The organism is Hydrogenophaga pseudoflava, assembly GCF_031020795.1.
Lineage (GTDB): Bacteria > Pseudomonadota > Gammaproteobacteria > Burkholderiales > Burkholderiaceae_C > Hydrogenophaga > Hydrogenophaga pseudoflava_A.
Genome location: NZ_JAVHJP010000003.1, coordinates 223,413 through 444,268, shown reverse-complemented (window position 1 = coordinate 444,268; position 220,856 = coordinate 223,413). Strand labels below are relative to the sequence as shown.

At 68.5% G+C, this 220,856-nt stretch carries 215 protein-coding genes and 4 tRNA genes (2 of these 219 cut by a window edge); 117 read left to right on the top strand and 102 right to left on the bottom strand.

From position 1 onward, the window contains the following. From RCO38_RS11685 to RCO38_RS11630, 12 genes are all read left to right on the top strand, one after another. Positions 1-703, top strand: partial view of a UDP-N-acetylmuramoyl-tripeptide--D-alanyl-D-alanine ligase gene (locus RCO38_RS11685; RefSeq protein WP_308328480.1) — the 3' portion only. It extends 737 nt beyond the left edge of the window; 703 of the gene's 1,440 nt are visible here — the last part of the coding sequence; its start codon lies beyond the left edge, outside the window; the stop codon is at positions 701-703. Beyond that, on the top strand, positions 693-1,871 hold the full coding sequence (gene mraY, locus RCO38_RS11680) for a phospho-N-acetylmuramoyl-pentapeptide-transferase (RefSeq protein WP_308328479.1): 1,179 nt from the start codon (positions 693-695) through the stop codon (positions 1,869-1,871). Before RCO38_RS11685 ends, mraY begins: the two co-directional genes overlap by 11 nt. Positions 1,872-1,878: 7 nt before the next feature. Further along, positions 1,879-3,660: a UDP-N-acetylmuramoyl-L-alanine--D-glutamate ligase gene (gene murD, locus RCO38_RS11675; protein WP_308328478.1), complete on the top strand. Its 1,782-nt coding sequence runs from the start codon at positions 1,879-1,881 to the stop codon at positions 3,658-3,660. 53 nt (positions 3,661-3,713) lie between these two features. Beyond that, a complete protein-coding gene (ftsW, locus tag RCO38_RS11670; protein WP_308328824.1) occupies positions 3,714-4,949 on the top strand; it encodes a putative lipid II flippase FtsW in 1,236 nt (411 codons plus the stop codon). Then, positions 4,946-6,025 (top strand): undecaprenyldiphospho-muramoylpentapeptide beta-N-acetylglucosaminyltransferase, encoded by a 1,080-nt coding sequence (gene murG, locus RCO38_RS11665; protein WP_308328477.1) that lies wholly within the window; start codon positions 4,946-4,948, stop codon positions 6,023-6,025. Before ftsW ends, murG begins: the two co-directional genes overlap by 4 nt. Continuing rightward, positions 6,022-7,422 (top strand): UDP-N-acetylmuramate--L-alanine ligase, encoded by a 1,401-nt coding sequence (gene murC, locus RCO38_RS11660; protein WP_308328476.1) that lies wholly within the window; start codon positions 6,022-6,024, stop codon positions 7,420-7,422. The genes murG and murC overlap by 4 nt, the downstream gene beginning before the upstream one ends. Before the next feature lie 14 nt (positions 7,423-7,436). Next, positions 7,437-8,390 (top strand): D-alanine--D-alanine ligase, encoded by a 954-nt coding sequence (locus RCO38_RS11655; RefSeq protein WP_308328475.1) that lies wholly within the window; start codon positions 7,437-7,439, stop codon positions 8,388-8,390. A 10-nt stretch (positions 8,391-8,400) separates the two neighbouring features. Then, on the top strand, positions 8,401-9,192 hold the full coding sequence (locus RCO38_RS11650; RefSeq protein ID WP_308328474.1) for a cell division protein FtsQ/DivIB: 792 nt from the start codon (positions 8,401-8,403) through the stop codon (positions 9,190-9,192). 13 nt (positions 9,193-9,205) lie between these two features. After that, entirely contained in the window at positions 9,206-10,435 is a 1,230-nt protein-coding gene (gene ftsA / locus RCO38_RS11645) for a cell division protein FtsA (protein ID WP_066252986.1), read from the top strand. 159 nt (positions 10,436-10,594) lie between these two features. Beyond that, complete coding sequence (ftsZ, locus tag RCO38_RS11640) at positions 10,595-11,812, top strand: cell division protein FtsZ (RefSeq protein WP_308328473.1); 1,218 nt, start codon at positions 10,595-10,597, stop codon at positions 11,810-11,812. A gap of 73 nt (positions 11,813-11,885) precedes the next feature. Further along, complete coding sequence (gene lpxC / locus RCO38_RS11635; RefSeq protein ID WP_308328472.1) at positions 11,886-12,809, top strand: UDP-3-O-acyl-N-acetylglucosamine deacetylase; 924 nt, start codon at positions 11,886-11,888, stop codon at positions 12,807-12,809. A gap of 25 nt (positions 12,810-12,834) precedes the next feature. Further along, a complete protein-coding gene (locus tag RCO38_RS11630) occupies positions 12,835-13,011 on the top strand; it encodes a hypothetical protein (RefSeq protein ID WP_308328471.1) in 177 nt (58 codons plus the stop codon). A gap of 119 nt (positions 13,012-13,130) precedes the next feature. Here the strand turns inward: RCO38_RS11630 and ruvC are convergent, their stop codons facing one another. The 7 genes from ruvC to RCO38_RS11595 form a co-directional block, all read right to left on the bottom strand. Further along, positions 13,131-13,679 carry a crossover junction endodeoxyribonuclease RuvC gene (gene ruvC, locus RCO38_RS11625; RefSeq protein ID WP_308328470.1) on the bottom strand — a complete coding sequence of 183 codons (549 nt, stop codon included), beginning with the start codon at positions 13,677-13,679 and terminating at the stop codon, positions 13,131-13,133. A 10-nt stretch (positions 13,680-13,689) separates the two neighbouring features. Beyond that, positions 13,690-14,676 (bottom strand): phosphatidate cytidylyltransferase, encoded by a 987-nt coding sequence (locus tag RCO38_RS11620; RefSeq protein WP_308328469.1) that lies wholly within the window; start codon positions 14,674-14,676, stop codon positions 13,690-13,692. A 7-nt stretch (positions 14,677-14,683) separates the two neighbouring features. Further along, entirely contained in the window at positions 14,684-15,280 is a 597-nt protein-coding gene (locus RCO38_RS11615) for a lysophospholipid acyltransferase family protein (protein ID WP_308328823.1), read from the bottom strand. 82 nt (positions 15,281-15,362) lie between these two features. Further along, the gene (locus RCO38_RS11610; protein ID WP_308328468.1) at positions 15,363-16,151 is read right to left on the bottom strand and encodes a transglycosylase domain-containing protein; all 789 of its coding nucleotides are present in this window, start codon (positions 16,149-16,151) and stop codon (positions 15,363-15,365) included. 13 nt (positions 16,152-16,164) lie between these two features. Then, the gene (locus RCO38_RS11605) at positions 16,165-17,031 is read right to left on the bottom strand and encodes an energy transducer TonB (protein WP_308328467.1); all 867 of its coding nucleotides are present in this window, start codon (positions 17,029-17,031) and stop codon (positions 16,165-16,167) included. Positions 17,032-17,053: 22 nt separating this feature from the next. After that, positions 17,054-19,102: a ribonuclease catalytic domain-containing protein gene (locus tag RCO38_RS11600; RefSeq protein ID WP_308328466.1), complete on the bottom strand. Its 2,049-nt coding sequence runs from the start codon at positions 19,100-19,102 to the stop codon at positions 17,054-17,056. 39 nt (positions 19,103-19,141) lie between these two features. Continuing rightward, a complete protein-coding gene (locus RCO38_RS11595) occupies positions 19,142-19,768 on the bottom strand; it encodes a YqiA/YcfP family alpha/beta fold hydrolase (RefSeq protein WP_308328465.1) in 627 nt (208 codons plus the stop codon). A gap of 23 nt (positions 19,769-19,791) precedes the next feature. Between RCO38_RS11595 and rodA the strand changes: the two genes are divergently transcribed. From rodA to RCO38_RS11565, 6 genes are all read left to right on the top strand, one after another. Beyond that, positions 19,792-20,946 carry a rod shape-determining protein RodA gene (gene rodA, locus RCO38_RS11590; RefSeq protein WP_308328464.1) on the top strand — a complete coding sequence of 385 codons (1,155 nt, stop codon included), beginning with the start codon at positions 19,792-19,794 and terminating at the stop codon, positions 20,944-20,946. Continuing rightward, positions 20,946-21,848 carry an NAD(P)-dependent oxidoreductase gene (locus RCO38_RS11585; protein ID WP_308328463.1) on the top strand — a complete coding sequence of 301 codons (903 nt, stop codon included), beginning with the start codon at positions 20,946-20,948 and terminating at the stop codon, positions 21,846-21,848. Before rodA ends, RCO38_RS11585 begins: the two co-directional genes overlap by 1 nt. Before the next feature lie 61 nt (positions 21,849-21,909). Continuing rightward, a complete protein-coding gene (gene tldD, locus RCO38_RS11580; RefSeq protein ID WP_308328462.1) occupies positions 21,910-23,370 on the top strand; it encodes a metalloprotease TldD in 1,461 nt (486 codons plus the stop codon). 223 nt (positions 23,371-23,593) lie between these two features. Next, the gene (locus tag RCO38_RS11575; RefSeq protein ID WP_308328461.1) at positions 23,594-24,721 is read left to right on the top strand and encodes a 3-deoxy-7-phosphoheptulonate synthase; all 1,128 of its coding nucleotides are present in this window, start codon (positions 23,594-23,596) and stop codon (positions 24,719-24,721) included. Positions 24,722-24,891: 170 nt separating this feature from the next. Next, complete coding sequence (locus RCO38_RS11570; protein WP_308328460.1) at positions 24,892-25,896, top strand: hypothetical protein; 1,005 nt, start codon at positions 24,892-24,894, stop codon at positions 25,894-25,896. A gap of 55 nt (positions 25,897-25,951) precedes the next feature. After that, on the top strand, positions 25,952-26,272 hold the full coding sequence (locus RCO38_RS11565) for a hypothetical protein (protein WP_308328459.1): 321 nt from the start codon (positions 25,952-25,954) through the stop codon (positions 26,270-26,272). Here the strand turns inward: RCO38_RS11565 and mpl are convergent. After that, entirely contained in the window at positions 26,266-27,744 is a 1,479-nt protein-coding gene (gene mpl, locus RCO38_RS11560; RefSeq protein ID WP_308328458.1) for a UDP-N-acetylmuramate:L-alanyl-gamma-D-glutamyl-meso-diaminopimelate ligase, read from the bottom strand. The two genes, RCO38_RS11565 and mpl, sit on opposite strands and share 7 nt — an antisense overlap. 38 nt (positions 27,745-27,782) lie before the next feature. Here mpl and RCO38_RS11555 point away from each other — a divergent pair, with 38 nt between their 5' ends. From RCO38_RS11555 to RCO38_RS11525, 7 genes are all read left to right on the top strand, one after another. Further along, positions 27,783-28,412 (top strand): hypothetical protein, encoded by a 630-nt coding sequence (locus RCO38_RS11555; RefSeq protein WP_308328822.1) that lies wholly within the window; start codon positions 27,783-27,785, stop codon positions 28,410-28,412. After that, positions 28,409-28,930, top strand: coding sequence for a TlpA family protein disulfide reductase (locus tag RCO38_RS11550; RefSeq protein WP_308328457.1), 522 nt, complete (start codon positions 28,409-28,411; stop codon positions 28,928-28,930). The genes RCO38_RS11555 and RCO38_RS11550 overlap by 4 nt, the downstream gene beginning before the upstream one ends. A 245-nt stretch (positions 28,931-29,175) precedes the next feature. Continuing rightward, entirely contained in the window at positions 29,176-29,634 is a 459-nt protein-coding gene (accB, locus tag RCO38_RS11545; RefSeq protein ID WP_308328456.1) for an acetyl-CoA carboxylase biotin carboxyl carrier protein, read from the top strand. Between the two features lie 15 nt (positions 29,635-29,649). Continuing rightward, positions 29,650-30,999: an acetyl-CoA carboxylase biotin carboxylase subunit gene (gene accC / locus RCO38_RS11540; RefSeq protein ID WP_308328455.1), complete on the top strand. Its 1,350-nt coding sequence runs from the start codon at positions 29,650-29,652 to the stop codon at positions 30,997-30,999. Between the two features lie 16 nt (positions 31,000-31,015). Further along, positions 31,016-31,900, top strand: a complete 885-nt coding sequence (prmA, locus tag RCO38_RS11535) for a 50S ribosomal protein L11 methyltransferase (protein ID WP_308328821.1) — start codon at positions 31,016-31,018, stop codon at positions 31,898-31,900. 48 nt (positions 31,901-31,948) lie between these two features. Then, positions 31,949-32,992 carry a zinc-ribbon and DUF3426 domain-containing protein gene (locus RCO38_RS11530; protein ID WP_308328454.1) on the top strand — a complete coding sequence of 348 codons (1,044 nt, stop codon included), beginning with the start codon at positions 31,949-31,951 and terminating at the stop codon, positions 32,990-32,992. A gap of 18 nt (positions 32,993-33,010) precedes the next feature. Next, the gene (locus tag RCO38_RS11525; RefSeq protein ID WP_308328453.1) at positions 33,011-33,892 is read left to right on the top strand and encodes a carbohydrate kinase family protein; all 882 of its coding nucleotides are present in this window, start codon (positions 33,011-33,013) and stop codon (positions 33,890-33,892) included. Positions 33,893-33,959: 67 nt separating this feature from the next. Here the strand turns inward: RCO38_RS11525 and RCO38_RS11520 are convergent, their stop codons facing one another. The 8 genes from RCO38_RS11520 to RCO38_RS11485 form a co-directional block, all read right to left on the bottom strand. Beyond that, positions 33,960-34,466: a histone gene (locus RCO38_RS11520; RefSeq protein ID WP_308328452.1), complete on the bottom strand. Its 507-nt coding sequence runs from the start codon at positions 34,464-34,466 to the stop codon at positions 33,960-33,962. A 190-nt stretch (positions 34,467-34,656) separates the two neighbouring features. After that, on the bottom strand, positions 34,657-35,805 hold the full coding sequence (locus tag RCO38_RS11515; RefSeq protein WP_308328451.1) for a ribonucleotide-diphosphate reductase subunit beta: 1,149 nt from the start codon (positions 35,803-35,805) through the stop codon (positions 34,657-34,659). Positions 35,806-35,946: 141 nt separating this feature from the next. Next, entirely contained in the window at positions 35,947-38,793 is a 2,847-nt protein-coding gene (locus RCO38_RS11510) for a ribonucleoside-diphosphate reductase subunit alpha (protein ID WP_308328820.1), read from the bottom strand. Between the two features lie 332 nt (positions 38,794-39,125). Further along, entirely contained in the window at positions 39,126-39,746 is a 621-nt protein-coding gene (ampD, locus tag RCO38_RS11505; protein WP_308328450.1) for a 1,6-anhydro-N-acetylmuramyl-L-alanine amidase AmpD, read from the bottom strand. Continuing rightward, positions 39,727-41,211 (bottom strand): sigma-54-dependent transcriptional regulator, encoded by a 1,485-nt coding sequence (locus RCO38_RS11500; protein WP_308328449.1) that lies wholly within the window; start codon positions 41,209-41,211, stop codon positions 39,727-39,729. The genes ampD and RCO38_RS11500 overlap by 20 nt, the downstream gene beginning before the upstream one ends. A 7-nt stretch (positions 41,212-41,218) precedes the next feature. Beyond that, positions 41,219-43,012, bottom strand: coding sequence for a sensor histidine kinase (locus RCO38_RS11495; protein WP_308328448.1), 1,794 nt, complete (start codon positions 43,010-43,012; stop codon positions 41,219-41,221). 27 nt (positions 43,013-43,039) lie between these two features. After that, positions 43,040-43,276: a PP0621 family protein gene (locus tag RCO38_RS11490; protein WP_308328447.1), complete on the bottom strand. Its 237-nt coding sequence runs from the start codon at positions 43,274-43,276 to the stop codon at positions 43,040-43,042. A 4-nt stretch (positions 43,277-43,280) separates the two neighbouring features. After that, positions 43,281-44,084 carry a cytochrome C assembly family protein gene (locus tag RCO38_RS11485; RefSeq protein WP_308328446.1) on the bottom strand — a complete coding sequence of 268 codons (804 nt, stop codon included), beginning with the start codon at positions 44,082-44,084 and terminating at the stop codon, positions 43,281-43,283. A gap of 147 nt (positions 44,085-44,231) precedes the next feature. Between RCO38_RS11485 and ffh the strand changes: the two genes are divergently transcribed. Further along, positions 44,232-45,602: a signal recognition particle protein gene (ffh, locus tag RCO38_RS11480; protein ID WP_308328445.1), complete on the top strand. Its 1,371-nt coding sequence runs from the start codon at positions 44,232-44,234 to the stop codon at positions 45,600-45,602. Between the two features lie 46 nt (positions 45,603-45,648). Continuing rightward, entirely contained in the window at positions 45,649-46,275 is a 627-nt protein-coding gene (locus RCO38_RS11475; protein ID WP_308328444.1) for a hypothetical protein, read from the top strand. A gap of 48 nt (positions 46,276-46,323) precedes the next feature. Here RCO38_RS11475 and mdoH read toward each other — a convergent pair whose 3' ends face one another. The 17 genes from mdoH to RCO38_RS11390 all read right to left on the bottom strand — a co-directional run bounded on the left by mdoH (position 46,324) and on the right by RCO38_RS11390 (position 72,665). Beyond that, a complete protein-coding gene (gene mdoH, locus RCO38_RS11470) occupies positions 46,324-48,306 on the bottom strand; it encodes a glucans biosynthesis glucosyltransferase MdoH (RefSeq protein WP_308328443.1) in 1,983 nt (660 codons plus the stop codon). Next, positions 48,279-49,847, bottom strand: a complete 1,569-nt coding sequence (locus RCO38_RS11465) for a glucan biosynthesis protein G (protein WP_374694537.1) — start codon at positions 49,845-49,847, stop codon at positions 48,279-48,281. The genes mdoH and RCO38_RS11465 overlap by 28 nt, the downstream gene beginning before the upstream one ends. A gap of 190 nt (positions 49,848-50,037) precedes the next feature. Beyond that, complete coding sequence (locus RCO38_RS11460) at positions 50,038-51,435, bottom strand: sigma 54-interacting transcriptional regulator (protein ID WP_308328442.1); 1,398 nt, start codon at positions 51,433-51,435, stop codon at positions 50,038-50,040. Next, entirely contained in the window at positions 51,432-52,115 is a 684-nt protein-coding gene (locus tag RCO38_RS11455; protein ID WP_308328441.1) for a hypothetical protein, read from the bottom strand. Before RCO38_RS11455 ends, RCO38_RS11460 begins: the two co-directional genes overlap by 4 nt. Then, entirely contained in the window at positions 52,105-53,523 is a 1,419-nt protein-coding gene (locus tag RCO38_RS11450; protein WP_308328440.1) for a HAMP domain-containing sensor histidine kinase, read from the bottom strand. Before RCO38_RS11450 ends, RCO38_RS11455 begins: the two co-directional genes overlap by 11 nt. 4 nt (positions 53,524-53,527) lie before the next feature. After that, the gene (gene miaB / locus RCO38_RS11445) at positions 53,528-54,868 is read right to left on the bottom strand and encodes a tRNA (N6-isopentenyl adenosine(37)-C2)-methylthiotransferase MiaB (protein WP_308328439.1); all 1,341 of its coding nucleotides are present in this window, start codon (positions 54,866-54,868) and stop codon (positions 53,528-53,530) included. Positions 54,869-54,987: 119 nt separating this feature from the next. Then, positions 54,988-55,347 carry a hypothetical protein gene (locus RCO38_RS11440; protein WP_308328438.1) on the bottom strand — a complete coding sequence of 120 codons (360 nt, stop codon included), beginning with the start codon at positions 55,345-55,347 and terminating at the stop codon, positions 54,988-54,990. Positions 55,348-55,429: 82 nt separating this feature from the next. Next, on the bottom strand, positions 55,430-55,990 hold the full coding sequence (locus RCO38_RS11435) for a YaeQ family protein (RefSeq protein ID WP_308328437.1): 561 nt from the start codon (positions 55,988-55,990) through the stop codon (positions 55,430-55,432). A 68-nt stretch (positions 55,991-56,058) separates the two neighbouring features. Further along, the gene (locus RCO38_RS11430; RefSeq protein ID WP_308328436.1) at positions 56,059-58,176 is read right to left on the bottom strand and encodes an HlyD family efflux transporter periplasmic adaptor subunit; all 2,118 of its coding nucleotides are present in this window, start codon (positions 58,174-58,176) and stop codon (positions 56,059-56,061) included. Beyond that, positions 58,173-59,552 (bottom strand): efflux RND transporter periplasmic adaptor subunit, encoded by a 1,380-nt coding sequence (locus RCO38_RS11425; RefSeq protein ID WP_308328435.1) that lies wholly within the window; start codon positions 59,550-59,552, stop codon positions 58,173-58,175. The genes RCO38_RS11430 and RCO38_RS11425 overlap by 4 nt, the downstream gene beginning before the upstream one ends. Then, complete coding sequence (locus RCO38_RS11420; RefSeq protein ID WP_308328434.1) at positions 59,552-66,226, bottom strand: tandem-95 repeat protein; 6,675 nt, start codon at positions 66,224-66,226, stop codon at positions 59,552-59,554. Before RCO38_RS11420 ends, RCO38_RS11425 begins: the two co-directional genes overlap by 1 nt. A gap of 34 nt (positions 66,227-66,260) precedes the next feature. Then, positions 66,261-67,064 (bottom strand): efflux RND transporter periplasmic adaptor subunit, encoded by an 804-nt coding sequence (locus RCO38_RS11415; RefSeq protein ID WP_308328433.1) that lies wholly within the window; start codon positions 67,062-67,064, stop codon positions 66,261-66,263. Continuing rightward, a complete protein-coding gene (locus tag RCO38_RS11410; RefSeq protein WP_308328432.1) occupies positions 67,061-68,605 on the bottom strand; it encodes a TolC family protein in 1,545 nt (514 codons plus the stop codon). Before RCO38_RS11410 ends, RCO38_RS11415 begins: the two co-directional genes overlap by 4 nt. Positions 68,606-68,841: 236 nt before the next feature. Then, positions 68,842-68,918: transfer RNA gene (locus RCO38_RS11405), tRNA-Met, on the bottom strand. Between the two features lie 36 nt (positions 68,919-68,954). After that, positions 68,955-70,382, bottom strand: coding sequence for a vWA domain-containing protein (locus RCO38_RS11400; protein WP_308328431.1), 1,428 nt, complete (start codon positions 70,380-70,382; stop codon positions 68,955-68,957). Positions 70,383-70,460: 78 nt separating this feature from the next. Next, positions 70,461-71,822 carry a hypothetical protein gene (locus RCO38_RS11395; protein ID WP_308328430.1) on the bottom strand — a complete coding sequence of 454 codons (1,362 nt, stop codon included), beginning with the start codon at positions 71,820-71,822 and terminating at the stop codon, positions 70,461-70,463. A 54-nt stretch (positions 71,823-71,876) separates the two neighbouring features. Further along, positions 71,877-72,665: an enoyl-CoA hydratase gene (locus tag RCO38_RS11390; RefSeq protein WP_308328429.1), complete on the bottom strand. Its 789-nt coding sequence runs from the start codon at positions 72,663-72,665 to the stop codon at positions 71,877-71,879. Positions 72,666-72,817: 152 nt separating this feature from the next. On the opposite strand from RCO38_RS11390, the gene RCO38_RS11385 reads away from it, so the two are divergent. From RCO38_RS11385 to RCO38_RS11370, 4 genes are all read left to right on the top strand, one after another. Beyond that, positions 72,818-73,624: an enoyl-CoA hydratase-related protein gene (locus RCO38_RS11385; RefSeq protein WP_308328428.1), complete on the top strand. Its 807-nt coding sequence runs from the start codon at positions 72,818-72,820 to the stop codon at positions 73,622-73,624. A 1-nt stretch (position 73,625) separates the two neighbouring features. Next, on the top strand, positions 73,626-74,066 hold the full coding sequence (paaI, locus tag RCO38_RS11380) for a hydroxyphenylacetyl-CoA thioesterase PaaI (RefSeq protein ID WP_308328427.1): 441 nt from the start codon (positions 73,626-73,628) through the stop codon (positions 74,064-74,066). Beyond that, positions 74,063-75,358, top strand: a complete 1,296-nt coding sequence (paaK, locus tag RCO38_RS11375; RefSeq protein ID WP_308328426.1) for a phenylacetate--CoA ligase PaaK — start codon at positions 74,063-74,065, stop codon at positions 75,356-75,358. The genes paaI and paaK overlap by 4 nt, the downstream gene beginning before the upstream one ends. A 101-nt stretch (positions 75,359-75,459) precedes the next feature. Further along, positions 75,460-76,026: a hypothetical protein gene (locus tag RCO38_RS11370; protein WP_308328425.1), complete on the top strand. Its 567-nt coding sequence runs from the start codon at positions 75,460-75,462 to the stop codon at positions 76,024-76,026. Positions 76,027-76,041: 15 nt separating this feature from the next. On the opposite strand, the gene RCO38_RS11365 is transcribed toward RCO38_RS11370, so the two are convergent. Genes RCO38_RS11365 through RCO38_RS11350 form a run of 4 tightly spaced genes read right to left on the bottom strand, consistent with a single transcriptional unit; the run spans position 76,042 to position 80,276 of the window. Continuing rightward, positions 76,042-77,853 carry a M61 family metallopeptidase gene (locus RCO38_RS11365; protein WP_308328424.1) on the bottom strand — a complete coding sequence of 604 codons (1,812 nt, stop codon included), beginning with the start codon at positions 77,851-77,853 and terminating at the stop codon, positions 76,042-76,044. Next, entirely contained in the window at positions 77,850-78,323 is a 474-nt protein-coding gene (locus tag RCO38_RS11360; protein ID WP_308328423.1) for a DUF3429 domain-containing protein, read from the bottom strand. Before RCO38_RS11360 ends, RCO38_RS11365 begins: the two co-directional genes overlap by 4 nt. A gap of 31 nt (positions 78,324-78,354) precedes the next feature. Continuing rightward, positions 78,355-79,068 carry a DsbC family protein gene (locus RCO38_RS11355; RefSeq protein WP_308328422.1) on the bottom strand — a complete coding sequence of 238 codons (714 nt, stop codon included), beginning with the start codon at positions 79,066-79,068 and terminating at the stop codon, positions 78,355-78,357. A 47-nt stretch (positions 79,069-79,115) separates the two neighbouring features. After that, a complete protein-coding gene (locus RCO38_RS11350) occupies positions 79,116-80,276 on the bottom strand; it encodes an FAD-dependent monooxygenase (protein ID WP_308328421.1) in 1,161 nt (386 codons plus the stop codon). A 33-nt stretch (positions 80,277-80,309) separates the two neighbouring features. Between RCO38_RS11350 and RCO38_RS11345 the strand changes: the two genes are divergently transcribed. Continuing rightward, a complete protein-coding gene (locus RCO38_RS11345) occupies positions 80,310-81,215 on the top strand; it encodes an MOSC domain-containing protein (RefSeq protein WP_308328420.1) in 906 nt (301 codons plus the stop codon). A 7-nt stretch (positions 81,216-81,222) separates the two neighbouring features. Here RCO38_RS11345 and RCO38_RS11340 read toward each other — a convergent pair whose 3' ends face one another. The 5 genes from RCO38_RS11340 to RCO38_RS11320 all read right to left on the bottom strand — a co-directional run bounded on the left by RCO38_RS11340 (position 81,223) and on the right by RCO38_RS11320 (position 86,481). Further along, positions 81,223-82,146 carry a helix-turn-helix transcriptional regulator gene (locus RCO38_RS11340; RefSeq protein ID WP_308328419.1) on the bottom strand — a complete coding sequence of 308 codons (924 nt, stop codon included), beginning with the start codon at positions 82,144-82,146 and terminating at the stop codon, positions 81,223-81,225. Further along, positions 82,143-84,206 carry a xanthine dehydrogenase family protein molybdopterin-binding subunit gene (locus tag RCO38_RS11335; protein WP_308328418.1) on the bottom strand — a complete coding sequence of 688 codons (2,064 nt, stop codon included), beginning with the start codon at positions 84,204-84,206 and terminating at the stop codon, positions 82,143-82,145. The genes RCO38_RS11340 and RCO38_RS11335 overlap by 4 nt, the downstream gene beginning before the upstream one ends. Beyond that, positions 84,203-84,673, bottom strand: coding sequence for a (2Fe-2S)-binding protein (locus tag RCO38_RS11330; protein WP_308328417.1), 471 nt, complete (start codon positions 84,671-84,673; stop codon positions 84,203-84,205). Before RCO38_RS11330 ends, RCO38_RS11335 begins: the two co-directional genes overlap by 4 nt. A gap of 99 nt (positions 84,674-84,772) precedes the next feature. Beyond that, a complete protein-coding gene (locus tag RCO38_RS11325) occupies positions 84,773-85,774 on the bottom strand; it encodes an XdhC family protein (RefSeq protein ID WP_308328416.1) in 1,002 nt (333 codons plus the stop codon). Further along, positions 85,771-86,481 carry a nucleotidyltransferase family protein gene (locus RCO38_RS11320; protein WP_308328415.1) on the bottom strand — a complete coding sequence of 237 codons (711 nt, stop codon included), beginning with the start codon at positions 86,479-86,481 and terminating at the stop codon, positions 85,771-85,773. The genes RCO38_RS11325 and RCO38_RS11320 overlap by 4 nt, the downstream gene beginning before the upstream one ends. 148 nt (positions 86,482-86,629) lie before the next feature. Between RCO38_RS11320 and ychF the strand changes: the two genes are divergently transcribed. The 8 genes from ychF (at position 86,630) to RCO38_RS11280 (ending at position 94,353) form a co-directional block, all read left to right on the top strand. Continuing rightward, a complete protein-coding gene (ychF, locus tag RCO38_RS11315) occupies positions 86,630-87,721 on the top strand; it encodes a redox-regulated ATPase YchF (RefSeq protein ID WP_308328414.1) in 1,092 nt (363 codons plus the stop codon). A 148-nt stretch (positions 87,722-87,869) separates the two neighbouring features. Continuing rightward, positions 87,870-88,319 (top strand): PTS sugar transporter subunit IIA, encoded by a 450-nt coding sequence (locus tag RCO38_RS11310; RefSeq protein WP_308328413.1) that lies wholly within the window; start codon positions 87,870-87,872, stop codon positions 88,317-88,319. Further along, positions 88,316-90,205, top strand: coding sequence for an ATP-binding protein (locus tag RCO38_RS11305; RefSeq protein WP_308328412.1), 1,890 nt, complete (start codon positions 88,316-88,318; stop codon positions 90,203-90,205). The genes RCO38_RS11310 and RCO38_RS11305 overlap by 4 nt, the downstream gene beginning before the upstream one ends. Beyond that, complete coding sequence (locus tag RCO38_RS11300; protein ID WP_308328411.1) at positions 90,202-90,909, top strand: response regulator; 708 nt, start codon at positions 90,202-90,204, stop codon at positions 90,907-90,909. Before RCO38_RS11305 ends, RCO38_RS11300 begins: the two co-directional genes overlap by 4 nt. Before the next feature lie 124 nt (positions 90,910-91,033). After that, on the top strand, positions 91,034-91,573 hold the full coding sequence (locus RCO38_RS11295) for a TRAP transporter small permease subunit (protein ID WP_308328410.1): 540 nt from the start codon (positions 91,034-91,036) through the stop codon (positions 91,571-91,573). Next, positions 91,570-93,069: a TRAP transporter large permease gene (locus RCO38_RS11290; RefSeq protein WP_308328409.1), complete on the top strand. Its 1,500-nt coding sequence runs from the start codon at positions 91,570-91,572 to the stop codon at positions 93,067-93,069. Before RCO38_RS11295 ends, RCO38_RS11290 begins: the two co-directional genes overlap by 4 nt. Further along, the gene (locus RCO38_RS11285; protein WP_308328408.1) at positions 93,066-93,554 is read left to right on the top strand and encodes a hypothetical protein; all 489 of its coding nucleotides are present in this window, start codon (positions 93,066-93,068) and stop codon (positions 93,552-93,554) included. The genes RCO38_RS11290 and RCO38_RS11285 overlap by 4 nt, the downstream gene beginning before the upstream one ends. Next, positions 93,544-94,353 (top strand): RNA pseudouridine synthase, encoded by an 810-nt coding sequence (locus tag RCO38_RS11280; RefSeq protein ID WP_308328406.1) that lies wholly within the window; start codon positions 93,544-93,546, stop codon positions 94,351-94,353. Before RCO38_RS11285 ends, RCO38_RS11280 begins: the two co-directional genes overlap by 11 nt. 15 nt (positions 94,354-94,368) lie before the next feature. Here RCO38_RS11280 and RCO38_RS11275 read toward each other — a convergent pair whose 3' ends face one another. Continuing rightward, positions 94,369-96,051, bottom strand: a complete 1,683-nt coding sequence (locus tag RCO38_RS11275; RefSeq protein ID WP_308328405.1) for a tannase/feruloyl esterase family alpha/beta hydrolase — start codon at positions 96,049-96,051, stop codon at positions 94,369-94,371. Positions 96,052-96,195: 144 nt separating this feature from the next. On the opposite strand from RCO38_RS11275, the gene RCO38_RS11270 reads away from it, so the two are divergent. After that, on the top strand, positions 96,196-97,005 hold the full coding sequence (locus RCO38_RS11270; RefSeq protein WP_308328404.1) for a helix-turn-helix domain-containing protein: 810 nt from the start codon (positions 96,196-96,198) through the stop codon (positions 97,003-97,005). On the opposite strand, the gene RCO38_RS11265 is transcribed toward RCO38_RS11270, so the two are convergent. Both RCO38_RS11265 and RCO38_RS11260 read right to left on the bottom strand, forming a co-directional pair. Then, positions 96,987-98,162: an MFS transporter gene (locus tag RCO38_RS11265; protein ID WP_308328403.1), complete on the bottom strand. Its 1,176-nt coding sequence runs from the start codon at positions 98,160-98,162 to the stop codon at positions 96,987-96,989. The two genes, RCO38_RS11270 and RCO38_RS11265, sit on opposite strands and share 19 nt — an antisense overlap. Before the next feature lie 34 nt (positions 98,163-98,196). Beyond that, on the bottom strand, positions 98,197-98,679 hold the full coding sequence (locus RCO38_RS11260; RefSeq protein WP_308328402.1) for a YqaA family protein: 483 nt from the start codon (positions 98,677-98,679) through the stop codon (positions 98,197-98,199). A gap of 142 nt (positions 98,680-98,821) precedes the next feature. Between RCO38_RS11260 and dusB the strand changes: the two genes are divergently transcribed. The 7 genes from dusB to RCO38_RS11225 all read left to right on the top strand — a co-directional run bounded on the left by dusB (position 98,822) and on the right by RCO38_RS11225 (position 105,311). Next, positions 98,822-99,862, top strand: coding sequence for a tRNA dihydrouridine synthase DusB (gene dusB, locus RCO38_RS11255; protein ID WP_308328401.1), 1,041 nt, complete (start codon positions 98,822-98,824; stop codon positions 99,860-99,862). Beyond that, complete coding sequence (locus RCO38_RS11250) at positions 99,859-100,095, top strand: helix-turn-helix domain-containing protein (RefSeq protein WP_308328400.1); 237 nt, start codon at positions 99,859-99,861, stop codon at positions 100,093-100,095. Before dusB ends, RCO38_RS11250 begins: the two co-directional genes overlap by 4 nt. Before the next feature lie 49 nt (positions 100,096-100,144). Then, entirely contained in the window at positions 100,145-101,743 is a 1,599-nt protein-coding gene (gene purH / locus RCO38_RS11245; RefSeq protein WP_308328399.1) for a bifunctional phosphoribosylaminoimidazolecarboxamide formyltransferase/IMP cyclohydrolase, read from the top strand. A gap of 151 nt (positions 101,744-101,894) precedes the next feature. Then, complete coding sequence (locus RCO38_RS11240) at positions 101,895-102,311, top strand: SxtJ family membrane protein (RefSeq protein WP_308328398.1); 417 nt, start codon at positions 101,895-101,897, stop codon at positions 102,309-102,311. 8 nt (positions 102,312-102,319) lie between these two features. Further along, positions 102,320-102,472 (top strand): DUF5989 family protein, encoded by a 153-nt coding sequence (locus tag RCO38_RS11235; protein WP_308328397.1) that lies wholly within the window; start codon positions 102,320-102,322, stop codon positions 102,470-102,472. 3 nt (positions 102,473-102,475) lie between these two features. After that, a complete protein-coding gene (locus RCO38_RS11230) occupies positions 102,476-104,311 on the top strand; it encodes a carbamoyltransferase family protein (RefSeq protein ID WP_308328396.1) in 1,836 nt (611 codons plus the stop codon). Positions 104,312-104,315: 4 nt separating this feature from the next. Then, positions 104,316-105,311, top strand: coding sequence for an SGNH/GDSL hydrolase family protein (locus RCO38_RS11225; protein ID WP_308328395.1), 996 nt, complete (start codon positions 104,316-104,318; stop codon positions 105,309-105,311). A gap of 21 nt (positions 105,312-105,332) precedes the next feature. Here the strand turns inward: RCO38_RS11225 and hemL are convergent, their stop codons facing one another. Both hemL and thiD read right to left on the bottom strand, forming a co-directional pair. Beyond that, a complete protein-coding gene (gene hemL / locus RCO38_RS11220) occupies positions 105,333-106,634 on the bottom strand; it encodes a glutamate-1-semialdehyde 2,1-aminomutase (protein ID WP_308328394.1) in 1,302 nt (433 codons plus the stop codon). Between the two features lie 7 nt (positions 106,635-106,641). After that, entirely contained in the window at positions 106,642-107,592 is a 951-nt protein-coding gene (gene thiD, locus RCO38_RS11215) for a bifunctional hydroxymethylpyrimidine kinase/phosphomethylpyrimidine kinase (RefSeq protein ID WP_308328393.1), read from the bottom strand. A 126-nt stretch (positions 107,593-107,718) separates the two neighbouring features. Between thiD and RCO38_RS11210 the strand changes: the two genes are divergently transcribed. The 6 genes from RCO38_RS11210 (at position 107,719) to RCO38_RS11185 (ending at position 117,811) form a co-directional block, all read left to right on the top strand. After that, positions 107,719-107,892 carry a rubredoxin gene (locus RCO38_RS11210; protein ID WP_066158881.1) on the top strand — a complete coding sequence of 58 codons (174 nt, stop codon included), beginning with the start codon at positions 107,719-107,721 and terminating at the stop codon, positions 107,890-107,892. A 76-nt stretch (positions 107,893-107,968) separates the two neighbouring features. Further along, complete coding sequence (locus RCO38_RS11205) at positions 107,969-108,364, top strand: response regulator (protein WP_308328392.1); 396 nt, start codon at positions 107,969-107,971, stop codon at positions 108,362-108,364. Then, a complete protein-coding gene (locus tag RCO38_RS11200; protein ID WP_308328818.1) occupies positions 108,364-108,729 on the top strand; it encodes a response regulator in 366 nt (121 codons plus the stop codon). The genes RCO38_RS11205 and RCO38_RS11200 overlap by 1 nt, the downstream gene beginning before the upstream one ends. A 29-nt stretch (positions 108,730-108,758) precedes the next feature. After that, the gene (locus RCO38_RS11195; RefSeq protein WP_308328391.1) at positions 108,759-109,298 is read left to right on the top strand and encodes a chemotaxis protein CheW; all 540 of its coding nucleotides are present in this window, start codon (positions 108,759-108,761) and stop codon (positions 109,296-109,298) included. Positions 109,299-109,394: 96 nt separating this feature from the next. Next, positions 109,395-111,650 carry a methyl-accepting chemotaxis protein gene (locus tag RCO38_RS11190; protein WP_308328390.1) on the top strand — a complete coding sequence of 752 codons (2,256 nt, stop codon included), beginning with the start codon at positions 109,395-109,397 and terminating at the stop codon, positions 111,648-111,650. Between the two features lie 23 nt (positions 111,651-111,673). Continuing rightward, positions 111,674-117,811: an Hpt domain-containing protein gene (locus RCO38_RS11185; RefSeq protein ID WP_308328389.1), complete on the top strand. Its 6,138-nt coding sequence runs from the start codon at positions 111,674-111,676 to the stop codon at positions 117,809-117,811. 33 nt (positions 117,812-117,844) lie between these two features. On the opposite strand, the gene RCO38_RS11180 is transcribed toward RCO38_RS11185, so the two are convergent. Continuing rightward, entirely contained in the window at positions 117,845-119,314 is a 1,470-nt protein-coding gene (locus RCO38_RS11180) for a cryptochrome/photolyase family protein (RefSeq protein WP_308328388.1), read from the bottom strand. 55 nt (positions 119,315-119,369) lie between these two features. Between RCO38_RS11180 and RCO38_RS11175 the strand changes: the two genes are divergently transcribed. Genes RCO38_RS11175 through RCO38_RS11145 form a run of 7 tightly spaced genes read left to right on the top strand, consistent with a single transcriptional unit; the run spans position 119,370 to position 125,043 of the window. Continuing rightward, positions 119,370-119,960 carry a YqgE/AlgH family protein gene (locus RCO38_RS11175; protein WP_308328387.1) on the top strand — a complete coding sequence of 197 codons (591 nt, stop codon included), beginning with the start codon at positions 119,370-119,372 and terminating at the stop codon, positions 119,958-119,960. After that, a complete protein-coding gene (gene ruvX / locus RCO38_RS11170) occupies positions 119,944-120,363 on the top strand; it encodes a Holliday junction resolvase RuvX (protein WP_308328386.1) in 420 nt (139 codons plus the stop codon). The genes RCO38_RS11175 and ruvX overlap by 17 nt, the downstream gene beginning before the upstream one ends. Next, on the top strand, positions 120,360-120,875 hold the full coding sequence (pyrR, locus tag RCO38_RS11165) for a bifunctional pyr operon transcriptional regulator/uracil phosphoribosyltransferase PyrR (RefSeq protein WP_308328385.1): 516 nt from the start codon (positions 120,360-120,362) through the stop codon (positions 120,873-120,875). Before ruvX ends, pyrR begins: the two co-directional genes overlap by 4 nt. A gap of 1 nt (position 120,876) precedes the next feature. Next, positions 120,877-121,833, top strand: a complete 957-nt coding sequence (locus RCO38_RS11160; protein ID WP_308328384.1) for an aspartate carbamoyltransferase catalytic subunit — start codon at positions 120,877-120,879, stop codon at positions 121,831-121,833. After that, on the top strand, positions 121,830-122,960 hold the full coding sequence (gene hisC, locus RCO38_RS11155; RefSeq protein ID WP_308328383.1) for a histidinol-phosphate transaminase: 1,131 nt from the start codon (positions 121,830-121,832) through the stop codon (positions 122,958-122,960). The genes RCO38_RS11160 and hisC overlap by 4 nt, the downstream gene beginning before the upstream one ends. Then, entirely contained in the window at positions 122,957-124,294 is a 1,338-nt protein-coding gene (locus RCO38_RS11150; protein WP_308328382.1) for a dihydroorotase, read from the top strand. The genes hisC and RCO38_RS11150 overlap by 4 nt, the downstream gene beginning before the upstream one ends. 20 nt (positions 124,295-124,314) lie before the next feature. After that, a complete protein-coding gene (locus tag RCO38_RS11145) occupies positions 124,315-125,043 on the top strand; it encodes a lysophospholipid acyltransferase family protein (RefSeq protein ID WP_308328381.1) in 729 nt (242 codons plus the stop codon). Between the two features lie 6 nt (positions 125,044-125,049). Here RCO38_RS11145 and RCO38_RS11140 read toward each other — a convergent pair whose 3' ends face one another. Beyond that, positions 125,050-125,697 carry a glutathione S-transferase family protein gene (locus tag RCO38_RS11140; RefSeq protein ID WP_308328380.1) on the bottom strand — a complete coding sequence of 216 codons (648 nt, stop codon included), beginning with the start codon at positions 125,695-125,697 and terminating at the stop codon, positions 125,050-125,052. A gap of 96 nt (positions 125,698-125,793) precedes the next feature. On the opposite strand from RCO38_RS11140, the gene RCO38_RS11135 reads away from it, so the two are divergent. The 4 genes from RCO38_RS11135 to RCO38_RS11120 all read left to right on the top strand — a co-directional run bounded on the left by RCO38_RS11135 (position 125,794) and on the right by RCO38_RS11120 (position 127,949). Then, positions 125,794-126,189 carry a DUF2946 domain-containing protein gene (locus RCO38_RS11135; protein ID WP_308328379.1) on the top strand — a complete coding sequence of 132 codons (396 nt, stop codon included), beginning with the start codon at positions 125,794-125,796 and terminating at the stop codon, positions 126,187-126,189. Between the two features lie 136 nt (positions 126,190-126,325). Next, the gene (locus RCO38_RS11130) at positions 126,326-126,805 is read left to right on the top strand and encodes a copper chaperone PCu(A)C (protein ID WP_308328378.1); all 480 of its coding nucleotides are present in this window, start codon (positions 126,326-126,328) and stop codon (positions 126,803-126,805) included. Positions 126,806-126,825: 20 nt separating this feature from the next. Continuing rightward, complete coding sequence (locus tag RCO38_RS11125) at positions 126,826-127,233, top strand: DUF2946 family protein (RefSeq protein WP_308328377.1); 408 nt, start codon at positions 126,826-126,828, stop codon at positions 127,231-127,233. Positions 127,234-127,316: 83 nt separating this feature from the next. Further along, positions 127,317-127,949: a cyclic nucleotide-binding domain-containing protein gene (locus RCO38_RS11120; protein WP_308328376.1), complete on the top strand. Its 633-nt coding sequence runs from the start codon at positions 127,317-127,319 to the stop codon at positions 127,947-127,949. A 45-nt stretch (positions 127,950-127,994) separates the two neighbouring features. Here RCO38_RS11120 and pcp read toward each other — a convergent pair whose 3' ends face one another. Next, entirely contained in the window at positions 127,995-128,663 is a 669-nt protein-coding gene (pcp, locus tag RCO38_RS11115) for a pyroglutamyl-peptidase I (RefSeq protein WP_308328375.1), read from the bottom strand. 8 nt (positions 128,664-128,671) lie between these two features. Next, positions 128,672-129,778 (bottom strand): ABC transporter ATP-binding protein, encoded by a 1,107-nt coding sequence (locus RCO38_RS11110; protein ID WP_308328374.1) that lies wholly within the window; start codon positions 129,776-129,778, stop codon positions 128,672-128,674. A gap of 34 nt (positions 129,779-129,812) precedes the next feature. Between RCO38_RS11110 and RCO38_RS11105 the strand changes: the two genes are divergently transcribed. Further along, positions 129,813-131,423 (top strand): ABC transporter permease, encoded by a 1,611-nt coding sequence (locus RCO38_RS11105; protein ID WP_308328373.1) that lies wholly within the window; start codon positions 129,813-129,815, stop codon positions 131,421-131,423. Between the two features lies 1 nt (position 131,424). On the opposite strand, the gene RCO38_RS11100 is transcribed toward RCO38_RS11105, so the two are convergent. The 7 genes from RCO38_RS11100 to RCO38_RS11070 form a co-directional block, all read right to left on the bottom strand. Further along, a tRNA-Arg gene (locus RCO38_RS11100) sits at positions 131,425-131,499 on the bottom strand. A 39-nt stretch (positions 131,500-131,538) separates the two neighbouring features. Then, positions 131,539-135,426, bottom strand: a complete 3,888-nt coding sequence (locus RCO38_RS11095; RefSeq protein ID WP_308328372.1) for a translocation/assembly module TamB domain-containing protein — start codon at positions 135,424-135,426, stop codon at positions 131,539-131,541. Next, positions 135,426-137,345, bottom strand: a complete 1,920-nt coding sequence (locus tag RCO38_RS11090) for an autotransporter assembly complex protein TamA (protein WP_308328371.1) — start codon at positions 137,343-137,345, stop codon at positions 135,426-135,428. Before RCO38_RS11090 ends, RCO38_RS11095 begins: the two co-directional genes overlap by 1 nt. 6 nt (positions 137,346-137,351) lie before the next feature. Next, a complete protein-coding gene (locus RCO38_RS11085) occupies positions 137,352-138,539 on the bottom strand; it encodes a vWA domain-containing protein (RefSeq protein ID WP_308328370.1) in 1,188 nt (395 codons plus the stop codon). A gap of 19 nt (positions 138,540-138,558) precedes the next feature. Then, positions 138,559-138,783: a hypothetical protein gene (locus tag RCO38_RS11080; protein WP_308328369.1), complete on the bottom strand. Its 225-nt coding sequence runs from the start codon at positions 138,781-138,783 to the stop codon at positions 138,559-138,561. A gap of 15 nt (positions 138,784-138,798) precedes the next feature. Beyond that, complete coding sequence (locus tag RCO38_RS11075) at positions 138,799-138,948, bottom strand: hypothetical protein (RefSeq protein WP_308328368.1); 150 nt, start codon at positions 138,946-138,948, stop codon at positions 138,799-138,801. A gap of 16 nt (positions 138,949-138,964) precedes the next feature. Next, on the bottom strand, positions 138,965-139,819 hold the full coding sequence (locus RCO38_RS11070; RefSeq protein ID WP_308328367.1) for an AAA family ATPase: 855 nt from the start codon (positions 139,817-139,819) through the stop codon (positions 138,965-138,967). 128 nt (positions 139,820-139,947) lie between these two features. On the opposite strand from RCO38_RS11070, the gene RCO38_RS11065 reads away from it, so the two are divergent. After that, complete coding sequence (locus RCO38_RS11065; RefSeq protein WP_308328366.1) at positions 139,948-140,616, top strand: c-type cytochrome; 669 nt, start codon at positions 139,948-139,950, stop codon at positions 140,614-140,616. Between the two features lie 45 nt (positions 140,617-140,661). Here the strand turns inward: RCO38_RS11065 and RCO38_RS11060 are convergent, their stop codons facing one another. After that, positions 140,662-141,099, bottom strand: a complete 438-nt coding sequence (locus RCO38_RS11060; RefSeq protein WP_308328365.1) for a DUF1841 family protein — start codon at positions 141,097-141,099, stop codon at positions 140,662-140,664. Between the two features lie 38 nt (positions 141,100-141,137). Between RCO38_RS11060 and pcaF the strand changes: the two genes are divergently transcribed. The 4 genes from pcaF (at position 141,138) to RCO38_RS11040 (ending at position 144,276) form a co-directional block, all read left to right on the top strand. Then, positions 141,138-142,340 carry a 3-oxoadipyl-CoA thiolase gene (gene pcaF, locus RCO38_RS11055; protein ID WP_308328364.1) on the top strand — a complete coding sequence of 401 codons (1,203 nt, stop codon included), beginning with the start codon at positions 141,138-141,140 and terminating at the stop codon, positions 142,338-142,340. Then, entirely contained in the window at positions 142,337-143,101 is a 765-nt protein-coding gene (locus tag RCO38_RS11050) for a sulfite exporter TauE/SafE family protein (protein ID WP_308328363.1), read from the top strand. The genes pcaF and RCO38_RS11050 overlap by 4 nt, the downstream gene beginning before the upstream one ends. 30 nt (positions 143,102-143,131) lie before the next feature. Next, a complete protein-coding gene (locus tag RCO38_RS11045) occupies positions 143,132-143,749 on the top strand; it encodes a ParA family protein (protein WP_308328362.1) in 618 nt (205 codons plus the stop codon). A gap of 71 nt (positions 143,750-143,820) precedes the next feature. Beyond that, positions 143,821-144,276 carry a MaoC family dehydratase gene (locus tag RCO38_RS11040; protein WP_308328361.1) on the top strand — a complete coding sequence of 152 codons (456 nt, stop codon included), beginning with the start codon at positions 143,821-143,823 and terminating at the stop codon, positions 144,274-144,276. Positions 144,277-144,283: 7 nt separating this feature from the next. Here RCO38_RS11040 and RCO38_RS11035 read toward each other — a convergent pair whose 3' ends face one another. From RCO38_RS11035 to RCO38_RS11025, 3 genes are all read right to left on the bottom strand, one after another. Next, positions 144,284-144,520, bottom strand: a complete 237-nt coding sequence (locus tag RCO38_RS11035; protein ID WP_308328360.1) for a hypothetical protein — start codon at positions 144,518-144,520, stop codon at positions 144,284-144,286. Positions 144,521-144,761: 241 nt separating this feature from the next. Further along, on the bottom strand, positions 144,762-145,235 hold the full coding sequence (trmL, locus tag RCO38_RS11030; RefSeq protein ID WP_308328817.1) for a tRNA (uridine(34)/cytosine(34)/5-carboxymethylaminomethyluridine(34)-2'-O)-methyltransferase TrmL: 474 nt from the start codon (positions 145,233-145,235) through the stop codon (positions 144,762-144,764). Between the two features lie 94 nt (positions 145,236-145,329). After that, a complete protein-coding gene (locus RCO38_RS11025) occupies positions 145,330-146,073 on the bottom strand; it encodes a ComF family protein (RefSeq protein ID WP_308328359.1) in 744 nt (247 codons plus the stop codon). A 60-nt stretch (positions 146,074-146,133) separates the two neighbouring features. On the opposite strand from RCO38_RS11025, the gene RCO38_RS11020 reads away from it, so the two are divergent. From RCO38_RS11020 to RCO38_RS10985, 8 genes are all read left to right on the top strand, one after another. Continuing rightward, positions 146,134-147,030, top strand: a complete 897-nt coding sequence (locus RCO38_RS11020; protein ID WP_308328816.1) for a biotin synthase — start codon at positions 146,134-146,136, stop codon at positions 147,028-147,030. Between the two features lie 157 nt (positions 147,031-147,187). Next, the gene (locus RCO38_RS11015; RefSeq protein ID WP_308328358.1) at positions 147,188-147,652 is read left to right on the top strand and encodes a DUF2244 domain-containing protein; all 465 of its coding nucleotides are present in this window, start codon (positions 147,188-147,190) and stop codon (positions 147,650-147,652) included. A gap of 92 nt (positions 147,653-147,744) precedes the next feature. Next, positions 147,745-148,950, top strand: coding sequence for a cytochrome c oxidase subunit II (coxB, locus tag RCO38_RS11010; protein WP_374694536.1), 1,206 nt, complete (start codon positions 147,745-147,747; stop codon positions 148,948-148,950). Between the two features lie 40 nt (positions 148,951-148,990). Next, positions 148,991-150,610, top strand: coding sequence for a cytochrome c oxidase subunit I (gene ctaD, locus RCO38_RS11005; protein ID WP_308328357.1), 1,620 nt, complete (start codon positions 148,991-148,993; stop codon positions 150,608-150,610). 10 nt (positions 150,611-150,620) lie between these two features. Then, positions 150,621-150,734 (top strand): cytochrome oxidase small assembly protein, encoded by a 114-nt coding sequence (locus RCO38_RS11000; RefSeq protein ID WP_218008599.1) that lies wholly within the window; start codon positions 150,621-150,623, stop codon positions 150,732-150,734. Positions 150,735-150,755: 21 nt separating this feature from the next. Then, positions 150,756-151,367, top strand: a complete 612-nt coding sequence (locus tag RCO38_RS10995) for a cytochrome c oxidase assembly protein (RefSeq protein WP_308328356.1) — start codon at positions 150,756-150,758, stop codon at positions 151,365-151,367. Next, the gene (locus RCO38_RS10990) at positions 151,364-151,573 is read left to right on the top strand and encodes a DUF2970 domain-containing protein (protein ID WP_308328355.1); all 210 of its coding nucleotides are present in this window, start codon (positions 151,364-151,366) and stop codon (positions 151,571-151,573) included. Before RCO38_RS10995 ends, RCO38_RS10990 begins: the two co-directional genes overlap by 4 nt. 61 nt (positions 151,574-151,634) lie before the next feature. Further along, entirely contained in the window at positions 151,635-152,516 is an 882-nt protein-coding gene (locus RCO38_RS10985) for a cytochrome c oxidase subunit 3 (RefSeq protein ID WP_308328354.1), read from the top strand. Between the two features lie 79 nt (positions 152,517-152,595). Here the strand turns inward: RCO38_RS10985 and RCO38_RS10980 are convergent, their stop codons facing one another. After that, complete coding sequence (locus tag RCO38_RS10980) at positions 152,596-152,832, bottom strand: twin transmembrane helix small protein (protein WP_308328353.1); 237 nt, start codon at positions 152,830-152,832, stop codon at positions 152,596-152,598. Between the two features lie 41 nt (positions 152,833-152,873). Here RCO38_RS10980 and RCO38_RS10975 point away from each other — a divergent pair, with 41 nt between their 5' ends. The 5 genes from RCO38_RS10975 to RCO38_RS10955 are packed head-to-tail and all read left to right on the top strand — an operon-like array spanning position 152,874 to position 156,917. Next, positions 152,874-153,614 carry an SURF1 family protein gene (locus RCO38_RS10975; RefSeq protein WP_308328352.1) on the top strand — a complete coding sequence of 247 codons (741 nt, stop codon included), beginning with the start codon at positions 152,874-152,876 and terminating at the stop codon, positions 153,612-153,614. Next, a complete protein-coding gene (locus RCO38_RS10970; protein ID WP_308328351.1) occupies positions 153,595-154,260 on the top strand; it encodes an SCO family protein in 666 nt (221 codons plus the stop codon). Before RCO38_RS10975 ends, RCO38_RS10970 begins: the two co-directional genes overlap by 20 nt. Position 154,261: 1 nt before the next feature. Then, positions 154,262-155,407 (top strand): COX15/CtaA family protein, encoded by a 1,146-nt coding sequence (locus RCO38_RS10965; RefSeq protein WP_308328350.1) that lies wholly within the window; start codon positions 154,262-154,264, stop codon positions 155,405-155,407. Next, positions 155,404-156,306, top strand: a complete 903-nt coding sequence (gene cyoE, locus RCO38_RS10960) for a heme o synthase (protein ID WP_308328349.1) — start codon at positions 155,404-155,406, stop codon at positions 156,304-156,306. The genes RCO38_RS10965 and cyoE overlap by 4 nt, the downstream gene beginning before the upstream one ends. Before the next feature lie 11 nt (positions 156,307-156,317). Next, positions 156,318-156,917 (top strand): SCO family protein, encoded by a 600-nt coding sequence (locus RCO38_RS10955; protein ID WP_308328348.1) that lies wholly within the window; start codon positions 156,318-156,320, stop codon positions 156,915-156,917. Positions 156,918-156,938: 21 nt separating this feature from the next. On the opposite strand, the gene RCO38_RS10950 is transcribed toward RCO38_RS10955, so the two are convergent. Then, on the bottom strand, positions 156,939-157,967 hold the full coding sequence (locus RCO38_RS10950; protein ID WP_308328347.1) for a CDP-6-deoxy-delta-3,4-glucoseen reductase: 1,029 nt from the start codon (positions 157,965-157,967) through the stop codon (positions 156,939-156,941). 88 nt (positions 157,968-158,055) lie between these two features. Here RCO38_RS10950 and RCO38_RS10945 point away from each other — a divergent pair, with 88 nt between their 5' ends. Continuing rightward, on the top strand, positions 158,056-158,976 hold the full coding sequence (locus tag RCO38_RS10945; protein WP_308328346.1) for an SDR family oxidoreductase: 921 nt from the start codon (positions 158,056-158,058) through the stop codon (positions 158,974-158,976). Between the two features lie 15 nt (positions 158,977-158,991). Here RCO38_RS10945 and RCO38_RS10940 read toward each other — a convergent pair whose 3' ends face one another. Then, positions 158,992-159,963, bottom strand: a complete 972-nt coding sequence (locus RCO38_RS10940; RefSeq protein ID WP_308328345.1) for a calcium/sodium antiporter — start codon at positions 159,961-159,963, stop codon at positions 158,992-158,994. 64 nt (positions 159,964-160,027) lie between these two features. Here RCO38_RS10940 and RCO38_RS10935 point away from each other — a divergent pair, with 64 nt between their 5' ends. Continuing rightward, complete coding sequence (locus RCO38_RS10935) at positions 160,028-160,747, top strand: glycoside hydrolase family 24 protein (RefSeq protein ID WP_308328344.1); 720 nt, start codon at positions 160,028-160,030, stop codon at positions 160,745-160,747. Positions 160,748-160,751: 4 nt separating this feature from the next. On the opposite strand, the gene RCO38_RS10930 is transcribed toward RCO38_RS10935, so the two are convergent. After that, a tRNA-Leu gene (locus RCO38_RS10930) sits at positions 160,752-160,838 on the bottom strand. 41 nt (positions 160,839-160,879) lie between these two features. On the opposite strand from RCO38_RS10930, the gene cysM reads away from it, so the two are divergent. The 4 genes from cysM to RCO38_RS10910 all read left to right on the top strand — a co-directional run bounded on the left by cysM (position 160,880) and on the right by RCO38_RS10910 (position 163,728). Beyond that, positions 160,880-161,782 carry a cysteine synthase CysM gene (gene cysM / locus RCO38_RS10925; protein ID WP_308328343.1) on the top strand — a complete coding sequence of 301 codons (903 nt, stop codon included), beginning with the start codon at positions 160,880-160,882 and terminating at the stop codon, positions 161,780-161,782. A gap of 14 nt (positions 161,783-161,796) precedes the next feature. After that, positions 161,797-162,324 carry an NUDIX domain-containing protein gene (locus tag RCO38_RS10920; protein WP_308328342.1) on the top strand — a complete coding sequence of 176 codons (528 nt, stop codon included), beginning with the start codon at positions 161,797-161,799 and terminating at the stop codon, positions 162,322-162,324. 80 nt (positions 162,325-162,404) lie between these two features. Further along, a complete protein-coding gene (locus tag RCO38_RS10915; RefSeq protein WP_308328341.1) occupies positions 162,405-162,632 on the top strand; it encodes a sulfurtransferase TusA family protein in 228 nt (75 codons plus the stop codon). A 49-nt stretch (positions 162,633-162,681) separates the two neighbouring features. Then, a complete protein-coding gene (locus RCO38_RS10910) occupies positions 162,682-163,728 on the top strand; it encodes an NAD(P)-dependent oxidoreductase (RefSeq protein WP_308328340.1) in 1,047 nt (348 codons plus the stop codon). A 19-nt stretch (positions 163,729-163,747) separates the two neighbouring features. Here the strand turns inward: RCO38_RS10910 and RCO38_RS10905 are convergent, their stop codons facing one another. The 4 genes from RCO38_RS10905 to RCO38_RS10890 all read right to left on the bottom strand — a co-directional run bounded on the left by RCO38_RS10905 (position 163,748) and on the right by RCO38_RS10890 (position 169,581). Continuing rightward, on the bottom strand, positions 163,748-166,648 hold the full coding sequence (locus RCO38_RS10905; RefSeq protein ID WP_308328339.1) for a valine--tRNA ligase: 2,901 nt from the start codon (positions 166,646-166,648) through the stop codon (positions 163,748-163,750). 73 nt (positions 166,649-166,721) lie between these two features. Beyond that, positions 166,722-166,910, bottom strand: a complete 189-nt coding sequence (locus tag RCO38_RS10900) for a DUF2783 domain-containing protein (RefSeq protein ID WP_066255740.1) — start codon at positions 166,908-166,910, stop codon at positions 166,722-166,724. An 18-nt stretch (positions 166,911-166,928) separates the two neighbouring features. Next, on the bottom strand, positions 166,929-168,647 hold the full coding sequence (locus RCO38_RS10895) for an FAD-dependent monooxygenase (protein WP_308328338.1): 1,719 nt from the start codon (positions 168,645-168,647) through the stop codon (positions 166,929-166,931). A 331-nt stretch (positions 168,648-168,978) separates the two neighbouring features. After that, positions 168,979-169,581 (bottom strand): VOC family protein, encoded by a 603-nt coding sequence (locus RCO38_RS10890; protein WP_308328337.1) that lies wholly within the window; start codon positions 169,579-169,581, stop codon positions 168,979-168,981. A gap of 290 nt (positions 169,582-169,871) precedes the next feature. On the opposite strand from RCO38_RS10890, the gene RCO38_RS10885 reads away from it, so the two are divergent. From RCO38_RS10885 to RCO38_RS10875, 3 genes are all read left to right on the top strand, one after another. Continuing rightward, positions 169,872-170,294, top strand: coding sequence for a rubrerythrin family protein (locus RCO38_RS10885; RefSeq protein ID WP_066158576.1), 423 nt, complete (start codon positions 169,872-169,874; stop codon positions 170,292-170,294). 180 nt (positions 170,295-170,474) lie between these two features. Further along, positions 170,475-171,824: a (Fe-S)-binding protein gene (locus tag RCO38_RS10880; RefSeq protein WP_308328336.1), complete on the top strand. Its 1,350-nt coding sequence runs from the start codon at positions 170,475-170,477 to the stop codon at positions 171,822-171,824. A 10-nt stretch (positions 171,825-171,834) separates the two neighbouring features. Next, positions 171,835-172,425: a DUF3501 family protein gene (locus RCO38_RS10875; protein WP_308328335.1), complete on the top strand. Its 591-nt coding sequence runs from the start codon at positions 171,835-171,837 to the stop codon at positions 172,423-172,425. Between the two features lie 3 nt (positions 172,426-172,428). Here the strand turns inward: RCO38_RS10875 and RCO38_RS10870 are convergent, their stop codons facing one another. After that, positions 172,429-173,121 carry a pseudouridine synthase gene (locus tag RCO38_RS10870; protein WP_308328334.1) on the bottom strand — a complete coding sequence of 231 codons (693 nt, stop codon included), beginning with the start codon at positions 173,119-173,121 and terminating at the stop codon, positions 172,429-172,431. A gap of 80 nt (positions 173,122-173,201) precedes the next feature. Here RCO38_RS10870 and RCO38_RS10865 point away from each other — a divergent pair, with 80 nt between their 5' ends. The 4 genes from RCO38_RS10865 to queF are packed head-to-tail and all read left to right on the top strand — an operon-like array spanning position 173,202 to position 176,530. Next, positions 173,202-174,002 carry a CsgG/HfaB family protein gene (locus RCO38_RS10865; protein ID WP_308328333.1) on the top strand — a complete coding sequence of 267 codons (801 nt, stop codon included), beginning with the start codon at positions 173,202-173,204 and terminating at the stop codon, positions 174,000-174,002. Between the two features lie 6 nt (positions 174,003-174,008). Next, positions 174,009-174,785: a peroxide stress protein YaaA gene (gene yaaA, locus RCO38_RS10860; protein ID WP_308328332.1), complete on the top strand. Its 777-nt coding sequence runs from the start codon at positions 174,009-174,011 to the stop codon at positions 174,783-174,785. 21 nt (positions 174,786-174,806) lie between these two features. Beyond that, a complete protein-coding gene (locus tag RCO38_RS10855) occupies positions 174,807-175,691 on the top strand; it encodes a 2OG-Fe(II) oxygenase (RefSeq protein WP_308328331.1) in 885 nt (294 codons plus the stop codon). After that, on the top strand, positions 175,688-176,530 hold the full coding sequence (gene queF, locus RCO38_RS10850) for an NADPH-dependent 7-cyano-7-deazaguanine reductase QueF (RefSeq protein ID WP_308328330.1): 843 nt from the start codon (positions 175,688-175,690) through the stop codon (positions 176,528-176,530). The genes RCO38_RS10855 and queF overlap by 4 nt, the downstream gene beginning before the upstream one ends. On the opposite strand, the gene RCO38_RS10845 is transcribed toward queF, so the two are convergent. Genes RCO38_RS10845 through RCO38_RS10825 form a run of 5 tightly spaced genes read right to left on the bottom strand, consistent with a single transcriptional unit; the run spans position 176,531 to position 180,050 of the window. Further along, a complete protein-coding gene (locus RCO38_RS10845) occupies positions 176,531-177,310 on the bottom strand; it encodes an anti-sigma factor (RefSeq protein WP_308328329.1) in 780 nt (259 codons plus the stop codon). An 8-nt stretch (positions 177,311-177,318) separates the two neighbouring features. Next, complete coding sequence (locus RCO38_RS10840) at positions 177,319-177,891, bottom strand: sigma-70 family RNA polymerase sigma factor (RefSeq protein WP_308328328.1); 573 nt, start codon at positions 177,889-177,891, stop codon at positions 177,319-177,321. Positions 177,892-177,905: 14 nt separating this feature from the next. Beyond that, entirely contained in the window at positions 177,906-178,574 is a 669-nt protein-coding gene (locus tag RCO38_RS10835) for a plastocyanin (protein WP_308328327.1), read from the bottom strand. 13 nt (positions 178,575-178,587) lie between these two features. Next, positions 178,588-179,085: a group I truncated hemoglobin gene (locus RCO38_RS10830; protein WP_308328326.1), complete on the bottom strand. Its 498-nt coding sequence runs from the start codon at positions 179,083-179,085 to the stop codon at positions 178,588-178,590. Between the two features lie 11 nt (positions 179,086-179,096). Continuing rightward, positions 179,097-180,050 carry a DUF3034 family protein gene (locus RCO38_RS10825; protein WP_308328325.1) on the bottom strand — a complete coding sequence of 318 codons (954 nt, stop codon included), beginning with the start codon at positions 180,048-180,050 and terminating at the stop codon, positions 179,097-179,099. A 214-nt stretch (positions 180,051-180,264) separates the two neighbouring features. Here RCO38_RS10825 and RCO38_RS10820 point away from each other — a divergent pair, with 214 nt between their 5' ends. From RCO38_RS10820 to RCO38_RS10810, 3 genes are read left to right on the top strand one after another with little or no spacing between them, the layout of a single operon-like run. Beyond that, positions 180,265-180,864, top strand: coding sequence for a ferritin-like domain-containing protein (locus RCO38_RS10820; protein ID WP_308328324.1), 600 nt, complete (start codon positions 180,265-180,267; stop codon positions 180,862-180,864). Continuing rightward, the gene (locus RCO38_RS10815) at positions 180,864-181,256 is read left to right on the top strand and encodes a c-type cytochrome (RefSeq protein ID WP_308328323.1); all 393 of its coding nucleotides are present in this window, start codon (positions 180,864-180,866) and stop codon (positions 181,254-181,256) included. Before RCO38_RS10820 ends, RCO38_RS10815 begins: the two co-directional genes overlap by 1 nt. Before the next feature lie 41 nt (positions 181,257-181,297). Beyond that, positions 181,298-181,849, top strand: a complete 552-nt coding sequence (locus RCO38_RS10810; protein ID WP_308328322.1) for a DUF3455 domain-containing protein — start codon at positions 181,298-181,300, stop codon at positions 181,847-181,849. A 7-nt stretch (positions 181,850-181,856) separates the two neighbouring features. On the opposite strand, the gene RCO38_RS10805 is transcribed toward RCO38_RS10810, so the two are convergent. Continuing rightward, positions 181,857-182,918 carry a histone deacetylase family protein gene (locus RCO38_RS10805; protein WP_308328321.1) on the bottom strand — a complete coding sequence of 354 codons (1,062 nt, stop codon included), beginning with the start codon at positions 182,916-182,918 and terminating at the stop codon, positions 181,857-181,859. A gap of 79 nt (positions 182,919-182,997) precedes the next feature. Here RCO38_RS10805 and RCO38_RS10800 point away from each other — a divergent pair, with 79 nt between their 5' ends. The 4 genes from RCO38_RS10800 to RCO38_RS10785 all read left to right on the top strand — a co-directional run bounded on the left by RCO38_RS10800 (position 182,998) and on the right by RCO38_RS10785 (position 186,012). Next, positions 182,998-183,399, top strand: a complete 402-nt coding sequence (locus RCO38_RS10800) for a GFA family protein (protein WP_308328320.1) — start codon at positions 182,998-183,000, stop codon at positions 183,397-183,399. A gap of 21 nt (positions 183,400-183,420) precedes the next feature. Further along, positions 183,421-184,635, top strand: a complete 1,215-nt coding sequence (locus RCO38_RS10795) for a 6-phosphofructokinase (RefSeq protein ID WP_308328319.1) — start codon at positions 183,421-183,423, stop codon at positions 184,633-184,635. A 70-nt stretch (positions 184,636-184,705) separates the two neighbouring features. Next, positions 184,706-185,353, top strand: coding sequence for a YitT family protein (locus RCO38_RS10790; RefSeq protein ID WP_374694535.1), 648 nt, complete (start codon positions 184,706-184,708; stop codon positions 185,351-185,353). Continuing rightward, positions 185,350-186,012: a thermonuclease family protein gene (locus RCO38_RS10785; RefSeq protein WP_308328316.1), complete on the top strand. Its 663-nt coding sequence runs from the start codon at positions 185,350-185,352 to the stop codon at positions 186,010-186,012. Before RCO38_RS10790 ends, RCO38_RS10785 begins: the two co-directional genes overlap by 4 nt. Here the strand turns inward: RCO38_RS10785 and RCO38_RS10780 are convergent. The 3 genes from RCO38_RS10780 to gpmA all read right to left on the bottom strand — a co-directional run bounded on the left by RCO38_RS10780 (position 185,997) and on the right by gpmA (position 189,126). Next, positions 185,997-186,752 (bottom strand): HesA/MoeB/ThiF family protein, encoded by a 756-nt coding sequence (locus RCO38_RS10780; protein ID WP_308328315.1) that lies wholly within the window; start codon positions 186,750-186,752, stop codon positions 185,997-185,999. The genes RCO38_RS10785 and RCO38_RS10780 overlap by 16 nt on opposite strands. Positions 186,753-186,786: 34 nt before the next feature. Continuing rightward, the gene (locus RCO38_RS10775) at positions 186,787-188,265 is read right to left on the bottom strand and encodes a S41 family peptidase (protein WP_308328314.1); all 1,479 of its coding nucleotides are present in this window, start codon (positions 188,263-188,265) and stop codon (positions 186,787-186,789) included. Positions 188,266-188,382: 117 nt separating this feature from the next. Further along, the gene (gene gpmA, locus RCO38_RS10770; RefSeq protein ID WP_308328313.1) at positions 188,383-189,126 is read right to left on the bottom strand and encodes a 2,3-diphosphoglycerate-dependent phosphoglycerate mutase; all 744 of its coding nucleotides are present in this window, start codon (positions 189,124-189,126) and stop codon (positions 188,383-188,385) included. 109 nt (positions 189,127-189,235) lie between these two features. Between gpmA and RCO38_RS10765 the strand changes: the two genes are divergently transcribed. From RCO38_RS10765 to RCO38_RS10750, 4 genes are all read left to right on the top strand, one after another. Beyond that, positions 189,236-189,646 (top strand): rhodanese-like domain-containing protein, encoded by a 411-nt coding sequence (locus RCO38_RS10765; protein WP_308328312.1) that lies wholly within the window; start codon positions 189,236-189,238, stop codon positions 189,644-189,646. A 13-nt stretch (positions 189,647-189,659) separates the two neighbouring features. After that, entirely contained in the window at positions 189,660-189,917 is a 258-nt protein-coding gene (grxC, locus tag RCO38_RS10760) for a glutaredoxin 3 (protein ID WP_308328311.1), read from the top strand. A gap of 97 nt (positions 189,918-190,014) precedes the next feature. After that, entirely contained in the window at positions 190,015-190,458 is a 444-nt protein-coding gene (gene secB / locus RCO38_RS10755; RefSeq protein ID WP_308328310.1) for a protein-export chaperone SecB, read from the top strand. Positions 190,459-190,478: 20 nt separating this feature from the next. Further along, entirely contained in the window at positions 190,479-191,501 is a 1,023-nt protein-coding gene (locus RCO38_RS10750; protein WP_308328309.1) for an NAD(P)H-dependent glycerol-3-phosphate dehydrogenase, read from the top strand. Here RCO38_RS10750 and panC read toward each other — a convergent pair. The 3 genes from panC to panB are packed head-to-tail and all read right to left on the bottom strand — an operon-like array spanning position 191,498 to position 194,118. Beyond that, positions 191,498-192,364 carry a pantoate--beta-alanine ligase gene (panC, locus tag RCO38_RS10745; protein WP_308328308.1) on the bottom strand — a complete coding sequence of 289 codons (867 nt, stop codon included), beginning with the start codon at positions 192,362-192,364 and terminating at the stop codon, positions 191,498-191,500. The genes RCO38_RS10750 and panC overlap by 4 nt on opposite strands. A gap of 45 nt (positions 192,365-192,409) precedes the next feature. Beyond that, complete coding sequence (locus RCO38_RS10740) at positions 192,410-193,231, bottom strand: hypothetical protein (RefSeq protein WP_308328306.1); 822 nt, start codon at positions 193,229-193,231, stop codon at positions 192,410-192,412. Beyond that, entirely contained in the window at positions 193,228-194,118 is an 891-nt protein-coding gene (gene panB / locus RCO38_RS10735) for a 3-methyl-2-oxobutanoate hydroxymethyltransferase (RefSeq protein WP_308328305.1), read from the bottom strand. The genes RCO38_RS10740 and panB overlap by 4 nt, the downstream gene beginning before the upstream one ends. 81 nt (positions 194,119-194,199) lie before the next feature. On the opposite strand from panB, the gene nadC reads away from it, so the two are divergent. Both nadC and nadA read left to right on the top strand, forming a co-directional pair. Beyond that, entirely contained in the window at positions 194,200-195,063 is an 864-nt protein-coding gene (nadC, locus tag RCO38_RS10730; RefSeq protein ID WP_308328304.1) for a carboxylating nicotinate-nucleotide diphosphorylase, read from the top strand. Between the two features lie 8 nt (positions 195,064-195,071). Further along, positions 195,072-196,175 (top strand): quinolinate synthase NadA, encoded by a 1,104-nt coding sequence (nadA, locus tag RCO38_RS10725; RefSeq protein ID WP_308328303.1) that lies wholly within the window; start codon positions 195,072-195,074, stop codon positions 196,173-196,175. A gap of 11 nt (positions 196,176-196,186) precedes the next feature. Here the strand turns inward: nadA and RCO38_RS10720 are convergent, their stop codons facing one another. The 5 genes from RCO38_RS10720 to RCO38_RS10700 all read right to left on the bottom strand — a co-directional run bounded on the left by RCO38_RS10720 (position 196,187) and on the right by RCO38_RS10700 (position 199,049). Then, complete coding sequence (locus RCO38_RS10720; protein ID WP_308328302.1) at positions 196,187-196,555, bottom strand: 6-carboxytetrahydropterin synthase; 369 nt, start codon at positions 196,553-196,555, stop codon at positions 196,187-196,189. Positions 196,556-196,559: 4 nt separating this feature from the next. Next, positions 196,560-197,198 carry a 7-carboxy-7-deazaguanine synthase gene (gene queE, locus RCO38_RS10715; RefSeq protein WP_308328301.1) on the bottom strand — a complete coding sequence of 213 codons (639 nt, stop codon included), beginning with the start codon at positions 197,196-197,198 and terminating at the stop codon, positions 196,560-196,562. 75 nt (positions 197,199-197,273) lie between these two features. Beyond that, complete coding sequence (gene rpoZ / locus RCO38_RS10710; protein WP_066158523.1) at positions 197,274-197,477, bottom strand: DNA-directed RNA polymerase subunit omega; 204 nt, start codon at positions 197,475-197,477, stop codon at positions 197,274-197,276. A gap of 29 nt (positions 197,478-197,506) precedes the next feature. Beyond that, positions 197,507-198,127: a guanylate kinase gene (gmk, locus tag RCO38_RS10705; RefSeq protein ID WP_308328300.1), complete on the bottom strand. Its 621-nt coding sequence runs from the start codon at positions 198,125-198,127 to the stop codon at positions 197,507-197,509. Between the two features lie 4 nt (positions 198,128-198,131). Continuing rightward, positions 198,132-199,049: a YicC/YloC family endoribonuclease gene (locus RCO38_RS10700; protein ID WP_308328299.1), complete on the bottom strand. Its 918-nt coding sequence runs from the start codon at positions 199,047-199,049 to the stop codon at positions 198,132-198,134. Positions 199,050-199,110: 61 nt separating this feature from the next. On the opposite strand from RCO38_RS10700, the gene RCO38_RS10695 reads away from it, so the two are divergent. The 5 genes from RCO38_RS10695 to hemW are packed head-to-tail and all read left to right on the top strand — an operon-like array spanning position 199,111 to position 203,575. After that, positions 199,111-200,118 carry a serine/threonine protein kinase gene (locus RCO38_RS10695; protein WP_308328298.1) on the top strand — a complete coding sequence of 336 codons (1,008 nt, stop codon included), beginning with the start codon at positions 199,111-199,113 and terminating at the stop codon, positions 200,116-200,118. After that, a complete protein-coding gene (locus tag RCO38_RS10690; RefSeq protein ID WP_066255655.1) occupies positions 200,115-201,014 on the top strand; it encodes a PP2C family protein-serine/threonine phosphatase in 900 nt (299 codons plus the stop codon). Before RCO38_RS10695 ends, RCO38_RS10690 begins: the two co-directional genes overlap by 4 nt. Before the next feature lie 10 nt (positions 201,015-201,024). After that, the gene (rph, locus tag RCO38_RS10685; RefSeq protein ID WP_308328296.1) at positions 201,025-201,753 is read left to right on the top strand and encodes a ribonuclease PH; all 729 of its coding nucleotides are present in this window, start codon (positions 201,025-201,027) and stop codon (positions 201,751-201,753) included. Beyond that, positions 201,750-202,358: an RdgB/HAM1 family non-canonical purine NTP pyrophosphatase gene (gene rdgB, locus RCO38_RS10680; protein WP_308328295.1), complete on the top strand. Its 609-nt coding sequence runs from the start codon at positions 201,750-201,752 to the stop codon at positions 202,356-202,358. The genes rph and rdgB overlap by 4 nt, the downstream gene beginning before the upstream one ends. Next, the gene (hemW, locus tag RCO38_RS10675) at positions 202,355-203,575 is read left to right on the top strand and encodes a radical SAM family heme chaperone HemW (RefSeq protein ID WP_308328294.1); all 1,221 of its coding nucleotides are present in this window, start codon (positions 202,355-202,357) and stop codon (positions 203,573-203,575) included. The genes rdgB and hemW overlap by 4 nt, the downstream gene beginning before the upstream one ends. Position 203,576: 1 nt before the next feature. Here the strand turns inward: hemW and RCO38_RS10670 are convergent, their stop codons facing one another. The 12 genes from RCO38_RS10670 to RCO38_RS10615 all read right to left on the bottom strand — a co-directional run bounded on the left by RCO38_RS10670 (position 203,577) and on the right by RCO38_RS10615 (position 214,381). Next, entirely contained in the window at positions 203,577-206,189 is a 2,613-nt protein-coding gene (locus RCO38_RS10670) for a PAS domain S-box protein (protein WP_308328293.1), read from the bottom strand. Between the two features lie 28 nt (positions 206,190-206,217). Further along, complete coding sequence (locus tag RCO38_RS10665) at positions 206,218-206,601, bottom strand: response regulator transcription factor (RefSeq protein WP_308328292.1); 384 nt, start codon at positions 206,599-206,601, stop codon at positions 206,218-206,220. Beyond that, a complete protein-coding gene (locus RCO38_RS10660) occupies positions 206,598-207,749 on the bottom strand; it encodes a sensor histidine kinase (protein WP_308328291.1) in 1,152 nt (383 codons plus the stop codon). Before RCO38_RS10660 ends, RCO38_RS10665 begins: the two co-directional genes overlap by 4 nt. 55 nt (positions 207,750-207,804) lie before the next feature. Next, complete coding sequence (locus tag RCO38_RS10655; protein WP_308328289.1) at positions 207,805-209,421, bottom strand: glycosyltransferase family 39 protein; 1,617 nt, start codon at positions 209,419-209,421, stop codon at positions 207,805-207,807. Positions 209,422-209,748: 327 nt separating this feature from the next. Continuing rightward, a tRNA-Ser gene (locus RCO38_RS10650) sits at positions 209,749-209,836 on the bottom strand. Between the two features lie 31 nt (positions 209,837-209,867). After that, positions 209,868-210,536, bottom strand: coding sequence for an urease accessory protein UreG (gene ureG / locus RCO38_RS10645; protein WP_308328288.1), 669 nt, complete (start codon positions 210,534-210,536; stop codon positions 209,868-209,870). Between the two features lie 11 nt (positions 210,537-210,547). Beyond that, on the bottom strand, positions 210,548-211,282 hold the full coding sequence (locus RCO38_RS10640) for an urease accessory protein UreF (protein WP_374694542.1): 735 nt from the start codon (positions 211,280-211,282) through the stop codon (positions 210,548-210,550). Beyond that, positions 211,245-211,844, bottom strand: coding sequence for an urease accessory protein UreE (ureE, locus tag RCO38_RS10635; protein ID WP_308328287.1), 600 nt, complete (start codon positions 211,842-211,844; stop codon positions 211,245-211,247). Before ureE ends, RCO38_RS10640 begins: the two co-directional genes overlap by 38 nt. 20 nt (positions 211,845-211,864) lie before the next feature. Further along, positions 211,865-213,583 (bottom strand): urease subunit alpha, encoded by a 1,719-nt coding sequence (ureC, locus tag RCO38_RS10630; RefSeq protein ID WP_308328286.1) that lies wholly within the window; start codon positions 213,581-213,583, stop codon positions 211,865-211,867. Positions 213,584-213,585: 2 nt separating this feature from the next. Continuing rightward, complete coding sequence (locus RCO38_RS10625) at positions 213,586-213,891, bottom strand: urease subunit beta (RefSeq protein WP_308328285.1); 306 nt, start codon at positions 213,889-213,891, stop codon at positions 213,586-213,588. A gap of 10 nt (positions 213,892-213,901) precedes the next feature. Further along, complete coding sequence (locus RCO38_RS10620) at positions 213,902-214,063, bottom strand: hypothetical protein (RefSeq protein ID WP_308328284.1); 162 nt, start codon at positions 214,061-214,063, stop codon at positions 213,902-213,904. 15 nt (positions 214,064-214,078) lie between these two features. Beyond that, a complete protein-coding gene (locus RCO38_RS10615) occupies positions 214,079-214,381 on the bottom strand; it encodes an urease subunit gamma (protein ID WP_308328283.1) in 303 nt (100 codons plus the stop codon). A gap of 221 nt (positions 214,382-214,602) precedes the next feature. On the opposite strand from RCO38_RS10615, the gene RCO38_RS10610 reads away from it, so the two are divergent. Next, positions 214,603-218,064, top strand: a complete 3,462-nt coding sequence (locus tag RCO38_RS10610) for a hybrid sensor histidine kinase/response regulator (RefSeq protein ID WP_308328813.1) — start codon at positions 214,603-214,605, stop codon at positions 218,062-218,064. After that, positions 218,064-219,101, top strand: a complete 1,038-nt coding sequence (locus tag RCO38_RS10605) for a response regulator transcription factor (protein ID WP_308328812.1) — start codon at positions 218,064-218,066, stop codon at positions 219,099-219,101. Before RCO38_RS10610 ends, RCO38_RS10605 begins: the two co-directional genes overlap by 1 nt. Before the next feature lie 5 nt (positions 219,102-219,106). Here the strand turns inward: RCO38_RS10605 and RCO38_RS10600 are convergent, their stop codons facing one another. Both RCO38_RS10600 and RCO38_RS10595 read right to left on the bottom strand, forming a co-directional pair. Beyond that, positions 219,107-220,162: an aldose epimerase family protein gene (locus RCO38_RS10600; protein WP_308328282.1), complete on the bottom strand. Its 1,056-nt coding sequence runs from the start codon at positions 220,160-220,162 to the stop codon at positions 219,107-219,109. Between the two features lie 13 nt (positions 220,163-220,175). After that, on the bottom strand, positions 220,176-220,856 hold the 3' portion of the coding sequence (locus RCO38_RS10595; protein WP_308328281.1) for an L-talarate/galactarate dehydratase. It continues 456 nt past the right edge of the window; only the last 681 of its 1,137 coding nucleotides appear in the window; its start codon lies off the right edge, out of view; its stop codon occupies positions 220,176-220,178.

Below are 220,856 nucleotides of genomic sequence, written 5' to 3'. Positions count from 1 at the left end.
CTCGCAGGCCGAGGTGCGGTCGCTGCGCGCCGAATGGCACGACGGCGCCTGGGCGCTGGACTTCACGACGCCTTCCGGTGCCGGCGCCTGCCGCCTGCACATCGCCGGGCGCCACAACGTGCGAAACGCGCTGGCCGCCGCCGCCTGTGCCCTGGCCGCGGGCGTGGCGCTGCACGACATCGAACGCGGTCTGGAGGCCTTCGAGCCGGTGGGCGGGCGCTCGCGCGCACTCGCGCTGACGCTGGGTGGCCGCACGCTGACGTTGGTGGACGACACCTACAACGCCAACCCCGACTCGGTGGTCGCGGCCATCCGCGTGCTCGCCGAGTTGCCGGCGCCGCGCCTGCTGGTGCTGGGCGACATGGGCGAGGTGGGCGAGCAGGGCCTGGCCTTCCACCTGGAAGTGCTGCGCCACGCCATGGCTTCGGGCATCGAGACCGTGCACTGCACCGGCGACTGGATGGAGCAGGCCGTGCGGGCCCTGCAGGCCGCCGGCGAGGCGGCACCGCGCCACTGGACCGACGTGTCGGCCCTGGTCGCCCATGTGTGCCACGCGGTGTCGGCGCCGCAGCCCTCGCCGGTGCTCAGCGTGCTGGTCAAGGGCTCGAGGTTCATGCGCATGGAACGGGTGGTGCAGGGGCTGCAGGCCCTGGCCCAGCCGGACGGACAGAACAATCACAAGGACACCTCTCATGCTGCTTAGCCTGGCCCTCTGGCTGCAAAGCCTGGGACCCGAATTCGGGTTCCTGCGGGTCTTTCAGTACCTCACGTTCCGCGCGGTGATGGCCGCGATGACGGCGCTCATCCTCGGCCTGGTGGCCGGCCCGTATTTCATCCGCCGGCTCACCGCGCTCAAGATCGGCCAGCCGATCCGCGGCTACGCGATGCAGACCCACCTGAGCAAGAGTGGCACACCCACCATGGGCGGCGTGCTGATCCTGTTTTCCATCGCGCTGTCCACCCTGCTCTGGTTCGATCTGACCAACCGCTTCGTCTGGATCGTGCTGGTGGTGACGCTGGGCTTTGGTGCCATCGGCTGGGCCGACGACTGGCGCAAGGTGGTGCACAAGAACCCCGAGGGCATGCGCTCGCGCGAGAAGTACTTCTGGCAGTCGCTGATTGGCCTGCTGGCCGCGTTCTACCTGGTGTTCAGCGTCTCGGGTACCAGCAACCTGCGGGTGCTCGAGCTGTTCTTCCAGTGGGTGCTCTCGGGCTTCACGGTCGAACTGCCGCCCCAGGCCGGGCTCATGGTGCCGTTCTTCAAGGAGATCAGCTACCCGCTGGGCGTGTTCGGCTTCGTGGTCATGACCTACCTGGTCATCGTCGGCGCCAGCAACGCGGTCAACCTGACCGACGGGCTGGACGGGCTGGCCATCATGCCGGTGGTGATGGTGGGCTCGGCGCTGGGCGTGTTCGCCTACGTCACCGGCAGCTCGGTGTTCTCCAAGTACCTGCTGCTGCCCTACATCCCCGGCGCGGGCGAGCTGCTGATCTTCTGCGCGGCCATGGCCGGTGCGGGCCTGGCCTTCCTCTGGTTCAACACCCACCCGGCCCAGGTCTTCATGGGCGACGTGGGCGCGCTGGCCCTGGGCGGCGCGCTGGGCACCATCGCCGTCATCGTGCGGCAGGAGATCGTGCTGGCCATCATGGGCGGCATCTTCGTGGTCGAGGCGCTGTCGGTGATGCTGCAGGTCACCTGGTTCAAGTACACCAAGAAGAAATATGGCGAAGGCCGGCGCCTGTTCCAGATGGCGCCACTGCACCACCACTTCGAGAAGAAGGGCTGGAAGGAGACGCAGGTCGTGGTTCGCTTCTGGATCATCACCATGCTGCTGTGCCTGGTCGGCCTGTCCACCCTGAAGCTGCGTTGACACAAGCATGAACGCCCTTCAAGACCAACACGTGCTCATCCTCGGCCTCGGCATCTCCGGGCTGTCGATGGCGCGCTGGTGCGTGCGCCACGGGGCACAGGTCACCGTGGCCGACACGCGCGCGAACCCGCCGTCGCTGGCCGCGCTGCGCGCCGAGTGCCCGTCGGCGGACTTCGTGGCCGGCGCCTTCGACGAGTCTCTGCTGGCGCGGGCGGCCTGGAACCTGATCGCGCGCAGTCCCGGCCTGCCCCCGGAGCAGCTCGCGCCGGCACGGGAATGGGCGCTGGCACACGGCGCAGCCTTTGTGGGTGAGCTGGACCTGTTCGCCCAGGCGCTGTGCGACCTGTCGCAGCGCGAGGTCCTGCCCTACCGGCCCAAGGTGCTGGCGATCACCGGCACCAACGGCAAGACCACGGTGACTTCGCTGACCGGCCTGCTGCTGCAGCGCGCCGGACTGCGCGTGGCCGTGGCCGGCAACATCGGGCCGGCGCTGCTGGACGTGCTGTCGGCCGCGCTGGATGCCGAACGCGAAGGCGAGGCGCTGGACGCCCCGCGCGCGGCTGAAGCCGAGCGGGAGGCCGCGGCCCAGGCGCCCGCTGCCGCGCCGATGGACGCGGCACCGGCGCCGGAGACCGCCGAGCCCCAGAACGAAACCGAAACGGCGGAGCCGTCGGAAGCGGGGGCCGAGGAGGAAGGGCCCACCCTGCTGGTGCCGCCTCCGCCGCCCGAGCCCGAGCCGCCCCACCTGCCGCAGGCCTGGGTGCTGGAGCTCTCCAGCTTCCAGCTCGACGGCACGGCCGGTGGCCCCTGGGACCGGGTGCCCACGGCGGCCACGGTGCTCAACATCACCGAAGACCACCTGGACTGGCACGGCTCGATGGCCGCTTACGCCCAGGCCAAGGCCGCGGTGTTCGGTGCGCGGGCGCTCATGCTGCTCAACCGCGAGGACCCGCGGGTGAGCGCCATGGCGCCCGGCATGGTCACGGTCAAGATCAGCGGTCGCAACCGCCAGCAGCCGGCACGTCCCTGGACCAGCTTCGGCCTGGACACGCCGGTGCGTGCGGGCGACTGGGGCATCGAATCGGTCAACGGCATGGACTGGCTGGTCCGGGCGCTCGCCCTGGATGAGACCCGACAGCGCGGCCGCGGCCAGGACGCCGACGAGGAGATCTACTTCCAGCGCCTGATGCCGGTGGATGCGCTGCGCATCCGCGGCCGCCACAACGCCGCCAACGCGCTGGCGTCGCTGGCGCTGGCCACCTCCACCGGGGCACCGCTGGCCCCGATGCTGCACGGCCTGCGGGAGTACCGCGGCGAGCCGCACCGGGTGGAGCCCGTCGCCATCCTGGACGACGTCGAGTATTTCGACGACAGCAAGGGCACCAATGTCGGCGCCACGCTGGCCGCCATCCGGGGGCTGGGCGTCGACCGGCGCCTGGTGGTCATCCTCGGCGGCGACGGCAAGGGTCAGGACTTCTCCCCTTTGGCCGAACCGCTGGCCCGGCATGCGCGCGCCGTGGTCTTCATCGGCCGCGACGGGCCGAAGATCCGCGAGCAGATCGCCGCGGCCCTGCTGCAGGCCGAGGTGCCGATGGACGAGGTCGCCACGATGCCCGAAGCGGTGCAGCAGTCCGCCCGGCTGGCCAAGGCCGGCGACGCGGTGCTGATGTCGCCCGCCTGCGCCAGCCTGGACATGTTCCGGGACTACAAGCACCGCGCCGATGTGTTCATCGAGGCGGTGCGCGCGCTGGCCGACGAGCGGGGTGTGAGCCTGGAGGGCCAGTCGTGAAGGCCGCTCTCGCCAGCTTCCTGCAGCGCCTGCGGACGACCCTGGGCGGCAAGATGCCCGCGCTGGTGGGCCTGGGCAATGCGCTCGGCGCCGAAGGCCTGCCGGTGCGCCTCTCCAACCGGACCTACGCGGGCCTGCGCCAGCGGCCGGTGCGCGAACTGGGCTTCGACCAGCCGCTGCTGTGGGTGGTGGTGGCCCTGCTGGCCTGGGGTCTGGTGATGGTTTATTCGGCGTCCATCGCGCTGCCCGACAACCCGCGCTTCGGCAATTACGCCCAGACCCACTTCGCGCTGCGCCATGGCCTGTTCATCGTGATCGGCCTGGTGGCCGCCCTGATCGCCTTCCAGGTGCCGATGCAGACCTGGGAGCGTTGTGCGCCCTGGCTGTTCGCGCTGGCCCTGCTGCTGCTGGTCGTGGTGCTGATTCCTTTCATCGGCAAGGGCGTGAACGGTGCCCGCCGCTGGATTCCGCTGGGGGTCATCAACTTCCAGCCCTCCGAGCTGGCCAAGCTCACGATCCTGCTCTACGCCGCCGACTACATGGTGCGCAAGATGGACGTCAAGGAGCGCTTCTTCCGCGCCGTGGCGCCCATGGCCGTGGCCCTGGCCGTGGTGGGCATGCTGCTGCTGGCCGAGCCCGACATGGGCGCCTTCATGGTGATCGTGGTGATCGCGATGGGCATCCTGTTCCTGGGTGGCGTCAACGCGCGCATGTTTTTCCTGATCGTGCTGGTCGTGGTGGCCGCCTTCGGCCTGATGGTGATGATGAGCGAGTGGCGGCGCGAGCGCATCTTCGCCTACCTCGACCCCTGGGCCGAGCAGTACGCGCTGGGCAAGGGCTACCAGCTCTCGCATTCGCTGATTGCGTTCGGCCGCGGCGAAATCTTCGGTGTCGGCCTGGGCGGCAGCGTGGAGAAGCTGCACTGGCTGCCCGAGGCCCACACCGACTTCCTGCTCGCGGTGGTGGGCGAGGAGTTCGGCCTGGTCGGCGTGACGATCATCATCGCGGCCTTCCTCTGGCTGGTGCGCCGCATCGTGCTCATCGGGCGCCAGGCGATCGCGCTGGACCAGGTCTTCGCCGGGCTGGTGGCACAGGGCGTGGGGCTGTGGATCGGCTTCCAGGCCTTCATCAACATCGGCGTGAACCTCGGCGCCCTGCCCACCAAGGGGTTGACCCTGCCGCTGATGAGCTACGGTGGATCGGCCATCCTGCTGGAGCTGGTGGCCCTGGCCATCGTGCTGCGGGTGGACCACGAGAACCGCCTGCTGATGAAGGGAGGCCGCTCATGAGCCGCCCGCCCTGTGCATTGATCATGGCCGGTGGCACCGGCGGTCACATTTTCCCGGGGCTGGCCGTGGCCGAAGCCCTGCGCGAAAAGGGTTGGCGCGTGCACTGGCTGGGTTCCCCTGGCAGCATGGAAAGCCGCCTGGTGCCGCCGCGCGGCATTCCTCTGGAACTGATCGACTTCGGTGGTGTGCGCGGCAAGGGCCTCAGCACCCTGGTGCTGCTGCCGCTGCGCCTGCTCAAGGCGTTCGCCCAGGCCTTCGCCATGGTCGGCCGCGTAAAGCCCGACGTGCTGGTCGGACTGGGCGGCTACATCACCTTCCCGGGCGGCATGATGGGCGTGCTGCGCGGCAAGCCGCTGGTGCTGCACGAGCAGAACTCGGTGGCCGGCATGGCCAACAAGGTGCTCTCGGGCATCGCCGACCGCGTGTTCACCGCCTTCCCGAACGTGTTCGGCAAGGCCGAATGGGTGGGCAACCCGCTGCGCGCCGGCTTCCTGCGCCAGCCGGCACCCGCCGAGCGCTTTGCCGGCCGCAGCGGTCCGCTGCGCCTGCTGGTGGTGGGCGGCAGCCTGGGCGCCAAGGCGCTCAACGACACCGTGCCCCAGGCCTTGGCCCTGCTGCCCGAACACGAGCGCCCGGTGGTGGTCCACCAGAGCGGCGAGAAGCAGATCGAGGCGCTGAAAGCCAATTACGCCACCGCGGGCGTGCAGGCCGAACTCACGCCGTTCATCGACGACACCGCCACGGCCTTCGCCGAGGCCGACCTGATCGTCTGCCGCGCGGGTGCGAGCACCGTGACCGAGATCGCTGCGGTAGGTGCCGCCGCGCTGTTCGTGCCCTTCCCGCACGCGGTGGACGATCACCAGACCACCAACGCCCGTTTCCTCGTCGAGGCGGGTGGCGCCTGGCTGGTGCCACAGACCGAGCTCACGGCCCAGTCGCTGGCCGAGCGCCTGCGCTCGGTGAACCGCGCACAACTGACGGAGATGGCCACCAAGGCCAAACAGATGGAAAAGACACAGGCCGTGGCCGCCGTGGTGGCGGCCTGCGAGCAACTCGCGAAAGTGAAGGCGTCATGAAGCACGCGATCCGACACATCCATTTCGTGGGCATCGGCGGCTCGGGCATGAGCGGCATCGCCGAGGTGCTGCTCAACCAGGGCTACGTGATCTCGGGCACCGACCTGGGCGAGAACGCGGCCACGCGCCGTCTGGTCTCCCTGGGCGCCACGGTGCACAAGGGCCACGACGCGAAGTTCATCGAAGGCGCGGACGCCATCGTCACCTCCACCGCGGTCAAGGACGACAACCCCGAGGTGGTCGCGGCGCACGCCAAGTTGATCCCGGTGGTGCCGCGCGCGGTCATGCTGGCCGAGTTGATGCGCATGAAGAAAGGCGTGGCCATCGCCGGCACCCACGGCAAGACGACCACCACCAGTCTGGTGGCCAGCGTGCTCGCCGCCGCCGGGATGGACCCGACCTTCGTGATCGGCGGGCGCCTGAACAGCGCGGGCGCCAACGCGCAGCTGGGCTCGGGCGAGTACATCGTGGTCGAGGCCGACGAATCGGACGCCTCGTTCCTGAACCTGCTGCCGGTGCTCTCGGTCGTCACCAACATCGACGCCGACCACATGGACACCTACGGGCACGACTTCGGCAAGCTCAAGTCGGCCTTCGTGGACTTCCTGCACAAGATGCCGTTCTACGGCGCCGCGGTGGTCTGCGTCGACGATCCGGCGATCCGCGACATCCTGCCCCAGATCGCGCGGCCGATCACCGGCTACGGCTTCGCCGACAGCGCCCAGCTGCGCGCGGTCGACGTGCAGGCGGTGGGCGGACAGATGCACTTCACCGTGCTGCGCGAGGACGCGCCCCCGTTGCCGGTGGTGCTGAACCTGCCAGGCCTGCACAACGTGCTCAACGCGCTGGCCGCCATCGGCATCGCCGAGGAACTGGGCGTGCCGGACGCGGCGGTGCAGAAAGCGCTGGCCGAGTTCAAGGGGGTGGGGCGGCGCTTCCAGCGCTACGGCGACGCGGCGCTTCCCACGGGGGGCACCGCCACGCTGGTGGACGACTACGGTCACCACCCGGTGGAAATGGCGGCCACGCTGGCCGCCGCACGCGGCGCCTTCCCGGGCCGCCGCCTGGTGCTGGCCTTCCAGCCGCACCGCTACAGCCGCACGCGCGACTGCTTCGAGGATTTCGTGAAGGTGATCGGCCAGGCCGACGCCGTGCTGCTGGCCGAGGTCTACGCCGCCGGCGAGGCGCCCATCGTGGCGGCCGACGGCCGTTCGCTGGCGCGCGCGCTGCGCGTCGCGGGCAAGGTGGAGCCGGTGTTTGTCGACGACATCGCCGACATGCCGCAGGCGGTGCTGGACAACGCCCGCGACGGCGACGTGGTGCTGTGCATGGGCGCCGGTTCGATCGGCGCGGTGGCCGGGCAGGTGGTCGACCTGGCCGGCAAGGACAAGGTGTGAATGTGGAAACGCTTGTGAACCCCATCGATGTGAAAGCACTCGGCAAGGTGGCCGTGCTGCTGGGCGGCCGCTCCGCCGAACGCGAGGTCTCGCTGATGTCCGGCACCGGCGTGCTGGCCGCGCTGCGATCCAAGGGGGTGGACGCCCACCCCTTCGATCCGGCCGAACGCGACCTGTCCGACCTCAAGCGCGAAGGTTTTGACCGCGTCTTCATCGCGCTGCACGGCCGCTTCGGCGAAGACGGCACGGTGCAGGGCGCGCTGGAGCTGATGGGCATCCCCTACACCGGCTCGGGCGTCATGGCCTCCAGCGTGGCCATGGACAAGCTCATGACCAAGCGCATCTGGATCGCCGAAGGCCTGTCGACGCCGGCCTGGCGCCAGGTGCACAGCGCGGCCGAGACCCGCGCAGCCTTCGAGGCGCTGGGCTCGCCGATGATCGTCAAGCCGGTGCGCGAAGGCTCGACCATCGGCCTGACCAAGGTGCTGACCGCCGAGCAGTGCGATGCGGCCTATGCGCTGGCCTCGGGCCAGGACCCGATGGTGATGTGCGAGCAGTTCATCGCCGGCGACGAGGTCACCATTCCGGTGCTCGGCACGGGGGCCGCGGCCCGCGCGCTGCCGGTGATCCGCATCGTCGCGCCCGACGGCAACTACGACTACCAGCACAAGTACTTCACCGACGACACGCAGTACCTCGTGCCCTGCGGCCTTCCCGAGGGCGAGGAGGCGGCGATCCAGGCCCTGGTGCTCCAGGCCTTCCGCGCGCTGGACTGCCGCGGCTGGGCGCGTGCCGACGTGATGATCGACGCGAAGACACGCCAGCCGTACCTGCTGGAAATCAACACCTCGCCCGGCATGACCGGCCACTCGCTGGTGCCGATGTCGGCCCGCGCGACCGGTCTGTCCTACGAGGACCTCTGCCTGTCCGTGCTGGCGACCGCGTCGCTGGACAACGCCAAGGCCTGACGGAACCACGATGCAGCACGCCGACCTGCCCCTGGACATCCGGCTCATGACCGTGGTCACGCGTGGCCTGGTCGTGGTCTTTGTCCTGCTCTGCCTGGGGGCGGTGGGCACCTGGATCGCGCGCCACCCCGCCTGGGCGCTGAAGGGCATCAGCGTGCAGGGCGACCTGGGGCACCAGAACGCCGTGGGTCTGCGGGCCCAGCTCGCTACGCCGCTGCGCAAGCTCGAAGGCAGTTTCCTGACCCTGGATCTGCAGCAGGTGCGCCGCATGTTCGAGGCCGTGCCCTGGGTGCGCCATGCGCGGGTGCAGCGCGAGTTTCCCAACCGTTTGCGGGTCACGCTCGAAGAGCACGAGGCCGTGGCCTGGTGGGGCCAGTCCGGATCGGGCCAGCTGGTCAGCCGCCTGGGCGAGGTGTTCGAAGCCAGCCCCGACGAGGGCGATGGCCTGCCCGAACTGGCCGGTCCGGCCGAGCAGGCCCCGCAGGTGTGGGCGCTGTACCAGCGACTCGCCGAAGAGGTCGCCCGGCTGGACCGGGCCCTGGTCCGGCTGGAGCTCAACGAACGCGGCAGCTGGCGCGCCGAACTCGACAACGGCACCCGCCTGGAACTCGGCCGCGGCAGCAGCGACGACCTGCTCGCGCGCACGCGCCGCTTCACCACCACGGTGGGGCAGCTGGCGCAGCGCTACCCCGGCGCCCTGCAGTCGGTGGACCTGCGCTACCCCAACGGCTATGCCCTGCGCGTGCAGGGCGTGACGACGCTGACCGACGACGCTCCGGCAACCCCAACACGAAACCGCTGAACAGACAACGATCATGGCCAAGGAATACAAGGATTTGGTGGTAGGACTGGACATTGGCACCGCCAAGATCATGGTGGTGGTGGCCGAAGTCCAGGCCAACGGCGAGCTCAAGCTGGCCGGGCTGGGCGTGTCCGCCAGCCACGGCCTCAAGCGTGGTGTGGTGGTCAACATCGACGCCACGGTGCAGAGCATCCAGCAGGCGCTCAAGGAGGCCGAGCTGATGGCCGACTGCCGCATCGCCCGCGTCTACACCGGCATCACCGGCAGCCACATCCGCGGCATCAACAGCAGCGGCATGGTGGCCATCAAGGACCGCGAGGTGACCACGGCCGACGTGGCCCGCGTCATCGAGACCGCCAAGGCGATCAACATCTCGACCGACCAGCGCCTGCTGCTGGTGGAGCCGCAGGAGTTCGTGATCGACGGCCAGGAGGTCAAGGAGCCGATCGGCATGAGCGGCATCCGCCTGGAGGCCAAGGTCCACATCGTCACCGGCGCCCAGAGCGCGGCCGAGAACATCATCAAGTGCGTGCGCCGCTGCGGCCTGGAGGTCGACCAGCTGATGCTCAACCCGCTCGCGTCCAGCCAGGCGGTGCTGACCGACGACGAGAAAGACCTGGGTGTGGCCCTGGTGGACATCGGTGCCGGCACCACCGACGTGGCCATCTTTGCAGGGGGGGCGATCCGCCACACCGCGGTGATCCCGATCGCCGGCGACCTGATCACCAGCGACATCGCCATGGCGCTGCGCACGCCGACCAAGGACGCCGAGGACATCAAGGTCGAGAGCGGCTGCGCCAAGCAGCTGCTGGCCGACCCGGACACCCAGGTCGAGGTGCCCGGTCTGGGCGACCGCGGGCCGCGCATGCTCAGCCGCCAGGCGCTGGCGGGCGTGATCGAGCCGCGGGTGGAAGAGATCTTTGCGCTGGTGCAGCAGGTGGTGCGCGATTCGGGCTTCGAGGAGGTGCTGTCCTCGGGCATCGTGCTCACCGGCGGCAGCGCGGTGATGCAGGGCATGGTCGAACTCGGCGAGGACATCTTCCTCAAGCCGGTGCGCCGAGGCGTGCCGCAGTACACCAGCGCCCTGTCGGACATGGTGGCGCAGCCGCGCGCCGCGACGGTCATGGGACTGCTCGAAGAAGCGCGGCTGGCCCGTGTGCGCGGCCACAAGGTGGCGCAGAAGGCGGGCTCCATGCAGAGCGCGCTGGACCGCGTGAAGAACTGGTTTGTGGGGACCTTCTGATGAACACGATCAACGCCGGAACCCGCCGCCTCGACCGCTGCCGCGAATGCACCGGGCCGCCTGGCTGAGGGTTCTCCTCGACAGCTTTCAACCCCACCCTTAAATACAATCGAAACCATGCCCGGACCCCAGCGGAAAAGGGCCACACAGGAGAGTGACATGAGCATCGAAATGATCGAAGTGGAAGAGTTCAACATGGGCACCCAGATCAAGGTCATCGGCGTCGGCGGCGGTGGCGGCAACGCGGTGGATCACATGATCGAACGCCACGTCCAGGGCGTGGAATTCATCTGCGCCAACACCGATGCGCAGGCGCTCACGCGCAGCCTGGCCAACCGCACCATCCAGCTCGGTGGCACGGGTCTGGGCGCCGGCAGCAAGCCCGAAAAGGGCCGCGAAGCGGCCGAGCTGGCGGTCGACGAGATCCGCACCGCCATCGACGGCGCCCACATGTTGTTCATCACCGCCGGCATGGGCGGCGGCACCGGCACGGGTGCTGCGCCGGTCATTGCCCGCGTGGCCAAGGAGATGGGCATCCTCACCGTGGGCGTGGTGACCAAGCCCTTCGACTTCGAAGGCGGCAAGCGCATGCAGAACGCCGACGCGGGCCTGGCCGAGCTCGAAGCCAATGTGGACTCGCTGATCGTGGTGCTCAACGACAAGCTTCTGGAAGTGCTGGGCGACGAAGTCACGCAGGACGAGGCCTTCGCGCACGCCAACGACGTGCTGAAGAACGCGGTCGGTGGCATCGCCGAGATCATCAACGAGTACGGCAATGTGAACGTCGACTTTGAAGACGTGCGCACCGTGATGGGCGAACCCGGCAAGGCCATGATGGGCACCGCGACCGCCAGCGGCCCGGACCGCGCCCGCATTGCCGCCGAGCAGGCCGTGGCCTGCCCGCTGCTCGATGGTGTGGACCTGTCCGGCGCCAAGGGCGTGCTGGTGCTGGTGACGGCATCCAAGGGGAGCCTGAAGCTCAAGGAGTCGAAGGAGGCCATGAACGCCATCAAGGCCTACGCTGCACCGGACGCCCACGTGATCTACGGCGCCGCCTACGACGAGAGCCTGGGCGACGAGATGCGTGTGACCGTGGTCGCCACCGGCCTCTCGCGCCAGGGCGCAGCCCGCCGCACCGCGCCGCCGCTGCAGGTGCTGCGCACCGGCACCGACAACACCCCGTTCGCCGTGCCGACGGTCAACGCGGCCGTCGGTGCACCGGGTGTGGGTGCTGCGCAGCCGAACTACGAGACCATGGCTGTACCGAGCGTCTGGCGCACCAACCGCACGCAGGCCGCGGCCAAGGTCGACGCGCTGGCCTCGGGCGGCATGGACGACTTCGAGATCCCGGCGTTTCTGCGCAAACAGGCGGATTGATTCCGTCCCTCCGCTATGGCCGGCATAGCTTTTCCGGCCTGCGCGAAGGGGAGCTGAAACCTACAATCGCCGGATGCTTGCTCAACGCACCCTCAAGTCCCTGACCAAGGCGGTCGGCGTGGGCCTGCACGGTGGCCAGCGGGTGGAGCTCACGCTCAGGCCCGCGGCGCCGGACACGGGCATCGTGTTCCGTCGCGTGGATCTGCCCGAGCCGGTGGACATTCCGGTCACCGCCGACTCGGTGACCGACACCCGGCTCGCCTCGACCATCTCCAACGGCGGTGTCAAGGTCAACACCATCGAGCACCTGATGAGCGCCTGCGCCGGGCTCGGGTTGGACAACCTCTACATCGACATCACCGCCGAAGAGGTGCCCATCCTGGATGGGTCCTCCGCGTCCTTTGTGTACCTGCTGCAGAGCGCGGGCATCGCGCTGCAGAACAAGGCCAAACGCTTCATCCGCGTGAAGAAGGCGGTCGAGGTGCGCGAGGGCGAGGGCCGCAATCTCAAGTGGGCGCGGCTGGACCCGTTTCACGGCTACAAGCTCGCGTTCGAGATTGAGTTCGACCACCCGGCGGTGAACGCCACCGGCCAGCGCGTCGAGTTCGACATGGGCAGCGGCCGCTACGCACGCGAGATCGCCCGTGCCCGCACCTTCGGCTTCACGCGCGACGTGGAGATGATGCGTTCGCGCGGACTGGGCCTGGGCGGAGGCCTGGACAACGCCATCGTGATGGACGACGTGAAGGTGCTCAACGCCGACGGGTTGCGTTACTCGGACGAGTTCGTCAAGCACAAGATCCTTGACGCCATCGGTGATCTGTACATCGTGGGCAAGCCGCTGCTGGCGGCCTACAGCGCCTTTCGCAGCGGCCACGCGATGAACAACCAGCTGCTGCGCGCCCTGCTGGCCCAGCCCGATGCCTACGAGATCGTGAGCTTCGAGCACGAGCGCGAAGCGCCGCTGGGCTTTGCCCAGCTGGCGCCGGCCTGGTGACCCGGCCTGTCCGCAAGCCCCGGTCATGCTCCTGCTGCGCCTGGTCCTGATTCTGCTGCTGATCGGGGCGGGCGTGTGTTTCGCCGCCTACGCCTTCACCAGCAACCCCCGTTACCTGCGCTGGGGCTGGATGGTGCTCAAGGTGGCGCTGGCCGCTGCCCTCGGCTTTTTCAGCATCCTGTTTCTTGAGCGCATCCTGTAGCCGCGCCACGCATTGATCCGGCGAGGGTGAACCCCGTCCAGTGATGCCGTGGAACCGGCTCTGCCGGGCCACAGGCATCGCCCCCTGGGGGATGACGCCGCAGGCGGCGCGGGGGGGGGTCAATAGTTCCGTCCGCCCTTGTAGGCCGCGTGGGTGCGCGCCCGTGTTGGCGCCACCTTGTTGATGGCAGCGACGCTGCGCGCCACCTGGGCGTGGGTGATGCACAGCCCCAGGGCGTCGGCGGCGTCCTTGCCGGGAAGGCCCGGCAGCTGCAGCATGCGTTTCACCATTTCCTGCATCTGTGCCTTGTCGGCGCGGCCATAGCCCACCACGGCCTTCTTCAGCTGCAGCGCGGTGTACTCGGCCACCGACAGGCCGTTGGCCACCAGGGCCGTGAGGCAGCAGCCGCGCGCCTGGCCCAGCAGCAGCGTGGCCTGGGGGTTGACGTTCACGAACACGATCTCGCAGGCCGCCACGCCGGGCTGGTAGCGCTGCACCACCTCACCGATGCCGTCGAACAGGATCTTCAGCCGCTCGGGCAGCAGGGCGCCGTCCTTGGGGCTGGTCTGGATGGTGCCGCTGGCCACGTAGTGGAGCGCCGCGCCTTCCGCATCGACCACGCCGAAGCCGGTGCATTGCAGGCCAGGGTCGATGCCGAGGATGCGCACGGTGGCCGCCTCAGAGGTCGAAGGTCCAGCGGACCGAATGGAAGAACACCGGCGCGGCGAAGCACAGGGCATCGACGCGGTCGAGCACGCCGCTGGCGCCGGTGACGGAGCGGCCGGCCGCGCCCCAGTGGGTCACACCGCGGTCGCGCTTGATGGCCTTCATGACCAGGTGGCCGAGCGAGCCGGCGGCGCAGGCGATGAGGGCCATGGCCAGCGCCCGCCCGGGCTTGAAGGGGGTCAGGCCGGCGAGCGCGGCGCCCAGCAGGCCGCCGGCCACCAGCCCGGCGGCCCAGCTGCGCCACTGGAAGCTCTCGCTGATGGCCGGTGCCACGGGCCTGTCCAGCCGGCGCGCCACCAGGTGCTGCACCAGCATGCAGGTCTGCACCACCAGCACCAGGAAGACCACCAGAAAGGCCATCCGGCCCGCGAAGTCGCGGAACTGCAGCAGCAACAGGGCGGGCACATGGCTCATGCCGTAGACGCAGACCATGATGCCCCACTGCAGCTTGGCGTTGCGCTCCAGGAAGCGCTGGGGGTCGTTGCCGAGCGCGCTCACCACCGGGATGGCCAGGAACACGTAGACCGGGATGAACACCGTGAACAGGTTGAACTCGCGGTGCCAGACCAGGGCGTACTGCAGCGGCAGCACGATGAAGAAGGCCAGCACCAGACTCCGATGGTCCCCCCGCCGGGTGGGCGAGAGGCTGATGAACTCGCGCAGCGTGAAGAACGAGACGATGCCGAACAGCACGATGGCCACGTGCTCGCCCGCCGCCCAGGCCAGCCAGAACACCAGCATCATGAGCCAGGAGTTGCGCAGCAGGGTGTTGTAGTCCTGCAGCCGGTGGTGCAGGCGTTCGTCCACCTCGGACTGCCGCCGCTCGCGCAGCGACAGCAGCACGGCGACGCCGCTGGCCAGTGTCAGCAGTCCGAACAGGACCACGAACAGCAGGCTGACCTGCTGTTGCGGGCTGAGGCTTCGAAGGAAGGACGTCATGCGGAACCTACACGTCGCGCAGGGTGATGACCGCATCCCGGGCGCGCCGCAGGAAGTCGGCACGGTCTTCGTCGGCGCCGAGCTTCAGGGGCTCGCCGAAGGTGACCGAACACAGCACCGGCACCGGAATCACCTCGCCCTTGGGGATCACGCGCTGCACGTTGTGGATCCAGGCCGGCACCAGCACGACGTCCGGAAAGCGTTTGGCCAGGTTGTACAGCCCTGACTTGAACGGCTGCGGTTCCTCGCCATGGCCTCGCGTGCCTTCCGGGAAGATGATCAGCGAGTCGCCGCTGTCCAGCGCGTCGATGAGCGGCTGCAGCGGGTCCTCATCGCCCTTGCGCTCGCGCTCGACATAGACCGCGTTGAACACGGCGGTGGTGATCCAGCGCTTGAAGGTGGAGGCGGTCCAGTAGTCGCGGGCCGCAATCGGGCGGGTGATGCTGCGCAGCTCGCTCGGCAGGGCGGCCCAGATGAGCACCAGGTCGGCGTGGCTCTGGTGGTTGGCAAAGTAGATGCGCTGTTCGGCCTTGGGCGGGCAGCCGTGCCAGCGCGCCTGGGCGCCGGTGAGCGCGCGCACCAGCCCGAGCAGGAACATGCCCATGGCCTGGGCGCGCCAGTTCAACGCGACTCCCTCCGTGCTGCGCACTGCGGGGCTGAGCGCCTTGGGAACGGCCCGGCGGCGCTCATGGCGGGCTCACATCGCCCATGCGGGCCACGATGGTGGCGGTGCGCCGGGACAGGTAGGCGGAGCCCGGGCGGGTCTCGAAGAACTTGGGGCTGGGCAGCATCACGGCCAACCGGGCCGCTTCATAGGCGCTGAGCTTGTCGGCCGACTTCCTGAAATAGCGCTGGGCGGCGGCCTCGGCGCCGAACACACCCTCGCCCCATTCGACGCTGTTGAGGTAGATCTCCAGGATGCGACGCTTGGACAGCAGCGCCTCCAGCGTCAGCGTCAGCACCAGCTCCTGGCCCTTGCGCAGCAGGTTGCGCTCGCCCGAGAGCAGCAGGTTCTTGGCCAGCTGCTGGGTGATGGTCGACCCGCCCAGGATCTTGGCCGGCTTGATGGCCTTGATCGCGGCTTCGGCCGCCTCGGGTTTCTTGGCCAGCCGCTTCTCGATCTGCTCCTGGCGTTTCTCGATCAGCTCCTGCCGGCGCTCGTTCTTGGCCCAGGCCGATTCGATGGCTTCCCAGTCCACTCCGCCGTGCTCGGGAAAGCCTGCGTCCTCGGAGGCCATGACGGCGCGCTTGAGATTCGGGCTGATGTCTTCGTAGTCGACCCATTGCGACGACCAGCGCCATTCCTTGTCGGCGGAGGTCACGCTCTCGGTGGCCACGCGCCATGCTTCTGATCGCATGAAGGCGGTGCTCTGCGGATCGATCACCAGCATCAGCGCGATCCGCAGCACGAAGAACAGCTGCAGCGCCACGCCCGCCAGCAGCATCCACAACAACCAACGCCCGAACGAACGCATCACCACTCCCGACCTACTGCGAACTCATCTGGGTCTGCAGGCCCGCGTCCCGGGTGAACCGGAAGCGCGACACCACCACGATCTGGTCGGCGCGCCGGCGCATGGCCTCGTTGAACTTGCCGAACTTCAGGCTGCGCACGATGGACTCGGCCCGACGGTCCAGCGTCAGGGTGCCCGAGGTCTGGACCACCTCGGTGTCCAGCACCGCACCGGTGTGGTTGACCGTGATCACCATGGTCAGCTCGCCATAGAGCTTGCGCCCGGCCGCCTCGGGGAAGTTGGTCGTGCCGCGGTCCTCGATCCGGCGCCGGAGTTCGTCGTAGTAGACCGCGTAGACCTCTTCCCGCGTGGCGGGGCTGATGTAACGCTTGCGCGGACGGGCGTTCTCCTCGTTGATGCGCTTCTCGATCTCGGCCAGCAGCTTGGTCAGCAGCTGGCGGCGCTGCTCGCGCTCCACCGATTCGGGGCTCGGGTTGACGGCCTGCAGATCGGGGGGCGGCATGCTGGCCAGCTGCTGCCGGACCTGGGCCAGGATCTGGCTCTGGCGCTCCTTGAGCGCCTCGATCATCTGCTCATCCTTCTCGGGGGTGTCGCCGAGCCGCGCCTGCTGCATGGACGGCAGGGGCGAGGTGGCGCGGCCCTTCTCCGCATCGCCGCCACCCGCCAGCGAGGCCTGAGCGATCACCTGTGCCTTGTCCGGCCGGTCGTTGCTCTTCGCGTTGACGAGGATCACCTCCAGCGGCGTGTCCTGGAACACGCGGTTGAACCCTTCGGGATCGACGAAACGCACCGTGAGCAGGGCCGCGTGCACCGCCACCGAGATGCCCAGGGCAATCTGGAGCGTGCTCAGCCGCCGCAGGAAGTTCAGAACCGGATTCACGGGCGCGATTATCCGTGCAGCCTCAGGACGCCGACGCGGGGTCGGCGGCACCGGCCTCGGGTTCGTTGACGTCGATGGCCAGGGCCAGCGGCGCGGCCAGCTCTTCGTCCTCTGCCTCGGCCGACTCGTCCAGCGCTTCGACCGCACCGTCCAGCCGCTCGATCACGGTGCCCGAGACGTCCAGAGCGATCTCGTCGATGGCGCCCAGGCGCACCCGCACGTGCGCGCCGCGCGGCAGGCCCTCGGCACCCAGCACCGGCAGCACCAGCGGCAGCGTGTCGGCGCGCACCAGGTTGTCCTTGATCAGCGTGGCGGTCAGTTCGGTGGTGCCGGTCTGCTGCAGGTGTTTGAGCGTCCAGAAGCGCTCCATGCCGTTCTGGAAGCCGTTGTAGGCGGTGTAGGCCGCGTCGAAGCCACTGATGATGGCGAACAGGTTGGCGTCCTTGGGCTTGAAGGGCGCCGCCAGCGCGGCCGTGGTGCCATGGCGGGCGCAGGCGATGATCTGCCACTGGTTCACCAGGTCGACATAGCGGCGCAGGGGCGAGGTGCTCCAGGCGTAGGCCTTGACGCCGATGCCCGCGTGCGGGGCGACCTTGGTGCCCATGCGCACCTTGACGCCGGGCGCCAGACTCGCCTGGCTGCGGTAGATGCCGGGCACGCCACAGGCGGCCAGCCACTGGCCCCAGGTGCTGTTGGCCAGGATCATGGCCTCGGCCACCATCAGGTCCAGCGGCGCACCGCGGGAGCGGGTGCCGATGATCACGGCCTCGCTGCCGTCGGGCTCGTCGCCCGTCACGCCCTGCAGCTTGAAGGTGTAGTCGGGGCGGGTGAAGGTCTCGGGCTTGCCGCGCACCACCTCGCGCTGGGCTTTCAGGTGTTTCGCGAGGCGGAAGATGAAGGCCAGCTGCGGCTGCAGGGCGGCGATCTCGCCGCTGGCGGTGTCCAGCGGTGCCTCGCCGGTCAGCCAGGCCTCGGTGATCACGCTGTCGAGCTGGTCGTGGCGCAGGTTGTGGGCGATGGGCACGCGCTCCAGCGCGGTGCGGCTGTCCTTCTGTTCGAGCGTGGCCTCGTCGAAGCTCACGTACAGCGACACCGCCGGGCAGTCGCGCCCGGCCTCCAGCGTGTAGCGCTGCACCACCGCATCGGGCAGCATGGTGATCTTGTGGCCCGGCATGTAGACCGTGGACAGGCGCTGGCGCGCCACCGCGTCGACGGCATCCTGAGGCTGGATCGCCAGCCCCGGCGCGGCGATGTGGATGCCCAGCGTCACCGTGCCGCTGCCCAGCCCCTGCAGCGACAACGCATCGTCGATCTCGGTGGTGTGCGAGTCGTCGATGGAAAACGCCTGCACCGGCGCCACCGGCAGCTCGTCGGTGATGGCCGGCGCCTGCAGGGCAGGGAAGCCCGTGCCCTTGGGAAACTGGTCGAAAAGGAAACGCTGCCAGTGGAACTGGTAGGCGCTGGTGATGGCGCCGGCCTTTTCCAGCAGGGCCAGCGGGTTGAGGTGGCTGCTGCGCGCCGCCTCGACCACGGCCTTGTACTCGGGCGCGTTCTTGTCGGGCTTGAACAGGATCTTGTAGAGCTGCTGACGCACCGGCTCCGGGCAGGTGCCGGCCACGAGTTCGGCGGCCCAGGCGTCGATCTGGGCCTGGATCTGCTTTTTCTTCTCGATGGCGGCCAGCGCCTGTGCCACGATCTCGGCCGGCGCTTTTTTGTACCGGCCCTTGCCGGCGCGGCGGAAGTAGTGCGGCGCGCCCTGCAGGCAGATCAGGGCCGCGACCTGCTGCTCCACGCCGGGCGGGTCGCTGAAGTAGTCGGCCGCCAGGTCGGCGAAGCCGAACTCGTCCTCGGGCGCGAACTCGTAGGCCAGCTCCAGCTCCATGCTGGCGGCCAGGGCGGTGGCGGCGGGCATGAGCAGGGCCGGCGCGGGCTTCTCGAAACGCAGCAGGGTGTTGGCCAGCTTGACCTTCACGCGCTTGCCCGAATCGAGCTCCACCTGCAGGGAGCTCTCGGCTTCGGACATGAGGCGGCCGGTCATCAGTTTGCCGGCTTCGTCGAACAGGATGTGCATGGGCGCGATTGTCCCACGCAGGGCGAAGCGTCCCGCCTTTCAGGTCGCCAGCCGGAGGAACCCGAACAGGCGCTCGATGTGCCGGTCGAAGTCGGCGATGGCGTGGTCGCCTTCGGGCAGGCGGTGGATGCTGCCGCCGGCACAGAAGGCCAGCATTTCGCGCCAGTCCAGCACCTCGTCCTTCTCGGAGATGAGGGCGAACAGGCGCTCGGGGGTGACCGGCTGGGCGGGGGCCAGACGGTGGATGTCACCGGCCAGCGCCTCCAGTTCGCCCACGAACTCGGCCCGGAAGAAGATGTGTTCGTCCGGGTTCTGCCAGACCGGGTGCTCGCCGATGTACTTCGCCAGATCGCGCTGCGGAAACGGCGCCGGGTTGAGCAGGGCCGCCACGCAACCGCGCTGCAGCGACAGCCAGCGGGCGTAGAAGCCGCCCAGCGAGGAGCCGATGACGGCCATGCGGTCGGTCGGCCAGCCGTCCGTGAGCCGCCGCATCAGCTGCGCCGCTTCGCGGGGCGACGGCGGCAGCTGCGGGCAGCACCAGACGACCCCCGGGTGCAACGAGCGCACCCGCTCCGCCACCAGCAGGGCCTTGGCCGATTGAGGCGACGAACGGAAGCCGTGCAGGTAGAGCAGGTGAGTGACCGGAAGGCGGGGCGGGGTGTGCATGGCGGAAGGATAATGGCTGCCTCATGGCCGCCGTACTCGACAAACCTTCGCTCTGGCAACGCATCCGACCCATCTTCCAGGGCTTTGACGGACCGCTGGCGCTGGCCATCCTGCTGCTGGCCGGTGCGGGCCTGATGACGATGTACTCGGTCGGCTTCGACCACGGCACCCGGTTTACCAGCCACGGCCGCAACATGCTGCTGGCTGCGGCGGTGCTGTTCACCGTGTCGCAGGTGCCGCCTCAGCGGCTGATGGCGCTGGCCGTGCCGATGTACGTGGTGGGCGTGATGCTGCTGCTCGGGGTGGAGCTGTTCGGCATCACCAAGAAGGGCGCGACGCGCTGGATCAACGTCGGCATCGTGATTCAGCCCAGCGAGCTGATGAAGGTGGCCATGCCGCTGATGCTGGCCTGGTGGTTCCAGCGCCGGGAAGGCATGCTCAAACCCCTGGACTTCGCGGTGGCGGGGCTGCTGCTGGCGGTGCCCGCCTTCCTGATCCTCAAGCAGCCCGACCTGGGCACCACGCTGCTGGTGCTGGCCTCGGGCCTGGCGGTGATCTTTTTTGCCGGCCTGAGCTGGAAGCTGATCATTCCGCCGGTGCTGCTGGCGGCGGTCGGCATCGTGACGCTGATCATCATGGAGCCGCAGTGGTGCGCACCGGACGTCGACTGGAAGGTGCTGCACGAGTACCAGCGCCAGCGCGTCTGCACCCTGCTCGACCCGTTCAAGGACCCGCTGGGCAAGGGCTTTCACATCATCCAGGGCATGATCGCCATCGGCTCCGGCGGCGTCTGGGGCAAGGGCTTCATGCAGGGCACCCAGACCCACCTGGAGTTCATTCCCGAACGCACCACCGACTTCATCTACGCGGCCTTCTCCGAAGAGTTCGGCCTGGTGGGCACGCTGGGCCTGATGGCCGGTTTCATCTTCCTGATCGTGCGCGGCCTGACCGTCGCACTGGAGGCGCCGACCCTGTTCGCGCGCCTGCTGGCCGGCGCCATGACGCTCAACATCTTCGTCTACGCATTCGTCAACATGGGCATGGTCAGCGGCATCCTGCCGGTGGTGGGGGTGCCGCTGCCCTTCATCAGCTACGGCGGCACGGCCATGGTGACCATGGGGGTGGGACTGGGCATCCTGATGTCGATCGCCAAGTCCAAACGCCTCATGCAGTCATGATGAACGCGCGCCTCCCCGTGGCGGTCGTCGGCGCCGGCAACATGGGCGGTGCCATGGTGGAGCGCCTGTGCGAAGCAGGTACGGCCGTGGCGGTTTGCGACATCGATCCCGCGCGGCAGCGGCAGGCCCTGGCGGCCGGGGCCGAACTGGCCGACACGCCATCGCTGGCCGCTTCGGCGCTGGCAGACGGCGGGGTGCTGATCGTCTGTGTCGTGGACGCGCAGCAGTCGCGCGAGGTGCTGTTCGGCCCCGATGGCGCGGTCTCCCGCATGCGCGGGGGGCAGACCGTGATGCTCTGCCCGACCATCGCGCCACAGGACGTCGAAGCCTTGGCCGTGGGCCTGAGCGAACGCGGCATCGGCTGCATCGACGCCCCCCTGTCCGGCGGACCGGCGCGGGCGCGCGACGGCAGCATGAGCCTGATGCTGGCCGCGCCGGCGGCCCTGCTGCAGCGCCACCAAGACCTGCTCGCGCGGCTCTCCTCGCGCCGCTTCGTGATCAGCGAACGCGTGGGTGACGGCGCCCGGACCAAGCTGGTCAACAACCTGCTGGCGGGCATCAACCTCGTTGGCGCGGCCGAGGTGCTGGCGCTGGCCGACCGCCTGGGACTGGACCTGGGCACCACGCTGGACGTGATCGAACAGTCCAGCGGCCAGAGCTGGATCGGTTCGGACCGGATGCGGCGCGCCATCGCCGGCGACCTCGAACCCCGGGCGCACGTGACGCTGCTGGAGAAAGACACCCGGCTGGCGGTCGAGGCCGCGCAGGCCGCCGGATTCGACGGGCCGCTCGGCGCTCGGGCCGCGGCCGTGTTCGCCCAGGCCCGCGCCGCGGGACTGGCCGACCGCGACGACGGCGCCCTCCTGCCTCTGCTGCGCAGTCAGGCGCGGCAATCCCACTGATCCGACCGGGGTCACGACCGGCGGTCGGCGCCGCAGCGCCCGGCTTCCTACAATCGTGCCCATGATCGCCCGCGAACCTACCCTGGCCCGACTGGCCACCGCCGAAAGCCTCCTGCTCACCCCCTACGGCCTGAGCATGTCCCACCTGCAGCGCGCGCTGGGCGAGATGACCTCGCACGGCGTCGACGACGCCGACCTCTACTTCCAGACCACGCGCAGCGAAGGCTGGAGCCTCGAAGAGGGCATCGTCAAGACCGGCAGCTTCAGCATCGACCAGGGCGTGGGCGTGCGCGCCGTCAGCGGCGAGAAGACCGCCTTCGCCTACTCCGACGACCTGTCCTGGGATTCGCTGCTGGATGCGGCGCACACGGTGCGCTCGATCTCCGGCCAGGGCCAGAGCCGCAAGGTCCGCGTGCCGGCCCCCAAGGCCTCGAAGTCGCGTTCGCTCTACCCGGGGCTCGACCCGATCGGCACGCTCGACAGCGCGGCCAAGATCGCCCTGCTCGAAAAGGTGGAGAAGCTGGCCAAGGCGCGCGACCCGCGCGTGGTGCAGGTCATGGCCGGTCTGGCCGCCGAGCACGACGTGGTGCTGATCGCCCGCGCCGACGGCACGGTGGCCGCCGACGTGCGGCCGCTGGTGCGGCTGTCGGTGACCGTGATTGCCGAACAGAACGGCCGGCGCGAGATGGGCACCTCGGGCGGCGGCGGCCGTTTCGGCCTCGCCTACTTCGACGACGCGACCGTCGACAGCTATGTGGAAGAGGCGGTGTCCTCGGCCCTCACCAACCTTGAGGCCCGGCCGGCCCCCGCCGGCGAGATGACCGTGGTGCTTGGCCCGGGCTGGCCCGGCGTGCTGCTGCACGAGGCCGTGGGCCACGGGCTGGAGGGAGACTTCAACCGCAAGGGTTCCAGCGCCTTCAGCGGCCGCATCGGACAGCGCGTGGCGGCCAAGGGCGTGACGGTGCTCGACGACGGCACCATCGCCGACCGCCGCGGTTCGCTCAACGTGGACGACGAAGGCCACACCACGCAGAAGAACGTGCTGATCGAGGACGGAATCCTCAAGGGCTACATCCAGGACGCGATGAATGCGCGCCTGATGGGCGTCAAGCCCACCGGCAACGGCCGCCGCGAGAGCTACGCCCACGTGCCCATGCCCCGCATGACCAACACCTACATGCTGGGCGGCGACAAGAGCCCGGACGAAATTGTGGCCAGCATCAAAAAGGGGCTCTACGCCACCAACTTCGGCGGTGGCCAGGTCGACATCACCAGCGGCAAGTTCGTGTTTTCCGCCAGCCAGGCCTACTGGGTCGAAAACGGCAAGATCCAATACCCCGTCAAGGGCGCGACGCTGGTCGGCAGCGGCCCCGAGTCGCTCAAGAAGATCAGCATGATCGGCAACGACATGCGCCTGGACAGCGGCGTCGGCACCTGTGGCAAGGAAGGCCAGAGCGTTCCGGTGGGGGTCGGTCAGCCCACCCTGCGCATCGACGGCCTCACCGTGGGGGGAACGGCCTGACCCGGCTTGTAAGACGGCTGTCAAAACCGCTGTGATACAGTCTGCGGCCATGCAAACCCGCGCAGCCATCTTTTTCGGCTTTTACTTTTGGTTCTCTGTCCCCGGCGGACGAGAGGCAAGGGTGTAAGCGCGCCAAGCAACCCAAAACCTCCGAAACCGCCGGGCCTACAGCCCGGCGGTTTTTTTTCATCCCTTCACTTTCCAACCCTGCGAGGAGCCTTCGATGAACGCCAAGACCACTGCCGCCAGCGATGCCTGGTATGCGCGGCCTGCCGACAAGACCAGCCAGACCGACGACCAGCGCATCAAGGACATCACCGTGCTTCCGCCGCCCGAACACCTCATCCGTTTCTTCCCCATCGCCGGCACGCCGGTGGAGGGCCTGATCAAGCAGACCCGCAGCCGCATCCACGACATCCTGCACGGCAAGGACGACCGCCTGCTGGTCATCATCGGCCCCTGCTCCATCCACGACCCGGCCGCCGCGCTGGACTACGCCCGCCGCCTCAAGCCGCTGCGGGAGAAGTACGCCGACACGCTGGAAATCGTGATGCGTGTCTATTTCGAGAAGCCGCGCACCACGGTGGGCTGGAAGGGCCTGATCAACGACCCGTACCTCGACGAGAGCTACCGCATCGACGAAGGTCTGCGCATCGCGCGCCAGCTGCTGATCGAAATCAACCGCCAGGGTCTGCCGGCGGGCAGCGAGTTCCTGGACGTGATCAGCCCGCAGTACATCGGCGACTTGATCGCCTGGGGGGCCATCGGCGCACGCACCACCGAAAGCCAGGTGCACCGCGAACTGGCCTCGGGCCTGTCGGCTCCCATCGGATTCAAGAACGGCACCGACGGCAACATCAAGATCGCCACCGACGCCATCCAGGCGGCCGCACGCGGTCACCACTTCCTGTCGGTGCACAAAAACGGGCAGGTGGCCATCGTCCAGACCAATGGCAACAAGGACTGCCATGTCATCCTGCGCGGCGGCAAGGCACCCAACTACGACGCGGCCCATGTGGCTGCGGCCGTCAAGGAACTGGAAGCCGCCAAGCTGACGCCGCGTCTGATGGTCGACTGCAGCCATGCCAACAGCAGCAAGCAGCACGAGAGGCAGCTGGAGGTGGCCCGCGACATCGGTGCGCAGATCGCGGGCGGCAGCCGCAGCGTGTTCGGCGTGATGATCGAAAGCCACATCGAGGCAGGGGCCCAGAAGTTCACGCCAGGCAAAGACGATGTGGCCAAGCTGGCCTATGGCCAGAGCATCACCGACGCCTGTCTCGGCTGGAACGACTCCGTACAAGCGCTCGACATCCTGTCCCAGGCGGTGGTGCGCCGGCGCTCCTCACGCTGATCCGGTCATTCGTGGCAAAGCCCACGGGATCCCGTCGCGAAGGGGGCACCGGCTTCTGGTGACGATGGTCTAATGTGTTCGCAAGTGCGATGCGCAACGTGGGCGCCGCGCGGGCATTGTGGGCAAGCCGTGAGGGGGTGCGTTTGGAGCAGCCGGTTCTGGGTCTGGGATTGTTGGGGTTTTCCGAGGCGGGGGGCCTGCGCCTGCGGGCATGGGCGGCCCAGGCGCCTGCCGGCTGGCCCGAGTGGCGCACCTGCGATCCGCATCTGGCCGATGCCTGGATGATTGCAGGCGATTCGGTGGACGTGTTGGGACGCGACGAGCTGGTGATTCGCCACCCCCAGGGCAGCGGCGAGCGCCTGACCCTCAACCGCGCGGAGGTGGACCGGCCGCTGGCCTTCGCCACGCCGCTGCCTGAGGGTTTCGCCTCGGCCGAGTTTTTCGAGGCCGGTAGCGAAAGCAGCGTGCGGCAGCGCCTGCAGCGTTTCGAGGCCTGGCTGCGTCCGCTGCGGACCCAGTTCGCCCTGGGTGCACGGCTGCACGAGCACATGGACCAAATGCGCTCGGGCGGCGTGGTGCATCTCTCTGCAGGTGAGCGGCTGCTGGCGGTGATCGACATTCAGCGCTGGCAGGCGGCGCTGCTGATCCCGGCCCGGCCTGTTGATCTGGCGATGGCGCACTGGACCCATGGAGAACAACTGTCCCGGGACGTGCCTCCCTCGTTCGTCCGCCTTCCCCTGCACCGCGTGATGTGGAACTACGCGGTGCGCACCCGGCGCGACGTGCTGCCCCACCGCTACCGTGAGCAGCGTCTGTACCTGCGCAGGGTGCCGCGCCTGCCGGCCCACTGGTTCGATGAGCTCCACCTGGTGCTGATGCGCGAGCTGATGGACCGGCCCGCCACGTTCGCCCAGTTGCGCGAGCGCATCGGGTCGGGCGAGCCAGACCTGGCGCGCCATCTGGCGGCGTTGTACCACGGCGGGGCACTGACGACCGATGTGGACAGTGCCCGCAGGGCCGAGGCCGACAACCGGCGTTCGATCGTGGCGCTGCGGTTCGACCATGTCGACACCGACCTGTCCTCCCGCCAGCACAACCCGGATTCGGTGGCCCCGTCCAGCATCCTGCGGGAGGCGGTGCACTCGCCGCTTCGGGTGTCGACGAGCGCACAATAGGCGGGCCCCGGTTTCCGGGTCCTAGAGTCCATCATCATCCGTCAGGAGTCATCCCATGCGCAGCCAAGTCACCGTGACCTGGGGCGAGCCCGCCACCTACCGCTTCGACCTTGAAGAGGTGCAACCCATGCCGCACGACCAGGCGCGCGCCTGGCTGGACCAGCAATTCACGGCGTTCGACTGCGAGCCCATCCGCCTGACCGGCAAGGTGCTGACGGCGGACAAGGTGCTCAGTGTGGCGCAGGCGGCCGGGCAGGACCGCTTCCGCGAGGCGGCGCACCGAAACTGGGCGATGGAGTTTGCGCGTGCGAGCAGCGCCGCGTTGGCCAAGCCGGCCGTGACGGTCGACTTGGCCGCGATGTCGGTCGGTTACTGAGCCGTCGGGCCGAGCGCGGTGAGCAGGCGGCTGTGCACGCCGCCGAAACCGCCGTTGCTCATGCAGACGATGTGGTCGCCCGCCTTGGCGGCTGCCACCACCTGTTGCACCAGTTCGTCGATGGTCGGTGCGACCGACGCGCGTGCGCCCATTGGCGCAAGGGCCTCGCGCGCATCCCAGTCCAGTCCGCCCGAGTGGCAGAACGCCAGGTCGGCCGGCTCCAGGCTCCAGGGCAGCTGGGCCTTCATCGTGCCCAGCTTCATGGTGTTGCTGCGCGGCTCGAACACCGCCAGAATGCGCCCGCCCGACGCTCCGAGGCGCCGGCGCAGGCCGTCGAGCGTGGTGCGGATGGCTGTGGGGTGGTGGGCGAAATCGTCGTAGACGGTGACCGACCCGCCGTCGCGGGGCACCGTGCCACGGACCTCCATGCGCCGGCGCACGTTCTGGAAACTGCCCAGGGCCCGGGCCGCGTCGGCGGGCAGCACCCCCACATGCTGGGCGGCCGCAATGGCCGCCAGCGCGTTCAGCTGATTGTGTTCACCCGTGAGGGACCACTCCACGCGGGCCACCTTCCGGCCGAGCTCCAGCACGTCGAACGCGTGGGGTTCGCCGACCGCGCTGAAGTCGCTGACCGCGGCGCCGAAGCTGCGGACCTCGCTCCAGTGCCCCATGTGCAGCACCCGGTCGAGGCTCTCTTCCAGGCCGTTGACCACCAGCCGGCCGCTGCCGGGCACGGTGCGCACCAGGTGGTGGAACTGCCGCTCGATGGCCGCCAGGTTGTCGAAGATGTCGGCGTGGTCGAACTCGAGGTTGTTCAGGATGGCAGTGCGTGGGCGGTAGTGCACGAACTTGCTGCGCTTGTCGAAAAACGCAGTGTCGTATTCGTCTGCTTCGATGACAAACAGGGGGTGGCGCAGCGGCTGTGCGCTCAGCTCCGTGTCCCCCGCCCGCTGCGCGGGCTCCTCCTTTACCTGCGCTGAGCGCACAGCCGCCGCGCCGCCCAGCCTCGCCGACACGCCGAAGTTCATCGGCACGCCGCCCACCAGGAAGCCGGGCTTCAATCCGTTGGCCTCCAGTACCCAGGCCAGCATCGATGTGGTGGTGGTCTTGCCGTGGGTGCCGGCGACGGCCAGCACATGGCGTCCCTGCAGCACGTGTTCGGCCAGCCACTGGGGGCCGCTGGTGTAGGGCGCACCGGCTTCCAGGATGGCTTCCATCAGCGGGAACTTGGGGCTGCCGTCGGCCAGCCGGGCGCGGCTGACCACGTTGCCGACCACATAGAGGTCCGGGGCCAGCGCCATCTGGTCGGCTGAGAAGCCCTCGATCAGGTCGATGCCCAAGGCCCGCAGCTGGTCGCTCATCGGCGGGTAGACCCCGGCGTCGCAGCCGGTGACGCGGTGGCCGGCCTCGCGCGCGAGCGCCGCCAGGCCGCCCATGAATGTGCCGCAAATGCCCAGGATATGAATATGCATGCGGCGATTCTAGGGGGGTGCCCGTGCACAATCGGCCTATGGACAGCTTCCGCACCGACACGTCCGCCGAGATCGCCTCGGTGGCCGCGCGCCTGGTGGTCGACGAGGGTCTGGAGTACGCGGCGGCCAAGCGGCGCGCGGCCAAGCAGCTCGGTCTTCCGCCTTCGCGCACCCCCTGGCCCGACAACCAAACGCTGGAAGAGGCGGTGCGCGAGCACATTGCGATCTTTTGCGCCGACACCCAGCCCGGCGAATTGAGGGCGTTGCGGGAACTGGCCCTGGTATGGATGGAGCGGCTGGCCGCGTTCAGGCCTCATCTGTGCGGAGCGGTCTGGCACGGGACCGCCACCCGCCACAGCGATATCTATGTGCAGCTGTACTGCGACGATCCGAAATCGGCGGAGTGGGCGCTGCTGGATCACCGTGTCGAGTACCACCCCGGCACAGCGGCCAGCGATGCCAATGGCGAGCCGGTCGAGGCCCTCACGCTGAGGCTGCGCTGCGAGCCGCTCGAGCAGTGGGTGCTGCTGCACCTGCTGGTGATGGATCACGACGCCTTGCGCGGCGCCCTGCGGCCGGACGCGCAAGGGCGGCGTCCCCGGGGCGATGCGCAGGATCTGCGGGCCCTGCTGGCGTCCGATGCCGGTGTTCCGGAGGGACGCGCATGAACCGGCGAACCCTGTGGATGGGGGGACTGGGTGTCGCGGCTGCGGCAGCCGGCGCGGGGGTGGCCTGGTGGCGGCTGCGGCCCGGTCCGGTGCTGGGCGATGCGGAAAACCAGTTCTGGGCCAGCGCCTTTCCCGATGTGTCGGGTGCTCTATTGCCGATGTCGGGCTTCCGGGGGCGCCCTCTGCTCGTGAACTTCTGGGCCACCTGGTGTCCTCCCTGTGTGGAGGAGCTGCCCCTGATCAACACCTTCCACCGGGCGCAATCGGCCCGCGGATGGCAGGTGCTGGGCCTGGCGGTGGACCAGGCGGCGCCGGTGTCGCGGTTTCTGACGCGGCTGCCGCTGGACTTCCCGGTGGCACTGGCCGGCTTCGCGGGCACCGACCTGGCACGGAGTCTGGGCAATCCGAGTGGGGCTTTGCCCTTCAGCGTGGTGTTTGCCGCCGACGGTGCGGTGCTGCACCGCAAGCTCGGTAAGGTCAGTGCCGAAGAGCTGGCGCAGTGGGCCAGCCTGGCCTGACCGGGTGACCGGACAGGCGGCGAACTCCCGGTTATGAACTGAATTAAAAAACGGTTAAAGTCCCGCGAACTTGAAACAGTTTGCAGGCTGGTGGCCGAAGCGGCCCGCCTCTGCAGGTGTGACGAACGGCATTTCCAGTGGATTGTGCCTCGTGTACACTGCGCACCCCGCCAAGTCGGTGGCGCTTCGTTTGGTTGAAGATGAGCGAAGTTTGGCCAACTTGACTGCAATTCGTTGGAGAAATCATGGATCTTAGAAAACTGAAGACACTGATCGATCTGGTGTCCGAGTCGAACGTGTCCGAGCTGGAAATCACCGAAGCCGAGGGCAAGGTCAGGATCGTCAAGAGTGCTCCAGCGGCAGCGGTGGCCCAGGTCGTTGCGGCTCCCGTGGTTGCGGCGCCCGCCGTGCAGGCGATGGCTGAGGCGGCCGCTCCTACTGCGGTCCCGGTCGCCGCGCCAGCTGCGGTCGGTCACACGGTCAAATCGCCCATGGTGGGCACCTTCTACCGTGCCTCCAGCCCAGGCGCCAAGCCCTTCGCGGAAATCGGCCAGACCATCAAGGAAGGCGAGACCATCTGCATCGTCGAGGCCATGAAGATCCTCAACGAGATTGAAGCCGACAAGAGCGGCACGATCACGCAGATCCTGGTCGAGAACGGTCAGGCGGTGGAATACGGCCAGCCGATGTTCGTCATCGAATAAGGGGACCTTCGCCCCATGTTCAAGAAAATCCTTATCGCCAATCGCGGCGAAATCGCCCTGCGCGTGCAGCGCGCCTGCCGCGAGATGGGCATCAAGGCCGTGATGGTCTATTCCGAGGCCGACCGCGACGCCAAGTACGTCCGGCTGGCCGACGAGGCGGTCTGCATCGGCCCGGCCCCGTCGGGCCAGAGTTACCTCAACATGCCGGCCATCATCTCGGCCGCCGAGGTGACCGACGCGGAAGCGATCCACCCCGGCTACGGCTTCCTGTCCGAGAACGCCGACTTCGCCGAGCGCGTCGAGCGCAGCGGCTTCACCTTCATCGGCCCGACCCCCGAGTCCATCCGCATCATGGGCGACAAGGTGTCGGCCAAGCAGGCCATGATCCGGGCCGGCGTGCCCTGCGTGCCGGGTTCCGAAGGGGCGCTGCCCGACGATCCGGCCGTGATCAAGAAGACCGCCAAGGCGGTGGGCTACCCGGTGATCATCAAGGCCGCCGGCGGTGGCGGTGGTCGCGGCATGCGCGTGGTGCACACCGAGGCGGCGCTGATCCATGCGGTGCAGACCACCAAGGCGGAAGCCGCGGCGGCCTTCGGCAACCCCGAGGTGTACATGGAGAAGTTTCTCCAGAACCCTCGTCACATCGAGATCCAGGTGCTCGCCGACACGCATCGCAACGCGGTCTACCTGGGCGAGCGCGACTGCTCGATGCAGCGGCGTCACCAGAAGGTGATCGAGGAAGCGCCGGCCCCGGGCATCCCGCGCCGCCTGATCGAAAAGATCGGCGACCGCTGTGCCGCCGCCTGCAAGAAGATCGGCTACCGCGGTGCGGGCACCTTTGAATTCCTGTACGAGAACGGCGAGTTCTATTTCATCGAGATGAACACCCGCGTGCAGGTGGAGCACCCGGTGACCGAGTGGATCTCCGGAATCGACATCGTGCGCACCCAGATCGCGGTGGCGGCCGGCGAGAAGCTGCCGTTCACCCAGCGCCAGATCCAACTCAAGGGCCACGCCATCGAGTGCCGCGTCAATGCGGAGGACGCCTACAAGTTCACCCCGTCGCCCGGGCGCATCACCACCTGGCACATGCCGGGCGGGCCCGGTGTGCGCGTGGACTCGCACGCTTACACCAACTACTTCGTGCCGCCCAATTACGACTCGATGATCGGCAAGATCATCGTGCACGGCGATACGCGCGAACAGGCCCTGGCGCGCATGCGCACCGCCTTGTCGGAGTGTGTGGTCGAGGGCATCAAGACCAACATTCCGCTGCACCGCGAGCTGATGGTCGACGCCAGCTTCGTGGCCGGCGGCACCAACATCCACTACCTCGAAGAGTGGCTGTCGCAGCGTGAGCGCTGACCTGTCTGCCGGCTCGCTGTACGAGCTGGTGCTGCTGGTGCCCGAAGCCGGTGTGGAGCCGGTCGGTGATGCGCTGGTCGCGCTGGACGCGCTGAGTGTCTCGGTCGAGGACGCCGACGCGCTGACTCCGGCCGAGCAGGCGCTCTTCGGCGAGCCCGGCATGCCGCCGCCCAAGGAAGGCTGGAACCGCTCGCGGGTGGTGGCTCTGTTCCCGCAAGAAGCGGCGGCGCGCGAGGCGGCGGCGCTGCTGTTGCCACAGGACTTCTTCGGGGGCTCGCAGGTGCTGGGCGTGCGCGCCGTGGCGGACCAGGACTGGGTGCGCCTGACCCAGTCGCAGTTCGATCCGGTCGAGATCACGCCGACCTTTTGGATCGTGCCGACCTGGCACGAGCCGCCCGCCGCGGCGCAGGAGGTGATCCGGCTCGATCCGGGCTTGGCCTTCGGCACCGGCACCCACCCGACCACCCGCATGTGCCTGCGCTGGATCGCAACCCACGCACCGCGCGGTCATCGCGTGCTCGACTACGGTTGCGGCTCGGGTATCCTGGCCATTGGTGCGGCCAAGTTCGGTGCCGAGCCCATCGTGGCCGTCGACATCGATCCGGCCGCCGTCGAGTCCACACGGCTCAACGCCGATGCCAATGGGGTGCGCCTGCAGACCGGCCTCCCGGACGTGGTCGACGGGCACTTCGATGTCGTGCTGGCCAACATCCTGGCCACACCGCTGAAGGTGCTCGCGCCCTTGCTGTGCGAACGCGTGAAGGCCGGTGGTCACCTGGTGCTGGCCGGCATCCTGGCGCGCCAGGAGGACGAGTTGCGCGAGGCCTATGCGCCGTGGGTCGACCTGCGCGTGGGCGATGAGGAAGACGGCTGGATTCTCATGACCGCCCGCAAGGCGTGAGGGGCCTCGGCGGCCGGGTCTGGCGCAGGCGCCTGCAATAATTCCCGCATGAGTTTCACCACCCGCTGTCCGGCTTGCGGAACGACCTTCCGGATCGTTCCCGACCAGCTCAAGATTTCCGACGGTTGGGTGCGCTGCGGGCATTGCTCCGACGTGTTCGATGCCACGCTGTTCCTTGAGAAGGAGCCGGTGGCTGTGGCAGCCGCTGCTGTCTCGACCGTTTCCGTGCCGCCAGCCCCCGCTGCTCAGGACGACGGGGAAGGCGAGTGGTTGCTGCATCCCGGGCCTGCGCCGGCCACACCGCCTTTGGCGCCGGGGCCGGCGCTGACCGAGGAGGGCTTTGCGGACGAGTTGCGCCGGTTTGCGGCCGAGGGCAGGGACGGCATTGAGGTGGCGGATGTTCCCGTAGAAATTCTGGAGCCTGAACCGCTGCCCGCCGGAGCTGCTCCCGCCGCCGATGTGAGCCGGCCGCCTGCGCCGCGCCAGGAGCCACCTCTGCAGCCGAAAGCGCCACCGCCACCACTGGCGGCGCCGGCGTCTGTCCAGGATGAGGACGATGTGCCGGTGCTGGCGGAGCCCAGCTTCGTTCGGCAGGCGCGGCGCAAGGCCTTCTGGCAGTCCCGCGGTGTGCGGATATCCCTGGTGGCCGTGACCTTCATGCTGTTGGCCGGGTTGGTGGCGCAGTGGTCGGTGCACGAGCGGGACCGGCTCGCTGCGCGACATCCGTTCACCGCGCCCTGGCTGACGGCGCTGTGCCAGCCGCTGGGCTGCAGCCTCGGTGCGGCCCGCCAGATCGAGGCGGTGTCCATCGACAGCTCCAACCTGGTGCGCCGGCTGGGCAACTTCTATTCTTTCGACCTGGTGCTCAAGAACAGCGCCGCGCTGCCGCTCGCGGTGCCGGCGCTCGAACTGAGCCTGACCGACACCCGGGACAACGTGATCGCCCGGCGGGTGTTCCTTCCCGCCGAGCTGCCGGGCGCGCCCGAGGTGCTGCCCGCGCAAGGTGCCGTGTCCATGAGCCTGCGGCTGTCCATTGCCGACAGTGGCGTGTCTTCCATGACGGGCTACCGGGCCCTGGTGTTCTATCCCTGATCCATTCTCTCTTTCATCATGTCCATTCTCATCTGCGGCTCCCTGGCGTTCGACACCATCATGAGCTTCGAAGGTCGTTTCGCCGAACAGATCCTGCCCAGCCAGCTGCACATCCTCAACGTGTCGTTCCTGGTTCCCGGCATGCGCCGGGAATTCGGTGGCTGCGCCGGCAATATCGCCTACGGCCTGCGGCAGCTCGGGTCCGATGCGATGCCGCTGGCCATGGTCGGCAACGACGCGCAGGACTACCTGTCGCGGTTGCAGGGCCTGGGTGTGGACACGCGCTTCATCGGCACCACGAAGGACAACTACACCGCACAGGCCATGATCATGACCGACCGCGACAACAACCAGATCACGGCGTTCCACCCTGGTGCGATGTCGCAGGCCCATGAGAACCGCGTCCCGGTCGACGCGGGCATCCGTCTGGCGATCGTGGCACCGGATGGCAGGGACGCCATGCTCGAGCACGCGCAACAGCTGCACGACGCGGGCATTCCCTTCGTTTTCGACCCCGGTCAGGGCCTGCCGATGTTCAACGGTGAGGAGCTGCGCCGCTTCGTGTCGATGGCCAGCTGGGTGGCGGTCAACGACTATGAAGGCAAGATGCTCAGTGACCGCACGGGTCTGGGCCTGGCGGAGATCGCCGCGCAGGTCAAAGGGCTGGTCGTGACCCTGGCCGAGCACGGCTGCGACGTGTATGAGCAGGGTCGCCAGACGCGGGTGGCCGGCGTGCCGGCCACTGCGGTGGTGGATCCGACCGGTTGCGGCGACGCGTTCCGTGCGGCGCTGCTGCACGGACTGTCACAAGGCTGGTCGCTGGAGCGTTGCGCGGAACTGGGCAACCGCCTGGGCGCCACCAAGATCGCCTGCCGGGGCGGCCAGAACTACACGCTCTGAGGCGGGCTCGGAAATGAAAAAGCCCGGCGCTTTCACGCCGGGCTTGTCAATCATCCCGGAGGACGACTCAGGGCTTGCTGGACGTCGGGAACGGCCAGGCAGCCTGAGGGTTCAGCTTGGTTTGCGCTGCAGGGGCCGCAGGGGCTGCCGGCTTCTTGGCCGGCTCAGCTTTTTTTGCGGGGGCTGCCTTCTTGACGGCGGCCTTCTTGGGGGCAGCGGCTTTCTTGGCCGGAGCGGCCTTCTTCGGAGCAGCGGCCTTCTTGGCCGGAGCGGCCTTCTTCGGAGCAGCAGCCTTCTTGGCCGGAGCGGCCTTCTTCGGAGCAGCGGCCTTCTTGGCCGGAGCGGCCTTCTTCGGAGCAGCGGCCTTCTTGGCCGGAGCGGCCTTCTTCGGAGCAGCAGCCTTCTTGGCCGGAGCGGCCTTCTTCGGAGCAGCAGCCTTCTTGGCCGGAGCGGCCTTCTTCGGAGCAGCAGCCTTCTTGGCCGGGGCGGCCTTCTTCGGTGCAGCAGCCTTCTTGGCCGGGGCGGCCTTCTTCACAGCGGCCTTTTTGGCCGGGGCTTTTTTCGCAGTTGCCATTGTTTTCTCCTTGATCAAGTTGCAAAGAGCACTTCGCGCGGGAGATCTCCGCGGAAGTGATTCAGGGACCTGGCGCCGTGGATGCATCCACGGATGGCGCCAAGGCCTTGAATCCTGTGACAAAGCCCTGCCCCGGACGCCGGAACGTCTGGGGCAGGGCTTTGTGATTCGGTGAACATGGGATGAGGCATCAGTCCCAGGACAGCGCTCCGCCGGACTGGTATTCGATGACACGGGTCTCGAAGAAATTTCGTTCCTTCTTGAGGTCGATCATCTCGCTCATCCAGGGGAACGGGTTCTCTTCGTTCGGGAACAGCGGCTCCAGGCCGATCTGCGTCGCACGGCGGTTGGCGATGTAGCGCAGATAGCCCTTGAACATCGACGCATTCAGGCCCAGCACGCCGCGCGGCATGGTGTCTTCGGCGTACTGGTATTCGAGGTCGACGGCCTTGAGGAACAGCTCCTTGATCTCGGCCTTGAACTGCGGGGTCCAGAGCATCGGGTTCTCGAGCTTGATCGCGTTGATCAGGTCGATGCCGAAGTTGCAGTGCATGGACTCGTCGCGCAGGATGTACTGGTACTGCTCGGCGGCGCCGGTCATCTTGTTCTGGCGGCCCAGTGCCAGGATCTGCGTGAAGCCGACGTAGAAAAACAGGCCTTCCATCAGGCACGCAAACACGATCAGCGACTTGAGCAGCGTCTGGTCGGCCTCAGGTGTGCCGGTCTTGAAGGCGGGGTCCATGATCGCGTCGATGAACGGGATCAGGAACTCGTCCTTGTTGCGGATGGACTGGACCTCGTGGTACGCGTTGAAGATCTCGCCTTCGTCCAGGCCGAGGCTCTCCACGATGTACTGGTAGGCGTGGGTGTGGATGGCCTCTTCAAAGGCCTGGCGCAGCAGGAACTGGCGGCACTCGGGCGCCGTGATGTGGCGGTAGGTGCCCAGGGTGATGTTGTTGGCGGCCAGCGAGTCGGCGGTGACGAAGAAGCCGAGGTTGCGCTTGACGATGCGGCGCTCGTCTTCGGTCAGGCCGTTGGGGTCTTTCCAGAGCGCGATGTCGCGGCTCATGTTCACTTCCTGCGGCATCCAGTGGTTGGCGCAGGTGGCGAGGTACTTTTCCCAGGCCCACTTGTACTTGAAGGGCACCAGCTGGTTGACGTCGGTCTGGCCGTTGATGATGCGCTTGTCGGCCACGTTGACGCGGCGCTGCTCGCTGCTGCGGGTGGCGGACGTGGAAGCGGGGGAGGACACTGCAGCTTGCGCACCCGACGAGGTGGGTGGCAATGTTTGAAGAGCGGGCTTCGAGGAGGGAGTGACTTGTTCGTCCCAGGTCAACATGGTGGTGTCCAATTCAGCGGATTATCGAAGTGTCGGCATGAAATGCAAAGGACTCATGCGCGCGATGAATGTTTTGTGTTGCGGTGTCGCATCGAAAAAGCGCAAGGTGCGACAGCTTCATCACGCGCATGAGCGCAGGCATCACTGGCAGGCTTCGCAGCCCGGGTCGTCGATCGCGCAGAACTTGATGTCGGTCGCGGGCTCGGCGGCCATCGCTGTCGCCGGTGCGGCGTTCATCGCAGGCTCGCCGCCATGGGCCGACACCGCGTTGAGCTGGCCGGTACGACCGGTGGATTTCTCGGCGTGCGTGGCCGAGGTGGTGCGCAGGTAGTAGGTGGTCTTGAGGCCGCGCAGCCAGGCGAGCTTGTAGGTCTCGTCGAGCTTCTTGCCCGACGCGCCGGCCATGTAGATGTTCAGGCTCTGCGCCTGGTCGATCCACTTCTGGCGCCGCGCGGCGGCTTCCACCAGCCACATCGGCTCCACTTCGAACGCGGTGGCGTAGAGCGCCTTCACGTCCTGCGGCACGCGGTCGATGGGGCGCAGCGAGCCGTCGAAGTGCTTGAGGTCCATGACCATCACGTCGTCCCACAGGCCCAGGCGCTTGAGGTCCTTGACCAGGTAGCTGTTGATGACGGTGAACTCGCCCGACAGGTTGGACTTGACCGAGAGGTTGCCGAAGCAGGGCTCGATGGAGGCATCCACACCGATGATGTTGGAGATGGTCGCGGTGGGCGCGATGGCCACGCAGTTGGAGTTGCGCATGCCGTCCTGCGCGATCTTCTTGCGCAGGGCGTCCCAGTCCAGCGTGGCCGAGCGATCCACGTCCACATAGCCGCCGCGCTCGCGCGCCAGCAGGTCCAGCGTGTCGGGGGGCAGGAGACCCTGGTCCCACAGCGAGCCGCGGTAGCTGCTGTAGCGGCCGCGCTCACGCGCCAGTTCGGTCGAGGCCCAGTAGGCGTAGTAGCAGATGGCTTCCATCGAGCGGTCGGCAAACTCGACCGCCTCGTTGGAGGCGTAGGGGATGCGCAGTTCGTACAGCGCGTCCTGGAAACCCATCAGGCCCAGGCCGACCGGGCGGTGGCGCAGGTTCGAGTCGCGCGCCTTCTTGACCGCGTAGTAGTTGATGTCGATCACGTTGTCGAGCATGCGCATCGCGGTGTTGATCGTCTTCTGCAGCTTGGCGTGGTCGAGCTGGCCATCCTTGAGGTGGCGGTGCAGGTTGACCGAGCCCAGGTTGCAGACGGCGGTCTCGGTGTCGCTGGTGTTGAGCGTGATCTCGGTGCACAGGTTGGAGCTGTGCACCACGCCGGCATGCTGCTGCGGGCTGCGCACGTTGCAGGCGTCCTTGAAAGTAATCCAGGGGTGGCCGGTCTCGAACAGCATCGAGAGCATCTTGCGCCACAGGTCCACGGCCGGCACTTTCTTGTAGGGCTTGATTTCGCCGCGGGCGGCCTTCTCCTCGTAGGCCACGTAGGCGCGTTCGAAATCGGCGCCGAACTTGTCGTGCAGGTCGGGCACGTTGTTGGGCGAGAACAGGCTCCAGTCGCCCTTTTCCATCACACGGCGCATGAACAGGTCGGGAATCCAGTTCGCCGTGTTCATGTCGTGGGTGCGGCGGCGGTCGTCGCCGGTGTTCTTGCGCAGCTCCAGGAACTCTTCAATGTCCAGATGCCAGGTTTCGAGGTAGGTGCAGACCGCGCCCTTGCGCTTGCCGCCCTGGTTGACCGCGACCGCGGTGTCGTTCACCACCTTGAGGAAGGGCACCACGCCCTGCGATTCGCCGTTGGTGCCCTTGATGTGGGCGCCCAGGGCGCGCACGCGGGTCCAGTCGTTGCCCAGGCCGCCGGCGAACTTGGACAGCAGCGCGTTTTCCTTGATCGACTCGTAGATGCCGTCCAGGTCGTCGGGCACCGTGGTCAGGTAGCAGCTGGAGAGTTGCGAGCGCAGTGTGCCGGCGTTGAACAGCGTGGGCGTGGACGACATGAAGTCGAACGAGGACAGCACCTCGTAGAACTCGATGGCGCGGGCTTCCCGGTCGATCTCGTTCAGCGCCAGGCCCATGGCCACGCGCATGAAGAAGATCTGCGGCAGCTCGATGCGCTGCTTGCGCACGTGCAGGAAGTAGCGGTCGTACAGGGTCTGCAGACCCAGGTAGTCGAACTGCAGGTCGCGCTCGGGCTTGAGCGCGGCGCCCAGGCGCGCCAGGTCGAACTGCAGCAGCTTCTCGTCCAGCAGCTCGTTCTGCACCCCCTTCTTGATGGCCTGCGGGAAGTGGTCGGCATAGCGCGGACCACGTTCGGTGGGCGGTACCTCTTCGCCCAGGACCTCCTTGAACACGGTGTGCAGCAGCAGGCGCGCCGTGGCGTAGGTGTAGTCCGGGTCTTTCTCGATCAGGGTGCGGGCGGCGAGGATGGCCGCCTTGTAGACCTCCTCGATGGGCACGCCGTCGTACAGGTTGCGCTTGGTCTCGGCGACGATGGGCTCGGCCTTGACGTCCTTGCCCAGGCCGGCGCAGGCGGCCTCGATCAGGCCCTGCAGTCCGGCGATGTCCAGCGGCACGCGCCGACCTCCGTCCATCACGTGCAGGGCCGCTTCGGCCGGCTTGGCCGTCTCGGCCTGGTGGGCGCGTTCCTGCGCACGGCGCTCGCGGTACAGCACATAGGCGCGTGCGACCTCGTGGTGGCCGCCGCGCATCAGGCCCAGCTCGACATGGTCCTGCACGTCCTCGATGTGGAAGGTGCCGCCGCCGGGGCGTGAACGCATCAGTGCGCGCACCACCGTCTGGGTCAGCGCGTCCACGGTCTCGCGCACGCTGGCCGACGCGGCGCCCTGGGTGCCGTGCACCGCCAGGAACGCCTTCATCATGGCCACCGCGATCTTGCTGGGTTCGAACGGCACGACGGCGCCGTTGCGACGGATGATCTGGTACTGGGTCAGCACGGAGGCTCCGGCGGGCTCGGCAGTGGCGCCGGTGCTTCCGGTGGGCATGTGGGGGGCGTTGGGGGATGCGGTGGACGTGACGGTCAGCATGGTTCCTCTTTCGTTTGTGTTGTGGCGCCGATGGTTCGGCTGGTGCGGCGCACACTATATCTGGTGTCCAGGGGTGGTTCAAGCCACTACAGGTAGTGTGCCGGGAAAAAGCTGCGGTCTTTTTCGTCAGGCAAAATAACCGCCGCTCGGGCGAGGTGCCCAGGTCCGGTGTGGTGCAGCGTCGGTGCGCGGCGCGGGTGCCGGAATCCAGCGCCGGCGCGCGTTCCGCGCGGATTCCGCGTGGAAGTCCGCACGGTTGCTGGCAACGCGCGGCGAGGAGATGGTGCCGCTCAGGCGGCGTTCGGGTCCGGGTCGAATCTGGTGATCACGCACCCGGGAAAGCACCGATGGTCCCAGCCCAGTTCGCGCTGCAGCCGGGCCCAGTCGAAGCCGGAGCCGGGATCGAGCTTTCTGCCGGGAGCGATGTGCTCGTGCCCGGCAATGTGGGTGATCGGGTAGCGGCCGGCCAGTTGCCGGCACAGACGCGTCAGCGCCTGGTACTGCGCGTCTTCGAATGTCTGGCCTTCGAGGCCCTCGAGCTCAATGCCGATCGAGTCGTCGTTGCAGCGCTCGCGGCCGCGCCAGCATGAGACGCCGGCATGCCAGGCGCGCCGGTCGGCGTCGACGAACTGCACCGTGTGCCCGTCGCGGCGCAGGAAAAAATGGGTCGAGACCTCCAGCCCCCGGATCTGTTCGAAGTAGGGGTGGGCCGACCAGTCGAGCCGGTTGGTGAACAGCTGCTCGACCTCCGGTCCGCCGTAGCGGCCCGGCGGCAGGCTGATCGAGTGCAGCACGATGAGGTCGACCACGGCACCCGCCGGGCGTTCGTTGGCGTTCGGCGAGACCATGTGCTGCGCCGAGCGCAGCCAGCCGCCGGCCCAGTCGTCCGCGTCAGGTGGTGCTGTCGTCATCGTCGGAGGGCATGGTGATCCCCAGTCGCTGGATGCGGTAGCGGATCTGCCGCAGGTTGAGCCCCAGGCGGTTGGCGGCGGCCGTGCGGTTGTAGTCGCATTCCTTGAGCGCCTTGAGCAGCACCTGCCGTTCCTGCTCGTCCAGATAGCTCTGCAGGTCGTCGGGGATGGTGTCGGGTTGGGTGGTCGGAACCTCGGCGGCTTCCGACAGCGCGCTGCGCGCCGCGGTGTCCGCGAAGCCGGTGTCCATGGCGTCGCCCGGGTCCGCGAAGTCCTGCGCCTGCAGCTCGCTACCGGCGCTCAGCGCCAGTGCGCGTTGCAGCAGGTTTTCCAGCTCGCGGACGTTGCCCGGCAGCTCGCGCGCCTGCAGCCAGGCGAGGGCGTCGGCGGTGAGTGCGGGCGTCGGCTGGCCGGTTTCGCTGCAGATGCGGTGCAGCAGCGCGTCGACCAGTCCGGGCAGGTCCTCGCGCCGTTCCCGCAGCGGTGGCGTGCGCAGGCCGATCACGTTGAGCCGGTAGAACAGGTCCTGGCGGAAGTGGCCGTCCCGCACCAGGGTGGCGAGGTCTTTGTGCGTGGCGCTGACCAGCCGCACGTCGACCGCCTCCTCCTGCACGCCGCCCAGCGGGCGCACGCGCCGTTCCTGGATCACGCGCAGCAGCTTGGCCTGCATGCCCAGCGGCAGGTCGCCGATTTCGTCGAGGAACAGCGTGCCGCCCTTGGCGGCCTGGAAGTAGCCTTCCCGGTCGTGGCTGGCACCGGTGTAGGCTCCCTTGCGGGCGCCGAAGAACTCGGCCTCGATGAGGTTGTCCGGGATCGCTCCGCAGTTGACGGCCACGAACGGACCGTCGGCGCGGTGGCTGCACTCGTGCACGGCGCGCGCCACCAGCTCCTTGCCGGTGCCCGACTCGCCCAGGATCAGCACCGGGGCCATGCTGGTCGCAACCTTCTCGATGCGCTGGCGGATCTGCTGCATGACCGCCGAGGCGCCGACGATGCGCTGCAGTGCCTGCACGCCGGCGGAGGGCGGTGACGCGGTGCGCGGGGTTTCGGTGGCCGCGCCGTGGCGCGGCGCGCCCGCCACCGGATGGCGCTGGCTTTGCAGGGCCGCCTGCACCGCGGCGCGCAGCTGCTTGAGGTCCACCGGTTTGGTCAGGTAGTCGAAGGCGCCTCTCTTGAGGGCCTCGACGGCGTTTTCGGCCGACCCGTAGGCGGTGATCACAATGGTCTTTTCGGTGCGCTGCTGTTCGCCCAGTTCGCGCAGCAGCTCCAGACCCAGGCCGTCGGGCAGGCGCATGTCGGAGATCAGGACATCGAAGCGCCGCTGCCCCAGCCATTCCCGGGCCTGGGCCAGGTCGGGCGCCGAAACGACTTCATGCCCTTCGCGCAGCAGGGTGAGTTCGTACAGAGTGCGCAGATCCGGTTCGTCGTCGACGACCAGCACACAGGCTGTGGAAGAAGCGGGCATGGGGCGCTCAGAGCGTGGACAGGGACGGTGGTCCGTTGGTGGACGGCCGCGAGGGCGGAGGCATCGAGTCCCCCGCAGGATAGGTCAGGCTTTGCTGCACCGGAGCCCGCGCGCCGCCCTGCAGGGTGGGGGCCAGGATGTAGAACTCATTGCCTTCCTTCTGGTCGAGCCGGCTGCGCTGGTAGGCGATCTGCGCGCCGTAGCGCTCGCACAGCTCGCGGCAGATGTACAGCCCCAGTCCGCTGGACCGGCTCTCGGACGAGAAGAAGGGTTCGAACAGGTGCTTGAGCACGCCCGGCTCCAGCGGCGCGCTGTCGCTCCACACCGAGATGCGTACCCGGTCGGGACCGCTGGGCTGCGTGATCACCCGCACGGAAGACGGCCTGCGGCTGGCGTGGCGCAAGGCGTTGTCCAGCAGGTTGATCAGCAGGCGGCGCAGGTGTTCGGGGTCGAACGCGATGTGGGTGCCCGGCGCGTGGGGGTGTACTCCCAGCACGCCTTGGGCCTGGGCCTGGCGGTTCCACTCGTGCGTGATGTAGCGCACCGTCTGGTCCAGGGGCAGGGCGGGCGCCGTCTCGCCCTGGCTGGGCTGCGCGCGGGCCACGTTGAGGATGTCGTCCACGATCTTGGCCAGGCGCTGGGCGTTCTGGTCGATCATGCGCGTCAGGCGCTTCTGCCCGGCTTCGGAGACCTCCTCGTCCAGCAGGGCGTTGGCCTGTGTGATGGCCGACAGCGGGTTGCGGATCTCGTGTGCCACCGCGGCCGACATGCGGCCCATGGAGGCGAGCTTCTCGGTGCGCACGCGCGCCTCGACCTCGCGCAGGTCCTCCAGGAACAGCACGCACAGCTCGGTGGGGCGGGCGCTCTGGGCGCTGGTCAGCCGCGTGCGGGCGAACAGGCGGTGGGTGGTGAACTCGTCGAGGTCCACCCGGACCTCCGATTCCAGCTCCTGGCCCCGCAGGAAGGTCTGGTCCACCAGCCGGGCCAGTTCCTCCCAGCCGGTGCGCGCCGACAGCAGCAACTTGGCGGCCTGCGGGTAGGCCTCGCCCATGAGCATGCCTTGCGCGGCGGGGTTGGCGTTGCGCACCACGCCGTGGCGGTCGACCACCATGACTCCTTCGCTGAGGCTCTCGATGATGAGTTCGTTGACCTGGGCCTGGGTGCGGGCAGCGGCCTGGCTGCTGCGTGCACGGGCCTCCTCGCGCGCCAGTCGCTGGGCCAGCTGGCTGGCCAGGAACGCGACAAGGAAGAAGCCGGTGCCGGTCAGCCCCGATTGCAGGAACCGCGAGGTGGACACCTCGCTGAGCAGCGGGGCGCTGAGGGCCGCTTCGCCCAGCAGGTACAGGGTGACCACGGCGGCGGTGGCCAGCGCCAGGGTGATCGAGCCCAGGATGGAGGCCATCAATACCGGCAGGGCGAACAGCGGTGTGTAGTTGATGCCGGACTGCTGGAAATACTGCAGCACACCGAACGCCGCCAGGTCGACCCCGATGGTCAGCAGCCATTGCCCCCCGAAGGCACGCCCGGGGGCCGGAGGCCGGGTCCAGATCAGCACGGCCAGCGCCGCTGTCAGGTGCAGCGCACACACGGCCACCAGCCAAGTCGGTCCGGCGCCCGGACTGCGCAGCAGGAACACCTGCAGCGCCAGCAGCACGATGGCGATGAGCACCCGGGCGCGCATGAAGGCGCGCCACAGGCGCACGTAGGCGCGCACGTGGTGCTGGCGGTTCAGCACGCTGTCGCCGGCTTCCAGGGTGGAAAACCAGGAGGGCGCGAAATGGGAAGGCGGTTCCTGGGGCATGTTAGAGCGTGGGCCGCGTGCCGGGACTCAGCGGGCGGAGGCTTCGTGCTGGCGGCGGTGCTCGGCGCAGCAGTACCGGCCCGTGGGGCCTTGCACCACCTCCGCCTCGGGCACATGGGTGCCGCAGTGGGCACAGGCGATCATGGCCACCGGACCGCGCGGGGCCTTGGGCTTGGGCGCGTCGTTGCGCTCGGCGGTCTGGCGGTTGTTGCGCCAGATCCAGAACGCGAACAGCAGCACCAGCAGGACCAGCAGGTATTTCATAGGGTCACCCGGCGCGTTGCAGCACCACTTCGAGCACGAAGCGCGAGCCGGCATAACCCAGCAGCAGGAAGCCGGCACCCAGGTAGAGCATGCGGATGGCCACGCGGCCGCGCCAGCCCAGCCGCCAGCGCCCCAGCAGCAGCACGCCCATGGTCAGCCAGGCCAGCACCGAGAAGGCGGTCTTGTGGTTCCACACCCAGCGCTGGTTGATCAGTTCGGAGAACCACCCGCCCACCACCAGCGTGGCGGTCAGCAGCACGAAGCCCGCGGCCACGAAGCGGAAGGTCAGGCGCTCCAGGGTCAGCAGCGGCATCGAGGTGTCGCTGGTGGCGCCCAGGCGCATCGCCTTGTCGGCGCGCTGCATCAGCCAGGCGTGCACCACGGCGGCCGCGATCAGGCCGTAGGAGGCGATGCCCAGCGCCCAGTGCAGCGGCATCCAGCTCGACGGCAGGGCGTGGTACTGCGCGCCCGGAAAAAACAGCGCCAGCAGCACCGCCAGGGTGCCCAGCACCGCCAGCGTCCAGCGGGCCTTGAGCTGCGGGTACATGCGGCTCTCGATCAGGTAGACGGTGAGCACCAGCCAGGCCGTCACCGAGAGCGCGGGGGCAAACCCGAACCGCGCCGGCGTTTCCAGCAGGGCAGAACCGAGCACGAACAGGTGCAGCACCCACGCCGTGGCCAGCACGCCCCGGGTCTGCCGCTGCGACAGGCGGGGATGGGCCCAGGCCAGGAAGGCGTACGCCAGCGCCGCCACCGCCGACAGCAGCGCCGCAGGCGGGTTGGAGGTGAGTGCGGGCAGGAGGGTCATGAAGGGGATTGGAGGCCGGTGGCCGGTGGGCGGGCGGCTAAAATCGCCTCTGGAGTTTAAAGCGTCTTGGCCGTGCGAACCGCCGGTTCCGCCACGCGACCGGACCATGGCGTCACGCCGCCACCACCCCCACTTCCTCACCACATCATGGCCTCAGCCCTTTCCGACCGCCTGTCACGCATCGTCAAGGAAATGCGGGGCCAGGCCCGCATCACCGAGAGCAACGTCACCGACATGCTGCGGGAGGTGCGCATGGCCCTGCTGGAGGCCGACGTGGCCCTGCCGGTGGTGCGCGACTTCATTGCCCGCGTGAAGGAGAAGGCGCTGGGCGCTGATGTGGTGGGCTCGCTCACACCGGGACAGGTGCTTGTCAGCGTGGTCAACCGCGAACTGGCGGCCACCATGGGCGACGGCGTGTCGGACATCAACCTCGCGGCCCAGCCGCCGGCGGTGATCCTGATGGCCGGCCTGCAGGGCGCGGGCAAGACGACCACCACCGCCAAGCTGGCCAAGCACCTGATCGAGAAGCGCAAGAAGAAGGTGCTGACGGTTTCGGGCGACGTCTACCGCCCGGCCGCCATCGAACAGCTCAAGACCGTGACCGCGCAGGCCGGCGCCGAGTGGTTCCCGAGTTCGCCGGACCAGAAGCCGCTGGACATCGCCCGCGCCGCGCTGGACTACGCGAAGAAGCACTATGTCGATGTGCTGCTGGTCGACACCGCGGGCCGGCTGGCGATCGACGAGGCGCTGATGCGCGAGATCCAGGAGCTGCACGGCGCACTCAACCCGGTCGAAACCCTGTTCGTGGTCGACGCCATGCAGGGCCAGGACGCGGTCAACACCGCCAAGGCCTTCAAGGAGGCGCTGCCGCTGACCGGCATCGTCCTGACCAAGATGGACGGCGACTCGCGCGGCGGTGCCGCCCTGTCGGTGCGCCAGGTCACGGGCGCGCCCATCAAGTTCGCCGGTGTGAGCGAGAAGATCGACGGCCTGGAGGTGTTCGACGCCGAGCGCCACGCCGGCCGCATCCTGGGCATGGGCGACATCGTGGCCCTGGTCGAGCAGGTCACCGCCGGTGTGGACATGGCGGCCGCACAGAAGCTGGCCGCCAAGGTCAAGAGCGGCGAGGGTTTCGACCTCAACGACTTCCTCGACCAGTTGCGCCAGATGAAGCAGATGGGCGGACTGTCCAGCCTGATGGACAAGCTGCCGGGCAACCTGGCGGCCAAGGCCAGCGAGGCCGACCTGAACCGCGCCGAGAAGGACATCAAGCGCAAGGAAGGCATCATCTGCAGCATGACGCTGGCCGAGCGCCGCAAGCCCGAGATCATCAAGGCCACGCGCAAGCGCCGCATCGCCGCCGGCGCTGGCGTGCATGTCCAGGAAGTCAACCGCCTGCTCAAGGAGTTCGAGCAGATGCAGGGCATGATGAAGAAGATGAAGGGCGGCGGCCTGATGAAGATGATGAAGCGCATGGGGGGCATGAAGGGGCTCCCCAAGATGCCCGGCATGGGTTGACTGAAGTCAAGCGGATTGCGCGCTCCGCCGCCCATACTCGCCTCCCATGTGGACGGCCCTGAACCTGTCGATCGCGGTGCTGTGTGTGGCGGTGGCTCTCTGGCTGCGGCCGTGGCGCATGCTGCGTGGTCCCCTGTTCACGCCGGCGCTGGCGTCCCTGGCGATGCTGCCCTGGCTGTGGCTGCTGCCGCAGAAGATGCCGCAGGGCCTGCAGGTGCAACTCTCGGGGGCCTGCCTGCTGGTGCTGATGCTCGGCTGGCCGCTGGCGGTGCTGGTGCTGGCCGGCATCGCGGCGGTGGTCTGGGCGGTGGGGCAGGCGGCGCCCCTGGCGGTCCTGCAGCAATGGGTCTGGATCGGCCTGGTGCCGGCCACGCTGGCGCTGGGCATCGGGGCGCTGCTGCGGCGCTGGTTGCCGCCCAATCCGTTCGTGTACACCCTGGGGCGCGCATTTCTGGGCACGGCCGCGGCGGTGTTCCTCGCCGGTCTGCTGTTCGAAGGGCTGCAGTGGCTGGCCGGTGAGCCCGCCCGTGACCAGTCTCTGGTGGCCCGCTGGCTCATGGCTTGGGGCGATGCCTTTCTGACCGGCATGTTCGGCGCCATTTTCGTGGCCTTCGTGCCTCAGTGGCTCGCCACCTGGTCGGACCAGCGCTACCTCCAGCCGCCCAAGCGATGAAAAAAGCCGCCCCGTGGGGCGGCTGGCGTGGCGAACGCGGTGCCCGCGTCAGACGGCCTTCAGCGCCAGACGGCTGGCGTGGCGCCAGGCGCGGCGCAGCACGGCGGGCGACCACGATTCTTCCGGGATCAGCAGTGCGCCACGGTTGCGCACCCAGGTGCCCAGGCCCACGTGGCCGGTCAGCACGGTCACCGGCACCGCCAGCAGCAGCGGCAGGGCCACCGGCAACAGCCAGGGCAGGGCGTCCGGGTTGATCAGGCTGGCCAGCGCCAGGAGCGAGGCGACCGCCAGCGACACCGGGGCCAGACGCGCCAGGGCATCGCCCCAGGCCACGCCCACGGCTTCCCGCGGCGGCGACTTCCATTCCAGCTTGATGCCGGTGATGGCGACCACGACAAAGATCGAATGCCCCACCATGCGGATCGGGGCCAGCAGCACGGCCATCACGCTTTCCAGCGCAGCGCTGCCCAGCAGCAGGCCGGTGCCGCCGTAGCTGCGCTGCTCGCCTTTGAGCAGCACGGCCAGCACGCCCAGCACGCGCGGCAGGAACAGCAGGCACAGGGTCCAGGCCCAGAGGCCACCGGCCTTGCCGGGCAGGGCCTGCCACGCATCCGGCAGGTTGGGGCCGGAGACCAGCATGGCCATGCCCAGCAGCAGGAAGGCCAGCCACATCGGTGCCGAAAGGTAGGACATGGTGCCGATGGCGAACATGGCGCGGTGCACGCGGTGCAGGCCGGGCTCGGCGATCAGGCGCGCGTTCTGCAGGTTGCCCTGGCACCAGCGGCGGTCGCGCTGCAGTTCGGACAGCAGGTCGGGCGGCTGTTGCTCGTAGCTGCCGGTGAGGTCGGAGACCAGCCAGACGTGGTAGCCGGCGCGGCGCATCAGCGCGGCCTCGACGAAGTCGTGGCTCATGATGCCGCCGGACATGCCACCCGTGCCCTTGATCGGCGCCAGCGCACAGTGCTGCATGAAGGGCTCGATGCGGATGATGGCGTTGTGGCCCCAGTAGTGCGACTCGCCGAGCTGCCAGAACTGCATGCCCAGGGTGAACAGGCGACCGGTCACGCGGCTGGCGAACTGCTGGGCCCGGGCATGCAGGGTCTGGTGACCGATGGCCTGGGTGGCGGTCTGGATGATGCCGGCGTCGGGGTGGGCTTCCATCAGCTTGACCAGGGAGCTCAGGCAGTTGCCGCTCATCACGCTGTCGGCATCGAGCACCACCATATAGCGGTAGTCCTTGCCCCAGCGGCGGCAGAAGTCGGCCACGTTGCCGGCCTTGCGGTGGGTGCGGCGCTTGCGCAGGCGGTAGTACACCTCCACGGCGGGCTGACCCGGCTGCGACACCAGGGCCGCGCGCAGCTGCTCCCAGGCCTCCCGTTCGGCGCCGATGATCGAGGCGTCGTTGCTGTCTGAAAGCACGAAGACATCGAACTGGCGCGCGTGGCCGGTGGCGGCCAGCGACTCGCAGGTGGCGCGCAGGCCGGCGAACACCGTGGCCACGTCCTCGTTGCAGATCGGCATGATGACGGCGGTGCGTGCCTCGGGGTTCATCGCATGGTGGCGCACCGAGGCGGCCGAGATCGAGTGCCGGTCACCGAACAGCATCACCCAGGCGCCCATCAGCGCGGTGACGAAACCGGTGACGACCCAGACGGAGAGCACCACGAACAGCGCGGTGTACAGGCCCTGCACCCAGGGCGTGCTGCCCGGTGGGTGGGCGGCGCTGAACAGAACGGCGGCCAGCACCGTGCTCACCACCGTCAGCACCAGGAAGGCCAGGCGGCGGCGTTCGGCCGCGCGCTGCCATTCGGCCATGGGCACTGCGGTGCGGGGTTCCCGGGGCGGCAGCAGGCGGCTGGCCGTGGCCAGCGCGCCCGAACCCAGGCTGTTCCAGAACCCGCGCCATGGCCGGGGTGCCATGGAGCCGCGGTTGAGCGGCGGTGCGGTCACCGCATTGGGGTGGCGCTCTTCGCGCAACAGGCTGCGGGCGTGCAGGGGCGCGCTCACTCGGGCAAGACGGCGTGTGTCCATGTTTCGCTCAGTGTGTCGTTCTGGTGTTGAAGGAAGACGCGCAGCTCGACCGGACGGGCCGGGTCGAGCCGCTCGACGCGAAGGGTGACCCGCCAGCCGCGCTGGGTCGGGTGGGGATAGGTCAGGACCTCGGCGATGCGGCCGTTGGCGTCGGCGCTGGCAATCGCCCGCACCGCGGCTTCAGCAGGCAGGGCCTCCAGCGCCGGGCCGGCAAAGTCGAGCACGAACTGCGGCTGGCGCTGCTGTTCGCCGGCGCTCAGCTTGGTGTAGCCGTAGCCGCGGCGCGACTGCACCACCCAGGCGCCAGGCGGCGTCTGCTGGGCATCGCCCTGCCAGGACAGCTCGTAGGCGAAGTCCAGCGGCTGGCCGGGCGCCGGCAGCGCGGCCGGCACCCAGTAGGCGACGATGTTGTCGTGCGTCTCGTCGGGCGTGCGCAGCTGCAGCAGCTCGACGCGGCCCGGGCCCCAGTCGCCCAGCGGGCGCACCCAGGCGCTGGGCCGGCGCTCGTAGCGGGCCTCGACGTCCTCGTAGCTGGCGAAGCGCCGGTCGCGCTGCATCAGGCCGAAGCCGCGCGGCTGGCGCATGGTGAAGCTGGCGACCGAGATCTGGGCGGGGTTCTGCAGCGGGCGCCACAGCCATTCGCCATCGCCGGTGTGCATCAGCAGTCCATCGGAGTCGTGCACTTCGGGGCGGAAGTCGTTCGCGTTGGGCTGGTTCTCGCCGTGCAGGAACATGCTGGTCAGCGGTGCCAGGCCGAGCGTGTTCACCGGGCCGGCGCCCACGCGCAGGAACAGCCGGGCCGTCACGGTCATGGTGGTGCTGGCGCCGGGGCGGATCACGAAGCGGTAGGCGCCGCTGGCGCGCGGCGAGTCCAGCAGGGCCAGCACGGTGACCTCGGTGGCTCCAGGCGCCGGGCGCTGCAGCCAGAAATCGGTGAAGCGCGGGAACTCTTCGCCCTGGCCGCCCACGGTGTCGATGGCAAGGCCGCGCGCCGACAGACCGTACTGCTGGCCGGCGCCGAGGGCGCGGAAGTAGCTGGCGCCCAGGAACACCACCAGCTCGTCCTTGTAGGCGGTGTTGTTCAGCGGGTAGTGCAGGCGGAAGCCCGCGTGTCCCAGGTCGCCCCAGGCCGTCGGGTCGACCGTGTTGCGGCCCATGTTGTAGTCCGCACTCCGGTAGGGCAGGTCGCTGGCGCCCTCGGGCGAGAGCTCGTGCAGGCGCACGGCCTGCTTCTGGTAGAGGCCCAGGTGGAAGAACTGGGCCTCGAAAGGCAGCGACCGGTCGCGCCAGAGCGAGCGCTCGGTGCGGAAGCGGATGTCGCGCATCTGGTCGTAGTCGAGCGCGGCCAGGTCAACGGGCAGTTTGTCGCCAACCGGTTGAAACGGAGATTGCGCGCGCTGGCGGGCGAGCTCGCCCAGGGCGTTCCAGTCCATGGCCTGAACCGCGCTGAAACCCGCGGCCAGCCAAGCAAACAGCAGCGCGCCCAGGCCTCGCTGGAGCGCGCGCGACGAAGAGAGACGGGGGGAGATGGGCCAAGGCATGCCCTGTTAAGGGCAAACCCTATGCCAGGTCGAAGATTCTCAAATGAATCAACGACTTACGATCAAAATCAGCCAAAAAACGGCGGTGCGTTCAAAAACAGGCCGGTCCGGATGCCATTTTTGTCGCCATCCGGCGACAGCGGCATCGGGTGGTGAAAAAAAACCGTTTTAAATCAAAGAGAAAGAGCTGTCACAAAGCGGCGACAGGGTCCTGTGCGTCGCCTCCCTCGGGGTCGCTCTTGAACAGCCCCGGGGTCAGGGCGTGCTTTTGCAGCAGGCGGTAGAACTCGGTGCGGTTGCGCTGTGCCAGCCGGGCCGCGTCGGCCACATTGCCGTCGGTCATCTTCAGCAGGCCCACCAGGTACTCGCGCTCGAAGCGCTGGCGCGCCTCGGCAAAGCTCAGCACTTCCACCGAGGGCGTGCGCAGCGCGCGCTGCACCAGGGCCAGCGAGACCAGCGGCGTGGTCGAGAGCGCGCAGACCTGCTCGACCACGTTGTAGAGCTGGCGCACATTGCCCGGCCAGCTGGCCATGGTCAGCGCCTTGAGCGCCTCGGGCGCGAAGCCCGAGCTGCGTTTGCCGTACTTGGCCGCCAGCTGGGCCAGGAAGTGGTTGGCCAGCAGGGGAATGTCCTCGCGCCGCTCGGCCAGGGTGGGCAGGTGCAGCGTGACCACGTTGAGGCGGTAGTAGAGGTCTTCGCGGAACTGGCCCTCGGCCATGGCCGCTTCCAGGTCGCGGTGGGTGGCCGAGATGATGCGCACGTCCACCGGGATCGACTGGCTGGACCCCAGCGGCCGCACCGCCTTTTCCTGCAGCACGCGCAGCAGCTTGACCTGCAGCGCCGGCGGCATGTCGCCGATCTCGTCGAGCAGCAGGGTGCCGCCGTCGGCCGCCTGGAACAGGCCCTTGTGGTTGGCGTGGGCGTCGGTGAAGGCGCCCTTCATGTGGCCGAACAGCTCGGACTCGAGCAGTGCCTCGGGAATCGCGCCGCAGTTGACCGCCACGAAGGGCTTGCGGGCGCGGCGGCTGGCGCGGTGGATGGCGCGCGCCATCAGCTCCTTGCCGGTGCCGCTGTCCCCGCGCAGCAGCACGCTGGCGTCGCCTTGCGCCATCAGGCGGGCTTCGGCCAGCAGGTCGGCCATGCGGTTGGAGCGGCTGACGATCTCGGCACGCCAGGCCTCATCGGCCGGGCTGGCCGGCAGCGCAGGCGCACTCAGCGCCAGGGCCTGGCCGATGCGCTCCAGCAGTTCCTTGGCTTCGTAGGGTTTGGTGAGGTAGGTGAACACGCCGCGCCGCGTCGCCTCGACCGCGTCGGGGATGGTGCCGTGGGCGGTCAGCAGGATCACCGGCAGCGACGGATGGCGGCTGCGGATCTCGTCGAACAGTGCCAGCCCGTCCTTGCCGGGCAGGCGCACGTCGGAGAGCACCAGCTGCGGGCGGTCGATGTCGAGCTGGCTGAGCGCCGCCTCGGCCGAGCCGACAGCGGTGACCTGGTAACCGGCGGCGCCCAGCCGCATGGACAGCAGCCGCAGCATGTCGGCGTCGTCGTCGACGACCAGCAGGCGGGCGCGGACCGGGGTGGTGGTCATGGCGAAGGGCGTGCGCCTCCGGAGGCCGGGGCGCGCGGTGTGAGGCTGCGCTCGATGGCGCGCATGGCTTCGAGCCGGTCGTTGAGCACGTCGATGCGGCGCTGCGATTCGCGCAGCTGCTGCGCCAGCCGGTCGGCCTGGTCTTCCAGGCGCCGGGCTTCGTGCAGGCGCCCGGCGAGCAGCCGGGCCAGCGGCCGAAGCTCAAGGGCTTCCGGCGCGTTGCTGGCCGCCACGCGCTGCAGCAGACCGAGCGCGCGGGCGGTGTCGACGGGCACATGGGTCTGCGACAGCACCAGGGCCAGCTGCATCTGCCGCTCGGCCGAGCCGCCGGGCTCTCCGATCTGGGCCTGCTCGGCTGCGAGTTCGCCGGGCCCCATGGTGCGCAGGCGGTCGGCGTAAAGCAGGGCCGACGCGAGGGGCGAGGTGGTGACCGGTGGCGTGGCAGGCGCCGCGCCGCGGGTGGCGGCAGAGGGCTCGGGAGCGGGCATTGGCGGGATGACCGGTTGCATGCCCGGCTCGGGCGCTGCGGTGCTGGGCGGCGGTGGCGGCGGAGGCAGGTCGACCGGTGCTCTGGGCGGTGTGTTGCAGGCGGCGAGCGCCAGCACCAGGCCGAGCGCCGGCAAGGTCCGGAAGGCGGTGGCGGTGCGGCGCAGGCGCGGCCGCCGGAGGTCAGGATGCATGGGGAAGTTCGATGCGGAAGTGGGCGCCGGGGCCATCGGGCAACAGCTCGATGCGACCCCCGTGGGCCAGAATGTACTCGTGCACGATGGACAGGCCGATGCCGGTCCCCTTGACCGCGTCGGCGGGCTGGCGTTCGCCCCGGTAGAACGGTTCGAAAATGCGGCCCCGGTCGTCGGGCGCCACGCCCGGTCCCTGGTCCCTGACGTCGATCTGCACCCGGCCGGCCGCCGTCGCCAGCAACAGGCGGATCTGGCCGCCAAAAGGCGAAAAGCGGATCGCGTTGGACAGCAGGTTGCCGATGGCCGAGGCCATCTTGTCGCGGTCGACCGGCAGCACCACGGCGGGCCCCTCGACCTGCACATCGAGCTGGTGCGACTGCCAGCGCAGGCGCTGGGCCTCGACCTGGCTTTCCGCCAGCGCGCGCATGTCGGTCGGCTCGCGGCGCAGCTGGCGCGCCTCGAAGGCGGCGGCATTGAAGCGCAGCAGCGCCTCGATCTGCTGCTGCAGCGCCAGGGTGTTGCCCTGCAGGATGCGCACCACTTCGGCCTGGTCGGGATTGAGCGAGCCGGCCACGCCGTCTCCAAGCACGGCCACTCCCTCGTGCAGCGAGGCCAGCGGGGTCTTGAGTTCGTGCGAGATGTGGCGCAGGAAGCGCGCCTTGTCGGCGTCCAGTTCGGTCAGGCGCAGCCGCAGCCACTCCAACTGCTGGCCCACGCTGCGGATGTCGGGCGGGCCGGGCACCTCGATCGGTTCGTCCAGCCGGTTCTCGCCCAGGCCGATGATGGCCTTTTCCAGCCGGCGCAGCGGGCGCGCGAGCCAGATGCCGAAGCCGATGGCCATCGCCACCGCCAGCGCGATCGACCCGCCCACCTGCACCGCCAGTTGCTGGCGGTTGCGCTCGAAGCGCGCCTGCAGCGCGGCGTTGCGGCCGCCGATGATGGCCTGCACCTGCTGCGCGATGGCGGCGCTGTGGCCGTCCAGTTCGCGGAACGCCAGGGCGACCTCCGGTTCACGCTCCAGCGCGGTCTCGGGCGGGCCGTCCAGCAGGGCGGTGATGTCGTCGAGCTGCTGGCGCCAGCGGCCCACCAGATCGGGCGACACCTCGTGGTCCTGCAGCCGCACCAGGATGTCGCGCGCCTGGCCCGAAGCCTCCAGGAAGCGCTGGCGCAGCTGCGCGTCGCGCAGCACCAGCGACTGGCGCGCCGAACGCTCCATGGCGACGCCACGCTCCGACAGCGACTGCGCTGCGGTGTTCAGCTCGATGGCCTGTGTCGCGCCGTCGCGGCTCTGCGCCATCAGGCCCTCGAGCGTGAACAGCGCGCGCAGCGCGGTCGCTCCCAGCAGCGAACCTATGAGCAGGAACGCGACGAGCAGCAGCTGGGGAAACGAAAAGCGCAACCCCTTCATGTCATCAGGCTTCGCGCACCAGCACCTCGCCGCGCAGCGAGTGCGGCAGCGCCTGGGTGATCTTCACGTCGATCATCTGGCCGACCAGGCGTGCGCTGTTCGGGCCGCCGTCGAAGTTGACGATGCGGTTGCATTCGGTGCGGCCCATCAGTTCGGCGGCGTTCTTGCGCGACGGGCCTTCGACCAGGATGCGCTGCACCGTGCCTTCGCGGCTGGCGCTGATGCGGCGCACGTTTTCTTCCAGCACGGCCTGCAGGTGCTGCAGGCGCTGAAGCTTGACGGCGTGCGGTGTGTCGTCGGGCAGGTTGGCGGCGGGCGTGCCGGGGCGCGGGCTGAAGATGAAGGAGAAGCTGCTGTCGTAGCCGACGTCGGTGATCAGCTTCATCATCTTCTGGAAGTCTTCTTCGGTCTCGCCGGGGAAGCCGACGATGAAGTCGCTGCTCATCGACAGGTCGGGCCGGATCGCGCGCAGCTTGCGGATCGTGCTCTTGTATTCCATGGCGGTGTAGCCGCGCTTCATGGCCATGAGGATGCGGTCCGAGCCGTGCTGCACCGGCAGGTGCAGGTGGCTCACCAGCTGGGGCACCCTGGCGTAGGTGTCGATCAGACGCTGGGTGAACTCGTTGGGGTGGCTGGTGGTGTAGCGGATGCGCTCGATGCCTGGGATCTCGGCGACATACTCGATCAGCATCGCGAAGTCGGCGATCTCGTCGGTGTCGCCCATCTTGCCGCGGTAGGCGTTGACGTTCTGGCCCAGCAGCGTCACTTCCTTGACGCCCTGGTCGGCCAGTCCGGCCACCTCCACCAGCACGTCCTCGAACGGGCGGCTGACCTCTTCACCTCGGGTATAGGGCACCACGCAGTAGCTGCAGTACTTGCTGCAGCCTTCCATGATGGAGACGAAGGCCGAGGCGCCTTCCACGCGCGCGGGCGGCAGGTGGTCGAACTTCTCGATCTCGGGGAAGCTGATGTCCACCTGCGGCTGGTTCAGCCGGTCGCGCGCCTTGAGCATCTCGGGCAGGCGGTGCAGGGTCTGCGGGCCGAACACCACGTCCACGAAGGGCGCGCGCTTGATGATCTCGGCGCCTTCCTGGCTGGCGACGCAGCCGCCCACGCCGATCAGCACGCCCTTTTTCTTGAGGTGCTTGACGCGGCCGAGGTCGGAGAACACCTTCTCCTGCGCCTTCTCACGCACCGAGCAGGTGTTGAACAGGATCAGGTCCGCCTCTTCGGGGTCCTGGGTTTTTTCGAAGCCCTCGGCGGCGCCGAGCACGTCGGCCATCTTGTCCGAGTCGTACTCGTTCATCTGGCAGCCGAAGGTTTTGATGAAGACTTTTCTAGACATGGGAGTCACCCCCTGCGCCGCTGACGCGGCTTCCCCCAGGAAGGGGGACCGCACTGGCGGCCCGGCAGAGCCGGTTCCGCGGTGCGCCTGGGCTTTGGGGGCCTGTTGGGGTTGAGGGGTTACTGGCCGGCGCGCTTGCGCTTCTCGGCCGCTTCGGCTTCGGTCAGGATCCAGACGTCGTGGACCATGCCGTGGGACTCGACGGTGTAGTTCACCAGCAGCTCCTTGCCGACGATGGCGCTGGAGAGCACGAGCAGGTTGTCGGAGCCTTTGATGCGGGCGCCCGGCGAGAGCTGGGCGGGCTTGCCGTCGATGGCGATGACCGGTGGCTGGGTCACGACGAGGGTGCCGCGCAAGGCGCTGGCGGGGAAGGTGCGCGGGGCGTTCTGTGCCTGGGCCAGGGTGGCCAGCGTGCACAGACCGGCGCCGGCCAGGGCCAGCAGTCGGCGTCGGGTGGCGGGGGGGAAGCAGCGGTTCATGGTGTAGATCCAGAGGCTGAGGGGAGCGCGGCGGCGGGCGCCGTCGCGGGGCCGCGATTGTCTCACGCGACGCCGCAGCCGGTCATTTCCAGCGCACCGGCTCGATGTGCACGCTGCCCAGGTTGCTCGAGAGCGTGAGCGCGCCGTCCTGCACCGTGGCCTGCAGCTGCATGCTGCGTTCGGCCAGCGCGGCGAGCGCGGGCGCCACCTCGGTGGGCAGGCGCCAGACCTGCAGCTTGTCCAGCCGGGTCAGCTTGTTTTCGATCCCCTTCCACCACACGTCGGCGGCCGAGCTGAAGGCGTAGACGATCACTGCGTCGGCCTGGCTGCAGGCCTTGGACAGCGGCTTGTCTTCGGGCTGGCCGACCTCGATCCACAGGCGCTTGCGGCCGGTGAAGTCGGTCAGCGAGGCGTCCGGGTCGTCCGGGTCGGACAGGCCGGCGCCGAAGGCCAGGGTGCCGTCGCCGCCGCAGGTGTCCTGCAGCTCGTGCGCCTGCAGCGCCATCGCCACCAGGCGGACCATCATGCGTTCGTCGGTCTCGCTGGGGTGGCGGGCCAGGGTGAGCGCGTGGTCGGCGTAGTAGCCGTGGTCGATGTCGGCGATCTGCAGGGTCGCCTTGAAGATGGTGGACTTGAGGGCCATGGGGCGTTCCGGCCAGGGGCCGGATGGGGCGGGAAGGGGAGGCCGGCAGTGTAGCCGCCGGCCCGGTTTCAGAACCCGGTCTCGCGCACCAGCACCGCCAGGGCCTGGCGCAGGTAGCGCAGCACCGGGGCCTCGCTCTGCACCCGGATGGTGAGCCGGCCGCGCCAGCTGTGCTGCTGCAGCGTGTCCAGGTCGGCCGGCCGGGCCGGTGCCAGCTGCACGCGGTAGACCGCCCGCTCGGGCACCATGGTGCGGGCCTGTTCGCGCACCAGCACGTGGCCGCCGAGGTGGGCCGCCAGTTCGGGGCGCGGCAGCACCCGGCTGGCGTCGCGGTCGATGCCCTGCACCGTCAGGTGCAGGGCCGGCCCGCTGGCCGAGTCGGTGACGAACAGCGCCTCGTCGCCGATGGCCACGCGCTGCACCACCTCTTCCGGCACCCAGGTCTCCACCAGCCAGGACGAACCTTCGCGCACCAGCATGCCCAGGCGCTCGCGCTTGCCCAGCCACTGCCCGGCCTGCAGGTCCGGGTCGAGGTCGTGCAGCCGTCCGGTCCAGGGGGCCGTGGGGCTGTGCTGCTGCAGTTCGGTCTGCAGCGCGCCGTATTCGGCCTCGGCGGTCGTCAGCGCCTCCTGCACCACCTGCCACTGCTGGCGCGCCTCGGCATCGAATCCGGCCGCACCGGCCTGCAGCCTCAGGCTGTCCAGCCGGGCGCGCAGCGCCGCAGCCTTCATGCGCAGCTCGGGCTGCTCCAGGCGCACCAGCACCTCGCCGGCCGGCACCGTGTCGCCGTTCTTCCAGGGCAGGGCCTCCAGCCGGGCCGCGCCGGGTGCGTGCAGCGGCCAGACCTCGGCCGGCCGCAGCAGGCCGCTGACCTGCACCCGGCCGGGCCAGGGCAATGCCAGCAGCAGCGCCAGACCGGCCAGCAGCGCCACCAGGCGCGGGCCGCGGCCGCCGCGGCGGATGGCCTCGCCGCGGGAGCGCCAGGCCTGCCACTCGGAGCGCAGCGGGCGCAGCACGAACCAGGCCATCTCGACCGCGAACAGCAGCACGCCCAGCAGCTTGAAGAAGAGGTGGTAGACCATCAGCGCGATGCCCACGAACAGCACCAGCCGGTAGAGCCAGGTGGCCCAGGCGAAGAGCAGCAGGGCGCGCTGGCGGCGCGGGCCCAGGTGCTCGGGCGGCTCCTCGCCCAGCGCGAACAGGCGCTCGCGCAGGTGCCAGCGGGCCAGCGCGAAGCTGCGCTCGTGCAGGTTGGGAAAGTCCAGCCAGTCGCACAGGACGAAGTAGCCGTCCATGCGCATGAAGGGGCTGGCGTTGATGGCCAGCGTGGCCACCCAGGAGGTGGTGGCCAGCGCGAAGGCCGCGGCGCGCAGCGGACCGTCGGGCAGCAGCGCCCAGGCCAGCGTGGCCCAGGCGGCCACCGCCAGTTCGGTGGCGATGCCGGCGGCGGCCACCTGCAGGCGCTGGCGCGGGTCGGTCAGGCGCCAGGCGTCGTTGGTGTCGGTGTAGGCCACCGGCCACATCACCAGAAAGGCCACGCCCATGGCGGGCACCCTGCAGCCGTGGTGTTTGGCGGTGAAGGCGTGGCCGAGTTCGTGCAGCAGCTTGACGCTGAACAGCGCGACGCCGTAGGCCGTCAGACCTTGCAGGCTGAAGCTGTCGACCAGGGTGGCGGCGAACACGTCCCAGTGGCGCAGCACCTCGGCCACGCCCAGCAGGCCGGCGGCCAGGGTGAGCCAGAGGAAGAAAGGCGAGGCGAAGCGCGCCGCCACCGGGGCCCAGCGCGCCAGCCAGGCGTCGGGCCGCGCCAGCGGAATGCGGAAGAACAGGTAGTGGTGCAGCAGCCAGTCCACCGGGCTGCCGCTTTGCGCGGCGCACCGGGCGGCCATCTCGCGCGCCGCGTCCGGCCCGCCGGGCACGGTCAGCTGGTTGCGCACCAGGAAGTCTTCCATGGCCTGCACGTCCTGGTCGTCCAGCCGCAGCGTGGTGTCGGCGCAGACCTGCTCGGCGATGCGCTGTGGGCTGGCCAGCGTCCAGCGGCGCAGCATCTCGAAGCTGGGCCAGTCGATGCGGAAGAACAGATTGCGCGCCGGATCGTGCAGGGTCCAGCTGGGCTGGCCGTCGGCCAGCGCCGGGCCCGGCAGCAGCGCCAGGTCTTCGCGCAGCAGGGCCAGCGCGCCGCTCACAGGCCCACCGTACCGCGCAGGCTGGCCAGCGGGCGGCGCAGCACCCAGTAGGCCAGCGGGCTCCAGCCGCCGTCGATGCGGGCCGTGCCCTTGAGGCCCACGCGCTGGTCGGTCGGCTCGCTGATGGTGGCGCGCAGCCGGTAGGCGTGGCTGCCGTCGGGACGCTGCACCGCGTCGTGGGCCACATAGCGCACCGTGGCCGACACCGGCGCCAGCGGGTTGGCGCTCAGGTAGAGGCGCACCGTGTCGCCCGCCTCCAGCGGGATCGCGTCGCCGATGGGCAGCCAGGCCTCGACCTCGCGGTCGTCGGGCGCCGCGATGCGCAGGATGCGCTCGCCGGTGGTGACGGGGCGGCCCATCCACTCCGAGGGGTCGTCCAGCAGCACCACGCCGGCCTGCGGGGCGGTGACGTGGGTCCGGCCGGCCTGGTCCTGCAGGTACTCCAGCTCGGCGCGCTTTTCGGCGATTTTGCCGGGCAGCAGTGCCAGCTGCATCTTGGATTTCGGATCGTTCAGCGCCTGCTGGGAGGCCTGGCGGGACTCGGCCTCGGCGGTGGCCAGCACCTGCGCCGCCACGGCGACGCGGCTCTGGATCAGCGCCTCGTCCAGCCCGAACAGCGGCTGGTCGCGTTCCACCCGCTGGTTGGGCTGGACATGAAACACGTCGAGCACGCCGTCCATCGGCGAGCGCACGGTGACCGGGTGGGCCGGCACGAGTTCGCCCGGCGCCATGACCGTCATGCGCACCGGCATCAGCGGCAGCAGCACGGCCAGCACCAGCCAGCGCCAGCGCGCCTGGCGCCACCAGGGCCGGGCCGGGTCGTGCCGCAGGTGCTGGCGCAGGCGCCGCGCCCATCCCTTCCAGCCGGTCGCCGGTGCAGGATGCAGGGCCTGCCGGGCGTGGTGCCAGCTGTCGGTCCATTCGAGCAGCAACTGTTGGTCCGTCTGCGACCAGGCGGTGTCCCTCGCCAGCAGCAGACCTTCGGCGGGGCCGTCCGGTGCGGCCGGCAGCGGCAGCCACAGCGCATGGGCGGGCCACCACTCAGCCCAGTCGGCGGCCAGTTCCGAGGGGAGGTCCGCGGCCGTGAAGGCGCCGGCCTGCGCCGGTGCGGCCGCCACCCGGTGGCGCGCCACCCGCTCCAGCCATTGCACGTAGGGGGCGTTGGCCTCGGGCTGCAGCACGCCCGAGAGGGTCTTCACGCCGGTGTCGGCGTGCCACAGCGCCGCCTGACGGAACGCCACCAGGTGGGTCGTCTCGTTGACCAGCAGAAAACCCAGCTCCTGGACCGAACCGGCACGGCGCGCCCGGCGCGACAGGTCCAACAGCACCGCCAGCGCATGGGCGGTGCTCACGGATGGGTGGTGCGCGTCGGCCATCAGCCGGGCACCTTGGCCACGGGGGCGGGCCGCGCCGTGGCGGGCGCGGTGTCTCGGGCGTTGAGGCGCTGGCTCCAGGCCATGTCGCCCCGTCCCTCGCGGCGCAGTTGTTCGCTCAGCGCGGGCCGGCCGCCGGGCACCGGTTCCTTGCCCAGGTGCAGCTTGAACTTGGTGGTGACGGCGTTCCCCCGATCGTCCCGGGCATCGACCTGGATCTCGATCTGCTCGGCCACCCCTGGCGGTGGCGTGACGGAGAACGAGCCTGTCTGCGCGTTGAACGCGATCCACTCGGGCAATGCCGTGCCGTCGGCCAACCGGGCCGACAGGGTGACCGTGGCCTGGGCGTCCGAGTGCACGAAGGTGTGGAAGGGCAGCGAAATGCGGGTGGCCGCCCCCGCTTGCACGAACTGGTCTGTGATCTCCCTGTTCAGGTTCAGGCCCCCCGTCGCGTTGGGGTCCACCGGGATCTGGAATCCGGAGGCCTGGGTGCGCAGGTCCGTGAACGGGGCGTCCGCGTACGAACGGGCCCAGGACAGCGTGTCCAGGCCGAGGAACGACAGGTGGGCCGGGGCCACATCGGGCAGCGCGGAATCGAAGCGCAACGACGGCGCGGCCGCGGGCGGCTCCACGGGCGCCGGGTCGGGGGCGCGGGCCGGCGCGGGGTCCGGTGCAGGCGCCGGGGCGGGTGCGGCCACGGGAGGGGGGGCCGGAGGCGGTGGGGGAGGCGGCGCCGGCACAGGCGCTGGGGCCGGAGCGGGTGGCGGTGCAGGAGCCGGTGCCGGATCGTCGACCGGTGTGATGGTCACCAGCACGGTGACGTCGACGCTGCCGCCGTGGCCGTCGGAGACGGTGACGACGAAGCTGTCGTTGCCCACGTAGTCCGCGTCCGGGGTGTAGGTCCAGGCGCCGGTCGCGGAGTCGAGCGTGAGGCTGCCGTTGGCGGGACCGGTCTGCTCGGTGAACGAGAGGGTGTCGGCGTCCTGGTCCGACGCCGCAATCGTGCCGTTGCGCGGCGTGTCCTCGGGCGTGCTGACCTCGTAGCGGCCGTCGGCCGCGTCCCAGTCCGGGTCCAGCGCTTCGCCGGGGACCGGTGGGTCGTTGACGGGCGTAACGGTGACCAGCACGGTCACATCGACCGAACCGCCGTGGCCGTCGGAGACGGTGACGACGAAGCTGTCGTTGCCGACGTAGTCGGCGTCCGGCGTGTAGGTCCAGGCGCCGGTGCTGCTGTCGATGGTGAGGGTGCCGTTGCTCGGACCGGTCTGTTCGGTGAACGAGAGGGTGTCGGCGTCGAGGTCCGACGCCGCAATCGTACCGGTGCGCGGGGTGTCTTCGGGCGTGCTGACTTCGTAGCGGCCGTCGGCCGCGTCCCAGTCCGGGTCCAGCGCATCGCCCGGCACGGGCGGGTCGTTGACCGGGGTGACGGTCACCAGCACGGTCACGTCGACACTGCCGCCGTGGCCGTCGGAGACGGTGACCACAAAGCTGTCGTTGCCCACGTAGTCCGCGTCCGGGGTGTAGGTCCAGGCGCCGGTCGCGGAGTCGAGCGTGAGGCTGCCGTGGGCGGGACCGGTCTGCTCGGTGAACGAGAGGGTGTCGGCGTCCAGGTCGCTGGCCGAGATGGTGCCGTTGCGCGGCGTGTCCTCAGGCGTGCTGACCTCGTAGCGGCCGTCGGTGGCGTCCCAGTCCGGGTCGGTGGCATCGCCCGGCACGGGCGGGTCGTTGACGGGCGTGACGGTGACCAGCACGGTGACATCGACCGAACCGCCGTGGCCGTCGGAGACGGTGACAACGAAGCTGTCGCTGCCGACGTAGTCCGCGTCCGGGGTGTAGGTCCAGGCGCCGGTGCTGGCGTCGAGCGTGAGGCTGCCGTGGGCCGGGCCGGTCTGTTCGGTGAAGCCCAGGGTGTCGGCGTCGAGGTCGGTGGCGGTGATGGCGCCGGTGCGCGGTGTGTCTTCGGGCGTGCTGACTTCGTAGCGGCCGTCGGTGGCGTTCCAGTCCGGGTCCAGCGCATCGCCCGGCACGGGCGGGTCATTGACCGGCGTGACGGTCACGAGCACGGTCACATCGACCGAACCGCCGTGGCCGTCGGAGACGCTGACGACGAAGCTGTCGTTGCCGACGTAGTCGGCGTCCGGCGTGTAGGTCCAGTCGCCGGTGTCCGGGTCGAGCGCGAGGCTGCCATGGGCCGGGCCGGTCTGTTCGGTGAAGCCGAGGGTGTCGGCGTCCAGATCGGTGGCGGTGATGACGCCGGTGCGCGGTGTGTCCTCGGGCGTGCTGACCTCGTAGCGGCCGTCGGTGGCATTCCAGTCCGGATCGGTGGCATCGCCCGGCACGGGCGGGTCGTTGACCGGCGTGACGGTGACCAGCACGGTGACATCGACCGAACCGCCGTGGCCGTCGGAGACGGTGACAACGAAGCTGTCGCTGCCGACGTAGTCCGCGTCCGGGGTGTAGGTCCAGGCGCCGGTGCTGGCGTCGAGCGTGAGGCTGCCGTGGGCCGGGCCGGTCTGTTCGGTGAAGCCCAGGGTGTCGGCGTCGAGGTCGGTGGCGGTGATGGCGCCGGTGCGCGGTGTGTCCTCGGGCGTGCTGACCTCGTAGCGGCCGTCGGTGCTGTCCCAGTCCGGGTCCAGCACATCGCCAGGCACAGGCTGGTCGTTCACCCCGTGAACGGTCACCGTGATCTGGTGCTGCGTGCCGTCGGCGGTGCGCACGATGAACACCTCGTCGAGCGTCTGGCCGGCCGCCAGGTACTGCACCAGGGCGTTGTCGACGGTGTAGGTCCACTGGCCGTCGCTGGTGAGGCTGAGGCTGCCCAGCGTGGACGGGCTGGTGGTGATGTCGGCAGGCGTCGTGAGGAAATAGGCCTGTCCGGCGTTGGCGTCGCTCACGGTCAGGGTGCCGCTGTCGCTCAGCGCCGGGCTGCTGGCGTCTTCGGTGACGCTGCCGGTGTTGTCCCCCCCCACCACGGCCGGCGTGTTGGTCGAGTCGGTGACGTTGAGCAACACCACCGCGGGCGCCGATTCGTCGGCCCCGTCGCCGACCACGTAGCTGAAGCTGTCGCCCACGATGTCGTCCGTGGCGGGCAGATAGGCCATGGCGCCGTCGGCCTGCAGATAGAGCGTGCCGTGGGCGAGCGGGACCTCCATCCAGCCGCTGGCGGCGGGGTAGTCGACCGAACCGCTGTTGGCGGTGAACAGTTGCCCATTGACCTTGGTCACGGTCAGCGCGTCGTTCTCGATGTCGCTGTCGGCACCGTGGGTGCTGTCGTTGTCGGTGATCAGGTTGGCGCTGGTCAGCGCGGTGTTGCGCTCGGTGCTGTAGGTGTTGCCGGCCGATGCGGGTGCGTCGTTCACCGGTGCGATGGCCAGCGTCACCGTGGCGGTGGACGTGGCGCTGCCGTCGCTCGCCGTGTAGACGAAGCTGGCGTTGCCGCTGAAGTTCGCTGCGGGGGTGAAGCTGATGGTGCCGTTGGCGTTGAGCACGGCCACCCCGCCGATGGCGTTGGACACGCCCACGATGTTCAGGGGGGTGTTGTCGACGTCGGTGTCGTTGGCCAGCAGGTCGGTGGCCGACAGCTGCGCCGTGGTGTCTTCGGTGCCCGCGACCAGGTCGTCCGCCGCGTCGGGGTGGTCGTTGGCGCCGTGCAGGTTGATCGTCAGGGTGGCGATGTCCTCGCCACCGCCGGTGTTGCGGATGCGGTACTGGAAGCTGTCCTGCAGCGAGCCGCCGGTGTTGAGCGCCTCGACCTCAGGGTTCGCGTCGTTGGGCGTGTAGGTGTAGTTGCCGTTGGACCACAGACGCAGTGTGCCGAACTGGCCGCTGAGATCGGTGTAGCTGCCGGCGGTGATGGTGGTGTCGCCGGTCGACGCGTCGGCGCGCCCGGCGACCACGCTGAGCGTGCCGGAGGGCGTGGTGTCGTTGGTCAGCACGGTGCCGGTGGCGTTGCTGCCGCCGGTGTTGCCGGCGCCGCCCGCTTCGGTGGCGTTGCCGGCGTCGTTGACGGCGTTCGGGTCGGTGGCGGCCGAGCCGGTGACGGTGATCGAGAGCGTGGCCACGCTGGCCACCCCTGCGTCGTCGCGCATCGTGTACTGGAAGCTGTCCACACCGGTGGCGCCGGGGGCCAGGGCGTCGTTGTTGGCAAACGGGGTGTAGACGTAGCCGCCGTCGGCGTTGAGCACCAGGGTGCCGTAGCGGCCGGTGAGCGTGGAGCCCGCGGCGGCACTGAAGGTGAAGCCGCCCGAAGGTGTGCCCGACAGCTGCTGGCTCAGCTGCAGCACCAGCTGGCCCGATCCGTTCACCGTGACGCCGGTGACCCGCGTGCCGTCGGCAATGCCGGTGCCGCTGATCGACATGCCCGCCTGAATGGTGCCGCTGGTCTGCGCGACGGTGAGGGTGGAGGTGACCACGGTGGTGGTGCCACCGACGTCGGCGATGCGGGTGTTGCCGCCGGCGGTGACCGTGGCGTTGCCCGAGGTGGCGAAGGCGACGTGCGAGCCGCTGCCCAGCGTGTAGTTGGTGGGCGTTCCGCTGAGGTTCAGGCTGTAGGAGCCGTCGGGCAGCTTGGTGTTGCTGGTCACCATCACCGGGCTGCCGCCCGCGGTCAGCAGGGTGTAGTTGCTGCCAGTCTGGATGTAGACGTAATGCGAGGTGCCCACGTTCTGCAGCGTCGAGGCGGTCGGCGAGAAGCTCAGATTGGTCGTGGCCCCGCCCAGGAAGTGGGTGATGTAGGTGCCCGCGGCAAACAGGCCGTCGATCTCGGCGGTTTCGCCGTGGCGGTCGGGGTCGGTGTCGTTGTCGAGCACGTTGCCCTCGGCGGTGCGCCCCAGCAGGTCCGACGCCGTGTACTGCGTGCCGTTGCTCAGCAGCGATTCCTTGGCGGTGTCGGTGTCGTTGACCGCCGTGGGCGCGTCGTTGGCGCCCTCAATGCGCACCGTCAGTGTGGCCGTCGCGGTGGCGCCTTCGGTGTCGGTGATGCGGTAGGTGAAGGTGTCGGTGAGCGTGTCGGTGCTCAGGCGCAGCGCATTGACGGCCGTGCTGCTGTTGTCGACCACGTAGCGGTAGCTGCCGTCGGCCGCGATGTAGAGCGTGCCGTGGCTACCGGTCACGGCGGTGCCGCCTGCGGTGCCCGCGCCGCTGGTGCCGGCGGTGACGGTCTGGGTGCCGGCCGTGCCGGTGACCGACTGGACGCTCAGGCTGGCGTTGCCGGTGTCGTTGCCCAGCACGTTGCCGGTGGCGTTGCGTCCGCCCTCCAGGTAAGCGGTTTCGATGGCCGACTGGGCGCCGGGGGCGTCGCTGGTATCGGCGTAGGCCGTGGGCGCTTCGTAGCCCACCAGGAGGTCGTTGAGCGCCCGGTCCACCGGATCGCTGGAGGTGCCATTGTCGGAGCCGGTGGCAAAGACCGCGTTGACCTGCAGCAGGTAGGCGGTCTCGCCCGCGTCGCCGGTGCCGATCAGGCCGTCGGCACCGGTGGCGTAGAAGTAGATGCCATCGACCGTGTTGCCGGTCTTGAACAGGCGGCTGGCCACGCCGTAGATGGACTGCGGGGCACCATCGCCGTCGTTGTAGGTCAGGTAGCCGGTGACGTTGTTGCCGCTGAAGTAGAGGTCCGACGGATTGGAGGAGACGAACTGGAAGTTGCTGCCCACCAGCGGGGCGATGTTGTTGAGCGACTGTGCCTCTTCGGACAGCGACGACGGTGTGCCCTGGAAGACCCCCGAGAAGGTGATCGAGGCGGCTTCGACCTCCACCAGCCGGCCGTCGATCCAAAGCGCCGTGCCATCGTTTTCGGTGGCGATGCGTGCGCTCTGCTCCTCGGTCAGGGTGCGGCCGAGCAGGGTGAAGGCGAAGCGTTCGCCCTCGTCGCCTGCGGTGTCGGTGCCGCCGTTGAGCTGGTGGTCGATGGCGTGGCCCATCTCTTCGAGCAGCACGCGCGAGACGGTGGCGGCGTCGGTCTGCACGGCCAGCCAGTCGGCATTGAGGTAGATCACGCCCGGCGAGTCGGCGGTCGGGACGGCATAGGCCCCGATCAGTCCGTTCATCGACTGGTGATTGAGCAGCGCGACAGTCACCGGGGCGCCACCGCTGTGCAGGTGGTCGAGCAGGGCGTCGGCTTGTGCGGTCCAGTCCGCCGACGGGCTCTCCTGCTCTCCCTCGAACAGGTTGAACAGCTGCTGCGCGGCGTCGTCCCTCTGGGCGAACTCGGCGAGCATGCCGTCGGTCTGGGTCAGGGCTTCCGTCAGCACCGGCGGCAACGGCGCCGTGCTCACGGGCGCGAAGTTCAGCGACGCGGGCGCCGTCCCGGTTACGGTGTCGATGGCGGTGTCCAGCGGTTCCTCCACAGAGGGCGCCGTTTCTTCCGGTGCCGGCACAGGCTGTGCATCGGCGGTGTCCGTCGGCTCCTGCGCTGCTGTCGCGGAGGCTGGTGCGTCGGCGGACACGGTGTCTTGCGCCGCTTCCGGTGCCGGTGACGCGTTGGACGGGGGCGCGCTGGCCGGGGCCTCCGTTGCGTCCGGCGCATCGGAGGACAGGGCCGCGGCCTCCAGCACGGCGGCGCCGTCGAACATGAAGCGCTGCTCCAGCGCCATGGGGCGCGGGCGGCGGGTGACCAGGCCCTTGGGACGAAGACCGGCGGACGTTGCGGAAGAGTCGATGGGGGCTTGCTGGCGGGTCATGACCGTTGTTGTTTTGTGGTGTTGTTGTCTGCGTTCACTGGGCCGGTGCAGAGGCGACCACCCGGCCGCTCATGCCCGCGATCAGCTCCGGGAAACGGCCGTCGATCGCGGCCGCCACCTTCACCGACTGGCTGACCGGGTCGACGCGGGCCCCGATGCGGGTGAAGCGGGCCGGGTAGGCCTTGCGCGTTTCGTCGATCTGCACCGACAGGGCGGCACCGGGCTTGAGCCAGCTCAGCCAGTGCGAGGGCACCAGAAACTCCAGTTCCAGCACGCTGTCGTCGATGATGTCCAGCAGCGCCTGACCGGGCTGCACGTACTGCTGTTCGCGCACCTTCTGCTCTGCGACGCGGCCGCTGAAAGGCGCGCCCACGCTGCATTTGCCCAGCACCGCCTGGTTCGCCCCGAGTTCGGCGCGGGCCTTGGCGCGGGCCGAGCGCGCCAGTTCCACCTCCAGCTGGCCGCCGGCGTGGAGTTCGAAGAGCCGTTCGTTGGTCTTGAGCGATTGCTCGGCGCCGTCGAGTTCGGCCCGGGCCTTGGCCAGCTGGGCCTGCTGCAGCGAGCAGTCGAAGCTCACCAGCAGCTGGCCGGCCTTGAAGGAACCACCTTCGCCCACCGGCAGGCGCTGCACCTTGGCGCCGATTTCGGCGGCCACCGTGGTGTAGCGCCGGGGCATGAGCTGTGCCCGAATCTCCCGCTCGCCGCCCGGTTTGGCCGTCGTGGGCGAGGGCGCCATCAGCGCCGGTGTCGTGGGCATGGAAGGGGCAGGGGTTGCGGCCCGGGCGGCTCCCAGAACCAGGCAGAGCAGGGGCAGCGTCCAGCAGTTCGATGGTTTCATGGCGCGGTCCTGGGCAGGTCGCTGCTCATGCGCAGCCACAGCGGGTCGAAGCCGGTCTGGCCCTTGATCTGCTCGGTCAGGGCCTGCAGGCTGAGCTCGTCGGTGCGGCCGATGCGCGGTTCCAGGCCCAGCTGGGCCAGCAGCCGGTTCTCGGCCGCCTGCACCTGGGCCAGCGCCTGGTAGCGGCGCAGCAGGCTCAGGATGGCGGCGGTGTCGTTGCTCACGCGCTCCAGCTTGCTGCTGGCCTGCACCGCCTCGCGGGTGCGCATCAGCTCGCTGATGCGCCGGTCGGTGGCGTAGACCTCCTCGGCGCGCGCGAACTGGCTGCGCGCGTTGAGGAACTGCAGGCGCACCAGGTGCAGCTGCGTCAGCACCGCCATCTGCGTGGCCATGCGGCGCTGGTCGGCCAGCTTCACACCCGCCTCGGCCAGCTTCACCTGGGCCGGACCGGTCAGCAGGTTCATGAAGTTGAACGACAGCTGCAGGCCGGCCTCGCGCCAGTGGTTGTTGATCAGGTACTTGTCGGAGTCGTAGTTGAAGCCGTAGTTGAAGCTCAGGTTGGGGAACATGCGCAACATGGCCTTGCGCGTCTCTTCCTGGGCCACGCGGGCGTTGTAGTGCTGCTCGCGCAGATCGGCGTTCTGGCGCAGGGCGACGGTCTCGAGCTGCTCCACCGGCACCGAGACCACGCGGGTGGCGGTGTCCGCCAGCGCCGATTCGGCGATCGGGATCGGCTGGTTCAGCGGGGCATTGATCAGGGACGCGAGGTCGACCTGGGCCGAGAGCAGCTCCTGGTTGATGGATTCCAGCAGGCGCAGGTTTTCCAGCAGCTGGCGCTGGTAGCGCAGCGCGTCCACCGGGTTGCGTGTGCGCTCCTGCTCCAGCTTGCGCGAGTCGGCCAGCGCCTCTTCGGCGGCGCGGATGGTGGCGGCCACATCGTCCCGGAGTTTCTGGGCGCTGGCGGCGCGCCAGTAGGCGATGCGCACGTCCTGCATCAGCAGATGCATGGCGCGGCGGCGCTTCTCGGCCGCGATGTAGACGCGGTTGGTCTGCTGGCGGGCGTTGTAGTAGCCCATGCCGAAGTCCAGCAGGCTGGCCGTCACGCCCAGGTCGCTCATGTGGTGCGAACGGTCCTGGGAGATGAAGCCGTTGCTGGAGATGTCACCCGTTTCGGGGTCCAGGCTCTGGCTGATGCGGTCGTTGCTGCGCGACTGCGCGGACAGCCGGGCCGCCAGTGTGGGCAGCATGTCGTAGCGCGTCAGGTCCAGCTGGCGCAGAGCCACAGCCTCTTCCATCAGCTTGGCGCGCCGGTCCAGGTTGTATTTCAGCGCCCGTGCCATCGCCTCTTCCAGGGTCAGGGGGGACATGATGGGCTCGACGTCCCGGGCCATGGCCGAACGGTCCGCCTGGCTGGTGCTGGCGACGTCGGCGTCGGTCAAGGCCGGCGGGGTGAGCTGGGCACAGGCCGTCAGGCCCAGGACGGCCGAAACGATCAGTCCGGTCCGCAGTGCGGGGATGAGTTTGTTGTTGCGTGAGGCCATGGAAACATCGGTGGTGGAGGGTGACCACAGACCGGTGACTGCATGGCGGCGTGTTGCTCAGGGGGGGCGGACGCCGGATCGGTGGCATTCGCTGGCTTCGCAGTCCAGCGCATCCCCAGTATCGGCAAGCCCTTTTCCGACTAAAGGTCGAATCAGCGGCTTGTTCGTGATGTATTTCCCGCGCACGGACAAAGAAAAACCCCCTTGAAGCTTGCGCCTCAAGGGGGTCCTGAATCTGGTGGCGATAGGTGGACTTGAACCACCGACATCAGCATTATGAATGCTGCGCTCTAACCAACTGAGCTATATCGCCGAAGCCCAGCATTATAAGCCCATTTTTGCGAAGCGCTCAAGCCCCCTTGCGCGACAGCGGGGCCAGTTCCTCGCGGATGAGCCGGCCGATCAGCCGGTCCAGGGTCGCCACCGAGTAGTTCTTCACGTCGTGCACCGTCTCGCGGCCCGGTCCGCTGGCGGGGTCCTCGGCGCGGTCGTAGGTCAGAAACACGAAGCGGCCGCCGGTGTACTGGGCGATCTGGCGCTGGATGAACTCGCCCTGCGGGTCCAGGCCGCTGGCGCCAACACTGAAGACCTTGATGCCCTTGCCCAGCGCCACCTGCATCGCCGCGTCGTAGGTGGGCCTGTCGGGGCCGAGCTGCGGCGGCGCGTCGGCCAGCAGCACCACCATGCGCGTGGCGCCCTCGCCGCGCCAGCTCAGGCGGTGCACGGTCTCGTGCAGCGCCTCGCCCATGGCCTCGGGGTAGTCCCCGCCGCCGTCGGCCTGCAGCTGGTTGAGCACTTTCTGGAAAGCGCCGAGGTCGTTGGTGAAGTCGTGGCTGCGCAGCACGAAGGGGTCCGTGGTGTCGCGGTAGGCGACCAGGCCGAAGCACAGGTCGGGCCGGCTGGGCAGGCGCGCGGAGTCGTCGGCGATGCTGCGCAGGCTGCTCTTGAGCTTCTGGATCTCGTCGGCCATGGAGCCGGTGGCGTCGATCAGGAACACCAGGTCCAGGCGCGCGCGCTGGGGCGCGACGGCGCCATCCAGCTGCAGCTCCAGCGCGTCCTTCTGGCCGCGGCGCAGCAGGCCCTGGGCGGTCTGCCCGCCGTGGCTGGCCGTCACCTCGTACAGCGTCGACTGGCCGGTGTCGAAAGACCGCGGATGCAGCCAGACGCGACCCGCGCTGTCGGTGCGTGCGCGCAGCAGGGCGCCCTCGGGCGAGCGCACCTGCACCTGCGCGTCGGGCACGCCGCGGCCGGTGCGGTCCCTCACGGTGAGCAGGTGGCGCTCGCTGATGTCGCGCGCTTGGTGCGGCACGTTCGTGCGCGCACGGAAGGCCAGGTATTCGGCGAAGTCGGCGTTGTCGTCGACCATGCCGGCGGTCACGACCGGGCGGGCCTCTCGGTTGCCACCGATGGTCGGAGCGGGGGCCGGCGCGACCGCCAGGGCCTCGGGCGGGCGCTCCATGGACAGGGCCACCGCGGGAGACGCTGCCTTCGCCGCTGCATCGCGCGAGACGCTCGGGGCGCGGGAGCGCGGCAGGGCCTTGCCGATGGATACCGCAGGCTCGGCGACATCGGGCCGGCCGGGCACTTCGTGCGTGCGCATCGGGCGCCGGCAATGGTTGGCGCTGGGCGGCGCGAAGTCGGGCTGGGCAGACACCGCGGCGGCAAGGGCCACCGCCGGCGTGGGCTGCGCGGCGGTGACGGGCGCGCCGAAGAGCAGCAACTGGCTGCCGAGCAGGGCGGTCAGCAGGCGGGACAGCCGGAGATTCTGGAGGGGCATCGTGAACTCCATGGGGGTTGGTGATGCCACTGAAACGAACCGGCGGGCCGGACGGGGTTGAACCCCGTGAAAAAAAGTTCAGAGCAGCAGGCGGTACTCGCCGGCTTCGCCCAGCACCGGACTTTTATGACGCAGGACGATGGTCAGTTCGCGGATCTGGGGGTTGTAGGCAAACGGCTGCCGGGTGAACACGTCGCGCATCTCGGGCGGCGCATCCGCCACAAAAGTCGCGAGCGCCTGACCAGCGAGCCCTCGGCGTCGGGCTTCCAAAGACAGCCGGGTGGCGGCCGCCAGATTGCGCACATCGGCGATGCGGATGCCATAGGGATCGTAGCTATCGGCCCGAAAGCCCGCGCTGTCCAAGAAGTAGCGGCCGAAGGGATTGGGAAGTAGTGCATAGCACACAAGGGTGCCCTTGCTCAGCGAAGCGCAGGGGCTTGCCTCGGGCATCGGTGTCGGTGCTGACTGGGCCTTCGGCGCTCCTTCGGAGGCATCGAGCATTCGCTGGCGTGCGTCTCCAAACTGGATGGCCAAGCGGTTGAGGGTGTCTTCGCGATGCGTCAATCGAAGAGGGGTGGTTGTGAACCAGCCGAGAACGCCAGGACGATCCAACTGCTCGCGCAATTCCTCGAGATCGAACGTAGAGGCATACGTTGCCCACTCCGCATCCATGGCCTTGAATCCCCTGGCAGGCATGCTGTCCACCGCGTCCAGCAGATGTCGCAGACGCTGGGCGCTGGCCTCGTCCGGTGCCGGGGATGGCGCCAAGGCGAGTTGCAGGGCGAGCAGGTTCTGGCTCAGCCCACGCACGGAGATCATGGCTTCGATCAAGGTGTCGTCGGCCGACTGCAGGTTGTCCTCGATGGCGCTCTCAAACGCCGACACCGCGTCGTCGGTACGACCTTGTCGCCACAGCGCCAGCGCGTGTGCGCTCTGCCACAGGTTCAACGTCCACAAGGGGCGGAGCGGAGGCGATAGATCCCCAAGGCGGTAGCCAAAGCTGCGCGGGCCCGCGGCGGCGATGGCCTTCGACCTTGCGAGCAGCGTCTGGTCGGGAACGGCTTGCGCGAGTGCCAGCCACTCCCGCTCCGTCCAGCCCGGCGACACCTGGGCCTGTTCCAGTGCAGGGGGCAGGGAAAGAGGGGGCTTGCCCTGGTTGCAGCGTTCCACACCCGCTTGCTTCTCAGCCTCTCTGTCTTTTCGCAGCAGGAGAAAAGGATGGACACACCGGCCGTACTGCGCGGGGTCCAGCACCGCCGGTGCGAACAACCCTTCCACCCGGTACGCGTTGTCGGTCGACGTCGGCAGCGCCTTGGCGAGTGCCTCGTAGTCCTGCGCCTGCGGCGACAGCGGAGGCGACACCAACCAGTACGCGGTGTGCAGCAGCGCGAACAGGCCGGCGAGCGACAACGCCAGCAGCGCCGTCGCCCAGACCACCATGAGTCCTGCCAACCACATACCGGTCGCTTCTGGGGCTTGTTCGATCTGTGTTGATCAGCCGTGCTTGAACACCGCCTTGCGCTTGTTCATGAACGCGTCCATGCCTTCCTTCTGGTCTTCGGTGGCGAACAGGGCGTGGAACATGCGGCGTTCGAACATCACGCCGTCGGCCAGGCCACCTTCGAAGGCGCGGTTCACGCACTCCTTGGCCGCCATCACGCTGGGCAGCGAGAACTCGCAGATCTGCAGCGCAGCGCCCAGGGCTTCGTCCATCAGCTTGTCCAGCGGCACCACGCGGCTCACCAGGCCGGCGCGCTCGGCTTCGGTGGCGTCCATCATGCGGCCGGTCAGCGCCATGTCCATGGCCTTGCTCTTGCCCACCGCGCGCGGCAGGCGCTGCGTGCCGCCGGCGCCGGGGATGATGCCCAGCTTGATCTCGGGCTGGCCGAACCTGGCGTTGTCGGCGGCGATGATGAAGTCGCACATCATGGCCAACTCGCAGCCGCCGCCCAGGGCGAAGCCGCTGACGGCGGCGATGACCGGCTTGCGCACGCTGCGGATGGTTTCCCAGTTGCGGGTGATGTAGTCGCCCTTGTAGACGTCGGCGAAGCTGTACTTCGCCATGGCGCCGATGTCGGCACCCGCCGCGAAAGCCTTTTCGCTGCCGGTGACGATCATGCAGCCGATGCCGTCGTCGGCGTCGAAGGCCTTGAGCGCGGCGCCCAGTTCGTTCATCAGCTGGTCGTTCAGCGCGTTGAGCTGCTTGGGGCGGTTGAGCGTCACGATGCCGACACGGCCCTCGGTGCGCACGGTGATCAGTTCGGGGGTGGCGTTTTCGCTCATGGTGTGTCCTCGGGTGGTGGGAGATGATTGACGTGAACGTCAACTATAGCCGTGCCCACTTGCGGCGCGGCACCCAAGGGAAAACATTAACCGACCGACGGGTCGGTTAATGACAGAATGGCCCGTTCAAGAACGACAGGAGACAGGCCTTCATGAGTTCCGCCCCAGAAGACAGCAGCGTTCTCTATATAGAACGTGGCGCCGTGGCCCTGGTCACGCTCAACCGCCCCGACTCGCTCAACAGCTTCACGCGCCAGATGCACCGCGACCTCTGGGCGGCGCTGGACCGCGCCGAGGCCAACCCCGCGGTGCGGGCGCTGGTGATCACGGGCGCCGGCCGCGGCTTCTGTGCCGGCGCCGACCTGTCGGAGTTCGACTTCGAGCCCGGGCCGGACCTGGTGCAGCGCGCCGACCCCGGGCCGGTGATCGACCAGGCCTTCAACCCGACGGCGCGGCGCATCCAGTCGCTGCGCATGCCGGTGATCGCCGCGGTCAATGGCGTGGCGGCCGGCGCGGGTGCCTCGCTGGCCATGACCTGCGACATCGCCATCGCCGCGCCGGGCGCGAGCTTCATCCAGGCCTTCAGCAAGATCGGCCTGATTCCTGACGCGGGCGGCAGCTGGTTCCTGGTGGAGCGGCTGGGCCTGGCGCGTGCCATGGCGCTGGCCATGACCGGCGACAAGCTGCCCGCCGCCCAGGCCAGGGAGTGGGGAATGATCTGGGACGTGCAGGACGACCCGCTGGCCGCGGCTCTGGCCCTGGCCGAGAAGCTGGCCGTGATGCCGACCAAGGCCCTGGTGGCCACCCGGGCCCTGCTGCGCGACGCCTCCACCCGCACCCTGAATCAGCAGCTCGACGCCGAGCGCGACATGCAGTCGGCGCTGGGCCGGACGCACGACTACATCGAAGGCGTGATGGCGTTCCGCCAGAAGCGCGCGCCGCAGTTCAAGGGGGAATGACATGAGCCCCCAGGAACGCGCCAACAAAGTCGGCGAGACCATGTTCGCGGTGGATGTCGCGAGCAAGGACACCATGGGCATGGAGCTGCTGGCGGTCGAACCCGGCCGGGCGGTGATCCGCATGGCCGTGCAGCCGCTGCACCTCAACGGCCACCAGATCTGCCACGGCGGCTTCATCTTCACCCTGGCCGACTCCACCTTCGCCTTCGCCTGCAACAGCCACAACAGGAACGCGGTGGCCGCGGGCTGCAGCATCGAGTTCCTCAAGCCGGCGCACGCGGGCGACGTGCTGACCTGCGAGGGGGTCGAGCAGACCCTGCAAGGCCGCCACGGCATCTACGACATGAAGGTCACCAACCAGAAGGGCGAGGTGGTGGCCATGTTCCGCGGCAAGAGCGCGGTGATTGCCGGTCAGGTGTTCCCGGAGGAGGCCAGCGCATGAAGCACTTTCCGCTCGAACCCATCGAGAAGGCCAGCGTCGACGAGTTGCGCGCGCTGCAGCTCAAGCGCCTGCAGGCCACGCTGCGCCACGCCTACCAGAACTCGCCAGTCTACCGCCGCAAGTTCGACGAGGCCGGCGTGCACCCGGACGATTGCAAGTCCCTGAGCGATCTTGCGAAGTTCCCCTTCACAACCAAGAAGGACCTGCGCGACAGTTACCCCTTCGGTATGTTCGCCGTGCCGCGGGACAAGTGCGCGCGCATCCACGCCAGCAGCGGCACCACCGGCAAACCCACTGTGGTGGGCTACACGCTCAAGGACATCGACACCTGGGCCACGGTGGTGGCGCGCAGCATCCGCGCCAGCGGCGCGCGGCCGGGCGACATGGTGCACGTGAGCTACGGCTACGGCCTGTTCACCGGTGGCCTGGGCGCGCACTACGGCGCCGAGAAGCTGGGCCTGACGGTGGTGCCCTTCGGTGGCGGCCAGACCGAGCGCCAGGTGCAGCTGATCCAGGACTTCCGGCCCGACATCATCATGGTCACCCCCAGCTACATGCTGGCGATCGCCGACGAGTTCCTGCGCCAGGGCCTGGACCCGCGCGAGAGCAGCCTGCGCATCGGCATTTTCGGCGCCGAGCCCTGGACCAACGACATGCGCGTGGCCATCGAAGCCCGCATGAACATCGACGCGGTCGACATCTACGGCCTGTCCGAGGTCATGGGGCCGGGCGTGGCCAACGAGTGCGTCGAGACCAAGGACGGCCCGACCATCTGGGAGGACCACTTCTACCCCGAGATCATCAACCCCGACACCGGCGAGCCGGTGGCCGACGGCGAGATGGGCGAACTGGTGTTCACCAGCCTGACCAAGGAGGCGCTGCCCATCGTCCGCTACCGCACGCGCGACCTCACGCGCCTGTTGCCCGGCACCGCGCGCACCATGCGCCGCATGGAGAAGATCACCGGTCGCAGCGACGACATGATGATCGTGCGCGGCGTCAACGTGTTCCCGACCCAGATCGAGGAGCTGATCCTCAAGCGCCCCGAACTCACAGCGCACTACCAGTGCGTGCTCACGCGCGACAACCACATGGACTGCCTGACGGTGGCGGTGGAGACGCGGCCGGGCCTCTCGCCCGAGAGCATCGAGGCGCGCGCCGCGGCCGAGCTGCTGCGCCACGAGATCAAGGTCTACATCGGCTCCAGCGTCGAGGTGTCTCTGCAGCCCGAAGGTGGCGTGGAGCGCAGCCAGGGCAAGGCCAAGCGGGTGGTGGACCGGCGGCCGAAGTGAGTTCCACCGCCAGTGGTTTGTAGTCCTTTGGACTGCGGGTTAAACCCCGCTATCCCATTGGGAGCGCCCTGGCTACAGTCTTTGCCATCTGTTGGGGTTGCATGGACAAGAACACACTGTTGGTCAAGACCGAGAAGGGCCGGGACGCGATGGCGCGCCGCCTGCCCGAGCTCGGTCCGCGTCTGCGGTCCATGCTGATTCTGGTGGACGGCAAGCGCAACGCCGCCGAACTCGACAAGCTCGGTGCCGGACTGGGGGGCGGTGCGGCCTTGCTGGAACAGCTGCTGGCCAACGGCTGGATCGCGCCCCACGACCCCCACGGCTCTTCGTTCCAGAACACGGCGCCGCTCGCCGAAGGGCAGCCAGAGGCGGTGGTGCCCGCGCCGCCGGCCGGCCCCATTCCTGTCGCGCAGGAACCGCTCGCAACCGATGTGTCGCCGGCGTCGGTGCTGCCCTTCGTGGACGCCCGGCGCCTGGTGGTGCGCTTCATCAACGACGTCGCAGGACCCATGGGCGAGCTGACCGCGATCCGCGTCGAGTCCTGCAAGACGGCGGCGGAATTGCAGGCGCTGCTGCCCCGCGTACGCGACGCGCTGCAGAACTACCGGGGCATGGCCACGGTGCAGCGTTTCGACCAGGAAGTCGTGCCGCACCTGCCCCGTCACTGACGGGGCAGCAAACGTTCAGTGGGGGCTGCTGCGGGTCAGCCACTGGCCCAGGCGGGCCGCGTCGTCGACCGTCAATCGCACCGCGGTCTCGTCGGCGGGCCAGGTCAGCGGGCAGCGCAGCAGCCGGCCGTCGCGCGAGACCAGGGCGGTGAGCGCACTGCGGGTGCCGCGCAGGACCGCCACCTCGTCGAGCTTGCGCACCCGCCAGGCCTCGGCCGGCTGGCCGCGTTTGGCCGGTGCGAACTCCACACCCAGCCACTCGTCCCCCGCCGCAAGACCGGCTGCCTCGCCGGCACCCCCACGCAGCACGTTCTTGACCGTCAGCCCGCCGCCGTCGGCCGAGACCCGCAGGCCCAGCGTTTGCGCCAGCGGCGCCTTGTCGCGGTGCACCTTGGCGCCGGCCGCGCTCAGCAGGTCCAGCACCGGCAGGTCGGCAGTGCCGTGCACCCACGCGGCCAGCTCGGCCGAGAAACTGCGTTTGCCCAGCTGGCGCAGCACGGCCTGCAGGTCGGACTCGCGCATCGGTCCGCCCTGCGTGCGCTGCCAGAGCGCGCGCATCACCTCGTCCAGCGAACTGCGGCCCTCTGCGCGCAGCGTCAGGTCCAGGCACATCGCCACCAGCGCACCCTTGGTGTAGTAGCTGATGGTGGAATTGGGCGTGTTCTCGCCCACGCGGTAATAACGTGTCCAGGCGTCGAAGCTGGCCTGGGCCACGCTCTGCACGCGCTGGCCCGGGCTCTGCTGCACCTGGTTGACGGTCTTGGTCACCAGCTGCAGGTAGGTCGCGTCGTCGATCAGGCCGGCGCGGCGCAGGAACAGGTCGTCGTAGTAGCTGGTGAAGCCCTCGAAGAACCACAGCAGCTCGGTGTGGTTCTCGCGCGTGTAGTCGTAGCGCTTGAACTCGGCCGGGCGCAGGCGCTTGACGTTCCAGGTGTGGAAGTACTCGTGGCTGATCAGGCCCAGCAGCGTGGTGTAGCCGTCGGTGGCCTTGAGCGCGGCGGCCTTGTCGTCTTTTGCACGGATCTTGGGCAGGTCGGTGCGCTGCGCGATCAGCGCGGTCGAGTTGCGGTGCTCCAGCCCGCCGTAGCCTTCGCCGCTGGCGTGCAGCATGAAGACGTAGCGCCCGTAGGGCGGCTGGCCGTCGCCGTGCCAGAAGCGGATCTGCGCCTCGCAGATGCGGCGCGTGTCGTCGAGGAGGCGCTGACCGTCGAACCAGCCGCCCGCGCCGCTGACCACGAAACGGTGCGGCACGCCGCAGGCGCTGAACTCGCCGCTCCAGAACGTGCCCATCTCCACCGGACCGTCGGCGAGTTCGTCGTAGTCCGCCGCGAGGTAGTGGCCGAAGCCCAGCCCGTCCACCTTCACCGCGTCCAGGCCCGTGGCGACCTGCCAGCCGGCCGGCGCGTCGCCTGGCGCGATCTCCAGCGCGTGCGGTTCGTCCTCTCTGCCGTGGACCATCAGGCACAGGCTGGTGGCGTTGAAGAAGCCGCGCGTGGCGTCGAGGAAGGCGGTGCGCACCGAGGCGTCGAAGGCGTAGACCTCCCAGCGCAGGCTGAGCGGGCGCTGGCCGTCGTTGTCCACCTGCCAGCGGTGCTTGTCGAGCTGCTTGACCGCCAGCGCCTCGCCACCCTGGCTTGCGCTCAGGTGCTGCAGGTGCTGCGAGAACTCGCGCACCAGGTAGCTGCCCGGAATCCAGACCGGCAGCGTGAGCTTCTGCGATTTCGCCGGGCGGGTGATGTCGAGGGTGACCGCGAACAGGTGGGCGCGGTGATTCAGCGGCTCGACGCGGTAGTGCAGGCCAGGGGCCGTGGTCTTGTGGCGGCTCACAGGGCTCCCGCGCCGATGAAGCAGCTCAGCGCTGCGATGGAAGAAAGGCGGAAGCGCAGCGTGAGCCAGGCCTCCAGGCCGGCGCGGCGGTAGAGCGTGCGGTCGGCGAGGTAGCAGATGATGAGCGCGAAGCCCAGCCAGGCCAGGCCCGCGAAGGCGGGCATCAGCAGCCCGGGCCAGGCCAGCAGCGAGGGCACGATGCCCCACAGAAAGTGGTTGCGCTGGTGGTGCGGCGCATGCGGCTGTCCGCGTTCGTGGCGGCCGCCGAGCCAGCCGAGGCCCCAGTGGATGCCGCCCAGGAACGAGATGATCAGCGCCGCGTAGCCGGTCAGCGCGATCGCCACCCAGGGCTGCAGGGCGACGTCCACCAGCCACAGCAGGGCGGCGAGCATCACGAAGGGAATCAGGCCAGCCTGGCCCAGGGTGCGGGCCAGCGCCGCGTCGTCGGGGTCGTGCAGAGGCAGGGTCATCGGCGAGGCGGCGTCGTTTGCGTGAAGGGAATTACTTGGCTTCGGCCAGCAGCTTCTCGACGCGGTCGGCGCCGATCGCGCCCGGCACGCGGACACCGTTGGCGAAAATCAGGGTCGGCGTGCCGGTGATGCGGTTCTTCTTGCCGAAATCCAGGTTGCGCGCCAGGGCGGTGGCGTCGCAGGAGGCCGCTGGCGGCGTCACATCCTTGACCATCCAGTCGAGGAAAGCCTTGCCCTTGTCCTTGGCGCACCAGATGTTGCGCGACTTCTCCGGCGAATCGCCGCCCAGGATGGGATAGAGGAAGACGTGCACGGTGACGTTGTCGACTTTGGTCAGGTCGCGCTCGAAGCGCTTGCAGTAACCGCAGTTCGGGTCCTCGAACACGGCCACCTTGCGCTTGCCGTCGCCGCGCACGATGGTGAAGGCGTCCTTGAGCGGCAGGTCCTTGAAGCTGATCTCGGTGAGCTTGGCCTGGCGCTTTTCGGTCAGGTCTTCCTGGGCGCGCACGTCGATCAGGTTGCCCTGGATGAGGAAGTTGCCCTGGGCGTCGGTGTAGAAGATCTCGCTCTGGTTGACGCGCACTTCGTACAGGCCTTCCATCGGGGTCTTGCTGATCTCTTCGATCGGCGGCAGCTTGGGCAGTCGCTCGGTCAGGTTCTTGCGGATGGTGGCTTCCTGCGCGAAGCTGCCCAGGCTGGCGAAGGCCAGGGCGAGCGCGATGGCCGAAGTGGTGAGGAGTTTCATGGGTCCGCCTGTGGCGTGAAGATGGTTGATCGGAGGCCGGCGGGGGTTCAGGCCGCCTGGCCCATGGCCTTGCGGGCCAGCCAGTGTTTCAGCGGTCCGAGACGGTCGACGCCGCTCATGCCCCAGTTGCGCAGCGCCTGCACGCGGCTGTCGGTCTGGCCGAACAGCCCGAACAGGCCGTCGGTCAGCCAGCCCATGGCGCCCACCTCGGCCTGCCGCGCGCGCTCGTAGCGGCGCAGCAGCCTGAGGTCGCCCGGCTCGCGCCAGAACTCGCGCTCGTGGACCACGCGCGCCAGTTCCGCTGCGTCGGCCAGGCCGACGTTCAGGCCCTGGCCGGCCAGCGGGTGCATGGCGTGCGCCGCATCACCGGCCAGCGCCACGCTGCCCTGGGCCGTCTGCGCGATCCAGCGCCGGGCGCGGGAGAGTTCCAGCGGCCAGGCCTGGGCCGGACCCTGCAGCTGCATGCCACCCAGCGCCGAACCACACCGTTCCTGCACCGCCTGCGCCAGCGCCAGCGGATCGGCGGCCAGCCATTCTTCGGATTGCTGAGCAGGGACAGACCAGACCAGCGCCACGGAGTTCCCCTGCGCGCCATCCAGCGGCAGCAGGGCGAGGATTTCTCCACGCGCGAACCACTGGCGCGCGACGCCCCCGTGGGGCTGTTCGGTGGTGAGGCGGGCGGCCACCGCCCTGTGCGGGTAGGGCCGCACGTCGAATTCAAGACCCAGCTCTTCGCGGGTGGCGCTGCGCTTGCCTTCGCAGACCACGGTCAGCGCGGCCGGCACGGGTTCGCTCACACGCTCGATGCCGCCCTGGAAGCCGATGGCGTCGGCCAGGCGCTTTTCCAGCGCCGGCACGTCCACGATCCAGGTCAGGGCCTCCACGCCCTGGTCGGCCGCGGAAAACTGCAGGTCGCCACCGCCGTCGCCGTGCACCTCCATGCGGGTGACCGGGGTCACGGCCACGGGCGCTGCGTCGCCGTCTTCGGGCCAGGCCCGCAGCGACTGCAGCAGGGCGCGGGCGCTGGTGTTGAGGGCGTAGGCCCGCACATCGGGTGCGGCGGCGGGGGCACGGGGCGAGGAGACCAGCGCCACCTTCAGCCGCTCGCGCGCCAGCAGCAGGGCCAGGGTCTGCCCGACCACGCCGGCGCCCCGGATGCACACATCGAATCGCCGGGGGGCGGCCTGGGACGGGGAAGAAAGAGCCATCCGCGGATTTTAGGAGCAGGCCACAATCCGGGCATGAACACCCTCGACGAGTCCCCCGTGGCCGCCTCCAATGTCCAGGCCCGCATCGCCCAGCTCTGGATCTACCCCGTCAAGTCCTGCGCCGGTGTGCCCGTGGACCAGGCGGTGCTCACACCGACCGGTCTCGAATGGGACCGGGCCTGGATGGTGGTCGATGCGCAGGGCGAATTCGTCACCCAGCGCGAGCTGCCGCGCATGGCGCTGATCCAGCCGGCTTTCAAGCTCGACCAACTGGTGCTGCGCGCGCCGGGCATGCTGGCGCTGCACCTCTCGCTGGATGGCGTCGAGTCGCCGCGCCGGGTGCGGGTCTGGGACGACGAGGTCGATGCCTGGGACATGGGCGACCTGGCGGCGCAGTGGTTCTCCGACTTCTTGGGGCCCGACGCGCCCGAGGACCTGAAGAAGCTGCGGCTGGTGCGCTTCGACCCGGAAGTGCGGCGCCTGTGCAGCCTGAAGTGGACCGGCGGGCGCGAATCGGTGACGCAGTTCGCCGACGGTTTCGGCGTGCTGGTCGCCAGCACCGCCTCGCTGGACGAACTGAACGCCCGGCTGGCGACCGCAGGCGAGGCGCCGGTGGACCTGCGGCGCTTCCGGCCGAACATCGTGCTGTCGGACGTGGAGCCGCACGACGAGGACCGCATCGCCGGCTGGCGCGTACAGACCGAGGGCGGCGTGGCCGCGCTGGAAAACGTCAAGCCCTGCGCGCGCTGCCCGATCCCGAACATTGACCCGGCCACCGCCACCTCGACCCCCGCGGTCAGCGACGCGCTGCAGGCCTACCGCCAGGACCCGCGCCTGAACGGCGCCATCACCTTCGGCATGAACGCGATCGTGCTGGCGGGGGACGGGCTGGTGCTGAAAGTCGGGCAGGCCGTGGGCGCCGACTGGCAATTCGACTGACGGCCGTTCAGCCGGCGCGGGCGAACTGCGCCCGGTAGCGGGCCGGCGTCATGGCGGTGGCCTGCCGGAACTGCCGCGAAAAGTGCGGCTGGTCGGCGAATCCGCAGTGGTAGCCCACCTCGGCCACCGACAGCCCGCTGCTGGTGAGAAGGTCCGCCGCGCACTGCACCCGGGCGGAGGTCAGCAGGCCGGAGAAGCACAACTGCCGCCGCGCCAGGTGGCGCTGCAGGCTGCGGGCGGACAGCTCGCTGGCGCGGGCCAGGTCGTCCACCCGCCACGGGCGTCCGGGGTCGGCGCACAGGGCGGCGTGCAAGGCCTCCAGCCAGCGGTCGCCGGACACCGGGCCGGCCTCGGGCGGCCGCGGGACATCCGCCACGCCTCCGGCATCCCAGCGCAGTTCCCAGGTGTGCAGGGCCTGCGGCCACGGGCCGTCGCGCCACTGGCCGTCCTGCCGCAGCCAGTGCCGGCTGCCCACCGGGCGGGCCTGCACCGGCCGCCCCGCCACGCGCTCGCACAGGGCGACCAGCAGGCCGAACACCAGCACGTCCTCGGCCGCCGTGGGGCGCTGGCCGGGCGCCTGTGAGACGTGCTGCAGCCGCATGCGACCCGGGCCCAGGGCCTCGGTGCGGGTGCGGTGCCGGGAGTGGACGAAGCGTTCCAGCCGCTGCCACCGTGCCAGCAGGTCCCAGGGGTCGAGCGCGAGCACCAGCGCCCGCAGCGTGGGCTCTTCGGGCAGCTCCCGGATCGTGTCGCCGATGCGCGCCAGGCCGGCCGGACCGATCGACTGCCACAGCCCCGCCAGCAGGGCTCGCTTGTCGTCCAGCGCCACGCGCCCCTGCTGCACCGGCACCGGGGGCGGTGCGGCCAGGCCCTGCCGCCGCAGGCCGTGGCCCACCAGCCTGAGCATCGCGGCCGAGGCGAAGTCGTTCATGGGCCGCGCCGGGCCAGCAGCGCGGGCTGCAGCGGGAAGCGGGTGAGGCGCACGCCGGTGGCGTCGCGGATCGCGTTGGCAATGGCGCCGGCGGCGGCCACGATGGCTGTTTCGCCGGCCCCGGCGGGCGGGCCGTCGTCGTCAATCAGCACGATGTCCATGGGCGGAGTGTCGCGCAGCCTCGGCACGGGTGCCTCGCCCAGGCTGCTGGCGGCGATGCGCGAGCCGGCCACCGTCAGCCCGTCGTGCAGCACCATGCCCAGGCCCCAGACCAGGTTGCCCTCGCACTGGGCGCGCACCTGGTCGGGGTTGATCACGGTGCCGCAGTCGTGGGCGCAGCGCAGCCGGGTCACCGCCACCGTGCCGTCGGGGGCGACGCGCACCTCCGCGAGCACGGCGGCATGGCTGCTGTCCTTGTAGGTGCCGCAGGCCACCCCGCGTCCGGCGCGGTCGGCCCCCGCGGCGGGCGCCGGCGCCGGCACCCCGTCGACCACGGTGCGCAGCACCCTGGCCAGGCGCGGGTTGCCGATGTGGCGCAGCCGGAACGCCACCGGGTCGGCGCCGGCCAGGCGGGCGCATTCGTCGATGGCCGACTCGATGGCCAGCGCGTTGGGGCCGGCGCCCAGGCCGCGCCAGGGGCCGGTGAACACCGGCAGCCGCGTGACCGCGAACTCGGTGCGGCGCCGCAGGGCGCGGTAGGGCAGGTCGGCGCCGCGCGCCACGCCGCGGTCGCCCACCAGGTCGGCCAGACGCTGCATCCAGACCGGCATGCCGGCGTTGGTGAACAGGATGTGGCTGCTGGAGAACGCATGCCACCAGTCGACCAGTTCGCCGTCGCGCACGCGGGCGCGGATGCGGTGGCTCGACGGCGGCCGGTGGAAGCCCTGCCGGTACTCCTGGGCGCGTGTCCACTGGACCTTGACGGGCGCGCCGGTGGCGCGGGCCAGCACCGCGGCCTCCAGCTCCACCGTGCACAGGGTGCGGCCGCCGAACGCGCCGCCGATGCGGCACGCCTGCACGCGCACGCCCGCCTCGTCCAGCCCGAGGCTGCGCGCGATCACGTCGCGCACATAGAACGCGTCCTGCGTGCCGGCCCAGACCTCCAGCGCGCCGTCCGCGGCCTTCGCGGCCACGGCGGCGCGCGGCTCGATGGCGTTGTGCGCCGCCAGCGGCGTGTCGATGCGCAGGTCCAGGTCCCAGGCGGCGCCGCGGTCGATGGTGTCGTCGTGGATGGTGTTCCCCAGCCCGCCGCCGGCCAGGTGCCGGTCGATGTCGATCAGCCGGTCGATGTCGGCCTGCCCGAAGGCGTCGTCGTGCTGCCAGCGGGGCGCCAGCGCGGCCTCGATGCGGTCCAGCGCCCCCGGCGTGCGCGCCACGATGCCCAGCCCCGGGCTGAGCCGCTGCATCAGGCGCTCGTCCTGCACGAGGGCCACGAACCCCGGCACCGCGCGCGCCGCGGCCTCGTCCCAGCCCGCCAGCCGCGACGGCCGGTCGGCGGACACCGGCGCGCGCAGCACCCGGCCGAACACCATGCCGGGCAGGCGCACGTCGGCTGCATACAGCGGGGCGCCGGTGACGATGGCGCGCCCCTGTTCCAGCGGCACGCGCTGGCCCACGAGGCGGGCGCCGGGCCGGAAGGCGCGCAGTTCATTCATCGGGCGGGGTTCGGCGCGGCGCACGCCCTCGGTGAGGCCGGCCGCGAGTGCGTCGCGCAGCGTGGCGCAGGCCTGTGCGAGCGGCAGGGCGAAGTCCTTGACCGATTCGCTGCCCACGGTGGCGCGCACGCGGGGAATGTCCTGGGTGTGCGGCAGGCGCAGGGTGACGCGGTCCCAGTCCACGCCCAGCTCCTCACAGGCCACCTGCTTGAGCGCGGTGGCGATGGCCTGGCCCATCTCGGCGCGGGGCAGCAGCAGCTCATAACGGCCGTTGGCGTGGCGGACCCAGCCCAGGGCGTCGCCGTATTCCGCCGCGGGGCGCTTGGGGATCACGGGGATGGCGCAGCCGGCGACAAAGCCCACGGCCAGCACGCCTCCCGCCTGCAGGAAATGCCGCCGCTTCATTGCCCACCCCGCAGGGTCTGCGCCGCACGCTGCACGGAGGCGCGGATGCGCTGCTGGGTGCCGCAGCGGCAGAGGTTGCCGGACAGGGCCGCGTCGATGTCCGCCGCCGTCGGCGACGGGCGGTTGCGCAGCAGCGCCACCGTGGCCATGATCTGCCCCGACTGGCAGTAGCCGCACTGTGGCGTGGCCTGGTCCAGCCAGGCCTGCTGCACCGGGTGCAGGCCGCCGTCCGGCGCCGCCAGGCCCTCGATGGTTTCGACGCGGGAGGCGCCCACCGCCGCCACCGGCGTGAGGCAGGCGCGCCGGGGCTGGCCGTCGATCAGCACCGTGCAGGCGCCGCACTGGCCCGCGCCGCAGCCGAACCGGGTGCCGGTGAGGCCGAGCGCCTCGCGCAGCACCACCAGCAGGCTTTCGTCCTGCCAGTCGGGCGGGATCTCCCGGACGCTGTGGTTGACCTGGATCTGCATGGCCGTCTCCGCGTGGTGAACACGCGTGCACTGTGCCGCACACAAACCCCGGCCGTCTTGAACAATCGCGCCACGCGACGCGTGGTGCCGGCCCGAGGTTCAGCAGCTCAGGCAGACCGTCTTCGACCCGGCCCAGTTGCTCAGCGGACCGCGAAGGTCCATGCCGCGGCGGATCGCGGTCATCTCGGCCACGATGCTCATCGCGATTTCCGGCGGCGTGAGTGCGCCCAGGTTCAGGCCCACCGGGCCGTGCAGCTTCAGCACCTCGTCCGCGCTCACATCGAACTCCTGCAGGCGCTCGCGGCGCTTGGCGTTGTTCTGCTGCGAGCCCAGCGCGCCGACGTAGAAGGCCGGCGTGCGCAGCGCCTCCATCAGGGCCAGGTCGTCCAGCTTGGGGTCGTGCGTCACGGCCACCACCGCGCTGTGTTCGTCCAGCCGCATGGCCAGCACCAGGTCGTCGGGCATGGTGGTCGACAGCGTCACGCCCTCCATGCGCTCCCAGCCCTCGTGGTACTCCTCGCGCGGCTCGCACACGGTGACCTGGTAGTCCAGCATCGCCGCCATGCTCGCCAGGTAGCGCGAGAGCTGGCCGCCGCCGATGATCAGCAAGCGCAGCCGCGGACCGTGCACCGTGGTCAGCGTCTGGCCGTCGAACTGCACCCGGTCGCCCGCGTCGGTGGGCGCCAGCTGCACCAGGCCGGTGGCCATGTCCAGCCGGCGCTGCACCCGCTGGTGGCCTTCGATGGCGGCCAGCAGTTCGCGCAGCTGCGAGGCGGGGGACAGTGGCTCCAGCACCAGCAGCACCGTGCCGCCGCAGGGCAGGCCGAAGCGCCGCGATTCTTCCGCCGTCTCGCCGTAGCTGGTGGTCTCGGGTTTTCGCAGCGCCAGCTCGCCGCGCGCCACGCGGCCGATCAGGTCGTCCTCGATGCAGCCGCCCGAGACCGAACCGGCCACCTGGCCGTCGTCGCGGATCACCATCAGCGAGCCCGGGGGGCGCGGGGCCGAGCCCCAGGTGCGCACCACCGTGCCCATGACCACGCGCTGGCCGCGCGATTGCCAGTCCAGGGCGGTGCGGATCACATCGATGTCGAGGCTGTTCATGAGATGGTGGGGTGCAGGGTTGAAAACGGTTCTTCGGTCAGCAGATCGGCCGGCCAGCGCAGTCGTTGGCCGGTGCGCGCGGCCAGCGTCTCGATGTCCTCCGGGCTGTCCACGTCGGTGCGGTAGTGCGTGTTGGCGGTGGCCCAGCGGTACACCGCGTGCGGGTGGGCCGCCTGCCATTGCTTGCCACCCACGTGGGCTCCGCCGGCCAGGATCTGCTCGCGCACCGCGCGGCTGAACACCACCGGGTTGCCGGGCAGGCCATCCACCGTGGGCTGCACGAGCTCGGCGCCGGCGGGCCGCTTCTTGTAGGCGCTGATCAGATCCTTGATGTCCTGGGCCTCGATCAGGGGCTGGTCGGCGAGCGCCACCAGCACGGCGTCGATGCCGCCAGCCAGCGCCTGCAGACCCAGCCGCAGCGACGAGACCTGGCCCGCATCCGGGTCGGGGTGGCGCACCAGCGTGGCCGGGACGTCGCGCACCACCGGTTCGATGCGGTCGGCGTAATGGCCGAGCACCACCACCAGCTCGTCCACGCCCTCGCCCGAGAGCGCGATCAGCTGGCGCCGGATCAGCGGCACGCCGCCCAGTTCCAGCAGGCACTTGGGTTGGTGACCCATGCGCGACGCCGGGCCGGCCGCGAGCAGCACCGCGCCCACCGCCACCCGGCCATGCCGGCCGCCATGTCCCTTCAGGTTGTTTGTCACTCCGCTACCCCCACAACGCGACAACGCGGCCGCCGCAGTGGCTGGCGCGCCGTCGGATTCTGCGCCGGTGGCCCGCCCCGTGCCACCCCAGGGCCATTGGCCCACAGGCCCGTCGGTACAATCGTCGGCCTTCCCTAAAGGACATTCCATGAGTCTCCAATGCGGCATCGTGGGCCTGCCCAACGTCGGCAAGTCCACCCTGTTCAACGCCCTGACCAAGGCCGGCATCGCCGCCGAAAACTACCCCTTCTGCACCATCGAGCCCAACACCGGCGTGGTGGAAGTGCCCGATCCGCGCCTGGCCCAGCTGGCCGAGATCGTCCAGCCCGAGCGCGTCGTGCCGGCCATCGTGGAGTTCGTGGACATCGCCGGCCTGGTGGCCGGTGCCAGCACGGGTGAAGGCCTGGGCAACAAGTTCCTGGCCCACATCCGCGAGACCGACGCCATCGTCAACGTGGTGCGCTGCTTCGAGGACCCGAACGTCATTCACGTGGCCAACAAGGTGGACCCGATCGCCGACATCGAGGTGATCCAGACCGAACTCTGCCTGGCCGACCTGGCCTCGGTGGAAAAGGCGGTGCACCGCATCAGCAAGGTGGCGCGCGCGGGCGACAAGGAGGCCATCAAGCAGCTGGCCATCCTGGAGAAGTGCCAGACCGCGCTGAACGACAGCCAGCCGGTGCGCACCATCGATTTCAGCAAGGAAGAGCGGGCCCAGCTCAAGCAGTTCTTCCTGATCACCGCCAAGCCCGCCATGTTCGTGGCCAACGTGTCGGAAGACGGTTTCGAGAACAACCCCTTCCTGGACCGCCTCAAGGCCTTCGCCGAGAAGCAGAACGCGCCCGTGGTCGCCATCTGCGCCAAGATCGAGGCCGAACTGTCCGAGATGGACGACGCCGACCGGCTGGAATTCCTCAAGGAGCTGGGCCAGGACGAGCCGGGCCTGAACCGCCTGATCCGCGCCGCCTACAAGCTGCTGGGCCTGCAGACCTACTTCACCGCCGGCGTGAAGGAAGTGCGCGCCTGGACCATCCACGTCGGCGACACCGGCCCGCAGGCGGCCGGCGTGATCCACACCGACTTCGAGAAGGGCTACATCCGGGCCCAGACCATCGCGTTCGACGACTTCATCCAGTTCAGGGGTGAGCAGGGTGCCAAGGACGCCGGCAAGATGCGCGCCGAGGGCAAGGACTACGTCGTCAAGGACGGCGACGTGATGAACTTCCTGTTCTCGTCCTGAGGCGCGGCGCGCGCATCGTCTTGATGCCGACGGCCCGCCCAGCGCGGGCCGTATTTGTTTACGCCGTTTTTACGGCGCGCCTGTTTCAATCCGGGCCAAGGGGGCGGTTCCATCCGGCGCATTCCCCCTTTTCCATGGCACCGGCATCGTGTTCCTCCAACCCGCCACCCGTCTTCAGGTTGAAGTGCACCTCGGGGTGCCGGTGACCGATACGGCAGAGCTGTTCGACTTTGTGGACGGCATCGTTTGCGACGGCAAGCGCTTGCGGGCTGGCTCCGTGTCGCGCCAGCTGATGCTGCGCCAGTCCCGGCGCGGTACCGGGCTGGGGAACGGCATCGCGATCCCGCACGCCGCCGTCAGGCACCTGGTGCGTCCGCGCCTCATCTACATCCAGCCTCTCGGGGCCATCGACATGGACACACCCGACCGGAAACCGGTGAGCGAGGCGCTGACACTGCTGGTACGCTACCCTCCCTCGCCCGCCGACCATGCATTGCTCGAACGCTTGCGAAGCCCCCGTATGAACCCGGTTCTGCTCGACCTGTTGCGACGAGGTTGCTGCGCCGATGCGGCCGAGCACCTCGCAGCCGGCCCATGACTGCGGGCCCGCTGCTGGTGTGCGTGATGGCGGACGGACAGGCTTTGCAGCTGGTCCGGCAAGCCCACCGGAGCCTGGGGGAGGTCGGTCGCTCCTGGCGGGTGCTCCATCTGGACACGGTGTCGGCACGGCAGGCCACGCCGGCCCAGAGACTGGATCTGGAGGAGGCCCTCGCGCTGGCGCAGCGGGAGGGAGCCAGGCTGGTGCATTCGAGTCCCCGCATCAACGCAGGTGAGCACCTGGTCGCACAGATCGCTCAGCAGGCCCTGGCCGATGGGGCTTCCGATGTGCTTTTGGGAGACCGGGCCACTGGGACGGTTCAATGGCCGGGTTTTGGTGTGAAGCTCAGCGACTTCACCGGGTTGCTGGGCCGGCGCATGCCAGGCGTGCAGGTGCATGTGCTGGTGGCGCCACAGCAGCCACAGCGCACATTCGAACTGCCCGGGTGGACCTCAGGGCCCCGGGTCATGGGGCGCTGGTCGTGGTCTTACTGGCGCCTTCCGCTGGCGGCACTGCTGCTATGCACCGCACTGTGCGAACTGATTGCCAGCCGTCTGCACCCGATCAACCTGATCCTGATCTACCTGGTGGGCGTGCTTTACGTGGCGCTCAAACGCGACCTAATGTCATCGGTGGTGACCTTGCTGGGGGCCATCCTGGTGTTCGACTGGATCTTTGTGGCGCCGCGCTGGTCGTTCAAGCCGACCGATCCGCAGTACTTCTTCACGTTCGCCATTGCCTTGTGTGTGGGGCTCGCCGTCAGCCGCCTGGCGACGCGCGCGCGAGAGGCGGCGGTTGAGGCCCTGGCGGTGGCCGATCGTGCGCAGTCGATGAGCCTGCTTGCTCGGAGCCTGTCGACCGCACGGACCAGCGACGAAATCGTGGAGGCACTGCAGCACGCTGTCGGGCGTGGTGTGGGAGCAAAAGGCGATGTTCTGCTGGTGGAGGGGTCGTCGTCCGGATCTTCTGCACTCCTGTCGCTGCCTCCTGCCGGCGATGCCTGCTGTTTCGAGCTGCAGGCCGCCGGCGGTTCCCTGGGAGAGTTGCGGGTCACGCACCTTCCCGCGCAGCGGCAGACCGCCGAGGACATGCATCTGCTGCAGTCGCTGGCCAATCAGGCCGCGCTGGCCCTGGACCGCCTCAACGCCGACCTTCGGAGTCGGCAGGCCGCCATCCAGGCCGAAACCGAGCGTGTGCGAAACACGCTGCTGGCGGCCATCTCGCACGATTTCCGCACGCCGCTGACGGCCATCATCGGTGCGGCCACCACGGTGATGACACAGGGGCGGCAGATCACGGCCGAGCAGCACGATGGTCTGTTGCACCACATGCTTGATCAGGCCCGGCGCCTGCAGTCGCTCACGAGCGATCTGCTGGACCTGGCTCGGCTGCAGGACGGAGCGGTGAACCCTGAGCAGGAGTGGTGCCCGGTGGGCGAGTTGGTGCGCGACGCGCTGGCGGTGACCCGGGGAGCGCTGGAGTCGCACATCGTCGAACTACAGGTGGTAGAGGACGACATTGTGTGGTGCGATGCCCGCCTGGTTACGCAGGCCATGAGCAACCTTCTGCTCAACGCAGCACAGCACTCACCCGCAGGCAGCAGCATTGCGCTGGCGGTGCAACTGCAGGAGGACGCCTGGATGCTGTCGGTGAGGGACCAGGGGCCTGGCCTGGCACCTGGTCAGGAACGCGACGTTTTCAACAAGTTCTACCGGGACCCGGCTGCGGCCGCCGGAACCGGCACCGGGCTGGGCCTGGCGATCTGCGAGGTGGTGGCGCGCCTGCATGGCGGCCGCATCGCTGCTCGCAGCGAGCGAGGCGCGGTCTTCGAGATGTGCCTTCCCTGGCCGAAGAACGCCCATCCGCCTCTGGAGTGCACCGAATGAGCGGACAGGGTTCGCTGCAGGTCCTGGTGGTGGATGACGAACCGGCCATCCGCGACCTGCTTCGCGCCACGCTGCAGGCCGAAGGTTACGGTGTGATCGAGGCGGCCACCGCACGGGACGGTGCGACGCTGGCGGGCAATCGGCGCATCGATCTGTTTCTCATCGACCTCGGGTTGCCCGATGGCGATGGCGTGGCGCTGATCCGCGAGATACGCGGCTGGACCCAGCGGCCGATCCTCGTGCTGTCCGCGCGCACCCAGGAGCTGCAGAAGGTCGACGCACTGGATGCCGGGGCCGATGACTTCGTGACCAAGCCCTTCGGTGTGGCCGAGCTGCATGCCCGCATCCGTGTGGCCCTGCGGCACGCAGGCCCGCTGGTCTCCAGCGGTACCACGCTGGTGTTCGGCGATGTGACCGTCGATCTGCTGGCGCGTCACGTCAGCCGGGCGGGAGCGCCTGTCCGGCTCACGGCCACGCAGTGGCGTCTGCTGGAGGTGCTGGCACGTCACGCCGGCCGCGTGGTGAGCAGCAGACAACTGCTGCGCGAGGTGTGGGGGCCCGGTCATGGCGAACAGGGCCACTATCTGCGCATCTACGTGCGCCAGTTGCGCCAGAAGCTCGAACAGGATCCCACGCAACCCCAGTTCCTGCAGACGGAGATGGGCGTGGGATATCGCCTGCTCGGCACCGGCGGCCCTGTCTGACGTTCGACTGACGCCCGCGGCCACCACGGTCGCATTTTTACGCGCCGTTTACGTCTCCGGTCATACCCTGCGCAGCGACCGGGCGGGCGACGAACCACGCCCTCATTCACGAGGAGACATCGGCATGAAACACCTGCTGGCACTGGCCCGGCGGATCGACGCCTTCACCGACCGCTTTGCCGTGGTTGCGAAGTGGGCCATCCTGGCCGCCTGCGCGATCAGCGCGGTCAACGCGCTGGTCCGCTACACCCTGAACTACGGATCGAATGCCATCCTGGAGGTCCAGTGGTACCTGTTCGCGGTGTGCGTGATGTTCGGCGCGGCCCAGGTGCTGCGTGTCAACGAGCATGTGCGGGTCGACATTTTCTACGGCCTGTACCCGACCCGCGCCAAGGTGGTGGTGGACCTGCTGGGCCTGTGCTTCTTCCTGCTGCCCATGACGCTGTACATCGGCTACATGGCCATGCCGTTGCTCATCAAGATGATCGAGAGCCAGGAGATGTCGGGCAATGCGGGGGGGCTGATCCGCTGGCCCGCCATGCTGACCATTCCCCTGGGAATGGGGCTGGTGGCCTTGCAAGGGGTGTCCGAAATCATCAAGCGGCTGGGATGGCTCATGCATCTGCACGAGATGGACACGCACTACGAGAGGCCGCTGCAATGAACATGGCGAGCTTTGCCCCGCTGATGTTTGCGGGTCTTATTTTCGTGATGCTGATCGGATTTCCGGTGGCTTTCTCGCTGGGAACGCTCGGACTCGCCTGTGGCTTCTACGCCATCCAGATGGGGTGGTTTCCGGCCTCGTTCATGGGCAACCTTCCGCTCAACCTGTTTGGCATTCTCTCCAACGACCTGCTGCTGGCGATCCCCTTCTTCACCCTGATGGGCGCAATCCTGGAGAAGTGCGGCCTGGCCGAAGATCTGCTGGAGTCCATGAGCCAGCTGTTTGGCCCCACGCGCGGGGGCCTGGGCTACTCGGTGATCGTGGTGGGCTTCATCCTGGGCGCCATCACCGGCACCGTGGCCGGTCAGGTGATTGCAATGGCCATGATCTCACTGCCGATCATGATGCGCCACGGCTACGACATGCGCTACGCCACCGGTGTGCTCGCAGCGTCGGGCACCATCACCCAGCTGGTGCCGCCTTCGCTGGTGCTGGTGGTGATGGCCGACCAGCTCGGCCGTTCGGTGGGCGACATGTACAAGGGCGCCTGGGGGCCTTCGGTGCTGCAGGTGCTGATCTTCCTGTCCTACACCTTCGTGCTCACGCGCCTGCGACCGAACGCGCTGCCTGGCATCCCGCTGGAGGCGCGCACCGCCAGCGGATGGGCGCTGTGGAAGCAGTGCCTGCGCGGCATCATTCCGTCGGCGGTGCTCATCTTTGCCGTGCTCGGCAGCATGGGGGGGCTGCCTGGCATCTCCACCGCGATCTGCACGCCCACGGAAGCCGGCGCCATGGGAACGGCTGGCGCGTTCATCCTGGCCGCCATGCACCGCCGGCTCACCTGGGCCCTGGTGCGCGAGGCCATGACCGGCACCATGCGCATCACCGCCATGGTGGTGTTCATCCTGATCGGATCGCGCGTGTTCTCGCTGGTGTTCCTGGGCGTCGACGGCGGGGTCTGGATCGAACACCTGCTGAGCAACCTGCCAGGCGGCCAGACCGGCTTCCTCGTGGTCGTCAACATCTTTATCTTCTTCCTGGCCTTCTTTCTCGACTTCTTCGAGATCGCCTTCATCATCCTGCCGCTGCTGGGGCCGGTGGCCGACAAGATGGGCATTGACCTGATCTGGTTCGGCGTGCTGCTGTGCGTGAACATGCAGACCAGCTTCATGCATCCGCCCTTCGGGTTCGCGCTGTTTTACCTCCGAGGCATCTCCGACTCGCTGTTCAAGGGTGGAGCGCTGTCGCGCAAGGTGCAGTCGCGCGACATCTACCTGGGGGCCATTCCTTTCGTGATGCTGCAGATCCTGCTGGTGGTGGTGGTGATCTTCGTGCCGCAGACCGTCACGGTGTTCCTGGACGAGAAACAGGTGATTGACCTGGATCAGGTGGTCATGCCCGAGGTCGGACACGAGCTCGAAGAAGAGGACGCGGCCAACACGGAGAGGCTGCTGCAGGAGATGGCACCCGCCACACCGACGGAGCCCGGGAAGTGAGGTCGCAGCCCATCGGGCCGGTGCGGGGGCGCTCGTTTCCGCGCACCATGCAGTGGCTGGCCACCGCGGCCATGGCAGGGCTGCTGTACTGCGCCTGGGGGGCGCGCGAAGCCCTGGCCGGCATGTCCCTGGCGTCCGAACTGAGGTGGCTGGGCGCATTGGCTGTCGGGGTCGTGGTCTGGAACTACCTTCTCATCCTGTTCAGCACCACGGCGATTGACGGGGACCACCTCTCGCAGGGCTGGCTGTGGCGCACAAGCATTCCGCTGCGCGACATTGCCCAGGTGAAGCTGCTGCGGTGGCGGCCGCTGGATGCGTTGGTGGCGCCCCGTCTGGTGGTGCGCACACGCAGTTTGGGCCAACTGAGCTTCCACGCTGCCGATCCCGCGGTGCTGCAGGTTCTGGATGTGTTGGTGCACGGACAGGGGGTTCCCGAGGAAGGCGGTCACAATCGCCGGATCCGAGGAGCTCAGAATGGGGAATGAAGCGGGGTCGACAGGCAAGGGTGTGGCGACCGGGAACACCGACCCTGGAGGCCTTCGCCTGGCCAAACGCCTGGCGGCGCAGCTGCCCTGCTCGCGCGCCGACGCCGAACGCTACATCGCTGGCGGCTGGGTGCGGGTGGATGGCACGGTGGTCGAGGAGCCCATGGAGCGGGTGCGCGACGATCAGGTCGTCACGCTCGATCCGAAGGCCAGGCTCGAATCGCTGGCCTCGGTGACGCTGATCTGGCACAAGCCGGCGGGGCATGTCCTGCCCGAGGCACCGTTTCTTCCCGACGACATCGCCGCACGCTGGTTCACCCCGGAGTTGCGCTTTGCCGGCGACCGTTCGGGCGTGCGACCGCTCAAGGCGCACCGCCACAAGCTGCTGGCCGTGGCGCCGCTGGGCGAGCTGTCCAGTGGCCTCATGGTGTTCACCCAGAACCCGGGTGTGGCGCGCAAGATGACTGAGGACGCGACCCAGCTGGAGCACGAGTGGCTGGCCGAGGTGGCGGCCGACCCGGCGCTGGAGGGCGAGGCCCGGCGCGATGAAGTGCTCAGGTCGCTGGGCAAACCTGCGTTCTTCGACGGCTGGGCCGTGCCGACGGCGCGCGCCAGCTGGCAGAGCGAACTGCGGCTGCGGCTGGCGATCAAGGGCAACATGCCGGGCCAGGTCGCGCACCTGTGCGAGCGCGCGGGTGTGAAGCTGACCGCGCTGCGGCGTCTGCGGCTGGGGCGCATTGCCCTGGCTGGGTTGCCGGTGGGGCAGTGGCGCTACCTGCTGGGTTACGAACGCTTCTGAGGCGCCACTGTCGCGTCAGCTCACCGAGCAGGTGAAGCTGCTGGCCTTGTTGGTGTCGCCGCTGCCCTTGTACTTCGGAAAGCTGGGGTAGGGACACAGCGGGCGCTCGAACGTGCCTGCGTCGGAGGTGCCGGTGGCCACCAGATGGTCCGGTGCGATGCCTTTTTCCACCCATTCCACCAGGGCTGTGATGAGGTCGGCCTTGGCCGCTCCCGGGCCCGTCAGGTCGTGCCCCACACCCGGCGAGGTGACAAACCGCGCGAAGCGGTCGAACTTGGCGTTGCCGCTGCTCTGGCGCACCTGGTCCAGATAGGACGCGGTGCGGTACACCGAGACACAGGTGTCGGCCAGGCCGTACCAGACCAGCAGTTTGCTGCGGTGGGCGAAGCGGCCCAGGTCGGTCGAAGGCTCCATGGTGCGGGACAGTGCCTGCCACTTCGCGCCCATGCTCAGCGGGTCGTGGTTCATGGAGTCGGCGGTTTCAGAGCCTGTCAGGGCCTGGATGACCGAGGTGGGGGCGATGTAGCTGAAGCCTTTGCGCAGGAAGTCGCCGTCGTACTCGAAGCCGAACGCGTAGACCTGCCAGTCCCCGGTGGCGGCGCCGCCGCGACCGTAGCGTTCATAGCCGGTCATGCCGTTGGCCAGGGGCAGGGGCACGCTCTTGTCGGCGTAGTTCAGCCGGATGGCCTCGATCTGGCCCGAGGTGAGGCAGCTGTCGTCCTGGATGCCGGCCACGTCGTCCGCGCACTTGAGGTCGGCGGGCACGTAGGTGCAGGCCTCGACGTTGCCGATGATGCCGTCGGCCAGTCCGTCCAGCGTGTCGCAGGCCGCGATCTCGGCGGCCGCGTACAGGGCCGATTTGGCGGGGCTGATCCAGTGGGCCTGCGCGGGCACGGCTGCATTCACGCTGCCGTCCGCGTTGCGGCCGTAGATCCAGCGGTTGAAGTCACCCATGTTGACCTGATGGGCCTGCTGGCTGATGGCGGGCGACATGGCCAGCACGCCGTCGTAGTCGTTGGGGTAGCGGTCGGCGGCGATCAGGCCCGAGCGGCCGCCGTTGGAGTGGCCCACCATGTAGCGCCGTGTGGGGGCCTTGCCGTAGAACTGGGTGGCGATGTGCGTGCCCACCTGCAGCGCCAGGTGGTTGGCTTCCTGGGCGTGGTTCTGTAGGGCCACCGGGTCCGTGCCCCAGGCGAAGTCTTCCGTCTGGTGGCCGGAGTCGGAGCTGATGCGCACGAACGGCAGCGCTGCATCAGTCTGTACGTACTTCACGTGCCAGGGGTCGTCCGTGGGGATGAAGCCGTCGAAGCCACCGCCGCCCAGCGTCATGGTCTTGCCGTTCCAGTCCTTGCCCTCCGGCAGTTCCACGGCCCAGTGGATGGTGGAGCGGGGGCCGGACACGATGGTGCCGCGCACAATGCAGGCCCTGGGCAGGGTGATGGGCTCGCCGGTGCCGTAGTGCGATTCGTTCACGGTCTGGGCTTTCCGCAACTCGGTGCGCTCGAAGCGGGCGTTGACCGGCAGCTTGCTGGGCACATACGACGCACACGACTGGGCCAGCGGACGCGACGCGGGTGGTGGTGGCTCGTCGCTGCCGCCGCAGGCGGCCAGCAGCAGAGCGCCCGGCAGCAGGCTGCTCAGGATCAGGACACGGCGCCCTTGAGGCGCCACCGGGTTTATGCTGAATGAATGTTTCATCATCGTGCTTCCTTGCAAAGTGGGGTTCGCTCGCGCGCTGCCGGGGCGGCCCGGGCGGTTGCCACGGTGCGACGGGCGTGGCCCATGCTAGGAATCGGGTTTCCCGGCGTCTTGTACGCCGCGGGGAACCGCGGGTAATCACCGATGCCGGACGGACACGCCATTGCCGGGGTGGTTTACCTGGGCCACGACTGGCTGATGTACGCCGATCCCGCGCTGCGCTTCAACCTGTCCCAGAACGTCGCGCCCGCGCTGGTGTGGGGTTCCGGACCGGGGCCGGCCACGCTCACCTTGCGCAACGGTGGTGAGGTCCGCGCACCGCTGTTCATGCATGCGGGCGGCGCGTGGAGTGGCATGGCCCGGCCCAGGGCGATGGCCTTTCTGTATGCCGATCCCTTGTCCGCTGCGGGCGCCGGCCTGCAACGGCTGGCGCAAGCCGGCGTGGCGCCGTGGCCCGATGCGGGTCTGATGGATCGCCACGGCATGGATCTGCCGGCGCTGTGCACCGGCGGGGTGTCTGCCGCCCTGGTCGGACGCTGTGTGGGGGAGGTGCTGGCCGAGGTGCTGGCGCAGTCGGGGGCTGCACTGCTGGATGCCCGGCTGGCCGGTTTGCGTGAGCGCCTGCACCGCCGGGGTGAGGGGCGTGCGGACCCTGCCGCCGTGGCTGCGGAACTGGGGTTGTCGGCCGAGCACGTGCGCAAGCTGTTCCGCCAGCGGGTGGGCATGACGCTGTCGAGCTACCAGTCGTGGGTCCGGCTCTACCAGGTGGCCGTCGGCGCCTGCGAGGCACAGCAGCGTGGCGAGGCGCACAGCGCCACCGAGCTGGTCGGTGCCGGCGGTTTCTACGATGCTTCGCACGCTTCCCGGGCGATTCGCCGCTACTTCGATCTGCTGCCGACCGAGATGCTGGCGCCCAGGGCCTTTGTGGATTGCCGTCAGGCTGGACGCGACTGAACCTTGGCAGCGCGCTGGCTGACACCGATCGCCAGCAGCATCAGCGCCAGCCCGACCCAGTGCAGCTGCAGCATGTGGCCCTGCGCGATCAGCGCGCCGCCCAGGGCCGCCCCCAGGCCCTGACCGGCGTACATGGCCGAGGTGTTGAGCGCCACGGACGCCGGTGCCAGCACCGGTGAGAGATGCACCAGGCGCGCCTGCTGCGCCGAGTTGCTGGCAAAGCACCCCAGCGCCCAGGGCACCATGACCAGCGCCTGTGCGACCAGGCCCGCGCGCCCGGCCGGCCACAGGGCGAGGCTGACCGCCATCAGCAGCAGGGCGGTCAGCACGGCGCGAGGCGCGCCCAGGCGGTCCACCCAGCGGGTGAGCGCGATGTTGCCGAGCAGGCCGAAAGCGCCGAACCACAGGAACAGCAGCGAGAGCGCGGCCGCGCCGGCCGACAGCGTCTGCTGCAGATAGGGCGCAAAGTAGGAAAAGAGGGTGAACTGCCCGAACGAGGACAGCAGGGTGACGCCCAGCGCCAGCATCAGCGGCGCGGACCCGAGCGTCCGGCCCCAGGCCTCCCGCGACAGGGCCGCCGGCCGCACGCCGTCGGGCATGGCGCGCCAGACCCAGGCGGCGCTGACCACGGCCAGCAGCGCCACCAGCGCGAACGCCCAGCGCCAGCCCAGCACACCGCCGATCCAGGCCGACAGCGGCATGCCCATCACCGAGGCCACCGACCAGCCCAGGAACACGAAGGCGATGGCGCGCCCGCGTTGGGCCTCGGGCACCAGCAGGCCGATGCAGGCGGCGGCCTGTGGCGTGAAGACGGCCGGCGCGACCACGGCCAGCACGCGCAGCGGCAGCAGGCTGAGGTAGCTGGGGGCGAGCGCGCTCAGCCCCATGAGCAGCGCGTACCAGAGCAGGCTCAGGGTGAGCAGGCGGCGCCGGTCCCAGCCGGCGACCAGGGAAGCGAACAGCGGTGCGCCCAGCCCCATCATGATGGCCCCGGCGGTGATGAGCTGACCGGCCTGCGGGATGCTGACCCCCAGCGAGTGGCTGATGTCCGGCAGGGTGCCTGGCACGGCCATCACGCCGGTGCCGATCACGAAATTGCCGGTCATCAGGGCCCAGAGGGCGGACGCCGGGCGGCTGTCGGAACGAGGATGGGACATCGGAAGCAGTATCGCGGGCCGGTGGTGCCGCCGGTCAGAGCGACAGTCCCCCAGGGAACACCCACAGCAGCAGGGCCGTGAGCACGATGTAGCGCAGCAGCTTGCCCACGGCCATCCAGGCCACGCAGGGCCAGAACGGAAAGCGCAACCAGCCCGCCACCGCGCACAGCGGGTCACCGATCAGTGGCAGCCAGGCCATCACGCAGGCCTTGGGGCCGAAGCGCTCCAGCCAGTCCAGTGCGTGCAGTTCGGTGGGCCTGTGCCGCGCGCGGTCGACCACGCGGTGGGCACCAGCCCCAATGAACCAGTTGAGTGCACCGCCCGCGGTGTTGCCCACGGTGGCCACCGCGATGGCTGGCCAGAACAGCTCCGGGTTGAGCTTGAGCAGGCCGAACAGGGCGGCCTCCGAGCCGACCGGCAGCAGCGTGGCCGACATGAAGGAGACGACCAGCAGCGCGCCCAGGCCCGCCTCGGGCATGGCCAGCCAGTGCAACAGGGAACTCAGCCAATCGGGCATGTGCGGGGTGTGGGTATCGAGTTGCAACCAGTGGTCGGGATATCGTCTGCTGAAAAAACAGGCAGATACAATGCGCATCCCTTCGCGCGGGCAACGCCGCCTTCGCCGCGACACCCACCCTCCAGACCATTCTCCCATCGCCATGCAACTGGGTCCGTACACCCTGCCGAATGCCCTGTTCGTTGCGCCCATGGCGGGGGTGACGGACCGGCCGTTCCGCAAGCTGTGCAAGCGCCTGGGCGCGGGTTATGCGGTCAGCGAGATGGTGACCAGCCGGCCCGAGCTGCAGGACAGCCTCAAGACCTCGCGCCGCGCCGACCACAGCGGCGAGCCCGGGCCGATCGCGGTGCAGATCGCGGGCACCGACGCGCAGATGATGGCCGACGCCGCGCGCTACAACATCGACCGCGGCGCCCAGATCATCGACATCAACATGGGCTGTCCGGCCAAGAAGGTCTGCAACAAATGGGCCGGCTCGGCCCTGATGCAGGATGAGGCGCTGGCGTTGCAGATCGTCAAAGCGGTGGTCGAAGCGGCCGCGCCGCACGGCGTGCCGGTGACTCTCAAGATGCGCACCGGCTGGTGCGCCGACGTGAAGAACGCGCCGGTGATCGCGAAGGCCGCCGAAGCCGCCGGCGTGCAGATGCTGACGGTGCACGGGCGCACGCGCGAGCAGGGCTACAAAGGCTTTGCCGAACACGACACCGTGGCTGCGATCAAGCGCGCCGTGCGCATTCCGGTGGTCGCCAACGGCGACATCGACAGCCCGCACAAGGCGGCCGAGGTGCTGCGCCACACCGGCGCCGACGCGATCATGATCGGCCGCGCGGCCCAGGGCCGACCCTGGATCTTCCGCGAGATCGCGCACTTCCTGGCGACCGGCCAGGCGTTGCCCGCGCCCGACCTGATGGAGGTCAAGTCGTGGCTGCTCGATCACCTGGAAGATCACTACAGCCTGTACGGCGAATACACCGGCGTGCGCAGCGCGCGCAAGCATCTGGGCTGGTACGCCCAGTCGCTGCCCCTGCCCGCGGGCGAGGCCGCGGCTTTCCGCCAGCGCGTCAACGCGCTCACGACCGCCCAGGCGCAGCTCGACTGTGTGCGCGACAGCCTCGACGCCTGGGCCCAGGCCGGGCAGCGCGAAGACCACCTCATACAAGAAGACTGGAAACTGGCAGCATGAGCAACCACAACCTGCACGACTGTGTGCGTGCCAGCATCGAAGGCTATTTCCGCGACCTCAACGGCACCGACCCCGCCGGCCTGCACGACATGCTGGTCAAGGCGGTCGAGAAGCCGCTGCTCGAAGTCGTGATGCAGCAGTCGCAGAACAACCAGTCGCGCGCCGCGCAATGGCTGGGTCTGAACCGCAACACGCTGCGAAAAAAACTGCTGGAACACAAGCTCATTGACTGAGCCTTTGGCCGCCGGCACCCGAATTACAAACCTCCCCAGAGCACATCCCATGCGAGCACTTCTCTCCGTCTCCGACAAGACCGGCATCGTCGAATTCGCCCAGGCCCTGCACGGCCTCGGCGTGACCCTTCTGTCCACCGGCGGCACCGCCAAGCTGCTGGCCGACCAGGGCCTGCCCGTCACCGAAGTGGCCGAGGTCACGAACTTTCCGGAGATGCTGGACGGCCGCGTCAAGACCCTGCACCCCAAGGTGCACGGCGGCCTGCTGGCCCGCCGCGAGCTGCCCGAGCACATGGCTGCGCTGAAGGAACACGGCATCGAGACCATCGACCTGCTGGTGGTCAACCTCTACCCGTTTGAAGCGACGGTGGCCAAGCCCGGCTGCACGCTGGCCGACGCGATCGAGAACATCGACATCGGCGGCCCGGCGATGGTGCGCAGCGCCGCCAAGAACTGGAAGGACGTGGGCGTGGTGACCGACGCCGGCCAGTACGCCGCTGTGATCGGCGAGCTGAAAACCAGCGGCAAGCTCAGCGACAAGCTGCGCTTCGCGCTGTCGGTCGCCGCCTTCAACCGCATCGCCCAGTACGACGGCGCCATCAGCGACTACCTGTCGTCGGTCACCTTCGAAGAAGAGAAGCTGGCCGAGAGCTACGTGCCTGCGCGCAACCTGTTCCCCGGCCAGTCCAACGGTCATTTCATCAAGGTGCAGGACCTGCGCTATGGCGAGAACAGCCACCAGCAGGCCGCGCTCTACCGCGACCTGTACCCGGCTCCTGGCTCGCTGGTCACCGGTGTGCAGCTGCAGGGCAAGGAGCTGTCCTACAACAACATTGCCGACGCCGACGCCGCCTGGGAATGCGTCAAGAGCTTCGAGGCGCCGGCCTGCGTGATCGTCAAGCACGCCAACCCCTGCGGCGTGGCCGTGGGCAAGGACGCGCACGAGGCCTACGCCAAGGCCTTCCAGACCGACCCGACCAGCGCCTTCGGCGGCATCATCGCCTTCAACCGCACGGTGGACAAGGCGGCGGCCGAAGCCGTGGTCAAGCAGTTCGTCGAGGTGCTGATGGCGCCCGACTTCACCGCCGAGGCGCTGGAGATCTTCAAGCCCAAGGTCAATGTGCGCCTGATGAAGATCGCCCTGCCTCAGGGCGGTGCCAGCGCCTGGGACCAGGGCCGCAACGCCATGGACGCCAAGCGCGTGGGCTCGGGTCTGCTGCTGCAGACCGCCGACAACCATGAGCTGGCGTTGGCCGATCTGAAGGTCGTCACCGTCAAGCAGCCCACGGCGGAAGAACTGCAGGACCTGCTGTTCGCCTGGAAGGTGGCCAAGTACGTCAAGTCCAACGCCATCGTGTTCTGCAAGAACGGCATGACCATGGGCGTGGGCGCCGGCCAGATGAGCCGCCTCGATTCGGCTCGCATCGCCAGCATCAAGGCCGAGGCGGCCAAGCTGTCGCTGCAGGGGACGGTCGTCGCGAGCGACGCCTTCTTCCCGTTCCGCGACGGTCTGGACGTGGTGGTCGACGCGGGTGCGACCTGCGTGGCGCAGCCGGGCGGTTCGATGCGCGACCAGGAAGTGATCGACGCGGCCAACGAGCGTGGCGTGGCGATGGTGTTCACGGGCGTGCGCCACTTCCGCCACTGAGGTCTGGTCTCAACGGAATGCAAAAGGGCTCTTCGGAGCCCTTTTGCATTGTTAAGAACAAGATAAGTTGCAACGGATACAAACGCAGGACCCGTCGTGACGGGGTGTCGAGCGCCAGAACGGCCCGGCCCCGTGATCCAGCAGTCCTGTCATGCGCAACGCTCCGTCCTTTGTTCCTTCCGATTCGTTCAACCGCTCGTTCGGTTTCCTGGCCATGGCGCTGTGTGCGGCCGGTGCCGTGGTGGCGCAGACGCGTCATGCGGTCATCGGCTGGAGCGTGGCCGCGCTGCTGGGCGCCCTGTGCATGGGCGCGCTGGCCCTCTGGGCGCCGCGCAGCCTGACACCTCTCAGCAAGGCCTGGATGGGGCTGGGCAGGCTGATGGGCCGGGTGGTCAACCCGCTGGTGTTCGGCCTCATGTTCTTCGTTCTCATCACCCCCGTCGGCTGGGTGATGCGCCTGCGGGGGCGGGACGCGCTGAAGCTGCGTCTGGACCCTTCCGCACGCTCGTATTGGGTGGACCGGCGACCGCCGGGTCCCCGCCCCGAGTCGTTCAAACATCAGTTCTGAGGTCGGACATGCTGGAGATCGTCAAGGAGTTGTGGGCGTTCCTGCGCTCGCGCAAAAAGGTGTGGCTCGCACCCATCATCGTCATCGTGGTGTTGCTGGGACTGCTGCTGATCGCCGCGGAAACCTCGGTCATCGCGCCCCTGATCTACACCCTGTTCTGAGCGATGAACATCATCGGCATCTCCGCCTACTACCACGACTCGGCGGCCTGTCTGGTGCAGCACGGACGCATCGTGGCGGCGGCCCAGGAGGAGCGGTTCACCCGCAGGAAGCACGACGCCGGATTCCCGCTGCAGGCCATCCGGTACTGCCTGGCGGAAGCGTCGCTCAAGGCCGCGGACATCGACCACGTCGTCTTCTACGACAAACCCTTCCTGAAGTTCGAGCGACTGCTGGAGACTTACCTGGCGTTTGCTCCCAGGGGCTTCCAGAGCTTTGCCACTTCGCTGCCGGTGTGGATCAAGGACAAGCTGTTCCAGAAGGGCATGCTGGTGCGTGAACTGCAGGAACAGCTGGACCCAGATGTCGACTGGTCGGCGAGGCTGCTCTTCTCCGAGCACCACCACAGCCACGCGGCTTCTGCGTTTTTCCCCTCCCCGTTCGAGGAGGCCGCGGTGCTCACGATGGACGGCGTGGGCGAGTGGACCACCACCTCGCTCGCGATCGGCAAGGGCAACAGCCTGGACATTCACCGCGAGATCCACTTTCCCCATTCCCTGGGCCTGCTGTATTCGGCCTTCACCCACTACACGGGCTTCAAGGTGAACTCCGGCGAGTACAAGGTCATGGGCCTGGCGCCGTACGGCGAGCCGCGCTTCGCCGACAAGATCAAGGAACACCTGATCGAGCTGCGGGAAGACGGCTCGTTCCGGCTGAACATGGCCTATTTCGACTACTGCACCGGCCTGACCATGACCAACAGCCGCTTCGACGAGCTGTTCGGCGGGCCGGCACGCAAGGCCGAGGCCCTGCTCACGCAGCGCGAGATGGACCTGGCGGCCTCGATCCAGGCGGTCACCGAAGAGGTGGTGATCAAACTGGCTAAGGGCATTCGCAAGAGCACCGGGCAGGGAAACCTGTGCCTGGCTGGCGGCGTGGCGCTCAACTGCGTGGCCAACGGCAAGCTGCTGCGCGAGCGGGTCTTCGACCAGATCTGGGTGCAACCCGCATCGGGCGATGCGGGTGGCGCGATCGGTGCGGCGCTGGGCGCGTACCACATCCTGCTGGGCCAGCCCAGGTCCGTGGGCCCGTCCGACACCATGAGCGGCTCGTACCTGGGCCCGGCCTTCGCGCAGGACGACATCGAGGCCCGCCTGCGCCAGGCCGGGGCGGTCTTCACCACACTCGACGACGACGCCCTGATCGACGCCACGGCCGACGCGCTGGCCCGCGGCTGCGCGGTGGGCTGGCACCAGGGCCGCATGGAGTTCGGCCCCCGGGCGCTGGGTGGCCGGTCGATCCTCGCCGACCCCCGCTCGCCCTCGGTCCAGAAGCAGCTCAACCTGAAGGTCAAGTACCGGGAGTCCTTCCGGCCGTTCGCCCCCAGCGTGCTGCGCGAGGATGTGCAGGACTGGTTCGACATCGATGTGGACAGTCCCTACATGCTGATGGTGGCCGACGTGGCCAAGGAGCGGCAGTCGCCGATGACCGAAGCGCAGCAGCGGCTGTTCGGCATCGACAAGCTCAATGTCCCGCGCTCGTCCATTCCCGCGATCACGCACGTGGACTATTCGGCGCGCATCCAGACGGTCCATGCCGAGACGAATCCTCGCTACCACCGCCTGATTTCGCGGTTCAAGGAACTGACCGGCTGCCCGGTGCTGGTCAACACCTCGTTCAATGTCCGAGGCGAGCCGATTGTCTGCACGCCCGAAGACGCCTTCCATTGCCTGATGGGCACCGGCATCGAGTTCCTGGCCGTGGGCAACTGCGTGATGCGCAAGGAAGACCAGAACCCCGCGCTGCTGAGGGACTACCGCAATGCCTACGAACTCGACTGAAACCTTGTCCGCAGGCAAGCGCCTGGTGTTCTACCTGGTGCTGCTGAGTCCCTTGCTGGCCATCGTCGGTGGTGGTCTGTACCTCGTGCTGGGCACGTCCCTGGTTCGCGAGGTGTACCTGGCGTCGTGGCGCAACCTGGAAACCCCCTGCATGCGGTGGACCGACCAGGGGTACGGCTACAAGGCCAAGCCGGGACCCTGCGTTCTGAACAATCCGGAATACCGGACGGTGATGACGTTCGACGAGGAAGGGTTCCGCAACGCCGACACCAAAGCGCCCGCCGATGTGGTGCTGATCGGGGACTCGCACACCCAGGGTTTCGGCGTCAACGACTCGGAGACCTTTTCGGACATTCTCCGCACCCGGTACCAGTTCCGGACCAGGAACCTGGGTATTTCCTCGTACGCCACCCTGCGCGAGCTGGAGTCGCTCAAGGCCTACACGGGCGGTGAGAAGGTGGTGGTCCTGCAGTTCTGCAACAACGACGCGGATGAGAACAAGCGCGCGGTGGAGAGCACGCGGGAGGAGTTTCTGGCCCAGGTGCACTCGCGCTGGCTGCACATGCAGGCCCGCTACCACGACAACAAGGCGCGTGGTCCCATCGCTCCGGTGCTGGACTTCGCGCACGCCATCCTCAAGGGCGACTACAGGAGCCATGCCCGGTTCGAGGCGCGCAGCCTGGCGCGCAACATGCGCTGGGAGGCAGACAATTTTGCGAAGGTGGTTGCGCGGTACCGTTCGCTGCTCGAAGGCAAGAAGCTCATCGTGTTCGAATCCAGCGGCTTCGGGTTCAACCACCCGGGTTTCAAGCCGGCGTTCGAGGCGGCTCTGTCGCAACACGCTCCCGGCCTGGATGTCGCGGTGCTGGACAGCCAGGCCCTGCTCTCGCGCTCGGACTACTACCGCATCGACGACCACCTCAACGCCAAGGGGCACGAGCACCTCGCGCAGATCCTCTCGCCCCTGATCACCGACGCCCTCAAACCCGCCGCGCCCTGAGGTCGCCGCGGGCGGACGGGATCACCGTCCGAACGAAGCGAACACCTCCCGCGCCGCGGCCACGGTGGCCGCAATGTCGTCCGCGGTGTGCGCCGCGCTCACAAAGCCCGCCTCATACAACGCCGGTGCGATGTACACGCCGCGGTCCAGCAGACCGTGGAACAGGGTGTTGAACTTCGCGCCCTCGGTCTTCATCACGGTGGCGTAGTTCTGAGGCAGCTCAGGCATCAGGAAGAAGCCGAACATGCCACCCTGGCAGTCCACGCTGAAGGGCACACCTTCGGCGTCGGCGGCGGCCTTCAGGCCGTCGACCAGCGAGCGCGTGGTGGCCGAGAGGGCCTCGAAGAAGCCGGGCTTCTGGATTTCCTTGAGGGTGGCCAGGCCGCAGGCGGTGGCCACCGGGTTGCCCGACAGCGTGCCGGCCTGGTAGACACCGCCCAGCGGCGCCAGGTGTTCCATCACCGCGCGCTTGCCGCCGAAGGCTGCCAGCGGCATGCCGCCGCCAATCACCTTGCCCATCACCGTCATGTCGGGCTCGAAGCCCGGGATCAGCGAGGCGTAGTGGCCCTGGGCGCTGCCCAGGCCGACGCGGAAGCCTGTCATCACCTCATCGAACACGAACAGGGCGCCGTGCTGCGTGCACAGCTCGCGGATGCGCTGGACGAACGGAACACTGGCGCGCACGAAGTTCATGTTGCCGGCGATCGGCTCGATGATCACGCAGGCGATGTCGGCCCCGTGTTCGGCGAACGCGGCTTCGATCTGCGCCACGTTGTTGTATTCCAGCACCAGGGTGTGCTGCACCACCTCGGGCGGCACGCCGGCACTGGTCGGGTTGCCGAACGTGGCCAGGCCCGAGCCTGCCTTGACCAGCAGCGCGTCGGCGTGGCCGTGGTAGCAGCCTTCGAACTTGATGATGGTCTTGCGGCCGGTGGCTCCGCGCGCCAGCCGGATCGTGCTCATGCCGGCTTCGGTGCCCGAACTCACGAGGCGCACCATTTCCAGGCTGGGCACCAGCTTGACGATCTCCTCGGCCAGCTCCACCTCCCGCTCGGTCGGTGCGCCGAAGGAGAAGCCTTCCATCGCGGCCTTCTGCACCGCTTCGAGCACGGCGGGGTGGCCGTGGCCCAGGATCATCGGCCCCCAGGAACCGATGTAGTCGATGTACTTCTGGCCATTGGCGTCCCAGAAGTAGGCGCCCTGCGCACGCTGCACGAAGCGGGGCGTGCCGCCGACGGCGCGGAAGGCGCGCACAGGAGAGTTCACGCCGCCGGGGATCAGCTGCTTGGCGCGTTCAAAAAGGTCCAGGTTGCGGTCGCTCATGAAAGATTCAGTGCTTGGTGGTGTCCAGGGGAAAGTCGTCGGCATCCAGTTGGCTGTCGGGCGATGGTGTTTCGGTGGCGGCATCCTCCGGAGACTCTTCGCCGTCTTCTGCATGGGCCCAGAACAGCCGGTCCGGCACCGCATGACCCATGCCGGGCTGGAAACCGGCATCCAGGCACTGGTCCAGATAGGTCAGCGCCTCGGCGCAGGCCGACTGCAGGTCGGCACCGGCCGCGATCAGGGCGCACAGCGCGGCGGACAGCGTGTCGCCAGCGCCGCCGAAGGTGGCCTCGAAGCGTTCGTAGCGTGCGGTGGCCAGCACGGCTTCCGGGCTTGCCAGGTGGCTCTCAAGGTATTGGTCTGCCGCGTTGAATCCGGTCACCAGGGTGTAGGGCACACCATGCACCGCGGCGGCCCGGGCCACCTCGCGGGCATTGGGCGGGCGGTCGCCTTCCCATTCGGGCAGAAGCCAGCGGCACAGCGTGCTGTGGTTGCCGACCAGCACCGTGGTCTGGGGCAGCAGCAGTTCCACGCAGGCGTCCAGATAGGTCTCGATGGCCAGTTCGTCCCACCAGGAGAGGTCGGGCATGTAGGTGACCACCGGGACGTCGGTGTAGTCCGTGGTGATGCCGGCGATCACGCTGAGGTTTTCCGGATTGCCTACGAAGCCGACCTTGAAGGCCTTGACCGGCATGTCCTCCAGCGCACAGCGGGCCTGGTCGGTGACCGCTTCCTCGTCGAAAGCGATGTGGTCGTGGATCTCGGTGGTGTCCCGGACATAGGCGCCCGTGACCACCGCCAGCACGTGGGCCGATGCGCTGGACATGGCCGTGAGGTCCGCCGCCAGTCCACCGGCGCCGCTGGGGTCGTTGGCGTTGAAGACCATGACGCACGGCAGCGACGTTTCACCAGGCTCCACTGCATTGGAGGGCAGGGGAGTGTCGGGGTGTTGGGACATTGTGGGGGCAGCGTGTTGCGCGAAAAACAGTATCAGGCGCCTCGGGATTTCCACCAGCGCGAGCTCATCGGCGGCCCTCCGTGGCTCGATACAATGGCCGGATTCTATGACAATGCCTTCGCTGACATGACCGAAACCAAGACTTGGATGTGCCTGATCTGCGGGTGGATTTACGACGAGGCCGCAGGCTCGCCCGAGCACGGTATTGCACCGGGAACCGCATGGGCAGATGTGCCGATGAACTGGACGTGCCCCGAGTGCGGCGCCCGCAAGGAAGATTTCGAGATGGTCCAGATCTGACGCGCCGGCGCCGCAGCGCATGCTGCAGTCCGGCACCCTGTCACCCTCCCTCCACAAGCAACAGGAGCGACCAGCAGTGAATCCGACGCCCACATTCAAAGTCCTGGTGGTCGACGACAGCAACACCATCCGTCGCAGCGCAGAAATCTTCCTCAAGCAGGGCGGGCACGAGGTGCTGCTGGCGGAAGATGGATTCGACGCGCTGGCCAAGATCAACGACTACCTGCCCGATCTGGTGTTCTGCGACATCCTGATGCCTCGGCTGGACGGCTACCAGACCTGCGCCATCATCAAGCGCAATGCGCGATTCGCCAACATTCCGGTCGTGATGCTGTCCTCCAAGGATGGCGTGTTCGACAAGGCGCGTGGCCGCATGGTCGGCTCTCAGGAATACCTCACCAAACCCTTCACCAAGGACCAACTGCTGCAGGCCGTGCAGCAGTTCGGCGCACACCTCACCGGAGCTGCATGATGCCCATTCAGAAAATTCTCGTCGTGGATGATTCCAAGACCGAACTCATGGTTCTGTCCGATCTGCTGGGAAAAAATGGCTACAAGGTGCGAACCGCTGAGAATGCGGAAGAGGCCTTTCGTCGGCTCGGCGAGGAAAAGCCGGAACTGATTCTGATGGACGTGGTGATGCCCGGTCAGAATGGATTTCAGCTGACGCGGGCGATCACCCGCGACCCCCAATATTCCGACATCCCCATCATCATGTGCACCAGCAAGAACCAAGAGACGGACCGTGTCTGGGGAATGCGCCAGGGTGCTCGTGACTACGTGACCAAGCCGGTCAACGCGGAAGAACTGATCTCCAAGATCCGGGCTCTCGGTTGACGTGGCGGACCGGGTGAACGACTGAACGCATGGCCAACCGTCAATCCCTCAAAGACCTTCAGGTGCGCCTTGCGGAGCGCCTGACTGCAGCCAGAACCGAGGGCGCCTCGCTGTCCTGGCTGGCTCTGGAGGCCGGGGGTGGTCGTTTCCTCGTGCCACTGGTTCAGTCGGGCGAGATTTTTCCCTGGGCCAGTCTGCAGACCGTCCCGTACACCAAGCGGTGGTACGCAGGAGTCGCCAGCCTCCGGGGTGGATTGCACGGCGTGATCGATCTGGCGCTGCTGTCCGGCCGGCTCGCGGCGTCCTCTGCCACGAGGACGGCCGATCGCGTGACCTCGGAGTCGCGCCTCGTGAGCCTTCATTCCGCGCTCGGCGTGAACGCCGTTCTCTGGATCGACCGCCTCCTGGGGCTGCGCAATCCGTCCATGTTTGCGTCCGTGGTGGAGCGCGACCCGCAGGCGCCTGCATGGTACGCCCGGCGGTTCACCGACAAGGATGGTCGTGAGTGGCAGGAGTTGAACCTGCAGGCGCTGTCCCATGACCCGGAGTTTCTCGCCATCGCGGCCTGATGTGCGTCGCCAGGCGATGCATGGGTGGCAGGTCGTCATCAGTAACGTGTGGGCGGATCCCGATGGATCCCGTTTTTTCTGTTGGAAGGTTGTTTCATGGCCATGCTTGATCGAATCCAGGGGATGTTCCGCAAGAACGGGGCCGACGATCCCGATCTGAGCGACCTCGCCGAACAGGACGTGGCCCGCATCGCCGCCGAGCGCCTTGCGGAGTCGCGCACGGACGCTGATTTTGCGGAGAGTCGCCTGAGCACCGATGGTCCGGATCCGGCCGAGCTGGAGCTGGGGGTGCTCAGCCTGCCGGTGCTGGGCCGTCGGAGTGCGGAGCAGCACCGCCGAACCTTGGGCACCCTGCTGCTGTTCGCGGTGGTGCTGCTGACCGCTGTGGTGTTCTTCGTTCTGAACAAGACCGAAAAGGTCGGTCAGCAGGTGGCCGCCAGCGGCCAGGCGCTGATGCAGTCCCAGCGGCTGGCCAAGAGCGTGTCCCAGGCCCTGATCGGCAATCCGGCCGCTTTCGCGGAGGTGAAGGACAGCGCCGACGTGCTGTCGCGCAACGTGCGTGGCTTCAAGCAGGGGGACGACGCCCTGGGGCTCAATCCCCTCGGTCCCGAGTTCGAAGGCCTGCTCGGCGAGTTGCTGCCCAAGGTGGACTCTGCCGAACGCAATGCCGGTGTGGTGCTGTCGCAGCAGAAGATCCTGACGCAGGTGGGCGACGCGCTGCGGTCCATCAACCGCCAGTCGTCCGACCTTCTGGAAATCGCTGAAACGGTGTCCTCGCTGAAGCTGCAGCTCGGCGCGCCCCCGACCGAGATTTCCGCCGCCGGCCAGCTGGTGATGCTGACGCAGCGCATCGGCAAGTCGGCCAACGAGTTCCTGACCATGGAGGGCGTGAGCCCCGAGGCCGTGTTCCTGCTGGGCAAGGACCTGAACACCTTCAAGGAAATCGCCGAAGGCCTGCTCAACGGCAGCGCCGAACTGCGACTGAAGTCCACCACCGATCCGCAGATCCGTGAGCGGCTGGAAGCCCTGCTGAAGCTGTACGAACAGACACGCACCGACGCTGGCGCGATTCTGGGCAACCTGCAGGGTCTGGTGGCCGCCCGTGAGGCGCAGGCCGGCGTGATCGGTGACAGCGAACCGCTGCGCACGGGGCTGGAGAGCTTGCAGAGCAAGCTGTCCGCCGCCTCCGGTCTGGGGGGCGGTGAGCTGTTTGCCATGGTGGCGTCGGCCCTGTTTGCACTGGCCTGCGGTGCGGCGCTGGCCTATGTCCAGCTGCTGGAAAGCCGTCAGCGCCAGCTGATTGCGGAAAGCCAGCGTATCGCGGCCGAAGCGCAGCAGCAGGACGCCAAGCGCGTCAACGACGCCAACCAGGCCGCCATTCTGCGACTGATGAACGAACTGCAGACAGTGGCCGAAGGGGACCTGACGCAGGAAGCCACCGTGACCGAGGACATCACCGGCGCCATCGCCGACTCGGTGAACTACACGGTGGAAGAACTTCGCTCGCTGGTGGGCAACGTGCAGGCGACAGCCACCCGCGTGGCGCAGACCACCTCGGCGGTGGAGAGCACCTCGACCGAGCTGCTGGCGGCGTCCACCGAACAGCTGCGCGAGATTCGCGAAACCGGTCAGTCGGTGCTGGACATGGCACAGCGCATCAACGACGTGTCCGGCCAGGCGCAGGAATCGGCCCGTGTGGCCCGCTCTTCGCTGCAGGCCGCCGAGTCCGGTCTGCAGGCCGTGCAGGACGCCATCGGTGGCATGAACGCCATTCGCGACCAGATCCAGGAAACCTCCAAGCGCATCAAGCGGCTGGGTGAATCGTCCCAGGAGATCGGTGAAATCACGGAGCTGATCTCGGACATTACGGAACAGACCAACGTGCTGGCCCTCAACGCCGCCATCCAGGCCGCGTCGGCCGGTGAAGCCGGCCGAGGCTTCTCGGTGGTGGCGGAAGAAGTGCAGCGTCTGGCCGAACGCTCGGCAGACGCCACGCGCCAGATTGCGGCGCTGGTGAAGGCGATTCAGACCGACACGCAGGACGCGGTGGCCGCCATGGAGCGTTCCACGCAGGGTGTGGTGGAAGGGGCCAAGCTGTCCGACAACGCCGGTACCGCACTGTCCGAGATCGACCGCGTGTCGCGCCGCCTCGCCGAACTGATTGAGCAGATTTCCAGTGCAACGCTCCGCGAAGCCGAATCCGCCAACGAGGTGGCCGGCAACATCCAGCACATCTTCGCGGTGACCGAGCAGACCGGTGAAGGCACGCGCTCGACGGCCGCGCAGGTGCGCGAGCTGTCTTCCATGGCCGAGGAACTGAGGCAGTCGGTGGCCCGATTCAAGATCGCCTGATCGGCCGTCAGGCCCGACCCATCATGCTCGATACCCAAGACCACGCCACGTCCGACGCGCCACTCAACGACCTTGGGCCGCTGGCCTGGGTGTTCGAGGAGTTGCGCAAGTCGCTGGAAGGTGCCAACAAGGCGATCCGGCGGTTCATCCGGGAATCCGAGCAGGCGCGCCACAGCGACCTCGAAGCGGTCGACCCGGGGTCGCTGCGCGTGGCCCGGCAACAGATTCACCAGGCCGTGGGTGCGCTCGAGGTGGTCGGCCTCGCAGCCCCTGCGCAGGTGTTGCGCGGCATGGAGGCGGCTGTCCAGCGGTTTGTGCAGCGCCCGCTCAGTTGCACCGACGAGGCGGCTGGCCAGGTCGAGCGGGCCAGCTTCGCTCTCATCGAGTACCTCGAGGCCGTGCTGAACGGCAAACCGGTGCCGCCGGTGGCGCTCTTCAGTCAGTACCGTGAGGTGCAGGAGCTGGCCGGTGCGGAGCGCGTGCATCCGGCCGACCTGTGGTCCTTTGACCGGCGGGGCGTGGAGGCGCCCGCTCCGGTCGGCATTTCGCCGATGAAGGTGGACACCCAGGTCCGCTCCCTGTTCGACCGCCTTGTGCTGCTGGTGGTCAAGACCAACAGCCGCGCCGCCGCCACGCAGCTCGCGCGCATGTGTGCGAGCCTGGCCGCCGGTGCGCAGCAGCCCCGTGTGGTGACGTTCTGGCGGACGGCCGGGGCCTATTTCGAGGGCCTGTCACAGAACCTCATCGTGCCCGACGTGTACGCCAAGAGGGCGGCTTCCCGCATCCTCCTGCAGCTCGCAGGTCTGGCCCAGGGCGGCGCACGCGCCGAGGTGTCCGAGACCCTGTTGCATGATCTTCTGTTTTTCTGTGCCCAGGCGCGTCCTGTGCCCGGCACGCCGGCCCCCCACCTCGAAGCGGTGCGTGCCGCGTTCGGCCTGAGCGAGGCCGCGCCGGTGGACTACAGCCAGGCCACGCTCGGCCGTTTCGACCCCGCGCTGCTGGTGCAGGCGCGCAAGCGGATCAATGCAGGCAAGGAGTCGTGGTCGCTGCTGGCGGGTGGTGACCTGAGCCGTGCCCGGTCGGTGCTCGACCAGTACACCCTGATCGGCGAGTCGCTGCTCAAGTTGCATCCGGCCAGCACCGGGCTGGCCCGCTCGCTGGTCAAGGCCGCGGAGCACGTGGCGCGCTCCCCCGGCAATGTCAAGCCCGAGTTGTCGATGGAGGTGGCGACCACCACCCTGTACCTGGAGGCGGCGTTCGAGGATTTCGACCCCAACGACGCCTCGCTCACCGACCGCACCCAGTTGCTCTCGGAGCGTCTGGAGAAGGTGCTGGCGGGTGAGCCCGCACAGCCGCTCGAACCCTGGATGGAGCAGCTCTACCGCCGGGTGAGCGACCGCCAGACGCTGGGCAGCGTGGTGGGTGAACTCAAGGTGGCGCTGGGCGAGGCGGAGAAGTCGCTCGACCAGTTCTTCCGCGCGCCCAGGGAAAAGGCGGGCCTGCATGTGGCCGTGTCCCAGCTGGTGCAGATGCGCGGCGTGCTCTCGGTGCTCGGCCTCGAACAGGCGGTGCAGACCGTCACCCGCATGCGCACGACGGTCGAGCAGATCCTCGACACCGAGATCGACGAGGACATGGCCCGTGAGGCCGGTACGTTCCAGCAGCTGGGCAACAACCTCAGCGCCCTGAGCTTCCTGGTCGACATGCTCAATTACCAGCCCGCGCTGGCCAAGAAGCTGTTCGTGTTCGACGAACAGGCGGGCGAGCTCAAGCCGCTCATGGGACGAATGGCACCGGAGGTGCCGGTGGCCCGACCTTCCCAGCACGCGGCCCAGGCGTTGAGCCAGGACGTCCAGCGCGTGGTCGAAGGGGCCCAGAACAACGTGGACCTGGCCGAGCTGAGCGAACAGCTCGACTCCCTGGCCGACCAGGCCTCGCTGGCGGAACAGGAAGGTGTGGCACGCGCCGCGCGCGAGGCGGCACAGGCCGTGGTCGGCAGCGACGCAGCCGCCGGTGCCCAGGCGCTGGTGGGGCTGGCCCAGTCGGGCGCGCCGGCGGCACCTGTCCATCCGCCGGTGCCGGTGAGCACGCCGGTGGAAGACGACGGCGAAGACGACCTGCGCGACATCTTCCTGGAGGAAGGCCGCGAGGTGGTGGGCAACGGCCTGGCTGCGCTCGAAGCGTTGCGCCACGAACCCGGACAACTGGAGCAGCTGACGACCCTGCGCCGTGCCTTCCACACCCTCAAGGGCAGCTCCCGGATGGTGGGGTTGGGTGAGTTCGGTGAAGCGGCCTGGGCCATGGAGCAGGTGCTCAACTCCGTGCTGGCCGAGCAGCGGCCGGCAGAACCGGCGCTGCTGTCGCTGGCGCGGGAGGCCATGGTCGAACTCGGCCGTTGGGTGGAGGACATCGACCAGAACCGGGACGGGCACTGGAAGGCCCAGCCCTTCCGCAACAGTGCACAGGCCTGGCGCGACCGCCGGGAGCATCTCCCGCTGACCGGTGCCGACCCGGAGCCGGTGGAGACCGTGGAGGTGGTGGAGGTCGTGGAACTGGCCGATTCGCCGGTCCTGGAGTCTGCGACGTCGATCGAGGTCGACGCCGAGGATGCCCCAACAGTGGATTTGGATCTGGATGCACCGGGGGACGGTGCCGGCCTGGCGATTCAAATCGACGTCCCCGAGCCGATGCTGTCGGACCCTGCACCGCTCGTCGATGCGGTGGCACCCGAAGCGATCAGCGAGGAGTTGCCTTCCGCGCAGCCAGACGCCACAGACGAGCATCCATCCATCTTCGACGAGATCTCGCTTGATCTGGAGGCGGAGCTGCCCCAGGCGCACGACCTGCAGGACTCCATGCCCGCCGCGCCGTTCAATCCGGGCCAGCCCGACGGCGTGCAGGTGATGGAGCCCGAACCCGAAGCGGTGGCGACGCCTGTGCCGGAACCGGCGCTGTTGGAAGAGCCCGTGGACACATCGGCGCCGGCGCAGGACGATGAGGCGCCGGAGGCCCAGGCTGAAGCACACAGCGGGGACGCCGCTGTCCCTGGCGATGCCGCGGCAGACGAAATGCTCGACGAGCAGACCCGCGCCATCGGGCCGCTGCGCATCGGCATCCGCCTCTACAACGTCTATCTCAACGAGGCCGACGAATGGTCGCGCCGGCTGGGTGTGGCGCTGTCCGAGTGGTCGCTGGAAAAACACGAGTACCTGCCTGAACAGGCCGAAGCGCTCGCGCATTCCCTTGCCGGAAGCTCGGCGACGGTCGGCTTCCAGCCGCTGTCGGACATCGCACGTGCGCTGGAGCACGCCCTGGCGCTGGTCGGTTCGCACCAGCGTGCCGGTCAGCCGGCGACCGATCTGCAGGCGCAGCTGTTCGTGGCCGCCGCGGAGGACATCCGCCGCCTGCTGCACCAGTTCGCTGCCGGGTTCTACAAGGAACCCAACCCTGAGCTGTTGGCGGGCCTGGAGGCCCTGTTGCACCTGCCGACGCCGACCGAATCGGACACGGCCGGTGAGGCCCCGGCGGATGAATCGTTGCTGGACATCGAGCTGAACACCCAATGGGATGCGGTTCCCGCCGAGACCGAGCCGCCGGTGGAGCCGGAGCAGGCCTTGCCACCGGTGGAAACCATGGAATCCGGTGGGCCGCCTCCGGCTCCGGAAGTTTTCGCAGCGGATCCCATTGCACTCGCGGACGACGACACCATGCTGTCGCCGCTGCCGGACCCGGATGAGCCCCGGGGGCCCGTGCAGGACATCGATGACGACATCGACGCGCTCGACACGATCGATGTCGACCTGTTCCCGATCTTCTCGGACGAGGCCCTGGAACTGTTGCCTCAGCTGGGCGGCGCGCTGCGTCAATGGACCGCCAGACCGGACAACAGCAGCGCACGCGCCGAGGTGCTGCGCAACCTGCACACGCTCAAGGGCAGCGCCCGGCTGGCCGGCGCCTTGCGCCTGGGCGAAATGGCGCACCGGATGGAAACCTCGGTCGAACGGCTGGGCTCCGAAGCGCCGCAGGCGGAGGAGCTGGAGCCTTTGCAGGCGGCCTACGACGCACTGTGCGCCCGCTTCGACCTGCTGCGGAGCACGGACCCCGCGTCCCATGGCGTGGTGCAGACCGCGCCGGAGCAGTCCGCCGAACCACCGCTGTCGATCACCGTGGTGGACGACACGACGGAAACGGTCGCGGAGCCCCTGGCCGAGCCGCAGGCGCCTGTCGCGACGGCAGCCGCTCCCTCGGGCCTGACTGGTCTGTCCCTGCCGCAGGCCCCCGTGCCCGTGCCGCAGCGCGCCGGCGCCGCGGTCCGGGTCCGTCCCGAGCTGCTGGACCGCCTGATGAACCAGACCGGTGAGGTCATGATCTCGCGCTCGCGCATGGAGTCCCAGCTGGTGACCCTGCGCGGCTCGCTCAAGGACCTGACGGGCAACCTCGACCGTCTGCGTCACCAGCTGCGCGACATCGAGCTGCAGGCCGAGACGCAGATGCAATCTCGCCTGGCGCAGGCGCGCGACGCCGAACTCTCGTTCGATCCGCTGGAGTTCGACCGCTTCACGCGCGTTCAGGAACTGACCCGCATGATGGCCGAGTCGGTGAACGACGTGGCCACGGTGCAGCGCAACCTCCAGCGCGCGGTCGAAGCGACCGAAGACGGGCTGGTCGCCCAGGCGCGCCAGACGCGCGAACTGCAACGCGACCTGCTGCGCACCCGCATGGTGGAGTTCGAAGGCATTTCCGAGCGCCTGTACCGCGTGGTGCGCCAGGCCTCGAAGGAAACCGGCAAGCAGGTGCGGCTGGACATCACGGCCGGTCACATTGAAATGGACCGCGGCGTGCTGGACCGGATGACCGCCGCGTTCGAACACCTGCTGCGCAACAGCGTGGTGCACGGCATCGAATCGCCGGAGCGCCGCGTGGAACAAGGCAAGCCTGCGGAAGGCCGCATCGAGATCCTGCTGGCCCAGGAGCTCAACGACGTCTCGGTGACCTTCCAGGACGACGGCGCCGGCATCGATCTGGCGCGTCTGCGCGAAAAGGCCCTGGCCCAGGGCCTGGTGCCCGCCGGCGCGGTGCTGTCCGACGATGAGGCCGCACAGCTGATCTACACACCCGGCCTGAGCACGGCCAGCGAGGTTTCGTCGTTGGCAGGGCGCGGCGTCGGCATGGACGTGGTTCGCAACGACGTGGTCGCGCTCGGTGGCCGCATCGAAACCCATTCCAACACGGGCCAGGGCACGAGTTTCAAGCTGGTGCTGCCGCTGACCACCGCCGTGACGCAGGTGGTGATGCTGCGCGCGGGCGAGCTGACGGTCGGCGTGCCGTCGACACAGGTCGAACTGGTCCGCCGCGTCAGCGCCGACGAGCTGGCACAGGCCTACGCCAAGAAGGCGCTCACATTCGGTGGCGAGGAAGTGCCGTTCTACTGGTCGGGGGCCCTGCTCCAGTCGACACCGAAGTCGCTGGAAACGCAGGCGCGCACCTTGCCGGTGGTGATCTTCCGAAGCGCGGCGCAGCGGGTCGCGATGCACGTGGACGAGGTGCTGGGCAACCAGGAAGTCGTGGTGAAGAACCTCGGTCCGCAGCTCTCGCGCCTGCCCGGCCTGGCCGGCATGTCGGTCCTGGCCTCCGGCGCGGTCGCCCTGATCTACAACCCGGTGGCGCTGGCCACGGTGTACGGTGACCAGGTGCAACCCTGGATCGAGGGTCGCCTGCACCGCGACGCCGTGTCGGGCGAGGGCGTGGAGGTCGTGCTGCCGGTCGAGGTGGCGGTCAGCGCCGTGCCGCTGGTGCTGGTGGTCGACGACTCGATCACCGTGCGCCGTGTGACGCAGCGCCTGCTGCAGCGCGAAGGCTACCGCGTGACGCTCGCGGCCGATGGCCTGCAGGCGCTGGAGCGTCTGCAGCAGGAGCGGCCGACCGTGGTGCTGTCGGACATCGAGATGCCGCGCATGGACGGCTTCGATCTGGTGCGCAACATCCGCAACGACCCGCGCCTGGCCGATCTGCCGGTGATCATGATCACCTCGCGCATCGCTGAGAAGCACCGCGAACACGCCCGCGAACTGGGCGTGGACCACTACCTGGGCAAGCCGTACTCGGAAGACGAACTGCTGGCCCTGGTGGCGAACTACGCACAGGCCGCTGCCAGCGCCTGATGCCTGGCGGGCCGTTGCGCCCGCCGGCCCCGCTCAGCGCTTGACCACCGCGTAGCGCTCCAGTGTGCGCTCCCGCGCGATGGCGTGGTCGACGACCGGGGTCGGGTAGTTCTGGCCCAGGCGCACGTCTGCTGCCACCAGCTCCAGCTCGGGCGCCTTCCAGGGGGCGTGGATCGCCGCGTCCGACAGCCCCGCCAGCAGGGGCAGGTAGCGGCGGATGAATTTGCCCTGGGGGTCGAACTTCTCGCTCTGCGTCACCGGGTTGAAGATGCGGAACCAGGGCTGGGCGTCGCAGCCGGTGGAGGCCGCCCACTGCCACCCGCCGTTGTTGGCCGCCAGGTCGAAGTCGATGAGCTTTTCGGCGAAGTAGCGCTCGCCCCAACGCCAGTCGATGCCCAGATCCTTCACCAGGAAGCTGGCCACCACCATGCGCAGGCGGTTGTGCATGTAGCCGGTCTGGTTGATCTGGGCCATGGCCGCATCCACCAGCGGGTAGCCGGTGCGGCCTTCGCACCAGGCGGCGAACAGCGCCTGTGCGTGTTTCCCGTGCTCGAAGCGCACTTTGTCGTACTCGGGCCGGAAGGCACCGCCCACCACGTGCGGGAAGTTGGCCAGGATCTGGTGGTAGAAGTCGCGCCAGATCAGCTCCGAGAGCCAGGTGCTGGCGCCCTTCATGTCCTGCAGGTGCATCTGCCAGGCCAGCGAGGCCAGCTGGCGCACCGACACCGTGCCGAAGCGCAGGTGCACGCTCAGGTAGCTCGGGCCCTTGACGGCGGGGAAATCGCGCGCCGTGTCGTAGCGCTCGATGCGGTCCACGAAGTCTGCCAGCAGGGTCTGGGCACCGCTGGCGCCGGTGGGCATGGGCAGCTTCGACAGGTTGGTGGTCTCGAAGTCCAGATCGGAGAGCCGGGGCAGCGGCCCATCCATTGCCTCGGGCAGCGGCGCGAGGGCCGGCGCGTACTTGTCGACCGGATAGGCCTTGAGGAAAAACGGATCGATCTTGCGCAGCCAGGCGTTCTTGTAGGGCGTGAACACGCCGAACGGCTGACCGGCCTGGGTCAGCACCTCGCGGCGCTCGAAGATCACGTGGTCCTTGTGGCTGTGCAGCATGACGCCGGCGTGCGCCAGCGCACCCAGCACCTGGGCATCGCGCGCCAGGGCCGCGGGCTCGTCGTCGTGGTTGGTGAACACCGCCTGCACGTGCAGCTGCCGGGCCAGTCGCGGGATGTCCTCACGCGCCGCGGCATGCCGCACGATGAGGCCGGTGCGCTCGCGACCGTGGCGGGCACCCATGGCGCGCAGTTCGGCATCGAGTTCGAGCACGCTGGCGTGGATGAACTCCACCCGCCGGTCGGCGCGTGGCAGCGGGTCGAGGATCTCGGTGTCGAACACGAACACGCACCAGACCTGGCGGCAGTGCTTGAGCGCATGGTGGAGGGCGGCGTTGTCCTGCACCCGCAGGTCGCGCCGGAACCACATCAGTCCTCTGTCGTAGCGTGTCATCGGGGGCTGTTCGGTGAGGGCGGAGCGGGCACGGCCCGCCGCTTAAAATTGCGCCATGTCTGTGGATTCTGCCCCGATCAATCTCACCAATCACTTCCTGATTGCAATGCCCGGGCTGAACGACGAGCTGTTCGGCCGCAGCGTGGTGTTCATGTGCGAACACAGCGAGCGCGGCGCGCTCGGACTGGTCATCAACAAGCCCTCCGACATCCTGCTTCCAGGCCTGTTCACCAAGGTCGACCTGGTGCTGGGCCGCGACGACCTGCGCGACCAGCCCGTGTTCCAGGGCGGTCCGGTGCAGACAGAGCGCGGTTTCGTGCTGCACGAGGCCATCGATGCGGGCGAGGGCGAATCGGTCTATGCGTCCACTCTGACGATTCCCGGCGGGCTGGAAATGACGACCTCGCGCGATGTGCTCGAAGCCATCGCCTCGGGCGCGGGGCCACGCAAGGTGTTCGTCTCGCTCGGTTATGCCTCCTGGGGCGAAGGCCAGCTCGAATCCGAGATCACCGAGAACAGCTGGCTCACGGTGGCCGCCGACCCGGCGCTGATCTTTGACACGCCGGTGGCGCAGCGTTACGAAAAGGCGATGGCGCTGCTGGGCCTGGCGCCCTGGATGCTGTCACCCGATGCCGGACACGCCTGACGCCATGGACGTGCCGGCCGCCTGCCAGACGTTTCTGGCCTTCGACTTCGGGCTCAAGCGCACCGGCGTGGCCAGCGGCAACCGCCTGACACGCACCTCAACGCCGCAGGCCACCATCGCCGCCGAAGGCGACGCGCGTTTCGTGAAAATCGCCGAGCGCATCAAGGAATGGCAGCCCGACGCGCTCGTCGTCGGCGTGCCCTTCCACCCCGACGGCGCACCCCACGAGAACACCTTGCGCGCACAGAAGTTCGCGCGCCGGCTGCGCGGCCGCCACGGCCTGCCGGTGTACGAGGTCGACGAACGCTACTCGACAACCGAGGCCCATGCACTGGGGGCCAAGGACGCCGATGCGGCCAGCGCCTGCATCATCCTGGAACAGTTTCTGAGGAGCCTGACGTGACCCAAAACATCCAGCTCGACGCCGAGCTGCTCTACGCCGAGCTGCGCGAAGGCGTCCAGGCGCTGATCGCGGCCACCCCGCAACCGGTGGTGCTGGCCGGCATCACCTCGGGTGGCGCCTGGCTGGCCGAGCGGCTGCAGCGCGACCTGAAGCTGCCCGGCGACGCCGGCGTGATTTCGTCGTCGATGCACCGCGACGACTTTGCGCAGCGGGGCCTGTCGATCTCCGCGCAGACCGTGCTGCCCTACGAGGTCGATGGCGCCCACGTGGTGCTGATCGACGACGTGCTCTACACCGGTCGCACCCTGCGCGCGGTGATCAACGAGCTGTTCGACTATGGCCGGCCCGCGAGCGTGCAGCTGGCGGTGCTGGTCGACCGCGGCGGTCGCGAACTGCCCATCCAGGCCAATGTCTGCGCCGCCACCATGAGCCTGCCCGCCAACCAGTCGCTGGAGCTGGCGCGCGACGACGAGGGGCGCTTCCGATTCGTGCTGGAAACCAAGGAAAACTGACGTGCCACGCAACCCCCAGCTGAACAAGAACGGCGAGCTCATCCACCTGCTCTCCACCGAAGGCCTCCCGCGCGACATCCTCACCCACATACTGGACACCGCGTCCAGCTTCGTCAGCGTGAGCGACCGCGAGGTCAAGAAGGTGCCGCTGCTGCGCGGCAAGAGCGTGTTCAACCTGTTCTTCGAAAACAGCACGCGCACGCGCACCACCTTCGACATCGCAGCCACGCGCCTGTCGGCCGATGTCTACACCCTGGACATCGCGCGCAGCTCCACCGCCAAGGGCGAGTCGCTGCTGGACACCATCGCCAACCTCTCGGCGATGGCGGCCGACATCTTCGTGGTGCGCCACAGCGAGTCCGGCGCGCCCTACCTGATCGCCCAGCACGTGGCCCCGCACGTGCACGTGGTCAACGCCGGCGACGGCCGCCACGCGCATCCCACGCAGGGCCTGCTGGACATGTACACCATCCGGCACTACAAGAAGGACTTCACCCAGCTCTCGGTGGCCATCGTCGGCGACGTGCTGCACTCGCGTGTGGCGCGCTCCGACATCCACGCGCTGACCACGCTGGGTTGCCCCGACGTGCGCGTGGTCGGCCCGCGAACCCTGGTGCCCAGCGACCTCTCGCACCTGGGCGTGCGCGTGTGCCACACGCTGGAGGAGGGCATCAAGGGCTGCGACGTGGTCATCACCCTGCGCCTGCAGAACGAGCGAATGAGCGGTGCGCTGCTGCCGTCGAGCCAGGAGTATTTCAAGAGCTTCGGCCTGACCACCGAGCGCCTGCGCTGGGCCAAGCCCGACGCCATCGTCATGCACCCGGGACCGATCAACCGCGGTGTCGAGATCGAATCCGCCGTGGTGGACGGACCGCAGAGCGTGATCCTGCCGCAGGTCACCTTCGGCATCGCCGTGCGCATGGCCGTGCTCGGCATCGTGGCCGGGAACGAGGCATGAGCTTGAGGAAAGAGGCCGCTGCGCGTGCGCTCTGGAGCCCCGCGGTGCGCGGGCTGCACGCCTATGTGCCGGGTGAACAGCCCCAGGGCACAGGCTGGATCAAGCTCAACACCAACGAGTGTCCGTACCCGCCGTCGCCGCGCGTGCTCGAAGCGGTGCGCGAGGCGGCCGACGAACGCCTGCGCCTCTATCCGGACCCCACGGCGCTGGCACTGCGCCAGACCATCGCGGCGCGCTTCGGGCTGACGCCCGACCAGGTCTTCGTCGGCAACGGTTCCGACGAGGTGCTGGCCCACGCGTTCTGCGCCCTGCTGCGCCACGGCCGGCCGGTGCTGTTCCCTGACGTCAGCTACTCGTTCTACCCGGTGTACTGCGCGCTCTACGGCATCGAGCCGCAGCCGGTGCCGCTGGACGAAGCGTTCCGTGTGCGCGTGGCCGACTACCGGCGCGGCAACGGCGGCATCGTGCTGCCCAACCCGAACGCGCCGACGGGCATCGCACTGCCCCTGTCAGAACTGACCCAACTGCTCGAAGCCAACCCCGGCTCGGTGGTGGTGATCGACGAAGCCTATGTGGACTTCGGCGCCGACAGCGCCGTGACGCTGATTCAGCGTTTTCCGCAGCTGCTGGTGGTGCGCACGCTGTCCAAGTCGGCCGCGCTGGCCGGCCTGCGCGTCGGTTTCGCCATGGGCCATGTCTCGCTGATCGAAGCGCTGAACGTGGTCAAGGACAGCTTCAACTCCTACCCGCTGGACCGGCTGGCGCTGGTAGGGGCGCAGGCGGCCATCGAGGACGACGAGCACCTGCAGGCGCTGTCCGCCCGCATCACCGCCAGCCGCCGGTGGCTGGAGCAGCAGCTGGCCGGCATGGGCTTCGACTGCCTGCCGTCGAGCGCCAACTTCCTGTTCGTGCGCCACGCCAGCGCGCGCGCGGCCGACCTTTTCAGCGCCCTGCGCGAGCGCCGCATCCTCGTGCGCCACTTCAAACAGCCCCGCATCGACAACCACCTGCGCATCACCATCGGCACCCAGGCCGAATGCGAAGCCCTGGTCGACGCGCTGCGCCACATCCTGTCCATGTCCCCTTCCGCCGGGGCACCGATCTCCGCACCGATAGGCACACCATGAAGATCCTGATCCAGAACGGCCGCGTCATGGACCCGGCCAGCGGCCGCGACGAGCTGGCCGACATCGCGATTGCGGCGGGCCGCGTCATCGCCATCGGCAAGGTGGCGCCCGACTTTCACCCCAACCGCACCATCGACGCGTCGGGGCTGGTGGTTGCGCCGGGTCTGGTCGACCTGTCGGTGCGCTTGCGCGAACCCGGCCAGGAACACGCCGGCATGCTGGAGAGCGAGATGGCCGCGGCCGTGGCCGGGGGCGTGACCGCGCTGGTCTGCCCGCCCGACACCGACCCGGTGCTCGACGAGCCCGGCCTGGTGGACATGCTCAAGTTCCGCGCCGAGAAGCTGCACCAGTCGCGCGTGTTCCCGCTGGGCGCGCTCACGCGCGGCCTCAAGGGCGAGGTGCTGACCGAGATGGCCGAGCTGACCGAGTCGGGCTGCATCGGCTTCGGCCAGGCCGAGGTGCCGATCGTGAATTCGCAGGTGCTGCAGCGCGCGCTGCAGTACGCCGCCACCTTCGGCTACACCGTGTGGCTGCGCCCGCAGGACTACTGGCTCGGCAAAGGGGTGGCCGCCAGCGGGCCGCTCGCCACCCGCATGGGCCTGGCCGGCGTGCCGGCCGCGGCCGAGACCATCGCGCTGCACACCCTGTTCGAGCTGCTGCGCGGCGTGCACAAGAGCAGCCAGTCGGCCGGCGAGAAGGGCGTGCACGTGCACCTGTGCCGCATCAGCAGCGCCGCCGGCCTCGACCTGGTGCGCCAGGCCAAGGCCGAGGGCCTGCCGGTGAGTTGCGATGTCAGCGTGCACAACCTGCACCTGACCGACGTGGACATCGGCTTCTACGACAGCCGCATGCGCCTGCAACCGCCGCTGCGCCAGCAGCGCGACCGCGAGGCCCTGCGCGCGGGGCTGGCCGACGGCACCATCGACGCGCTGGTGTCCGACCACAACCCGGTGGACGCCGACGCCAAGGTGCTGCCCTTTGCGGAGGCTGAGCCGGGCGCCACCGCGGTGGAACTGCTGCTGGGCCTGGCGGCGAAGTGGGCGCAGCAGGACGGCCTGGGCCTGATGCAGGCGCTGGCCGCGCTCACCAGCGGTCCGCAGACCGTGCTGGGGGGGGCGCTGGGCACGCTGCAGCACAGCGTGGGCCAGATCAGCGTCGGTGGCGCGGCCGACCTCTGCCTGTTCGACCCCAACGCCAGCTGGGCGGTGGCCCCGGCCGCCTTGCGCAGCCAGGGCAAGCACACGCCGTTCGAAGGCCACGAGATGCCGGTGCGGGTGCGCGCCACGCTGGTGGCCGGCCAGGTGGCCTACGAGGCGGCGCGGGCCGTGGCGTGAGCGGCCGGCGTCGTCCGGTCATGGCCGCGGGGTGGCGCATCCTGCGCGCCCTGGGCCACGTGCTGCGCGGCCTGTGGACCATCCGCAGCGAGTTCGGAAAGCTCACGCCCGAGGCCACCGACCTGCTGGTGCGCGAGTGGACCCGGCAGATGCTGGACATCCTGGGTGTCACGCTGCAGGTGCGCGGCACGCCGCCGGCGCACGGCCCCCTGCTGGTGGTGGCCAACCACATCTCCTGGCTCGACATCCTGGTGATGAACGCGGCGCGACCGTCGCACTTCGTGTCCAAGGCCGACGTCAAGGCCTGGCCGGTGATCGGCGCGCTGGTGACCGGCGCGGGCACGCTCTACATCGAGCGCGAGAGCCGTCGCGATGCGATGCGTGTGGTGCACAAGATGGCCGAGCACCTGCGCGGGGGCGACATCCTGTCGGTGTTCCCCGAGGGCACGACCGGCGACGGCCAGATCCTGCTGCCCTTCCACGCCAATCTGATCCAGGCCGCCATCGCGGCCGAGGCTCCCGTGCTGCCGGTGGGGCTGAGCTATGTCGATCCGGTGCACGGCCGGCGACACGACGCGCCGCTGTTCATCGGCGACACCACGCTGCTGCAGTCGCTGTGGAACACGCTGCGCGCCACCGACGTGGTGGCGGTGGTGCACTACGGCGAGCCTCAGCGCGCCCAGGGCCGCGACCGCCGCAGCTGGGCGCAGGACCTGCGCGATGCTGTGACCGCACTGCGCGAGGGCTGATTTTTCTTACTTCGCCTTCGCGCGCGCCAGCATCAGCTCGGTATTGGTCTTGCGGTCGGCGTTGACCTTCTGCACCGCGGGCCGCTCGCCGAGGCGCTTGAGGTAGTCGCGCACCGGAAGGTCCGCCAGCACGTCCTTGCCGTAGATGATCTTGCTGGCGCTGCTCACCAGCGGCAGGTGCACCGCGGCCCCCACGTCGGCCAGCGTGAATTCGGGACCGCCGATGAAGGACGGGAAGCTTGCCAGCTTCGCGAAGGCAGCCACGTTCTTCTCCAGCTGCTGGCCGGCCTTTTCCTTGGCGGCGTCGCTGACCTTGCCACCGAAGAAGGCCTCGGGGTAGAGGTTGCGCGCCACCAGCTCCAGATGCAGCTCGATGAAGCGCAGCAGTTCGCGCGCCTTGGCGGCGGCGAACGCGTCGGCCGGCAGCAGCGGGTGCTCGGGGTACTTCGCCTCCAGGTATTCGAGGATCACGGTCGACTCGCACAGCGGGCCTTCATCGGTCTTGAGGTAGGGCACCTTGCCCAGCGGGCTGGCGGACAGATCGGACTGGCCGACCCAGACCAGTTCTTCTTCGAACGGCACGCCTTTTTCGAGCAGGGCGAGCTTGACCTTGTTGTAGTAGTTGCTGGCTGAGAAGCCGCAGAGGGTGAGCATGGGGTGTCTCCTGAGGGTGGGTCGAACGTCGGCATCGTAGGGCCGCGGGCTGGCCGGCATGCGTCGCCAACCGGACCGCGCTGTTACCATCGCCCGATGCCGTTCCTGCGCCTGCGTCGCCGTTTTGCCGCCTGGCTGGCCATCGTGGCCATGCTGCTGGGTGCGCTCGCGCCGACCATTGCTCAGGCCCGGATGGGCGGCAGCGAGCGGGCCGACTGGCTGGAGATATGCACCACGACCGGCATGGTCTGGGTCCAGGCCGATGCCGGTGAGCGGTCGCAGAAGACCGACGGGCAGCCCTACGGCGCCGATGCCAGCCCGCACTGCCCCTGGTGCACCCTGCACAGCGGGGCCAGCGGCCTGCCACCGGTGCAGGCTGTCACCGTGGTGCCGGTTCCCCCGGCCGAACAGCCGCCCGCGTTCTACCGCGCACCCCTGACCGACACGGTCTGGGCGACCGCCCGCTCCCGGGCGCCCCCGCTGAGCCGCTGAAGTCCCGCGCCGTGGCGCGCCCCCACGCGGGGCCCGCCCTCGCATCCGGCCGGCTTCGCGCCCCCGCGTCCCCTTTCTCGTCCCGTCCCATCCGGCGCCCCGGCGCCATCCCTCGTTCGTCATCCCAGGAGTTCCCATGAAATACCTCATCAGCATCGCCCTCATCGCCGCCTCGGCCGGCGCCCTGGCCCAGTCCTCCGTCGAGATCAAGGACCCTTGGGTCCGCGCCACCGTGGCACAACAGAAGGCCACCGGCGCTTTCATGCAGCTGACCGCCAAGGCCGACAGCAAACTGGTCGAGATCAAGTCACCGGTCGCCGGTGTGGCCGAGATCCACGAGATGGCGATGGACAACAACGTCATGAAGATGCGCCAGGTCCCCGGCCTGGCGCTGCCGGCCGGCCAGCCGGTCGAGCTCAAGCCCGGCGGCTACCACGTGATGCTGCAGGACCTGAAGGCCCAGGTGAAGGAGGGCGACGTGGTGCCGGTCACGCTGGTGTTCGAAGGCAAGGACGGCAAGCGCGAGACGGTGGAGGTCAAGGCCCCGGTCAAGCCGATCGCGGCCATGCAGGGCATGGCCGGCAAGCCCGCGCCGGCCGCCGGGCACAAGCACTGACCACAGGCCGTCGAAGCCTGATGAACCTCCTGTCCTGGCACCACCTGTCCCGGCGCCTGTCGGGCGGCTTGGTGGCCGCACTGATGCTGGCCACGCTGGCGCCCGCGGTGTCGCGCGCGGTGGCCTCGGGTGTCCCGCAGGACAGGCTGAACTGGGTGGCGCTGTGCACCGCGCAGGGCATGCAGTGGGTGCTGGCGAGCGAACTGGGCAGAGGCCCGGCAGCCACGCCGGACAGCGTAGGCGCCACCGCGCTCGATCTCTGCGGCCACTGCACACTCGCCGCCGAGCGCTTTGCACCCCTGCTGCCCGGCAAGCCCTTGACGGCCGCCGGGACGCCGGGCTGGCCCACTCCCTGGTTTCTCTCCACCGAACTCCGTTCCGCCGAGGCGCCGTGCGCCGCGGCGCGCGGTCCTCCGCTCCCGGGCTGATGCACCGGCGGGCCGAGGCCCGCCCCCGTGGGCCAGGGCGCAGCGGAGCACCCGGCCTGGTGAAGTCTGTTTCCGGAGTTGTGATGTCGAATCCCGTGAAGGAACCGGTGCGCCTGTCCGCCGGTCAAGAACTGTTCAAGGCCGGCGCCACCAGCGCCCTGTGGCGTGTGCTCGAAGGCACGGTGCGCCTGGACCGCGAGAGCGGCCCCTCGCGTCTGGCGGTGCTGATCGCACTGCCGGGCGATCTGGTGGGCATCGAATCCTTGTGCGATCAGCCCTGTCCGTTCACTGCCAGCGCCTTCACCGACTGCCGGCTGGCGCCAGTGCCCGTGCCCAGTGAGACCGACCGCGAGTCCCTGCTGCGCGAGGCCCTGTTCCAGCAACAGATGCGCAGCCAGGACATGGCCACACTGCGCACCGGCAACGTGCTCTCGCGGCTGGCCTGCCTGCTTCAGCTCCTGGGCCTGCCCTGGCAGAGCGCCCAGGAGGTCGACGGGGCGCGCGCGGATGCGCTGCGTTCGGCCCTGCCGGCCCTGCGCGAGCTGGCCCAGATGGTGGATGCCCAGGCCGAGACCGTGTGCCGCGGTCTGGCCCAGCTGCTGCCCCCGCGCCGCCGCAAGAGTGGTCCGGTCCGCGCCCATCCGCTGCCCCTGGTGTCGTCGGAGGGGCTTGCGCCCTGGGTGCCGCCGTCCATGGCGGGGGGGGCCCTGTCATGAACCGCCGGCCACTGGGCCGGGCGGTTCCTCACACGCGCAGCAGGCTCAGTCCAGCGTCCCGCCCACGCGCTGCAGATCGCCCCGGCCGCGCCACTGCAGCGCCGTGGCCAGCAGGCCGCGCACGGCGCCCACCTGGGTGTCGAGCGGGAGCGCGAAGGCCCCGGGGCGCTCCGCGACCTGCTCGGGCAGCCAGGGCAGATGCACGAAACCGGCCTGCACGCTGCGCCGCCGCCGCAGGGCGTGCATCAGGCCATAGAACAGGTGGTTGCAGACGAAGCTGCCGGCGCTCAGCGACTCGGCCGCCGACACGCCGTCGGCCTGCAGCGCCGCCACCATCGCCTTGACGGGCAGGCGGCTGAAATAGGCCGTCGGGGCACCCGGTACCACCGCCCGGTCCAGCGGCTGCACGTCTGCGTTGTCCGGGATGCGTGCGTCGTCCCGGTTGACGGCGATGCGCTCCACCGTCACGGCTTCTCGCCCGCCCGCCTGGCCGAGGGCGATCACCAGGGCCGGCCGCTGGGTCGCCAGCGCCTGTTCCAACGCAGCGATGGCCTCGCCGAACACACAGGGCAGCACGAGAGAGGTCACCGGCCAGCCACCGATGTGCTCGCCGTGCAGTGCGTGCGCGACGAGTGCGCTGGGGTTGACGCGTTCGCCACCGAACGGCTCGAATCCGGTGAGCAGGATGGAGGGTGGGGTCCGGGCACCCGCCACGGGGTGCCTCAGCGCAGGTGCACGCCCGGCGCCGGCGGTGTGGTGGCCGAGGCGCCGCGCTCGAAGGTGACGACGTGGTCCACCTCGGCCCGGATGCCGATCCACTCACCGATGGCGTGGTTGTGGTGCGAGGGCACGTGGGTCATCAGCGTCTCGCCGCTGGACAGGCGCAGCGTGTAGAGGAACTCCGAGCCCCGGAAGGCCTTGCGCAGGATCTGCGCCTTCACCGGCGCGGCGTCGTCGTGCACGATGTCGTCGGCGCGCAGCAGCACGTCGCACAGGCCGGCCTCGTAGGCCGTGGGCAGCGGACATTCTTCGACGTCCAGCAGCGCACCCATCGGCGTCTGCACGATGACCTCGCCGGCCACCTGCTGGATCTGCGCCGGGGCGAACACGCCGTGGCCGATGAACTCGGCCACGAAGCGGGTGGCCGGCCGGTGGTAGAGCGCGTAGGCGTCGTCCCACTGGTGCAACCGGCCTTCGTGCATGACGCCGATCAGGTCGCCGATGGCAAACGCCTCCAACTGGTCGTGCGTGACAAACAGGGCGGTCGCGCCGGCCGCCTTGAGGATCCCGCGCACCTCGTGCGCCAGCCGCTCGCGCAGGTCGACGTCGAGGTTCGAGAAGGGCTCGTCCAGCAGCAACAGGCGCGGGCGCGGCGCCAGTGCGCGGGCCAGCGCCACACGCTGCTGCTGGCCGCCGGAGAGCTCGTGCGGGTAGCGCGCCTGCATGCCGTCCAGACCCACCAGCGCCAGCACCTCGGCCACGCGCTGCTCGCGCTCGGCGCGCGGCAATCGGGCGATGCCGAACGCCACGTTGCGGCCGACGTCCAGGTGCGGGAACAGCGCGTAGTCCTGAAACACCATGCCGATGCGCCGCTTCTCAGCGGGCACGTGCAGCGAGGCGTCGCTGACAGTCTCGCTTTCCAGAGTGATGCTGCCGGAGTGGGCCCGCTCAAGCCCGGCCACGGCGCGCAACAGGGTGGTCTTGCCGCAGCCCGAGGGACCGATCAACACGCCGATGTCGCCCGCGCGCAGGCCCAGCGTGACGCTGTCCACCGCGGGGTGGGACGAGCCGGGGTACTGGACGCTGAGCTGGCTGACCTGGAGGAACATGGTGGTCCATTGTAGATAACTACAATTCTCATTTGTGTTGTCCCGCATTACCTCCACCGTTGGTCTGCTGCTGCTGGCCCTGGCGCTGACCTTGCCGGTGCTGGCGCTGCTGGCGTCGTGGTCCCAGTTCGACGCCGCGGCGCGCGAGGTGCTCGCGGAAATGTCGCGCACCGTGTTGCCGGACTACACCGCCACCTCGCTGGTGCTGTGCCTGAGCGTGGCGCTGGGAGTCGCAGTGGTGGGCATGGCCACTGCCAGCGCGGTCACCCTGTTCGACTTCCCGGGGCGGCGCGTGTTCGAGTGGGCGCTGCTGCTGCCGCTGGCCATGCCGGCCTACGTCGTGGCCTACGCCTACACCGACTTCCTGCAGTTCAGCGGCCCGCTTCAGGTGTGGATGCGCGAGAGCTTCGGTCTGCGCGGGCGGGTGTTCCCCGAAATCCGCAACACCGCCGGCGCGGTCTGGGTCTTCACTTTTTCGCTCTACCCCTATGTCTACCTGCTGGCGCGCACGGCGCTGACCGAGCGCGCGGCGCAGCTGATGGAAGCGGCCCGGCTGCTGGGCGCACCGCTGTCGCGCCGCATCCGCGAGGTGGCGCTGCCGCTGGCGCGCCCGGCGGTGGCGGCCGGCGTGGCGCTGGCGCTGATGGAGACGCTGGCCGACTACGGCGTGTCCAGCTACTTCGGCATCCAGACCTTCACCGCCGGGATCTACAAGGCCTGGCTGGCCATGGACATGCCGTTGGCTGCGGCGCAGCTGGCCACCATGCTGCTGGCGCTGGTGGCGCTGCTGCTGTGGCTCGAGCGCCGGGCCCAGCAGCGCATGCGCTTTGCCTCGCTGCGCGGCCAGCGCGCCGGCAGCGCCGATGCGCAGCCGGTGCGCCTGGCAGGGGGCCGGTCGGCGCTGGCCTGGCTGGCCTGCGCGCTGCCCATCCTGTTCGGTTTCGTGCTGCCGGTGCTGTTCATGCTGCGTCCGCTGATCGGTGGCTGGGACGAGCTCCCTTGGACCTCGTTCGTGCAGTGGGCTGGCAACAGCGTGCGCCTGGCCGCCATCAGCGCGGCGGCGGCCACGGTGCTGGCGCTGTTGCTGGCGTTCGCCGTGCGCACCCGGCCCGGCGTGCTGACCCGCGGTGTGGTGCAGCTGGCGGGCCTGGGTTATGCGGTGCCGGGCGCGGTGATCGTGGTCGGTCTGCTGCTGCCGGTGGGCTGGGCGCAGAAGGCCTTCCCCGAGGGCAGCATCGGCTACTGGGTGACAGCGACCGTGCTGGGCATCGTCTGGGCCTATCTGGTGCGCTTCACGGCCGTGTCCTTGCAGTCGGTGCAGAGCGGCTACGCGCGCGTCCCCGCCAGCCTGGACGACTCGGCGCGCATGCTGGGGACTACCGGCGCCGCACTCGCGCTGCGCGTGCACTGGCCGCTGCTGCGGCGCACGACGGCCGCCGCGGCGCTGCTGGTGTTCGTGGACGTGATGAAGGAGCTGCCCGCCACCCTAGTGCTGCGGCCCTTCAACAGCGACACCCTGGCGGTGGTGGCCTACCAGCTGGCGCGCGACGAGCGTCTGGGGGAGGCGGCGCTGCCGGCCCTTACGCTGGTGCTGGTGGGGCTGGTGCCGGTGATCATGCTGTCGCGCACGCTGCGCCAGCGCTGACTGGTACCACCAACAGGAATCGAACCTGTATCTAGCGCTTAGGAGGCGCTCGTTCTATCCATTGAACTATGGCGGCGGCAGAGAGCCCGCATTGTATGTGCGGCGCAGGGCCCGATCAGTCGTAGCGGTGCGTGAAGATCAGGTCGACTGCGTTCTCGGTCCCGGCCCTTGCGCGCAGGGTCAGGCGGCGCGAGAGGTCGTACAGGATGGACACCGTGCTCATGGCGCCGGCCAGGCTTTGTTCATAGCTCAGGTAGAGGTCGCTGGAGAGGCGCTTTCCCAGCGTGAGGGCTGCGCCGGTGGTGGTGCCATCGGCATTGGTGCCCGAGCCCGAGAAGCCGATTTCGTCGATGCCCAGCGTGCGCGCCAGCGCGCCGTCCAGCGGCTCGCCGCCGCTCGAGAGCAGGCGCCGAGCCGCCTGCTGCAGCACGAAGGCCTGGGCACCCGCGGCCGAGGCCGGGCGGCCGAGCACCAGCCAGGCCAGCTTGTCGCCATCGGGCAGGTCCGGGTCGGCGAACAGGGACACGCGCGGGGCCTGGGCGTTGCCACTGAGCTGCACGCCCACGCGCTGGTTGGTGTTCTCCGGCAGCACGCGCACGGCGCGGATGTCCAGCGCCGGATCGTCGTAGGGGCCGGTGAACCGCAGCACGCCCGACTCGATGCGCAGCTTCTGGTCGTAGGCGCGGTAGGTGCCATTGACCGTGCGCACCTCGCCCAGCACCCGCGGCGTCGGCAGGGCGGGCGTGGCGCGCACGCTGAGCTGTCCTTCCAGCCGCGCTTCCAGGCCCTGGCCGCGCACCTCGAATTGCGGCCCCAGGTCCAGTGTGACCGAGACGTCCGGCTGCACGCGCTGGCCGGTGCCGGCGGGCACCGGCAGGTCGCGCGTGCTGCGCACCACCACGTCGTCGCCCAGGCTGGGCGTGCTTTCGTCGGGCAGGATGAACAGGGCCGAGTCGGCCCTGAGCTGGCCGCGCAGCTGCAGCAGGCGGCCGTCCAGCGTGGCGCTGGCATCGCCCGAGAGCGTGAGGCGGCGGTCGGGACGGCTGGAGATCCGCAGCCGCTGTGCCTGCGCCTTCAGCTCGATGTAGGGCTGGCGCAGCAGGCTGCCCGGCACGCTGCGCCACTCGGCCTGGCCGCTGGCTTCCAGCGTGCCGCCGCTGGCCGCGCCCCCCGGGCCCTGAAGACTGAAGCGATCGACGCGGATGCGCTCGCCAGCGAGGGTGGCGCGCAACTGCCCGTTGGTGAACGCGATGCCGTCGACGACGGAGCGCAGCGCCAGCTCGTCGGCCTGCAGGTTGCCGGTCCATGCGGGCGATCCGCGCGTGCCGCCCAGTCGGGCGTCGGCGCTGAGCGTGCCCTGCATGCGCCAGCCGGGCGGCGCCAGCAGCGACCACACGCCGACCTGCGGCAGCCGCACCTGCGCCGAGCCGCTGAGGGGCGCGTTGGCGGGCCACCAGCGTTCGAGCGGGTCGTCGCTGCCCGCGCTCCCGCTGCCGAGTGTGCTGGAGAGGTCTGCGCTGGCCTGGCCCAGGCGCTCGGTGTCCCAGCGCAGCGCCGCCTGCACCCGCCGGTCCTGCACGTTCAGGCTCAGGCGCGCGTCCCGCACCCCGGCCGACAGGGGCGCCTCCGGGCCGCCGTTGCCGCCGTTCCAGCGCAGATCGCCGCTGCGCCGCTGCAGGCTGGCGGCCAGGGTGAGCGTGTCGGCGGCGTTCGCCGGCAGGCGCAGGTCCCAGTCGCCGTCGAGCACCAGGTCGCCGCCGAGGCCGTTCGAGGCCAGAGGGGACGGCGGCGCCTGCCCCAGGGCCGCGAAGGCTTCCAGCCAGGGCAGCGACAGACCCTGCAACCGGCCCCGTGTGTCCAGGGTGTCGGCCTGCCACACCAGACGCTGCCAGTCCAGGGTCAGTGGGGTGTCGGGCGCGGTCGCCGTGCCGGGCAGGGGGCTCAACGCCAGCGCGCCGGTGCCCGCGTCCAGGGCCGGACCCGCGGTCGGGTCCAGGGTCCACGCCAGCCGCAGCGGGGTGGTGTTGGCCAGCCGCCAGCCGGGCACACGGGCCGACGCCGGCTCGGGGCCCAGGCGCAGCTGCAGGCGGGCGAGGTCGAGCCGGCCGCTGGCGAGGGCGATGCCCAGCTGGCCACCGGCGTCCAGGCCCAGGCGCCAGCCTCCGGTGGTGGCAGCGCCGGCGGCGGTGAGGGCGAGGGCGTCCAGCGGGCCGTTGGCGTTCAGCACCACGCCGTCGAGGCGCAGCGGTGCGGCGCCGTCACCGCCCTGCCAGCCGAGACCGGGCAGGTTCAGTGTGGCTTGCAGCCGGGGCGGTGGGACCGAGGCCGGTGTGGACGCTGTGGCGGGTGCCGGCCAGCCCAGCGCGGCCAGGCCGCCCGACCACTGCAGCCGGGCGTTGACGCCGTTGTCGACGCGCAGCCGGTCCAGCGAGGCCAGCGCATCGCGCGCCGACGCGCTCCACACCGGCAGGCTGCGCAGGCCGCGCACCCAGTCGAGCAGGCGGGACGGGTTGTCCAGCCGCGCGCGCAGTTCGCCCTGTCCGCTGCCGTGGGCCGCCTGGCCGTCCCAATCCAGCCGCGCCCCGGGCAGGTCCAGGCCCCAGCGGCCCTGCAGGCTGCGCTGAGCCGGTTCCAGCCGGCCCTGGCCCTGCAGCCGCGCGCCCACCGCAGCCAGCTGCGCCTGCAGGTCGATGGCACCGGCCGGCGCGGGAGCGGGCGCGGCGCGCGCGCTGGCGCTGCCGTCGAGCACGCCGGGTGGCAGGGTGCTCCACAGCCGTGTGGCTTGCACGCCTTTGGCCTGCAGCTCGCCCTGCCAGTCGGTGAGGGCCGTGGCGCCCGCTCCACCCGCCGTGCCCAAGGCGAACGAGGCCTGGCCCTGCAAGGTGCCGCCGCCCAGCCGCGCCTGCAGTGCGCTGACGGTCCAGCGGTCGCCAAGCTGCCGCACGTCGGCCTGCAGTTGCTGCAGTGGCAGGCCGCGCTGGTCGGCGGGGCCCTCGCGGGCGTTGTCCAGCTGCACCCGGGCGCGCCAGCCGTCGCCGTCGGGCTGCGCCTTCAACTGCCCGCTCAGCGCCGTCACCGGCGCGGTGGGCCAGAGCAGGGCGAGGTTGAGCGCGCGCGCGTTCGCGTCGGCGCTGTGCAGGGGCTGGTCGGCCCAGGGCAGGACACGGGCGGTGAGCGACAAGGTGGTGGCGTCCGGACCGGTGGCACCGTCGGCGGGCTGTGCCTGGGCCCGGATGTCGAGCGCCGCGCCCACGCCGGCCAGCGTGCCGCTGACGCTGGCCGCGGCGTGCAACGACAGGGTGGTGCCGTCGGGCACACGGCCGCGCACCTCGCCTTGAAGCGCCAGCGCCAGGGGCAGCGGCGCCTGCGCGCCCAGGTTGAGCTGCCCGCGGTAGCGCCCCTCGGCCCACTGCAGCGAATCGAGTCGCAGCCGGTGCGCGGCGTTCACGCCCGGTGTGTCGGGCAGGGTGGGCGCCTCCGTGGGCGTGGACAGCGCGGCGTAGCGGTAGTGCCCGACGATCTCCGAGGCGCTGAGCGCCTGCCGGCCCGTGAGCTCGAACTGGTCCACCGAGAACCCCAGGCTCAAGGGCAGCGGCAGGCTGAGGTCGGTCGGCGGCTCGCTTGGCGTGGGTGACCGCTGGTCGTCCACCCGCAGGCTGCGGATGGCCAGCGACGGGATGTGCAGGCCCCGGCCGCGCAGCGCGTCGGTCCACAGCGCGTCGCCCCACTGCAGGGACACGCCTTCGGCCTGCACCGAGAAGCCGTCCTGCGACCACCGCAGCGTGCCGATGCGCCCACCGCCGCGCAGGCTGCCTTCGACGCTCTCGGTGTGCAGGCGGCCTGGTGATGCGCTCGCCTGCTGGGTCCAGCGTTCGGCCCAGCCCAGGGCCCGCGCAAGCGAGCCGGGCGTGTCGGCCCAGAGCCAGAGCGCGACCAGCGCTGCGAGCAGCAGCACCAGTGCGCCGCCCGCCAGCCACAGCCCGGTCCGAACCACCGCCCGCATCAGAAACTGAACCCCACGTTGAGGTGGACGCGCAGGCGCTTGGGCCCCAGGCCGTAGGCCAGGTCCAGCTGCAGCGGCCCCACCGGGCTGTTGTAGCGCAGCCCGGCACCCACGCCCACCTTGGGGCTGGTGTGGGCGGGTTGGTTGGTCACGATGCCGGCGTCGGCAAAGAGCACGCCTTCCCAGTCGGTGCGCACGCCGCCGCGCCAGATCGGGCGCTGCCATTCGAAGCTGGCCACCGCCATGTAGCGCCCCGGCGCGACGCTGCCGTCGGCCTGGGGCACGCCGATGTCGCGCAGGCCGTAGCCGCGCACCGTGTTGTCGCCGCCGGTGAGGAACAGCTGCGTGTCGGGGATGCGGGCGGTGGTGTCGGCCAGCAGCGCGCCACCCTGCAGCCTCAGGGCGAGCCGGCCGTTGCGGCTGGGCGGCGGGGAGGTGCCGGGCTCCATGGGCGCCGTTCCGAGGCTGGGCAGGCGGTCCAGTGGCCAGTACGCCAGCCAGCGCGCCTGTGTGCTCAGAAACGGCTTGCGTTCGCTGCCCAGCGTGGTGCCGGCGCCCAGCGTCAGGCCCAGGCCGTACCCGCTCTGAGGGAAAGGCAACTGGTCGAAGCGGCGCCAGGTCCAGCCGTAGTTGACCGACACGGCCGCCTCGTTGCCGTCCGATGAAAGGCTGGCGAGCGCGGTGTTCACCGTGCGGGCGCGGTCGTACTGGACGAAGTAGCGCCGGTCCATGCGCGGGCTGTTCTGTGCCTTGCCCAGGCTCAGTCGCAGGCTGGAGACGGTGCTGTCGCCGTCGATCTGCCGCGCCAGGCGCCCGCCCGTGAGCCAGTGCCAGCCATCGTCCTCGACGGGCGCGCTCCAGTCGGTGGACAGCAGCTGGTCGTTGCGTTCGAGTTGCAGCTTGCTGCGCGCCTGCCAGCCCAGGAGGGGCATGCGCAGGTGCTGGTGCTCGGCCGAGAGGCGCGGTCCGTTGTTGGTGCTGCCGCCGATGCCCAGCACCACCTTCTGCAGCGGTGCCTCGCGCACCTGCACCACCACCGGCGCCGGGGTGCCGGGCTCACCCGCTTGATCCAGATCCACATAGGCGAACACCGAGCTGTAGTAACCGGTGTCGGCGATGTGCTGCTGCGCGTCCTGCAGGCGCGAGAGGCTGTAGTCGGCACCCGGGCGCAGGCCGGCCAGCCGCACCAGGCGCTCGACCGTGCGCGGGTCGTAGCGTTCGGCGCCCTCCACCCGCACGTCGCCGATCTGCACCGGTGCGCCGGAATCGAGTTCGATGTGCCAGTGCGCGGCATGGCCGATGGCGTCGATGTCGCTCAGGCTGTTGGCGATGCGCGCGCGCGGGTAGCGCTCGCTGCTGAGCAGGCGCAGGGTGTCCGACTTGGTGCGGTCCCAGGCCGCCTGTGAAAAAGTCTGTCCCACCGCCTGCTGGCTGCGGCGGCGCACGGTCTCACGCTGTTCCTCGGACCCTGCGTGGCTGGCGATGTCGCCGCTGAAATAGACCGCAGAGGACGTCACCCGGGTGGCCCGGCCGGGTTCGATGCGGATCAGCACCTCGCCCAGCGCCGGGCCGCCCGGCCGGCGGGTGACCTCCACCTCGGAAGAAAAGAAGCCCTGCGTGCCCAGCAACTGCCGCAGGTTGTCGGGTGCGGCAAGCAGCAGGCGGTCGAGCTCCCCGCTGTCGAGGTCCGTCAGGTGGCGGTAGCGCTGCAGCTCGATGTGGCGCAGGAGGAAGGCCTGCAGATCACCCGGCGCCTGCAGCGTGATTGCGAAACGCTCAGGCGCAGTGCGGGCGTCGCTGGTCTCCGGCGGGCCGCCGTGCCCGGGCTCCGCCGCCTGCAGCGGCAGGCCCGGGAGCAGCAGCGACAACAGACAAAAAAGCCGTGTGGAAGCCACACGGCGCCGGGGGGTGAGGGTCATGCAGGCTTATTTCGAGAGCATTCTCATCGTGTCTTCCAGCCCCTTGAGGGTCAGCGGGAACATGCGCTGCCCCACGAGTTGCTGGACGATGCTGATGCTCTGTCGATACTGCCACACGCCCTGAGGTTCCGGGTTGATCCAGGCGAATTTCGGGAACGCGTGTGTGAGCCGTTGTAACCACTCCGCGCCCGCTTCCTCGTTGTTGTATTCCACGCTGCCACCGGGCTGCAGGATCTCGTAGGGGCTCATGGTGGCGTCGCCCACGAAGATCAGTTTGTAGTCCTTGTTGTACTTGCGGATGATGTCCCAGGTCGGGAACTTTTCGGCGTAGCGGCGCTTGTTGTTCTTCCACATGTAGTCGTAGACGCAGTTGTGGAAGTAATAGAACTCCAGGTGCTTGAACTCGGCCTTGACGGCGGAGAACAGCTCCTCGACGCGCTGGATGTGTTCGTCCATCGTGCCGCCCACGTCCATCAGCAGCAGCACTTTCACGTTGTTGTGCCGCTCCGGAATCATCTTGATGTCCAGCCAGCCGGCGTTGGCGGCGGTCGCGCGGATGGTGTCGGGCAGGTCCAGCTCCAGATCGTGCCCCTCGCGCGCGAACTTGCGCAGGCGGCGCAGCGCCACCTTGATGTTGCGCGTGCCCAGCTCCTGCGTGTCGTCATAGTCGCGGTAGGCGCGCTGGTCCCAGACCTTCACAGCCGATTTGTTGCCACCCTTGCCGCCGATGCGGATGCCTTGCGGGTTGTGGCCGCCGTGGCCGAAGGGCGAGGTGCCGCCGGTGCCGATCCACTTGCTGCCGCCCTCGTGCCGTTCCTTCTGCTCTTCAAGCCGCTTCTTCAGCGTCTCCATCAGCTCGTCCCAGTCCATCCTGGGCGCGTTGGCCTTCTGCTCGTCGGAGAGGATGCGCTCCATCTCCTGGCGCAACCAGTCGGCGGGGATGGGCTTGCTGAAGTCCGCGATCATCTCCACGCCTTTGAAGTAGGCCGCGAAGGCGCGGTCGAACTTGTCGAAGTGCTTCTCGTCCTTGACCAGCGCGGTGCGGGCCAGGAAGTAGAAGTCGTCCATGGTGCAGGCCTCGGGGTTGGTCGGCCCGACCACGTCCGCTTTCAGCGCTTCGAGCAGCGTCAGGTACTCCTTGACCGAGACCGGCAACCTGGCCCCGCGCAAGGTGTAGAAGAAGTCGATCAGCATGTGAATCCTCCGTCGGACCTCAGTCCTTGCCGGCATTGGCCGCCCGCCAGCGCCGCGCAATCTGCAGGCCCAGCCCGCCGCCGAGGCCGATCGCCACGATGGCGCCGATACTGCCGCCGCCGTAGCCATCCGCGAACAGGTCGAAGCCCAGCACCCGCGCGATCCAGAAGGCCGCGAGCGCACCACCGACGAAACCGACGGCGTCGGACAGACCTTCCTTGAGCAGGCGGGATGTGTCGCTCATGACGTTGACGGCTTCTTACTTGTTGTATTCGCCGCTGCAGTAGGGGTCGTACGGCTGGGAGCCATCGCTGCGCTTGGGTTTGTCGCAGCGCCCGCCACTTGCAGGGCTTGAGCAGGCCGAGACCAATGCCAAAAGCGCGGCGATGCAGGCAATTTTTTTCATCATGGGACTTGATCCTCCTTCACCGGTTCCTCTGGTTCATGAACACCAGCTTTTCGAACAGCGTCGTGTCCTGCTCGTTCTTGAGCAGGGCGCCCACCAGCGGCGGGATCGACACCTTGTTGTCTGCGCTCTGCAGCGCATCGAGCGGGATGTCCTCGGCCATCAGCAGCTTGAGCCAGTCCAGCAGTTCGCTGGTGCTGGGCTTCTTCTTCAGTCCGGGCAGGTTGCGCACGTCGTAGAAGGTCTTCATCGCTGCCGTCAGCAGCTCGTCCTTGAGCCTGGGGAAGTGCACATCCACGATCTTCTTCATCGTGTCGGCATCGGGGAACTTGATGTAGTGGAAGAAGCAGCGGCGCAGGAAGGCGTCGGGCAGTTCCTTCTCGTTGTTCGAGGTGATGAACACCAGGGGGCGGTGCTTGGCCTTGATGAGTTCGCGCGTCTCGTAGCAATAGAACTCCATGCGGTCGAGCTCGCGCAGCAGGTCGTTGGGGAACTCGATGTCGGCCTTGTCGATTTCATCGATCAGCAGGGCGACCGGCTGATCCGCGGTGAATGCCTGCCAGAGCACGCCCTGCACGATGTAGTTGCGGATGTCCTGCACGCGCTCGGCGCTGTCGGCGGTGTTGAGCTGGCTGTCTCGCAGGCGGTTCACCGCGTCGTATTCGTACAGGCCCTGCTGCGCCTTGGTGGTGCTCTTGATGTGCCACTGCAGCAGCGGCATGTCCAGCGCCTGTGCCACCTCCTCGGCCAGCATGGTCTTGCCGGTGCCCGGTTCACCCTTGACGAGCAGCGGGCGCTTGAGCGTGATGGCGGCGTTGACCGCCAGCATCAGGTCTTGCGTGGCGACGTAGTTTTCAGAGCCTTGGAACTTCATGGAGGAGCGGGGGAATGGGCGGTGGATGGGCCTGTGGGTCAGGGTTATCAATAAGCCGTTGTTGATGGTCGAGTCTATATAATCGTTGGTTGATTTTTATCAATCGTCCACTTCATTGTGCTTGCAAAATGATCCAACTGCTGCCTACGTTCGCCCGTACTGTTGTCGCCGCTGCGACCCTTCTTGCAGCGGTTTCGGCTGCCCAGGCGCAAGGCGTGACCGGTTCGGCCGAAGCCGGTCAGAAGAAGGCTGAAATGTGCATCGGTTGCCACGGCATCGCTGGCTACCAGAACAGCTTCCCCGAGATCCACAAGGTTCCCAAGATCTCGGGCCAGTCCGACAAGTACATCGTCTCCGCGCTGACCGCCTACAAGAAGGGCGACCGCAAGCATCCGTCCATGCGCGGCATCGCCGGTTCGTTGAGCGAGCAGGACATGGCCGATCTGGCCGCGTTCTACTCGGCCCAGGCCGGTGCGACCCCCGCCGACACCCCGAAGACCGCAAACACCGCGGCCGCCGCCCTCATCCAGAAGGGCGCTTGCGCCTCCTGCCACGGCGCCAACTTCGCCAAGCCCATCGATCCGAGCTATCCCAAGATCGCCGGCCAGCACGCGGACTACCTCTACGTCGCGCTCAAGTCCTACACGGTCGAAGGCAACAACGTGGTCGGCCGTTCCAACGGTGTGATGGCGGGCATCGCCAAGCAGTTCAAGCCCGCCGAGATGCGCGAAATCGCCAAGTACCTGGGTTCGCTGGACGGCGACCTGCAGACGGTGCCGCAGTCGCGCTTCCGCTGACCTCTGCCCGCCCATGAAAAGGCCGCTCCGTGAGCGGCTTTTTTTTCAGTCCTGGGTGGCGCGGCGCCGCACCTGGTCGATGTAGGCCTGCCCGTCGGGCGGGCGGCCCGAGCGCTGGCTTTCCCAGATCATGCGGCCCAGGCATTCCATGACCTCGTGGTGGGCGGCGTGCAGGTCGCCGCGGCGCGCGGTCAGCAACTCCACCGCCTGGCGGATGCCGGGGGGTTGGTCGATGCTGCACTGTTCGCTGATCGACAGGTGCATCGACAGGTGAAGGAAGGGGTTTTCCTGGCCGCCGTCGCCGGGCGTGCCCATCCGGTCCAGTGCGGCATCGACATCCGAAAGGGTGGGGTGGTACTCCGGGTGCTCGGCGATCCACTGGCCGGCCAGCATCTCGATGGCCTCCATGGCCTCGCCGGACTGTTGCTTGGTGTGCACGGCACAGAAGAAGCGCCGGACATCGGCTTGAGACGGACTGAACATGGATGCATTATCCTGCATGTTTTTCGAGGAGACACACCATGCCACAGGCATTCATCTGCGACGCCATCCGCACCCCTTTCGGCCGCTACGGCGGCGCACTTTCTTCGGTCCGCACCGACGACCTCGGCGCCGTTCCGCTGCGGGCCCTGATGGCACGCAATCCGAACGTCGACTGGGGAGCCGTCACCGACGTGCTCTACGGCTGCGCCAACCAGGCCGGCGAGGACAACCGCAACGTCGCCCGCATGAGCGGCCTGCTGGCCGGCCTGCCACTGGAGTTGCCGGGCGCCACCATCAACCGTCTGTGTGGCTCGGGCCTGGACGCGGTGGGGACGGCCGCTCGTGCCATCAAAGCCGGTGAAGCGGGCCTGATGATCGCCGGTGGCGTCGAGAGCATGAGCCGCGCCCCCTTTGTCATGCCCAAGGCCGAGAGCGCCTTCAGCCGCAGCAACGCCGTCTACGACACCACCATCGGCTGGCGCTTTGTCAACAAGCTGATGAAGGCCCAGTACGGCGTCGATTCGATGCCCGAAACGGCCGAGAACGTCGCGACCGATTTCAAGATTGAGCGCGACGCACAGGACCGTATGGCCCTGGCCAGCCAGATGAAGGCCGTGGCCGCGATCATGGCCGGCCACCTGGCGCGCGAGATCTGCGCCGTGAGCATCCCGCAGAAGAAAGGCGACCCGGTCGTCGTCGACACCGACGAGCACCCGCGCGAGACCAGCCTGGACGCGCTGGCCAAACTCAAGGGCGTGGTACGGCCCGATGGCACGGTGACGGCCGGTAACGCCAGTGGCGTGAACGACGGCGCTTGCGCCCTGCTGCTGGCCGATGAGGCCACGGCCGCGAAACAGGGCCTGACACCGAAGGCACGCATTGTGGGCATGGCCACCGCGGGCGTGGCGCCGCGCATCATGGGCATTGGCCCGGCGCCGGCCACGCAGAAGCTGCTGGCACAGACCGGACTCACGCTGGAGCAGATGGACGTGATCGAGCTCAACGAAGCCTTCGCCGCGCAGGGACTGGCCGTGCTGCGCATGCTGGGCCTGCAGGACACCGATGAGCGCGTCAACGCCTGGGGCGGCGCCATCGCGCTGGGCCACCCGCTGGGCGCCAGCGGAGCGCGCCTGGCCACCACGGCCGTCAACCGCCTGCACGCCACCGGCGGGCGCTACGCGCTGTGCACCATGTGCATCGGCGTGGGCCAGGGTATTGCGCTGATCCTTGAGCGCGTGTGAGCGCGCTGCCCCTGATCACCGACCCGTTTTTCTACGTGGTCTCGATTCCGGCGGTGCTGCTGCTGGGCGTAAGCAAGAGCGGATTTGGCGCGGGCTTTGGCTCGCTTGCGGTGCCGATGATGGCGCTGGCCGTGAGCGTGCCGCAAGCCGCGGCGATCCTGATGCCGGTGCTGCTGGTGATGGACCTGCTGGGCATGGCGGCCTTCCGCAAGGACGTGGACCGCGCCCTGCTGAAGTTCCTGCTGCCCTTTGGGCTGGCCGGCGTTGGGGTGGGCACCCTGATGTTTCGTGCGCTGGACGCCCGGGTGGTCGCGGGGGTGGTGGGACTGGTGACGCTGCTCTTCCTGGCGCAGCGCCTGCTGTTTCCCCCCCGCGCCGACAGCCCGCCGCCGCCGAAGTGGCTGGGGGCCGTCCTCACGGCCACTTCGGGTTTCACCAGCTTCATCGCCCACGCCGGTGGGCCGCCGATCAACGCCTACGTGATCCCGCTGAAGCTCCGGCCGGTGCTGTTCACCGGCACTATGGCCTTTTTCTTTTTCTTCATCAACCTATCCAAGTGGGTGCCCTACGCCTGGCTGGGCCTGCTGGACTGGCGCAACATGGCCACCTCGCTGGCACTGCTGCCATTCGCACCCATCGGTGTGTGGGTCGGTGTGCGCATCGCGCACCGCATCAACCAGGTGCTGTTCTACCGCATGGTCTATGCGGGCATGTTCCTCACCGCTCTCAAGCTGTTGTGGGATGCACGCCCGTTAACATAGCCGGCGTTCCATGCGCCCGAGGAGGTCCGTATGCCGGTGGTGGTGATCGCAAATCCGAAGGGAGGGGTGGGCAAATCCACCCTGTCGACCAATGTGGCCGGCTACCTGGCCAGCCGCGGCCACGCCGTGATGCTGGGCGATGCCGACCGCCAGCAGTCCTCGAAGCTCTGGCTGGGCCTGCGGCCCGCCGCCGCACGCCCGATTCTCAGCTGGGACGTCTCGGGCGACCACGTGGGCAAGCCGCCCAAGGGCACCACCCACGTGGTGCTGGACACGCCCGCCGGCCTGCACGGCGCGCTCGCCAAGGACGCGCTGCGGCACGCCGACAAGGTGCTGGTGCCGCTGCAGCCGAGCATCTTCGACATCTACGCCACGCGCGCGTTTCTCGACGAGCTGGCGCAGTCCAAGCATGCGGGCCATCTGCAGGTGGGTATCGTCGGCATGCGGGTCGATGCCCGCACGATTGCGGCCGACAAGCTGCACGAATTCGTCAACGGGCTGGGTCTGCCGGTGCTGGGCTACCTGCGCGACACACAGAACTACATCCATCTGGCCGCGCGCGGACTCACCCTGTTCGACGTGGCGCCCGGTCGGGTGGAGAAGGACCTGGAGCAGTGGCGCGACATCTGCGACTGGCTGGACCGTTGACCGTGACCGGCGCCGTGACTGTCGCGGTGCCGACAGCGCCCCGCGGGGTCCCGGCCCTAGAGTCGTCGTCCATGAGACGCTTTGACACCCTCGACGAACTCGCCGCCTGTGTGGGACAGGAAGTGGCCACCAGCGACTGGGTCACCGTGACCCAGGAGCAGGTCAACCGCTTCGCCGACGCGACCGGTGACCACCAGTGGATCCATGTGGATGTGGAGCGCGCCCGCGCGGGTCCCTTCGGTTCGCCGATTGCCCACGGCTTCCTGACCCTCTCGCTGCTGCCGGTGTTCTTTGATTCGGCGTTCGAGATCCGCCAGGGCGGCATGGGTGTCAACTACGGGCTTAACAAGGTGCGTTTCACCGCACCGGTGCCGGTGGGCAGCCGCCTGCGGGCGCGCATGACCCTGCAGTCGGCCACGCCGATCGAGGGCAACGGTTTGCAGATGGCGTGGTCGGTGGCCGTCGAGCGCGAGGGAGTCGAGAAGCCGGTGTGTGTGGCCGAGGCCCTGGTGCGGCGCTATCCCTGAGCTGTGATCAACGGATGCGCCCCAGCTGGCGCGCATCGACCCAGCCCTCGAACACCGCCAGCAGGGCATTGATGCGCTCGGCCGCCACCGTCTGGCTGGTGGCCTGGGAGATGAGCTGGTAGGCGTCGTTGCGCAGCAGCCAGAGGTCCTGCACGGTCTGGGTGTGCTCGATCTTGTGCCGCAGGCGGTGTACTGAAATGCCGTCGCAGTCCGCCACGGTCTGCAGCAGGGCGGAACGGATCACCTGGAGATCTTTCAGGCTCGGCACAGCCCTCGCGCCCTTTCCGGGAGCGGCCTTGCCTTTGAAGAGCCTGGTCAGCGTCGCTATCAAGAAAACCTCCGGATTGCCCGCAGGGACGGGGCGTCTTCAGAAGAAGCAAAAGGGGAACACGTCGCCCGGGGCGACGGGCGAAGAACTCCGCGTATTGTGGGCGACCCCAGCCCAAAAATGTGGGGGACTTCCCTCAGTGTGAAAGTGACATGCATCACGGTTTTGTCTCTCCGAAACCCTGTTGACGCCAGGCTTCGTAAACAAGTACCGCCACGGCGTTGGACAGGTTCAGGCTGCGCTGGCCTTCTCGCATTGGAAGACGCAACTGGCGTTCCGGAGCGAAATCCTCGCGCACGCTGGCGGAGAGACCTTCGGTCTCGCATCCGAAGACCAGCCAGTCTCCTGGCATGAAGCGCTGGGCATGGGCCTGCGCCTGCCCTCGGGTGGTGAGCGCGAACATGCGCTCACGGTCGGGCCGGGCGGTGTCGAGGAACTGTGTCCAGCCGGGGTGGCGCTGGACGCTGGCGTATTCGTGGTAATCGAGTCCGGCGCGACGCATCTGCTTGTCGTCCATCGAGAACCCCAGGGGCTCGATCAGGTGCAGACGGCATCCCGTGTTGGCACACAGGCGGATCACATTGCCGGTGTTGGGCGGGATCTGCGGTGTGACCAGAACGACGTGGAACATGAGGCGAGGCGCGGCATTCAACGCTGTGGCCGGTGGTCCGGCCTTGTCCTTTACCCCCTTGGTGGGCGCGATCATAAGCGCATATCGCGAGGTGTCAGGGCGGGGTCCTTCCGTCCTCTGCGCCCTGCGGAGTCCGTGCCAGGACCAGCGCCCGCACCTCGATCGCACCCGCCTGTACAAGCGCGCGCCCCGCATGGTGCAAGGTGGCGCCCGTGGTGCGCACGTCGTCGATCAGCACCACCCGCTTCCCGGCCAGGCCAGACGCATGGAGCGGATGGGCCACGAATGCGCCCTGCAGATTGCCCAAGCGCTGCGCGCGCGGCAGGTGATGCTGGTCCGGCGCGTCACGAAGGCGCACCAGGGCTTCTGCCATGGCCAGGAGGCCGGTTCGCCGGCCGATCACACGGCACAGCTCCCAAGCCTGGTTGTAGCCCCGTTGGGCCAGTCGCGCCGGGGTCACGGGCACCGGTACCAGCAACATGTCCGGTGCAAGGAAATCCTGCCGGGTGGCGCATTGCACCATGAGGTCTCCGAGCGGTGCGGCCCAGCCCGATTCCCCGCGAAACTTGAAGCGACCAATCAGTCCGTCCCAGGGAAAGCGGTAGTCCACGGCGGCCAGACAGCGCTGCACGGACGAGGGCTCGGTCGCGGTCAGGCATTCAGCGCACAAAGATGCACTTTCGGTCAGCAGTTGCGCGCAGCGCCCGCACCGTCCCAGTGACGGCGCATGGCGCAGACGGCACGCCGCACAGACCGGTTCCGCCGGCCAACTGCCGCAGACCTGGCAGATGGCGGGCGGCCCGGGCAGCCGGTCCAGCAAGGCGGTCAGAACTCCCATGCGGCCAATATACTGTCGCGCCCGCACCTACCAGGCTGCCCACCGACTCCCGTGACCACCTTGACCGAAGAAACACCCGTGCCCGGGCTCGACCCCGTCGCGGCGCGGCGCTGGCTCCTTCGTGAGCACGCGACCAGTCCCTGGCTGAACGAAGAGGTGGCGCGGCGCATGATGGACCGCCTGCAGTGGTTCAGGGAGCCTCCGGCCAGCTGGCTGCACTGGGAGCCCTTGGTGGGCGGGCTGGAGGCGCATCGCAGCCTGACTGAGCGATTGCCGCAGGCGCGCTGCCTGGTGTCCGCGGAAGACCCGCGCGTGCCGGGGCGCTTACAGGGCCGGGCGGGACGGTCCCTTCGCTCGCTGTTGGGGTGGGGGAGTTCCCGCGCACCCGCTGTCGCCGGTCCGGACGCACGAGTGTCGATGTTGTGGGCCAACATGGTTCTGCACCAGGAGTCCCGTCCCCAGTCCCTGTTGCGCCGCTGGCACGGGCACATCGACGTGGGCGGGTTTCTGATGTTCTCCTGCCTCGGCCCCGACAGCTTGGGCGAGCTGCGGGCGGTCTACCAAGAGCAGGGATGGCCGCCGCCGGCCCACAGCTTCACCGACATGCACGACTGGGGAGACATGCTGGTGCAGGCGGGGTTTGCAGAGCCCGTGATGGACATGGAGCGCATCGTGCTGACATACAGCAGCGCGGCTGCCATGCTCGACGAGTTGCGTGGCTTTGGGCGGAACCTGGCCGCGGTCCGTTTCCGCTCCCTGCGGGGGCGCGGCTGGCGCACGCGTCTCGAGTCGACGCTCGAGCGACACGGTCCGCGCGACGGGCAAGGGCGGCTGACTCTGGGGTTCGAGATCATCTACGGGCACGCGTTCAAGTCGGCGCCCCGTCCCAGGCAGGGAGAGAGCCAGTCGGTTTCGGTCGACGAGATGCGGGCCATGCTCAGAAACCGGCGCGCTTGACCGACCGGCGAAGGGCCGCAAGGATGCCGTGCAGCGGGCGGCGGGCGGTTTCTGGTCGCTACAATTGACATAAATCAAACTCTGCTCGCCGTTTTTTCGGCAGGCGTGATCCCTTGTCGGACGCTCCGGGCGGTTCCATGGGGGCCGGAGATGCAACATGTACCGCCTTGCAAGCGTGACCGCAGACGGGACCCACTGGGTGCTGCGGCGCAACTGCTCGGTCACGCCTCGCCAGCTGGGGGCGATGTACGGGTTGCTGAGCGTGCTGTCCCTGGTGGTGGCCGGGTTCTTCTGGACCCACGGTGCCTGGATGGTGTTGCCGTTCTCCGTGCTGGAGCTGGTGGCGGTGGGTGTGGCCTTTCTGGCCTATGCCCGCCATGCGACCGATGGCGAGCACATCTGCGTGAGCCGCGGCCGGCTGGTGGTGGAGCGGGAGGACGCCGGGCGCTTGCTGCGGGTCGAGTTCGCCGGCCATGCCGTCAGTGTGGACGCACCGTCTGGTCTCCAGTCGCTGGTGACGGTTCGGGGTGAAGGGCGTTCGGCGGAAGTCGGACGGTATGTGAGGGCCGAATTGCGGCCGGTGCTGGCCCAGGAAATCAGGCGGGCATTGAGAGAGTCTTGAAGCTGGTGTGGGTATTCCCTGAGAGGGCGTTCAGGGTGTTTTTGGTCTAATTGGATTGATATAAATCAATACTTATATTTGAGGCGTTCAACGTGAGTACGACAAGACAGATGGGTGATTTCCTGCGCCAGCGTTCCGGTGGCCTGCGTGCGACGACTTCTGCCTGGATTCTGGGCTCCTCGGTCTGGCTGGCCGAGGCCGCCCATGCGGTGAACGACCTGCCTGGTGGTCCGGCGGTCAACCAGCTCAACTTTGCCCCGCCCGCGACCAAGATCGCGGAAGAGCAGCACTGGCTGCACTGGTTCATGATGGTCATCTGCTCGGTCATCTTCGTGGTGGTGTTCGGGGTGATGTTCTATTCCATCCTCAAGCACCGCAAGTCGGTGGGGCACAAGGCGCAGGTGCTGCCCGAGCCGATCTGGGTTGAGCTGGGCTGGACCATCGTGCCGCTGCTGATCGTGATCGGCATGGCGCTGCCCGCCACCAAGGTGCTGGTGGCCCAGAAGGACACCACCAACAGCGACCTGACCATCAAGGTCACGGGCATGCAGTGGAAGTGGGGCTACGACTACATCAAGGGCGAAGGTGAGGGCATCGGCTTCCTGTCCACCCTGGATACCAGCCACCGCGAGATGTCCAACAGCGGCAAACCGTCTGCCACGGACGACTACCTCCTGAAGGTGGACAACCCGCTGGTGGTGCCCGTGGGCAAGAAGGTGCGCATCATCACCACGGCCAACGACGTGATCCACGCCTTCATGGTGCCGGCTTTCGGCATCAAGCAGGACGCCATCCCGGGCTTCGTGCGCGACACCTGGTTCCGCGCGGAGAAGACCGGCGACTTCTACGGACAGTGTGCCGAGCTGTGCGGCAAGGAACACGCCTACATGCCCATCCACGTCAAGGTGGTGACCGCCGAGGAGTACACGAAGTGGGTCGAGGGTGAGAAGAAGAAGATGGCCGCTGCCGCGGACGATCCGTCCAAGGTCTGGAACCTGGCCGATCTGGTCAAGCGTGGCGAGTCGGTCTACGCAGCCAACTGCGCGGCCTGCCACCAGGCCAATGGCAAGGGCGCAGGCCCGATCAAGCCGCTGGATGCCTCACCCATCGTGCTGGACGCCGACAAGTCCAAGCAGATCGCCGTCCTGCTCAACGGTGCCAACAACGGGGCCATGCCGGCCTGGAAACAGCTGTCCGACACCGAAATCGCGGCCGTGATCACCTACACCAAGAACAGCTGGTCCAACAAGACCGAACAGATCGTGCAGCCCGCCGACATCGTCGCGGCCCGCAAGTGACGCGGACCCAGAACAGATTCAAATTTCCAAGGACTAGAACATGAGTGCAGTACTGGATCCCCACGACGCTCACGCGCACGACCACGATCACCACGCACCCGCCGGCTGGCGCCGCTGGGTGTATGCGACCAATCACAAGGACATCGGTACGCTGTACCTGCTGTTCGCTTTCACCATGCTGATGGTGGGTGGCGTGCTGGCGCTGCTGATCCGAGCCGAGCTCTTCCAGCCGGGTCTGCAGCTGGTCAACCCCGAGCTGTTCAACCAGCTCACCACCATGCACGGCCTGATCATGGTGTTCGGCGCCATCATGCCGGCCTTCGTGGGCTTCGCGAACTGGATGATCCCGCTGCAGATCGGCGCATCCGACATGGCCTTCGCGCGCATGAACAACTTCAGCTTCTGGCTGATGATCCCCGCCGCCATCATGTTGGTCGCGTCCTTCTTCATGCCTGGCGGCGCTCCCGCGGCCGGCTGGACGCTGTACGCCCCGCTGACCCTGCAGATGGGCCCCTCGATGGACGCCGGCATCTTCGCGATGCACATCCTCGGCGCGTCTTCCATCATGGGCTCGATCAACATCATCGTCACCATCCTGAACATGCGCGCGCCCGGCATGACGCTGATGAAGATGCCGATGTTCTGCTGGACCTGGCTGATCACCGCCTACCTGCTGATCGCCGTGATGCCCGTGCTGGCCGGCGCGATCACCATGACGCTGACCGACCGCCACTTCGGCACCAGCTTCTTCAACCCCGCTGGCGGCGGTGACCCGGTGATGTATCAGCACATCTTCTGGTTCTTCGGCCACCCCGAGGTTTACATCATGATCCTCCCGGCCTTCGGCATCGTGAGCCAGGTCGTGCCCGCCTTCGCGCGCAAGAAGCTGTTCGGTTACGCCTCCATGGTGTACGCCACCGGCTCCATTGCCATCCTGTCCTTTGTCGTGTGGGCCCACCACATGTTCACCACCGGCATGCCGGTGACGGGCCAGCTGTTCTTCATGTACTCGACCATGCTGATCGCCGTGCCCACGGGCGTGAAGATCTTCAACTGGATCGCCACCATGTGGAAGGGCTCGATGACATTCGAAACTCCGATGATGTGGGCAGTCGGCTTCATCTTCGTGTTCACCATCGGTGGCTTCACCGGCCTGATCCTGTCGATGGCGCCGATTGACATCAACTTCCAGGACACCTACTACGTGGTGGCCCACTTCCATTACGTGCTGGTGGCCGGTTCGCTGTTCGCCATGTTCGCCGGCATCTACTACTGGCTGCCCAAGTGGACCGGTGTGATGTACAGCGAGACCCGTGGCAAGCTGCACTTCTGGTGGTCGATGATCTCATTCAACATCACCTTCTTCCCGATGCACTTCCTGGGGCTGGCCGGCATGCCCCGCCGCTATGCCGACTACCCGATGCAGTTCGCCGATTTCAACGCCGTTGCCTCTGTCGGTGCGTTTGCCTTCGGTCTGGCGCAGGTGTATTTCTTCCTCTTCGTGATTGTTCCCGCGATGCGCGGCATCGGCCCCAAGGCGGTGCAGAAGCCCTGGGACGGCGCCGAAGGTCTGGAATGGGAAGTGCCGTCGCCGGCGCCGTTCCACACCTTTGAAAACCCGCCCAAGCTGGACGCCTCCGCCACCAAGGTGATCGGCTGATCCTCCGTCCATGACCTCGAACGAACAGAAAAAACAGAACCAGCGCCTGGGTCTGATCCTGGCCTCGGTGGCGCTGGTGTTCTTCCTGGGCTTCGTCGGCAAGATCGTGTTGCTGGGCGGCTGAGCCGTTCCGGGAGAGCAAGCGATGGGTCTGAAGCAAGAGAACCTGAAGATGGTGGGCAAGCTCGGCGTGATCACGCTGGGCATGTTCGCTTTCGGGTATGCGCTGGTGCCGCTGTACAAGGCCATCTGTGAAGCCACGGGCATCAATGTCCTTGCGCTGACAGAGCGGACGGTGCCTGGTGCCCAGCCCAAGGTGCTCAACACCCAGGTCGACAGGTCGCGCACCATCACAGTCGAATTCGATGTCAACGCACGCGGTCCCTGGCATTTCAAGCCGGCGGTCCGGACGCTGCAGGTGCATCCGGGCGAACTGACCACTGTGCTCTACGAGTTCCAGAACATCCAGAACCGCACCATGGCGGCACAGGCGATCCCCAGTTACGCACCCACGCAGGCGGCCTCCCATTTCAACAAGCTCGAGTGCTTCTGTTTCACACAGTACACGCTCGCGCCCGGTGAAAAGAAGGAGTGGCCGGTGGCCTTCGTGATCGATCCGAAGCTGCCCAAGGACGTCACCACCATCACGCTGTCCTACACCTTCTTCGAGGTGGGCGGCAAGGTGCCGGCGGCGCCGCAAGGCATGGTCGGCCGTGCGCCGGCCCCCGTGGTGGTCACCGCTCTGGGGGCTGTGTGAACACGCCACCGGTCCATGAGCGCAAGGGGTCGATCCTGGGCACCGTCAAGGCGGTGCTGTGGGGCTTCCTCGGTGTCCGTCGCCAGGCCGACTACCAGCGCGACATCGCCCGCCTCAACCCGATCCATCTGGTGGTGGTGGGCGTGCTGATGGCCCTGGTATTCGTGGGCATCCTGATCCTGATCGTCAACTGGGTGGCTGGCTGATCCAGGCGCCCAATCCAACCGTTTTATTCATTCATACCAGCGAAAGCACTGAGGAGTGAGCATGTCAGCAGCAACCCACGGCACGACGCCCTACTACTTCGTCCCCGGACCATCCCGGCACCCGGTGATGGCGGCCATCGGCCTGTTCTTCGTGATCCTCGGTGCGGGTCAATGGATCAATGGCGCTGGCTGGGGCATGTACTCGCTCGCCTTCGGCCTGGCCTTCTGGCTGGTGGTGCTGTTCCAGTGGTTCCGTGACGCTGTGACCGAGAGCGAAGGCGGTCTGTACGGTCGCAAGATCGACCTCTCCTACCGCTGGAGCATGAGCTGGTTCATCTTCTCGGAAGTGATGTTCTTCGGGGCCTTCTTCACCGCGCTGTGGTGGGCACGCACCCACTCGGTCCCGGCCCTGGGCAACATCGAGAACGCGCTGATCTGGCCCGACTTCACGTCGGTCTGGCCCAGCCGTCAGGTCGGCGCGACCGCTTCGCCGGCCGGCATCGTCGAGCCCTTCCAGACCATGGGTCCGTTCTGGCTGCCCACGATCAATACCGCGCTGCTGCTGACCTCGGGCGTGACGCTGACCATCGCCCACCACGCCCTGCAGGCTGGCAACCGCGGCAAGACCATCGCCTTCATGTGGATGACGGTGATCCTGGGCCTGGTGTTCCTGTTCGTGCAAGGCTACGAATACGCCCACGCCTACGCCGACCTGAACCTCAAGCTGTCGTCTGGCGTCTTCGGTTCAACCTTCTTCATGCTCACCGGCTTCCACGGCTTCCACGTGTTTGTCGGCATGTTGATGCTGCTGTTCATCACCCTGCGCCTGCAGAAGGGTCATTTCACCGCCCAGAAGCACTTCGGTTTTGAGGGGGCGGCCTGGTACTGGCACTTCGTGGACGTGGTCTGGCTGGGTCTCTACATCCTCGTCTACTGGATGTGATGGTCCCCGGGCGGCCACGCAGCCCACCCAAAAAAACGGCGCCAAAGGGCGCCGTTTTTTTACCTCATGCGGTGCGTTGTCAGCCCCGAAGCGGCAGGCCGGTGGGTTCGATCCACCCCATGAAGTAGCTCAGCAACACCACCACGAACAGCAGAATGGACAAGCCGACGCGAAAGGCCAGTGCCTTGGCCATGGGATTCTTGCGGCCGGCCTTGGCGTCTTCCTCCCCGGCGCTTCCGCCGCGCATCATGAACACCAGCGCCGCCGCCAGGCTGCCGAGGATGGCGACAAACGCCACAATCACAAGATAGGTCATGCGCGGATTATCCGCCGCTGCCAGCTTTATCACCGCCTTCCATGTCGCCCCGCACCCGCTTCTGGACCGTGACCATTGCCGCCGCCGGCACGGTCGCGCTCACTGCATCGCTGGGCATCTGGCAGCTCTCTCGCGCCGGGCAAAAGCAGGCGCTGGAGACCGGCATCGCCGAACGGGGGGGCATGGCCGCGCTGGACGCGGCCGCCATGGTCTCTGCCAATGGCGCCTGGGAGCCGCTGCTGCACCGCATGGTGCGGCTCCGGGGCCAATGGGTGCCGCAAGCCAGTGTCTTTCTGGACAACCGGCCCATGGCCGGCCGCAGCGGTTTCATCCTGGTCACTCCGCTGCGGCTCTCGAACAATGGGCCCGCGCTGCTGGTGCAGCGGGGCTGGGTGCCCCGCAACTTCCAGGACCGGGTGCAGGTGCCGGACGTCGCCACGCCTGCGGGGGAAGTGGAGGTGGCCGGACGCCTGGCCCCACCGCCGAGCCGGCTGTTCGAGCTGGGTGCGGCGGAGCAGGGGCGCATCCGGCAGAATCTCGACATCGAATCGCTGGCCAGGGACACCGGGCTGGATCTGCTGCCGGTTTCGGTGCTGCAGACCGGTGCCTCGCCCGAAGGCCTGCTCCGGGAGTGGCCACGGTTCGAGTCCGCTGCTCACAAGCACCACGCATACGCCGCCCAGTGGTTCGCCATGAGCGCGGTCACCGCCGGGCTGTACGCCTGGTTCCAACTGATTTCTCCCCGTCGCCGACGCACGCTTCATGGCCAAGACCACCGATGAACCCCTGACCCTGACGGTGCACAGCCTGCCCAGGGCCGACGCACCGGACACCAGTGCCGCCACCCGGGCCGGTCGCTGGAAGATGCTGCTGCTCCTGCTGGTGTGCGCCTCGCCGGTGATCGCGTCCTATTTCACCTACTACGTGATCCGGCCGGAGGGCCGTCGCAACTACGGCGAACTGATCGACCCGCAACGGCCGCTGCCTGATCTTGTGGGCACCGATGCCAGTGGCCGGTCCGTGCCGCTGACCCAGCTGAAGAACCAGTGGCTGCTCATCAGTGTCGCCGACTCGGCCTGCAACGAGGCCTGCCAGAAGCACCTCTACCTGCAGCGGCAGCTGCGCGAGACCCTGGGCAAGGACAAGGACCGGCTGGACTGGGTGTGGCTGCGCACGGGCAGTGCCGAACTGTCCCAACCCCTGAAACAGGCGACGTCGCATGCGACCGTGTTGCACGTGGATGCGCCCGCGCTGGCGACTTGGCTGCAGCCCGCGGAGGGCCACCAGCTGGAGGACCACCTGTATGTGGTCGATCCCATCGGCAACTGGATGATGCGCTTTCCGGCGCAGGCCGATCCGAAGCAGGTCAAGCGCGACCTCGACCGCCTGCTGAGGGCGTCGGCATTCTGGGACAAGGCCGGGCGCTGACATGGTTGAGCTGTACGACCTTTCGCCCGCCTTGCGGCTGATGCTCCTGGGCGCGGTGATCGCGCTCGGGCCGCTGGCCTGGGTGTGGCTGCGCCACCGCCGCGCCAGCGGCGCGCAGCGGCTGCGCGCACTGACCCTGCTGACCCTGTTCCTGACCTTTGACCTCGTGCTGTTCGGTGCCTTCACGCGCCTGACCGACTCCGGCCTGGGCTGCCCCGACTGGCCGGGCTGCTACGGCAGCGCCAGTCCGGTGGGGGCGCACGCCTCCATCTCGGCGGCGCAACAGGCCATGCCGACCGGGCCGGTCACCCACAGCAAGGCCTGGATCGAGATGATCCACCGCTACCTGGCCACCGCGGTGGGCGTGCTCATCCTGGTGCTGGCGGTGACCAGCTGGATCGAGCGCCGACGTCTGAGCGTGTCCCCCGGCTGGGCGTGGCTGACCCTGTTCTGGGTCTGTCTGCAGGGGGCGTTCGGCGCGCTCACCGTGACCATGAAGCTGTTCCCAGCCATCGTCACCCTGCATCTGCTCGGGGGCCTGGTGCTGCTGGCCTTGCTCAGAGCCCAGTCGGTGGCCTACGACCTGGGTGTGCAGGGGCACGCGCCACTCATGCTGGGCCGGCCGGTCCGCCGCGCGCTGCTGCTGGTGTACGGGCTGTTGTGGCTGCAGATCGCCCTGGGCGGCTGGGTCAGCACCAACTACGCGGTGCTGGCCTGCGACACCTTCCCGACCTGCCAGGGTGGCTGGTGGCCGCCGATGAACCTGAGCGAAGGCTTCACGGTCTGGCGGGAACTGGGCATGAACGCCGATGGCCAGCCCATCACCTTCGCCGCGCTCACCGGCATCCACTACGTGCACCGCCTGTGCGCCTACCTCGTGCTGGCGGCCCTGGTTGGGCTGGCCTGGCCACTCTGGTCCCTGCCAGGCGCGCGCGCGTCGGCGCGCTGGCTGCTCGCGCTGGCCGGCCTGCAGCTGGCGACCGGTCTGAGCAATGTGGTGCTGGACTGGCCGCTGCTGTCCGCCGTCGGTCACACGGGTGGCGCAGCCGCGCTGGTGATCGTGATGACCGGACTGCTGGCCGCCACCCGCGCCGCCCCTTCTTCCGCGAGCGCGCCCACGCTCACCGTTCCCCGCACCTCCCCATGAGCACCGCGCCCACCTCCCTGGCCCCGACCCTGCCTTCGGTCTGGCGCCAATACCATGCGCTGACCAAACCGCGCGTCATCCAGCTGATCGTCTTCTGCGCCCTCATCGGCATGGTGCTGGCCGTGCCCGGCCTGCCCAGCTGGGCCCAGGTGCAGACGGCGGCGCTCGCCTGCCTGGGCATCTGGCTGGTGGCCGGTGCGGCCGCCGCGTTCAACTGCGTGGTCGAGCAACAGATCGATGCCAAGATGCGCCGCACCGCCTGGCGGCCCACCGCCAAGGGCGAACTGGGCAATGTGCAGACGCTGAGCTTCTCGGCCGCGTTGTGCGCGCTGGGTTCGGCCATCCTGTATTTCTGGGTCAACCCCCTGACCATGTGGCTGACCTTCGCCACCTTCGTGGGCTACGCGGTGATCTACACCGTGATCCTCAAGCCCCTGACGCCGCAGAACATCGTGATCGGTGGGGCATCGGGCGCGATGCCGCCGGTGCTGGGCTGGGCCGCGATGACGGGGGTGGTCGCACCCGAAGCGCTGATCCTGTTCCTGATCATCTTTCTCTGGACGCCGCCACACTTCTGGGCACTGGCGCTCTACCGGGTGGAGGACTACCGCAAGTCGGGGCTGCCCATGCTGCCGGTGACCCATGGTTCGGAATTCACGCGGCTGCAGATCCTGCTCTACACCTTCGTTCTTTTCGCCGCCTGCCTCATGCCTTTCATCATGCGCATGAGCGGCTGGTTCTATCTCGCCGTAGCGGTGGCGCTGAGCATCGGCTTCTGCGGCCATGCCTGGGCGCTGTGGCGCAACTATTCGGACGCCTTGGCCCGCAAGACCTTCCGCTTCTCGCTCTGGCACCTGTCGCTGCTCTTCGCCGCGATGCTGATCGACCATTACCTGTGAGCATCCCCGCCATGAAACTCCGGCTTCTGATTTCCTTGGCCTTTTGCAGTACGCTGCTGGCCGCCTGCTCCGACAAGCCCGCGGACGGCAGCGCCGGCGGGTTCTCCGGCATCGACATCACGGGGGCGGACTACGCCACCGGGTTCTCGCTCACCGACCACAACGGCCAGCCACGCACGCTGGCGGACTTCAAGGGCAAGGTGGTCGTGGTGTTCTTCGGCTACACCCAGTGCCCGGACGTGTGCCCCACCTCCATGAGCGAGATGGCGCAGGCCAAGCAACTGCTGGGGGCGGACGGCGAGAAGCTTCAGGGGCTGTTCGTCAGCGTCGACCCCGAACGGGACACGCCGGCGGTCATGAAGGAGTACATGGCCAGCTTCGACCCCACGTTCCTGGCTCTGTACGCCGCACCCGGCCAGTTGCCCGAGGTGGCCAAGAGCTTCCGCATCTACTACAAGAAGGTCGAGGGCAAGACGCCCACCAGCTACACCATGGACCACTCGGCGGGCAGCTACGTCTACGACACCCAGGGCCGGCTGCGCCTGTACCACCGCTACGGCAGCGGTGCGCAGGCACTGGCGGACGACATCAAGAAACTGCTAGGGAACTGACGCCGCAGGCGGCGCGGGGGGTCAAATCTTGTCTTTGGCGCTGGTGAACGAGTCGGCAAAGAAGGCTTCCTCGGGCAGACTGGCGGCCAGGTAGTCGCGTTTGGCCGACTCCACCACGATCGGTGCGCCGCAGGCATAGACCTCGTGGCCGGAGAGGTCGGGCGTGTCTTCCAGCACCGCCCGGTGCACGAAGCCGGTGCGGCCGGTCCAGGCGTCCTCGGGCTGGGCGTCGGAGATCACCGGCACGTAGCGCAGGTTCGGCATGGCGGCCAGTTGTTCCTCGATCCAGGCCGACTGGTACAGGTCGGCCGGGCGGCGGCCGCCCCAGTAGAGCGTGGCCGGCCGCATGATGCCTTTGTGGCGCATGTGTTCGATGATCGCCTTGATCGGCGCGAAACCAGTGCCGGAGGCCAGCAGCACCATCGGCTTGTCGCTGTCCTCGCGCAGGAAGAAGCCGCCGTAGGGGCCTTCCACGCGCAGGATGTCCTTCTCCTTCATGGCGCCGAACACGTGGTCCGTGAACTTGCCGCCGGGCATGTGGCGGATGTGCAGCTCGACCTGCGGGCCGGCCGCCTGGGTGTGCGGCGCGTTGGCCATCGAGTAGCTGCGGCGGTCGCCGTCGCGCAGCAGGAACTCTACGTACTGGCCAGCGTGGTACTGGAAGGTGTCGGCCGCCGGCAGCTGCAGCCTCATCACGATCACGTCGTGCGAAGCGCGCTCCAGGCTGATCACGCGCACCGGCATCTTCTTGATCGGGAAGGCGCCGGCCTCGGTGACCTGGCGCGACTCGAGCACCACGTCACTCTGGGCCACGCCGCAGCAGGTGAGGATGTAGCCGGCGGCTTCTTCATCCGCGCTCAGGGCCTTCGCCTGGTGCGCGCCGTGGGTCACGCTGCCGCTGACCAGCTTGCACTTGCAGGAGCCGCAGGCGCCGTCCTTGCAGCCGTAGGGCAGGCCGATGCCCTGGCGGATGCCGGCCGCAAGAATGGCTTCGCCGGTCTCGGCGCTGAACTGGCGGCCGCTGGGCTGGACGGTGATGCTGAAGGTCATGGTGAACAGGCTACAGTGATTGGGATGAACGGATGCTGAACCGCGGGCGCCCCCGCAGGCAACCCGCCATTTTCCCAAATTCGAACCCATGACGTTTCTTGGTGCCCTTCCTGCCCGATTCCGCCGCGAACGGGTGCTCATCATCGGTTGCGGCGACGTGGGCCAGCGGGCCGCACAGGTGCTCGGCGCCGGCCGGCGCGTGCGCCTGCTGGCGCTGACCTCGACCCCCGCGAACGCCGCGGCGCTTCGTGCCCAGGGCATCACCCCCTTGGTGGGCAACCTGGACCGTCCCGCCGACCTGCAGCGGCTGGCCGGTCTGGCCACGCGCGTGCTGCACCTCGCGCCACCCCCGTCCGAAGGGCATGCCGACTGGCAGGCCGACCCACGCACCCGCTCCCTGGTGCGGGCACTGGCCCGCCGCTCACCGCCCGCCTCCCTGGTCTACGGCTCCACCACCGGCGTCTATGGCGACTGCGAGGGCCGCTGGGTCGACGAAACGGCACCCACGCGGCCGCTGACCCCACGCGCCTGGCGCCGGGTCGACGCGGAGGCCTCGGTGCACTGGCTGGCGCGCGCCCTGGGTGTGCGCAGCAGCGTGCTGCGCATCCCGGGCATCTATGCGCCCGACCGGCCGGGCGGCACGCCGCAGGAGCGTCTGCGTCGCGGCACGCCGGTGCTCAGGCCCGAGGACGACGTCTACACCAACCACATCCACGCCGACGACCTGGCGCGGGCCTGCACGCTGGCCCTCTGGCGCGGTCGCACCCGGCGCAACATCAACGTGGTGGACGACACCGAGCTCCGGATGGGCGACTACTTCGACTTCGCAGCCGATCTCTACGGCCTGCCCCGGCCGCCGCGCATCGCGCGCAACACCGCGGGTGACCAGCTGCCGCTGGTGCTGCTGAGCTTCATGAGCGAGTCCCGCCGGCTGCGCAACCAGCGCATGAAGCACGAGCTGGGCCTGCGGCTGCGCTATCCGACGGTGGCGCAGGGCCTGCGAGGCTGAGAGGCTGCTGCGCTGTCAGCGCGGCCCCATGGTCCAGAGCAGCCAGAGGGTGTAGACCGCATACACGCCCAACAGACCGCCGGCTTCCATGCGGTTGATGCGCCCGGGGCCGCGGCGACCCCGCCCCATCAGGAACAGCAGGACCGTCAGCCCGGCCATCACCGGAAGGTCGCGCGTGAGCGCGGCCGACTCCACGTCCATGGGCGCGATGGTGCCGGCCAGGCCCACCACCGCCAGCGTGTTGAACAGACCCGAGCCCAGCACGTTGCCCAGGGCGATGTCGTCTTCGCCCTTGCGGGCGGCGGCCACGCACGACGCCAGTTCGGGCAGAGAGGTGCCGATGGCCACCACGGTCAGGCCGATCACCAGGTCGCTGATGCCCAGGTCCTGGGCGATCTCCACCGCGCCCCAGACCAGCAGGCGCGAGCTGGCCACCAGCACCAACAGGCCCAGGACCAGCCACAGCAGCGCGCGCGGCAAGGGCAGGGCGCCGGCCTTCAGTTCGGTGGCGGTCTCCTGTGCCAGTGCGTCGTCGCCGTGGGTCCGGGCTTCGCGGATGGACCAGGCCATCAGCGCCACGAACGCCCCCAGCAGCACCAGTGCGTTGCCGCGCGAGAGGGTCATGTCCCAGGCCAGCAGGGCGGACAGCGCCGCCACCGCCATCAGCAGGGGCAGCTCCTTGCGCAGCACCACTGATCGCACCTGAATGGGCGCGATCAGGGCGGTCACGCCCAGGATCAGGCCCATGTTGACGATGTTGGAGCCCCAGGCGTTGCCCAGTGCCAGCGCCGGGTTGCCCTGCGTGGCCGCAATGGCCGAGACCACCAGTTCCGGTGCCGAGGTACCGAAACCCACGATGACCATGCCCACCAGCAGGGGCGGCACCGCGAAGTGCTGAGCCGCGGCGGAGGCGCCCTCGACGAAGCGGTCGGCGCTCCAGATCAGCAAGAGCAGTCCGGCGATCACGGCGGCAACGGGCAGCAGCATGGGTGTTGTGTGGGTGTTGGACAATGCCCATTGTCTCAGCGCCACCCTGACACCCACGCTTCCCATGTCGCACGACCTGAACCAACGGCCTTCGCACCAGCGCGACTTCTGGGGTTCGCCCTGGCGCGCGCGTCTGGGGCTGACCGCGCTGGCCGTGGCGTTCATGCTGCTGATGCTCTGGCTGTGGCGACCGTGGCTGCTGATGCCGGGCACCCAGCCGCTGGTGATGGCCGAGGGCGACCCCTACCTGCGGGCGCTGATGCGCACCATCTCGGCCAGCGAGTCCAATGTCATGCGTCCCTACAACGTGCTGTACGGCGGCGATTACGTGGGTTCCCTGGAGCGGCATCCCAACCGCTGCGAATCGATCGGCCAGGGTCCGAACCGGGGCAACTGCTCCACCGCGGCGGGCCGCTACCAGTTGCTCTACAGCACCTGGCTGGAGTTGGCCGCGCGCCACCACCCGGAACGCACCGAGGATGCGCTGGACGCCACCGGCCTGAGCTTTGCACCCGTGTACCAGGATGTCGTCGTGCATGCCTGGCTGCAGGAAGGGCGCTGGGGCAACCTCTCGGCCCAGCTGCGACAGGGCCGCATTCAGCCCGTGCTGCGCCGGCTATCGGGTACCTGGACCAGCCTGGGCTATGGCATCGAGAACAACAGCATGTCCCGCGAGTTGCCACGGGTGTACCGGCAGATGCTGGAGGACGAGCTGGCCAGGGCCGACAGTCCCACGGACGACACCAAAACAAAGGGCCGCGCAACCAGTGCTGCGCGGCCCTGAAAGCTGGTGCCCGGGGTCGGACTCGAACCGACACACCATCTCTGGCGGGGGATTTTGAATCCCCTGCGTCTACCGATTTCGCCACCCGGGCGGGTGTCATGGAGAGCCCGAAATTATGGCACAGTGGGGTGCATGAACTACCCGACCATTGAAGACGCCATCGGCCGCACGCCGCTGGTCGCGCTGCAGCGCATCGGCTCGGAGATGCTCCGCGCACGGGGCAACGTGATCTTGGGCAAGCTCGAAGGCAACAACCCGGCCGGCTCGGTGAAGGACCGGCCCGCGCTGTCGATGATCAAGCGCGCGGAGGAGCGCGGCGACATCCGGCCCGGTGACACCCTGATCGAGGCGACCTCGGGCAACACCGGCATTGCGCTGGCCATGGCCGCGGCCATCAAGGGTTACCGCATGGTGCTGATCATGCCGGAGGACCTGTCCATCGAGCGCGCGCAGACCATGAAGGCCTTCGGTGCCGAACTCATCCTCACGCCCAAGAGCGGCGGCATGGAATACGCACGCGACCTGGCCGACAAGATGGAGAAGGAGGGCAAGGGCCGCGTGCTCGATCAGTTCGCCAACGCCGACAACCCGCGCATCCACTACGAGACCACCGGCCCCGAACTGTGGGAGCAGACCGGCGGCCGCATCACGCACTTCGTCAGCGCCATGGGCACCACCGGCACCATCACCGGCGTCTCGCGCTTCCTGAAGGAAAAGAACCCGGCCGTCCGCATCATCGGGGCACAGCCCAGCGAAGGCTCGCGCATTCCGGGCATCCGCAAGTGGCCGCAGGAATACCTGCCCAAGATCTACGACCCGTCGGGGGTGGACGAGCTGGTCCTGGTGGGGCAGTCGGACGCCGAAGAGATGTGCCGGCGCCTGGCGCGCGAGGAGGGCATCTTTGCCGGCATTTCGGCCGCAGGTGCCTGCTGGGTGGCGCAGCAGATCGCGGCGCAGGTCGAGAACGCCACCATCGCCTTCGTCGTCTGCGACCGCGGCGACCGCTACCTGTCGACTGGCGTCTTTCCGGCCTGAGGCCCTGGCCCGACATGACCGCCGAGTACCGGTTCTGCCCCTGTTGTGCCGCGCCGCTGGCGCTGACCGCGGCGCAGGAGGACGGCGGGCTCAAGCAGCGCCTGCGCTGCACGGCCTGTGACTTCACGCACTGGAACAACCCGACGCCTGTGCTGGCCGCCATCGTGCAGGTGGGCGACAAGGTGCTGCTGGCCCGCAACGCCGCCTGGCAGAACCGCATGTTTGCGCTGATCACCGGCTTCATGGAGGCGGGCGAGACGCCGGAGCAGGGCATACGCCGAGAGATCGCCGAAGAAACGGGGTTGACCGTGACGGCCCTGAAGCTGATCGGCGTGCACGATTTCCAGCGCATGAACCAGGTGCTCATCACCTACCACGCGCGCGCCGAGGGGCAGATCGTGCTGTCCCCGGAGCTGGCCGAGTACAAGCTGCTCGCGCCGGAACAGGTCCGCTGCTGGCCGGCCGGCACGGGCTTCGCCCTGGCCGACTGGCTGCGTTCGATCGGCGTCGAGCCGCAGTTCATGGAGGCTCCGGCGGCGTGACTTTTTATTGTACAAATTGATACATTTTTTGATTTTCGTCACCCTTCCTGTTTAAAATTTCCGCTCCCGAGGACCCCTTCATGAACGCCACCAAAGAACTCGACGCCCGCGGTCTGAACTGTCCGCTTCCCATCCTGAAGGCCAAGAAAGCCTTGGCGGACATGACCAGTGGCCAGACGCTCAAGGTGATCGCCACCGACGCCGGGTCGGTCCGTGACTTCCAGGCCTTTGCCAAGCAGACGGGCAACGAGCTGGTGGAGCAGCAGACGGAGGGGGCCGAGTTCATCACGGTGCTCAAACGCCGCTGACCTGGGTCCACCATGGTTGCGGCATGCCGCAATCCCCGGCCCGACGACCATGGAAGTCCTGCTCCTCGATCCCCTTGTTCCTGAAGCCCTGTCCTGGCTGCAGGAGCGCCACGCCGTGACGCTGGCCCCGGAGCTGGCCGACGACCCCATGGCGCTGCGCAAGCAGGTCTACAAGACCAAGGCACTCGTGTTGCCCTCGCATGTGGTGGTCTCGCGCGAGTTTCTCGACTTCGCCCCCCTGATGAAGGTGGTGGCACGCATGCAGATCTCCAGCGACAACACCGACCTGGAGGCCTGCGCGCAGCGCAACATCCGGGTGATCCAGGCGCGCAGCGCCACGGTGCGCTCGAACGCAGAATACCTGCTCTATGGCCTGCTGATGCTCTACCGGCGCGGCATGGTCAGCGCCCTGCTGGGACGCAAGCTGGCGCAGGTGCGCATGGGCAGGGAGCTCTACGGCAGCACCGTGGGTCTGCTCGGTCTGGCCCCGGTGGCCCACACCCTGGCGCCAATGCTCAAGGGACTCGGGGTGCGCCTGCTCGGCTACGACCCTGCGGTGCACCAGGCCGCGCCGATCTGGAAGAAGCTGGGTATCGAGTACATCCCGGTCAACGAGCTGCTGGCGCGAAGCGACGCCGTGTCGCTGCAGATGGTCTATGCCACCCGTTTCAAGGGCTGGATCAACGAGCGCCTGCTCAACCACTGCAAGCCCGGCCAGCTGTGGGTTGGGCTGAGCCGCAGCGCGCTGTTCGAACCGGAGGCGCTGGCGCTGGCATTGACAGACGGCCGCATCGACGCCTGCCTGCTCGACGGGGCGCACCCCCAGTTCGCCGGGCCCGGCACCCCACTGCACAACATTCCCAACCTGCACCTCACGCCCCGGCTGGGATCGCACACCCGCGAGGCCAAGCTCCGGGCCAGCTGGTACGTGGCGCACCGCATCCACGAAACCCTGGCGCCCGCGGTGATGCGGGGTCAGGCCAGCGACTTCTCCGTGCTCGACAGCCTCGACAGCTCGCAGGACCCGGAGTGGCCCCCGGTCGATTCGGGGTCCCAGTGGGGCGACATCTCCCGGGGCGAGGAGCGACCGGGCTGACCCCCGGCCGCGGGCGTGGTCAGAGCCGCGCCAGCTGCTCGCGCACCTTGGCCAGCGTGGCGCCGAAATCGGCCACGCGTTTCTTCTCCTGCTCGATCACGGCAGGCGGCGCCTTGGCCACAAAGGCCTCGTTCGAGAGCTTGCCGTGGGCCTTGGTGATCTCAGCCTCCAGCCGCGCGGCTTCCTTGGTCAGGCGCGCCTTCTCGGCGGCGACGTCGATCTCCATGAACAGGCACAGGCGGGCTTCGCCGACCACCGCGACCGGCGCGGCCTGCGCGGCGGCGGCCCAGCTGGCCTCGTCGTCGAACACCTTCACTTCCGCCAGCTTGGCCAGGCCCTGCAGGACGGCGGCGTTGGCGCGCATGAAGTCGGCATCCCCGACCACATACAGCGGCAGGCGCGTGGCGGGCGACACGTTGAGCTCCCCACGCAGCGTGCGGCAGGCGTCCACCAGCCCCTTGAGCCTGGCGACCTGGGCTTCGGCGGCTTCGTCGATGCGCTCCGGCTGGCTGACCGGGTAGGCGGCGATGCTCACCGACGCGCCGGCGCGGCCGGCCACCGGCGCGACTTTCTGCCACAGTTCTTCGGTGATGAACGGAATGATCGGGTGGGCCAGGCGCAGGATGGTCTCCAGCGTGCGGATCAGCGTCCGTCGCGTGGCGCGCTGCTGCGCCTCGTGGCCGGTGTTGATCTGCACTTTGGCGATTTCCAGATACCAATCGCAGAACTCGTTCCAGACGAAGTCGTAGATTGCGTTGGCCACGTTGTCCAGCCGGTATTCGGCAAAGCCCTGCGCCACGTCGGCCTCGACGCGCTGCAGGCGCGAGACGATCCAGCGGTCGGCCTGGCTGAACGTCAGGTAGCCGTGGGCCTGGCCGCCCACCGCGCAGTCGGCCTTGGTGTGCTCCATCAGGCCGCAGTCCTGGCCCTCGCAGTTCATCAACGTGAAGCGGGTGGCGTTCCAGAGCTTGTTGCAGAAGTTGCGGTAGCCCTCGCAGCGCTTGCTGTCGAAGTTGATGCTGCGGCCCAGCGAGGCCAGCGCCGCGAAGGTGAAGCGCAGCGCGTCGGCGCCGTAGGCCGGGATGCCCTCGGGGAATTCCTTTTCGGTCTGCTTGCGCACCTTGGGCGCGGTCTCGGGCTTGCGCAGGCCGGTGGTGCGCTTGACCAGCAGGGGCTCCAGCGCGATGCCGTCGATCAGGTCCACCGGGTCGAGCACATTGCCCTCGGACTTGCTCATCTTCTGGCCCTGCGCGTCGCGCACCAGGCCGTGGATGTAGACGTCCTTGAAGGGCACGCGGCCGGTGAAGTGCGTGGTCATCATGATCATCCGGGCGACCCAGAAGAAGATGATGTCGTAGCCCGTGACCAGCACGCTGCTGGGCAGGTAGAGGCTGTAGTCGTCGGTGGCGGCGTCGGTCTGGTTCGGCCAGCCCATGGTGCTGAACGGCACGAGGGCCGACGAGTACCAGGTGTCGAGCACGTCTTCATCGCGCTTGAGCACCTTGCCGGCGCCGGCCTGGGCCTGTGCCTCGGCCTCGTTGCGCGCCACGTAGACCTGACCCTGCTCGTCGTACCAGGCCGGGATCTGATGGCCCCACCAGAGTTGGCGCGAGATGCACCAGTCCTGGATGTTGTTCATCCACTGGTTGTAGGTGTTGACCCAGTTCTCGGGCACGAACTTGACCTGGCCCGAGGCCACGGCGTCGATGGCCTTTTGCGCGATGCTCTTGCCGGTGGTGTCGCCCTTGCCCACCTCGCTCATGCTGACGAACCACTGGTCCGTCAGCATCGGCTCGATCACCTGGCCGGTGCGTGCGCAGCGCGGCACCATCAGCTTGTGCTTCTTGACCTCGACCAGCAGGCCGGCGGCTTCGAGGTCGGCCACGACCTGCTTGCGCGCGACAAAGCGGTCCAGGCCGCGGTACTTCTCGGGCGCGTTGTCGTTGATGGTGGCGTTGAGGTGCAGCACGCCGATGATGGGCAGCTGGTGGCGCTGGCCGACCGCGTAGTCGTTGGCGTCGTGCGCCGGCGTGACCTTGACCACGCCGGTGCCGAATTCGCGGTCCACGTACTCGTCGGCGATCACCGGGATCTCGCGGTCGCACAGCGGCAGCTTCACGTACTGGCCGATCAGGGCGCTGTAGCGATCGTCTTCGGGGTGGACCATCACGGCGACGTCGCCCAGCAGGGTCTCGGGTCGGGTGGTTGCCACGGTCAGGTGGCCGCTGCCGTTGACCAGCGGGTAGGCGATGTGCCAGAGCGAACCGTCTTCCTCCTCGCTTTCCACTTCCAGGTCGGACACGGCCGACATCAGCACCGGGTCCCAGTTGACCAGGCGTTTGCCGCGGTAGATCAGGCCCTGCTGGTAGAGCTTGACGAAGGTCTCGGTCACCACGGTGGAGAGCTTCTCGTCCATGGTGAAGTACTCGCGGCTCCAGTCCACCGAATCACCCATGCGGCGCATCTGCGTGGTGATGGTGTTGCCCGACTGCTCCTTCCATTCCCAGACCTTGGCGACGAAGTTCTTGCGGCCCAGGTCGTGGCGGCTGATCTTCTGTTCCTGCAGCTGGCGCTCCACCACGATCTGGGTGGCGATGCCAGCGTGGTCGGTGCCCGGAATCCACGCGGTGTTGAAGCCGCTCATGCGGTGATAGCGCGTGAGCGAGTCCATGATGGTCTGGTTGAACGCGTGGCCCATGTGCAGCGTGCCCGTGACGTTGGGCGGCGGCAGCTGGATGGCGAAGTTCTTGCCCTGCGCGGCGGCGTCGGCGCTGGGGGCCGAGCTGCCGCGGAAGCCAGCCACGCCGTACCCGCGCTTTTCCCACTCGGGGCCCCAGTGGGCTTCAAGCGCGGCGGGCTCGAAAGACTTGGACAGGCTGTTCAGACCGGGTTGCTGCAGGGTGTCAAGAGCGTCGGACATGGGGGTGGGGCGCAGAAAGTGCAACGGCGCCCCGCAGGGCGCCGTCGGGTGGGTATACGGGAAGTCCCCGATTTTATTCGAGGGTGTCCCGGGCCGCGGCCACGCAGTCGGCCAGCACCTGGGCGTTGCCGACCTGGTTGGCCAGCAGCAGGATCAGGCGCGCGTTGAGCAGTTCGGACTGCTCGCGCGAGAGGCCCTGGTGGGCGTCCAGCAGGCGCTCGTAGAAGCCGTCGGCGTCCTGGAAATTCGGGGCGGTGTTCATGCGGATCTCCAAAAGGTTTCAACGCAGGCCGAGCGAGCGCTCAAAGGCGGCGACCAGGCGACCGTCGATGCGCTCGCCAGTGGCCGCCAGGTAGCCGTCCGGCCGGACCAGGGCCCAGCCGGGGCCGCCGAGCTGGCAGGCGGCGCGCAGGTGGCCTTCGGGGTCGCGCACGTGTTCGACCGCCTGGGCGCGCTCGCGGCCGGCCGGCACCTGCACGGCGCGCAGCGGCGCGCCACTGGTCAGGGTTTTCAGGCGCTGCAGGTCGGCGCGGGCCAGTGGCCCGAAGGCCAACAGCAACAGGTCACCGCCCGTCCAGTTCAGCAGTTCGTTGACGCAACCCGCCGATCCGTTGGCCCAGCGCAGCGCGACGTTCTGCACCGACTGCCCGGCCGCACCGCCCTCGGTGTAGCTGCAGGCGCGCGAGCGGCTGTAGGGGTTGGCGACCGCCATGCGGCCGGTGTTCATCAGCGTGCGGGCGAACGGGTGGGTTTTAGCCAGGCCGATGGCCGCCCTGCGGAACAGCCGCTCCACGCCGTCGGCCGGGCGCAGGAAGCGCGCCGTGCGGTTGGTCACCATCACGTTCTGCTGCGCCGCTTCCAGCCGCTCGTCGCCATAGCTCTCCAGCAGGGCGGGGTGGGCTCGGCCGCGGTGCACCGCGGCCAGCTTCCAGGCCAGGTTGTCGGCGTCGGCCACGCCGGTGTTGCCGCCGCGCGCGCCGAACGGACTGACCACCTTGGCCGAATCGCCCATGAAGAACACGCGGCCCTCGCGCATGCGGTGCACGCACTCGCTGCGGTAGGCGTAGGGCCCGACCCAGACGATCTGGACCTCGGTGTCGGGTCCGAACTGGCGCGCCAGGCGTTCGCGCACCACCTCCTCGCGGCTCACATGGGCCGGGTCGCTGTCGGGCGCCATCTGGTAGTCGATGCGCCACACGTCGTCGGCCATCAGGTGCTGCCAGACCGCGCGGTTCTCGTTGAACGGCGCCTCGACCCAGGTGTGGCGCTCGGTGGGCGGCCGCTTGGTGAAGCGCACGTCGGCGATGCACCAGCGGTCGTCGCCACGCTTGCTGGTGAACGGCACGTTCAGCCACTGGCGCAGCGGGCTGTGCGAGCCGGTGGCGTCGATCACATGATCGGCTTCGATGGTGTACCTGCCGGCGGGTGTTTCGATGGTGAGCGTGGCGAAGGCGCCGTTCTGTTCGAAGGCGACCAGCCGGTTCTGCCAGCGCAGCTCGACGTGGCCGAGTTCGGCGATGCGTTCGACCAGAAAGCCCTCGATGTAGAACTGCTGGATGTTGATGAAGGGCGGCTGCTGCGAGAGGTTGTACGCACCCTGTTGCCGCAGGTCGAAGCTGTAGACCTCGTCGTGGCCGGCGAAGGTGCGGCCGACGCTCCACTGGATGCCTTTGGCGGCGATGCGGTCGTAGATGCCGAGGCGCTGGAAGATTTCGAGCGATTTCTGTGTGTAGCAGATGCCGCGGGAGGAGGCGCCTTTGACGCCGACGGTGTTGTCTTCGTCGAGCAGGATGGCGGGGACGCCCAGGTTCGCCAGGGAGCACGCAAGCGTGAGGCCGGTGATGCCGCCGCCGACGATGACGATGGGGTGTTGCCTTGTTTGTGTTTCGCCGAGTTCGGGTGGGGGGACGAAGGGGTACTCGGGCAGTTGGTAGCCGCTGCCCTGGGTGAATTCGTAGTTGTTGGTGTGGGCGGCTTGCTTGTAGCTGTTGTCGTTCATCGGCTGTCTCCGTGTGCTCTGACGGTTGTTCTCATCTACCTCGCGGGCTCGGAAGCGACGGGTGCACTGTTCCGCTCATGTCCCCCGGCCCGGCTGCGCCGGGCCTCCTCCTTTACTTCGCTGCACAGTACACCCATCACTTCCGGCCTGAGGCATTGCAGGTGCTCGACTGTTGGCGTGCCAACGAGTGTGGTGAGGGCTGGGGTGACCGGCGCAGCGAAGTAAAGGAGGAGCCAGCGGCGAAGCCGCTGGCGGGGGACATGAGCGGAGCCGGTCACCCCAGCCCTCGCCACACGGAACCACGCCAACGCCAGCACCGACCAAGCGGAACTCAAGCGGGAGGCACAAACTCCGGGCGATCGTTCGTCTGCGGCTTCAAAGGCGCCGAAGACTGACCCGAAGCCCGCTCCTTGCGCCACTGCTCCTTGCGCGCATTCCACTCCGCCAGCCGCGCATGCGCCGTCTTGCTCTCCTGCAGCATCTCGAACTCGTCCGCCAACTGCGCCGTCAGCTCCAGCCGGATGCCGTTCGGATCGAAGAAATAAATGCTCTTGAAGATGTGGTGATCGGTGACGCCCAGCACCTCGATCCCGTGCGCCTGCAGGCGGGCCTTGGTGTTCTCCAGTTCCTGCACCGTGTTCACCCGGAAGCTGATGTGGTTCACCCACTTCGGCGTGTTCGGCGACGGCTCGGCCGCCACGTCGTCCCCCAGGTCGAAGAAGGCGATGAACGAGCCGTCCTGTAGGCGGAAGAAGAAGTGCGTGTACGGGCAGTACTCGCCCGTGCTGGGCACGTAGTCGCTCTGGATGATGTGGTACAGCGGCAGGCCCAGGATGTCTTCGTAGAAGTGCCGCGTCTCTTCGGCATCGCGCGCCCGGTAGGCGTAGTGGTGCAGCTGCTGGACCGCGGCGGGTGGGGGCAGGTTGGCGTTCATGCTGTCTCCTGATGTGTGATGTGGTTCCGCAATGTTGAATGCGTTTAACAAAACGAAATCTTATCGGCCATCCGACACCGGGTCAGTGTGAGGGTTTTCCTGAGGGGTGTCGACCAAGTTGAGAGTGGTTATCAACTGCACCCCCTGTATAGCTTCGAACAATCCGTCACATAGCCTGCGGCAATTTGACGGGCCGTGGGCGACGGCGTACGGTCCGCCTGTCGCAGACCTCCCCGCCGCGGGGCGGGCGGACTGGGCGCTTCATCAACCCACGAGACAAGGAGATACCCATGGCCGCATTGAAAGGCTCGAAAACCGAGCAGTGCCTGAAGGACGCCTTCGCCGGCGAATCCCAGGCCAACCGCCGCTACCTGTACTTCGCAAACAAGGCCGACGTGGAAGGCCAGAACGATGTGGCGGCCCTGTTCCGATCCACGGCCGAAGGCGAGACCGGCCACGCCCACGGCCACCTGGAGTTCCTGGAGCAGTCGGGCGACCCGGCCACCGGCCTGCCGATCGGCAGCACCCGCCAGAACCTGGCCTCCGCCGTCGCGGGCGAAACCCACGAGTACACCGACATGTACCCGGGCATGGCCAAGACCGCGCGCGAAGAAGGTTTTGACGAAATCGCCGACTGGTTCGAAACCCTGGCCAAGGCCGAGCGCTCGCACGCCAACCGCTATCAGAAAGCCCTCAACGAGCTGGTGGATTGATTGACCCACCCCCGCCGCGCTGCGCGCGACCCCCTCAAGGGGGCAACGCTGGCGGCCCGGCGGAGCCGGTTCCGCGGCGTTCTGGAACTTCGCTCCGGACGCCGTTTTTGAAAGTGTTCAGCGTGTGCCGAGCGCTTTCAAAAACCCACGAGCCAACCCGCACAGACGAGGACAAGAGACATGGCCACCGAAGGCAACCTGCAGGCGCCGACGCGCCATCCACTGGACTGGAAGAACCCCGACTTCTACGACGAAGAGAAGTGCTTCCACGAGCTGGAGCGCATCTTCGACATCTGCCACGGCTGCCGCCGTTGCGTGAGCCTGTGCGGATCGTTCCCGACCCTGTTCGATCTGGTGGACGAGGGCCCGAGCGGCGAGGTCGACGGCGTGCAAAAGGCCGACTACTGGAAGGTGGTGGACCAGTGCTACATGTGCGACCTCTGCTACATGACCAAGTGCCCGTACACGCCGCCGCACGAGTGGAACCTGGACTTCCCGCACACCATGCTGCGGGCCAAGGCGATCAAGTTCAAGAAGGGTGAGGTCAAGACCAGCGAGAAGCTGCTGGCCTCCACCGACGTGCACGGCCAGTTCGCCGGCATTCCCATCGTGGTCCAGACGGTGAACGCGGTGAACCGGACGAAGTTCGCCCGCGGCGTGATGGAAAACGTGATGGGCGTGGACAAGAACGCCTGGCTGCCAGAGCTCGCGACCCAACGCTTCCGCTGGGCCGCGCCCGACGCCAAGGCCGCCAAGGTGGTCGACGGCGAGAAGACACCGGGCAAGGTGGCGATCTTCTCCACCTGCTACATCAACTACAACGAGCCCGGCATCGGCCTGGACCTGCTCAAGATCCTCGACCACAACGACATCCCGTACACCATCGTCGAGAAGGAAAAGTGCTGCGGCATGCCCAAGCTGGAGCTGGGCGACCTGGACTCGGTGCGGGCCAGCAAGGAGGCCAACATCCCGGTGCTGGCGAAGTACGCGCGCGACGGGTTTGCCATCCTCGCCGCCGTGCCCAGCTGCGCACTCATGTTCAAGCAGGAGATCCCGCTCATGTTCCCCGACGACGCCGACACCCAGCTGGTGAAGGAACACATGTGGGACCCGTTCGAGTACCTGATGGCGCGCAAGCGCGACGGCCTGCTGAAAACCGAGTTCCCCCAGAAGCTGGGCAATATCAGCTACCAGATTCCCTGCCATGGCCGGGTGCAGAACATCGGCAAGAAGACCGAAGAGATGCTCAAGATGATCCCGGACACCACGGTCAACACCATCGAGAGATGCTCGGGCCACGCCGGCACCTTCGGCGTCAAGAAAGGCACGCACCAGCAGGCCATGAAGATCGGCAAGCCGGTGTTCAAGGCCATGGCCACCATGAAGGATGGCGGCAAGCCCGACTACATCAGCTCCGACTGCCCGCTGGGCGGCCACCACATCGCGCAGGGTTTTGAAGTGAACGGTCACGGGGCGCCCGAGCTGCAACACCCGCTGTCGCTCGTGGCCCGCGCCTATGGTCTGAAGTGAGGACGACACCATGCAACTGACCGGACACATCACCGCCGACAACCTGATGAGCCTGGAGGCCTACAGCAAGTGGCGCAAGCTCCACAAGCCCGAGGTCATCGCGCACCGCAAGCTGCGCAGCGTGCAGCTGGGCGAGCACCTGAACCTGCAGTTCGAGAGCGAGACCACGATCCGCTACCAGATCCAGGAGATGCTGCGCATCGAGAAGATCTTCGAGGAAGAGGGCATCCAGCAGGAGATCGAGGCCTACGCGCCCCTGGTGCCCGACGGCACGAACTGGAAGGCGACGATGATGATCGAGTACATCGACATCAACGAGCGCAAGAGAGAGCTGGCGCGCCTGATCGGCGTGGAAGACCGCATGTTCGTCGAGGTCGAGGGCTACGACCGCGTCTACGCCATCGCCGACGAAGACCTGGACCGCGAGAACGAACAGAAGACCAGCGCGGTGCACTTCGTGCGCTTCGAGTTCACGCCCGCCATGCGCGCCGCCATCAAGGCCGGTGCGGCCGTCAAGCTCGGCTGCGACCACACGCACTACCCGGCGCACGTGCAGATTCCGCTGGAGACGCTGGCGAGCCTGGCGGGGGATCTGAAGTAGGCGTCAGGCCGGGCGCCAGCGCAACCAGTCCGGATCACGCTCCGCCGTCAGCGCCAGCACCGCACCGCTGACGGGGTGGGTCACCAACAGCACGCTCGCATGCAGCCACAGGCGCTGCATCCCCAGATACCCGGCCACCGCCCGGTTCAGCGGCCCCTTGCCGTGCGTCGCGTCGCCGATGATCGGGTGGGCGATGTGTTTCATGTGGCGCCGCAGCTGGTGGCGGCGGCCGGTGAGCGGTTGCAGCTCGACCAGGGCGCAGCGTGTGGCCTGGAAGCCGCCTTGCGAGATCGGCAACTCGCAGCGCTCCAGCGTCGCAAACCGCGTCTGCGCATCCTGCACCTCTTCGCGTTCGGTCCGCATGTCGTCGGGCATGCGCTTGAGCGGATGGTCAATCAGGCCGGCGTCGGTGGGCCAGCCGCGCACGATGGCGTGGTAGGTTTTCTGCAGGCCCTGGCCCGATTCAAAGGAGCGGCCAAGCTGGCTTGCGGTGCCTGCGTCCAGCGCGAACAGCAGCACGCCGCTGGTGCCCTTGTCGAGCCGGTGCACCGGCCAGACCGGCTGGCCGATCTGGTCGCGCAGCAGCTGCACCGCAAAGCGCGTCTCGCCCGCGTCCAGCCCGGTGCGGTGCACCAGGAGGCCCGGGGGTTTGTCGATGGCGATCAGGTGGTCGTCGCGGTGCAGGATGCGCAGCATGGGCCGATTGTCCGGCGACTGAATGCTTCGGATGCCACGGGTACACTCGCTTTTTCCTGTTTTCTTCCCCCTGAAACACCATGCTCCGACGCGTCCCGACCCTCGCTGCGCTTGCTGTTTCGCTGCTGCTGGCCGCCTGTGGCAAGCAGGGGGTGGAGCTGGGAGAGGGCGGCTCCGTCGTCAAGGGTTCGGCCGGCCCGGACGGCGCCAGCAACGCCGCCACCGAGCTCAGGACCTGCGGGGCGCCGGTGGCGGTGGTGGCGCTGATGGAAAACCCCAATGGGTATGTCGGCATCGGCCGGGGTGGTCTGCCCGATTCGCCGCTGCCGCTGGTGCGGGTGCTCATGCAGCAGAGTGGGTGCTTCCGCATCGTTGACCGCCACTCGGGCCTGAACGCGACTGTCAAGGAACAGGACCTCAAGGAGTCCGGCGTGCTGCGCCAGGACGACACCACGGTCAAGAAGGGCCGCGGCATCGTCGCGCAGTACACCCTGGTGCCCAGCCTGACCTTCTCCGAACAGGACGCGGGCCGTCAGATCGGCGGCATCCTGGCGCAGATTCCGGGGTTGAACGTGATCGCCGGCGCGGCCGAAAACGTCAAGCTCAAGGAAGCCCAGGTCGTGCTGCTGCTGACCGACAACGAGACCACCGAGCAGCTCTCGGCCGCCACCGGCGCCGCGCGCAGCACCGATCTGGGCATTGGCGGTCTGGTCATCGGCAAGGCCGGTGGCGCGGGCGGCCTGGGCTGGAGCAACACCAACGAGGCCAAGGTGATCGCAGCGGCCTTCCTGGACGCACACAACCACCTGGTCGACGAGGTGCAGCGTCTGGTCGAGAAGGCGCTGCCCGAACCCGTGCCCACCAAGAAGAAGTCCGGCTGAGCCACCATGCTGTTTGTCATTTCCCCCGCCAAGGCGCTCGACTACGAGACGCCGGCCCACGTCAAGACCTTCACGCAGCCGCTGTTCGTGGAACAGGCGAGCGAGCTGATCGCCGTGCTGCGCGAGAAGTCGCCGCAGCAGGTGGCCGAGCTGATGGACCTGTCGGACCAGCTCGCGGGACTGAACGCGGCGCGCTACCAGGCCTGGTCGCCCAAATTCACTGCCAAGAACTCCAAGCAGGCCGTGCTGGCCTTCGACGGCGACGTTTACGGCGGGCTGGATGCGAAAACGCTGAACGAAGACGAGCTGGACTGGCTGCAGCAGCACCTGTGCATCCTGAGCGGCCTGTACGGCGTGCTGCGCCCGCTGGACCGCATGCAGCCCTACCGGCTGGAAATGGGCACGCGGCTCAAGACCGACCAGGGCTCCAACCTTTACCGCTTCTGGGGCAGCCAGATTGCCGAGTACCTGAACCGCCGCGCCCGCGCCGACAAGAGCCCGGTGGTGGTCAACCTCGCGAGCGAGGAGTACTTCAAGGCGGTGGACCTCAAGGTGCTGCAACCCCGCGTGGTGAACTGCGTGTTCGAAGAGAAGAAGGGCGCGAACCACAAGATCGTGAGCTTCTTCGCCAAGCGCGCGCGCGGCCTGATGGTGCGCTATGCGCTGCAGCACCGGGCGTCCACACCCGAACAGCTCAAGGGCTTCGATCTGGAGGGCTACCGCTTCGCGGCGGCCGCCAGCGAGCCCGACCGTTTCGTGTTCCGGCGCGACAAGGGCGCCTGACCGCCGAGAGAGGAGACGACCATGACCCAGACCGTCACCCCCGAACTGCGCCAGTGGATCATCGAGCAGTCCACGGCGGGCTGCATGCCCGAAGCGGTGCTCGAGGCCATGGTCAAGGCCGGCTGGCAAGCGGACGTGGCCGAGGCCGCGCTGGAGCAGACCCTGCGCGAGCACCTGCAGAAGCTGGGTGCCGGCCGCAGCGCCGCGCCCGCGCCCGCGCAAGCCCCCTCGTCGCGCGAGATGGCGACGGTACGTGTGCCGGAGATCGCGTTGGCCGGCTCGCCGCGCCAGCTGGACGCGGGCGACCGCATGGTCGAGGTGATCATCTCGGTGACACAGCCGCGGGTGGTGGTGCTCGGCGGTCTGCTCAGCCACGAAGAGTGCGACGGCCTGATCGAGGCCTCCCGGCCGCGGCTGGCGCGCTCGCTCACCGTGCAGACCGCCACCGGCGGCGAGGAACTCAACCCCGACCGCACCAGCAATGGCATGTTCTTCAACCGCGGTGAGAGCGATCTGGTCCGGCGCATCGAGGCGCGCATCGCGCGGCTGGTGAACTGGCCGGTCGAGAACGGCGAAGGCATCCAGGTGCTCAACTACAAGGTGGGTGCGGAATACAAGCCGCACTACGACTACTTCGACCCGGCCGAGCCGGGCACGCCGACCATCCTCAAGCGCGGCGGCCAGCGCGTCGGCACCGTGGTCATGTACCTCAACGAACCGGCGCGCGGCGGCGGCACGACCTTTCCGGACATCGGTCTGGAGGTGGCGCCGGTGCGCGGCAATGCGGTGTTTTTCTCCTACAACCGGCCGCACCCCGGCACCCTGACCCTGCACGGCGGCGCGCCGGTGCTCGAAGGTGAAAAATGGGTGGCGACCAAATGGATGCGCGAACGGGTATTCGAATGACGCCAGACCAATCTCCCCTGGGCAAGACCACCGACTACGTCGACCAGTACGACCCGTCCCTGCTGTTCCCGCTGCCGCGCGAGCCCAAGCGCGCCGAAATCGGCATCACCGGCAGCGTGCCCTTCCTGGGCGCGGACCTCTGGACCGCGTTCGAACTGAGCTGGCTGAACCCGAAGGGCAAGCCGCAGGTGGCCATTGCCCACATCACGATTCCCTGCGAGAGCACCCACATTGTCGAGAGCAAGTCGCTCAAGCTCTACCTCAACAGCTTCAACAACACGCGCATGGGCAGTGCGGACGCGGTGCGCGACCGCATCCGCGACGACATCAGCCGCGCCATCTGGGGTGGCGAGGCGGTCAAGTCCTCGGCCGGTGTGCGGCTGCTGCTGCCCGAGCTGTTCGAATGCGAGCCGGTGAAGGAGCTCGAAGGCGTCTCGATCGACCGCCTCGATGTCGAGTGCGACACCTACCAGCCCGCGCCGCAGCTGCTGACCGCCGCGCTCGACGAGAAACCGGTGGACGAGGTGCTGGTCAGCGACCTGCTGCGCAGCAACTGCCCGGTGACCGGCCAGCCCGACTGGGGCAGCGTGCAGGTCCGCTACAGCGGCCCGCAGATCGACCAGGCCGGACTGCTGCAGTACATCGTGAGCCTGCGCAATCACAATGAATTCCACGAGCAGTGCGTCGAGCGCATCTACATGGACATCATGGCCCGCTGCAAACCGGCCAAGCTGATGGTCTATGCGCGTTACACGCGCCGCGGCGGGCTGGACATCAACCCCTGGCGCAGCAGCCACCCGCAGCTGCCGCCGCCGAACACGCGCACCGCGCGGCAGTGATCACAGCATCTTCTGGATCAGCGCACCCTTGAACAGCACCGGTCCGGTCGGACCGGTTTCGCTGGGCACGCCGCCCTTCGGCTCCAGACTCACCGCCAGCGCGGGCACCTCCCGCACATCGCCTTCACCCGCCGCGAGCTGCAGCAGCTTCTCCTGGCTCAACACACCCAGCGAACGCGGCTTGCTGCCTGGCGGCAGGGCCCAGAGTTGCAGCGACTTGTCGGACGCCTCCTGGTAGCCGCCCACGCGTTGCAGCGTCAGCTTGCGGTTCTTCGGGTCGAAAGTCACCAGCATCGAGGCGCTGGCCTGTTCGTCGTTGAGCACGGCCACGTACTCGATCTGCGGCTGGCTGCTCAGCCTGGCCTGCAGCTCGTCGATCTGCGCCCCCAGCCGGTCGCGCAGGCCCACGGTGGTGACCACCGCCAGCACGGTGGCGACTGCGCCGGCACCGGCCGCACCGCGCCAGAGCGCCAGGCTGCGCCACCAGCCGGTGGGCGTTGGTGGCGCCGGTTCCGCGCGGGCCGCGGCCATGGCCGCCTGCTCGCGTTCGGCCTCGATCAGGTTGTGGATGCGCGTCCACACCACGGGCGAGGGCGTCACCGCGGGCTCCAGCTCGGTCATGCTGGCCACGCGGCTTTGCCACACCAGTGCGGCCGCGCGCACCGGGGCGCGCTCGCGCGCCAGGGTCTCAAAGCGGCGCCGCGCGCCGCCGCGCAGGGTGCCGACGGCGTACGCCGCCGCGAGGCGGTCCAGCAGCTCGGGGTGTCGGTGGATGTCCATGGCGTTCCTCAGGCGAACCGCGCCATGCAGATGCGCAGCTGGTCCAGCCCGCGCCGGATCCAGGTCTTGACGGTGCCCAGCGGCAGCTTCAGCTGTTCGGCCAGCTCGCCGTGGCTGAGGTCGCGCAGGTAGGCCAGGCTGACCACCTCACGCTGCTTGTTCTCCAGCCGCGTCAGGCACTGGTGCAGTGCCCAGGCCTGCTGGCTGGCCAGGCTGGTGTGCAGCGGGTCGGGGGTGTCGCCTTCGAGCCGGTCGGCCATGCCGTCGTCGTCGATGTCGTCGCTCAGGTGCTCGCGCTCGGCCTTGCGCCGGCGCAGCAGGTCCAGCGCGCGGCTGCGCACGATCAGGCCCATCCAGGCCATGGGCGGGCTCAGCGAGGCGCGGTAGTCGGGCGCGCTGCGCCAGATCTGCAGAAAGGTTTCTTGCAGCGCGTCCTCGGCCCACTCGTGGCGCTCCAGCACCCGCAGCGCCAGGCCGTAGAGCTTGCCGCTGGTGAGGTCGTAGAGCGACTTGAGCGCGGCCTCCTCGCGCTGCGCCACGCGGTCGAGCAGCGCCATCAGGGTCTGGTCGGTGTCCATCATGTGGTGCGCGGACCTCAGTAGGTGCTGCCGGAGTCGAACTGGACCCGGCGCGGCTTGCGCGGCTGCACCAGGGTGGGCACGTTCACCGTGGTGACCGGCTGCACCTGCAGCGCGACGCTGGCCTGGTCAACCAGCTGGTCCGGGTGCCAGATCCGCAGCTGCATCGCGCCCTCGGGCACCTGGGGCAGGGTGGCGGTGCCGTCGGCCGAGGTCTTGGCAGCCCAGGGTGTGGGCGCCACGTAGACGAAGCCGCGCATGGAGCCGTGCAGGTGGCAGCCGAGCTGGATCGGACCGGCCTTCTCCATCGTCACCTCGCTGCTGGGCGGGGTCTGGCCTTGCGCGCGGCCCGCCAGGCGGAATTCGAAGGCGGTGGTGCCCGTGGCCAGCAGGCTGGGCGTGCCGCCCTTGACGTGGTGGTCCCAGCGGTCGAGGTTGGAAAAGCGGATCTTCGAGCCGACCGGCACCAGGCTGAGCACCGGGTCGAACTGCATCTTCTCCTGCGTCACCGTCTGGCTGACCGGCTGTGCCGCCGGCACCGGCTGGCCGCCGGCCGGCTCGAGAACGACCACCGCATCGGGCAAGGGCTTGCCGTCCCGGGCGAGCACGGTGACCTGCACGGTGGCGGCCTGTGCCGCAGAAAGGCCTGCGAGCAGGCAGGTGGCCAGAACGGGGGCGAGCCGCATGGGATCTCCTTGTTTATCGGACGTTGATCACGTCGCGGTGCATGGGGGCCAGCAGCGCGAGCAGCTGATTCTGCCGGGCAAACGGGATCCCGCGGGCGTCCATGCTCATTTGCAACACCTCGACCAGCGCGTTGAAGTCGGCGCGCGTCACGTCCATGTTGCTGTGGGCTTCTTTCATGTTCGGGCCGTTGTAGACGCAGGGGCCACCCGAAAGCTGGCAGATCTGGTCGGTCAACTGCTTGGCGAGGTTGGCTCCGTTGGCCTCCTTGAAGGCCTCGGCCAGCCGCGGGTCGGCCTTGAGGCGGTTGACGAAGTCGTTCATCAGGGTGCGCAGGCCGGTCTGGCCGCCCAGGGCGTCGAACAGGCCGGGGGCCGGTGCCACCGGGTAGGCCGATGCGGCAGAGGGCGCCAGGGGCTTGTCCATGGATTGGGCGCCGGCCGGCGCGCCGATCAGGGTCAGCAGCGACAGGGCGGAGAGGGTGATGAGCTGTTTCATGGTGGTGTGGGGCATGGGGTGGTTGGTCAGAACGCGAACTGGGCCGAGAGGTAGGTACCGGTCTGCTTCTTGTTCTTGGTGGTGGCGGGGACGACGGTGCCCAGGTCCACATAGGCCAGGGTGAGCGAGACGTTCTTGCTCGGCGCCCAGGCGATGAAGATGTCCTTCCAGTCGCCGGCGCGCAGGCCATCGCCGAGGCCAGCCGCGGCGCCGGCCTTGTTCAGCTTGTCGGGCATGGCGCGGACTTCGAAACCGACCGCCAGGTTCTTGCGCAGCAGGTAGGCGACCGAGAGTTCCGGCATCAGTTCATAGCCGTTGTCGGCGCCGCCGAGCGTGGCGCCGTGGCCCAGCAGTCCACCCTGGTTGGCCTTGGTGGCGCGCAGCGTGCCGTTGACCAGCAGGCCCTGGGCCAGGAACAGCTTGGTGGCGCTGACGTAGACGTCGGTGCCCGAGCGCTTGGCGCCCAGTGCGGACAGCGTGGCGTCCAGCCCGGTGGAGCCCAGGCGCTTGGCCAGCACGCCGACCGCGATCTGCGGCATCAACGAGTCGCTGTCGAGGATGGCGTCGCCCGCCACGCGGAACTTGGCGCCGACGATGTCCTGCTTGAGCTTCAGGCCGGGCAGGCCGAGCAGGGTGCCGGTGATGCCGGTGTCGAAGTCCTGACGCGCCACAGACAGCTCCACCCGGTCGTTGATGCCGACCGCGGCGCCGAAGGCGTTGAGCTTGTAGTCCTGCGTGCGCGCGTGGCTGAGGTGGGTCGAGAAGCCGGTCTCGCCAGCGGTCGCCTGGCTGCCGATCACGGCCCAGGGCGAGAGGCCACCGCCGGCCGCGCCGTCGATGGTGCTGACGCCGCCGGTCAGCAGCAGCTTGCCGGTGTCGGCGCGGGCAGGGGCATGGGCCAGGAGGGCTGCGGCGACGCCCAGTGCGAGCAGGTGGCGGGCCGGATGCCGGTGCTGTGGGGAGTGGAAGGTGTGGGGCATGGTGGTTGGGTGTGGTGGGTAAGGGTACCGGTCGCTGAACAGACCCGGCATTCCCTTTACGCGGCCACCGGGCCAACGGATTCAGACGCGACATGCCCACAAAAAAAATGTGGTCTTCTGAATCCGTTGCGGGAGTGGCCCGCGTATCCGGTCCGTCGGTGCTGTTTTTCACGACCGGCGCTGTTTCCCTCACCCACAACCCAAGGACCCCACCATGTCGAACATCATCCTTCCCGCTTCCGAACTCGTTGGCCCGCCCGCCTCGCGCCGCAGCTTCATGCGCCGTGGCGGTGCGCTCTCGGCCGTGGCCGTGGCCCTGCTGGCGGGCAAGGACACCCTGGCCCAGGGCATGTCCGCCGACGTGTCCAAGGACGTGTCCATCCTCAACGTCGCGCTCGGCCTGGAACACGAGGCCATCAACGCCTACCAGCTGGGCGCCGGCAGCGGCCTGCTGCAGAAGCCGGTGCTGGATGTGGCCGTGAGCTTCCAGGGCCACCACAAGGCGCACCGCGACGCACTGATCGCGACCATCCAGAAGCTGGGTGGCACACCGGTGGCCGAGAAGAAGCTCGACGAATACGCCAAGGCGCTCAAGGCCGACACGCTGCGCAACCAGGCCGACGTGCTGGACCTGGCCGCGCGGCTGGAACTGGGTGCCACCAACGCCTACCTGGGCGTGATCCCGTCTCTGGGCAACAAGGACCTGGCCAAGGTGGCCGCGCGCCTGGCCGCCGACGAGACCATGCACTTCACCGTGCTGACCAGTGCCCTGGGCCGTCCGCTGCCCGGTGGCGCCCTGAGCTTCGGCGCCTGATGGGCACGTCGCTGCGCCGCGCCGCATTCGCGATGGGGCTGCTGGCCGCTGCCGTGCCGGCGGCCCAGGCCCAGTCGGGCGATGTGGCGCGCGGCCGCGACCTGTTCGAGTCGCGCTGCGGAGGCTGCCACAGCCTGGACGAGAACCGCGTCGGTCCCGCGCTGGGCACCGTGGTGGGTCGTGCCGCGGGCAAGAAGGCGGACTTCGCCTACTCCGCCGCGCTGGCCGCGGCCGGTCACGTCTGGACGCCCGACAAGCTGCAGGCCTGGCTGACCGATCCCGAGGCCCTGGTGCCCGGCCAGGCGATGGGCTACCGGCTGTCCGAGGCGGTCGACCGGCGCGACGTCGTCGCATTTCTGCAATCCCTTGCAGCGGGCCAGCCGGTCCGCTGACGTCCGTTCACATCTGTACAGATACACACAGGAGCCGTTCCATGTTCTCCCGCTTCACCAAAACCGCACTCGGCGGTGCCGTCGTGCTCACGCTCACCGCCTGCGCCAGCGGTCCTGCGATGGTTCCGTTCTCGCAGGCCGATCTGCCAGCCGCGGTGCAGGTGCCCGCCGGCCACCGCGTGGCCTTCGAGACCGCCGCCGCTGGCGACATCACTTACCAGTGCCAGGCCAAGAAGGACATGGCCGGCCAGTACGAGTGGGTGTTCATGAGCCCCGACGCCGGCCTCAAGGGCCGCAAGGGCGAGCGCCTGGGCAAGTACTACGGCCCGCCCGCCACCTGGGACTTCAACGACGGTTCCAAGGTGAGTGGCGCACAGCTGGCGGTGGCGCCCAACGGCAGCGGCAACATCCCGCTGCAGCTGGTCAAGGCCAACCCGGCCATGGGCAGCGGCATGGCCCAGGGCGTGAGCCACATCCAGCGCGTGGCCACCAAGGGCGGCGTGGCCCCCGCAGCGCCCTGCGACGCCGCCACCATGGGCAGCAAGCGCGTGGTGACCTACACGGCCGACTACATCTTCTGGAAGCCGGCCTGAGCCAGCGTCAGATCGAGCGGCAGTAGGCTTCGAGCAGGTTGACCGCGTTCACGCCGACCTCGTCCACCGCATAGCCACCCTCGAAGGTGAACACGGTGGGCAGGCTGGCGGCGGCGAGCAGACGGCCGATGGTGTCGTAGTCGCTGCTCTCCAGCGTGAAGCCGGAGATCGGATCGCCCTTGAAGGTGTCCATGCCCATGGGCACCACCAAGGCGTCGGCGCCGAAGTCCTCGACCGCCTCGATGGCGGCGTCCAACGCGGCGCACCAGGCGGCAAAGCCGGTGCCGCGCGGCAGCGGGATGTTGAGGTTGAAGCCTTCGCCCGCACCCGCACCGCGTTCGCTGGCGTGGCCCAGGAAGAAGGGGTACTCGGTCGCCGGGTCGCCGTGGACCGAGACGGTCATCACGTCGGACCGCTCGTAGAAGATGGTCTGGGTGCCGTTGCCATGGTGGTAGTCGATGTCCAGCACCGCGACCTTGGCATGGCCCAGATCGCGCAGCGCCTGCGCGGCAATGGCGCCGTTGTTCAGGAAGCAGTAGCCGCCGAAGAAGTCCGGCCCGGCGTGGTGGCCCGGCGGCCGCGTCAGCGCAAACGCCGCGCGGGCGCCACCGTGCACCTCGCGCGCCGCCGCCACGGCGCAGGCCGCGCCCGCTCGCGCGGCGGTCCAGGTGCCGGCCATCAGGGGCGAGCCCGCATCGAAGGAGAACAGGCCCAGCCGCGCCGCGAAGTTCTGCGGCAGCACGTCGGTGCGGAAGGCGTGCGGGTTGCCCAGCGGCCAGACCGAGGGCAGGGCGTCGCGCTGCGCGTTCGCCGGGTCCATCGCCACCCACTCGTCCCAGGCGCCGGCCAGGAACTGCGTGTAGCGCGCGTCGTGCACGCGGGCGATGGCCGTGTCCAGGTCGGCCTCGCCGACCTCGGGCAGGAACAGCCCACCCTGCGAGCGCCGCTGCAGCTCGGCCAGCACAAAGTCCAGCCGGGCGGGCACTTCGTGGCAGGGCACCATGCGGCCGCGGAACATCTCTTCACGGCCCTGGTGCAGGGCGTGGTGGGGGTTGTGAAATGTCTTCATGAGTGCCAGTGTCGCACTGCGCTGCGCCGAACGCTATATTGCCTGTCGAGGCGATGCTCTTTCGCCCAACGGAGGCCCCATGCTGACCACCTACACCGGCCGTTGCCATTGCGGCGCTGTCCGCTTTGAGGCCGATCTGGACCTCGCGCAGCCGACCTACCGCTGCAACTGTTCGATCTGCCGGCGCACCCGTTTCTGGCCGGCGGTGGCGCGCGAGGAGCAGTTCCGCCTGCTGGCCGGTGAGGACGAGCTGACCGAGTACCGCTTCAACACCCGCAAGAACATCCACTATTTCTGCCGCCACTGCGGAGTGCGCGCCTTCGGCGTCGGCACCGAGACGCCGATCGGCAAGATGGTCGGCGTCAACCTCGGTTGTCTGGAAGGCGTGGACGAGGCCGTGCTCGCCCGCGCGCCGATCACCTATGTGGATGGCCTGCACGACCGCTGGCAGGAGCCGCCCGAATTCACCCAGCACCTCTGAACCCTTCCCCAGGAGCCCTTCATGTCGTCCGGAAAAATCCTCGTCGCCCAGGGTGGCGGCCCCACCGCGGTCATCAACCAGTCCCTCGTGGGTGTGGCACTGGAGGCGCGGCGCTTCCAGAACGTGCAGCGCATCTACGGCGCGCGCCACGGCGTGCGCGGCATCGTCGACGAAAACTTCGTCGACCTCACGCAGGAGACCAGCCACAACCTCGAAGCCGTGGCGCGCACGCCGGCTTCGGCGCTGGGCTCCACGCGCGACAAGCCGGATCTGAAGTACTGCCAGGAGATCTTCAAGGTGCTCAAGGCACACGAGATCGAGCACTTCTTCTACATCGGCGGCAACGACTCGTCGGACACGGTGCGCATCGTCAGCGAGGAGGCGCGCAAGGCGGGTTACCCGCTGCGCAGCATCCACATTCCCAAGACCATCGACAACGACCTGGTGGGCAACGACCACACGCCGGGCTTCCCCTCGGCGGCGCGCTTCGTGGCGCAGGCCTTTGCAGGCGCCAACCTCGACAACGCGGCCCTGCCGGGCGTGTACGTCGGCGTGGTGATGGGGCGGCACGCCGGCTTCCTCACGGCCGCGTCGGCGCTGGGCAAGAAGTTTCCCGACGACGGCCCGCACCTGATCTATGTGCCCGAACGGGTGTTCGAGATCCCGAAGTTCCTGGCCGATGTGAAGGCCATGTACGAGCGTTATGGCCGCTGTGTGATCGCGGTCAGCGAAGGCATCCACGACGCGTCCGGCCAGCCCATCATCACGCAGCTGGCCAAGGACGTGGAGAAGGACGCGCACGGCAACGTGCAGCTCAGCGGCACCGGCGCGCTGGCCGACCTGCTGTGCGAAGAGATCAAGGCCAGGCTCGGCATCAAGCGTGTGCGCGGCGACACCTTCGGCTACCTGCAGCGCAGCTTCATCGGTTGCGTGAGCGACGTGGACCAGCGCGAGGCGCGCGAGGTGGGCGAAAAGGCGGTGCAGTTCGCCATGTGGGGCCAGGTCGATGGTTCGGTGGCGATCAAGCGCACCGGCTTCTACTCGGCCGACTACGAGCTGCTGCCGCTGGAGGCGGTGGCGGGCAAGACGCGCACCATGGAGGACGAGTTCATCACCGCCAGCGGCACCGATGTGACCGACGCGTTCCGGCTGTACTTGCGGCCGCTGCTTGGTTCGGACATGCCCGACGCCTTCCGGCTGCGCTACAACCCGGTGGCCAAGGTCCTGCGTCCCTGAACGGCGCTGACCTGGGTCAAGGCGGCGGGCGGCCGCAGCGGCGACACTGTGCGCCCCTGTCGACCGACCGATGCCGATGACCGCCGCCGCCCGATCCACCGCCATGCCCGCTGCTGCCGCAGCCCCCTCCCGCCACCGCCTGCACGAAGACGTGCAGGCATTGCTCACCGGCACCCTGTTCGTCGGCCTGGGCGTGGTGCTGTTCGGCCATGTCGGCCTGCTCAGCGGCGGCACGGCCGGGCTGGCCTTCCTGCTGCACTACGCGACCGGGGTGAGCTTCAGTGTCTGGTTCTTCGTCATCAACCTGCCGTTCTACTGGCTGGCCTGGCGCCGTATGGGCGCACCGTTCGCACTCAAGACCTTCGCGGCCGTGGGCCTGCTCTCGCTCTGGGCCTTCCTGATCCCGCGCTGGATCTCCATCGGCGCGCTGGCCCCCGGCTTCGCCGCGGTGGCCGGTGGCCTGCTGGTGGGCGCGGGCATGCTGATGCTGTTCCGTCACCGCGCCAGCCTCGGCGGCTTCAACGTGCTGGTGCTCTACCTGCAGGAGCGCTTCGGCTGGCGCGCCGGCCACATCCAGATGGCGCTGGACTGCGCGATCGTGCTGACCGCGTTCGCGCTGCGCGAGCCGGTGCAGATCGCCTGGTCTGTGCTGGGCGCGGTGGTGCTGAACATGACGCTGGCGATCAACCACCGGCCGGGCCGGTACATGAATGTATGAAGACGACCTCCCTGCGCCGCTTCGCGGCTTCCCCCCTGGAAGGGGGGACCACGCCAGAGGCCCGGCAAAGCCGGTTCCTCGGCGTGTGCTGGTCCCTCTTCGCTCCGCTGCTTCTGGTTTTCCTTTCTGCTTCTGCACTCGCACAGCCTTCTGTTTCCACGTCCCCTTCAGCCTCGGGTTTCCGTACCCGGTTCAACGAGGCCTACGAGGCGCGGGTGACGCGGGTGTCGGATGGGGACACCTTGTGGGTCAAACCGCTGGCGGGTGGGACGTACCGCAAGCTGCGGCTGGACGGGGTGGATGCGCCGGAGATCTGCCAGGACGATGGCGTGGCGGCGCGGGAAGCGCTGGCTGCTCGGCTGCTGGATCAGACGGTGACGGTGACCGAGCGGCGGCGCGACGACTATGGGCGGGCGCTGGTGCGGCTGAGACACCGGAACGAGGATGTGGCCGGGTGGCTGGTGCGCGAAGGCTGGGCCTGGTCGTACCGCTGGCGGCACAGCGACGGGCCGTTTGCCATCGAAGAGGTGCTGGCCCGCAAGGACCGCAAAGGCGTCTTCGCGTCGGTGGATGCCGAGAATCCGAGGGACTTCCGCAAGCGTCACGGGCCGTGCCCGATGCCATCGCGCAGCGGCGCGAAGGATCAGCCGGCGCGCTGAGCGCAGACCGCGCAGTGCGGCTGGCGCGGCAGGGCGATGGTGTTGAAGGCCAGGTCGCGGCCGTCGATCATGAGCAGCTGCCCGGTCAGGCGCGAGCCGAGGCCGCTGAGGATCTTGAGTGCTTCGGCCGCCTGCATGGTGCCGACGATGCCCACCAGCGGAGCGAACACGCCCATGGTGGCGCAGCGGGTCTCTTCCACCCCTGCGTCTTCGGGGAACACACAGGCGTAACACGGCGAGGCGGCGTCGCGCGGGTCGTACACCGCCAGCTGCCCGTCCATGCGGATCGCCGCGCCCGAGACCAGCGGCACGCGGTGGCGCACACAGGCGCGGTTGACCATGTGGCGGGTGGCGAAGTTGTCGCAGCAGTCGATCACCACGCCCACGTCGGGCAGCAGGCGGTCCAGCAGGGCGTCGTCGGCGCGCTGCACCAGGGCCGTGACCTGCGGGTCGGGGTTGATGGCGGCGATGGCATGGCGCACCGACTCGGCCTTGGGCGTCCCCAGCCGTTCAAGGTTGTGCGCGATCTGGCGCTGCAGGTTGGTGGCGTCCACCTCGTCGTGGTCGACGACCGTGATGCGGCCGACGCCGGCGCTGCCCAGGTAGAGCGCGACCGGCGATCCGAGACCGCCGGCACCAATCACCAGCGCATGCGCCGCGAGCAGGTTTTCCTGGCCTTCGATGCCCAGCTCGTTGAGCAGGATGTGGCGCGAGTAGCGCAGGAGCTGCTGGTCGTCCAAGATCGCGCCGCCGTGTCTGTCACCGGAGCGGTGATCAGTTCTCTTTCTTCTCTTCGGGACGCTCGGTCAGGGTCTTGCTGACCAGGACCGGGCGACCCTTGAGCTTGTTGAGCGCCTGCTGCAGCTGGAAGTCCTTGTCGCTGCCGAATTCCGGCACCAGGCGCTGGCCCGGGTTCTTCTTGGACTCTTCCTCCAGGCGTCGGCGGGCTTCCTCACGCTCCTGGTCGCGCTGCTGCTCCGCGGCGCGCTGGGCGTCTGTCATGGGGGTCTCGCCCGCCTTGGCCTCGCTGCCATTGGTCAGGTGTTTGGTCAGGTCGGCCTCGCGTGTGCGCAGGGCGGCAAACAGGTTGCCCTCGGGCGTCTCGTCGACCATCACGTCGGGCACGATGCCCTTGGCCTGGATCGACTTGCCGCCCGGCGTGTAATAGCGGGCCGTGGTGAGCTTCAGGCCGGTGTCCGGGCCCAGCGGACGCACGGTCTGCACCGAGCCCTTGCCGAAGGTCTGGCTGCCCAGGATGGTGCCGCGCTGGTGGTCCTGCAGCGCGCCGGCCACGATTTCACTGGCCGAGGCCGAACCTTCGTTGACCAGCACCACGAGCGGTACGCTCTTGAGAGCGCCGTTGGTCGACTTGGTCAGGCGGGCAATCGGGTCCGGACCGCCGCGGCGCATGTAGTGCTGCGGGTTGGCGGTGTAGGTGAACTTGCTGTCGGCCAGCTGGCCGTTGGTCGAGACGACCGTGACGTTTTCGGGCAGGAAGGCCGCCGACAGGGCCACGGCCGCGTCCAGCAGGCCGCCCGGGTCGTTGCGCAGGTCGAGCACCAGGCCTTTGAGCGGGCCACCCTTGTACAGCTCCTCGACCTTGCGGGCGAAGTCCTCGACCGTCCGGTCCTGGAACTGGGAGACGCGGACCCAGGCGTAGCCCGGTTCGACCAGCTTGGTCTTGACGCTCTGTGTCTTGATCTCTTCGCGCGTGATGGTGACCGGGAAGCTGCGGTTCTCGTCCTTGCGGAAGATAGTCAGCAGCACCTTGGTGCGCGGCTCTCCGCGCATGAGCTTGACCGCGTCGTTGATCGACAGGCCCTTGACGGCGGTGTCGTCGATCTTGGTGATCAGGTCGCCGGACTTGAGGCCGGCGCGGAAGGCGGGCGAATCCTCGATCGGCGAGACCACCTTGACCACGCCGTCTTCCATGGTGATCTCGATGCCCACGCCGACGAAGCGGCCGCTGGTGCCTTCGCGGAATTCCTTGAAGGACTTCTTGTCGAAGTACTGGGAGTGCGGGTCGAGGCTGGACACCATGCCGGAAATCGCCTCGGAGATCAGTTTCTTCTCGTCGACCGGCTCGACGTAGTCGCTCTTGACCATGCCGAACACGGCGGCGAGCTGCTGCAGCTCTTCCAGCGGCAGGGGGGCGAGCGAGCCGCGCGCCACCGCCTGAAGCTGCACTGTGGTCAGCGCGCCGGCCACGGCGCCCGCGGCCACCCAGCCGACGATTTTCAGCTTCTGATTCACTTGCTTGCCCATCCGATCACCCCGAAAAAAACGCCGGCCCGGGCGGTCGCGCCTCGGGCCTGCAAACCAATATACACCTAGGAGTCAAGCCTTGTGATTCGGTTCCGTCCGGGCGGTTCAGCGTTTGCCCTGAGCGGCCACGGCTGCGGCGGCCTTGGCCGCGGCTTCGGCGTCGCCCAGGTAGTAGCTCTTGATCGGCCTGAGGTCGGCGTCGAGTTCGTACACCAGCGGGATGCCGTTGGGAATGTTCACGCCGACGATGTCGGCGTCCCCGATGTTGTCCAGATACTTGACCAGGGCGCGGATGGAGTTGCCGTGGGCGGCAATCACGATGCGCTGGCCCGCCTTGATGGCTGGGGCCAGGGAGTCGTTCCAGCAGGGCAGCACGCGGGCGACGGTGTCCTTCAGGCACTCGGTCAGCGGCACGGCGTCGGCCGGCAGCTTGGCGTAGCGCAGGTCCTGGCGCTGGCCGCGCGGGTCGTTGGCTTCCAGGGCCGGCGGCGGGGTGTCGTAGCTGCGGCGCCAGATCAGCACCTGCTCGTCGCCGTACTGCTTGGCCATGTCGGCCTTGTTCAGGCCCTGCAGACCACCGTAATGGCGCTCGTTCAGGCGCCAGTCCTTGACCACCGGCAACCAGCTGCGGTCCATCTCGTCCAGGCAGTAGTTCAGGGTATGGATGGCGCGCTTGAGCACCGAGGTGTAGGCGATGTCGAACTCGTAGCCCTCGGCCTTGAGCAGCTTGCCAGCGGACATGGCCTGGGAGACGCCGGTGGGGGTCAGCTCCACGTCGGTCCAGCCGGTGAAGCGGTTTTCGAGGTTCCAGGTGGATTCGCCGTGGCGAATCAGGACGAGCTTGTACATGGGCGTGAAGGCGTTGGGAGCAGGAAAAAGGGGCATGGAGGCTGGCCGGACCGCGCCGGACAGCCCCACATTCTAAAATCCCGGGCTTGTCTGACCTGAAAGGTGCTTCGTGAGTTTTTTTCTCGACAACTGGATGCTGTTTGCCATCGCCCTGGCCTCGGGCGGGATGTTGATGTTTCCCGCTCTCACCTCGGGCGGTGGTGCCGCGGGTCTGACCCCCACTGAAGTGGTGCAGCTGATCAACCGCGAGAAAGCCGCGGTGGTGGATGTGTGCGGGCCCGATGAGTTCGCGGCCGGTCATGTGACAGGTGCGAAGAACGTGCCGCTGCCGGATCTGGAAACCAAGCTGACGGGCGTAGTGAAGAACAAGAACCTGCCGCTGGTGCTGGTCTGCGCCTCCGGCATGCGTTCCAAACGCGCCGTGTCGATCGCCAAGAAGCTGGGCTACGAGAACGCCCATTCGCTGACCGGCGGCATGGGTGCCTGGCGCTCGGCCAATCTGCCGGTGGAAAAAGCCTGAACAGGAGCGCCGCATGGCCCACGTGAAGATCTATTCCAGCGACTACTGCCCGTACTGCTCGCGCGCCAAGGCGCTGCTGCAGCAGCGCGGCGTCACCGACTACGAGGAAATCGTGGTCGACGGCCGGCCCGAGGTGCGCGCACAGATGACGCAACTCACCGGCCGCACCAGCGTGCCCCAGATCTTCATCGGCCAGACCCACGTAGGCGGCTGCGACGACCTGCATGCGCTGGACCGCCAGGGCGGCCTGGAGCCGCTGCTGCGGGGCTGAGGCCGGTGCCGGGCTGCTGAGATAATCCGCCGTCGGGCCCGCTGCGGGAGTCCTCCCGGGCGGGCCTTGTTCATTCCCGAATCATCCGAAAGCTCTTATGGCCGACCAAGATCCCGTTTTCCAGATCCAGCGCGTCTACCTCAAGGAGGCGTCCCTGGAACAACCCAATTCCCCGGCCATCCTGCTGGAACAGGAGCAGCCCTCGGTGGACATCCAGCTGGGCGTGGAAGCCAGCCCGGCCGCCGACGGCGTGTACGAAGTGGCTGTGACCGCCACGGTGCAGACCAAGATCAAGGACAAGACCGTGTTCCTGGTCGAGGTCAAGCAGGCCGGCATCTTCGAGATCCGCAACCTGCCCGAAGACCAGATGGGTCCGATCATGGGCATCGCCTGCCCGCAGATCGTCTACCCCTATCTGCGCGGCAATGTGGCCGACCTGATCCAGCGCGCCGGCTTCCCGCCCGTGCACCTGGCCGAGATCAACTTCCAGGCCATGTACGAGCAGCAGCAGGCGCAGGCCGCGGGCGCTGTCGCGCAATAATCCGGCTTGAATCGCAGACGATGAACATCGTCGTTCTAGGTGCCGGTGCCTGGGGCACGGCACTGGCCATTGCGGCCGCCCGTCTGCCGGGCGATCCCCACCGGGTGACGCTGTGGGCGCGAGACGCGGCGCAGGTGACCGCCATGCGGGCCGAGGCCGAAAACGCCCGCTACCTCCCGGGTGTGGCCTTGCCGCCGGCCCTGCGGCTCGCGGGCGACGCCGAGCCCTGGCCTTCATCGGCGCTGTCCGAGGCCGACCTGGTGGTCGTGGCCACGCCCATGGCGGGTCTGCGCGGCATGCTGGAGCGGCTGTCGCTACAGGGCGCGCCGGTGGCCTGGCTCTGCAAGGGCTTCGAGGCCCCGAGGGACGGCGCCGGAGCACCGGGCCTCCTCGGTCACGAGATACAGGCCGCCGTGGCACCCGGCTTGAAGACCGGCGTGCTCAGCGGCCCCAGTTTTGCGCAGGAAGTGGCGCGCGGCCAGCCGACGGCCTTGGTGGCGGCCAGCGCCCACGCCGAGGTGCGCGAGGCCCTGGTGTCCGCGTTCCACGGTCCGTCGCTGCGCATCTATGCCAATGACGATGCCATCGGGGTCGAGGTCGGGGGAGCGGTCAAGAACGTGCTGGCGATTGCGACGGGGCTCTGTGATGGCCTGCAGCTCGGGCTCAACGCCCGGGCCGCGCTGGTCACGCGCGGCTTGGCCGAGATGACGCGCCTGGGCCTGGCGCTGGGTGCCCGCGCGGACACCTTCATGGGGCTTTCCGGCCTCGGAGACCTTGTGTTGACCGCAACCGGCGACCTGTCGCGCAACCGCAAGGTGGGGCAACTGCTGGCGCAGGGCCTGAGTCTGCAGCAGGCAGTGGATTCCCTGGGTCACGTGGCCGAGGGCGTCTACAGTGCCCGCACCGTGGTGCAGCGCGCCCGCCTCCTGGGTATCGACATGCCGATCAGCGAAGGCGTGGTGGCCCTGCTGGATGGCCGTCTGCAACCTGCGCAGGCCGTCGCCGCCCTGATGGGCCGCGACCCCAAGGAAGAAACCCTCTAGATTTCAAAGTTGTCAATGAGGCGGGTGCGCCCCAGGCGGGCCGCCCCCAGCACCACCATCGACTGTGGTGCGAGCGCGTCCTCCGCGCGGGGTGGCTGCAGGTCGGCGCGGCGCCGCACGGTCAGGTAATCCGGCTGCCAGCCGCGCAGGGCCAGGGCGCGCATGGCCTGAGCTTCCAGCGCCTCTCGTTTCTCGGGCAGCGAGCCGGCGGCGGCCAGCGCGTCGCGCGCCAGCGCGCGCAGCGCCAGCGACAGCTGCACCGCTTCGGCCCGCTCGGGCTCGCTCAGATAGCCGTTGCGTGAACTCAGCGCCAGGCCGTCGGCCGCCCGCTGCGTCTCGCCGGCAATGACCTGGATCGGCATGCAGAACTGCTGCACCATGCGGCGGATGACCATCTGCTGCTGGTAGTCCTTCTTGCCGAACAGCGCGTAGCGGGGGCCCTTGGCTTCGGAGAACACACACTGGAACAGCTTCGTCACCACGGTGCAGACACCGATGAAGAAGCCGGGCCGGAAGTGGCCTTCGAGGATGTCCGCCAGGTCCGCCGGTGGCTGGATCTTGTAGCCCTGAGGCTCGGGATACAGCTCTTTCTCGGGCGGTGCGAAGACGATGTCGCAGCCGGCCTGCTCCAGACGGGCGCAGTCGGCCTGCAGGGTGCGTGGATAGGTGTCGAAGTCTTCGTGCGGCGCAAACTGCAGGCGGTTGACGAAGATGCTGGAGACGGTCACATCGCCCAGCGGCTGGGCCTGGCGGACCAGGTCGAGGTGGCCATCGTGAAGATTGCCCATCGTCGGAACGAAGGCGGGCGACTGGAAGGGGGCCAGCGCGTCGCGCAGGTCGGCAATGGTGTGGACGAGCTTCATGCGGGTGGGACGGGTTGGAGCGGGATCCCGGATTATCGCCACGCCTCAGGGCGAGGCCGTGGCATGGTGCAGGGCTTCCCCGAGGGAGCGCGCACCCGGGGCTGCCGTCTGCAGACCCCAGCCGACGGCCGCCAGGAACACGGCTGTGAGGGTGAAAGGCAAGAGAGTGCGGCGCAGTGCCGTGGCCACCCAGTGGCGCCGCTCGATGCCGCGCAGGCGCCGGTAGAGCGAGGCCGAGAGTGCGCCATCGAGCAACAGTTCCGCAAACAGCGTCGGCGCGCTGTAGACCACGTAGAAAGACGAGAGCAGCAGCCCGACCGCCAGCGCGATCACGAACAGTGGCACCACCAGCTCGTCGGCATCCAGAGCATCGCCCACATCGCCCAGACCATCGGCCAGCCCTTTCTTGAGCCCTCCGCCGGCCTCGCGCGCCACCGCGCTGGGTTGGCCGGTCGCGAACGCGGGCAGGGGTGTGGCGGGCGCGTCAAAGCTGGCGCTGGCGCCGCCGCCACCGAACTGACCGCCACCGCCGGAACTCCAGGTGGGACTTCCGTGCCCGGAAGACGGGACCAGGTCCATGCCCACATCCGGGATCTCTGCCCAGTCGTCCGACTTGGTGCGCAGCCAGAGCCAGAGCAGCAGCAGGAACACACCGTAGGCCACGGCCAGCGCGAGCGGGTAGCGCAGCGCCATGCGCTCCACGCCGGCCTGCAGCATCAGGAAGGACGCCAGCAGACCCGTACCGCCGGTCAGCGCCACCAGCAGCGTCATCTGCGCGCGCGGCCAGGAATGCGACTGCAGATCGCGCCGCAGTTCGTCCACCGCGTCGCTGCGGGTGCGCAGCAGGCCTTCGGAGCGCCGCTTCACCAGGCGTGCAGCTGATCGTCGGGGAAGCTGCCGTCTTTCACGGCAGCCACGTAGGCCGCCATGGCGTCGCGCACGCTGCTCGCGCCGTCCATGAAGTTGCGTACGAACTTGGGGTTCTTGCCCAGGTTGATCCCCAGCATGTCGTGCATCACCAGCACCTGTCCGGCCGTGCCCTTGCCGGCGCCGATACCGATGGTGTGGCAGGTGGGCAGGGCCTCCGTGATCTCTGCGGACAGCGCCGCGGGCACCATTTCCAGCACCATCATGGTGGCGCCGGCGTCCTGCAGTTCCAGCGCCTGCGTGCGCAGGGTGCGCGCGGCGGCCTCGTCGCGGCCCTGCACCCGGTAACCACCCAGCGAGTGCACCGTCTGGGGTGTCAGGCCCAGGTGGGCGCAGACGGGAACGCCTCGCTCGACCAGGAAGCGCACGGTGTCGGCGGTCCAGCCACCGCCTTCGAGCTTGATCATGTGGGCGCCGGCGTGCAGCAGCTGGGCCGCGCTGCGCATGGCCTGTTCTTTCGACTCGTGGTAGCTGCCGAAAGGCAGGTCACCGATGATCCAGGCGGTGCCCTGCACCCGCCGCAGGCCGCGCACCACGCTGTCGGTGTGGTAGACCATCGTCTCCAGCGTGACGCCCGCCGTGCTCGAGAGCCCCTGGCAGACCATGCCCAGCGAATCGCCGATCAGGATGCATTCGACCCCGGCGGCGTCCGCCACCGCCGCGAAGGTGGCGTCGTAGGCGGTCAGCATGGTGATCTTTTCGCCACGTTCGCGCATTTCCTGCAGGCGCGGCAGGCTGACCGGCTTGCGCTGCGGCAGCGGGGAGGCCGAGGGCAGGGTGCCGTAAGGTGTGCCGGTGGCGGGTGCGTGGGAGGCGGTCTGGCTCATGGTGATGTCCCCTCGGCGGGTGGTCGATTTGGGGCGGACTATAGTCCATCCCGCATTCCCCCACCCGTTATGCTTGGCCCCATGAAACACCTCTCCGAATTCACCGCCGCGGACCTCGCAGAACTGGCCCGCAGCGACGTCGCACGGGCCCTGTCTGAAGATGTGGGCGAGGGTGACCTCACGGCCGCGCTGGTCGACGCCAGCCGCCCGGTCCGGGCCCGCATCCTGGCACGTGAAGCCGCCGTGATCTGTGGCCGCCCCTGGGTGGAGGCGGCGGTGGAGGCCTGCGATCCGTCGGCGCGCCTGACCTGGCACGTGCAGGAGGGTGAACGCTGCGCCGCCGACCAGGTGGTGCTGCACATCGAAGGCAAGGCCCAGGCCTTGCTGACCGCCGAACGCACCGCGCTCAACTTCCTTCAGCTGCTCTCGGCGGTGGCATCCAAGACGGCGGTGTTTGTCGACGCCGTGAAAGGCACACGTGCGGCCATTGTCGACACCCGCAAGACCATCCCGGGTCTGCGCCTGGCGCAGAAGTACGCCGTGAAGACCGGTGGCGGTGTGAACCACCGCATCGGCCTCTACGACGCGGTGCTGATCAAGGAGAATCACATCGCCGCCGCCGGTGGCGTGGCGGCCGTGCTCCAGCGGGTGCAGGAGACGGCGCCCCAGGCACGCTTCGTCGAGATCGAGGTCGAGACGCTGGTGCAGCTGGACGAGGCCCTGGCCTGCGGCGCCACCATGGTCCTGCTGGACAACATGGACATCCCGACGCTGCAGGAGGCGGTGCGCCGCAACGCCGGCCGGGCGATCCTGGAGATTTCCGGCGGCGTAAACCTGGACACGGTGCGCGCCCTTGCGGAAACGGGGGTCGACCGCATCTCCATCGGTGCCCTGACCAAGGACGTCAAGGCGACCGATTTCTCCATGCGCTTCGAAAGCCTCTGAGGACTGACATGACCGCCAACGCCATCATCGACGTCGAATACGAACAGCCGGCCTGTCCGACCAAACACGCCTGGGCGCGGGTGCCGGTCGAACCCGGCCCGGATCGGCGCGCCGAGCTTAAGGCACGCATCCGCACATTGCTGAAAGAGCGCAACGCGGTCATGGTCTCGCACTACTACGTGCACCCGGACCTGCAGGACCTGGCGCTGGAAACCGGTGGCATCGTCAGCGATTCGCTGGAAATGGCGCGCTTCGGCCGTGACCACGCGGCGCAGACCCTGGTGGTGTCCGGTGTGCGCTTCATGGGTGAGACAGCCAAGATCCTGTCGCCGGAAAAGACCGTGCTGATGCCTGACCTGGATGCCAACTGCTCGCTGGACCTGGGTTGCCCCATCGACGAGTTCAGCGCCTTCTGCGACCAGCACCCGGACCGGACCGTGGTGGTCTACGCCAACACCAGCGCCGCGGTGAAGGCGCGTTCCGACTGGCTGGTGACGTCGAGCTGCGCGCTCGACATCGTCAAGGCGCTCAAGGACAAGGGTCACAAGATCCTGTGGGCGCCTGACAAGCACCTGGGGGGTTACATCCAGCGCGAGACCGGGGCCGACATGCTCATGTGGACGGGGTCGTGCATCGTGCACGACGAGTTCAAGGCCTTCGAGCTTGAGGCCCTCAAGAAGGAACATCCGAAGGCCCGGGTGCTGGTGCACCCGGAGAGCCCTGCCGAGGTGGTGAAGCTGGCCGACGCCGTGGGGTCCACGTCGGCCATCCTCAAGGCGGCGCGTGAGTTCGATGCCAACGAATTCATTGTCGCGACCGACAACGGCATGATGCACATGCTGCGCCAGCAGAATCCGGGCAAGGTGTTCATCGAGGCGCCCACCGCCGGCAACAGCGCCACCTGCAAGAGCTGCGCGCACTGCCCCTGGATGGCGATGAACGGCCTGGCCGGGGTGGCCGAGGTGCTGGAAAAGGGACTGAACCAGATCCATGTCGAGCCGGCGCTGATCCCGCGCGCGCGCCTGCCGATCGACCGCATGCTGGCCTTCACCGCCGCGCACAAGGCGGGTCAGGACGCTGGCGCCCTGGTGCCGAACATCGGCGCCGCCTGAACCTCAGGCCCTCAGCGCGTCAGCTCCAGCGAGCAGGCGTCGCCCAGCGCCTCGCGCCAGACCCGCACCCGGCTCACCGGCGGCTGCAGGTGGGCCAGGCGGGCCGCGATGTAGACACAGAGGTTTTCCAGCGTGGGCGTGCCCAGATCGGGCACCTCGTCGAGCAGGTGGTGGTCCAGTGCCTCGCGCACCGCGACCAGTTCCCGCCGCAGCAGGCCCAGGTCGATCACCATGCCGGTGGAGCCGTCGCGCGCTCCGGTCACCACCACTTCGGCGTGGTAGGTGTGGCCGTGGATGCGCAGGCTGCTCTCGGTGTCGATCGCCCGCCGCAGGGTGTGGGCGGCGTCGAAGAAGAAGCGCTGGCTGACGGAAAAAAGCATGGTGTCAACGGATGCCGGTGAGCTTGTGGGTCTGCAGGCTCAGCCGCCAGGCCGGGCGGCGCAGGCAGAGGTCAATGCACTCGGCGATGTGACGGGCCTGGTCCGGCCCGTCCATTGGCTGGAGGAAACGGTGCTCGAAACGGCCGGTGCGCTCCAGCGTGTCCAGGTCCAGGCCGGCCTGCGGCCAGACCAGTTTGAGCTCCTGGCCTTCGCGCTGCACCCAGTCGGCGCCGGCCTTGGGACTGACACACACCCAGTCGATGCCCGGCGGTGCGGGCAGGCTGCCATTGGTTTCCACCGCCACCCGGAAGCCCTGGTCGTGCAGCGCGTCCAGCAGCGGGCCGTCTACCTGCAGCAGCGGTTCGCCGCCGGTGAGCACCACGAGCCGGTGGTGCGGCTGGTCGGCCGGCCATTGCGCCGCGATCTGCCGCGCCAGCGCTTCACCATCGGAGAACTTGCCACCCAGGCTGCCGTCGGTGCCGACGAATTCGGTGTCGCAGAAGCGGCAGACCGCGCTGGCGCGGTCTTCTTCCCGGCCGTTCCATAGGTTGCAGCCGCTGAAGCGACAGAACACGGCGGGGGTGCCGGCCTGCGCGCCCTCACCTTGCAAGGTATAGAAGATTTCCTTGACCGAATAGGTCACGCCGAGGGTCCTGTGGGTCGGGGTGTTCCAATTAAAAAGCCCGCTGGCGCGGGCTTTGCTGGGAGTGGACGGCGCTCAGGTCGGCACCTTCTTGAGCATTTCCAGGCCGACCTTGCCTTCGGCGATCTCGCGCAGGGCGGTCACGCCCGGCTTGTTCTTGCTCTCGATCTTCGGGGCGTGGCCCTGGCTGAGCATGCGGGCGCGGTAGGTGGCCGCCAGCACCAGCTGAAAGCGGTTGGGGATCTTTTCCAGACAGTCTTCGACGGTGATGCGTGCCATGTGCGGGCCTCGGTAGGGAAGCGGGTGTATCAGGAGATATTGAGCGCCTGAAAGGTGTCGCTGCGGGTGATGCGCTGCGCGGTGTAGCGCAGCCGCTGCGAGTGGACGATGGCCTTGAGGTCGAACAAGGCGCGCTCAAACAACTCGTTGATTATAACGAAATCGAATTCCTTGGCATGGGCCATCTCGTGGGCGGCGTTCTTGAGGCGCACCTCGATCACGTCGGCGCTGTCCTCGGCCCGTCGCTCCAGGCGCGAGCGCAGTTCTTCCCAGCTGGGGGGCAGGATGAAGATGAGCACGGCATTCGGGAAGATGCGCTTGACCTGGATCGCACCCTGGAAGTCGATCTCCAGCACCACATCGGCACCTTGGGCCATGCGCTGCTCGATCGCCTGCTTGGACGTTCCGTAGCGGTTGCCGTGCACGTGTGCCCATTCCAGGAAGGCGTCCTGGGCGATCATCTGGTCGAAGGTCTCGCGGCTGACGAAGTAGTACTCGCGACCATGCACCTCCTGGCCCCGCGGCGCCCGGGTGGTGTGCGAGATGGACGGCGAGACGCGCTGGTCCAGTTCCATCAGCGCCTTGACCAGGCTGGACTTGCCGGCCCCGCTGGGGGCCGCGACGACAAACAGGTTTCCGGGGTATTCCATCAGTTCATTCCAGATTCTGGACCTGTTCGCGCATCTGTTCGATCAGCACCTTCATGTCCACCGAGATGCGGGTCAGTTCCAGGCTGGACGACTTGGAGCCCAGGGTGTTGGCTTCGCGGTGCAGTTCCTGGATCAGGAAGTCCAGCCGCTTTCCGACGTCGCCACCCTTCCTGATGAGCCGTTCGATCTCCACCAGGTGGGAATCCAGGCGGGTCAGTTCTTCGGCCACATCGATGCGGATGGCGAAGGCGGTCGCCTCGGCCAGGGCGCGTTCCTGCACCGTGTCCGCGGACAGGGCCGGCGTGCCACCGGTATTGCCAGCACCCAGTGCCTCATTCCAGCGATCAATGAAGCGCTGGCGCTGCTGGGCCACCAGTTCAGGGATAAGCGGCTGCGCTTCTCGGGCGAGCTGGCGCAGTTGCTTGAGGCGGCCCAGCAGCATGTCGGCCAGCCGTTGGCCTTCCCGTTCGCGCGCGCCCACGAAGCTGTCCAGCACCGTGTGGGCCAGGGCGATCAGGTTCTCGTGCAACCCGCTGGGCAAAGCCTGCTGACGGGACGTGAGCTGGATCAGTTCGGCGACGGACAGCGGGGTGGCCTTGGGGTGCCAGGCGACGATGCTGTCCTGCAGGCCGACCAGGCGCTGCAGCTCGGCCGGAGAAGGGGTGCGCAGCCCGCCTTCGGTGCGGCCCTCGATCCAGGCGCGGACCTCGACCTTGCCGCGTTTGAGGCGTGCGCCCAGCAACTCCCGCAGCGCCGGCTCGGTGCCGCGCAACTCGTCGGACATCTTGAAGGTCAGGTCCAGGAACCGGCTGTTGACCGAGCGGATTTCCATGCCCAGCACGGGCAAAGCCTCGCGGCCGGCCTCGTCCGCAGGCCCGCTGTACTGGGCCGTGGCATAGCCGGTCATGCTGTAAACTGCCATGAGACTGGGTCCGATCCGGTTGAATGGTCCACAACGAGGCGTTCCGGACTCCTCCCGAATTATGTCAAAGGTCAAACCCGCTTCCTTGCCACCGGATACCGTGATCGGTGGTTACCGGATCGTTCGCAAGCTGGCCGCGGGCGGCTTTGGCGTCGTTTACCTGGCGGTCGACACCGAAGGTCAGCAGGTGGCTGTCAAGGAGTACCTGCCTTCGTCGCTGGCCACACGGGCACCGGGCGAATTGCTGCCGCAGGTCCAGCCCGAAAAGCTGTCGCTGTACCGCCTGGGCCTCAAGAGCTTCTTCGAGGAAGGCCGTGCGCTGGCCCAAATCTCCCACCAGTCGGTGGTGAGCGTGCTCAACTTCTTCCGCGAGAACGAGACCGTCTACATGGTCATGAACTACCTGGAGGGCTCGTCCCTGCAGGAGTTCATCATCACCGCGCGCGAGCTGAAGAAGCAGAAGGTGTTCCGCGAGTCGACCATCCGCTCGCTGTACGACGAGGTGCTGCGCGGCCTGCGCATCGTGCACCAGCACAAGATGCTGCACCTGGACATCAAGCCGGCCAACATCTTCATCACCGACGACAACCGGGCCGTGCTGATCGACTTCGGCGCCGCGCGCGAGGTGCTGAGCAAGGAAGGCAATTTCATCCGTCCGATGTACACGCCCGGCTTCGCCGCGCCCGAGATGTACCGCCGCGATTCGAGCATGGGGCCGTGGACCGACATCTACGCCATCGGTGCCTGCATCTACGCCAGCATGCAGGGCTATCCGCCCAACGACGCGCCGCAGCGGCTGGAGAAAGACCGCCTGTCGCTGGCGCTGTCGCGTCTGCGCGGTGTGTACTCCGACAACCTGATCGAGGTGGTCGAATGGTGCATGTCGCTCGATCCGCTCTCGCGCCCGCAGTCGGTGTTCGCGCTGCAGAAAGAACTCAGCCGTGAGACCGAGCGCAGCTACACCAAGCTCACGGTGGCCGAGAAGATGCGCCTGCAGTTCGACAACATCGTCTCGGACAACAAGAAGTCGCCCCGCAAGACCACCGCCGGCGGAACCAAGTTCAAATGAAGTTCTCGGTCTACCAGATCAGCCGACAGGGTGGTCGGGAGCGCAACGAAGACCGGATGGGGTACGCCTACACGCGTGAGTCCGGCCTGTTTGTTTTGGCCGATGGCATGGGCGGGCATCCCGAAGGCGCGATGGCGGCGCAGCTGGCGCTGCAGACGCTGTCGGCCTACTTCCAGAAGGCCGCGAACCCGACGGTTCGTGAGGTGCCGGAGTTCCTCTCCAGCGCGCTGATGGCGGCCCATCATCAGATCATCCGCTACGCCGCCGAGAAGGGCATGCTGGACACCCCCCGTACCACGCTGGTGGCGGCGGTGATGGAGCGCGGCTCCATGCACTGGGTGCACTGTGGCGACTCGCGGCTGTACCTGTTGCGCAATGGCGAGTTGCTGACGCGCACGCGCGACCACTCCTACATGGAGCAGCAGGCGCACCTGGGTCGCGCGACCTCGCACATCAACCGAAACATCCTGTTCACCTGCCTGGGGTCGCCGGCCAAGCCGGTGTTCGATCTTTCGGGGCCTGTGCAGCTTCAGCAGGGCGACCGCGTGCTGCTGTGTTCCGACGGCCTCTGGGGTACGGTCAAGGATTTCGAGATCGCCTCGGAAATGGCGTCGCAGCCGCTGGAGCAGGCGGTGCCCGAGCTGGTCGAGATGGCGCTCAAGCGCGGCGGACCGCGCTGCGACAACGTGACCGTGCTGGCGATGGAGTGGGAAACGCCGGACGAGTACCAGACCACGCGCATTTCCACCGAAGAGATCGAAGAGGGGGTATTCGCCTCCACCATCCAGTCCGGTGTGCCCGATCCCACGATCGAGGACATGGACGACGAGGCGATCGAACGTTCGATCGCCGAGATCAATGAAGCGATCCGGCGCACCGCCGAACGCAATTCCTGAGGTTTTCCCCATGAGCATTTCCAGCCGGCCCGGTCAGCGGGCCAACGATTCACTGCGCCCGGTGCGCATCACCCGCGGCTACACCATGCACGCCGAAGGCTCGGTGCTGATCGAGTTCGGCCACACCAAGGTACTGTGCACCGCCTCGGTCGAGGAGAAGGTGCCGCCGCACAAGAAGGGCTCGGGCGAGGGCTGGGTGACGGCCGAGTACGGCATGCTGCCGCGCGCCACGCACACCCGCAGCAGCCGCGAGGCGGCCAAGGGCAAGCAGAGCGGCCGCACGCAGGAGATCCAGCGCCTGATCGGGCGTTCGCTGCGAGCGGTGTTCGACCTGCAGGCTCTTGGTGAGCGCACGATCTCGCTGGATTGCGACGTGTTGCAGGCCGACGGCGGCACGCGCACCGCCAGCATCACCGGCGCCTTCGTGGCCGCGCAGGACGCGGTGAACAAGCTGATCGCCGAGGGCAAGCTGGTGGCCTCGCCGATCAGGGACCATGTGGCCGCGATCTCGGTCGGCATCCTGGCCGGCCAGCCGCTGCTGGACCTGGAATACGTCGAGGACTCGGCCTGCGACACCGACATGAACGTGGTGATGACCGGCGCCGGTCACTATGTCGAGGTGCAGGGCACGGCCGAGGGCGTGGCCTTCACGCGCAAGGAAATGGACGCACTGCTGGCGCTGGCCGAGAAGGGCATTGGCGAGCTGATCGTGGCGCAGAAGAAGTCGCTCGGCGAATGAAACTCGTCCTCGCGTCGAACAACAAGGGCAAGCTGGCCGAGCTGCAGGCGCTGTTCGCGCCGCTGGGCGTGGAACTGGTGCGCCAGGCGGACCTGGGCATTCCCGAGGCGCCCGAGCCGCACCGCACCTTCATCGAGAACGCTCTGGCCAAGGCGCGGCATGCGTCGCAGGTCAGCGGCCTGCCCGCGCTGGCCGACGACGCGGGTCTGTGCGTCGAGGCTTTCGGTGGTCTTCCGGGGGTGGATACGGCGTTCTACGCGACACAGTTCGGTTACGAGAAGGGCGACGACAACAACGTGCGCGCGCTGCTGGAGCAGATGCAGGGCATCACCGACCGCCGCGCGGCGCTGGTGAGCACGCTGGTGGCGCTGCGCAGCGCCGACGACCCGGAGCCGCTGGTGGCCACCGGCCGCGCCGCCGGGCTCATCACGCAGGAACGCATCGGTGACCAGGGCTTCGGCTTCGACCCGGTGCTGCTGCTGCCGCCCTTCGGCAAGACCTTTGCCCAGTTGCCAACCGAGGTGAAGAACGCCAACAGCCATCGCGGCAAGGCCGCGCAGCAGATGCTCGCCCTGATGCGCGAGCGCTGGTTCGCGCAACCATGAGCGAGGCCCCACACTGGAGCGACATCCGCCACTGGATGCGCCCGGGGACCCTGCAGCTTCAGGGCCTGCCGCCGCTCTCGCTCTACATCCACCTGCCGTGGTGCCTGAAGAAGTGCCCGTACTGCGACTTCAACTCGCACGAGTGGAGCGCGACCTCGGCGCCGGGCCAGCCGCTGCCCGAGCAGCCGTATCTGGACGCGCTGCGCGCCGATTTGCAGGCCGCGCTGCCGCTGATCTGGGGCCGGCCCATCCACACCGTGTTCATCGGCGGCGGCACGCCCAGTCTGTTCTCGCCGGAAGCCATCGACCGCCTACTGGGCGATGTGCGCGCACTCACGCGGCTGGACGCCGATGCTGAGATCACGCTGGAAGCCAATCCCGGCACGTTCGAAAAAGACCGCTTCAGGGCCTTCCGCCAGGCGGGGGTGACGCGGCTGTCGATCGGCGTGCAGAGCTTCAACGACGAACACCTGAAGGCGCTGGGCCGGGTGCACGACGGGGCGCAGGCGCGGGCGGCGGTGGAAGAGGCGGCCGTCTCTTTTGACACCTTCAACCTGGACATCATGTACGCGCTGCCCGGCCAGACCCTGGCGCAGTGCGAGCACGACATCCGCGCTGCGCTCAGCTTCCATCCGCCACACATCTCGATCTACCACCTGACCATCGAACCGAACACGGTGTTCGCCAAGTTCCCGCCGCAGGTGCCCGAGGACGACGACGCCTATGCGATGCTCGACCGCATCACCGAGGTGACCGCCGAACAGGGCCTGGAGCGCTACGAGGTCTCGGCCTATGCGCGGCGCGGCCACCGCAGCCGCCACAACCAGAACTACTGGCAGTTCGGCGACTACCTGGGCATCGGCGCGGGCGCGCACAGCAAGCTGAGCTTTGCACACCGCGTGGTGCGCCAGGTGCGGGCGCGTGAGCCGCGGCTGTACATGGACAAGGCGCTGGCCGGCGATGCGGTGGTGGGCGTGGAAGAGGTGGCGCGGCGCGACCTGCCGTTCGAGTACATGCTCAACGCCTTGCGGTTGCGCGAGGGGTTCAGCCTGACCGACTTCAGCGCCCGAACGGGGCTGCCGCTGTCGGCCGTCGATGGTGCATTGCGCGAGGGGCTGGACAAGGGCTGGCTGACCCGGGACGGCGCCTGGGTGGCGCCCACCGAGCGGGGTTTCGATTTCCTGAGCGACCTGCAGTCGCTGTTCCTGCCCGGCTGATTCAGACCGTCTCCGGCTCGCCGACCGGTACCGTTGACGGTGCGCCGCGCAGCCAGAGGCGGGCCGTGGTGCCCGCGCCAGGCTCGCTGGCCAGTTCGATGGTCCCGCCGTGGATCTCGACGATCTCCTTGACCAGGTTCAGCCCCAGGCCGGTGCCGGGGATGTTGCCCGAGGCGTCTGCGCGGTAGAAGCGTTCAAAGGCACGCGCCAGTTGCGCCGGGGTCATGCCGATGCCGTGGTCGCGCACCTCGATCACCACCCCTTCCATGCCGTCCCGTTCGTTCGGCTGGACTTTCAGGGACACCTCGCCACCGGCGGGCGAGTACTTGAACGCGTTGCTCAGCAGGTTGGTCAGGGCCTGCTGGATCTTGCTGGCGTCGGCCATCACGTGCAGCTCCGGCAGGGGGCCCACCGTGACCTGCCGGCCCAGCTCCTGGTGGCCCATGCCGTCGAGCGCGGCGTTGATGATGGCCGCCAGCGGTGTGGCGACGATGCGGAAGTCCTTGCCCTGGCGCGCCTCGATGCGCGAGAGGTCCAGCAGCTCCTGGATCAGATTGTTCAGCAGCGTGCCCTGCCGGTGCACGGTCTGCAGCAGGTCCTTCTGTTTCTCTTCGCTGTACCTGCGGTGGATCATCAGCTCGGTGAAACCCAGGATGCTGGCCAGGGGGGTGCGCAGCTCGTGCGCCGCCGTGGCGAGGAACTCGCTCTTCATGCGGTCGACCTCGAACTGCTGCGTCACGTCCCGGAAGTACACGAAGGTCTCGCCGCTGCCGCCAAGGTGGCGCCGGACCTCGCGTTCCAGCACCTTGCGCGAGGGGCGGGCCAGCACCAGCGTGAGCCGTGTGCCGTCGCCGGCATCGCTCCCCACCGGGGCATAGCGTTCGGGCTCCTCGCACAGCTGGCGCATCCAGTTGTCAAAGCTGGACAGCGGCATCCACGAGGACATCTCGCCCACCATGGCCCGCAGGGCCGGGTTGCTGGTGATGAGTTCGCCCCGGGCATCGAACACCGCAAAACCATCGGGACTGAGGTCGAACGTGGCGTTCAGGCGCGCGGTGCGCTCGATCAGTCGCTGCTTGACCTCGACCTGCGCGGTGACGTCCTCGATCACGTTGATGTAGTGCGTGATCTCTCCCTTGCCGTCGCGCACGGGCGAGACCGAGAGCTTGTTGTGGAACACGCTGCCGTCCTTGCGGTAGTTGTGCAGCGTGACCTTGACCTCGGCCCCGTTCTGCACCGTTCGCGCGAGCAGCGCCATGTCGTCCGGGTCGGTCAGCGGCCCCTCCAGCAGGCTGGCGTCGCGCCCGAGGATCTCGTGGGGCGCATAGCCGGTGATGCGGGTGAAGGCGGGGTTGACGTGCACGATGGGCTGTGGGTATCGGCGGGCGTCGCTGACCGAGATGCCGTTGGGCGTGCAGTCGAGCACGCGCCCGTACAGCGTCAGGTACTCCTCGGCCAGCTTCATGTCGGTGAGGTCGCGCACGATGCAGGTGTAGCGGATCTCGGGGTCGCCCGAGATCTCGCCCAGCAGCACCTCCACCGGGAACGCGGTGCCGCCGTGGCGCGTGGCGTCCATCTCGACCCGGCCGATGCGGCTCTGGGTGCTGTGGATCAGCATGCCATCGGCCATGGTCTGCCGCAGCCGGTCGGCGTCCATGCCCGGCAGCACGCCGGCCAGCGGGCGCCCGATCAGGTCCTTCTCGTCCGAGCCGAACATGCGCTCGGCGGCGGGGTTCGCGCCCACGATCTGCCCGTCCGCCCCGATGCCGACGATGGCGTCGGCGGCGGTGTCCAGCACCGCCTTCATGCGCGTGAGGCGCTGGCGCGTCTCGGTCATGCGGCGCGCCAGCTCCTGCGAGGACCAGTTCAGCGCGCGACCGAGTTCGCGCACCTCCTGGCTGCCCCAGCGCAGCTGCAAGGTGTCGCCGGGCGAGTCGACCATGTTGCTGGCGTAGGCGGCCAGGGCGCGGATGGGCTGGATCGTGCGCCGCAGGAACAGGGCGAAGGCACCCAGCGCCAGCAGCGCCAGGACCAGGATGCCGGTCGAGGCGACCACCCAGCTTTTCCGTGCGGCCGCCATGCGGGCCGCGAAGCTGAACTCCACCTCGACCCAGCCTTCGCGGTCGAACTGGGGATAGTCCACCGGGTGGCCCTCGTCGCCGCGGTTCGCGGTCAGCAGGCTGGCCACTGCGTGCAGGCGCTCTCCGGTCTGCACATGCCCTTGTTCCGGCGCCGGCAGGGCAGGTCTGTTGCGTGGTCGCACCGACACGATGCCGCTGTCCCGCCGCTCGACCCGCAGGGCTTCCTGCCCGCCGGGCCGAACCACCCGGACGGCCTGGACACCGGGCAGGGCGACGACCTCCTGCAGGGCCTCGTCCAACGCACCAAAGTCGTTGTCGGCCAGCGGCACGCTGGCCGCCTGTGCCGCCATCCGGGCCAGCGCCTGCGCCCACTGGAGGCTTTCCTGTTCGGTCTGGCGCTGCAGGCTGGAGAGCGACAGCGGCACCGTGATGGCCATGGCGGCCAGGCACAGCACGATGGCGATCGTCATCAGCTGCGTTCGCAGCGAGCGCAGGGCCACCCAGTGGCCGAACCGTCTGTACAGCGCTTTCATCGGAATTCCGACGACGACCGTGGCGGAGTCAGACCGTGCGGCCCAGCATGTCGTCCACCAGGTCGAGCAGCTTGAGCGGGCTGAACGCCTTGGTGAGGTAGGCGTCGCTGCCGGCCTTTCGGCCCTGCTCCTGGTCCTCGACCTGGGCGCGCGCAGTCAGCAGGATCACCTTGGTCTGACCCTTGAGCACCGGATCGCTCTTGACCTTGGCGCAGACCTGGTAGCCGTCGAGCTCGCCGGGCATCATGACGTCCAGCAGCATCAGGTCGGGCCGGATGTCCTGGGCCAGGCGCCAGCCGTCGCCGCCGTTGTCGGCCTCGTGGACTTCGGCGTCGTCCAGGTGCTGCAGCGTGAGGCGGATCAGTTTCCGGATGTCGGGCTGGTCGTCGACGATGAGGATGCGGGCGGTCATGCGGGGCTCCTTCGGCGGGTGCGGGCCATCAGTTTCGACAGGTCCTCGGCGTAGATCTGGGCCTGCAGCATGTCGAGGTGGTGTGTGTTGCGAAGTGGCGCGCCGGTGGGGAGCTCCAGCATCACATGGAGCCCGTTGGCTGTGTCCTGGTCGATGCGGAGCCGGCCGCCATGCAGCTGCAGGATGCGCTGGGTCAGCGGCAGGCCGATGCGCAGGGCTTCGGAGTGGCTGCCCTCGGTGTGTTTCGCATCGGTCACCGGGCGGAAGACGGCCGCGGCGTGACGCGACAGCGTGGCGGCCGAAAGCACGCCCAGGTGGTGAATGTTCATCAGCAGGTGGTGACCGGAAGGCCGGAAGCCGATGCCGACGGCCACCGCTTCCTTGCTCTGAACCCCCTGGCGCGCCTGGGTCACCGCGTTGTGCATGCACTCATAGAGCGCCCGGCGCATCAGGCGCCGGTTGCCATACACCGGCGGCGGGTCGTCGCGGACGCCTTCGATGACGAAGGACACACCCTGTGCCTCGGTCAGCGGCGCGAGCTCCTGCGCGATGCTGCGCACCAGATCCGGCAGCAGCATCCGGTCTTCACCGATGAGCACGTCCTCTCCGAACACGTTGACCAGATCCACCATGCGTTCCAGCCGGTCCTGCAGATGGCGCACCGACTGCGCCAGCTCCATGTTCGACGAGGGTTCGAGCAGTCCCGTCACCTGTTCGATGGGGGGCAGCAGCTCGGCCTTGAGCAGCTCCATGATCTGCTGCAGCGACAGGCGCTGGTCGGCCTCGGCCGCAGGGCCCGGGGGCGGTTCAAGCGGATCGACTTCGGCCAGCGCCACCGAGACCGGCACCAACCCGGCCACAGGCCGGGGTGCGCTGCGACAAAGCAGCCGCGCGATGCCGTCGTCCGACAGGGCCTCGACGCGCAGTTCCAGGCTGGCCAGCGCGCGGCCGCCAGCCACGGCACGCACCATGGCCTTGACGTCGGGGTCGCTGCCCAGCAACAGGTGGGGGCGGCAGCGCATCGCCTTGGCCGCCTGGTTGGTGAAGACCACCTGGCCCTCCGGGCTGAACAGCAGCAACGGACTGGCCACGAAGTCCAGCAGGACCAGCAGCGGGTTGTTGGCGGCAGGGGTGGCGTTGGCGTTCATGGCGAGTCCGAAGGTCCGGGAGTGGGCGATTCCCCGAACGTTCTCTTCAGACTGGCTATCGGCCGGGCGGCGGCAAAGTTGAGCGGTAGCGCTGGCAGAACGCAGTGGGCCGGAAGTCGTGCAGGAACAGTGCGGCGCCTTCCATCGGCAGGGTGAACAGCGGCGGCGACGCGGAGTGCAGCGCCTCCAGAAACGCGCGGTTGTGGGCGACGATCTGGTTGGTGGCCAGCACCCAGGTCCGGCCCGAGGCGGGGTCCTGGCAGATCCGCCGCACCGTGGAAAAGATGTTGTGCAGCTCGTTGGCGGTGGGACGGTAGACGAATTGGGGCATGTCGCCCAGCCCCGTCCGGGAGGCGTAGAAGCTGTAGGCGGGGTAGGTCCAGCTGCTGAACATGGCGTGGTCACCGGGCTGGCGGTGGTCGGCGATGTGTTGCAGGGCGCCCCGGATGTCCTGGTAGTTGTTGGGGTGCCGGAGGGTGTGCAGGCTCAGGCCGAGCGGTGTCCAGGAGGCGGCCATGGCCAGCCCGCCGGCCAGCCACGGGCCGGCCCGGCGCAGGGGCAAGTCGTGCAGCTGCTGCACGAGCGCGGCGAGGGCGACGAACACGAACGGCACCAGGAAAAGAATGAGCCGGGCCCGGAAAGGGTACTGGTGCAGGGCCGAGGCCCCCAGCACCGCCGCCAGGGTCACGGCTCCCATGGCGGCCGCCCGGACGCGCTGGAAGGCCAGGGCCACGCAGCCCAGCACGGTGAGGGCCAGCAGGGCGTACACGCGCCCGCCGAACCAGCCGGGCAGCACCTCCCGGAACGCCGTGCCCATCTGGAGGTAGCCCAGGTACACCAGGCCCAGCGCGCTGTCACGGAACCAGAGCAGCTCGGCCGCCGTCCTGGGCGGCAGGGGCGCGAAGGTCGTGGACCAGAACCCTGCCAGGTAGGCGTTGTGCGGCACCGAGCGCAGGGCCACGAAGTAGTCGAGGGCAAAGCTGGCGAGCCAGACCAGACCGACCGCGTTCACGGCCAGCCAGGCGGCGCGCTCGCGGCGCCGGGCCATCTCCAGCCAGAGCACGAGCCCGCTGCCGGCGAGCACGAAGTCGATGGCATGGGAGAACCAGATGCCGACGGCACCGGCCACCGCCAGCCACAGCGCGTCGCGCCGGTGCGTTTCGGGCCTGAAACGCAAGGTCAGCCAGAGGATCAGCAGGGTGCACAGCACGTCGCCCTGGTACTGCTTGAACTCGGAGCTGTAGTACACCAACACCGGCGACACGGCCACCAGACCGACCAGCGTGGCGCGCGCGACGGAGGACGAAAACAGCTGGCGGGAGACGGGCACCGCCAGCGCCAGTGCCGCCAGGCCGCTGAGCAGGGACACCAGTCGCAGCGTCCACTCGTGGGTGCCGAGGATTTCGGTGACCAGTTTCACCAGCACCAGGTATCCCACCGGGGCAGCCTGGTTGTTGGCCAGGGGTTCGAACACCAGCTGCGCGAAATCCCGGCCGACAAAGGCCGTACCCAGCAGGGTTTCGTCGTGCCAGAAGGAGCGGTCGTACACGAACTGCCGGAGCCGGAACAGGGCGCCGACAGAGGCGATCAGCCAGAGCCACAGGGCGCTCGAACGCAGCCGCTCCCGCAGGGCTGGCAAACGGTGTGTGGTCTGGGGTGTCGTGGTCGCCATGGGGTCCTCCCTGGTTCGTCTGGCGCCAGGAGCAGGCCGGACGCAGGTTGGGCGGAAAAAGGGTCCTCCGCAGTGCGGGCACTATAGCGCTGTAAAACTTAAGAGATCGTTGATTTTCTTAAGGAAAATATCATTCGGCCAGCCCGCGAATGGTGCGCCCGGTCCCCTGGAGCCGGGCGCAGGCGAGGCCCGGTGGAGCGGCGGTGTCTCCTCGCGTGAACGCGGCCATGCGGACGCCAGCAGTGGTGGACTGCCACCGCCGACGATGGGTAGGGTGATGGGTAGAAAGTGAAAACGGGCCGCGAGGGCCCGTTTTGCTTGATGTCCTGGCGGAGACGGTGAGATTCGAACTCACGGACCCTTGCGGGTCGGCGGTTTTCAAGACCGCTGGATTAAACCACTCTCCCACGTCTCCGGGGTGGGCGGCATTGTAGCCGCCGGTGCGTTCAGGTCGAGGCGCTGGCCGGGGTCAGCATGCCGCGCTGCTCGATGAAGCGCACGACCTCGGCCACGCCGTCGAGCGTCTTGAGGTTGGTCATCACCCAGGGCTTGCGCGCGGTGTCGGGACGCATGCGCGTGGTGTCCTGTTTCATCACCTCCAGGTCGGCCCCGACGTGGGGCGCCAGATCGGTCTTGTTGATGACGAACAGGTCGCTCTTGGTGATGCCGGGCCCGCCCTTGCGCGGGATCTTCTCGCCGGCCGCGACGTCGATCACGTAGATCGTCAGGTCGGAGAGTTCGGGGCTGAAGGTCGCGGCCAGGTTGTCACCGCCGGATTCGACGAACACGATGTCGGCGTCCGGGAACTCGCCCAGCATGCGGTCGATGGCTTCGAGGTTGATCGAGCAGTCCTCGCGGATGGCGGTGTGCGGGCAGCCGCCGGTTTCCACGCCCATGATGCGCTCGGCCGGCAGTGCGCCGCTGACGGTGAGCAGGCGCTGGTCTTCCTTGGTGTAGATGTCGTTGGTGATGGCGACCAGGTCGTAGCGCTCGCGCATGGTCTTGCACAGCATCTCGAGCAGCGTGGTCTTGCCCGAGCCGACGGGTCCGCCGATGCCCACGCGCAGCGGGGGCAGGGTCTTGGTGCGGTTCGGGATGTGGTGCAGGGCGGTCATCGTGTGCGTCTTCAGGATCGGAACAGTCGCGAGTACTGGGTTTCGTGGCGGGCGCTCAGGATGGCGAGCAGGGGCGTGAAGGCCTGGCGGTCTTCGTCGCCCAGCGCCATCGCGTAGGCCACGGCGCCGGGGATCTCGGTCACCAGGCGCGCCAGCATGCGCTGGCCCGAGCTCTGACCCAGCGGCACCGACTTGATGGCCGCCTGCACCATGTTCTCGGCCCAGCCGAAGGCGAAGCCGGCCAGGCTGTCGGCCAGGGGCGCACCCGAGGCCGCCGCAGCGCAGGCCATGGCGACCGGGTAGGTGGGCGGCTGCAGATCCGCCGCCTGCAGGCGCTGCAGCACGCCGCCGCCGAACTCGCCCAGCGATTGCGCCCAGGCCTGCAGCGAGCGGCCCATCTGTTCGGTCTGCAGGCGGAACTCCTGGGTCTCCCGGGTGCGGAGCACCCAGTCATTGAGCGCACGGATGCGGGCCAGGTCGTTCGCCCGCCACGCGGGGATGGCCTGCGCCACCACCGCCAGGTCGCTGCGCGCGAGCGAGAGCTGCAGCTGGTCGGCGAGCCAGGCGGCGGCACTGGCCTCGTCGCGCACCAGCCCGGCGTCCACCGCAGCTTCCAATCCTTCGGAATACGAAAAGCCGCCGACCGGCAGGGCCGGCGAGGCCAGCCACAGCGTGTGCAGCAGCCCGGCCGCCACGGTCGCCGGCGCTTCAGCCGTGGTCGTGACCATGCGCGTGGTGGTGGCCATGACCGTGTCCGTGGTCGTGGCTGGGGTGGGCGTGCCCATGGTCATGGCCGTGGTGCTCGTGGCCATGGCTGTGCCCGTGACCGCCATGACCGGCGGCGTAGGCCCCGCCCTCGGGCTCGAAAGGCTCGCGCACCTCGGCCACGTTCAGGTGCATGGTGCGCAGCAGGTCGGCCAGCACATGGTCGGGCTCGATCTTGAGGTGATCGGGCCGCAGCTCGATGGGCACGTGGCGGTTGCCCAGGTGGTAGGCCGCGCGCATCAGGTCGAAGGCGGGGTCGTGGTCGTGCCCGTGGTGGTGGTCGGTGCAGGCGGTGATCTTGAGCACCGGCTGGGCCGCGGCGTTCACCCGCAGCAGCGAGCCGTCCTGGGTGACCAGCACGTCACCGCCGCGCACGACGGTGCCGCGCGGCAGGAACACGCCGACGCGGCGGCCATCGGACGACTCGGCGTCGAAACGGCTCTTCTGGCGGACATCCCAGTCGAGGGTGACCGTGGCGGCGCGGCGCACCAGCACCGGCGCCAGCCCCTTGCCCTGCGGGACGAGTTTGGAGACTTGAAGCATTGGACTTCCCTGTTTTGCTATCAAAACAGGAAGTATCGCTGGGCCATCGGAAGTTTGCTGGCGGGCTCGCAGGTCAGCAGCACGCCGTCGGCGCGCACGGTGTAGCGCTGGGGGTCGATCTCCATTTTGGGCAGGTAGCTGTTGTGCACCATGCTGGCCTTGGTGACACCGCGGCAGCCCTGCACCGCCACGGTGGTCTTGGCCAGCCCATAGCGCTGCGCCACCCCGGCCGCCTGCGCCGACGCCGACACAAAGCTCAGGCTGCCCCGGGCCAGCGCACCGCCGAAGGCGCCGAACTGCGGCCGGTAGTGCACCGGCTGCGGCGTGGGGATGGAGGCGTTCGGGTCGCCCATGGCGGCCAGGGCGATGCTGCCGCCCTTGAGCACGAGCGCCGGCTTGACGCCGAAGAAGGCCGGCTTCCAGATGACGAGGTCGGCCCACTTGCCGACTTCGAGCGAGCCGACGATGTGCGAGAGGCCGTGGGCAATCGCCGGGTTGATCGTGTACTTGGCGATGTAGCGCTTGACGCGGAAGTTGTCGTTGCGCGAGCTGTCTTCCGGCAGCGATCCGCGTTGCGACTTCATCTTGTCGGCCGTCTGCCAGGTGCGGATGATGACCTCGCCCACGCGGCCCATGGCCTGGCTGTCGCTGCTCATGATGCTGATCGCACCCATGTCGTGCAGGATGTCCTCGGCCGCGATGGTCTCGCGGCGGATGCGGCTCTCGGCAAAGGCCAGGTCCTCGGGAATGGACGCGTCCAGGTGGTGGCAGACCATCAGCATGTCGACGTGTTCGTCGAGCGTGTTGACGGTGTAGGGCATGGTCGGGTTGGTGGACGAAGGCAGGAAGTTGGCCTCGCCGACCACACGGATGATGTCGGGCGCGTGGCCGCCACCGGCCCCTTCGGTGTGGAAGGCGCAGAGTGTGCGGCCCTTGGTGGCGGCAATCGTGTCCTCGACAAAGCCCGATTCGTTGAGCGTGTCGGAGTGGATGGCGACCTGGGTGTCGGTCTCCTCGGCCACGTCCAGGCAGTTGCTGATGGCACTCGGCGTGGTGCCCCAGTCCTCGTGCAGCTTGAGGCCGATCACGCCCGCGTCGATCTGCTCGCGCAGCGGCGCCGGCTGGCTGGCGTTGCCCTTGCCCAGGAAGCCGATGTTCATGGCAAAGCCGTCGGCCGCCTGCAGCATGCGTTCGATGTGCCAGGGGCCGGGCGTGCAGGTGGTGGCAAAGGTGCCGGTGGCCGGTCCTGTGCCGCCGCCGAGCATGGTGGTCACGCCCGAGGCCAGGGCCTCGTCGATCTGCTGCGGGCAGATGAAGTGGATGTGGCTGTCGATGCCGCCGGCGGTGACGATGTGGCCCTCGCAGCTGATGATCTCGGTGCCGGGGCCGATCACGATGTCCACGCCGGGCTGCGTGTCGGGGTTGCCGGCCTTGCCGATGGCGGCGATGCGGCCGTCCTTGAGGCCGATGTCGGCCTTGACGATGCCCCAGTGGTCGACGATGAGCGCGTTGGTGAGCACCGTGTCCACGGCGCCCTCGGCTCGCGTGCGCTGCGACTGCGCCATGCCATCGCGGATGGTCTTGCCACCGCCGAACTTGACCTCTTCGCCGTAGCCGCCCGCGGCGAGGGTGAAGTCCTTCTCGACCTCGATCAGCAGGCCGGTGTCGGCCAGCCGCACGCGGTCACCGACGGTGGGGCCGAACATGTCGGCATAGGCGCGTTTGGAGATGCTGGCCATGGTCAGAGTTTTCCTTGCACGAGGCCACGGAAGCCGTACACGATGCGCTCACCCGCGAAGTCCACCAGCTCGACGGTGCGCTGCTGGCCGGGCTCGAAGCGCACGGCGGTGCCGCTGGCGATGTTCAGGCGCTTGCCCTGCGCGGCCGCGCGGTCGAAGGACAGCGCGGCGTTGGTCTCGGCAAAGTGGTAGTGCGAGCCCACCTGCACCGGGCGGTTGGCGGTGTTCTGCACCACCAGCGTGAGCGTGGAGCGGCCGGGGTTGAGGGCGTGCTCGCCGTCGTCGATCAGGTATTCGCCGGGGATCATGCGGCGGGCCTTATTTGCGGGACATCCAGAGGGCGAAGCCGATCAGCGCGGCCACGCCGACAAACCCGAGCGCGTCGGTGGCGTGCCAGTGGCTGCCGAACAGGCCATGGCCGTCGTGGGCCAGGGCGGGCAGGGTGGTGAGGGCAGCGGTGAGGGCGGTGAGGCGTTTCATGCGGGGCTCCGGGGTTCAGGCGATCGGGGTGTGCACGGTCACGAGCTTGGTGCCGTCGGGGAAGGTGGCTTCGACCTGGATGTCGGGAATCATCTCGGGCACGCCCTCCATCACGTCCTCGCGCGTGAGCACGGCGCGGCCTTCGCTCATGAGCTGGGCCACGGTCTTGCCGTCGCGCGCGCCTTCCATCACCGCAGCGCTGATCAGGGCCACGGCTTCGGGGTAATTGAGCTTGAGGCCGCGCGCCTTGCGCCGCTCGGCCAGCAGGGCGGCGGTGAAGATCAGCAGCTTGTCTTTTTCGCGGGGTGTGAGTTCCATGGACAGGAATGAGCAAGGCGTGTGCCGGGATGGTGGACCAGTATGCCGCCGCGCGCGGCATTGCCTATCCGGCATCCGGCGTATGGCACGAAAGGTGCGAAAACCACAGGGTGAACACCCCATCCGACCTCGCGACCGATCCGCTGGCCGGGCGACCCGAGCCGGTCCAGCGCATCATCAAGGTGCGCCGCGACTACAACAGCTGGGTCGGCCGCGAGACCATGGAGGACTACGCGCTGCGCTTCACGCCGCAGCGCTTCCGCCAGTGGAGCGAATGGCGGGTGGCCAACACCGCGTTCGGCGCGGCCTCGTTCCTGATCCTCGAAGCCGTGGGCGCCACGCTGCTGGTGCAGTACGGCTTCGTCAACGCCTTCTGGGCCATCCTCGCGACCGGGCTGATCATCTTCCTGGCCGGCCTGCCGATCAGCGTCTACGCCGCGCGCTACGGCGTCGACATGGACCTGCTCACCCGCGGCGCAGGCTTCGGCTACATCGGCTCGACCATCACCTCGCTGATCTACGCCTCGTTCACCTTCATCTTCTTCGCGCTCGAAGCGGCGGTGATGGCCTACGCGCTGGATCTGGCGCTGGACATCCCGCCGGCCTGGGGCTACCTGATCTGCGCCCTCGTGGTGATTCCGCTGGTGACCTACGGCGTGTCCATCATCAGCCGCTTCCAGGTCTGGACCCAGCCGCTGTGGCTGGTGATGATGGTCGTTCCCTTCGTGGCGGTGTGGGTGCTCGATCCGGGTGCGTTTTCCAATGTGGTGCACTACGGGGGCGAAAGTGGTGCGGGCATCGCCTTTGATTGGCACTTGTTTGGTGCGGCGCTGACGGTGGGCATCGCGCTCATCACGCAGATGGGCGAACAGGCGGACTACCTGCGCTTCATGCCGGCGCCGCAACGGGGGCGGGCCGGGCGCTGGTGGGCGGGCGTGCTGGCCGGCGGTCCGGGCTGGGTGCTGCTGGGTGTGCTCAAGATGCTGGGCGGTGCGCTGCTCGCCTACCTCGCGATCAGCCACATGGTGCCGGTGGAGCGCGCGGTCGACCCCAACCAGATGTACCTCGCCGCCTACGAGTACGTGTTCCCGAACTACGGCTGGGCGGTGGCGGCCACGGCGCTGTTCGTCGTGGTCTCGCAGCTCAAGATCAACGTCACCAACGCCTACGCCGGCTCGCTGGCCTGGAGCAACTTCTTCTCGCGCCTGACGCACAGCCACCCCGGCCGCGTGGTCTGGGTGGTGTTCAACACGCTGATCGCTTTCATGCTGATGGAGATGAACGTGTTCCGCGCGCTGGGCGAGGTGCTGGGCCTCTACAGCAACATCGCCATCGCCTGGATCATGGCGGTGGTGGCCGACCTGGTGATCAACAAGCCCCTGGGCTGGAGCCCCAAGGGCATCGAGTTCAAGCGTGCGCATCTGTACGACATCAACCCGGTGGGCGTGGGCGCGATGGGCCTGGCCTCGGCGCTGTCGATCGCGGCCCACATGGGCCTGATGGGTGCCGGCGCGCAGGCCTTCTCGGCCGTGATCGCGATGGTGACGGCGCTGGTGACGGCGCCGCTGATCGCGTGGGCGACGAAGGGGCGCTATTACATCGCCAGAGGCGCTGACCCCCACGCTCCGCCGCTTCGCGGGTCGCTGCCCCCCGAGGGGGCTGATTCGCCTTGGGGCGGCCCGGCGGCGAATCGCTACCAGCGCCTGAGCGTCCTGAAGTGCGTTATCTGTGAGCGGGATTACGAAGGCCCCGACATGGCCCACTGCCCCGCCTACCAGGGGCCGATCTGCTCGCTGTGCTGCACGCTGGACGCGCGCTGCGGCGACCTCTGCAAACCCCACGCGCGGCTGTCGGTGCAGTGGCAGTCGGCGCTGCGCACGGTGCTGCCGCAGCGGGCCTGGCCCTACCTGGAGGCCGGCCTGGCCCACTACCTGCTGCTGATGCTGGTGATTGCGCCGGTGCTGGCGGCGGTGCTTGGGCTGCTCTACCGGCAGCAGGTCGAGGGTCTGGGCCAGGGCGTGGCCGCGGTGGGCGATGTGGGCCTGCTGGACGCCGCGCTGCGCTCGGGCTTTTTGCGCGTGTACGCGGTGCTGCTGCTGATCGCGGCCACGGTGGCCTGGTGGCTGGTGCTGGCTCACAAGAGCCGCGAGGTGGCGCAGGAGGAGTCCAACCGGCAGACCCGGCTGCTGATGCAGGAGATCGAGTCGCACCGCCGCACCGACGAGCAGCTGCAGCGCGCGCGCGAGGTCGCCGACCAGGCCAACCAGGCCAAGAGCCGCTACATCAGCACCATCAGCCACGAGCTGCGCACGCCGCTCAACAGCATCCTGGGTTACGCCCAGCTGCTGCAGGAAGACCGCGAGCTGGCACCGCACCGGGCCCAGGCCATCCGCGTGATCCACCGCGGCGGCGAGCACCTGCTCTCGCTGATCGAGGGCACGCTGGACATCGCGCGCATCGAGTCGGGCAAGCTGAAGCTCGATGTGAAGCCGATGGCCTTCGCCGACACCGTGGGCGAGGTCGCCAGCATGTTCGAGCTGCAGGCCGCGGCCAAGGGCCTGCGCTTCGTGTTCGAGCCCGGGCCGCGCCTGCCCGAGGCGGTGCGCGCCGACGAAAAGCGGCTGCGCCAGATCCTGATCAACCTGCTGGGCAATGCGGTGAAGTTCACACGCGAGGGCGAGGTGCGGCTGAAGGTGGGCCATGCGCGCGAGATGGCGGTGTTCGAGGTCAGCGACACCGGACCGGGCATGAGCAACACCGAGCTGGAGCGCGTGTTCGAGCCCTTCGCGCGCGGCCAGCAGGCCGAGGGTGGTTCGGCGGCCGCCGGGGGCGGCACCGGCCTGGGCCTGACGATCGCCAAGATGCTGACCGACCTGATGGGCGGCGAGATGACGGTGCGCAGCGCGCCGGGCCAGGGCACGGTGTTCAGCGTGCGCCTGTTCCTGCCCGCCCTGCACGGCGCGGCCACGCGGCCGGCCGCTGTGGCGGCACCGGTCACCGGCTACGAAGGCCCGCGCCGGCGCGTGCTGGTGGTGGACAACGAAGAGAGCGACCGCGAACTCATCGCGCGCTGGCTGCAGCCGCTGGGCTTCGAGGTGATGCTGGCCACCAGCGGCCACGACGCGCTGGCCCTGCTCGACGGCGTGGCACCGGACAGCGAGCGCGCGCCGCACGCGGTGTTCATGGACCTGGCCATGCCGGGCATCGACGGTTGGGAGACGCTGCGCCGGCTGCGCGCCGCGGGTTGGTCGGCCGTGCCCATGGCGGTGGTGTCGGCCAACGCCTTCGACAAGGGCCTGCAGGCCGATGCCAACGATGGCCGGCCGGCCGATCAGGCGTTCTTCGTCAAGCCGGTGCGGCGCGACGACCTCACGGGCTGGCTGCAGCAACAGCTGGGCCTGCGCTGGGTGCATGCCCCGGTGGCCACCGACACGGTGGCCGCGCCGGCCACCGCGGCGCCACCGCCCGCCGCGCACGACTTCTCGCCGTTGCTGGAGCTGGTGCGCCTGGGCTATGCCAAAGGTGTGATGCGCTGGCTCGACGACTGGGCGGCCGACCACCCCGAGCAGGCGGCGTTCGCCGACGCTCTGCGCGCGCTGGCGCGCGAGTTCCGCTTCGAGGCCATTGAACAGCGCCTGCTCCCGCTGGGCGCCGGCCGACCTTCCACCGACCGCACCGCATGATGATCCGCTCGCCCGACCACCCCTCCGCCGACGCCCTGCTGTCCGCCGAACCCGGCGCGGTGGTGCTGATCGTCGACGACGTGCCCGACAACGTCGCGCCGCTGCACGACGCTCTGGACGATGCGGGCTACACCGTGCTGGTGGCGCTCGACGGCGAGGCGGCCATCCGCCGCGCGCGCCAGGCTCTGCCCGATGTGGTGCTGCTGGACGCGGTGATGCCCGGCCTGGACGGCTTCGAGGTGGCGCGCCAGCTCAAGGCCGACCCGCAGACCGCGCACATCCCCATCCTGTTCATGACCGGCCTGACCGAGACCGAGCACCTGGTCGCGGCGCTGGAGGCGGGCGGGGTGGACTACGTCACCAAGCCGATCAAGCCGCGGGAGGTGATGGCGCGCATGGGCGTGCACCTGCGCCAGTCGCGCCAGTCGCGCCAGGGCGCGCTGGAGCGCAGCCAGGCACGCAACGCGCTCGACGCGTTTGGCTACGCCACCATCACCGTGCGTGCGCGCGACGGCCGGCTGATGTGGCAGACGCCGCTGGCGCGCGACCTGCTGCAGCGCTACTTCGGCACCGAGGCGCCGGTGACGCCCGCGCCGGTGCTGCAGTGGCTGGAGCGCCTGCTGCCCGAGTTCGCCGCGCCGCCCGCGCCGGGCCAGCCGCTGCGCGAACCACCACGCCTGACCATAGCCCACGGCCCCCGCCGCCTGAGCTTCCGGCTGCACCAGCAGATCGGAGACGAAGACGAGGCCCACGGCGAGCCCGGCGACTGGCTGATCGTGATGCAGGAGACCTCGGACGCCGCGGTGCTCGAAGCGCTGGCACAGGCCTTCGGCCTGACCGCGCGCGAGGCGGAGGTGCTGTACTGGGTGGTCAAGGGCAAGATCAACCGCGACATCGGCGACATCCTCGGTTCCAGCCCGGCGACGGTGAAGAAGCACCTGGAGCGCATCCACGCCAAGCTGGGGGTGGAGACGCGCACCGCGGCGGCGGCGATGGCGATCAACCGGGTACCGCTGTTGCAGCCGCGGGGGGGCTGACCCGTTCAGTCCCGCGTGCCGAAGCGGTACTCGGTGCGCGCCCGGTAGGGCGTTTCCATGCCCACCCGGTTGAGCGGGAACCCCGGGCAGTTCATGGCATTGGGGTACTGCTGCGGTTCCAGGCACAGGCCGGCGCGCGGGCGGTGGACCACGCCGTGTTTGCCGATGTCCGGCGCGGCGCCCGTGCCCAATGCGCCTGCGGTGTAGACCTGCATCACGGGTTCGGTGGTCCACACGTCGAGGGTGCGGCCCGAGACCGGGCTGTGGGCCTGGGCCACCCGTCGCAGACCGCCGTGGGTCGAACCGGCGAGCTCATAGGCGTGGTCGATGTCGGGCAGCTCGCCCAGCCGCCGGGGCCGGCGCAGATCCAGCGCGTGGCCGTCCAGGGGCCCGCGTTCACCGGTGGCCACGTTGTCGGCGTCGGCGGCCAGCAGCTGGTCGGCCCTCACCTGCAGGTGGTGGTCGTCGATCAGGCGCTCGCCCGGCCCGTCGAGATTGAAGAAGATGTGCGGCGTGAAGCTCGCGGGCGAGGCCGGGCTGGCGGTGCAGACCGCCACCGCTTCGTGTTCGATCACCAGCGCATGGCCGTCGGTGAGGCGGTAGCTGAGCGTGAGGTCGACGATGCCGGGGTGCCGGTCCACCGAGGGCTCGAAGCGCAGGCGCAGCGTGAGTTGGTCGGGCGCGTCCTGGTGGGCCGAGAACACGCGGTGGCGCGACCCGTTCGGGCCGCCGTGGATGCAATGAGGGCCGGCGTTGGCGTCGAGTGTGTAGGCCGTGCCGTCGAGCGTGTAGCGCGCCTGCGCAATGCGCCCGGCATACCGCCCGATGAAGGCGCCCATGGACGGCGCGCCGGCCTGCAGCGCGGCCAGACTGTCGTAGCCCAGCGCCACATCGCCCGGCACGCCGTCGCGATCCGGCACGAGGATCTGCAACACCTTGGCGCCGAGGTTGCTCACAGCCACTTCCATGCCGTTCGCATGGCGCAGGTGGAAGAGGGCGACGGGGTCGCCGCCGACCTCGCCAAAGAAGCGTTGCGGGTTCAGAGGGGTGGGCGCTGCCATCGAGGCCGTGTGGTCAGACCCGTGCGCCGACCTCGGCCCGCTCGCGGGTCCACGCCCGCGCCTGCCCGCTCAGCGACAGGCCCAGGCCGGGCCGCGTGGGCACCCGCATGCGGCCGTTGGCGATTTCGATGCGTTCGTTGAACAGCGGCTCCAGCCATTCGAAGTGCTCCACCCAGGGTTCGGTCGGGTAGGCCGCGGCCAGGTGCACGTGCAGCTCCATCGCGAAGTGCGGCGCCAGCATCAGGCCGGCGTGGTGGGCCAGGCCAGCCACTTTCAGGAAAGGCGTGATGCCGCCGACGCGCGGGCCGTCGGGCATCAGGTAGTCGGCCGCGCGGTGGCGGATCAGGTCCCAGTGTTCGCCCGCGCTGGTCAGCATCTCGCCGGTGGCAATCGGCGTGTCGAACTGCTGTGCCAGGGCCGCGTGGCCCTCGTGGTCATACGCGTCCAGCGGCTCTTCGATCCACACGAGGTTGAAGCCTTCGAGCGCGCGGCACATGCGCTGCGCGGTGGGTCGGTCCCACTGCTGGTTCGCGTCCACCATCAGTGGCACGCCGTCGCCCAGGTGCTCGCGCACCGCCTGCACGCGCTGCATGTCGATGCGCCCGTCGGGCTGGCCGACCTTGAGCTTGATGCCGCCGATGCCGCGCGCCACCGAGGCCGCGGCGTTCACCTTCAGCTGGTCGATGGGCGTGTG

What these genes read in the sequence shown, in the direction of transcription:
- mraY (WP_308328479.1), top strand. Translation starts at nt 693, where the DNA reads ATGCTGCTTAGCCTGGCCCTCTGGCTGCAAAGCCTGGGACCCGAATTC.
- murD (WP_308328478.1), top strand. Translation starts at nt 1,879, where the DNA reads ATGAACGCCCTTCAAGACCAACACGTGCTCATCCTCGGCCTCGGCATC.
- ftsW (WP_308328824.1), top strand. Translation starts at nt 3,714, where the DNA reads ATGCCCGCGCTGGTGGGCCTGGGCAATGCGCTCGGCGCCGAAGGCCTG.
- murG (WP_308328477.1), top strand. Translation starts at nt 4,946, where the DNA reads ATGAGCCGCCCGCCCTGTGCATTGATCATGGCCGGTGGCACCGGCGGT.
- murC (WP_308328476.1), top strand. Translation starts at nt 6,022, where the DNA reads ATGAAGCACGCGATCCGACACATCCATTTCGTGGGCATCGGCGGCTCG.
- RCO38_RS11650 (WP_308328474.1), top strand. Translation starts at nt 8,401, where the DNA reads ATGCAGCACGCCGACCTGCCCCTGGACATCCGGCTCATGACCGTGGTC.
- ftsA (WP_066252986.1), top strand. Translation starts at nt 9,206, where the DNA reads ATGGCCAAGGAATACAAGGATTTGGTGGTAGGACTGGACATTGGCACC.
- ftsZ (WP_308328473.1), top strand. Translation starts at nt 10,595, where the DNA reads ATGAGCATCGAAATGATCGAAGTGGAAGAGTTCAACATGGGCACCCAG.
- lpxC (WP_308328472.1), top strand. Translation starts at nt 11,886, where the DNA reads ATGCTTGCTCAACGCACCCTCAAGTCCCTGACCAAGGCGGTCGGCGTG.
- RCO38_RS11630 (WP_308328471.1), top strand. Translation starts at nt 12,835, where the DNA reads ATGCTCCTGCTGCGCCTGGTCCTGATTCTGCTGCTGATCGGGGCGGGC.
- RCO38_RS11620 (WP_308328469.1), bottom strand. Translation starts at nt 14,676, where the DNA reads ATGACGTCCTTCCTTCGAAGCCTCAGCCCGCAACAGCAGGTCAGCCTG.
- RCO38_RS11615 (WP_308328823.1), bottom strand. Translation starts at nt 15,280, where the DNA reads ATGGGCATGTTCCTGCTCGGGCTGGTGCGCGCGCTCACCGGCGCCCAG.
- RCO38_RS11610 (WP_308328468.1), bottom strand. Translation starts at nt 16,151, where the DNA reads ATGCGTTCGTTCGGGCGTTGGTTGTTGTGGATGCTGCTGGCGGGCGTG.
- RCO38_RS11600 (WP_308328466.1), bottom strand. Translation starts at nt 19,102, where the DNA reads ATGCACATCCTGTTCGACGAAGCCGGCAAACTGATGACCGGCCGCCTC.
- RCO38_RS11595 (WP_308328465.1), bottom strand. Translation starts at nt 19,768, where the DNA reads ATGCACACCCCGCCCCGCCTTCCGGTCACTCACCTGCTCTACCTGCAC.
- rodA (WP_308328464.1), top strand. Translation starts at nt 19,792, where the DNA reads ATGGCCGCCGTACTCGACAAACCTTCGCTCTGGCAACGCATCCGACCC.
- RCO38_RS11585 (WP_308328463.1), top strand. Translation starts at nt 20,946, where the DNA reads ATGAACGCGCGCCTCCCCGTGGCGGTCGTCGGCGCCGGCAACATGGGC.
- tldD (WP_308328462.1), top strand. Translation starts at nt 21,910, where the DNA reads ATGATCGCCCGCGAACCTACCCTGGCCCGACTGGCCACCGCCGAAAGC.
- RCO38_RS11575 (WP_308328461.1), top strand. Translation starts at nt 23,594, where the DNA reads ATGAACGCCAAGACCACTGCCGCCAGCGATGCCTGGTATGCGCGGCCT.
- RCO38_RS11565 (WP_308328459.1), top strand. Translation starts at nt 25,952, where the DNA reads ATGCGCAGCCAAGTCACCGTGACCTGGGGCGAGCCCGCCACCTACCGC.
- mpl (WP_308328458.1), bottom strand. Translation starts at nt 27,744, where the DNA reads ATGCATATTCATATCCTGGGCATTTGCGGCACATTCATGGGCGGCCTG.
- RCO38_RS11555 (WP_308328822.1), top strand. Translation starts at nt 27,783, where the DNA reads ATGGACAGCTTCCGCACCGACACGTCCGCCGAGATCGCCTCGGTGGCC.
- RCO38_RS11550 (WP_308328457.1), top strand. Translation starts at nt 28,409, where the DNA reads ATGAACCGGCGAACCCTGTGGATGGGGGGACTGGGTGTCGCGGCTGCG.
- accB (WP_308328456.1), top strand. Translation starts at nt 29,176, where the DNA reads ATGGATCTTAGAAAACTGAAGACACTGATCGATCTGGTGTCCGAGTCG.
- accC (WP_308328455.1), top strand. Translation starts at nt 29,650, where the DNA reads ATGTTCAAGAAAATCCTTATCGCCAATCGCGGCGAAATCGCCCTGCGC.
- RCO38_RS11530 (WP_308328454.1), top strand. Translation starts at nt 31,949, where the DNA reads ATGAGTTTCACCACCCGCTGTCCGGCTTGCGGAACGACCTTCCGGATC.
- RCO38_RS11525 (WP_308328453.1), top strand. Translation starts at nt 33,011, where the DNA reads ATGTCCATTCTCATCTGCGGCTCCCTGGCGTTCGACACCATCATGAGC.
- RCO38_RS11520 (WP_308328452.1), bottom strand. Translation starts at nt 34,466, where the DNA reads ATGGCAACTGCGAAAAAAGCCCCGGCCAAAAAGGCCGCTGTGAAGAAG.
- RCO38_RS11515 (WP_308328451.1), bottom strand. Translation starts at nt 35,805, where the DNA reads ATGTTGACCTGGGACGAACAAGTCACTCCCTCCTCGAAGCCCGCTCTT.
- RCO38_RS11510 (WP_308328820.1), bottom strand. Translation starts at nt 38,793, where the DNA reads ATGCCCACCGGAAGCACCGGCGCCACTGCCGAGCCCGCCGGAGCCTCC.
- ampD (WP_308328450.1), bottom strand. Translation starts at nt 39,746, where the DNA reads ATGACGACAGCACCACCTGACGCGGACGACTGGGCCGGCGGCTGGCTG.
- RCO38_RS11500 (WP_308328449.1), bottom strand. Translation starts at nt 41,211, where the DNA reads ATGCCCGCTTCTTCCACAGCCTGTGTGCTGGTCGTCGACGACGAACCG.
- RCO38_RS11495 (WP_308328448.1), bottom strand. Translation starts at nt 43,012, where the DNA reads ATGCCCCAGGAACCGCCTTCCCATTTCGCGCCCTCCTGGTTTTCCACC.
- RCO38_RS11490 (WP_308328447.1), bottom strand. Translation starts at nt 43,276, where the DNA reads ATGAAATACCTGCTGGTCCTGCTGGTGCTGCTGTTCGCGTTCTGGATC.
- RCO38_RS11485 (WP_308328446.1), bottom strand. Translation starts at nt 44,084, where the DNA reads ATGACCCTCCTGCCCGCACTCACCTCCAACCCGCCTGCGGCGCTGCTG.
- ffh (WP_308328445.1), top strand. Translation starts at nt 44,232, where the DNA reads ATGGCCTCAGCCCTTTCCGACCGCCTGTCACGCATCGTCAAGGAAATG.
- RCO38_RS11475 (WP_308328444.1), top strand. Translation starts at nt 45,649, where the DNA reads ATGTGGACGGCCCTGAACCTGTCGATCGCGGTGCTGTGTGTGGCGGTG.
- mdoH (WP_308328443.1), bottom strand. Translation starts at nt 48,306, where the DNA reads ATGGACACACGCCGTCTTGCCCGAGTGAGCGCGCCCCTGCACGCCCGC.
- RCO38_RS11465 (WP_374694537.1), bottom strand. Translation starts at nt 49,847, where the DNA reads ATGCCTTGGCCCATCTCCCCCCGTCTCTCTTCGTCGCGCGCGCTCCAG.
- RCO38_RS11460 (WP_308328442.1), bottom strand. Translation starts at nt 51,435, where the DNA reads ATGACCACCACCCCGGTCCGCGCCCGCCTGCTGGTCGTCGACGACGAC.
- RCO38_RS11455 (WP_308328441.1), bottom strand. Translation starts at nt 52,115, where the DNA reads ATGCATCCTGACCTCCGGCGGCCGCGCCTGCGCCGCACCGCCACCGCC.
- RCO38_RS11450 (WP_308328440.1), bottom strand. Translation starts at nt 53,523, where the DNA reads ATGAAGGGGTTGCGCTTTTCGTTTCCCCAGCTGCTGCTCGTCGCGTTC.
- miaB (WP_308328439.1), bottom strand. Translation starts at nt 54,868, where the DNA reads ATGTCTAGAAAAGTCTTCATCAAAACCTTCGGCTGCCAGATGAACGAG.
- RCO38_RS11440 (WP_308328438.1), bottom strand. Translation starts at nt 55,347, where the DNA reads ATGAACCGCTGCTTCCCCCCCGCCACCCGACGCCGACTGCTGGCCCTG.
- RCO38_RS11435 (WP_308328437.1), bottom strand. Translation starts at nt 55,990, where the DNA reads ATGGCCCTCAAGTCCACCATCTTCAAGGCGACCCTGCAGATCGCCGAC.
- RCO38_RS11425 (WP_308328435.1), bottom strand. Translation starts at nt 59,552, where the DNA reads ATGGCCGACGCGCACCACCCATCCGTGAGCACCGCCCATGCGCTGGCG.
- RCO38_RS11420 (WP_308328434.1), bottom strand. Translation starts at nt 66,226, where the DNA reads ATGACCCGCCAGCAAGCCCCCATCGACTCTTCCGCAACGTCCGCCGGT.
- RCO38_RS11415 (WP_308328433.1), bottom strand. Translation starts at nt 67,064, where the DNA reads ATGAAACCATCGAACTGCTGGACGCTGCCCCTGCTCTGCCTGGTTCTG.
- RCO38_RS11410 (WP_308328432.1), bottom strand. Translation starts at nt 68,605, where the DNA reads ATGGCCTCACGCAACAACAAACTCATCCCCGCACTGCGGACCGGACTG.
- RCO38_RS11400 (WP_308328431.1), bottom strand. Translation starts at nt 70,382, where the DNA reads ATGCCCCTCCAGAATCTCCGGCTGTCCCGCCTGCTGACCGCCCTGCTC.
- RCO38_RS11395 (WP_308328430.1), bottom strand. Translation starts at nt 71,822, where the DNA reads ATGGTGGTCTGGGCGACGGCGCTGCTGGCGTTGTCGCTCGCCGGCCTG.
- RCO38_RS11390 (WP_308328429.1), bottom strand. Translation starts at nt 72,665, where the DNA reads ATGAGCGAAAACGCCACCCCCGAACTGATCACCGTGCGCACCGAGGGC.
- RCO38_RS11385 (WP_308328428.1), top strand. Translation starts at nt 72,818, where the DNA reads ATGAGTTCCGCCCCAGAAGACAGCAGCGTTCTCTATATAGAACGTGGC.
- paaI (WP_308328427.1), top strand. Translation starts at nt 73,626, where the DNA reads ATGAGCCCCCAGGAACGCGCCAACAAAGTCGGCGAGACCATGTTCGCG.
- paaK (WP_308328426.1), top strand. Translation starts at nt 74,063, where the DNA reads ATGAAGCACTTTCCGCTCGAACCCATCGAGAAGGCCAGCGTCGACGAG.
- RCO38_RS11370 (WP_308328425.1), top strand. Translation starts at nt 75,460, where the DNA reads ATGGACAAGAACACACTGTTGGTCAAGACCGAGAAGGGCCGGGACGCG.
- RCO38_RS11360 (WP_308328423.1), bottom strand. Translation starts at nt 78,323, where the DNA reads ATGACCCTGCCTCTGCACGACCCCGACGACGCGGCGCTGGCCCGCACC.
- RCO38_RS11355 (WP_308328422.1), bottom strand. Translation starts at nt 79,068, where the DNA reads ATGAAACTCCTCACCACTTCGGCCATCGCGCTCGCCCTGGCCTTCGCC.
- RCO38_RS11350 (WP_308328421.1), bottom strand. Translation starts at nt 80,276, where the DNA reads ATGGCTCTTTCTTCCCCGTCCCAGGCCGCCCCCCGGCGATTCGATGTG.
- RCO38_RS11345 (WP_308328420.1), top strand. Translation starts at nt 80,310, where the DNA reads ATGAACACCCTCGACGAGTCCCCCGTGGCCGCCTCCAATGTCCAGGCC.
- RCO38_RS11340 (WP_308328419.1), bottom strand. Translation starts at nt 82,146, where the DNA reads ATGAACGACTTCGCCTCGGCCGCGATGCTCAGGCTGGTGGGCCACGGC.
- RCO38_RS11335 (WP_308328418.1), bottom strand. Translation starts at nt 84,206, where the DNA reads ATGAAGCGGCGGCATTTCCTGCAGGCGGGAGGCGTGCTGGCCGTGGGC.
- RCO38_RS11330 (WP_308328417.1), bottom strand. Translation starts at nt 84,673, where the DNA reads ATGCAGATCCAGGTCAACCACAGCGTCCGGGAGATCCCGCCCGACTGG.
- RCO38_RS11325 (WP_308328416.1), bottom strand. Translation starts at nt 85,774, where the DNA reads ATGAACAGCCTCGACATCGATGTGATCCGCACCGCCCTGGACTGGCAA.
- ychF (WP_308328414.1), top strand. Translation starts at nt 86,630, where the DNA reads ATGAGTCTCCAATGCGGCATCGTGGGCCTGCCCAACGTCGGCAAGTCC.
- RCO38_RS11305 (WP_308328412.1), top strand. Translation starts at nt 88,316, where the DNA reads ATGACTGCGGGCCCGCTGCTGGTGTGCGTGATGGCGGACGGACAGGCT.
- RCO38_RS11300 (WP_308328411.1), top strand. Translation starts at nt 90,202, where the DNA reads ATGAGCGGACAGGGTTCGCTGCAGGTCCTGGTGGTGGATGACGAACCG.
- RCO38_RS11295 (WP_308328410.1), top strand. Translation starts at nt 91,034, where the DNA reads ATGAAACACCTGCTGGCACTGGCCCGGCGGATCGACGCCTTCACCGAC.
- RCO38_RS11290 (WP_308328409.1), top strand. Translation starts at nt 91,570, where the DNA reads ATGAACATGGCGAGCTTTGCCCCGCTGATGTTTGCGGGTCTTATTTTC.
- RCO38_RS11280 (WP_308328406.1), top strand. Translation starts at nt 93,544, where the DNA reads ATGGGGAATGAAGCGGGGTCGACAGGCAAGGGTGTGGCGACCGGGAAC.
- RCO38_RS11275 (WP_308328405.1), bottom strand. Translation starts at nt 96,051, where the DNA reads ATGAAACATTCATTCAGCATAAACCCGGTGGCGCCTCAAGGGCGCCGT.
- RCO38_RS11270 (WP_308328404.1), top strand. Translation starts at nt 96,196, where the DNA reads ATGCCGGACGGACACGCCATTGCCGGGGTGGTTTACCTGGGCCACGAC.
- RCO38_RS11265 (WP_308328403.1), bottom strand. Translation starts at nt 98,162, where the DNA reads ATGTCCCATCCTCGTTCCGACAGCCGCCCGGCGTCCGCCCTCTGGGCC.
- RCO38_RS11260 (WP_308328402.1), bottom strand. Translation starts at nt 98,679, where the DNA reads ATGCCCGATTGGCTGAGTTCCCTGTTGCACTGGCTGGCCATGCCCGAG.
- dusB (WP_308328401.1), top strand. Translation starts at nt 98,822, where the DNA reads ATGCAACTGGGTCCGTACACCCTGCCGAATGCCCTGTTCGTTGCGCCC.
- RCO38_RS11250 (WP_308328400.1), top strand. Translation starts at nt 99,859, where the DNA reads ATGAGCAACCACAACCTGCACGACTGTGTGCGTGCCAGCATCGAAGGC.
- purH (WP_308328399.1), top strand. Translation starts at nt 100,145, where the DNA reads ATGCGAGCACTTCTCTCCGTCTCCGACAAGACCGGCATCGTCGAATTC.
- RCO38_RS11240 (WP_308328398.1), top strand. Translation starts at nt 101,895, where the DNA reads ATGCGCAACGCTCCGTCCTTTGTTCCTTCCGATTCGTTCAACCGCTCG.
- RCO38_RS11235 (WP_308328397.1), top strand. Translation starts at nt 102,320, where the DNA reads ATGCTGGAGATCGTCAAGGAGTTGTGGGCGTTCCTGCGCTCGCGCAAA.
- RCO38_RS11230 (WP_308328396.1), top strand. Translation starts at nt 102,476, where the DNA reads ATGAACATCATCGGCATCTCCGCCTACTACCACGACTCGGCGGCCTGT.
- hemL (WP_308328394.1), bottom strand. Translation starts at nt 106,634, where the DNA reads ATGAGCGACCGCAACCTGGACCTTTTTGAACGCGCCAAGCAGCTGATC.
- thiD (WP_308328393.1), bottom strand. Translation starts at nt 107,592, where the DNA reads ATGTCCCAACACCCCGACACTCCCCTGCCCTCCAATGCAGTGGAGCCT.
- RCO38_RS11210 (WP_066158881.1), top strand. Translation starts at nt 107,719, where the DNA reads ATGACCGAAACCAAGACTTGGATGTGCCTGATCTGCGGGTGGATTTAC.
- RCO38_RS11200 (WP_308328818.1), top strand. Translation starts at nt 108,364, where the DNA reads ATGCCCATTCAGAAAATTCTCGTCGTGGATGATTCCAAGACCGAACTC.
- RCO38_RS11195 (WP_308328391.1), top strand. Translation starts at nt 108,759, where the DNA reads ATGGCCAACCGTCAATCCCTCAAAGACCTTCAGGTGCGCCTTGCGGAG.
- RCO38_RS11190 (WP_308328390.1), top strand. Translation starts at nt 109,395, where the DNA reads ATGGCCATGCTTGATCGAATCCAGGGGATGTTCCGCAAGAACGGGGCC.
- RCO38_RS11185 (WP_308328389.1), top strand. Translation starts at nt 111,674, where the DNA reads ATGCTCGATACCCAAGACCACGCCACGTCCGACGCGCCACTCAACGAC.
- RCO38_RS11180 (WP_308328388.1), bottom strand. Translation starts at nt 119,314, where the DNA reads ATGACACGCTACGACAGAGGACTGATGTGGTTCCGGCGCGACCTGCGG.
- RCO38_RS11175 (WP_308328387.1), top strand. Translation starts at nt 119,370, where the DNA reads ATGTCTGTGGATTCTGCCCCGATCAATCTCACCAATCACTTCCTGATT.
- ruvX (WP_308328386.1), top strand. Translation starts at nt 119,944, where the DNA reads ATGCCGGACACGCCTGACGCCATGGACGTGCCGGCCGCCTGCCAGACG.
- hisC (WP_308328383.1), top strand. Translation starts at nt 121,830, where the DNA reads ATGAGCTTGAGGAAAGAGGCCGCTGCGCGTGCGCTCTGGAGCCCCGCG.
- RCO38_RS11150 (WP_308328382.1), top strand. Translation starts at nt 122,957, where the DNA reads ATGAAGATCCTGATCCAGAACGGCCGCGTCATGGACCCGGCCAGCGGC.
- RCO38_RS11145 (WP_308328381.1), top strand. Translation starts at nt 124,315, where the DNA reads ATGGCCGCGGGGTGGCGCATCCTGCGCGCCCTGGGCCACGTGCTGCGC.
- RCO38_RS11140 (WP_308328380.1), bottom strand. Translation starts at nt 125,697, where the DNA reads ATGCTCACCCTCTGCGGCTTCTCAGCCAGCAACTACTACAACAAGGTC.
- RCO38_RS11135 (WP_308328379.1), top strand. Translation starts at nt 125,794, where the DNA reads ATGCCGTTCCTGCGCCTGCGTCGCCGTTTTGCCGCCTGGCTGGCCATC.
- RCO38_RS11130 (WP_308328378.1), top strand. Translation starts at nt 126,326, where the DNA reads ATGAAATACCTCATCAGCATCGCCCTCATCGCCGCCTCGGCCGGCGCC.
- RCO38_RS11125 (WP_308328377.1), top strand. Translation starts at nt 126,826, where the DNA reads ATGAACCTCCTGTCCTGGCACCACCTGTCCCGGCGCCTGTCGGGCGGC.
- RCO38_RS11120 (WP_308328376.1), top strand. Translation starts at nt 127,317, where the DNA reads ATGTCGAATCCCGTGAAGGAACCGGTGCGCCTGTCCGCCGGTCAAGAA.
- RCO38_RS11110 (WP_308328374.1), bottom strand. Translation starts at nt 129,778, where the DNA reads ATGTTCCTCCAGGTCAGCCAGCTCAGCGTCCAGTACCCCGGCTCGTCC.
- RCO38_RS11095 (WP_308328372.1), bottom strand. Translation starts at nt 135,426, where the DNA reads ATGCGGGCGGTGGTTCGGACCGGGCTGTGGCTGGCGGGCGGCGCACTG.
- RCO38_RS11090 (WP_308328371.1), bottom strand. Translation starts at nt 137,345, where the DNA reads ATGACCCTCACCCCCCGGCGCCGTGTGGCTTCCACACGGCTTTTTTGT.
- RCO38_RS11085 (WP_308328370.1), bottom strand. Translation starts at nt 138,539, where the DNA reads ATGCTGATCGACTTCTTCTACACCTTGCGCGGGGCCAGGTTGCCGGTC.
- RCO38_RS11080 (WP_308328369.1), bottom strand. Translation starts at nt 138,783, where the DNA reads ATGAGCGACACATCCCGCCTGCTCAAGGAAGGTCTGTCCGACGCCGTC.
- RCO38_RS11075 (WP_308328368.1), bottom strand. Translation starts at nt 138,948, where the DNA reads ATGATGAAAAAAATTGCCTGCATCGCCGCGCTTTTGGCATTGGTCTCG.
- RCO38_RS11070 (WP_308328367.1), bottom strand. Translation starts at nt 139,819, where the DNA reads ATGAAGTTCCAAGGCTCTGAAAACTACGTCGCCACGCAAGACCTGATG.
- RCO38_RS11065 (WP_308328366.1), top strand. Translation starts at nt 139,948, where the DNA reads ATGATCCAACTGCTGCCTACGTTCGCCCGTACTGTTGTCGCCGCTGCG.
- RCO38_RS11060 (WP_308328365.1), bottom strand. Translation starts at nt 141,099, where the DNA reads ATGTTCAGTCCGTCTCAAGCCGATGTCCGGCGCTTCTTCTGTGCCGTG.
- pcaF (WP_308328364.1), top strand. Translation starts at nt 141,138, where the DNA reads ATGCCACAGGCATTCATCTGCGACGCCATCCGCACCCCTTTCGGCCGC.
- RCO38_RS11045 (WP_308328362.1), top strand. Translation starts at nt 143,132, where the DNA reads ATGCCGGTGGTGGTGATCGCAAATCCGAAGGGAGGGGTGGGCAAATCC.
- RCO38_RS11040 (WP_308328361.1), top strand. Translation starts at nt 143,821, where the DNA reads ATGAGACGCTTTGACACCCTCGACGAACTCGCCGCCTGTGTGGGACAG.
- trmL (WP_308328817.1), bottom strand. Translation starts at nt 145,235, where the DNA reads ATGTTCCACGTCGTTCTGGTCACACCGCAGATCCCGCCCAACACCGGC.
- RCO38_RS11025 (WP_308328359.1), bottom strand. Translation starts at nt 146,073, where the DNA reads ATGGGAGTTCTGACCGCCTTGCTGGACCGGCTGCCCGGGCCGCCCGCC.
- RCO38_RS11015 (WP_308328358.1), top strand. Translation starts at nt 147,188, where the DNA reads ATGTACCGCCTTGCAAGCGTGACCGCAGACGGGACCCACTGGGTGCTG.
- ctaD (WP_308328357.1), top strand. Translation starts at nt 148,991, where the DNA reads ATGAGTGCAGTACTGGATCCCCACGACGCTCACGCGCACGACCACGAT.
- RCO38_RS11000 (WP_218008599.1), top strand. Translation starts at nt 150,621, where the DNA reads ATGACCTCGAACGAACAGAAAAAACAGAACCAGCGCCTGGGTCTGATC.
- RCO38_RS10995 (WP_308328356.1), top strand. Translation starts at nt 150,756, where the DNA reads ATGGGTCTGAAGCAAGAGAACCTGAAGATGGTGGGCAAGCTCGGCGTG.
- RCO38_RS10985 (WP_308328354.1), top strand. Translation starts at nt 151,635, where the DNA reads ATGTCAGCAGCAACCCACGGCACGACGCCCTACTACTTCGTCCCCGGA.
- RCO38_RS10980 (WP_308328353.1), bottom strand. Translation starts at nt 152,832, where the DNA reads ATGACCTATCTTGTGATTGTGGCGTTTGTCGCCATCCTCGGCAGCCTG.
- RCO38_RS10975 (WP_308328352.1), top strand. Translation starts at nt 152,874, where the DNA reads ATGTCGCCCCGCACCCGCTTCTGGACCGTGACCATTGCCGCCGCCGGC.
- RCO38_RS10970 (WP_308328351.1), top strand. Translation starts at nt 153,595, where the DNA reads ATGGCCAAGACCACCGATGAACCCCTGACCCTGACGGTGCACAGCCTG.
- RCO38_RS10965 (WP_308328350.1), top strand. Translation starts at nt 154,262, where the DNA reads ATGGTTGAGCTGTACGACCTTTCGCCCGCCTTGCGGCTGATGCTCCTG.
- cyoE (WP_308328349.1), top strand. Translation starts at nt 155,404, where the DNA reads ATGAGCACCGCGCCCACCTCCCTGGCCCCGACCCTGCCTTCGGTCTGG.
- RCO38_RS10955 (WP_308328348.1), top strand. Translation starts at nt 156,318, where the DNA reads ATGAAACTCCGGCTTCTGATTTCCTTGGCCTTTTGCAGTACGCTGCTG.
- RCO38_RS10950 (WP_308328347.1), bottom strand. Translation starts at nt 157,967, where the DNA reads ATGACCTTCAGCATCACCGTCCAGCCCAGCGGCCGCCAGTTCAGCGCC.
- RCO38_RS10945 (WP_308328346.1), top strand. Translation starts at nt 158,056, where the DNA reads ATGACGTTTCTTGGTGCCCTTCCTGCCCGATTCCGCCGCGAACGGGTG.
- RCO38_RS10940 (WP_308328345.1), bottom strand. Translation starts at nt 159,963, where the DNA reads ATGCTGCTGCCCGTTGCCGCCGTGATCGCCGGACTGCTCTTGCTGATC.
- RCO38_RS10935 (WP_308328344.1), top strand. Translation starts at nt 160,028, where the DNA reads ATGTCGCACGACCTGAACCAACGGCCTTCGCACCAGCGCGACTTCTGG.
- cysM (WP_308328343.1), top strand. Translation starts at nt 160,880, where the DNA reads ATGAACTACCCGACCATTGAAGACGCCATCGGCCGCACGCCGCTGGTC.
- RCO38_RS10920 (WP_308328342.1), top strand. Translation starts at nt 161,797, where the DNA reads ATGACCGCCGAGTACCGGTTCTGCCCCTGTTGTGCCGCGCCGCTGGCG.
- RCO38_RS10915 (WP_308328341.1), top strand. Translation starts at nt 162,405, where the DNA reads ATGAACGCCACCAAAGAACTCGACGCCCGCGGTCTGAACTGTCCGCTT.
- RCO38_RS10910 (WP_308328340.1), top strand. Translation starts at nt 162,682, where the DNA reads ATGGAAGTCCTGCTCCTCGATCCCCTTGTTCCTGAAGCCCTGTCCTGG.
- RCO38_RS10905 (WP_308328339.1), bottom strand. Translation starts at nt 166,648, where the DNA reads ATGTCCGACGCTCTTGACACCCTGCAGCAACCCGGTCTGAACAGCCTG.
- RCO38_RS10900 (WP_066255740.1), bottom strand. Translation starts at nt 166,910, where the DNA reads ATGAACACCGCCCCGAATTTCCAGGACGCCGACGGCTTCTACGAGCGC.
- RCO38_RS10895 (WP_308328338.1), bottom strand. Translation starts at nt 168,647, where the DNA reads ATGAACGACAACAGCTACAAGCAAGCCGCCCACACCAACAACTACGAA.
- RCO38_RS10890 (WP_308328337.1), bottom strand. Translation starts at nt 169,581, where the DNA reads ATGAACGCCAACCTGCCCCCACCCGCCGCGGTCCAGCAGCTGCACCAC.
- RCO38_RS10885 (WP_066158576.1), top strand. Translation starts at nt 169,872, where the DNA reads ATGGCCGCATTGAAAGGCTCGAAAACCGAGCAGTGCCTGAAGGACGCC.
- RCO38_RS10880 (WP_308328336.1), top strand. Translation starts at nt 170,475, where the DNA reads ATGGCCACCGAAGGCAACCTGCAGGCGCCGACGCGCCATCCACTGGAC.
- RCO38_RS10875 (WP_308328335.1), top strand. Translation starts at nt 171,835, where the DNA reads ATGCAACTGACCGGACACATCACCGCCGACAACCTGATGAGCCTGGAG.
- RCO38_RS10870 (WP_308328334.1), bottom strand. Translation starts at nt 173,121, where the DNA reads ATGCTGCGCATCCTGCACCGCGACGACCACCTGATCGCCATCGACAAA.
- RCO38_RS10865 (WP_308328333.1), top strand. Translation starts at nt 173,202, where the DNA reads ATGCTCCGACGCGTCCCGACCCTCGCTGCGCTTGCTGTTTCGCTGCTG.
- yaaA (WP_308328332.1), top strand. Translation starts at nt 174,009, where the DNA reads ATGCTGTTTGTCATTTCCCCCGCCAAGGCGCTCGACTACGAGACGCCG.
- RCO38_RS10855 (WP_308328331.1), top strand. Translation starts at nt 174,807, where the DNA reads ATGACCCAGACCGTCACCCCCGAACTGCGCCAGTGGATCATCGAGCAG.
- queF (WP_308328330.1), top strand. Translation starts at nt 175,688, where the DNA reads ATGACGCCAGACCAATCTCCCCTGGGCAAGACCACCGACTACGTCGAC.
- RCO38_RS10845 (WP_308328329.1), bottom strand. Translation starts at nt 177,310, where the DNA reads ATGGACATCCACCGACACCCCGAGCTGCTGGACCGCCTCGCGGCGGCG.
- RCO38_RS10840 (WP_308328328.1), bottom strand. Translation starts at nt 177,891, where the DNA reads ATGATGGACACCGACCAGACCCTGATGGCGCTGCTCGACCGCGTGGCG.
- RCO38_RS10835 (WP_308328327.1), bottom strand. Translation starts at nt 178,574, where the DNA reads ATGCGGCTCGCCCCCGTTCTGGCCACCTGCCTGCTCGCAGGCCTTTCT.
- RCO38_RS10830 (WP_308328326.1), bottom strand. Translation starts at nt 179,085, where the DNA reads ATGCCCCACACCACCATGAAACAGCTCATCACCCTCTCCGCCCTGTCG.
- RCO38_RS10825 (WP_308328325.1), bottom strand. Translation starts at nt 180,050, where the DNA reads ATGCCCCACACCTTCCACTCCCCACAGCACCGGCATCCGGCCCGCCAC.
- RCO38_RS10820 (WP_308328324.1), top strand. Translation starts at nt 180,265, where the DNA reads ATGTCGAACATCATCCTTCCCGCTTCCGAACTCGTTGGCCCGCCCGCC.
- RCO38_RS10815 (WP_308328323.1), top strand. Translation starts at nt 180,864, where the DNA reads ATGGGCACGTCGCTGCGCCGCGCCGCATTCGCGATGGGGCTGCTGGCC.
- RCO38_RS10810 (WP_308328322.1), top strand. Translation starts at nt 181,298, where the DNA reads ATGTTCTCCCGCTTCACCAAAACCGCACTCGGCGGTGCCGTCGTGCTC.
- RCO38_RS10805 (WP_308328321.1), bottom strand. Translation starts at nt 182,918, where the DNA reads ATGAAGACATTTCACAACCCCCACCACGCCCTGCACCAGGGCCGTGAA.
- RCO38_RS10800 (WP_308328320.1), top strand. Translation starts at nt 182,998, where the DNA reads ATGCTGACCACCTACACCGGCCGTTGCCATTGCGGCGCTGTCCGCTTT.
- RCO38_RS10795 (WP_308328319.1), top strand. Translation starts at nt 183,421, where the DNA reads ATGTCGTCCGGAAAAATCCTCGTCGCCCAGGGTGGCGGCCCCACCGCG.
- RCO38_RS10790 (WP_374694535.1), top strand. Translation starts at nt 184,706, where the DNA reads ATGCCGATGACCGCCGCCGCCCGATCCACCGCCATGCCCGCTGCTGCC.
- RCO38_RS10785 (WP_308328316.1), top strand. Translation starts at nt 185,350, where the DNA reads ATGAAGACGACCTCCCTGCGCCGCTTCGCGGCTTCCCCCCTGGAAGGG.
- gpmA (WP_308328313.1), bottom strand. Translation starts at nt 189,126, where the DNA reads ATGTACAAGCTCGTCCTGATTCGCCACGGCGAATCCACCTGGAACCTC.
- grxC (WP_308328311.1), top strand. Translation starts at nt 189,660, where the DNA reads ATGGCCCACGTGAAGATCTATTCCAGCGACTACTGCCCGTACTGCTCG.
- secB (WP_308328310.1), top strand. Translation starts at nt 190,015, where the DNA reads ATGGCCGACCAAGATCCCGTTTTCCAGATCCAGCGCGTCTACCTCAAG.
- RCO38_RS10750 (WP_308328309.1), top strand. Translation starts at nt 190,479, where the DNA reads ATGAACATCGTCGTTCTAGGTGCCGGTGCCTGGGGCACGGCACTGGCC.
- panC (WP_308328308.1), bottom strand. Translation starts at nt 192,364, where the DNA reads ATGAAGCTCGTCCACACCATTGCCGACCTGCGCGACGCGCTGGCCCCC.
- panB (WP_308328305.1), bottom strand. Translation starts at nt 194,118, where the DNA reads ATGAGCCAGACCGCCTCCCACGCACCCGCCACCGGCACACCTTACGGC.
- nadC (WP_308328304.1), top strand. Translation starts at nt 194,200, where the DNA reads ATGAAACACCTCTCCGAATTCACCGCCGCGGACCTCGCAGAACTGGCC.
- nadA (WP_308328303.1), top strand. Translation starts at nt 195,072, where the DNA reads ATGACCGCCAACGCCATCATCGACGTCGAATACGAACAGCCGGCCTGT.
- RCO38_RS10720 (WP_308328302.1), bottom strand. Translation starts at nt 196,555, where the DNA reads ATGCTTTTTTCCGTCAGCCAGCGCTTCTTCTTCGACGCCGCCCACACC.
- rpoZ (WP_066158523.1), bottom strand. Translation starts at nt 197,477, where the DNA reads ATGGCACGCATCACCGTCGAAGACTGTCTGGAAAAGATCCCCAACCGC.
- gmk (WP_308328300.1), bottom strand. Translation starts at nt 198,127, where the DNA reads ATGGAATACCCCGGAAACCTGTTTGTCGTCGCGGCCCCCAGCGGGGCC.
- RCO38_RS10700 (WP_308328299.1), bottom strand. Translation starts at nt 199,049, where the DNA reads ATGGCAGTTTACAGCATGACCGGCTATGCCACGGCCCAGTACAGCGGG.
- RCO38_RS10695 (WP_308328298.1), top strand. Translation starts at nt 199,111, where the DNA reads ATGTCAAAGGTCAAACCCGCTTCCTTGCCACCGGATACCGTGATCGGT.
- RCO38_RS10690 (WP_066255655.1), top strand. Translation starts at nt 200,115, where the DNA reads ATGAAGTTCTCGGTCTACCAGATCAGCCGACAGGGTGGTCGGGAGCGC.
- rph (WP_308328296.1), top strand. Translation starts at nt 201,025, where the DNA reads ATGAGCATTTCCAGCCGGCCCGGTCAGCGGGCCAACGATTCACTGCGC.
- rdgB (WP_308328295.1), top strand. Translation starts at nt 201,750, where the DNA reads ATGAAACTCGTCCTCGCGTCGAACAACAAGGGCAAGCTGGCCGAGCTG.
- hemW (WP_308328294.1), top strand. Translation starts at nt 202,355, where the DNA reads ATGAGCGAGGCCCCACACTGGAGCGACATCCGCCACTGGATGCGCCCG.
- RCO38_RS10670 (WP_308328293.1), bottom strand. Translation starts at nt 206,189, where the DNA reads ATGAAAGCGCTGTACAGACGGTTCGGCCACTGGGTGGCCCTGCGCTCG.
- RCO38_RS10665 (WP_308328292.1), bottom strand. Translation starts at nt 206,601, where the DNA reads ATGACCGCCCGCATCCTCATCGTCGACGACCAGCCCGACATCCGGAAA.
- RCO38_RS10660 (WP_308328291.1), bottom strand. Translation starts at nt 207,749, where the DNA reads ATGAACGCCAACGCCACCCCTGCCGCCAACAACCCGCTGCTGGTCCTG.
- RCO38_RS10655 (WP_308328289.1), bottom strand. Translation starts at nt 209,421, where the DNA reads ATGGCGACCACGACACCCCAGACCACACACCGTTTGCCAGCCCTGCGG.
- ureG (WP_308328288.1), bottom strand. Translation starts at nt 210,536, where the DNA reads ATGACCGCCCTGCACCACATCCCGAACCGCACCAAGACCCTGCCCCCG.
- RCO38_RS10640 (WP_374694542.1), bottom strand. Translation starts at nt 211,282, where the DNA reads ATGGCCACCACCACGCGCATGGTCACGACCACGGCTGAAGCGCCGGCG.
- ureE (WP_308328287.1), bottom strand. Translation starts at nt 211,844, where the DNA reads ATGCTTCAAGTCTCCAAACTCGTCCCGCAGGGCAAGGGGCTGGCGCCG.
- ureC (WP_308328286.1), bottom strand. Translation starts at nt 213,583, where the DNA reads ATGGCCAGCATCTCCAAACGCGCCTATGCCGACATGTTCGGCCCCACC.
- RCO38_RS10625 (WP_308328285.1), bottom strand. Translation starts at nt 213,891, where the DNA reads ATGATCCCCGGCGAATACCTGATCGACGACGGCGAGCACGCCCTCAAC.
- RCO38_RS10620 (WP_308328284.1), bottom strand. Translation starts at nt 214,063, where the DNA reads ATGAAACGCCTCACCGCCCTCACCGCTGCCCTCACCACCCTGCCCGCC.
- RCO38_RS10615 (WP_308328283.1), bottom strand. Translation starts at nt 214,381, where the DNA reads ATGGAACTCACACCCCGCGAAAAAGACAAGCTGCTGATCTTCACCGCC.
- RCO38_RS10610 (WP_308328813.1), top strand. Translation starts at nt 214,603, where the DNA reads ATGGAGGACTACGCGCTGCGCTTCACGCCGCAGCGCTTCCGCCAGTGG.
- RCO38_RS10605 (WP_308328812.1), top strand. Translation starts at nt 218,064, where the DNA reads ATGATCCGCTCGCCCGACCACCCCTCCGCCGACGCCCTGCTGTCCGCC.
- RCO38_RS10600 (WP_308328282.1), bottom strand. Translation starts at nt 220,162, where the DNA reads ATGGCAGCGCCCACCCCTCTGAACCCGCAACGCTTCTTTGGCGAGGTC.